162 protein-coding genes (2 of these 162 only partly in view) are annotated in these 230686 nt (G+C 40.0%); 45 read left to right on the top strand and 117 right to left on the bottom strand.

The genetic code is table 11. The annotated features are described in order from the left end of the window. The 7 genes from AC1DDK_RS05865 to AC1DDK_RS05835 form a co-directional block, all read right to left on the bottom strand. On the bottom strand, nt 1–1898 hold the 5' portion of the coding sequence (locus AC1DDK_RS05865; protein ID WP_337716791.1) for a hypothetical protein. 37 nt of this gene lie to the left of the window's left edge; only the first 1898 of its 1935 coding nucleotides appear in the window; it begins with the start codon at nt 1896–1898; its stop codon lies off the left edge, out of view. 10 nt (nt 1899–1908) lie between these two features. Further along, nucleotides 1909–3765, bottom strand: coding sequence for a RagB/SusD family nutrient uptake outer membrane protein (locus AC1DDK_RS05860; protein ID WP_337716789.1), 1857 nt, complete (start codon nt 3763–3765; stop codon nt 1909–1911). Between the two features lie 18 nt (nt 3766–3783). Then, a complete protein-coding gene (locus AC1DDK_RS05855; RefSeq protein WP_337716787.1) occupies nt 3784–6939 on the bottom strand; it encodes a SusC/RagA family TonB-linked outer membrane protein in 3156 nt (1051 codons plus the stop codon). Between the two features lie 194 nt (nt 6940–7133). Continuing rightward, on the bottom strand, nt 7134–7886 hold the full coding sequence (locus AC1DDK_RS05850; RefSeq protein ID WP_172660072.1) for an SDR family NAD(P)-dependent oxidoreductase: 753 nt from the start codon (nt 7884–7886) through the stop codon (nt 7134–7136). 14 nt (nt 7887–7900) lie between these two features. Continuing rightward, entirely contained in the window at nt 7901–9163 is a 1263-nt protein-coding gene (locus tag AC1DDK_RS05845; protein WP_172660071.1) for an MFS transporter, read from the bottom strand. Between the two features lie 19 nt (nt 9164–9182). Then, on the bottom strand, nt 9183–10346 hold the full coding sequence (dgoD, locus tag AC1DDK_RS05840; protein WP_172660070.1) for a galactonate dehydratase: 1164 nt from the start codon (nt 10344–10346) through the stop codon (nt 9183–9185). A 162-nt stretch (nt 10347–10508) separates the two neighbouring features. Further along, nucleotides 10509–11192, bottom strand: coding sequence for a GntR family transcriptional regulator (locus AC1DDK_RS05835; protein ID WP_337716785.1), 684 nt, complete (start codon nt 11190–11192; stop codon nt 10509–10511). Nucleotides 11193–11435: 243 nt separating this feature from the next. On the opposite strand from AC1DDK_RS05835, the gene AC1DDK_RS05830 reads away from it, so the two are divergent. Beyond that, complete coding sequence (locus AC1DDK_RS05830; RefSeq protein WP_337716784.1) at nt 11436–13793, top strand: mechanosensitive ion channel family protein; 2358 nt, start codon at nt 11436–11438, stop codon at nt 13791–13793. A gap of 12 nt (nt 13794–13805) precedes the next feature. Here AC1DDK_RS05830 and AC1DDK_RS05825 read toward each other — a convergent pair whose 3' ends face one another. Both AC1DDK_RS05825 and AC1DDK_RS05820 read right to left on the bottom strand, forming a co-directional pair. Continuing rightward, on the bottom strand, nt 13806–14279 hold the full coding sequence (locus tag AC1DDK_RS05825; RefSeq protein WP_172660068.1) for a hypothetical protein: 474 nt from the start codon (nt 14277–14279) through the stop codon (nt 13806–13808). Nucleotides 14280–14285: 6 nt separating this feature from the next. Further along, entirely contained in the window at nt 14286–15236 is a 951-nt protein-coding gene (locus tag AC1DDK_RS05820; RefSeq protein ID WP_172660067.1) for a cytochrome P460 family protein, read from the bottom strand. Nucleotides 15237–15439: 203 nt separating this feature from the next. On the opposite strand from AC1DDK_RS05820, the gene AC1DDK_RS05815 reads away from it, so the two are divergent. Then, nucleotides 15440–16555: a LytR/AlgR family response regulator transcription factor gene (locus AC1DDK_RS05815; protein WP_337716782.1), complete on the top strand. Its 1116-nt coding sequence runs from the start codon at nt 15440–15442 to the stop codon at nt 16553–16555. Between the two features lie 75 nt (nt 16556–16630). On the opposite strand, the gene AC1DDK_RS05810 is transcribed toward AC1DDK_RS05815, so the two are convergent. The 4 genes from AC1DDK_RS05810 to AC1DDK_RS05795 all read right to left on the bottom strand — a co-directional run bounded on the left by AC1DDK_RS05810 (nt 16631) and on the right by AC1DDK_RS05795 (nt 24548). Beyond that, the gene (locus tag AC1DDK_RS05810; RefSeq protein ID WP_172660065.1) at nt 16631–17980 is read right to left on the bottom strand and encodes a DUF3863 domain-containing protein; all 1350 of its coding nucleotides are present in this window, start codon (nt 17978–17980) and stop codon (nt 16631–16633) included. 83 nt (nt 17981–18063) lie between these two features. Continuing rightward, entirely contained in the window at nt 18064–19755 is a 1692-nt protein-coding gene (locus AC1DDK_RS05805; protein WP_172660064.1) for a RagB/SusD family nutrient uptake outer membrane protein, read from the bottom strand. 11 nt (nt 19756–19766) lie between these two features. After that, nucleotides 19767–23150, bottom strand: a complete 3384-nt coding sequence (locus AC1DDK_RS05800) for a TonB-dependent receptor (RefSeq protein ID WP_477611808.1) — start codon at nt 23148–23150, stop codon at nt 19767–19769. A 234-nt stretch (nt 23151–23384) separates the two neighbouring features. After that, nucleotides 23385–24548 (bottom strand): FecR family protein, encoded by a 1164-nt coding sequence (locus tag AC1DDK_RS05795; protein WP_337716778.1) that lies wholly within the window; start codon nt 24546–24548, stop codon nt 23385–23387. 222 nt (nt 24549–24770) lie between these two features. Between AC1DDK_RS05795 and AC1DDK_RS05790 the strand changes: the two genes are divergently transcribed. Further along, nucleotides 24771–25379, top strand: a complete 609-nt coding sequence (locus AC1DDK_RS05790; RefSeq protein WP_288879135.1) for an RNA polymerase sigma factor — start codon at nt 24771–24773, stop codon at nt 25377–25379. A 105-nt stretch (nt 25380–25484) separates the two neighbouring features. On the opposite strand, the gene AC1DDK_RS05785 is transcribed toward AC1DDK_RS05790, so the two are convergent. Next, entirely contained in the window at nt 25485–26993 is a 1509-nt protein-coding gene (locus tag AC1DDK_RS05785) for a sulfatase family protein (RefSeq protein WP_172660060.1), read from the bottom strand. Nucleotides 26994–27448: 455 nt separating this feature from the next. Here AC1DDK_RS05785 and AC1DDK_RS05780 point away from each other — a divergent pair, with 455 nt between their 5' ends. Genes AC1DDK_RS05780 through AC1DDK_RS05765 form a run of 4 tightly spaced genes read left to right on the top strand, consistent with a single transcriptional unit; the run spans nt 27449 to nt 29837 of the window. Further along, nucleotides 27449–28048: a methyltransferase domain-containing protein gene (locus AC1DDK_RS05780; RefSeq protein ID WP_172660059.1), complete on the top strand. Its 600-nt coding sequence runs from the start codon at nt 27449–27451 to the stop codon at nt 28046–28048. Beyond that, nucleotides 28045–28335: a hypothetical protein gene (locus tag AC1DDK_RS05775; protein WP_172660058.1), complete on the top strand. Its 291-nt coding sequence runs from the start codon at nt 28045–28047 to the stop codon at nt 28333–28335. Before AC1DDK_RS05780 ends, AC1DDK_RS05775 begins: the two co-directional genes overlap by 4 nt. Before the next feature lie 29 nt (nt 28336–28364). Beyond that, nucleotides 28365–29072 carry a Crp/Fnr family transcriptional regulator gene (locus AC1DDK_RS05770; protein ID WP_172660057.1) on the top strand — a complete coding sequence of 236 codons (708 nt, stop codon included), beginning with the start codon at nt 28365–28367 and terminating at the stop codon, nt 29070–29072. 45 nt (nt 29073–29117) lie between these two features. Beyond that, nucleotides 29118–29837 carry a YoaK family protein gene (locus AC1DDK_RS05765; protein WP_172660056.1) on the top strand — a complete coding sequence of 240 codons (720 nt, stop codon included), beginning with the start codon at nt 29118–29120 and terminating at the stop codon, nt 29835–29837. A gap of 171 nt (nt 29838–30008) precedes the next feature. On the opposite strand, the gene AC1DDK_RS05760 is transcribed toward AC1DDK_RS05765, so the two are convergent. From AC1DDK_RS05760 to AC1DDK_RS05710, 11 genes are all read right to left on the bottom strand, one after another. Further along, a complete protein-coding gene (locus tag AC1DDK_RS05760) occupies nt 30009–32288 on the bottom strand; it encodes a S9 family peptidase (RefSeq protein ID WP_288879132.1) in 2280 nt (759 codons plus the stop codon). Further along, on the bottom strand, nt 32278–33696 hold the full coding sequence (locus tag AC1DDK_RS05755; RefSeq protein WP_288879131.1) for an APC family permease: 1419 nt from the start codon (nt 33694–33696) through the stop codon (nt 32278–32280). Before AC1DDK_RS05755 ends, AC1DDK_RS05760 begins: the two co-directional genes overlap by 11 nt. Further along, the gene (locus AC1DDK_RS05750) at nt 33693–35459 is read right to left on the bottom strand and encodes a DUF885 family protein (protein ID WP_337716773.1); all 1767 of its coding nucleotides are present in this window, start codon (nt 35457–35459) and stop codon (nt 33693–33695) included. The genes AC1DDK_RS05755 and AC1DDK_RS05750 overlap by 4 nt, the downstream gene beginning before the upstream one ends. A 22-nt stretch (nt 35460–35481) precedes the next feature. Next, a complete protein-coding gene (locus tag AC1DDK_RS05745) occupies nt 35482–36384 on the bottom strand; it encodes an AraC family transcriptional regulator (RefSeq protein WP_288879129.1) in 903 nt (300 codons plus the stop codon). Between the two features lie 189 nt (nt 36385–36573). Continuing rightward, entirely contained in the window at nt 36574–38175 is a 1602-nt protein-coding gene (locus AC1DDK_RS05740; RefSeq protein ID WP_337716771.1) for a RagB/SusD family nutrient uptake outer membrane protein, read from the bottom strand. A gap of 12 nt (nt 38176–38187) precedes the next feature. Then, the gene (locus AC1DDK_RS05735) at nt 38188–41163 is read right to left on the bottom strand and encodes a SusC/RagA family TonB-linked outer membrane protein (protein ID WP_288879127.1); all 2976 of its coding nucleotides are present in this window, start codon (nt 41161–41163) and stop codon (nt 38188–38190) included. 156 nt (nt 41164–41319) lie between these two features. Next, nucleotides 41320–42717, bottom strand: coding sequence for an aminopeptidase P family protein (locus AC1DDK_RS05730; RefSeq protein WP_288879126.1), 1398 nt, complete (start codon nt 42715–42717; stop codon nt 41320–41322). Between the two features lie 29 nt (nt 42718–42746). After that, nucleotides 42747–45134: a glycoside hydrolase family 127 protein gene (locus AC1DDK_RS05725; RefSeq protein WP_337716769.1), complete on the bottom strand. Its 2388-nt coding sequence runs from the start codon at nt 45132–45134 to the stop codon at nt 42747–42749. 115 nt (nt 45135–45249) lie between these two features. Further along, nucleotides 45250–47406 (bottom strand): glycoside hydrolase family 43 protein, encoded by a 2157-nt coding sequence (locus AC1DDK_RS05720; RefSeq protein ID WP_337716767.1) that lies wholly within the window; start codon nt 47404–47406, stop codon nt 45250–45252. Between the two features lie 19 nt (nt 47407–47425). Further along, entirely contained in the window at nt 47426–49819 is a 2394-nt protein-coding gene (locus tag AC1DDK_RS05715; RefSeq protein ID WP_288879123.1) for a glycoside hydrolase family 127 protein, read from the bottom strand. A 1-nt stretch (nt 49820) separates the two neighbouring features. After that, nucleotides 49821–51803 carry an alpha-L-arabinofuranosidase C-terminal domain-containing protein gene (locus AC1DDK_RS05710; RefSeq protein WP_288879122.1) on the bottom strand — a complete coding sequence of 661 codons (1983 nt, stop codon included), beginning with the start codon at nt 51801–51803 and terminating at the stop codon, nt 49821–49823. A gap of 231 nt (nt 51804–52034) precedes the next feature. Between AC1DDK_RS05710 and AC1DDK_RS05705 the strand changes: the two genes are divergently transcribed. The 9 genes from AC1DDK_RS05705 (at nt 52035) to bla (ending at nt 62637) form a co-directional block, all read left to right on the top strand. Continuing rightward, nucleotides 52035–52742 carry an NUDIX hydrolase gene (locus tag AC1DDK_RS05705; RefSeq protein ID WP_172660044.1) on the top strand — a complete coding sequence of 236 codons (708 nt, stop codon included), beginning with the start codon at nt 52035–52037 and terminating at the stop codon, nt 52740–52742. 85 nt (nt 52743–52827) lie between these two features. Then, entirely contained in the window at nt 52828–54528 is a 1701-nt protein-coding gene (locus tag AC1DDK_RS05700) for a ribulokinase (RefSeq protein ID WP_288879121.1), read from the top strand. Further along, nucleotides 54525–55223, top strand: a complete 699-nt coding sequence (locus AC1DDK_RS05695) for an L-ribulose-5-phosphate 4-epimerase (RefSeq protein ID WP_172660042.1) — start codon at nt 54525–54527, stop codon at nt 55221–55223. Before AC1DDK_RS05700 ends, AC1DDK_RS05695 begins: the two co-directional genes overlap by 4 nt. A 4-nt stretch (nt 55224–55227) precedes the next feature. Then, nucleotides 55228–56568, top strand: coding sequence for a glycoside hydrolase family 27 protein (locus tag AC1DDK_RS05690; protein ID WP_337716765.1), 1341 nt, complete (start codon nt 55228–55230; stop codon nt 56566–56568). 16 nt (nt 56569–56584) lie between these two features. Beyond that, nucleotides 56585–58075, top strand: a complete 1491-nt coding sequence (gene araA / locus AC1DDK_RS05685) for an L-arabinose isomerase (protein WP_172660040.1) — start codon at nt 56585–56587, stop codon at nt 58073–58075. Between the two features lie 72 nt (nt 58076–58147). Beyond that, nucleotides 58148–59833 (top strand): sodium/sugar symporter, encoded by a 1686-nt coding sequence (locus AC1DDK_RS05680; protein WP_172660039.1) that lies wholly within the window; start codon nt 58148–58150, stop codon nt 59831–59833. A gap of 134 nt (nt 59834–59967) precedes the next feature. Further along, complete coding sequence (locus tag AC1DDK_RS05675) at nt 59968–60735, top strand: helix-turn-helix domain-containing protein (protein WP_172660038.1); 768 nt, start codon at nt 59968–59970, stop codon at nt 60733–60735. Nucleotides 60736–60818: 83 nt separating this feature from the next. Next, nucleotides 60819–61727 (top strand): haloalkane dehalogenase, encoded by a 909-nt coding sequence (locus AC1DDK_RS05670; protein WP_337716763.1) that lies wholly within the window; start codon nt 60819–60821, stop codon nt 61725–61727. A 46-nt stretch (nt 61728–61773) separates the two neighbouring features. Continuing rightward, nucleotides 61774–62637, top strand: a complete 864-nt coding sequence (gene bla / locus AC1DDK_RS05665; protein WP_337716761.1) for a subclass B3 metallo-beta-lactamase — start codon at nt 61774–61776, stop codon at nt 62635–62637. 27 nt (nt 62638–62664) lie between these two features. Here bla and AC1DDK_RS05660 read toward each other — a convergent pair whose 3' ends face one another. Beyond that, a complete protein-coding gene (locus AC1DDK_RS05660; protein ID WP_337716759.1) occupies nt 62665–65097 on the bottom strand; it encodes a TonB-dependent receptor domain-containing protein in 2433 nt (810 codons plus the stop codon). A 148-nt stretch (nt 65098–65245) separates the two neighbouring features. On the opposite strand from AC1DDK_RS05660, the gene AC1DDK_RS05655 reads away from it, so the two are divergent. After that, complete coding sequence (locus AC1DDK_RS05655; RefSeq protein WP_337716757.1) at nt 65246–66310, top strand: DUF2652 domain-containing protein; 1065 nt, start codon at nt 65246–65248, stop codon at nt 66308–66310. 41 nt (nt 66311–66351) lie between these two features. On the opposite strand, the gene AC1DDK_RS05650 is transcribed toward AC1DDK_RS05655, so the two are convergent. Beyond that, a complete protein-coding gene (locus tag AC1DDK_RS05650) occupies nt 66352–66558 on the bottom strand; it encodes a hypothetical protein (RefSeq protein ID WP_337716755.1) in 207 nt (68 codons plus the stop codon). 184 nt (nt 66559–66742) lie between these two features. Here AC1DDK_RS05650 and AC1DDK_RS05645 point away from each other — a divergent pair, with 184 nt between their 5' ends. Then, nucleotides 66743–67201, top strand: a complete 459-nt coding sequence (locus tag AC1DDK_RS05645) for a ferritin-like domain-containing protein (protein ID WP_048903225.1) — start codon at nt 66743–66745, stop codon at nt 67199–67201. Nucleotides 67202–67277: 76 nt separating this feature from the next. Here AC1DDK_RS05645 and AC1DDK_RS05640 read toward each other — a convergent pair whose 3' ends face one another. Further along, a complete protein-coding gene (locus tag AC1DDK_RS05640) occupies nt 67278–68660 on the bottom strand; it encodes an SGNH/GDSL hydrolase family protein (protein WP_337716753.1) in 1383 nt (460 codons plus the stop codon). A gap of 176 nt (nt 68661–68836) precedes the next feature. Between AC1DDK_RS05640 and AC1DDK_RS05635 the strand changes: the two genes are divergently transcribed. Then, complete coding sequence (locus tag AC1DDK_RS05635) at nt 68837–69301, top strand: hypothetical protein (protein WP_337716751.1); 465 nt, start codon at nt 68837–68839, stop codon at nt 69299–69301. A 27-nt stretch (nt 69302–69328) separates the two neighbouring features. On the opposite strand, the gene AC1DDK_RS05630 is transcribed toward AC1DDK_RS05635, so the two are convergent. Continuing rightward, nucleotides 69329–69817 carry a hypothetical protein gene (locus tag AC1DDK_RS05630; protein WP_337716749.1) on the bottom strand — a complete coding sequence of 163 codons (489 nt, stop codon included), beginning with the start codon at nt 69815–69817 and terminating at the stop codon, nt 69329–69331. A gap of 148 nt (nt 69818–69965) precedes the next feature. Between AC1DDK_RS05630 and AC1DDK_RS05625 the strand changes: the two genes are divergently transcribed. Continuing rightward, nucleotides 69966–70553: a Crp/Fnr family transcriptional regulator gene (locus tag AC1DDK_RS05625; RefSeq protein ID WP_048903228.1), complete on the top strand. Its 588-nt coding sequence runs from the start codon at nt 69966–69968 to the stop codon at nt 70551–70553. A gap of 24 nt (nt 70554–70577) precedes the next feature. On the opposite strand, the gene AC1DDK_RS05620 is transcribed toward AC1DDK_RS05625, so the two are convergent. The 7 genes from AC1DDK_RS05620 to AC1DDK_RS05590 form a co-directional block, all read right to left on the bottom strand. Next, complete coding sequence (locus AC1DDK_RS05620; RefSeq protein WP_337716747.1) at nt 70578–72080, bottom strand: alpha-L-fucosidase; 1503 nt, start codon at nt 72078–72080, stop codon at nt 70578–70580. Nucleotides 72081–72224: 144 nt separating this feature from the next. Further along, entirely contained in the window at nt 72225–73310 is a 1086-nt protein-coding gene (locus AC1DDK_RS05615; RefSeq protein ID WP_052334029.1) for a DUF2235 domain-containing protein, read from the bottom strand. Between the two features lie 133 nt (nt 73311–73443). Further along, nucleotides 73444–75051: a SusD/RagB family nutrient-binding outer membrane lipoprotein gene (locus AC1DDK_RS05610; RefSeq protein WP_337716745.1), complete on the bottom strand. Its 1608-nt coding sequence runs from the start codon at nt 75049–75051 to the stop codon at nt 73444–73446. Nucleotides 75052–75066: 15 nt separating this feature from the next. Continuing rightward, a complete protein-coding gene (locus AC1DDK_RS05605; RefSeq protein WP_337716743.1) occupies nt 75067–78114 on the bottom strand; it encodes a SusC/RagA family TonB-linked outer membrane protein in 3048 nt (1015 codons plus the stop codon). 438 nt (nt 78115–78552) lie between these two features. After that, nucleotides 78553–80829 carry a hypothetical protein gene (locus tag AC1DDK_RS05600; protein ID WP_337716740.1) on the bottom strand — a complete coding sequence of 759 codons (2277 nt, stop codon included), beginning with the start codon at nt 80827–80829 and terminating at the stop codon, nt 78553–78555. Nucleotides 80830–80991: 162 nt separating this feature from the next. Further along, entirely contained in the window at nt 80992–82851 is a 1860-nt protein-coding gene (locus AC1DDK_RS05595; protein ID WP_337716738.1) for a RagB/SusD family nutrient uptake outer membrane protein, read from the bottom strand. A 25-nt stretch (nt 82852–82876) separates the two neighbouring features. Then, on the bottom strand, nt 82877–86056 hold the full coding sequence (locus tag AC1DDK_RS05590; protein ID WP_337716736.1) for a SusC/RagA family TonB-linked outer membrane protein: 3180 nt from the start codon (nt 86054–86056) through the stop codon (nt 82877–82879). A 213-nt stretch (nt 86057–86269) separates the two neighbouring features. On the opposite strand from AC1DDK_RS05590, the gene AC1DDK_RS05585 reads away from it, so the two are divergent. Further along, complete coding sequence (locus tag AC1DDK_RS05585; RefSeq protein WP_048903235.1) at nt 86270–87136, top strand: AraC family transcriptional regulator; 867 nt, start codon at nt 86270–86272, stop codon at nt 87134–87136. Here AC1DDK_RS05585 and AC1DDK_RS05580 read toward each other — a convergent pair. The 26 genes from AC1DDK_RS05580 to AC1DDK_RS05455 form a co-directional block, all read right to left on the bottom strand. Beyond that, nucleotides 87126–87554 carry an L-rhamnose mutarotase gene (locus tag AC1DDK_RS05580; protein WP_337716734.1) on the bottom strand — a complete coding sequence of 143 codons (429 nt, stop codon included), beginning with the start codon at nt 87552–87554 and terminating at the stop codon, nt 87126–87128. The two genes, AC1DDK_RS05585 and AC1DDK_RS05580, sit on opposite strands and share 11 nt — an antisense overlap. Nucleotides 87555–87561: 7 nt before the next feature. Then, on the bottom strand, nt 87562–89133 hold the full coding sequence (locus tag AC1DDK_RS05575) for an SLC5 family protein (protein WP_337716731.1): 1572 nt from the start codon (nt 89131–89133) through the stop codon (nt 87562–87564). A 14-nt stretch (nt 89134–89147) separates the two neighbouring features. After that, entirely contained in the window at nt 89148–90320 is a 1173-nt protein-coding gene (locus tag AC1DDK_RS05570) for an enolase C-terminal domain-like protein (RefSeq protein ID WP_337716727.1), read from the bottom strand. Nucleotides 90321–90326: 6 nt separating this feature from the next. Beyond that, nucleotides 90327–91211 carry an aldo/keto reductase gene (locus AC1DDK_RS05565; RefSeq protein ID WP_337716725.1) on the bottom strand — a complete coding sequence of 295 codons (885 nt, stop codon included), beginning with the start codon at nt 91209–91211 and terminating at the stop codon, nt 90327–90329. Nucleotides 91212–91213: 2 nt separating this feature from the next. Next, a complete protein-coding gene (locus tag AC1DDK_RS05560) occupies nt 91214–93535 on the bottom strand; it encodes a hypothetical protein (protein WP_152541955.1) in 2322 nt (773 codons plus the stop codon). 105 nt (nt 93536–93640) lie between these two features. Beyond that, a complete protein-coding gene (locus tag AC1DDK_RS05555; RefSeq protein WP_337716723.1) occupies nt 93641–95521 on the bottom strand; it encodes a glycoside hydrolase family 97 protein in 1881 nt (626 codons plus the stop codon). A 3-nt stretch (nt 95522–95524) separates the two neighbouring features. Beyond that, entirely contained in the window at nt 95525–96952 is a 1428-nt protein-coding gene (locus tag AC1DDK_RS05550; RefSeq protein ID WP_337716721.1) for an aryl-sulfate sulfotransferase, read from the bottom strand. 143 nt (nt 96953–97095) lie between these two features. After that, the gene (locus AC1DDK_RS05545; RefSeq protein WP_048903243.1) at nt 97096–98739 is read right to left on the bottom strand and encodes a RagB/SusD family nutrient uptake outer membrane protein; all 1644 of its coding nucleotides are present in this window, start codon (nt 98737–98739) and stop codon (nt 97096–97098) included. Nucleotides 98740–98758: 19 nt separating this feature from the next. Then, on the bottom strand, nt 98759–102079 hold the full coding sequence (locus AC1DDK_RS05540; RefSeq protein WP_337716719.1) for a TonB-dependent receptor: 3321 nt from the start codon (nt 102077–102079) through the stop codon (nt 98759–98761). Nucleotides 102080–102254: 175 nt separating this feature from the next. Further along, nucleotides 102255–103430: a FecR family protein gene (locus AC1DDK_RS05535; RefSeq protein ID WP_052334031.1), complete on the bottom strand. Its 1176-nt coding sequence runs from the start codon at nt 103428–103430 to the stop codon at nt 102255–102257. Nucleotides 103431–103481: 51 nt separating this feature from the next. Next, complete coding sequence (locus AC1DDK_RS05530) at nt 103482–104087, bottom strand: RNA polymerase sigma factor (RefSeq protein WP_477622938.1); 606 nt, start codon at nt 104085–104087, stop codon at nt 103482–103484. A 121-nt stretch (nt 104088–104208) separates the two neighbouring features. Continuing rightward, nucleotides 104209–106920, bottom strand: a complete 2712-nt coding sequence (locus AC1DDK_RS05525) for a glycoside hydrolase family 38 N-terminal domain-containing protein (RefSeq protein ID WP_337716716.1) — start codon at nt 106918–106920, stop codon at nt 104209–104211. Nucleotides 106921–106932: 12 nt separating this feature from the next. Next, nucleotides 106933–107835 (bottom strand): AraC family transcriptional regulator, encoded by a 903-nt coding sequence (locus tag AC1DDK_RS05520; RefSeq protein WP_337716714.1) that lies wholly within the window; start codon nt 107833–107835, stop codon nt 106933–106935. 34 nt (nt 107836–107869) lie between these two features. Beyond that, nucleotides 107870–110425: a ubiquitin family protein gene (locus AC1DDK_RS05515; protein WP_448104406.1), complete on the bottom strand. Its 2556-nt coding sequence runs from the start codon at nt 110423–110425 to the stop codon at nt 107870–107872. 298 nt (nt 110426–110723) lie between these two features. After that, nucleotides 110724–111707 carry a DUF4998 domain-containing protein gene (locus AC1DDK_RS05510; RefSeq protein WP_161662237.1) on the bottom strand — a complete coding sequence of 328 codons (984 nt, stop codon included), beginning with the start codon at nt 111705–111707 and terminating at the stop codon, nt 110724–110726. Nucleotides 111708–111739: 32 nt separating this feature from the next. Further along, complete coding sequence (locus AC1DDK_RS05505; protein ID WP_337716710.1) at nt 111740–112930, bottom strand: DUF4959 domain-containing protein; 1191 nt, start codon at nt 112928–112930, stop codon at nt 111740–111742. Between the two features lie 19 nt (nt 112931–112949). After that, a complete protein-coding gene (locus AC1DDK_RS05500; protein WP_084498139.1) occupies nt 112950–114848 on the bottom strand; it encodes a RagB/SusD family nutrient uptake outer membrane protein in 1899 nt (632 codons plus the stop codon). Nucleotides 114849–114886: 38 nt separating this feature from the next. Beyond that, nucleotides 114887–118327 carry a TonB-dependent receptor gene (locus tag AC1DDK_RS05495; protein ID WP_337716707.1) on the bottom strand — a complete coding sequence of 1147 codons (3441 nt, stop codon included), beginning with the start codon at nt 118325–118327 and terminating at the stop codon, nt 114887–114889. 131 nt (nt 118328–118458) lie between these two features. Beyond that, nucleotides 118459–119655, bottom strand: coding sequence for a FecR family protein (locus tag AC1DDK_RS05490; protein ID WP_337716705.1), 1197 nt, complete (start codon nt 119653–119655; stop codon nt 118459–118461). A 56-nt stretch (nt 119656–119711) separates the two neighbouring features. Then, the gene (locus AC1DDK_RS05485) at nt 119712–120269 is read right to left on the bottom strand and encodes an RNA polymerase sigma-70 factor (protein WP_048903253.1); all 558 of its coding nucleotides are present in this window, start codon (nt 120267–120269) and stop codon (nt 119712–119714) included. A 306-nt stretch (nt 120270–120575) separates the two neighbouring features. Beyond that, nucleotides 120576–122741 carry a glycosyl hydrolase family 95 catalytic domain-containing protein gene (locus AC1DDK_RS05480; RefSeq protein ID WP_337716703.1) on the bottom strand — a complete coding sequence of 722 codons (2166 nt, stop codon included), beginning with the start codon at nt 122739–122741 and terminating at the stop codon, nt 120576–120578. Next, nucleotides 122722–125139, bottom strand: a complete 2418-nt coding sequence (locus tag AC1DDK_RS05475) for an alpha-amylase family protein (RefSeq protein ID WP_337716701.1) — start codon at nt 125137–125139, stop codon at nt 122722–122724. The genes AC1DDK_RS05480 and AC1DDK_RS05475 overlap by 20 nt, the downstream gene beginning before the upstream one ends. A gap of 102 nt (nt 125140–125241) precedes the next feature. Next, nucleotides 125242–127083, bottom strand: coding sequence for a cytochrome-c peroxidase (locus AC1DDK_RS05470; RefSeq protein WP_337716699.1), 1842 nt, complete (start codon nt 127081–127083; stop codon nt 125242–125244). Nucleotides 127084–127116: 33 nt separating this feature from the next. Continuing rightward, on the bottom strand, nt 127117–128463 hold the full coding sequence (acpA, locus tag AC1DDK_RS05465; RefSeq protein WP_337716697.1) for an acid phosphatase: 1347 nt from the start codon (nt 128461–128463) through the stop codon (nt 127117–127119). Nucleotides 128464–128589: 126 nt separating this feature from the next. Continuing rightward, complete coding sequence (locus tag AC1DDK_RS05460) at nt 128590–129645, bottom strand: L-dopachrome tautomerase-related protein (protein ID WP_337716695.1); 1056 nt, start codon at nt 129643–129645, stop codon at nt 128590–128592. Nucleotides 129646–129720: 75 nt separating this feature from the next. Beyond that, complete coding sequence (locus AC1DDK_RS05455) at nt 129721–130563, bottom strand: transglutaminase-like domain-containing protein (RefSeq protein ID WP_048903261.1); 843 nt, start codon at nt 130561–130563, stop codon at nt 129721–129723. 198 nt (nt 130564–130761) lie between these two features. Here AC1DDK_RS05455 and AC1DDK_RS05450 point away from each other — a divergent pair, with 198 nt between their 5' ends. From AC1DDK_RS05450 to AC1DDK_RS05440, 3 genes are read left to right on the top strand one after another with little or no spacing between them, the layout of a single operon-like run. Then, complete coding sequence (locus AC1DDK_RS05450; protein WP_048903262.1) at nt 130762–132213, top strand: circularly permuted type 2 ATP-grasp protein; 1452 nt, start codon at nt 130762–130764, stop codon at nt 132211–132213. Between the two features lie 29 nt (nt 132214–132242). After that, complete coding sequence (locus AC1DDK_RS05445) at nt 132243–133175, top strand: alpha-E domain-containing protein (RefSeq protein ID WP_048903263.1); 933 nt, start codon at nt 132243–132245, stop codon at nt 133173–133175. A gap of 5 nt (nt 133176–133180) precedes the next feature. Next, nucleotides 133181–134164, top strand: coding sequence for a transglutaminase family protein (locus AC1DDK_RS05440; protein ID WP_337716693.1), 984 nt, complete (start codon nt 133181–133183; stop codon nt 134162–134164). Between the two features lie 21 nt (nt 134165–134185). On the opposite strand, the gene AC1DDK_RS05435 is transcribed toward AC1DDK_RS05440, so the two are convergent. From AC1DDK_RS05435 to AC1DDK_RS05425, 3 genes are all read right to left on the bottom strand, one after another. Beyond that, nucleotides 134186–135307 (bottom strand): thiol-activated cytolysin family protein, encoded by a 1122-nt coding sequence (locus tag AC1DDK_RS05435; RefSeq protein ID WP_337716691.1) that lies wholly within the window; start codon nt 135305–135307, stop codon nt 134186–134188. Nucleotides 135308–135376: 69 nt separating this feature from the next. Further along, entirely contained in the window at nt 135377–135856 is a 480-nt protein-coding gene (locus AC1DDK_RS05430; protein WP_152541957.1) for a DUF6265 family protein, read from the bottom strand. A 72-nt stretch (nt 135857–135928) separates the two neighbouring features. Continuing rightward, nucleotides 135929–136726, bottom strand: a complete 798-nt coding sequence (locus tag AC1DDK_RS05425; RefSeq protein ID WP_048903268.1) for a helix-turn-helix domain-containing protein — start codon at nt 136724–136726, stop codon at nt 135929–135931. Between the two features lie 109 nt (nt 136727–136835). Between AC1DDK_RS05425 and AC1DDK_RS05420 the strand changes: the two genes are divergently transcribed. After that, the gene (locus tag AC1DDK_RS05420; protein ID WP_048903269.1) at nt 136836–137189 is read left to right on the top strand and encodes an ArsR/SmtB family transcription factor; all 354 of its coding nucleotides are present in this window, start codon (nt 136836–136838) and stop codon (nt 137187–137189) included. Nucleotides 137190–137191: 2 nt separating this feature from the next. After that, the gene (locus AC1DDK_RS05415) at nt 137192–137638 is read left to right on the top strand and encodes an SRPBCC family protein (protein WP_048903270.1); all 447 of its coding nucleotides are present in this window, start codon (nt 137192–137194) and stop codon (nt 137636–137638) included. Between the two features lie 278 nt (nt 137639–137916). Here AC1DDK_RS05415 and AC1DDK_RS05410 read toward each other — a convergent pair whose 3' ends face one another. Next, nucleotides 137917–138159: a hypothetical protein gene (locus AC1DDK_RS05410; protein WP_048903271.1), complete on the bottom strand. Its 243-nt coding sequence runs from the start codon at nt 138157–138159 to the stop codon at nt 137917–137919. A 126-nt stretch (nt 138160–138285) separates the two neighbouring features. Beyond that, nucleotides 138286–138462: a hypothetical protein gene (locus AC1DDK_RS05405; protein WP_477623135.1), complete on the bottom strand. Its 177-nt coding sequence runs from the start codon at nt 138460–138462 to the stop codon at nt 138286–138288. Nucleotides 138463–138638: 176 nt separating this feature from the next. Here AC1DDK_RS05405 and AC1DDK_RS05400 point away from each other — a divergent pair, with 176 nt between their 5' ends. Continuing rightward, nucleotides 138639–138836 (top strand): hypothetical protein, encoded by a 198-nt coding sequence (locus AC1DDK_RS05400; protein ID WP_337716689.1) that lies wholly within the window; start codon nt 138639–138641, stop codon nt 138834–138836. Between the two features lie 191 nt (nt 138837–139027). Here the strand turns inward: AC1DDK_RS05400 and AC1DDK_RS05395 are convergent, their stop codons facing one another. The 27 genes from AC1DDK_RS05395 to AC1DDK_RS05265 form a co-directional block, all read right to left on the bottom strand. Continuing rightward, a complete protein-coding gene (locus tag AC1DDK_RS05395; RefSeq protein ID WP_337716687.1) occupies nt 139028–140302 on the bottom strand; it encodes a purple acid phosphatase family protein in 1275 nt (424 codons plus the stop codon). Further along, nucleotides 140302–143358 carry a TonB-dependent receptor gene (locus tag AC1DDK_RS05390; RefSeq protein ID WP_337716685.1) on the bottom strand — a complete coding sequence of 1019 codons (3057 nt, stop codon included), beginning with the start codon at nt 143356–143358 and terminating at the stop codon, nt 140302–140304. Before AC1DDK_RS05390 ends, AC1DDK_RS05395 begins: the two co-directional genes overlap by 1 nt. Before the next feature lie 110 nt (nt 143359–143468). After that, entirely contained in the window at nt 143469–144485 is a 1017-nt protein-coding gene (locus AC1DDK_RS05385) for a FecR family protein (protein WP_337716683.1), read from the bottom strand. Nucleotides 144486–144545: 60 nt separating this feature from the next. Beyond that, nucleotides 144546–145073 carry a sigma-70 family RNA polymerase sigma factor gene (locus AC1DDK_RS05380; protein ID WP_288879097.1) on the bottom strand — a complete coding sequence of 176 codons (528 nt, stop codon included), beginning with the start codon at nt 145071–145073 and terminating at the stop codon, nt 144546–144548. 249 nt (nt 145074–145322) lie between these two features. Next, nucleotides 145323–145640: a hypothetical protein gene (locus AC1DDK_RS05375; protein WP_172659998.1), complete on the bottom strand. Its 318-nt coding sequence runs from the start codon at nt 145638–145640 to the stop codon at nt 145323–145325. A 147-nt stretch (nt 145641–145787) separates the two neighbouring features. Continuing rightward, nucleotides 145788–146120 carry a hypothetical protein gene (locus AC1DDK_RS05370; RefSeq protein ID WP_337716681.1) on the bottom strand — a complete coding sequence of 111 codons (333 nt, stop codon included), beginning with the start codon at nt 146118–146120 and terminating at the stop codon, nt 145788–145790. A 44-nt stretch (nt 146121–146164) separates the two neighbouring features. Continuing rightward, the gene (locus AC1DDK_RS05365; RefSeq protein WP_172659996.1) at nt 146165–146344 is read right to left on the bottom strand and encodes a hypothetical protein; all 180 of its coding nucleotides are present in this window, start codon (nt 146342–146344) and stop codon (nt 146165–146167) included. A gap of 108 nt (nt 146345–146452) precedes the next feature. Next, on the bottom strand, nt 146453–148672 hold the full coding sequence (locus tag AC1DDK_RS05360) for an IPT/TIG domain-containing protein (RefSeq protein ID WP_337716679.1): 2220 nt from the start codon (nt 148670–148672) through the stop codon (nt 146453–146455). A gap of 33 nt (nt 148673–148705) precedes the next feature. Further along, a complete protein-coding gene (locus tag AC1DDK_RS05355) occupies nt 148706–151948 on the bottom strand; it encodes a TonB-dependent receptor (protein ID WP_477611806.1) in 3243 nt (1080 codons plus the stop codon). 14 nt (nt 151949–151962) lie between these two features. Further along, complete coding sequence (locus tag AC1DDK_RS05350) at nt 151963–152973, bottom strand: fasciclin domain-containing protein (protein ID WP_337716675.1); 1011 nt, start codon at nt 152971–152973, stop codon at nt 151963–151965. 34 nt (nt 152974–153007) lie between these two features. Beyond that, complete coding sequence (locus AC1DDK_RS05345; RefSeq protein WP_288879095.1) at nt 153008–154234, bottom strand: fasciclin domain-containing protein; 1227 nt, start codon at nt 154232–154234, stop codon at nt 153008–153010. 21 nt (nt 154235–154255) lie between these two features. Continuing rightward, nucleotides 154256–155335, bottom strand: a complete 1080-nt coding sequence (locus AC1DDK_RS05340; protein WP_172659992.1) for a fasciclin domain-containing protein — start codon at nt 155333–155335, stop codon at nt 154256–154258. Nucleotides 155336–155359: 24 nt separating this feature from the next. Further along, entirely contained in the window at nt 155360–156556 is a 1197-nt protein-coding gene (locus tag AC1DDK_RS05335; protein WP_337716673.1) for a hypothetical protein, read from the bottom strand. 13 nt (nt 156557–156569) lie between these two features. Beyond that, the gene (locus AC1DDK_RS05330; RefSeq protein ID WP_337716671.1) at nt 156570–158294 is read right to left on the bottom strand and encodes a DUF4397 domain-containing protein; all 1725 of its coding nucleotides are present in this window, start codon (nt 158292–158294) and stop codon (nt 156570–156572) included. Between the two features lie 2 nt (nt 158295–158296). Next, the gene (locus AC1DDK_RS05325) at nt 158297–161857 is read right to left on the bottom strand and encodes a TonB-dependent receptor (protein ID WP_337716668.1); all 3561 of its coding nucleotides are present in this window, start codon (nt 161855–161857) and stop codon (nt 158297–158299) included. A 167-nt stretch (nt 161858–162024) separates the two neighbouring features. Continuing rightward, the gene (locus AC1DDK_RS05320) at nt 162025–163059 is read right to left on the bottom strand and encodes a FecR family protein (protein WP_337716666.1); all 1035 of its coding nucleotides are present in this window, start codon (nt 163057–163059) and stop codon (nt 162025–162027) included. Nucleotides 163060–163125: 66 nt separating this feature from the next. Then, entirely contained in the window at nt 163126–163746 is a 621-nt protein-coding gene (locus AC1DDK_RS05315) for an RNA polymerase sigma-70 factor (RefSeq protein WP_288879092.1), read from the bottom strand. Between the two features lie 189 nt (nt 163747–163935). Continuing rightward, complete coding sequence (locus AC1DDK_RS05310) at nt 163936–164058, bottom strand: hypothetical protein (RefSeq protein ID WP_477611805.1); 123 nt, start codon at nt 164056–164058, stop codon at nt 163936–163938. 298 nt (nt 164059–164356) lie between these two features. Further along, nucleotides 164357–166072 (bottom strand): trypsin-like peptidase domain-containing protein, encoded by a 1716-nt coding sequence (locus AC1DDK_RS05305; RefSeq protein WP_288879090.1) that lies wholly within the window; start codon nt 166070–166072, stop codon nt 164357–164359. 107 nt (nt 166073–166179) lie between these two features. Then, entirely contained in the window at nt 166180–167322 is a 1143-nt protein-coding gene (locus AC1DDK_RS05300; protein WP_288879089.1) for a TlpA disulfide reductase family protein, read from the bottom strand. An 18-nt stretch (nt 167323–167340) separates the two neighbouring features. After that, nucleotides 167341–168762, bottom strand: coding sequence for a PKD-like family lipoprotein (locus tag AC1DDK_RS05295; RefSeq protein WP_288879088.1), 1422 nt, complete (start codon nt 168760–168762; stop codon nt 167341–167343). Between the two features lie 10 nt (nt 168763–168772). Further along, nucleotides 168773–169600 carry a DUF4843 domain-containing protein gene (locus tag AC1DDK_RS05290; RefSeq protein WP_172659983.1) on the bottom strand — a complete coding sequence of 276 codons (828 nt, stop codon included), beginning with the start codon at nt 169598–169600 and terminating at the stop codon, nt 168773–168775. Nucleotides 169601–169617: 17 nt separating this feature from the next. Then, nucleotides 169618–171108, bottom strand: a complete 1491-nt coding sequence (locus AC1DDK_RS05285; protein WP_288879087.1) for a RagB/SusD family nutrient uptake outer membrane protein — start codon at nt 171106–171108, stop codon at nt 169618–169620. Nucleotides 171109–171140: 32 nt separating this feature from the next. Continuing rightward, the gene (locus AC1DDK_RS05280) at nt 171141–174545 is read right to left on the bottom strand and encodes a SusC/RagA family TonB-linked outer membrane protein (RefSeq protein ID WP_477611804.1); all 3405 of its coding nucleotides are present in this window, start codon (nt 174543–174545) and stop codon (nt 171141–171143) included. A 192-nt stretch (nt 174546–174737) separates the two neighbouring features. Continuing rightward, complete coding sequence (locus AC1DDK_RS05275; protein ID WP_288879085.1) at nt 174738–175910, bottom strand: FecR family protein; 1173 nt, start codon at nt 175908–175910, stop codon at nt 174738–174740. A gap of 99 nt (nt 175911–176009) precedes the next feature. Further along, nucleotides 176010–176591 (bottom strand): RNA polymerase sigma factor, encoded by a 582-nt coding sequence (locus tag AC1DDK_RS05270; protein WP_172659980.1) that lies wholly within the window; start codon nt 176589–176591, stop codon nt 176010–176012. A gap of 344 nt (nt 176592–176935) precedes the next feature. Further along, complete coding sequence (locus AC1DDK_RS05265; protein WP_172659979.1) at nt 176936–177976, bottom strand: methyltransferase; 1041 nt, start codon at nt 177974–177976, stop codon at nt 176936–176938. An 846-nt stretch (nt 177977–178822) separates the two neighbouring features. On the opposite strand from AC1DDK_RS05265, the gene AC1DDK_RS05260 reads away from it, so the two are divergent. Further along, nucleotides 178823–179782: a D-2-hydroxyacid dehydrogenase gene (locus tag AC1DDK_RS05260; RefSeq protein WP_172659978.1), complete on the top strand. Its 960-nt coding sequence runs from the start codon at nt 178823–178825 to the stop codon at nt 179780–179782. Between the two features lie 8 nt (nt 179783–179790). Further along, nucleotides 179791–180939 carry a glycerate kinase gene (locus tag AC1DDK_RS05255; RefSeq protein WP_337716664.1) on the top strand — a complete coding sequence of 383 codons (1149 nt, stop codon included), beginning with the start codon at nt 179791–179793 and terminating at the stop codon, nt 180937–180939. Nucleotides 180940–181211: 272 nt separating this feature from the next. Here the strand turns inward: AC1DDK_RS05255 and AC1DDK_RS05250 are convergent, their stop codons facing one another. Both AC1DDK_RS05250 and AC1DDK_RS05245 read right to left on the bottom strand, forming a co-directional pair. Next, nucleotides 181212–181436, bottom strand: coding sequence for a hypothetical protein (locus AC1DDK_RS05250; RefSeq protein WP_337716662.1), 225 nt, complete (start codon nt 181434–181436; stop codon nt 181212–181214). Nucleotides 181437–181654: 218 nt separating this feature from the next. Further along, nucleotides 181655–182254: an insulinase family protein gene (locus AC1DDK_RS05245; RefSeq protein ID WP_337716660.1), complete on the bottom strand. Its 600-nt coding sequence runs from the start codon at nt 182252–182254 to the stop codon at nt 181655–181657. A 202-nt stretch (nt 182255–182456) separates the two neighbouring features. Between AC1DDK_RS05245 and AC1DDK_RS05240 the strand changes: the two genes are divergently transcribed. From AC1DDK_RS05240 to AC1DDK_RS05230, 3 genes are all read left to right on the top strand, one after another. Beyond that, nucleotides 182457–183149, top strand: a complete 693-nt coding sequence (locus tag AC1DDK_RS05240) for a LytR/AlgR family response regulator transcription factor (protein ID WP_337716659.1) — start codon at nt 182457–182459, stop codon at nt 183147–183149. Nucleotides 183150–183255: 106 nt separating this feature from the next. After that, the gene (locus AC1DDK_RS05235; protein WP_337716657.1) at nt 183256–185112 is read left to right on the top strand and encodes a tetratricopeptide repeat-containing sensor histidine kinase; all 1857 of its coding nucleotides are present in this window, start codon (nt 183256–183258) and stop codon (nt 185110–185112) included. Nucleotides 185113–185282: 170 nt separating this feature from the next. Then, nucleotides 185283–186119, top strand: coding sequence for a hypothetical protein (locus tag AC1DDK_RS05230; RefSeq protein WP_337716655.1), 837 nt, complete (start codon nt 185283–185285; stop codon nt 186117–186119). 38 nt (nt 186120–186157) lie between these two features. Here the strand turns inward: AC1DDK_RS05230 and AC1DDK_RS05225 are convergent, their stop codons facing one another. The 10 genes from AC1DDK_RS05225 to AC1DDK_RS05180 form a co-directional block, all read right to left on the bottom strand. Beyond that, complete coding sequence (locus tag AC1DDK_RS05225; protein WP_172659972.1) at nt 186158–186904, bottom strand: LytR/AlgR family response regulator transcription factor; 747 nt, start codon at nt 186902–186904, stop codon at nt 186158–186160. Between the two features lie 12 nt (nt 186905–186916). Next, a complete protein-coding gene (locus AC1DDK_RS05220) occupies nt 186917–188827 on the bottom strand; it encodes a histidine kinase (protein WP_337716653.1) in 1911 nt (636 codons plus the stop codon). Nucleotides 188828–188859: 32 nt separating this feature from the next. Beyond that, nucleotides 188860–190167: an HlyD family secretion protein gene (locus AC1DDK_RS05215; RefSeq protein WP_172659970.1), complete on the bottom strand. Its 1308-nt coding sequence runs from the start codon at nt 190165–190167 to the stop codon at nt 188860–188862. Further along, nucleotides 190157–192349, bottom strand: coding sequence for a peptidase domain-containing ABC transporter (locus tag AC1DDK_RS05210; RefSeq protein ID WP_337716651.1), 2193 nt, complete (start codon nt 192347–192349; stop codon nt 190157–190159). Before AC1DDK_RS05210 ends, AC1DDK_RS05215 begins: the two co-directional genes overlap by 11 nt. A gap of 1 nt (nt 192350) precedes the next feature. Further along, nucleotides 192351–193439 carry a hypothetical protein gene (locus tag AC1DDK_RS05205; RefSeq protein WP_288879081.1) on the bottom strand — a complete coding sequence of 363 codons (1089 nt, stop codon included), beginning with the start codon at nt 193437–193439 and terminating at the stop codon, nt 192351–192353. Continuing rightward, nucleotides 193436–193597: a hypothetical protein gene (locus AC1DDK_RS05200; protein WP_172659967.1), complete on the bottom strand. Its 162-nt coding sequence runs from the start codon at nt 193595–193597 to the stop codon at nt 193436–193438. Before AC1DDK_RS05200 ends, AC1DDK_RS05205 begins: the two co-directional genes overlap by 4 nt. Nucleotide 193598: 1 nt before the next feature. Further along, nucleotides 193599–194531, bottom strand: a complete 933-nt coding sequence (gwsG, locus tag AC1DDK_RS05195; protein WP_288879080.1) for a grasp-with-spasm system ATP-grasp peptide maturase — start codon at nt 194529–194531, stop codon at nt 193599–193601. A gap of 99 nt (nt 194532–194630) precedes the next feature. Next, nucleotides 194631–194840, bottom strand: a complete 210-nt coding sequence (locus AC1DDK_RS05190) for a hypothetical protein (RefSeq protein WP_172659965.1) — start codon at nt 194838–194840, stop codon at nt 194631–194633. 76 nt (nt 194841–194916) lie between these two features. Beyond that, nucleotides 194917–195111: a hypothetical protein gene (locus tag AC1DDK_RS05185; protein WP_172659964.1), complete on the bottom strand. Its 195-nt coding sequence runs from the start codon at nt 195109–195111 to the stop codon at nt 194917–194919. A 1053-nt stretch (nt 195112–196164) separates the two neighbouring features. Further along, a complete protein-coding gene (locus AC1DDK_RS05180) occupies nt 196165–199050 on the bottom strand; it encodes a glycoside hydrolase family 2 TIM barrel-domain containing protein (RefSeq protein WP_337716647.1) in 2886 nt (961 codons plus the stop codon). A 2019-nt stretch (nt 199051–201069) separates the two neighbouring features. Here AC1DDK_RS05180 and AC1DDK_RS05175 point away from each other — a divergent pair. Then, nucleotides 201070–202725 (top strand): DUF4932 domain-containing protein, encoded by a 1656-nt coding sequence (locus AC1DDK_RS05175; RefSeq protein ID WP_337716645.1) that lies wholly within the window; start codon nt 201070–201072, stop codon nt 202723–202725. A 755-nt stretch (nt 202726–203480) separates the two neighbouring features. Here the strand turns inward: AC1DDK_RS05175 and AC1DDK_RS05170 are convergent. After that, entirely contained in the window at nt 203481–204224 is a 744-nt protein-coding gene (locus AC1DDK_RS05170) for a DUF2625 domain-containing protein (protein WP_216854323.1), read from the bottom strand. A gap of 467 nt (nt 204225–204691) precedes the next feature. On the opposite strand from AC1DDK_RS05170, the gene AC1DDK_RS05165 reads away from it, so the two are divergent. Next, entirely contained in the window at nt 204692–206248 is a 1557-nt protein-coding gene (locus tag AC1DDK_RS05165) for a Fic family protein (protein ID WP_172659947.1), read from the top strand. Nucleotides 206249–206910: 662 nt separating this feature from the next. On the opposite strand, the gene AC1DDK_RS05160 is transcribed toward AC1DDK_RS05165, so the two are convergent. The 8 genes from AC1DDK_RS05160 to AC1DDK_RS05125 all read right to left on the bottom strand — a co-directional run bounded on the left by AC1DDK_RS05160 (nt 206911) and on the right by AC1DDK_RS05125 (nt 215667). Further along, nucleotides 206911–207225, bottom strand: a complete 315-nt coding sequence (locus AC1DDK_RS05160; RefSeq protein ID WP_288879077.1) for a hypothetical protein — start codon at nt 207223–207225, stop codon at nt 206911–206913. Between the two features lie 641 nt (nt 207226–207866). Beyond that, nucleotides 207867–210419, bottom strand: a complete 2553-nt coding sequence (locus AC1DDK_RS05155) for a heavy metal translocating P-type ATPase (protein WP_172659945.1) — start codon at nt 210417–210419, stop codon at nt 207867–207869. 18 nt (nt 210420–210437) lie between these two features. Beyond that, nucleotides 210438–213227, bottom strand: coding sequence for a multicopper oxidase domain-containing protein (locus AC1DDK_RS05150; RefSeq protein ID WP_288879076.1), 2790 nt, complete (start codon nt 213225–213227; stop codon nt 210438–210440). Between the two features lie 18 nt (nt 213228–213245). Next, nucleotides 213246–213716 (bottom strand): heme-binding domain-containing protein, encoded by a 471-nt coding sequence (locus AC1DDK_RS05145; protein ID WP_172659943.1) that lies wholly within the window; start codon nt 213714–213716, stop codon nt 213246–213248. A gap of 6 nt (nt 213717–213722) precedes the next feature. Then, complete coding sequence (locus AC1DDK_RS05140) at nt 213723–214295, bottom strand: DUF3347 domain-containing protein (RefSeq protein WP_172659942.1); 573 nt, start codon at nt 214293–214295, stop codon at nt 213723–213725. A 158-nt stretch (nt 214296–214453) separates the two neighbouring features. Next, a complete protein-coding gene (locus AC1DDK_RS05135) occupies nt 214454–214942 on the bottom strand; it encodes a DUF3347 domain-containing protein (RefSeq protein ID WP_099437547.1) in 489 nt (162 codons plus the stop codon). 109 nt (nt 214943–215051) lie between these two features. Then, nucleotides 215052–215492, bottom strand: a complete 441-nt coding sequence (locus tag AC1DDK_RS05130) for a hypothetical protein (protein WP_477611802.1) — start codon at nt 215490–215492, stop codon at nt 215052–215054. Further along, the gene (locus tag AC1DDK_RS05125; RefSeq protein WP_172659940.1) at nt 215482–215667 is read right to left on the bottom strand and encodes a YnfA family protein; all 186 of its coding nucleotides are present in this window, start codon (nt 215665–215667) and stop codon (nt 215482–215484) included. The genes AC1DDK_RS05130 and AC1DDK_RS05125 overlap by 11 nt, the downstream gene beginning before the upstream one ends. Before the next feature lie 386 nt (nt 215668–216053). On the opposite strand from AC1DDK_RS05125, the gene AC1DDK_RS05120 reads away from it, so the two are divergent. The 9 genes from AC1DDK_RS05120 to AC1DDK_RS05080 all read left to right on the top strand — a co-directional run bounded on the left by AC1DDK_RS05120 (nt 216054) and on the right by AC1DDK_RS05080 (nt 225316). Beyond that, complete coding sequence (locus tag AC1DDK_RS05120) at nt 216054–216695, top strand: Crp/Fnr family transcriptional regulator (protein ID WP_288879075.1); 642 nt, start codon at nt 216054–216056, stop codon at nt 216693–216695. A gap of 68 nt (nt 216696–216763) precedes the next feature. Next, nucleotides 216764–217558 carry a sulfite exporter TauE/SafE family protein gene (locus tag AC1DDK_RS05115; protein ID WP_172659938.1) on the top strand — a complete coding sequence of 265 codons (795 nt, stop codon included), beginning with the start codon at nt 216764–216766 and terminating at the stop codon, nt 217556–217558. 83 nt (nt 217559–217641) lie between these two features. Then, nucleotides 217642–219066 (top strand): MBL fold metallo-hydrolase, encoded by a 1425-nt coding sequence (locus tag AC1DDK_RS05110; RefSeq protein ID WP_288879074.1) that lies wholly within the window; start codon nt 217642–217644, stop codon nt 219064–219066. 6 nt (nt 219067–219072) lie between these two features. Then, entirely contained in the window at nt 219073–219630 is a 558-nt protein-coding gene (locus tag AC1DDK_RS05105) for a YeeE/YedE family protein (RefSeq protein WP_172659936.1), read from the top strand. A gap of 4 nt (nt 219631–219634) precedes the next feature. Then, on the top strand, nt 219635–220048 hold the full coding sequence (locus AC1DDK_RS05100; RefSeq protein ID WP_172659935.1) for a YeeE/YedE family protein: 414 nt from the start codon (nt 219635–219637) through the stop codon (nt 220046–220048). A gap of 1002 nt (nt 220049–221050) precedes the next feature. Continuing rightward, entirely contained in the window at nt 221051–221770 is a 720-nt protein-coding gene (locus tag AC1DDK_RS05095; protein WP_172659933.1) for a YoaK family protein, read from the top strand. 159 nt (nt 221771–221929) lie between these two features. After that, complete coding sequence (locus tag AC1DDK_RS05090; RefSeq protein ID WP_172659932.1) at nt 221930–223225, top strand: NRAMP family divalent metal transporter; 1296 nt, start codon at nt 221930–221932, stop codon at nt 223223–223225. A 144-nt stretch (nt 223226–223369) separates the two neighbouring features. Continuing rightward, the gene (locus AC1DDK_RS05085; protein ID WP_337716643.1) at nt 223370–224227 is read left to right on the top strand and encodes a universal stress protein; all 858 of its coding nucleotides are present in this window, start codon (nt 223370–223372) and stop codon (nt 224225–224227) included. 18 nt (nt 224228–224245) lie between these two features. Further along, nucleotides 224246–225316 (top strand): class I fructose-bisphosphate aldolase, encoded by a 1071-nt coding sequence (locus tag AC1DDK_RS05080; RefSeq protein ID WP_172659930.1) that lies wholly within the window; start codon nt 224246–224248, stop codon nt 225314–225316. Between the two features lie 73 nt (nt 225317–225389). On the opposite strand, the gene AC1DDK_RS05075 is transcribed toward AC1DDK_RS05080, so the two are convergent. Next, entirely contained in the window at nt 225390–226808 is a 1419-nt protein-coding gene (locus AC1DDK_RS05075) for an MBL fold metallo-hydrolase RNA specificity domain-containing protein (protein WP_172659929.1), read from the bottom strand. A 93-nt stretch (nt 226809–226901) separates the two neighbouring features. Between AC1DDK_RS05075 and AC1DDK_RS05070 the strand changes: the two genes are divergently transcribed. Next, nucleotides 226902–227498: an RNA polymerase sigma factor gene (locus AC1DDK_RS05070; RefSeq protein WP_172659928.1), complete on the top strand. Its 597-nt coding sequence runs from the start codon at nt 226902–226904 to the stop codon at nt 227496–227498. Next, nucleotides 227491–228447: a 1-phosphofructokinase family hexose kinase gene (locus AC1DDK_RS05065; protein ID WP_172659927.1), complete on the top strand. Its 957-nt coding sequence runs from the start codon at nt 227491–227493 to the stop codon at nt 228445–228447. The genes AC1DDK_RS05070 and AC1DDK_RS05065 overlap by 8 nt, the downstream gene beginning before the upstream one ends. 100 nt (nt 228448–228547) lie before the next feature. Here the strand turns inward: AC1DDK_RS05065 and ppsA are convergent, their stop codons facing one another. Further along, nucleotides 228548–230686, bottom strand: partial view of a phosphoenolpyruvate synthase gene (ppsA, locus tag AC1DDK_RS05060; RefSeq protein ID WP_337716641.1) — the 3' portion only. Its footprint extends 258 nt past the window's final position; 2139 of the gene's 2397 nt are visible here — the last part of the coding sequence; the start codon falls outside the window, past its right edge — the gene reads right to left on this strand; the stop codon is at nt 228548–228550.

Below are 230686 nucleotides of genomic sequence, written 5' to 3'. Positions count from 1 at the left end.
TCCTTTACTGGTTTTTTAAAACGCAAGGCCAATCTGGTATAGGGCTTTCCGCCCTCAGAAAGTTCCTCACTTTTAATTTCAAACGCTTCTTTAGTTACTATGGTAATGAATAACTTATCTTTTTTGCCGGTAATTTCGATTTGATTGGCATTGATCCGCTTCCAGCTACCTCTGGTGATCAGGGCGGTTTCATAACTCTGATCCTCACTAAATGCAAAATGATCTGTTACGCTAAAAAATCCATTATGTTTGCGGTTATAAATAAATTCCCGTTCCAGTTTTTTGAGTTCCTCTACGGGGTAAGCGCTGGCAATATCCATAACCATTTTATCCTGCTCATTGGTAAAGCTGGTACTGAGGACATTGCCTTTTGCTGCAGCACCTGGTATTTGCTGCTGACCGGCAATGAGCGGCACCGGATGCCCATAGGAAGCAATGGTTTTATAAGAATACCTTTCTGGTCCAAATGTTTTTGATGTATATGGGATAATCCCCGGATCGCCCATTAAAACCTCATCTCCTACTACAATAGAGAAAGATCCAACATCGTTATGATTATGATGTTCATTGTTGTTGCCCCCTTTTATTGCCACCCCCATATCCATTTCTGACGCTGCAGCCGGGCGGACAGTGAGTACCCCCGCCTGATCGAAATAGGATCGCAGGTCAGATTCTGATTCTTTGATTGGAAGTTGCTTTGCTGATACCTTTTCCGGAAAAACAGAAAGGATACTAGTTGCCAGGTCCACAGGACGATCTGGAAAAACCACATTCTTAAACTCTGAAATATCAACACCCAGATTCCGGTTTACATAAAAGAGAATAAAGGGTGAGGGTTGGGTATATGGTCGGCAATCGCCAATTGATGGAAAAACACCATGGATAATTACAGTTTTGGGAAGGAATTCGGCCATCAGTTTTACTTTTGGATCAGCAAACAGATCGATTTTTCCACCAGTACTTTTATAAACTGTTTCACGTAAAAGAACAAAGTTTCCAAAACCATAATTATAATAGCCTAGTCCTTCTGTACAATATCCGTCGGGCAGAAAGCCCTGGATTCCATTTTTGTGATAGCGTTCCGCAATGGCAATAAATTTCGCCCTTTCAGTCTTATCGTTGATTATCGTCTCAGCAGCCCCAACTGTCCCGGAGAGGCATACTGCATTAAAGTTATTGGTGTTTGTTAAAAAGAAATTTTCATTGTTTCCTGTTGCAATTGAATTTAATACAGGATCAAATACCCGTTCCTGCACAGCCTTGATCGCTTCTTCTTTAACTTTTTGATCGATCTTATCATCTAACAGATATAGCGCCTGTGCAATGTGCTGTGCATAACTTACCGCCGATAATTCGACCAGGTATTTTTTACCTTCAAAATTTACCTTGTTATAATCGTGCGTGGGATTTACCCAGGATTTTTGACGGCACAGTTCGAGTAATGCATTTTCTGCGGCTCTTGTATATTTCCCCTTATCCGTAAGGCATTCTGCAAATACATACCAGGTTAGCCATAAGAGGCGTTTTTGTAGCATATTTTTACCTGGAACAGAAGTCCCTTTAGTCCAGTATGCCAAATAATCGTCGTCACTCCAGGCCGGAAATGACAGGTTCAGTGAGCTGTCGGCACTACTGATTACGCTGTTATACTTCCCGCTTTTAAACAACATGTCCCAGGCTTTCCTGTTTTTATAGCTATCCCCGAATCCGAAAGGCTTATCTGGTAACATGGCCACAATTTGATCAACTCTTCGCATATCCAGGGGCTGGACCTGTACAATAGGTTTTGAATTGTCATAAACGGTATTTTTAAGGCTTTGGGCGCTTACTATACTTCCTCCTATCGCGAACAAAAAGATAATTAGCCCTGTGGTCATTATTCTGTACACTAATCTCATAGCTTTAAAACTAATATCCCGGATTTTGTATCAGTAAGTTATTCAGTTGAATATCATGAATAGGAATTGGCATAAAAATGTTTCTGGCCGACACCTTAGTAGCGGCAGTAGTAATGTTCGTTGCAGTTCCTGCATTTGAGTTGGCATATGCCAGAAAGCTCTTCATATCCTCAACAAATTTGCCCCAGCGGATCAGGTCGTTTCTCCTTAATCCTTCAAAACACAATTCTCTTAATCTTTCTTCTTTTATCGCTTCTAAAAGCTCCGATTTACTTGAAATTTGCAATGCAGAAAGGTCAGCGTCATCAGGTTCAGTAATTATCGCTGTAGCGTTAGCACCGGTTCCTCCACCACCAATAAGGGTAACTGTTGGCGCGGAAGTATAATAAGGGCCTCCTACTGTTAATGTCCCTGGCGAAGTAATGGTAATTCCAGTAACTGAACCGTCTGAGATGGTTGCCTCGGCGGTAGCCCCACTGCCGCCGCCGCCGTTGATTGTTACTGTGGGAGCACTGGTATAGCCTGAGCCGCCATTGGTTACAGCAATGTGCTTAATCACATTTCCATATAATATGCCGTAAGCTCTTTTACGAACCAAATTCACATACTGATAAGCATTTGCAGGCCCGTTAACTTCGTTTTCTGCTTCGGCAAGCATAAGCAGTACATCAGAATAACGCAAAAATGCGAAATTCTGGGAGGTATAGTTTTTATCCTTGGGGTTCACAACTTCATACTCCCGGCGCCACTTTCCTGCATTCATAACCCAGGTACCTGTCACGTTGGTCTTTTTAGCTGTTGCACCTGTACCCCAAGTATAATTAGCACAGTTCCAATCCCTCCTCCAGTCGAAAGAAGCCTTATTGGGTTTATCATTGCTCAAAGGATTGACTTGATAGGAAGCATACAATTTTCGGGTCGCGTTTACCGAACCGGAACTGAAGCCCTTATTGGCATCATTGCAGGTAATTCCACAAAAGCGCCCGGTATAAGTGTTTCCCAAATTAACGCCTCCGGTATTGTTGCCCCAGAACTCCAATTCCCACATACTTTCTTTCACATCATATTGCTCCCTGGCATATTTAATAAAAACATCTCTATAATCGGGGTTAAGGGCGTGTTCAGGTGTGCTTCCTGTAGGGTTAACAACCTTATTGGCCCAGAACAGTGCATCTTTATATTTTTCTGTATCCTTTAACGGAAAGCCTGCCATATAAAGGTATACCCTGGCCAGCATCCCCTGAACTGCGGTTCGGGTAACCTTCCCCCCTGCCCCCAGAACCGTAGCCGTTTGCGTTTGCAATAAAGCCTCCGCATCAATCATATCCTTTGTAATCTGCGCATAAACATCTTTCATCGGTGTCCTTGCAACATTAACTTCTGTTACTGATTTAGTTGGAGTAAGGATCAATGGAACATCGCCATAATTGCTCACCAACATAAAATATTGAAAGCCGCGCAGAAACAATGCTTGCCCCTTGATCACATCTTTCGCGGTTTGGTCCATGGTTACATTGTCTACTTTCGAAAGCAATAAATTGGCCCGTTCAATACCTACATACAGGCCTTTCCAGAACAATTCATTTTTGGGATCTGCGGCATCATATTGATAGGACGTTGTAAGTTCCACTATTCTACCATAAGATTCGTCTGTATTGGTATTGAACATATATAAATAATTATTTCCATATACCTCCTGAGTGCCCAATGAATTGTATATACCATTGAGGGCACTTTGTAACTGCTCCGGGGTTTTGTAATAAGCGTCTGGGTTAATAAAATCCGTTGGGTTGGTATCCAGCACTTTCTGGCAGGAAGTAGCTGCTGCCACCAGCATGGTGAAGTAAAAATATTTTATCAGTTTCATACTTTTATAATAGATCAGTTAGAATGATAGGTTTAATCCGAATATGAGCGTGCTTGCCCGGGGATAAGCAGAAAAATCAAATCCGGGGGTAAGGGTGGAATTTCGGACGGACACTTCAGGATCTGGTCCGGAATAATTTGTCCATGTTGCAATATTTTGAGCAGAAGCGTAAATCCTTAAACTTTTAAGCTGAGCTTTTTGGAATATTCTTGATGGAAAATTATAGCCCAGTGATATCGTTTTTAACCGGAGGTAAGACCCATCTTCAACTACCCTGCTTGAGTAATAAAATGGTCCCTGCCCTCCGGTTCGAAACAAAGTATTACTAGGATTATCTGGCTGCCATCTATTGGCATAACTTGCGTACTGATTGAAAAACCTGGATTGCTTTCCGTTGCCATCAAATAGCATACGGTTAGCGTTGATGATGTCGTTTCCGTATGACCATTGAAGAAATACATTAAGATCAAATCCTTTATAAGAAAAATTATTTGATAAACCACCTGTATGCTTAGGAAGACCGCGTCCAATTACCGTAAAATCATTTGCATTAACATTTCCATCGCCATCAAGGTCTTTATATTTGATATCGCCTGGTTGCACCGTAGGATTTCCATTTCTGGGAATATTTTCTTTAAGCGTATAAACGCCTTGGGGGTTCTTATCAAAATCTTCATACTGATAAACACCATCCCAAATTGCACCATAAAATTGCCCTACTGGCTGTCCAAGAAGGGCTATGTAAGGAGAAAGCGCATTCCATTTTTGATCAAAACCTACCGGACTTTTTAAAGAAGTTTGGTTCTCAGAAAGTGCCAGTACTTTGTTTCTATTGAAACTGATGTTAAAACTTGAACTCCAGTTAAATTCCTTCCCATGAATATTAACCGTGCTCAGTGAGATTTCAAGACCTTGATTTTGCATTTTCCCTACGTTTTTATAGGCATCAGACAATCCGGTGGTATAAGGCAAAAGGGCCTGCAATAACAGATCATGGGTTGTTTTTCTGTAAATGTCAAGAGTTACATTTACACGTTGTTTAAAAAGGCTTAAATCATAACCAATATTCACTTGTTTTGTAGTTTCCCATTTTAAGTTGGCATTTCCAAAAGCACTTAAGATAGCTCCTTTAGAAGGCGAGCCATTGCCATAGGAATAACCCGCGGAATTGGGTTGTGTGATCTGGTCGAGATAGGAAAAGTCGGCAACCCTATTGTTGCCTGTCTCGCCGTAACTTAAACGTAGTTTAGCATCAGAAATAAATGTAAATTTCTTCATAAACTCCTCAGCACTCATCCGCCATGATAGTGCACCAGAAGGAAAATACCCCCAGCGCTTCCCCTGTGCGAATTTTGAAGATCCATCGGAACGGAAAGACGCAGTAAAGTAATATTTTGATTTATAATTATAATTTATGCGCCCGAGGTACGACAAAAGGCCCCATCTGGAACTTAATGAAGTACCGATCAGGGAAGGCGATTCATCTAAACCATCAAGGCCTAATGATTCATTAGGTACGTTGAGAGCAGCAAAGCCATTTACTCCCGTTTTATTTCCTTGCATGGTATACCCTGCCAATACAGTAAGATCATGCACCTTATTAAAAATCTTTTTATAGCTGAGTGTATTTTCATTTAGCCAAACGGTAGAAGGGTTATAATAAACTGATCCGTTCACACCACTCGAATTACGTGGATTACCCAGTCGGGTCTGGGAGTTATTAAAGGCCTCATCTCTCTGCATATTATTGGTGATGCCGCCTGTAACTCTTAGGGTAAGAGATGGAATAATTTTGTATTCCGCATAGCCGTTCGCGATTAATCCTGTGATCAACCGGCGCCGAAGTTCATTTTTAGCAGAAATCACCGGATTAACCCTGTAATCAGCAATTACATTATAGTCGAAGCCCGGATCAAATAGTTCATCATCAAGATTATTATCGTTACCACTTACAGGACGATAGCCCCATACTGCATAAAGCAGATTGGTACTGGCAGATTGGATTGGCGAGGCAGCATTAACTATACTTCCGTTAGATGCACTATAACTATAATTTAGGTTAACCCCAATTTTTAATTTTTGATTTACATTCTGATCAAGTGTAATTCGTCCCTGGTAACGTTTGAAATCGGAGTTTAAAACCACCCCATCCTGGCCAATGATGTTTCCTGAGATCGAATAACGTGTTTTATCAGCCCCACCCCTTATTGAGATATCATGACTTTGCATGGGGGCGTTCCGATAAATTTGATCCTGAAAATTAATTCCCGTTACATTTTTATAGTCGTCAAGTGTTTTCCCATCGGCTAGATAGGTTGTGTTCGTATTTGCCGGATCAAGCTCTAACTGGTATTTTACAAATTCATAGGGGCTCATTAAATCGATGGTTTTTGTATTTTTCTGAAAACCATAGTACCCATTGTAAGCAATCACCGGATCACCTATATTTCCTCTTTTGGTGGTAATAATGATTACTCCGTTTGCTCCTCTTGCCCCGTAGATGGCTGTGGCCGATGCATCTTTTAAAATATCGATAGCCGCAATATCTGCTGGATTTATGGAGTTATTGTTCGCATCTTCTAATGGAAAACCATCTACAACATATAATGGTGAGGTGTCTTGTGTGATTGAACCTGCTCCCCTTATCACAATATTATTTATTGACCCAGGCTGCCCATCGGCGCCTGAAACCTGAACACCAGCTACTCTTCCGGCCAGGGCCTCGTCAAATGATTTTACCGGTGCCTTCTCAAATTCATCCATTTTCACTTGCCCGACAGATCCGGTTAGGTCTTTTCGTGCGGTTGCACCATAGCCAATCACTACAATCTCATTCAATGCATTATCAAGACTTTTAAGAGCAAGGTTGATGATGTTCTTGCCGTTTAAAGGGATATCCCTTGATTGGTAACCAACGTACCTGAATGATAAAGTGGCATTTGCATTTGAAACTGTAATCACAAATTTGCCATCAGCATCGGTAGTGGCTCCGGTTTTAGTGTTTTTTTCAAATATGGTGACACCGAAGAGCGGTTCATTGTCAGACGAGGTTACTTTACCTGAAATGTTTTTGCTTTGCGCATTTCCAGCCGATGGTAAAGCCATTACCAATATCCAGGTAAAAATCACGCTGAAAGTAATGGTCCCACAAAGATTTAGTGGTTTGGTTAACATATTATATTTGGTTAGTGTAAAATCAATCCTATGTCTGATCCGGCAACAATTACAGACTCATATACAAACTTAATATAATTATATATTGTATACAATATATAATTATATTAATACAAATACTGCAATAAAACCACTAAAAAAAGATGATTATATTAATAATCAAATCGATATAGCACCATTTAGATAAAAAACCCTCAACGAAAATAAAGTCCCCCATTAATATCAATGGTTGCTCCCGTAATATAATTACCACCCTCACCTGCCAGGAAAGCGACTGCCAGGCCAATATCACGTGGCTGTCCAATACCCAAAGGTACATTCTCAGCAATTCTTACAATTCCTTCATTTCCATGTGTTTGGGTAAGTAAATCGGTTTCAATAATACCCGGGGCAATGCAATTTACTCTGATCCCTAATGGGGCACCAGTTCTGGCAAGTGTTTTTGTTAGTCCTAAAATTGCACTTTTACTGGCTGAATAATGTACATGGCCATATAGTGCCCCCTGTTGCCCAACCACTGAGCTAATATTAATGATCCTACCATCTTTCTGTTCTCTCATGATTTGCATAGCATACTTGGCGCACAGAAAACAACTCGTGAGATTGGTTCCTAAAACATGTTCCCAATCATCAAGACTGGTGTCAAAAATATCTTGGGCTTGAGATGTTCCTGCATTATTGACCAGGATATCTAGTTTGCCCGTGCTGTTTTTAGCAAATGAAAAGAGTGCTTCCACATCTTTTTCTCTACTTACATCCGCAGCTTTAAAGAATACCTTGCGGTTAAAAGCCCTTACCCCGTTCACTATTTCTTCAAGGTCTTCACTTTCAGCCAGGTCGTTAAGTATAATATCTGCTCCCTTTTCTGCCAGGGTTAGGGCTATACTTTTGCCAATCCCCCTTAAAGAACCTGTTATTAATGCAGTTTTTCCAGTTAATTCACTCATGATACTAATTAAATTTATTTTGCCTCTGCATCCACATGTATTTCTTTGGCCAGGGTAAATCTTAATGCAATAAAAATAAAAATGCTCCCCAGTAAATAAACAACGGAGAGCGCTGATAGACCACTTGACAATCCTAATGTAGGCTTTATCGTCCCTAAGATCCATGGTGCAAAAGCGCCTATTAAAAAAGCAAACATAATCATCGCGCCAGAAACAGATGCCCTTACTCCAGGTGCCGTGACCAAAAATAAAGATGCGTAAATATTGGAGTCATAAATGCCTCTGAAAAAACCAAAAAGACCCATACCTGTATACACCCAAATCAGCTCATTTGCTGATCCCAGCAGATAAATAAAAGGACTGCCCAACAATAATCCAAATGCTTGCAATTTTAATCTTGAACCAATATTGGTCTTCGCCAGGTAGTCAGAAAAGCGCCCGCCGGCCAGCACCCCCAAAAATGCAAAAACATGATGATAAAACATGGAGGAAAAGCCGGCGTTTGCTAGAGAGAGCTTGTATTTTTCATGTAAAAATGTTGGCGCCCAGGTTAGGTAGCCCACATTCACGAATATCATACAGGCAAATGCCATAGTCAGCAATACTGCTGTTTTCTTTTGAAATAATCCTTTTAAGCCGTCAAACACGGTCACCTTTTTCTTGATTACTAACGAATCAGTATCAGGTAAAATGTCTTTTTTAAACCTTACAACAAGTACAATGGAGAGTACAATTCCTATTCCTCCAAAAATGTAAAAAGCCACACTCCACCCAAACCTTTCTGCTATCAATGCGCCAATCAGTCCGCTCATGATAATCCCCGCATAAAGTGCAGTCTGATGTATGGCCATTGCAAACCCTGTTTTATCCTTATATGTATCACCTATAAGCGCGTTGGCCGCCGGAGCATAAAAAGATTCACTGCTTCCCACAATTCCTCTAAGTATTACCAGATGGATCAATCCTGCACTGAATCCGGTAAAAAAAGTGGCAACACTCCATAATAGCAGACTAAAAATGATCACTTTTTTCTTACTAAAAACATCACCAATATATCCGCTTAAAGGCACACATAATCCTATCGCCCAAATGAATACAGAAGCGATCATACCCAATTCAGCGTCTGTAAGCTGCAGACTTATTTTAATTTGCGGCAGGATCACATTAAATACCTGTCGGTCTGCCTGATTAAAGAAAAAGACCAGCCACAGCAGAATAATCAACTCCCAATTAAAGGATTTCAATTTTAAGTTACGTGGAGCGTTATATCTGATCATTTTTCATTTTAGAAAATTATTAAGCAAAATAGCCAATGGCATCTTGCGGTCTGATTTCAGTAAGCTTACCATTGTAATGCCTTAAGTCTCTTGGTTCATATGTATGCTCCTTGATTGCCTCTTCATTGATGTCTATTCCAAGACCTGGCAAATCGTTAATTTGCATCATTCCATTGGTAAATTCAATTTTTTCAGTACTTATTTTGTTTCGATAAGGTACATCACTGCTCATCGTTTCCAAAAAATGAAAGTTAGGTGTGGAAGCTGCAATATGCAAGGTTGCTGCATTTGCTACTGGTCCGCTAGGATTGTGAGGACAAAGCGGAATATAATAGCACTCAGCCATCGCAGCAATCTTTTTTAGTTCGGAGATACCCCCAGCATGGCTCACATCAGGTTGAATGAAATCTGCACAATCCTGATTTAGAAAACTTCGATAATCCCACCTGCTATATAGACGTTCCCCTGCTGCAATCGGAACTTTAGTTTTCTTTCTTAATTGTGCCAATCCTTCCATGTGGTCTGGTGGAATAGGCTCTTCGAACCAGGTAATGTCAAAATCTTCCAGGGCATGAGCTACCCTAATGGCTGTCGGCATGTTAAATCGTCCATGACCTTCAATTAAAATATCTATTTCTTTTCCAACAGCATTTGTAACAGCACCAATGCACTTCAAAGCGTAAGCAAATTCTTTTTTGGTCAGGTTCATGTAGGCCGAACCAAAAGGATCCCATTTAAGACCTTTAAAACCCTTTTTAACGGCTTCCTTAGCTTTTGCAGCAAATTCTTCGGGCGTTTTAGCCGGGGCAAACCATCCATTTGCATAACATGGAACAGCATCTCTTACTTTTCCGCCCAGTAACTGATAGACTGGCACCCCCAGATCTTTGCCTTTGATATCCCATAATGCCATATCAACGGCAGCCAGTGCGCTCATTAAAACTACCCCACCCCGCCAATAGGCATCGCGGTAGCAATCGTGCCAGATTGCTTCTATATGATGAGGGTCTTTACCTATTAAATATCTTTTAAGTTCATTTACCGCCTGCACAACAGTTAATTCCCTCATTTCCAGCGTTGCCTCACCTACTCCGTAAAGACCAGAATCTGTGATTACTTTCACAAACACCCAGTTCGTTCTGTAGGAATGGCAAATAAAGGTTTTAATTTCAGTGATCTTCATAATAATGTACTTATAATTTCTACCGGCAGCGTTTCATAATAATTCAAATTTAGTATATTGTATACAATATACAATATGAAAGTAAACATTTATAAATACCACAAAATAGCTGGCGTTTCATTAACAACATCCTAACTATCTTACCTCAGAAATGAATAAATCCTATTTTAATCTATCTCCTATCTGACGTAGAAGGTCGGCTTTGGCGTTAACGCAATGCCTGGCGGCTGCAGCTTCTACTTCTATGGGATTTCTGTTTTCCAAGGCGCTAATTATTGCACGATGTTCCTCTATAACCTCATTTGTCCGCTCTACACCAAAGCCATAAGTCAGGCGTAACGTATTGATCAACTGCCAGTGTTTTTCCAATATCTGCAAACCTTCAGCATTATTGGCCAATTCATAAATTGCAGAATGGAACCGTTTATTGAATTGTAAACAGCCGGTATGATCTTTCTTTGCTGCTGCTGTTTCATATCCTTTTTGCAGTTGATTGAGCTGCTTCAGATCCTTTTCCTTTAAGTTTTCTATACACTTAACCGTAAGATAAACTTCAATTAGCTGTCTGATCTCATAAATATTTTCTAAAAATTGTTGATCAACTTTTCTGACATGGGCTCCTTTATTTGGCTCAATGATCAGCAATCCTTCACCCTGCAATTGTTGCAATGCTTCTCTTATGGGCATCTGGCTTACTTTATACCGCTCAACCAACTCAGCGATCTTTAGCCTTTCTCCCGAAATAAAATAACCAGAAAGAATATCTTCTCTTAATTTTTCCCGTACCCTGGAATATGTCGGATCAGCTAACTGGTTTAATGAGTCGGATTGTATTTTATCTTTCAATGTTGCAAATTTTAAATGATGATCAAATATACAATATATATTATATACAATATACCAACTAACTGCGGCCATACTTGGCTAAAATATTTCTTCAGAAAAGTCTTCGGTAATGGTGCAGGAAACAATGAGGATTTTATATGGAATTCTTTTTTCTAACCTATTATCACAATTGTATTAACTATTTTTGACAATCCAAAGCATTTTTATATTCTGGATACATCTTCAATACTTCCTATGGATCAAATGACAATAAAAAATCCTTTTTCAATAGCAATTCACCTCACAATATCCCTGGTAATGGTCTTGTGCCTTTCCGTCTCTACTTTTGCACAGAAAAATAAGGCAATGGATAAAGGTCAGGACATTTCTATCCTTTCTGACTCTGCAACCTTGACAAAGGGCGATTATCTGATTCATTTAGAGAAGGTATTCGAAACGGTAAACAAAGTTCCCGTTACAGTTGGTTCTTTTAAGAAACTAAATCCCATAACGGCACATTTAACACAAGATGAGGCTGCTCTTGCCTTACTCAAAAATAGGCTTACACAAAGTGAAAGAATGTTGAATTTGCAAAACCTGCAAATGGATCAGACCTTACTTAAAGAACTTCAAACAAACAACAAAGATTGCCTGTCGGATCTGGATGAATACGAAAAAGAGTTAAGGGAATTAAAAACGGAAATTCTTAATCTACGCAAAGACACCGTGCTGATTAAACTTTTTACGCTGCCTTCTATGCGCATTATGTTTAAAGATCAATTTGCAGAGCTACAGAAAAAACGTGTGGTAATGGACAGTCTGCTAAAGACAACAACATCGTCAATTAATAACCTGCAGGCGCGAACATCGGCCAATCTGATAAACATTAAGGAGTTAATGTATCTTACCGATAACCAGCTTGATGCAGTAAGTATAAAAGCTTTCGGAAAAGAACGACGTTACCTTTGGGAATCAGCAAGTGGTAAGACCAGGGGTGTTGGATTCCGCAAGTTTATCAATGGGGAACAGGAAATATCAGGCTATTATTTTGTATACACCCGCAGCAGCCGTTTTTTACTGTTCCTTACCTGTGCTACTTTCTTCTTCTGGGTATTTTTCAATTTCAGAAGCATGAAACAACGCGACAGGTTGGAAGCAGTTGACGATTTCTCTTTACTCAGTCCGCAACCCTATCTAATTACCTTTATCATGCTCTTTACGCTGGCGCCGATTTTTGACCTCATGGCCCCGGCACTTTATATCGAATCGGTACAGATCTTACTTGCAGTTTTGCTGACAGCATTTTTTCGTAAAAAACTATCGTCAAAATTATTTTACCCTTGGTGCATATTTGTACTGCTTCTTCTTGCACCTGTTTTTCTGCGTCTTTTAGGCATGCCACCAAGATATCAACGCTGGCTCCTTCTTTTCCTTAGTCTCAGTTCTACCGTCTACGGCGTCATTATTTTGAAGAAGATAGATGAGCAGGCAAAAAAATATAGAATGATACTCCTTACGGGATTTATCTATACCATATTTGCAGTCATTGCTACTTTATGCAATATTTTTGGCCGCTTCACACTTACCCAAATTTTTTATTCGACAGGTGTAAACTCCTTGCTAAATGCCATATCCTTAACCATTCTTGCGAAAGTATTGGTGGAGGCTTTTCTGCTTCAAATGAAAAGTAGCAGAATCCGCAAAGGCTATCCTGAGTATTTCGATTGGCACCCTGTTATCGCAGGCCTTAAAAGGCTAACCGGTGTTGGTGCTACAATTATCTGGTTTGTGATATTTACCACCAATCTTAATATTTTTAACGGTCTTTATGAATCTTTAATGGAGATCCTTAATGAAAAAAGAACTATAGGAAACTTCTCTTTTACCTTTGGCGGTATTGTACTCTTTTTAGGCATCATTTGGATTGCCAACTTTTTACAGAAGTACATTGCCTACTTCTTTGGAGATACCGGCGACGATGGAATAGAAGACAATAAAGGAGAGCGCTCGAAATTGCTAATTACACGATTGGTATTACTCATTGGAGGATTCCTTATTGCTGTGGCAGCATCTGGATTGCCAATTGACAAAATCACCGTAATCCTTGGCGCCCTTGGTGTAGGTATCGGGCTGGGCTTACAGAATATCGTAAGCAATTTCGTATCGGGGATCATCCTTATTTTTGATAAAACTATCCGCATCGGAGATGTGGTAGAGCTAAGCAATAAAAAAGGAAGGGTTAAGGAAATCGGTGTCCGCGCCAGTACACTGCTTAGTGACGAAGGTGCAGAGATTATTATTCCCAACGGGGCCATTTTGTCGAACAATATCATCAATTGGACCCTTAGCAATAACCAAATGCGTATAGACATTTCTTTAACTATCGCTAAACCTTTCAATTCAACTGAAGTAGTACATCAGATCAGAGATATTATTACTAAAAATGATAACGTCTTTGTAAACAAGGAACCCGTAATTATGATCAGTCCTGTGAGTAAGGTAAACAGCAGCATAAAAATATATTTCTGGTGCAAGGATATTTCAAATGCAGATCTTACAAGAAATATAATCATTGCACAAATATTTGAGACCTTTGAAGAGAAAGAAATAGAAATTTTATAGTTCCTATCTGACCTATGGCGATATTGCCTGTTGAATGGATAAGACTTGCGACAGCCTTTGTATCTGATCCGAAGCCGGCACCAACCTTAGAGGGCTCCCCTTATAGAGTTCATATACCATTTCGCCACTTAGGCCGATCGAAACACGCTCGACCGAAAATACTTTCCCTGGCACACGGGCACCAAACCAGTGAGGATCTGCTTTTTGTTTCCAGGTAACATTGTACAGAATCGTGCCAGCCGGATAGCTATTCTCTTGCGTGTGCGTATGGCGTACGGCTAGCTCATTTCCATAAAGTGTAGACGTGGTACCGTTATCAGGACGAATGCTTGTTGTTAGAGCGGTTAGTAGTAAGGGATTTTCGGGTAGTCCCTGAACAGATCCAACTGAGGCTTCATCATTCAAACTGTCGCTACGTTCCGAACTGCAGCCTAATGCTAGCGCCAAACCGAATAAGATCATTCCTATAATTGATTTCCTTTTCATGATCGTTTAATTTTTAAAATTGAACAGGTCTATTGGCCTGGTAAATACATAATCATTATCTCGCTGAGGTTGATGACAGGAAACGCATTCGGTATCAAAATCCAAAGTCTTTCCGTAAGGCAGCAAATCGTCGCCTTTCCATCTTCCCCAGCCCCATCCTTTTGTTTTGGCATATTTACGGGCATCTTTTATCATGAACTCGACCTGTACAAATTTCCCGGCAGAAATACTTCCATCAGCATTTTGTTGCTGCTTCCAGGCAGTCTTCGCAAAAATACTCCCATCCGGCCATGGATCTGTTTTTTTTGACTGCAAGGCCTTTACGGCGGTTTCATTTGCAAAAATAATACGTAATGTTCCATTGTCGAAACGGTCCGTAGTACTTATTGCCTTCCAATTTCGGTAATCTGGAATATAAGCTATCCCGTTAGGAGATGGTTTAACTTCCCGCTCTGGCTTAACACCCACAGCCGTTATTTCTTTAGGGTTGTTTGGCGCAACTTTACCTTGTTTAGCTCCGTAAGAAATGGAAAGTAGGTAACGTTTTAATGTTTCAATCTCATTTTCATCCACCTTAGCCTGAGGATGAACGGCAGTATAGCTTGGCAGTGGCATCTCTCCGGACAAGATCTTATTGAGCGCATAGTAAAGCGCAGCACTTTGCTGCGCGGTAGCCAGCGAATCCCAATTCGAAAAATCGAGCGCTTTTCTACCGTTTCTGATATGCGAAGCGACCAGAAAATTCACAGGAGTAATCTTGTCATACCAGTGTAGCCGCGTTTCACTAGAATGGCAATCAAAGCAAGCAGTCTGCAAGATTCCGTTTACTTCTCTGGACACACCACCTAGCTGCTTGCCCACGCCATATGCCGAGCCTGTGGTTTCTTTTGGCCTTATAAATTGCAGGCATACTAAGGCAAGTGCGATACAAATAATAATTTTCCATTTACGTTTCATATACTACTTATATTAGATAATGATGAAACAAAACTACTCTCTACGAGCTGATTGAACCAATGTTTTCCTGTTAAAGGGAATTATTAGCCGGTAAAGCCGATTTTTTTTCTTTGAATAAGTCCATATTTTTAGGACATTCGGCTTACACAAATTTATAGTTCACACACCCCTTCTTGTACGTGAACTTTACTCAAGCATCCCAAATGAATAAGACCCGACTGCATATTTACGTTTTCATAACCGTTACTGCCACGGTATTGTTGATCAGTTTTTTCTCTTTCCGCTATCTTTACCAGGTTGCCAGTGAAAAACTTTGGACCAGCAAGATGGAATCTGGGAAACGTGAAAGCAGGGAGATTGGCAGATTACTGGAACAACAGCTGCTCATTGGAATTGAAAAGCCACAAGTGATACGGAACCTGCAGCAGAGTATCGAGAATACCGACGTGCAAAGCGAATTCATCTGTATGTATGATAAGAACTGCATCGAACTTTGCCATCCCAATCCGGCGCTTATAGGGCAAAAAATTGAACAAAACAACTCCCAACTTGATCTGGGTGAAGGAAAAAATTCTATTTCCTTTAGCGAGGTCATCAGTTCTCAGAAAAAGCTCGGTGGTATCAGAAACTTTCCCAAAAGCCAACACAGAAGCTCGGAAATCGTAAATGTGTACCCCGTAAAAGGCAGCGACTGGATTGTAGCTTCCCATGCAAATATCGAGGTAATGCACCAGGAACTTTCCGATCTATATAAGCAGTTTAGCATTGGTTTTCTGCTTAGTACCCTGATCATTATTACGTGTTGCCTATTGCTGATAAGAAGGATTTACAGCAAGCATGAACAGGCCTTGGAAGACGAAATCGCAGGCCTTAATGAAAAGATCAACAGCCTGAGTACACTCAACCTGCAACTCAATACCTTGCAGGAAAAACTGCAGGATCAGATACTGGTTCAGCACCCTGAACGAGAAAAGGAAAACGGTCGGAAAAGGATTATCACCTACCATAAAGATGAACTTATACACCTGGATGTGTCCGAGATCGCCTATTTCTTTTTAGACGGGAGTACCGTTCTTATATTTACTTTCGACAACAAGCAGTTCTCTACCAATATAAGCCTTGACGAACTGATGAAGCAGTTGGACAACGATATCTTCTACCGAGCAAACAGACAGTTCATCATCAACATGAGGTCAATCAAAACTATTTTCGTATACGGTAAAAATCAGTTGCGAATAGTTACCGATCCTAAGACCAGCGAACCGGTCATCATCAGCAAGAACAAAGTTGCAGAATTCAAAAAATGGTTAGATCGCTAGGCTTCTTTTCAGAAGTGTTTACATATCAACACTTCTGAAAATTTAGCTTTCTGTGTATCACCCTGTATGTTTAAATTACAACCCTTTTAATAAATTTGGGTATCGTTTTTTTATAATCAAATTTGATTTTTCCGGCAGCTTATTCAACGGAACGGGCTTATCCTGCGGACGGGTTTGTTTTTGATTAATATCGCCCATTAAGCTCCACTTTCTCGTCATTCCAATTGGCTCCCTTGCATTCAAATCGTAACGGGTAAAGTCAACTACCAACTTCGGGCTATTAAGTTTCCAGTCCCTAAGCAATGCCAGCCTGAAATCCTTGTTCATAAACCAACTAATCTCAAGATTGGCATCCGAACCACCAATTCCTGACCCTTTTTCTACAAAGCGATAGTTGAAATCGTTGCTTTTGTAATGGGATCTCCATAGTAAACCAAACTCTCCCTGGGTAATCACTTTTGTATCCGGCCAGCGTTTTTTTACACTGCTTAGCCAATCCTTCAACCGGGCAGCATCATAAGGAAGAGACAATTCCCAGCAATTAGTAACCCAACCAAACCCATTCAATTCAAAGCCCTTATCAAAATGGATAGCAGTAGCATGAAGCATTTCTTTCAGGCCGATCTCGTTTCCGTGCTTACCTAATGTTTCTATAGGTCCAACTCCCATACGGCTGTTAAAACCTTCTGCAAAACCTTGTCGTCTGGCGGCTAAAAAATCCACAGTCCACCCGTCCAGATTAACTACATCAATAAAATCGCTCTTACCTTGTGCAGGTTTGCAAAAATGCTCTTTTGAAGGATAAAAGGGATAAGAAACAGAACCATCGCCATCCTGGTTATCAATCGCAAACTGACTCCAGATGTTGCCCTGGCAAACATGTATATTTTCTTTTTCAGCTAGGTATTGTTGGTTTTTTGCAGAAAGGAAACCCGCTACTATACTAAGCGGGCGGTAGCTGTTGCCTACCATCCGGCTTACAAGTGCAAGTCCGTCATGCAGGTCCTTATTTACTTGCTCAGTAGTATTATAAGCATTTGCAAAATAAGCACCGGGGATAAACGTTATCTCGTCACCATATTCACGGTGATAGCCAACAACGAGTTTCCGGATTTCTTTATAATTCTCTGTGCTGTCATTCAGCGCCAGCCAGCTAAACGCCCAGGTCATCTTGGCTCCAGGAAAACCCTCTTCCACGGCTTTTCTGAAAGCAATAACTTTTTCAGGTGTATGTAAAGCCCGCTCATCCTCGCCAACACTCCGATCCCGTGATACTTCAATCTGGTTTACCCTTATTATAGTATTAAAAGTTAAAAATCGATGGCCCATAAGCCCTCCAGAAGCTGATTTCTTTGCTTGCTGTCCAAATGCCAAAGACATCAGGCAGATAACCAAGAAGTTTAATAAACTCACTTTTTTGAACATATAATTTATTTTTTAATTCATTTAATCATTATTGTATAAAAAGCCAGCCGACAACAGTCGGCCAGCTCGAGCGTAAAATCATCCTACCAGCCAGGGTTCTGTTCTAATTTGTGGCCATTAGCCTGATAAAAGGCGACCTCTTTAGTCGGAAGCGGCTGAAGATAATCCTTATTTGGATCGAATTTTCGGCTTTTTTCAGCAATCAGAAAACCATTTGCATCTACCTTACTCAGGTAGCTTGGATCGCTGTAAGGTGCTTTCCCAGCCCAGTCAGAACCAGTAATTTTAATTCCTTTAACATCCTGTGGCAATTCAGTCTCAGCAGTTTTCCATCTGCGCAAGTCATCGTACCTGAATCCTTCCAAAGTGAGTTCAACAGTTCTTTCCCTCCTGATCTCATTTCTCATATTAAGGTTATTGGTAGCCACAAAAGTGTTGGTCAAATGCGGCATACCCGCACGATCTCTGAGCTTATTAATCGAAAGATCAAGATCACCGTCGCTTATTGCTCCTGCTTTTTCAAAAACTGCTTCTGCATAAATAAGCAACACTTCTGCATAGCGGATAAGGTGGCGATCAAAGTCAAATATACTGGCATCTCCATTTTGTCCGGAATTATTGGCCACTGGGTCTTCCGACATATATTTATAGAGTATATATCCTGTATTGAAATTACGTTGCGGCTTATCAGGCCAGTTGGCAATCTTATTTACGGGAAAGAAAACCCTGTTGGTTAACGTTCCCGGAATGATCATCGTCATGGTCATCCTGGGATCCCTGTCCTGAAATTCAGAAACAAAAGTGCCGTAACCTTTGAAAACCGTTCCTGGAGCTGTGATGGGCAATCCATTCTTATCTAAATAAAGGTCAACCATCTTTCTGGTCGGGTTATAACCGTTCCCATCATACTGATATGGAATATCATGTCCCAGGATATTTCGGGCATATCTCCTGTCCAAAATCGATTCCCTGGAGTCGTCGCCATCTTCCAAAAATAAGTAACGATAGCTTTGCGCGCCCTTGCCTGTGTACAAACCATATGTACCACTGTTCATGATCTCCCTTGAAGCAGCAATCGCAGCATCAATATATTTTGTAGCATTGCCATCAGCCCTGAATTTCCCCCATGTCCCCTCAAATAATGCCACACGTGCAGTTAAAGCAAGCGTCGCACCTTGGGTAATCCTACCAACATCCACAGAAGCGAGAGCCGATTGCATAGGTAGATCAGCTTTGGCCTCCTGTAAATCTTTAAGAATGAAATCAACAGTTTCCGTTCTGCTTGACCTGGGAGTAAATAAAGCCGGATCATCAGTTGCCAAGACTTTTGTAATTAATGGCACTCCACCATATAGCCTCAGTAACTTCCAGTAGTACCATGCCCTGAAGAATTTGGCTTCTGCCACATATCTTTTTATTTCAGCATCTGTACTTGCCGATCCTTTTTCAATGATGTTGTTCGATGACCGAATATAGCCATAGCTGTCTGTCCAGAGTACCACTGACTCTGCAGGCTGCAGGTTTCCGTTACTTACCGAATTTGGAAAATTAAATGCTATATCTGATTCAGTATCCTCAAAGCCAAAACGGTCAAGTCCGTTATATAGATTATTTGCAGCCAGCTTAAAATCTGCACCCGTTTTCCAGAATGTAGCATCAGTGATACTGTCCTCCGAAACCAGGTTAAGGTCTTTTTTGCATCCGTTTAAAAGCGCAGCAAGGATAAACACACCTGCAATTAATAATTTCCTATGATTAATATATTTAAGTTTCATAAAGCTTGCGTTTAAAATTTAACAGTAAGACCCAGCGAATACACTTTATTGAAAGGATAAGTTCCCTCATTCCTGAAGCCATCCTCCGGATCAAAGTTCCCTCCAAATGTTCCTTTTGAAATGGTAAAAAGATCCTGACCGCTGAAGAATATTCTGGCAGTTTTCATTTTTAAACTGTTGGCAACACTGGCCGGCAGGTTATACCCCAGGGTAATCACCTTAAACCTTAAATAGGCTACATTCTGCATCGTGAGAGATGAAGCGCGATAATCATAACTTCTGATGTCATCATAACCTACACCACCAGGAAGATATCGTGGAAATTTAGCATCCGTTCTCTCTGGCGTCCAGGTCTTTCCATTGTAGTAAGAAAGCGAAGGCCAGTAAAATGTATTTGGGGTAGCAATGTTACCCTCATACCTTACATCTCTCTTTCCTACGCCCTGCAAAAACATCTGAAGGTCTAATTGTTTAAATCCTATGCTAATGTTAGAAGAAAAGGTATACCTGGGAATCAGGTTACCGAGATAAACCATATCACCATTAAGACCCTTTGATTTGTCGCCAAAAGCAGTCAACTTTCCATCCCCGTCAACATCACGATACATTACATCACCAATGGCTACGCGGGCAGGAACACCCGTAAGCTTTTTGTAGTTATCCAGCTGTTCCTGATTTTGAATGATACCCTCGTACACATAACCAAAATAAGACCAGATGCCATAACCTTGTCTGAATTTATTAAGACCTTCCTGATAATTGTCCAGATTTTTCAGTTCCACCAACTTGTTCTTGCTGTCACTAAGCTGTAGCGATACGCTGTAACGAAAAGCACCCACTTGGTCTTTCCAGGTGACTGAGGTTTCAAATCCCTTGGTGACCAACTTTCCCTGGTTTGAGGAAGGTGCGGTACCGCCATAAGTTGCAGGAACAGCAATGTCAACCAACATATCATTATTCGTTTTATTATAATAATCAAACGAAAAATTAAGTTTGGAACTAAGTAGTGCCACATCGATACCTATATTTTTATTTTCAATTGTTTCCCAGGTTCTATCTGTAGACGCTGGATTAGCATTGGCCCCGGTTAACCCCGAATTTGGACTACCTATAGGATAATTTCCACCAATGGAGATCAAGGGTATGTAATCATACAGACCCAACAGCCCAATTTCCTGGTTACCCATTTTACCCCAGGATGCCCTGAGCTTTAACAGATCAAAAGTATTGAGTGACTTGATAAAACTTTCTTCAGATAAATTGTAGGCCAGTGCAGCTGATGGGAATACCGCACTCCAGCGCTTATCCGGTGAGAATTTGGAACTACCGTCAGCACGTGCCGTAAGGTCTAAAACCAGTTTATCCCTGAAAGAGTAACTGAACCTGCCAAAGTACGAGCCTAGTGCCTGATTGCTTAGTCTACCAGTAAAGTTTGCATAAGCAGCTTTCGTTCTGTCAGCAAGATTTAAGGTAAAGATGTCATTGCCTATAAAATTATAACCATAGGTTGTCTGGCCTTCGATTTTGGTTTTTTCAATCGATCCTCCCCCCGTAAAGTTTATTCTATGATCAGCCCCCAGCTGCCTGTTATAGTCAAGGTATACCTGATACAATTTATTTAATGTTTTCAGATTAAGATAAGAGGCGGAATTCGGTGTGTTTCTGATGTCCTGAATGTCACCCACATAATTGTACCTTGTAAAGGTCCTGTTGGTACCATTGTCATTGAGGTAATCCAGTCTTATAGCTGCCTGTCCGATTAATTTAAGTCCCTCTAGAAGGGTGTAATCAGCTTTAAAATTGGTGGCAAACCTGGAGGAGCTTCCACGCTGAGTGCCTGCCTCTTCCAGTGACTGCGCCGGATTTTCATACCCTTGGTAGCCATAGAACTGCCCATTTGGGTTGCGCACCGGCTGATATGGGAACTGGCGGGTAACATTGGTCAGCGCATTTCCAAGCATAGTTGGTGTAATGGTAGACTTATTCTCAAAACTGGTTCTTGTTTCAAAGTTGAACTTAGGGGTCAGTCGAAAATCATAGTTGAGTCGAAGGTTATACCTTTCCGAATTGTTTTCTCCGAACCGGAGTGATCCTTCATCTTTATTGTAGCCCATAGATACTACATAATTATTGTTTTCCCCGCCACCTGATATGGAAAGGTTATGTAGTTGCTGAGTAGAATTTTTATAGATTTCTTTGTTCCAGTCCGTATAACCATAAAAACCAGGATAGCTAGTGATTCCATAATTCCAGCCACCATCAAGTTCTGGTGCTGCATTGGCCCTGATTTTATCAAATACCTCTTGTGGAAACCCATTGATACCAGCGTTACGAAGGCCCTCATCCATAAATTCAGCATATTCCAGCGTGTTCTGAATCTTCCTAAGGTAAGTCGGCGTTTTCAGACCTACTGTACCACTATAGGTAATTTCCGGTTTTCCGCTTTTTCCTTTTTTTGTGGTTACAATGATCACTCCATCTGCCGCGCGCGCGCCGTAAATGGCCGCAGAAGCATCTTTTAGCACAGAGATTTCAGCAATGTCATTTGGATTGATGTTATCAATATCACCAGGGATACCGTCAATCAACATCAGAGGATTACTTTCGTTTACTGAAGAATAGCCACGGATTTTAATGCCGTAGCTTTGATTTCCAGGTTGTCCGCTACCCTTAGTAATTGTCAATCCGGGTACAGTACCCTGCAATGCATCCAGGCTATTGTTAAGCGGGCGATTCTCAAATACATCAGACTTGACCGTTGAAATGGCACCAGTGATTGCCCCTTTAACTCTTGTACCATAGCCCACAACAACAACCTCATTCAGGCTGGTGTTCATCTTACTCATTTTAATCTCGATAGATTGTTGACCGCTAATGGATATCTTTTCGGTACGATAACCTAAATAGGAAATCACCAAAACAAAATTTGGCTCGGGATGGCTGATGGTAAAATTACCATCCTTATCAGTTACCGCCCCTGTCTTTGTTCCTTCAACCATGATTGACACCCCTATCAGCGTTTCATTTGTGGCAGAATCCCTGACAACCCCCTTAAGCACCTGCCATTTTTCAACAGCTGGCCAGAGCGTATTATCCCAACGCCTTTTAGCTGTAATCAGTACCGTTTTATTTCTGATTTTATAGTCAAACGGTTGTTTTTCAAAACAAAGATCCAGAACCTTTTTCAGATCGAGATTTTTAATATCCAGAGTAACCGGTTTAGCATTTTTTAGCGTGGCATTGTTGTAAAGGAAATCAAAATCTGTCTGCTTCTTAAGCTCGGAGATGACATCCGTTATCTGTGCGTTCTGAACAGATATACTTATTTTCTGCGCAAAGCTTTCGGCCCTGAGCTGAAAAACACTAAAAAACAATAACATATAGGTTAGTCTCATCTTTAGGGATATTAGTCGAAACATACAGGAATCCCTCCTGAAAACTATTTCAGTATTTTTTTTATACATTTGGTTGGTTGGTTTTTTAAATTATTCGTTTAGTTTGATCAGACCTCCGCTCCAGTTCACTCTGGCATACCAAGGGCGGCTCAAACGTCCTTGGTTCTTGGTGTCCTAATTTTTCATTAGTAATTACACATCTTACTCCTTTCTTTAGCTTTAGTTATATAAAATTTATTGGCTACTACTGACAATGATATTTCGGTTGGTAACCTGAAAACGGACACCCCCAAGTTCCTGTAGGTTTGCAAGGAGCTCAGACAGGTTTGCATTTCTGGAGAAAGTACCTCCAAACCGGTCATTCCCTAAGCGATTGTTATAGGTAATATCTACATTATACCAACGGCTGATAGTCTTCATCACACTTTTAATATCCTGGTTGTCAAACAAAAAATAACCGTTTTTCCAGGCAATTGCCTGATCGGTTTTGACATAAGCGATTTCAATATCTTTTCCGCTTTCTTTAAGATTCGATTGCTGACCGGGTAGCAGCATTTTGGCTTGACCGGTGGACAACTTACTAATACGAACACTGCCCTGCAATAAGGTGGTGGCAATATCAGCATCCCCTGGATATCCTTTTACGTTAAAATGAGTCCCCAATACACTTACCAACTGATCTCCGGTTTGTACCTTAAAAGGCTGTCGCTTATTATGAGCTACCTCAAAGTAAGCCTCTCCGGTTAAACGTACCTGACGATCTTTCCCATTAGAAGTAATTGGAAAGTAAAGTGTAGATTCAGAATTCATCCAAACATTAGTTCCATCAGGCAGCTTTACCTTATACTGCCCTCCTCTTGGTACATATAAGGTATGATAGGCCATTTTATCTGATGTAACTACCGGATTTTTTTCATTATGGTAGACCAAACTTCCGCTATCCGTTTTAGTAATCAAAACCCCATTCTTGTGGAAAATCGCTCCATTATTACTTTCATCAAGAATAATTTTTGTTCCATCAGCGAGTGTTAGCATTGCTTTGTTCTTTCCTGGCGGTATCGGAACCTGCGCTAGTTCAGCAGGAATCTCTGAGCGGCCGGGGAAAAACTTGTAAAACAAAAGTCCTGTACCAAGCAAAATCAAAATCGCGGCGGCTGATACTTTCCACGACCAGCTAGACAGCTGATGTCTCTTTTGTATATTTTTCCTTTTGTTAAAATTACGATACAACTCTTCTGTCAACTGCTCCTCACCTCCTGCCTGGTTAATCCAATGCTCAATCTGCCCATTGCCAGCACCTAATTTTTCGTACCAGTCATTAAGTTCCTCCAACTCCTCCTCAGTACAGCTGGAAGCCTGATATCGTTCAAATAAATATTGTAACCTTTCGCTATCCATAAATGATCTATCGGGGTGTGCTTATAATGGTAAGACGTACGAAAATTATCCAACCGTTATCCCTTCTTTATTTTTTTTTAGATTCATGTATCACTTGGCTGATTTACCCAATGACAGGGCAGGATAGTAAAGGACAGTTATGATAATTATGTTGCTTATTTTCGTATTAATGGATACAGGCATCTTTCGCCTGCACTGATAATTAATTTTTGAGGATTTTCGTTGACCAAATATAGAGTTATGCCTGTGGAGCTTAGTGATGCAGAATTGATATTGCTATGGCAGAATGGAGCGGATAATGCTTTTGAAGTGCTATACAAAAGGTATGCTGTCGGTTTGCTGTCGGCTGCATTGAGCAAAACCCGGAGCAGAGAGTTATCTGAGGAAATTATTCAGGAAACTTTTTTGACATTATTTACCAGGAAAAAAACGGCCAATCAAATTATCAACCTTTCTGCATTTCTGTATACCATTGTTAAACATAAGATCATAGATCATTACCGAAGAGAAAAACTGTTAAAAAGGTATGAGGAACATAGCTCTCATATTTTTACAGAAACAGACAATTCCACTTTACAGACAATTGAATCCAAAGAACTGGAACAACAGCTGATATTTCAGATAGAAAAGCTCCCGTTAAGATGCAGAAGCGTTTTTAACCTTAGCCGCAACCATCATCTCACGAACAAAGAAATCGCTTCAGAGTTGCATATTTCCGAAAACACCGTTGAACAGCACATGCGAAAGGCACTGAGACTTCTTCGAAGTTATTTCTTTGGTCACACAGAAAGAATTATCATTTTTTGCCTGTTTGTACTCTCTCTTTTTTAGCTTTTAAATCTGTAAACGTATTTCAGTATAGGACATGAACACCCGCTTAGCTATTGCTCACGAGATTGCTTAACAATTGCGAAAGCAATAGCTTAACATACTTTCTCAGGGTTTATCTTTTATAGTCGTCAATAAACCCTTAAGCATTTTCACTTTATCTGGATATTTGGCAGCAAGATTATTTTTCTCTGCCTCATCAGTTTTCAGGTTATACAGCTGCGCCTCTTTTAAACTGCCCATTTCTATGCCCACCAGCTTGTTATAGGCTGGCCCATCACCAGGCTCAATATACTTCCAGCCATCTTTTACTATCGAAAGCGTATTTGCATGTTCTATCAAGACAGACCTTCCCTTTTTAGATTGACCAAGAAATACATCAATGGTATTTTCGCTGTCAGGTGCATCTCCTGCGGGTATCGGCTGGCCGAGCAGTGCTGAGAATGAGGCTAATAAATCAATCTGGCTTACAGTAGCTGCAGAAACCTGTTGTGGCTTTATTTTTCCTGGCCAGCTTACAATAAATGGCACTCTGGTTCCAGCTTCCAATATGCTGTATTTCCCACCCCTAAAAGCACCTGTAGGTGTATGGCCATTTAGTTTGGTCACTGCTTCGTCCTCATAACCATCATCCAGGACGGGGCCATTATCACTTGAAAAAATAATCATGGTATTTTTGTCCAGTCCAGCTTCCTTTAACTGTTTAATAATCTCTCCCACGGTCCAGTCCAACTGTAAAATAGCGTCTCCGCGTAAACCTAAACCACTTTTGCCACGAAACATTGTTGCAGGCATCCGTGGTACATGAGGCTCGGTTAAAGCAAAATATAAAAAGAAGGGATCTTTTTGATTTTTTTGAATAAAATCCTTGGCCTTGATTAAAAAGGTTGAAGAAACCTCCTCATCCACCCAGCGTGCAAGTTTTCCTCCACTCATGTAACCAATACGGCCAATCCCGTTCACAATCGTATTGTTATGGCCCTGCCCTGGCGAAGATTGCAATTTTAACAACTCCGGATGTTCTTTACCCGTTGGCTCATCACCCACTTTCTCTACATAATTAACACTTATCGGATCTTTAGGATCCAATGCAACCACATTATGATTTTCCAGGAAAACAGTAGGGACACGATCGGCTGTAGCCGGAAAGATAAAGGAATAACCAAAACCAACCTCATTTGGTCCAGGCTTAATTTCATTATTCCAATCTTTCGCAACGGCATCACCAAGTCCCAGATGCCATTTACCCACAATACCAGTTTGGTAGCCTGCTTTTTTAAAGAGATTAGGTAAGGTAGTTTTATCGGTAGGTATAATTAATGCGGCATCTCCCGGCAAAATGCCAGTTCCTTTTTTACGCCATGGATACTCACCGGTCATTAAAGCATAACGTGAAGGTGTGCATGTGGCCGAAGTACAATGTCCATCAGTAAAACGGATACCAGATGCAGCAAGTTTATCTAAATTTGGTGTCTTTATTCGGGTAGCACCATAACAACTCAAATCGCCGTAGCCAAGGTCATCAGCATATATATAGATAACATTTGGCTTCTCTCCTCTTTGGGCAAAACTTAAATTAGCCATGAGGGACAATAGAATAACTAATATTTTTTTCATTTTTATTATTTTAGGTCGGGGTTGATAGCACGCTTATACTTTCCCCCCGCCCAAATTACAAAATATTAGATAACGTTCTTTACATCAATAAATCTAGAATTGATATTTAATGTTTCTTTTTCCAGCGCTGAAAAATGTTTAAGCGGGTTAACCATTAGATAAGAAGGCCTTTCTAGGGCGTCTCCAAGGCTTTGATAGGGTAATTAGCCCTACTAAGACCCTAGCAAGGCCCTATAAACGCCCTATCAACGCCCTATCAACACACAAATGTCGGAAGTCTTGTCACGTCCTGATATGGCTATAAGACAAACCCATATGTAGGCTTTGATGCTAGAAAGAGTAATCAATCCCATGCAATCCTACTTCAAATAATGACTTTTATCATTTTTTTTAGTGATCTTTTGTTGTGGAATCCATTGACTCCTTGCCTTAAATTCGCCATAACAAATTAAGACATGAGCACTTCAACTCTTTCTACAACACACTATTCAAACGACGAGATCTATGATAGCCAGCTATCTCCTAGAATGAAGAAGCTCTCCCGTATTCATTGGAGCCCTGTGGATGTAATTATGGCCTCCGCAGCCTTTCTCAGTGATAAACCAAATAGCAAGATCATTGATATTGGCAGTGGTATCGGAAAATTTTGTATTACTGCTGCCCAGCGTTATCCAGATTGTGATTTCTATGGTATTGAACAACGAAGGGATCTCCATGAAATTGCGCTGATGTCCAGGAAAAACAGTCCTTCTGAACTCAATATACACTTCATGCATGGTAATTTCACTGAGCTCGATTTCAGTAATTATAATGGCCTGTACTTTTTCAATTCCTTTGCTGAAAACCTGTACACCTATGGACGAATTGATAATTCTATACAGTATTCAGCAAGTTTGTATAATTATTACGCCAATATCTTTTACAAAATACTAGATAACAAACCAAGTGGAACAAGACTGGTAACTTACCATGGAAGTGATGCAGAGATACCCGCAGATTATCAGTTAATAGAGGCGAGTTTTAACCAATATCTTAAGATGTATATCAAAGAATGACCTATTCCATTAATAAAAAGATGACAATAAATGAGATGGTAGACTCCTTGATTTACCAGATCTCAAGCATGCAAAACTATGCTCAAGTGGAATCTGTGATACTGGATATTTCCAGGATAGCGGCAGTCCATGGTTTACCCGTATCTCAATGCTTCAGTAAATTGGAAATCACTATAGAAGAACTTTCTCCAATGGATTTAACAAGTACACAATGGAGTTGCTTTCGCTATGCTCTGATTTGTCTGCGCGAAAAAGCAAGTATTTTAAGGAAATACAGGCGGTATTAAGAGCACTTTATTATGCTAACTTTGTACACATGAGTTTGGAAGGTCTTTTCCCGATTGAAAAATGGTTGTTCTCTACCCGTTCAGTCCTTAATATGCTTAATGAGCAAGATTATATCTTTTTAATAGGCAAACAGGATATTCAGAAATATAGAAAAGGTGAAATTATATTCAAGGAAGGGATGATGCCCTCCGGACTTTACTATATCCATTCAGGAAAAGTTAAAAAGTATAAAAAAGGGGCTACTGGCAAAGAGCAGATCATTTATGTGGCTAATAAGGGAGAACTAATTGGATATCATGCCATTTTATCTGAAGAACGGCATCAGGATTCAGCTGCAGTGCTTGAAGAAAGTTTAATCAGCTTTATACCAAAAGAAGATTTCTTTGAAATTCTTCAACGTAACCCACAGTTTGCTACGAGTCTATTAAAGGCATTGAGCCATGAGTTTACCGTATTCGTAAACAATATTTCAGCATTTTCCGACGCCTCAGCGGCTGAAAGACTCGCAATTGCACTGATTGTATTCAGAGAAAAATCAAAAGCCGGCCTTTCCTATGGAGAGACAATTGTAATAGATATATCCAGAAGTGATCTTGCTGGTATAGCAGGTATAGCTAAAGAAAATGTAATTAGACTATTGAAGGAGTTTAAAGCTGAGGGTATGATTAAAACACAAGGTCGGAAAATCTGGATACAGGATATTGAAAAACTCGTTCGGAGATCTAATAGAAGTTAAGCTCGGCAAAATTGACCAGGCTAATTCGCAAAAAACTATCCACCTATGCTCAGACATACAGGACAAAAAAGAACCTTTAATCACAATCTCAGACTTGCTATCTTGCTTTGTCTAAATGCAGGATTTATTAACGGTGCTGGCTTTCTGGCATTCAGAGTATTAACGACAAATGTAACAGGACATGCTGCATTATTTGCAGTTAACCTTGCTGAAGCAGATTTTAGAGCCGCAGGTATTGTTGCACTCTGGTTTTTGTTGTTTTTAACAGGAGCATTTACTTCAGGTATATGCATAGAAGCGATTGGAAGAGAAAAATCTTCAGCCTACCTACTACCTATCGGGATCATTATAGCGATATTAGCAACTGTTACCATTTCCTGCCATAGCTACAATAGTTCTCTACATGAAACTGAATATTTTGCAGGCAGTTTACTATTTGCCATGGGTATGCAGAATGCATTGGTCTCGATGATCTCTGGTTCGGTAGTGAGGACCACCCATCTTACAGGGATGTTTACTGATCTGGGGACAGATCTCTCTATCGCCGTTATTCAACCTTTGAAATTAACTGCAAGGATACAACGGCGCATCTTGCTTAGAGTGGTCATTATTACTTCCTTTCTCTTTGGTGGAGTTATGGGTACATTTTTATTCCTGCAATATCAATTTGACGCGTTTCTAATGCCCATTTTTTTTCTAATGACTGCCTTATTCTATGATTATTTCCGCTTTCACGTTATTCGTGTGATGCGTCGTTACAAATAACAATTAAACGTATGCATAAATGCAATCGATCCTAAGGGATCCAGTACGTAAATCATGAATTTACCTACAATAGTAGGTGTAGTTCTAGTCTTCAAAGAAATGAGTTCTATAATATTAACAACTGGTTAAGCTATATTAACATAGTTAGCTCTTAAAATGGAGCATATGCAATTAATTAATCACAACATTACGTTTGGGTGGCTCGGCGTGCAGTAAATGCTTTACAAAAAAATCTCTTTTTCTTCGCCTTCCGTATGCACCACCATCACTGTGCCCCATTCCAGGTATAGATAGTAATTCAAAATCTTTGTTTGCTTTGATTAAGGCATCAGCCAAGCGGTAAGTAGATTCAGGTGGCACATTTTCGTCGGCCTCGCCAACAATCAGAAACAAATCACCTTGTAATTTTGCTGCATTAGTGATATTGGACTGCTCATCGTAATGAGGGCCAACCGGATAACCCATCCATTGCTCATTCCACCATTGCTTATCTATCCTGTTATCATGACATCCGCAAGCCGATACCGCAGCTTTATAAAATTCTGGATGGAACAGCAAAGCGCCCGTTGAATTTTGCCCCCCAGCTGAAGTGCCATAAATACCCACTCTGCTGATATCTGCGTTAGGATATTTTTGTGCCATTGCCTTTATCCATAAAATACGATCCGGAAATCCTGCATCAGCCAGATTTTTCCAACATACGTCGTGAAAAGCTTTTGAGCGGTTTGCAGTACCCATACCATCCATCTGCACAACAATAAAACCCAGTTCAGCAAGGCTCTGCATTTCGCTATAAGGCGTAAAATTCTTGGGTACAAAGCTATCCTGAGGGCCTGCGTAAATATATTCAATAACGGGATAGGTCTTACTATTATCCATTTTCGATGGCTGCCATACTACTCCCCAAATATCTGTTTTGGCATCTCTTCCTTTAGCAACAAATACCTCAGGTAATTTAAGCCCTGCTTCTGTAAAACCAGTGGTAGTACCCCGCTCTAATTCCATGATGCTTTTGGCATCTGCAGTTCTTTTAACAACAGTTACTGGCGCAACATTGATCTGTGAATAGGTATCCACATAGTAGTTTCTGTCGGGAGAAAATACTACCCGGTGATTGCCCTGCTCAAGATTGAGTGCTATCGTATTTTTACCGTTAAAATTAACCCTGTACTGATGTAAAAAATAAGGGTCCTCTTTTTTATTCACACCACTGGCAGTAAACCATATCTCCCTTTTCTCCACGTCAACGCTATCAATATCACGTACTACAAAATCCCCCTTTGTAACCTGAAATTGTTTCCCCGTTAGCGTATTTACCAGATAAATATGGCGATAACCGTCTTGCTCGCTTGTCCAAATTACTTCATTGGTTTTGGGCAGATAGCGTGTGTAAATGCGATCTTCATAAATAAAAGTTTTTGCCTTCTCATCTATAATATTCCTGGTTTTCCCCGTTTGTACATCTACTTCAATCACTCTAAAACGCTGGTGGCCACGATCTACTTTTTCATAGAGATAATATCTGTTGTCATTATTCCGCCAATGCAGAGGTTGTGGTTCAAAAAAATCGATTTGCTCTGTATCTACCTTTATTATCTTCTTAGTTGTAATATTGAAAATAAAAGGCTCGTAACTGGTGAAGACGTCCCCCGGCTGCGCATACTCATGTGATTTTAACTGTCCTCTGGTTGTTCCTGTTACTGCGCTCAGCACATAATAAACACTATCTATCTTCTTTGGATTCACCAGGTATCCTACAACATTTTTGCTATCGGGCGACCAACTGAATTCAGCATAAGGTCTTTTTTCTGTCCCGTCTGTTGTTAACTGGGTTTCTGCTTTACTTTCGGTATCTGTTACAAAAAGATTCCCAGCCTTTAAGCTGAGAACGTTTTTTCCATCCGGGGATAAGAAGCGCGAAGGAGTCCCCTCCCATCTCGATCTTTTTCTTTGTAATGGTTTCCTTGGATCATAATTAACAAAGCTGGTATCTTTAGCTTGTTTGAAACTGTAATCGTCCAAATTAATTTCAAGCCATTTCCCATTTAACTTGAGTGTTAACAGGGTTCCCGAATTGCCAAAAATAAGCCTATCAAATTTTAGTTTTGTAGCTTCCTGCACTTTATCAAAGAACTTATTTGCTATCGTGGCAACTCTGGTATGATCAAAAGCCGGTTTATGTACACTTTCTGTTATATCAGCATAAATAAACTCCCAGTTGCGATCCGCTAAGTTTCTTTTGTACCAAAACGAGTGTCCGTCTGCGTTCCAAAATGGAATTATTTCATTATTTACGGCTACCTTTCTCAACGCACTATCCAGCTGTCCAGCCTGAGAATAGGCTCGTTCCATCTCAGCACCTGATGGACTAAAGGGTTGTAATTGATTTTGTTGAGCTTTGGAACTGAAGGCAATAACTATTAAAAAAAGATAGATACTACTAATTTTCATGTTTATTATTTTTAAATTTTCCAATCACAAAGTAAACCGGGATACCGATCAAGGTGATGATCAATCCTGGCCAGGTGAAACGGGGTTTATATAGGATCAGCAGGACGCAAAAAGCTAACCCCATAATGATATAAATAAGTGGCAAAATCGGATAGCCAAAAGCCTTGTATGGACGTTCAATATCAGGGCGCTTTTTTCTGAGAATAAAAATACCTCCAATTGTAAGCATGTAAAACATCACCACAACAAAGGAGATCATATCAAGCAGATCACCATATCTGCCGCTAAGGCACCATAATGAAGCCACCAAACACTGGATCCAAAGACCAAAGGCAGGTACAGCATTTCTGTTTAAGGCACCCACTTTCTTAAAAAAAAGGCCGTCTTTAGCCATAGAATAATAAACCCTGGCGCCTGCCATAATCAATCCATTATTACATCCAAAGGTAGACACCATGATCATTAGCGCAATAATAACAGTGCCCGATGATCCGAATATAACCTGCGAGGCAGAGACAGCAACCCTGTCTTTATCTGCATGTGCCATGTCGCTGAGCGAAAGTACACCGGTATACATGATATTGGTCAAAATATATAATATGGTGACCATGACCGTACCAAGTGCAAGGCTCAACCCAACATTTCTTTTTGGATTCCTGATCTCACCCGCAACAAAGGTGACATTATGCCAGGAGTCGCTACTAAAAATAGAGCCCACCATAGCAGCGGCAATCGCACCAAAAGCAGCCATTGTAGTATAAGAGCCTACGGCCGACGATCCGGCCAGTGGTTTCAACTCCCAGGCATCTTTCCAGTTACTCTGCCAGATATCTTTTTGCAGAAAAAACAAACCGAATACAATCAAACCGAAAAGGCTCAATAGTTTGGCCATCGTAAAAACTGTTTGTATGGACTTGCCTGCATTAACACCCCGGCTGTTTACGTAAGTTAAAATAATGATAACAACTATTGCGAGCAGCTGTGCCGGCGAAACATGTAAAAACCCAAGATCAATAGCTATATGATCTTCACTAAGCTGAGGTAATAAATAAGCTGTGAACTTTGCAAAAGCCACACCAACTGCAGCAATAGTAGCGGTTTGAATAACCGTAAAAAAACTCCAGCCATATAAGAAACTTATTAATGGATTGTATGCCTCTTTTAAATACACATATTGTCCACCAGCTTTCGGATACATAGCGCTTAATTCGCCATAACTTAAAGCTGCAGTTAGTGTCATAAACCCAGTTATCAGCCATACCACCATTAACCAACCCGAGCTCCCTACATTCCTGGTAATATCTGCACTTACAATAAATATTCCTGATCCGATCATACTGCCGGCAACCAGCATCGTGGCATCAATTAACCTGAGTGAAGATTTAAATCCGGTGGGTTCTTGTTTCATAATTTGTAGAATCTCCATTGGGTTGTAAAATCCCTTTTTAATGGCTGACCGGTTAATGTTGCCCTCACCATTTCCATCGGAATCAGGTTCTCTTTCATCACCCGTTCATGAAATTCATTATAACTCATTTTTCCGCTTTCTACGAGTTCGTTTTTTAAAGCCATCAATTGTAGCCCGCCAATCATATAGGCGACCTGATATAAAGGACTATAGCCACCTTCAAATGACCTCCTGACTTCTCCCTCTGCATTGGCAGGCTCATGACCCACCCGATTAACAAGAAAGTCGACACACTGCCCCGGAGTCCATTTACCTAAGTGATAATTTAGCGAAAATATAATCCTTGCGCAGCGATGCATCCTCCAGAACAGCATACCGATACGCTCTTCGGGGCTTTTAGCAAAACCTTTGTCATACAAAAGAAGTTCCCAATAAAGGGTCCATCCCTCAATTCCAAAGGGCGTAGTAAAAAGTTCCCTGTAATTCTTGTAGCGGCTATTCATATAATACTGCAAATGATGACCTGGGAGTAATTCATGTTGTACGGTACCTCTTGAAAAATATGGATTGTTACCACGCATACTCATCAACTTATCGCCTTCATTCATTGTATTTGTTGGATACGATACACTAATTTCTCTTCCTCCTGTAAAAAACGGATTGACCAGCTGTCTTTCAGCCGACATCATGACCATCCCCCATGTTTCCTCTGCAAGGGCAGGAATTTTAATTAAATTATGTTCTCTTATGAAATCAAGCGCTTCTTTCTGTAGTTGCACAATTAGTTCAGGCTGTTTACCGGGAGCAACAAAGCTTTCTTTGACTTTCTCCTGGGCTTTTTTCCAATCTTTTCCAAAACCCATATCCGCCGAGGCTTTTAATAACTCCTGATCACAAAATGCAAACTCTTTTTCTGCAATTTTAACGAGTTCTTCTGGCGTATAGGGGATCATTTCTGCACTTAATTGCCTGATAAGTTCTGTTTGCCCAATTGGGGTTCCTTTTATTCCGTAGTCACTGTCCTTTTGAAGGGACTCCTTAATGGGTTTCCCAGAAAATAATGATGCATAATTAGTTAAAGCCACGGTTAATGCATCATAAGGTTTAGGCACCCACCAATCGAATAATGGATCATATCCTTTATAAAATTCGTAAAAACCTCTTAGTCTCGTTTTCAAACCAGAAATTGCTTCATTTGCAGTTCCTGATAATTTCTTATTCAATGTTGTCTCTTTTGATAAGGATGCATTTGAAGCCTCCACTACTTTCAGTATTGCCTTAAGCTTTGTGGCCACAGCCTGCCAATCCATTGCCTTCCCCCTTCGTCTTTCCTTTTCTAATGCATAGATATCCTGAGCAAAGGGAATATATTTGAGAATAGCCTGATCGTTAATTTCCGCATTCTCCAATTGACCAATTTCTTTACCGATCTCCTTTTTTAGCAACAGATAATCAACCTTACCATAAATACTAAAAGAATCAAAATCCAGATGTTCCAGTCCTTTAAGGTATTCCTTATGGACTGCAAGCAATCGCTCCCTTTGCTCAGGCGAATAATAAACATGCTCGACTTCGGGATAAGTCCCTTCTATAATATATGGTGAATAGAAATCCTGAATGGCTTTTACATCCCTTTGGTAAGTAATGATTGTGGTTCCCATCTCGCTGGTTTGCTCGTATAGAGCAGAGGCCATTTTTTCCTGCGCAAAAAGGAGCGATGGCAATAAACACATAATTAAGAGTCTGTATAAATGTTTTTTCATAAACATAGTCATATTTGCCTTATTATACTGCGATAAGACCTACTCTACTTACATTATTATAGGCATCTATGTATGCACGCGGCGACTGACCTATAATGCTCTTGAAAACACGATTAAAGTTTGTAATGCTATTAAATCCAGCTTTATAGGCGACTCCCGAGATACAATCCGGTTTTTCGCCTGATACGAGGCTTTTACACGCATCATTTATCCTCACTTCGTTTAAAAAAGAAATGAAAGTATGTCCGGTATGTTTTTTAAAGTACCTGCAAAATGCCTGTGGGGTCATATAAGCAGCATTTGCCACATCTTCAAGATCAATCTGATTGTTATAATTACGCATAATAAAATTGATAATATTACTCAACCTCATTCCCTCACGCTCTGAAAGATTAGAAGAATAAAAGTCCGAACAAAGCTCCTCGGCACTTCCCCCAATATCCAGGAGTAATTCAAACAGATTCAAAAAATTAAATAGTACATCGGTTCCAGATGCCTGATGAACTTCAAGCATCTTTGATGCAAACTGTTTCTTGTATTTCTCAGGGATTTTAAACCCATGCTTATTATTCCTCAAAAAAGAACTCGCTGCTTTTAATTCAGGTAGATTAAATAAACCAGCTAATACTCCTGAAGGATTGAAATAAATAGAACATGCCTTGATACTTTTACTTTCTTCACCCATAAAATATTCGGGGTTACTTTTAAATAAATGGGGAAGATTAGCTCCTATTAAAAAGAGATCTCCGGGACGAAATGCATGCATGTTATTACCTGCTATCAATGTACCTTCACCACGCTCAACCCAAGTTATCTGCCACTCGTCATGCCTGTGAAGATATTGATAGAAATGAGGTAATTCAATTTGTTCAGATATCACACTCTTGTCATTCGGTACAAGTAAAGTAAATGGGAGTACTTTCATGGTCGGTTGTTTAAGTGGTGGATTAAGTTGGTTGATTAGTTGTTGAGTGTTAATATACAAATGTTAACACTTAGCTGATTACAAGCATGTTAAATTGGTTAAGATATGGTGACACATTGCTAATATACGTCAAAGTAACGCTTATTAAAAAGCACAAATCTTTTCTATTATTCACCTTATGAATACAGCCTAATAACCAGGATTCTGCTTCAAATTGGGATTTTTTGCCAACTCGTCTTGCGGTATTGGAAATAATGTACGTGTTTGTGCCTGTGGGTGCGGAGAATGGTTGAACCACCGCTTGGTTTGGAATACGCCGAAACGGATCAGATCCTGCCTGCGATGAGCTTCTGCTGCAAACTCCCAACCTAGTTCATCTAAAAATCGACCATAAACAATATCTGCGCCTCCATTCACCACAGATACTTTTCCGTCAGGTGCCTGTAATCCATACTGATAGTTGCTACCTTTTAAAAGATCTGCGCCGGTGACTGTTGCTTTTCCCGGATTATCTTTGAAAGCACGCTTCCTGATCTCAGTTACAATTAAAGCAGCCTCATTTGGTTTGCCCGTCCTTAACAGTGCTTCTGCCTTCATCATCAAAACATCTCCATATCTTAAAAACGGAAAATCGTTATCCATAGCTCCCGTGGCTTTAGGTTTAATTACATACTTACCTATTCGAAAGCCCTGGTTACTGGCTGCAACAATTCCGTCAGTTCCACCCATACCAGGAACAAATTTCACGTAATTGATCATCACCTGACCAGAGGTGGGGTTTATCTGTGGGCCCTGTATCCAGGAATCTTTCATACGACTGTCATCAACATCATAAGTATCGATAAATTGTGGTACTGCACAATTCCCACCCCATGGCTGGGCGGTCATCTGGTATACACTCTGACTTAGTGGATCAAGGGTTTTTAAATGAATCTGATTTCCTACTCCATAAATTTCATCATATGGAATGGCAAATATGATCTCTTTTGAGTTCTGGTTAGTGTAAGTAAATACATCGCTATAATTATTATCTAACTGGTACTTATTGCTGTTTATCACATCATCAGCTTCCTTAATACATTTTTCGTATTCAGGTGTTCCCACATAGATTTCCGAATTGAGGTATATTTTAGCAAGAAGCGCCTTTGCTCCCCATTTATTCATTCTTCCATAAGTAGTGGCAGCATCTTCACTAAGCACAGGCAATACTTCATTTAATTCTTTTAACACAAATGCATACACTTCGGCCCTTGTATTTTGTTTAGGCAAAGAAACGTCCTTAAAGCTTGTAACTATGGGAACATTACCATGATTGTCCATTAAGAGATAATAGGCAAGTGCCCGTACAGCCCTAAGTTCTGCAACCGCGCTTTCTTTAATCGCTTCTAACTTGAGGGTACCTTCTTCAATCTGTGAGAGTATCATGTTGCATTTTGTGATACTCGAATAGGCATTTTGCCAGGTATTAAAGGGCTGATATTCCTGGGTAGTCCAGGTATGCTGATGCATCCGGCGGTATGTTCCGGCATCGTCCCAACCATTAGGGCGAACTGGTGTAATGATACAGTCGGCAGCTTCTTCCTGCAAATCAAAATATCCCTGCCATCCGCACATAACCGTTCTTAAAGAAGCGTAGGTAGGCGCCAGAATAGATGGGAGATCTTTCTCTGAGGGATTGAATTTAGATGGAAGGACTTCGGAATACACTTCCTCATCCAATTTAGTACAGGAAATGATAACGCCAGAAACTAGCGTTGCGATTATTATATATTGGAAAATTTTCTTTTTCATGATATTTATAACTTAAAATGAAACATTAAGTCCGGCAGTAAAAGTCCGTGTAGTAGGATAAGTATCCCGGTGTTCAATTCCAGGTGCAAAAGTGAAATCACCTGAATAGCTTACCCCTTCGGGATCAAGACCTTTATACTTTGTGATGGTAAATAGATTAAGTCCGGAAACATAGATCCTGAGGTTACTTATCTTTTTGATAAAATCTTTAGGTAAGGTATAACCAAGTGTGATGTTGTCAATTTTAATGTAATCGCCTTTTTCAATGTAATGGCTAACATAAACCAGGTCTGTATTGAGTTGTTTACCATATACCGGATCATATGCGGTTTTTAATACGTTATAGGCCTTGTTAACAGGGTTTTCATAATACATTCTTTGCATATTCAGTACATCGTGACCAAAGGCTCCCCTAATGTTTACCTGCAGATCAAAGTTCTTAATCTGAAAAGAGTTATTCCAGCCCATCAGGTATTTAGGAATTCCGTTCCCATAATACTGACGGTCCTCGGCAGTCGATTCTGCAATGGGTATAACTTGTCCATCCTTGTTCTCTACCAACCATTTCCCATTGTCATCTACCCCTACACTTTTAAGTACAAAGAATTGGCCAATGGGGCCACCAACTTTTACACGATGGGTTGATGACTGAATAGGCTCGCCAGTGTAACCTGCATCAAAAAATTCAGTAGTTACGTCAAACTGTTTATTAGACAAATCAACCAATTTGTTTTTATTAGTCGAATAGGTAATGTTGGTGTTCCATTTCAGCAATTTGCTGTCTACTGCTTTAATATTTAAAAGTGCTTCAAATCCTGAATTTTTCATTGCTCCCGCATTAAGGAACATGTTACCGGCTAAATATGGAGGAACAGGCACGGGGAAATTATAAAGCAGGTCTTCTACATTCCGTGTATAATAGTCGAGGGATCCGGTAATCCTGCTTTCAAATAAACCAAAGTCGACACCAACATTATATTCTTTCTTTTTCTCCCATCGCAAATCCGGATTAAAGTTTCTTGTTGGAACAAATCCCTGAACCCATTTACCATTAATAAATGCACCTTCGTTATAAGTAAAATCATAACTGCTCTGAGACATATAGGGTTCATTCGCAATTGTTCCTGTAACACCATAGCCTGCCCTTAACTTCAAGTCTGATACTACTGCAATATCCCGCATGAAATTCTCTTTGTTTACTCTCCAGCCAATAGAGGCAGCCGGGAAAGTTCCCCATTGATTGTTCACACCAAATTTTGACGATCCCTCTCTTCTTACACTTGCCATAAAAAGATATTTTTCATCCCAGTTATAAGTAAGACGTCCAAAAAAACCGGCAAGCTGCCATTTACTTTTGAAACTGGTCATTTCCGCCAGTCCTCTTTTTAATGCGGAACCAGCTTCCAATTGATTCCAGGTATATGCATCTGTAGGAAAATCAAAATTATAAGCACTGAAGTTTTCAAAAGTTGCATCTTGCCAGCTATAGCCACCAAGCAATGTAAAATTGTGGTTATTGATGCTCTTTACATAATTAGCCGTTAACTCAATCAGGTTTTCTTTATTAGAATAAGTAGACCGTGATGCAGTTCCGTTCAACTGACTTTTGGTTGTATTTACGTGATCGAAAGTAGTACTATTACCATTCAAATTATTGTTTTGTACATTAGAAGCTAGTATTTTTAGGCTTAGATCCTTTATCGGGCGATAGTCAAGACTTCCGCTAACCCGCATCTCCCGAAAAGTATTGTCGTTTGTTGCCTCATTAATTCTGGAAAGGGGGTTATCGTAAAAATAAACTGCTCTTTCCTGCCATTTTCCGTCCTCAGTTAAAATTCTGTCTGTAGGATTACGTATCATCGCCTGTCTGTAAGCATATCCATCGGCTCCTCCCTGAGTGGAGGATGTTGTTCGGTTGATCACCTGAATATTGGTTTTTAACTTATCATCAAACATGGCATGATTTAAATCGGCCCGAATGGTAAGTCGTTCCTGACCGGTACGCAAAAATATGCCCTCCCAGTTTCGATAGTTTACTGACCCGGTTAAGTTTGTAGTTCCGGTACCACCAAAAAAACTTATGTTATGGTTCTGACTTACCGGATTTTGTAAAATCTCATCCAGCCAATCGGTATTACTTCCAAAATCTGTATAATTCTTACCCTCGGCAATTAATCGCCTGTAATCATCAGCGGTCATCAGTTCGGGCCTTCTTGCAATTTTTTGAACGTTTACATAATTTGTATATTCAATTGTTGCCTTTGATTTACCTCGATTTTTCCGCGTAGTGATCAGGATTACACCGCCAGTTGCACGTGTTCCATATATCGCTGCAGCTGAACCATCTTTTAAGACATCTATTGATTCAATATCTTCGGGAGAAACTGTATTTAAACTTCCCGGAATTCCATCTACCAGGACTAAAGGTTCAGAAGATCCATTGATGGAATTCAACCCCCTCAGATTGATTTGTGTGCTGGCAGTGGGATCGCCAGAAGGCGTTGTAATCCTGAGCCCGGCAACTTTACCCTGAACGAGCTGTGCGGCATCTCTTACTGCTCCTTTTGTGAAATCCTCGGATTTTACCGTGGCGATGGAACTGGTTACCTCTCCTCTTTTTTGGGTACCATAACCCACTACCACAACTTCATTTAGCCCTCTGCTTTCCGGCTCCAGCTTTACATTGACTGTGTTTTGCCCATTGAGTGAAACCTCCTGAAGTTTATACCCGAGATAACTAAATACAAGCCGCGCATTGGCATTAGAAACCTTAAGGATAAAACTACCTTTATTGTCTGTACTTGACGCATTTGTTGTACCTTTTTCATTGACAGAAACACCAACCAGCGTAGTTCCGTCTGCAGAATCATAAACTGTTCCTTTTATTGTAATTGCATTTTGGGCATACAATTGACAGGGAAGAAGGAAGAGCAAAAGAAACCATAATCCATTACTACGGTGTTTGTAACACTCATTTTTTGCTTTCATACTTAAACCTAGTTTAGTTAATTGACTGATATATTTAACTCGGTTAAAGTTAGAAGCAAATAAATGAGGATAGTTTTCGTATTTTATCAGGTATCAATCCATTTTTACCCCGTTTGTGGCCTTGGATTTAAATAAGTGTTTTTGGTAGCTTCTTAATTAAAAGGCGGAATCCCTGATGTCTTCAATTTCTGAAACAGTATTTGCCAGATGTTTACCCAGCATGCGGGCTCCTCCCTCCTCGATCACAAAATCATCTTCAATCCTGACACCTCCAAAATTCCGGAACTTTTCTACAGCTGGGTAGTTTATAAAATCTGAGAACAAACCTGAAGCGCTATAGCGGTCAATTAATTCTTTATTAAAATAAATCCCCGGCTCAACTGTGACCACATAACCTGGATGTAGCTCCTTGCCCATCCGCAAGGACTTTAGGCCGAACTGAATGGTATTTTTTTTCAACTTATCCGAATAACCCACATATTGTTCACCAAGATCTTCCATATCGTGAACATCAAGTCCCATCATATGCCCGGTACCACATTGAAAGAATAAAGTGTGTGCTCCAGCGGCTACTGCATCTTCGACATTCCCTTTCATTAATCCCAATGCTTTCAGACCGAGAGTTAAGCTCTTACAAGCCTGAAAATGGATATCGAGATACCTTGTTCCTGACGAGAGCATGCTCGAAGCGTCCTGATAAGCCTGCAGTACAATTTCATAGATATCTTTTTGTTCAATGGTAAATCGTTTGGAAACGGGGAAAGTACGGGTAAGATCACTTGCATAACCACCTGCCGTTTCCACGCCCGAATCGTTAAGTACGAGTTGTCCCTCCTTTAATCGGTTGCCCTGATAATGGTTGTGCAGGATCTCTCCATTTACCGTTAATATAATCGGGTAAGCCAGGTTACCTCCGGAGGCCAGGGCTGCCTGATGGATGGCTGCTGCAACTTCTCTTTCGTACATTCCAGGTCTGGTGGCCTGCATCACATTCAGGTGTATATCTGCAGATATTGATGCTGCCTTATCTATCTCAATGAGTTCTTCCTCCGACTTCACAGACCTTTGTGAAACAACAGCTTTCACAAATTCAACCGAAGAAGCTGTATTCAATTCCTCAATATCAATCTTTAACAGGGCAGCCAGCTTGATCTCATTATCTGCACGATAAGGAGGTAAGAAATGAACACTTCTACCCCTATGTTCAGCCTGCTCAACATAACTTTTAAGTGCACCAGGTATCTGGACTTCATCTATTCCGCATTTTTCACACTTGCTCTTTAATGACTCTTGCCTTCCCATCCACACTAGTTCATCTAAAGTCATTTCTGCACCAAAAATGATTTCCCTGTTTTCATCAATATCTATGATCGCCGAAAGCGCTGGCACATTGATTCCAAAATAATACAGGAAAGTACTATCCTGTCTAAAGTGATAAGTATTATCTCTGTAATTCATCGGGCTTTCGTTGTTACCCATGAAAAGTAGAATCCCGCTGTTAAATTTAGATTTGAGAACTTGTCTCCTTTTAATATAGATTGATTTATTAAACATAAGATGATATTTGATTAACTACCAATTAATCATTTCACTTTCCACTCATGAATACCCGAAGATTGTTCTATCGGCAGCAGAACTTCAAGTTTCAAGGCTTTGGTATTTACCGGTTTAAATTTAAGAAAATTAAACTGGTCCTTAGCGATTCCCGAATCACTTAATATTTCAACGGGTATCCAGGCGCCGTCTTTCAAATATAATACCTTATATGAAAGCGGAATCCGGCAACCGCCCCATGGCCCATCGTCATACCAATAAACTCCGGATTCTGAAACGGTTTGGTTTTCAGAAAAATCATATTGCACATATTCGGTGGTGTTCTTTTTTGGCCACCAATGCAAATAGGGATAATTGGTATCCTTTGAATCGGCAGGTTCAAATTGATCTTTGATTGCCCCCAATAAACGCGGGTTATCTAATGAAGAACTCACCTTACTTAAAGAGGCAATAGTTGGCGCAGGCTGTGGTCTGGCTGAGGAAGCCTCATAAGGAATCCAAACGGTCATATCACTTGATCCGCGATTTGCCCAGGCATAATATGGAATTGCAGTAACCTTTTGTTTTACCTGAATTAATTCATCGGAATTCACTTGTCTTTTAGTACCTGTTCCTTCAACAGAGATCTCCTGGATTTCGTTTAATTTTTCTTTATTAAATGCTGTAGTAGTTTTGGCATCTTTATCGACCATGATATTTTGAACCAGCCCGTCTTTGTTGTCTTGCCCCTCAAGGCAGTATACAATTGGTCCACGCTGAAAAGCAAATCTGCCAACATCATCTTTTACCTTCGCATTGGCAATCACCTTCTGAACTTCCATTGGCAGATCGAGTATAAGTTGATCTCCTTTTTTCCATTGACGTGCTACAACGGCATAACCCTTGATCATTTTATAAACTGCAGGTTTTCCGTTCAGCAGTAATTTGAAGGACGATTTAGCCTGATCCATATAGGTATACAAATCACCCGGTACAGGCGACTGAGCAGCCCATCCCGGAATCCGAATATTGAGGGCAAATGTGGATGATTTCTCGGGGTTGATGATGATCTCCACTTTTCCGTTCCATGGATACCCTGTTGTTTGAGTAAGTGTGACTTTAGTTGCTTTAAGATTTACCTCAGCCGTATTACTCATAAATAAGTTCACATAGAGGTCATTGTTGTTCTGTGCATAAACATAGCCTGGTACAGAGGGCAAAAAACGGGTCATATTAGAAATACAGCATGCACAGGCAAACCAGGCACTGCGCTGATGTTGGTGCATAGAAGCCAGGGGATTGGGGTAAAAGAAACGATCGCCACTTAAAGATACACCTGAAAGTAAGCCATTGTAAAGTGTTCTTTCTAAAACATCCATGTATTTGGCATCACCATGTAACTGGAACATTCTGCTGTTCCAGTAGATATTAGCGATGGCTGCACAGGTTTCTGCATAGGCAGACATATTTGGCAGTTGATAAGCCTCCCCAAATGCCTCTCCTGCACCAGTAGCTCCAATACCGCCGGTGATGTACAGTTTTTTATAAACCACGTCTTCCCAGATTTTATCTATAGCGTTAAGATAGTTCTGATCGCCGGTCAATGCGGCAACATCAGCCATCCCGGTGTACATATAAGTTGCCCTTACTGCATGTCCAACGGCAGTACGCTGGTCTATAACTTTGGCATTTGCCTGGTTATATGCATCACCCTTAGGACCCCTTACATCCAGGAAAAACTTGGCAAGATCCAGATATTTCTGATTGCCCGTAATGCGATAAAGACGAACAAGACCTATTTCAACTATCTGATGACCCGGATAGATCTGGAGTTTGCCGGGGCCGAAATCTTTGACCAGCAAATCAGCATTCTTGAGGGCAATATCAAGTAAAGTTTTTTTTCCTGTTGCCTCATAATAGGCTGCTGCCGACTCAAATAAATGGCCTGAGTTGTACAGTTCATGACTCAGTTCCTCTTCCTTTTCCCATCGTTTACTTCCTATCCATTCATGAGGTTTCTTTGCATTTGCCGTACGAAAAGTAAATAAGTAGCCGTCCTTTTCCTGTGCCTTGCCAATTATAGTAATCAGCGAATCTATATAATGCTCCAGGGCCGGATCTTTCTTCACCTGCATCGCATATGAGGCACCCTCAATTACTTTGTATACATCCGTATCATCAAACGTAAATTGAGAAAGCTTACCTTCCATTTCATGTGCAGCCATTAAAAAGTTGTCTATCCTTCCATTATCTTCACATTTTTGCAATGTATAAGGGATTGTGACTGTTGCGTTAACTTGCATTTTTGGAGCCCAGAATTGGTCGTTTACATGGACATGCGTAAAAGCCACAGGCTGTATAGGGTAATCTTTCTTCTGCTGCGCGCTGGCAGGTAGAACAGCGATTCCGACAGCCAGTATCAGGAGTGATGATTTCATTTTAATATACTTAAATTCTCAAAAAACCGGTTATGGCAACTTATTTTCCTTCAAAAATAGGCTTATTACCAAGTACTAATGAGGCATTTATTAACAGTTATTAGATGAAATTTAACTATTTAACTAATCTAATCCCCTTCAATGTAGGCTGTACCACTTTTATATTACCCTCGGCATCAAACTCCATTTTATCGATACACACTTCACGGTTATAACCTGCAGACTGCCCCATGCTCAATCCTGCCGGACGAGTAAAGCGATGGTAAACAATATACCATTCATCCTTACCCGGCACCTGAATAACAGAATTGTGTCCGGTAGCGTAAATGGCCTGTGATTCGTCTTTAGAAAGAATCAGGTTATTTTCCGGCAAACTGATTTTACCTGTTGGCGAATCGGAAACACCATACCTAACACCATAGTCTGCATCTCTCGTATCATTCTGCGACCATAAAAAATAGTATTTTCCATTTCTGTAGAAAACTTCAGTGCCTTCCCTGAAAGTTTTATCTGGAGTGATGACTTTAATTGATGAAGAGTCTATCGATATCATATCTTCATTCAACAAAGCTACAGCCATATAACCATTACCCCAATACAAATAACTTTTGCCTGTTTTAGGATCGGTAAATACATCGGGATCGATCTCTTGCCCACCTTTTATTCCTGCAGGCTTACCTGCAATCAGCGCCTTACCGCTATCCTTAAAAGGACCAGATGGGTCTTCAGAAACAGCAACCCCTATTTTTTGTGCAGCGGTAAAATAGTAATAGTATTTGTAGCTATTACCTACCTTCTTTTCTGCGATGGTAGGTGCCCATGCATTTTTCTTAGCCCAACTTACGTCTTTGAGTAAATCGACAATCACCCCTTCATCTTTCCAGTCCACAAGGTTAGGGGAAGAGAAGGTTTTAAAATAAGTTCCTGACCAGTCATGAAAACCATCGCTGGTAGGGTATAAATGGTATTTTTTAGTTTTCTTAGAATATAGGATTTCGGGGTCTGCATAGTAACCATTCAATACTGGATTCAGATCGATAGCAGCCGTAACTTCATACACAAGGGGCTTATGCCCCGGCAATGTGATTTTTACTTTAACAGGTCCTTTCGTAAAGTCAAAAGGTCCTTTCGGACTAATGCTCATACCAGGAAGCAGCACAAATTCCGGATCGAAAGACCTCAATGAAGTCCCGTTTTTTACCGGAAGGTAAACCTTTGAGTTTAGGGTATCGATCACAATGTTATTTTTCTTAATCGCCGGTGATTGTCCAGACCCCATTACATCCGCTCCGGTGTACCATTTTTTTAATAGGACTGCCGCTTCTGCAGTTGTGATTGGCAATACAGTGCCATGGCGCGGGTGAAAGTTCATCCTTACTTCATGATCAACCACTGTAAATTGCTTGAAATCTTTAGTCTTTGTAAACTGATAGCGTCCCTTAGTGTATACATCATACATCAAGATATACCCCTCTCCATTATTGAGTTTAAATACCCCCGCACCTTCTACCGGATCTTTAGTTTGTTGTACTGTACCCGGACGCGCCACATAACCTTCTTTTAACTTATCAGACACTGCCACCCGAATTCCTTTTTCACTGTCTTCGGTTTTGTAAAACAAGTGGTATTTCCCGTGGTCGAAGACGATGTCTCCATCAATGCAGGGACCATTTGTCGGGCTGAAGAAGAGTTGTTTTGGCTCAGTCTCCAGATCCGTAAAATCCTTATTAGCATACGCCCAATAAATGATATCAGGACCTGCTCCATGTTTCATCGACCAATAGATCATATACTTGTCTGCTTCTTTATCGTATATAGTTTGAGGTGCCCATACACGTAATAAGCTGTCCTGATTAGGGAAACGTTTCTGGATATTGACAATACTTGAAGTCCAGTTAACCAGATCGGCAGATTTCAACAATACCATTGCCCTATTAGAATCCCAACCTTTTGCAGCCACCATATCGGTAACCACCATATAGAAGGTCTTACCATCGGCTCCACGCAAAATGTGCGGATCACGTACACCTCCGGTAGAACTTATTACTGCCGAACTGATCACAGGTTTATCAGCATTTAGCGCACGGTAGGTATAACCATCGTTGCTTAAGGCAAACCTGATGGATTCCTCCGTTCCGTTATTTCCTGTAAAATAGGTAAAAAGGTAAGCCGTTTTTTTCGATTGCTGGGCAGAGGTGGTCCTTAAATTTATGATAAGCACCATGGTACCGAGCACCAGTGCGCGTAGACAATAACTGATTTGTATATTCATTTGTGGTTCATTTATGTTATTATTTTTTCACCAACCGCAATTCGTAGATGCCCGCGGTCTCTGAGCCATCCTCTGCAACAAATTTAACTCTTAATTTTGAAGAAGACGTTTTTAGCATTTCCTGAGGAATGATGTAGTCTACCTCATAAAATTTGTCGCCCACGCTACCGTCCAGGCTCACTGAAGCCAGCAATTGGTCGTTCATCAATATCTTAAATCTCCGGTTCTTATCCCCTCCGTAGTAGGTCAGTCGCAGACAGTGGGCTTCCTTATTTTGGTCTGTCAGTTCATAGCTGAACCAACCTTTGGCAGTACGCCAGTGTCGATCCTGGAACACCCCATTACTAGTCTGCTCTGCTTTAAAAAAATGATCAGACTCCGGTTGTTGTTCGCCCGGAAACACCATATCTATAGTAACGCGGGCAAGTTCATCGGCAATCCGTTGTTGTTCAGCCATTTTCTTCTTTAAAGCCTCCAACCCTGCTTTCGTTTCCACCTGCCAGTAAACAACATACCTGGAATCGTGAAGCTTGTAAAAAGGTGTCAGTTCCAACGTCTTGTATTGCTCGGGATAAATAAGATCGGATGCTGTAAATGTCAAAGCTTTGCCCTTCACCGGCTTGATCAACGAATCCTTATTCTGTCCATCATGAACAAACATCGGCATGTCCTGCAAGGGATATTGTTTTCCTGATGCAATATGCCCCATCCGGCTTTCATCAGCAAATAAACCCTTTAAATTGGCAGTATCTGTTTTGGCAGCAAGCAGAACAGGCCCATGCAGCACCGCCGCATAGTTCGATCCATCCGGCAGTTGTTCGGTATAAGTCTTCATCGGAAGCAACAGTTCCACCCGATCGCCCTTTTTCCAGGCCCTTGTGAGAGAAATATAGCCCCCTGGCGTTGCATTAGCAGCCACTGCTTTTCCATTCACCAACACCTGCATCGCTCCTTCCGGAACCCATACAGGATACCTGACTTTCAAGGTAAAACGGCTCGCTTTTCCGCTGGTCATCGTAAAAGTTGTTTTTTCTGATTCCGGAAATTGAGTCTGCTGCTCAAAACTTAGTCCTTTCTCTTTCCAGTTTAAACTGGAAGGGATAAATAGATTCAGGTACAGTATATCATCCTGAAACGCATAGATCAACTCATTGTATTTGGCATGATTTTCTAAACCTGAGCCTACGCAACACCAAAAACTCGTTTCAGGCTGGGAATACACCCGGTAATGTCCAGGTCTCATAGGAGTGAAATAGACAAATCCTCCTTTGTCTGGATGTTGTGAGGATAAAATATGGTTGTAAACGGTACGTTCGTAATAATCTATATAACCAGCAAGCCCCTCTGACTCATAAAATAGTTTTGTAAGTTTGAGCATATTGTAGCTGTTACAAGTTTCTGGTCCTTCTACACTATTGATCATTCCCGAAAAGTCGTTTAGTGGATTAAAGTGTTCCCTCACACTATTACCTCCATTCGCTACTGTCCGATGGTGTACCACTTCATTCCAAAAGAACGAAGCTGCTTTTTGGTAGATACTATCTTTATTCAGATCAGCTATGCGCTTGAATCCGATTACCTTTGGTATTTGTGTATTGGCATGAATCCCATTCAACTGATCTTTACCCTGAGCCAATGGATCCAGGATGGAATGATCGGAAAACTGATAAGCCAATTTTAGGTATTTCTGATCTCCAGTGATTTCATATACATCGGCCAGTACTTCATTGATGCCCCCATGCTCGGACTTCAGCATTTGCTGAATCTGCTGGTCATTCAATTTAGAAGTTAACCAAACAAACCAATCGCTGTATTTGATCAGCATTTTTTTTGCATCAACATCGCCTGTATACAGATAAGCATCACGCAATCCGGCAAGTATCTTATGGATATTGTAAAGTGGTACCCATTTACCATTGAGGCTAAAAGTTCCGGCGTCTATTTTTCCCCGGGCTATTTCTTCCCATAGTTTGACGCTGCCAGGCACCCCGCCGATGTAGCCTGTCGGACTCGCATCCTGACATTTCTTTAGTTGCGACAGCATATATTTGAGCCGCTTTTCTATCCTTTGATCGCCAGTAGCGGCATACATCAGCGACAGTGCAGTCAAATAATGTCCACCTATATGTCCATCCAACCCGGTATTTTCCCAATTAGGATAACTTTGTACATTTGGCTTTAATCCTGCTTCTCTCAGATAAGGCATCAATAACCGGTCGACATCCAGTGCCAGCATATAATGCAGGTCTGTCTCTTGTGCTTGCTTAAAAACACCATTCAGCAACCTTACCTCTTGTGATTTAAACAGCTTGAAAGGATACTTTTGCTGTGCAGGTAACAGGCTCCAGGAAATACTAAGCGACAAGCAGACACCATACTTCAAAAACCTTCGAATTGTTTGCTTACCAGTCATTTTATTTATAACTAACCTTCAACATGACAAATGAATTTGCAGGCAATTTCAGTGCGGCAGTTTTCCCTTTTAATTTGAGTGCAGCTTGTGTAGGAGCAATCGCTAAGGGTTTATCGATCGTGTTTTGATCAGTCAAATGGCCTTTTAATACAGTCAACTGAGCCTCACTTCCTACTAATTTTAAACCCTCAAAAGAAACTTGCTTGTTCTGTTCAGTATCTCTGGTGTTGACCAGCTTCACGATCAGTTCTTTCTTCATACTGTCGACCACTGCCGATACATACAAACCATCCAGACCAGAAACTGACTTTCCTGCTGCTAATGCAGAAGCAACCTGAGTCCCTTTGTTGGTAGAAAACAACTTTTGAACGTAGTAATTTGGTGTACCGTAAATATTCATATTGTCTACCCAAATTAAGTCAGGAGCCCACTGCCAACCTTCTGTATTAGCAAACAAAGGCGCATAAGAAGCCATATTTACTACGGCGGCATTACGCTCCAGCCCAGTCATAAAGGCTGCTTCGGCAATTGCCGCCTGCCAGATGTTTCGGTTACTTCCTGTAGTTTTTCCATCTATATGAGCAGCGTACTCACCTGCAAAAACCTTTGCTCCCTTACGATCGTAGCTGTCGTATCGGGAAGCATTTTTCAGAAACCATTCAGGAGAACGGTAATAATGTTCATCTATGATATCTGCCCCCATTGTACGCAGTTCTTTGTCCAGAAAATGAAACCGATCACTATCAGGATCTGTACCCGAACTGTAAATCAGGTTTATCTTTGGATATTTTGCTTTGATGGCCTTTTGAAAGGCTTTGGCGCGTTCAATATACTGCGGCCCCCAATTCTCATTGCCTACACCCAAATACTTCAAATTAAAAGGTTCAGCATGCCCCATTGATGCCCGGACCTTACCCCATTCCGATGAAGCATCACCATTAGCAAACTCAATCAGATCCAAAGCATCCTGTACATAAGGATCCAGCTGATCCAAAGGAACTACTTCGGCAGTATTGAATTGACATGCCATTCCACAGTTCAGAATTGGCAATGGCTCAGCCCCTATATCTTCTGCCAATTGGAAATATTCAAAAAAGCCCAGTCCAAAGGTTTGAAAGTAATCAGGTGAAGGGCGATGTGCGAACTCCGTATTCCAGCGATTCATGATTAACTGACGCTCCTCTATTGGCCCTATTGTTTTCTTCCACTGATACCTGTTGGCCAGATCGGTTCCTTCTACAATACAACCACCCGGAAAGCGGATGAAACCTGGCTTCATGTCTGCCAACATCTGTATCATATCTGCACGCATGCCTTTCTTACGACCCTTCCAGGTATCTGCAGGAAATAAAGAAATCATATCCATATCCAATACCCCATTCCCTTCAAACCAAATGTTCATCTTAGCTTTTGCTGCTGTAGTACCAGCTTTAAAATTCACCTCTTGTTTCGCCCATTTCCCTGATATATCAGTCGGTTTTAATACACCAGTTCCTAATATATTATTCTGTTCATCTACCAATTCTACATGCAATGTGATTCCTGGACTCTGCTGTCTGTACATCAGGGAAAACTCATATTCAAGGTCTTTTTTTATACCCATCCCACCTTTGAATCCCTCATTGGTTAACCCGGCCTGTCCTTTTGCAGCATCTTTTATAGTCGCTCTAAGAAATCTTGGATTAGCGAGCTGAGCATCTTGTCTGTTCAGCACAAGCAGGTCGCCCTCTTTGATCTTATCGCCTTTTACAGACCACCCCATCAATGGCTTTAAAAATTCAAAAGACCGGTTCTTTACCATTTCGGCATAGATCCCACCATCGGCTCCCATGTTAATGTCTTCAAAGAAAACGCCCCACATAGTTGGTGATATTTTTCCCTCAGACTTAGCCGCATTGACCACAATAACATCATCTTGTTGTGCACTCGCCCTAAAAAAAGTCCCCGCAATGAGCAGAGCGATTAAATTGCTTTTGTATTTCATCTTAACCGAAATTGAAAAAAATTTATACTTGGTTATCATATCTTGTTTATCAGATTGTCTTCACTGAAGAAGTCCCGGGATTTTCAGCTCAGTTAAGGGCTAATGTAGGAATTTTAAATTAAACGTCAAATTAACGATTATTAATTTTGTAGCTTTGATAATTATTTTTATAAATTGCTTTCATAACTCAAGAAACCAAGTAAACTACTTTTGACAAACGATCCCCTCAACATGATAACCTATTCTGACCAAGTGCGCGTTCTGGTTGCAGTCGACTGCATCATCTTTGGCTTTGACGGCGACCAACTACAAATTTTATTGATTAAAAGAGGATTTCAACCAGCAAAAGATCAATGGAGCTTAATGGGTGGCTTTGTCGGAAAGAAAGAAACCCTGGACGGTGCAGCCGAACGCATCCTGTTTGAACTTACAGGACTAAAGGATGTTTATCTGGAACAGCTGAGCGCTTATGGAAACCCGGAACGAGACCCAATTGAACGTACCGTATCAGTAGCTTACTTTGCATTAATAGACATCAATACTTACAAAACACAGATCAGCGACAGGTATCATGCCGAATGGTTCCTCATCAATGAAGCCCCATCGCTTATCTTTGACCACAACAACATGGTTGAGGAAGCCCAAAAAAGGATCCGTTATAAAGCCGCACTTCACCCAATACTGTTTGAGCTAATGCCTACCAAATTCACCATCCCGCAATTACAGAATTTGTATGAACAGGTTTATAATGCCAAAATTGACAACCGGAATTTTATCCGCAAAGTCAACTCTACGGACTTACTAATCAAACTTACTGAAAAAGACAAGTCCAGTTCCAAACGTGGGGCTTTTTACTACACTCTGGATAAAACCAAATACAAAGCTAAATTCCAATCTTTTTTAAATTTCATACCCAACCCAGAGAATCTTATTAGCTGATAATCAAAATAATGTGAAATAAATTTCATAATAATTTTCTTTTGTTAAAAAAATAAACGTTAATTAGACGTTTATTATAGTTACTATGAATTTAACCAAATATGTCATCGGTGTTGATTACGGATCGGATTCTGTTCGCTCGGTAATTGTTAATACCGAAAATGGAGCAGAGGTATCCTCTTCAGTTTATTATTATAAAAGGTGGCAAAAAAACCTCTACTGTAAGCCATCATTAAATCAGTTCAGACAGCATCCACTTGACTACATCGAGGGATTGGAGCATACCATTAAAGAGTGTATCGCAAAAGCGGGTGGTACAGCAATAGCAGATTCCATAAAAGGAATTGCCGTAGATACTACAGGTTCTACTCCGGTAGCGGTTGACAAAACCGGAACACCCCTTGCCCTCACTCCTGGCTTTGAAGAAAATCCAAATGCCATGTTTGTATTGTGGAAAGATCATACAGGAATCAAAGAAGCAGCGCAGATTAATGAGCATGCCACAAAATTTAAAACAAACTATCTTAAATATGTGGGAGGAATCTACTCTTCAGAATGGTTCTGGGCAAAACTGCTTCATGTGTTAAGAGAAGATCCTGCTGTTCGTGACGCTACCTTTTCATGGGTGGAGCATTGTGACTGGATCCCTTTCTTGCTAACTGGAGGCGATGACGTCAGAAAAATGAAAAGGAGCCGCTGTGCAGCGGGACATAAAGCCCTTTGGGCAGAAGAGTTTAACGGCCTTCCGCCAAATGATTTTTTTAGTAAATTAGACCCCCTATTGTCTGGATTTACTGAAAGGCTATTTCAGGACACCTATACTTCAGACGAACCTGCTGGAAGATTAAGTGAGGAATGGGCCGAGAGATTAGGATTATCAACAGATGTAGTTGTTGGTGTAGGTGCTTTTGACGCACACATGGGTGCCGTTGGTGGACAGATATTACCATATCACCTTTGCAAAATCATGGGGACAAGTACCTGCGATATTCTTGTTGCCCCCTTGCAAGACCTGGAAGGCAAACTGGTAAAAGGCATTTGCGGACAGGTAAATGGCTCAGTTATCCCAGGAACAATGGGACTTGAAGCTGGTCAATCGGCTTTTGGTGATGTATATGCATGGTTCAAAAACTTAATCAGCTGGCCATTGAATCATCTGCTCACTGAATCTGCGTTAATCGATCAGGCTACAGCCGTTGCTTTAAAAGATGAACTGGAAGCAAAAATTATTTCCCGTCTAAGCGAACAGGCTGAACAATTAGGCGACGAAGATTACGCAGAGCTGGCCGTGGACTGGTTAAATGGAAGACGAACGCCTGATGCCAATCAAGAACTTAAAGGAGCCATAGCCGGTTTAAGTCTGGGAACCGACGCGCCAAAATTTTTCCGAGCCTTAGCTGCAGCAACCTGTTTTGGGGCAAAGAGTATCGTTGATAGGTTCGAAGACCAGGGTGTACCTGTAAAAGGAATAATTGGTATAGGCGGAGTAGCCCAAAAATCACCTTACATCATGCAGATGATGGCCGATGTATTAGAAATGCCAATAAAAATTCATCGATTTGAGCACACCTGCGCACTCGGAGCGGCCATGTTTGCTGCAGTAGCAGCCGGTATCCATCCAAATATTGAAACTGCAATGGAAGCAATGGGAACAGGATTCGAAGCAGAATACCAGCCCAATCTGAATAAACGAAGAATGTATCGCCAGCATTACCAGGAATATCTGGCTTTAGGTAGATATCTGGAGAAGTACAATAAGAGAGAAATCAAACCTTATGTATCATGAGCATTTATAAAATAATACGTGAAACTGCCTATGAGGCTAACATGGAATTACCAAGGCTAGGTCTTGTGTTATTCACTTTTGGAAATGTTAGCGCGGCCGACAGAGATGAAGGTGTTTTCGCTATCAAACCAAGCGGAGTGCCATACAAAGATCTTTCACCAGATAAAATGGTTATCGTTGATTTTGACGGAAATACTGTAGAAGGAACGCTCAGACCATCCTCTGATACCAAAACCCATGCTGTGTTATACAAACATTGGGAAGGAATCAATGGCATTGTACATACCCATTCAACCTATGCCACATCCTGGGCACAGGCGCAAATGGATATACCCATTTTTGGTACTACCCATGCCGATCACCTCACTGTGGATGTACCCTGTGCACCACCAATGAGTGATGAGATGATTAAAGGAAACTACGAATACGAAACGGGCTTTCAGATCATTAATCACTTTACTGAGCTCGGTTATAGTCATCATGAGGTTGAAATGATACTGGTGGGAAATCATGCTCCGTTTACCTGGGGTAAGACAGCAGAAAAAGCGGTATACAATAGTGCAGTACTGGAATCAATTGCACATATGGCCTTGCTAACAAGGCAAATCAATATGCATTCACCAAAATTAAAAGATGCATTAATAAAAAAGCATTTTGAACGTAAGCATGGCCCGGACAGTTATTATGGTCAGTAAAAAAATGATATTAACAGGGGGACTCCTGATTGGAGCCCTGATAGGCGTAAATGCACAGCAAAAAGACTTTCATGATTGGGCTAAGACGCCTCCTATGGGATGGAACAGCTGGGATTGCTTTGGCCCCACTGTAGTGGAATCTGAGGTGAAAAGCAATGCGGAATATATGTCTAAAAATCTGAAAGCTTTTGGATGGGAGTATGTGGTGGTAGACATTCGCTGGTATGTTGGAAACGACAAAGCGCATGGTTATAATGAGACGGATCCAGATTATGTACTGGATGAATACGGCAGATTTCAACCAGCAGTAAACCGCTTCCCTTCAGCAGCAGGCGGTAAAGGGTTTAAGCCCCTTGCCGACTACATTCATAAAAAGGGGTTGAAATTTGGTATTCACATCATGCGGGGCATTCCGATAGAGGCGGTAAAACGTAATCTGCCAATCATGGGGAGTAAGGCTACCGCCAAAGACATTTACAGCACAGATCTGCAATGTAAGTGGCTACATGACATGTACACTGTAGTGGCCGGACGTGATGGAGCACAAGAATATTACAACTCGCTATTTAAGCTATATGCATCGTGGGGTGTAGATTTCATTAAGGTGGATGACCTTTCCAGACCTTACCATACCGGAGAGGTAGAAATGATCCGTAAAGCAATCGCACTCACAGGTAGAAAGATCGTACTGAGTACTTCGCCGGGAGAAACACCTATGGCAAGTGCTTCCCATGTGCAGGGTCATGCCAATATGTGGCGCACAGTAGACGATTTTTGGGACAACTGGCCCATGTTGAAAGATCATTTTCATGTATTTGAGCGATGGAACAAATATCGCGCACCTGGTGCCTGGCCTGATGGAGACATGCTTCCTCTTGGGAAAATTGGAATTCGCGCAGAACGAGGAAATCCAAGAATGACGGCATTTACCAAAGATGAGCAATACACACTGATGACACTGTGGACGATATTCCGTTCCCCATTGATGTTTGGAGGTGACCTGCCAAGCAATGACGCCTTTACCCTTTCCCTATTAAACAACACAGAGGTGCTCAATATCCTAAACAACAGCACCAATAACAAACAATTGTTTCGTAATGAGGATGGAATCTGCTGGGTGGCAGATGATCCAAAAACTGGAGATAAATACGTCGCTTTGTTTAACCCGGGTGATGGCAATGAAGCAGCAAACATTTCTGTAAACTTGAATGACCTTGGATTTACCGGGGTCTGCAAAGTGAGAGATCTTTGGAGCAAGAGTAATAAGGGTAGGGCTAAAGGAACATATACAGCAACAATCAATAAACATGGAGCAGGTCTGTTCCGTATTTCAGCAATTAAGTAAAACACAGTATTAAGATATGATAAACTTAAAAGAATTAGAAATTTGGTTCATCACGGGTAGTCAGCACCTGTATGGAGAGGAGACGTTAAAGCAAGTAGCTGATCACGCAAAGCAAGTGGCATCCTCACTAGACGCTGCTCCGCAAATTCCCGTTAAAGTTGTTTATAAACCAATAGTAAAAACACCTGACGAGATATTTGAAACCTTGCAACAGGCCAACTTAACTACCAATTGCATTGGTGTAATCACATGGATGCATACTTTCTCACCTGCAAAAATGTGGATAAGAGGACTGAATATTCTTCAGAAGCCTTTATTACACCTACACACTCAATTCAACAGAGACATTCCCTGGGATACCATTGATATGGATTTCATGAACCTGAACCAGAGTGCACATGGAGATCGTGAATTTGGCTTTATTGTAACCAGGATGCGCAAAGATCGAAAAGTAGTGGTTGGACATTGGCAGGATCAGGAAGTATTAAGTGAAATTGATACCTGGACACGAGCCGCAGCTGGCTGGCATGACTGGCAAGGTGCTAAATTTGCGCGCTTTGGAGACAATATGCGCTATGTAGCCGTTACAGATGGCGACAAAGTAGAGGCTGAGCTCAAATTTGGCTTCCAGGTCAACACCTACGGCATCGGTGACCTTGTAGCCGTTATCAACAGCATTCCAGAGGAAGCTATCCAGGAGCTGTTAACAGAATATGAAGCAACCTACGTTATGGCAACTGACCTCCAGCGTGGCGGAGATAGACATGGTTCTGTTTATGAAGCTGCAAAGATAGAACTGGGTCTTAAGAAATTCCTGGAAGACGGCGGCTTTAAAGGCTTTAGTGATACCTTTGAAGATCTGCACGGTATGATTCAGCTACCGGGTATTGCTGCACAGCGATTAATGGCGGCAGGATATGGATTTGCCGGAGAAGGCGATTGGAAAACCGCTGCACTAGTACGTGCTTGTAAAGTAATGGGTGCCGGATTACCTGGGGCAAACGCCTTTATGGAGGACTATACCTACCACTTTGACCCTGCTAATTCAATGGTATTGGGCTCTCACATGCTGGAAGTAGATGCATCGTTGGCCAACGAAAAACCAAGACTTGAAGTACATCCCCTTGGTATCGGCGGGAAAGCAGATCCTGCCAGACTAGTATTCACTGTAGCCGGTGGAAATGCACTCAATGCTTCAATTATCGATATGGGTAACCGCTTTAGACTACTCGTAAACGAGGTAGAAGCAGTGGAACCCAAGCATAAGTTACCAAAGCTCCCTGTAGCACAGGTTTTATGGAAGCCGCTCCCTGATATGAAGACTGGCTGTGCAGCCTGGATCTACGCCGGAGGTGCACACCATACTGCATACAGTCAGAATCTGACAACAGCGCATTTACTGGATTTTGCAAACATTGCAGGTATAGAATACGTAAACATTGGAGCTGATACCAGGATCAACCAGTTCAGAAACGAACTTCAATGGAATGAAATCTTTTATAAATAAGGAAGATGTGCCGGATAAACGTAATTTACCGGCACATTAACCATTTGCTCAAACCAACCAAATAAGACCAATATGAACAACAATTTAGTAACTACAGATTATGTAGTTTTCATCATCTACTTTTTAATCGTCTCCGGTTATGGATATTTTATCTATCGCCAGCGTAAAAAGAATGAGCATGATGCCAAAGCATTCTTTCTAGCAGAAGGAACACTCACCTGGTGGGCTATTGGGGCCTCCCTTATTGCCTCCAACATTTCTGCCGAGCAATTTATTGGAATGAGTGGTGAGGGTTTTTTTCTTGGTATTGCAGTGGCCGCATACGAGTGGATTGCAGCAATCGCACTTATTATTGTAGCCGTATGGTTCATCCCGGTCTATCTTAAGAACAAGATCTACACCATGCCTCAATTTCTAAAGACCAGGTACAATGAGTCGGTAGCATTAATCATGGCCATTTTCTGGCTGTTTTTATATGTGTTTGTAAACCTAACGTCCATTCTTTATTTGGGTGCAGTGGCCATTAACGGGCTCACAGGTGGAGATTACCTGCATGTGATTATGATCGGGCTTGCGGTATTTGCACTGATCATCTCTTTAGGGGGAATGAAAGTAGTTGCCTATACCGACGTAATCCAGGTGGCGGTATTGATTTTTGGTGGATTAGTAACCACATACATCGCACTGACTGTTGTGGGCGAGAAGTTCGGTGTTGGAGCAAATGCCATTGCCGGTTTCAATGTTTTAATGGAACAGGCTCCAGAGCATTTCAAAATGATCATCCCTAAACCTACCGCAGAATCCACCCAAAATGAGATCAGCAAATACCTGACTTTCCCGGGACTAGCTTCTTACGTAGCTGGTATCTGGATCATCAACCTCAATTATTGGGGATGTAACCAGTATATCACTCAGCGCGCACTTGGTGCAGATCTGCAAACCGCAAGAACGGGAATACTTTTCGCTGGCCTTTTGAAGCTGATGATGCCATTGATCGTGATGTTGCCGGGTATTGCAGCCTATGTATTGTACAAAGGCGGGCACCTGCCTCAATTGATCGGTGGCAAAGATGGTGCATATTCAGCCATTCTTACCTTTTTACCTACAGGTCTTAAAGGGCTATCCGTAGCTGCACTTACCGCAGCTATTGTAGCCTCACTTGCTGGTAAAGTAAACAGTATCTCCACAATCTTTACACTCGATATTTATGCAAAATATTTCAAGAAAGGTACAGAAGAAAAGAACCTCGTATTAGTTGGCAGATCAACAGTATTTATAGGTATGATTCTGGCAGTTCTCTTTACCTGGAACGATTTATTAGGCATTGGTGGTGAAGGTGGTTTTACTTTCATTCAGAAATATACTGGCTTCATTAGTCCGGGTGTATTTGCCATGTTTATTCTTGGTATGTTCTGGAAAAGAACCACTGGTAGTGCGGCCATCGCCGGGGTATTGGCAGGTTTCCTGTTTTCGGTATTCTTTAACGAAATGGCACCGAGTCTGCTGGGTAACGATACTTTCTTATATACGGCCTACCCTAATGGCAAAGGTGGTTTTGAAATTCCATTCCATATCTGCATGGGTCTTTCTTTCTTCTTTACTATGGCCATTATGATTGTAATGAGTTTGGCTGGTCCTAAAGTAAATCCTAAAGCATTTGAACTGGATAAATCCATGTTCAAAGTTTCTCCATCTACATTGGCTCTGATTGTGATAACGCTCCTGATCATTGCTGCATTATATGTAAAATTCTGGTAGGTTATACTAAGCTGGCCATGTAACTTTATAAAATGAGGGAGTATCATAATTTATGATACTCCCTCATTTTATAAAGTTACATCGATCCGTAATAAGATCCAGGCAAAGAGTTATATTTGGTTATAGCAAACGTAATGAAAGTTCATCAATTTCTTCCATCCGATGTGCTTAAGCCTTTTGTAAACCGCTTTTTGGTTACAGAAAGTGAAGGTGATTTAACCAGGCAATTATTACCTGGTACCGCGCCTGTTATGGCATTACGTTTTAAAGGCGCAATATACCTAAACAATAGCCACAATAATCTGGGATTTGGGATTACTGGAATGTCTAAAGTTGCACGCCCGGTATACTATACCTCCGGCTCAGCAGTACTACTGGTGCTTTTCAATGAAGGCGGTGCCACAGCTTTTATAAACACTCCCCTAAACGAATTTTTGGGGCTGACCACAAATCTCGACACCGTATTTCCCATTGGACAGGTTCAGCGACTTGAAGAAAACCTGGAAACGATTCAAACGCATGCCGAACGTATAGCCGCAGTAGAAACCTTTCTGATCACACAACTTAAAAGAAATGGTAAAGATCCTATGATCAGTAAGGCTGTTGATATCATCAAATCCACAAGCGGTAATTATAAAATAAAAGATCTTGCCGCTACACTGAACATCAACATCGATTCTTTCGAAAAGCGTTTCCGCAGCCAGATAGGTACCTCTCCTAAACACTTCTCATCCATCATCAGAATCCGTTCCGTCATCAGCACTTACCAATCTCATCAAAATCTTACTGCAGTTTCACAGGAAACTGGATTCTTCGATCAAGCCCATTTCAATAGGGATTTCAAGACATTTACAGGCGAAAGCCCTGGTCAGTTCTTTAAAAAAGGCCTCCCGAAATGGTGAATCCCGAAATAGGATAAAACTTGATTTTGTACAATTTTTGATTTTCAGTGTAGCATAATTTTGTATTATTAAATTACCAGCACATGAAACATTTACCTTTAATTATCGCTATTACCAGCGCCCTCACATCACAGGCATCCGAAAAAAAACACGTCACCGTACTTGGAAAAGATATCGCTTATATAGAAACCGGAACTGGTGATCCTATTGTATTTTTACACGGCAATCCCACTTCATCTTATGTATGGAGAAACATCATTCCACAGGTATCCAACTTAGGGCGCTGTATCGCTCCTGATCTAATTGGGATGGGCGATTCAGAAAAGATTTCAGATCCGAAATCACACACTTTCGCCGAAAACAGTCGATATCTGGATGCTTTCTACGAAAAACTTGGAATTAAAAAGAACATAACATTTGTAGTTCATGATTGGGGTTCAGCATTGGCATTCTACTGGGCAAGCAGACATCCTAATGCCGTTAAAGGGATCGCGTTTATGGAATCTATTACCGTTCCCTACAAATGGGAACAGATGCCTCCAAAAGGAAAGGAAATCTTTCAGGCCCTACGCTCTCCTGAAGGTGAAAAAATGATACTCGAGGAAAACTCATTTCTTGAAGTTAACATCCCCTTATCGCACATAAATCCACTAACAAAAGAAGAACACGATGAATACCGCAGGCCCTTTGTTGTACCTGGAGAATCACGGCGACCAATGCTATCCTGGGCACGTCAACTCCCCTTTGATGCAGAACCAAATGCATTTACATCTGTAGCTACCAGGTATACGGCTTGGCTAAAGAAAAGCGCGGTACCAAAACTGTATATCGAGGCGAATCCCGGTATGAGCTCTCCCGATGCAAAACAGTTTTGCAACAGTCTGCCCAATACCACAAAAGTTGTCGTAAAGGGTCTTCATTATCCACAAGAAGACTCTCCAGTTCAGGTAGGTGCAGCTTTAGTGGCATGGCTTCAGGCTATTGGACTATGATGCTTTCAGAAGTATTTCCCATATATTAGCTTTAAAATCATTTCCTATGTTTAGACACTATTTCAATACTCTTACGGTTATTTTATTTTTTAGTTCTTTTCTTGCAACAGCTCAACAGGTAAAAGAACCAAAAGATACGCCAATAGAATGGTCTAAATCTTATCAGCCTTTTCGCATTGCCGGCAATTTATATTATGTGGGCACAGAAGATCTGGCCTGCTATCTCATTGTGACCCCAAAAGGGAATATCCTCATTAATACCGGGCTTGCCACTTCTCTGTCAGTGATTAAGGCAAATGTTGAAACCTTGGGTTTCAAATTTAATGATATCAAGATATTACTGACCACGCAGGCACACTATGACCATATGGGAGCTATGTCGGCAATTAAAAAAGCAACCGGAGCTAAATTTATGGTGGATGAAAAGGACGCCGCGGTTGCAGCGGATGGGGGCAGTTCAGATTATGCATTAGGAGGTCATGGACCTACTTATGAACCAATAAAAACTGATCGTTTATTGCATAATGGTGATACCGTGGGTTTGGATGATATGAAGCTGGTTATGCTCCATCATCCAGGTCATACAAAGGGTTCTTGTAGCTTCTTGTTCGATGTAAAAGACAAAGACCGGATTTATAAGGTCTTAATTGCCAATATGCCTACAATCGTGACGGAGAAAAAATTCTCCGAAGTAACTTCCTATCCTGAAATCGCTAAGGACTATGCTTATACAATAGGCGCCATGAAAAAGCTCACATTCGATATCTGGCTTTCCTCTCATGCCAGCCAGTTTGGGCTTTATAAGAAGCACAAAGCCGGTGGCGCTTATAATCCTAATGCTTTTATTGACAGGAAAGGATATGATAAAGTACTCCGGGATTTAGAAATTCAATTTTCCAAAAAAGACTGATTTTCGACCCGATAAGAAATTGGTGTTTTATTTCCCTCCCAGTCTTTTTTGTTCCGCGTCAAGCCCTGTCTGTCTGCTTCGTTCAGACTTAACACTGGTTTTTCCGAAACGATAGGTGAAAGTTAGCCTCACATTGGTCGAAGTACCCCATTGCTCAAGGTTATATACATTACCAGCCAGTGTGCTAAATACCCTGCCCCTCTGACTATGAAAAATATCACCAACTCCGAGTTTCAAATTACCATTCTGGTTTGGAAAACTGTAACGCAGGCCTGCATCAGCGGTCAGCATACTTTTCACTTTAAATCCTCCATCTATCTGTGCCGTACTGGCATATACTGAAGCGTCTGCACTGAAGAGCTTGTTTAGTGTAAAATTGTTCTGAGTATACAAACTGGCACTGAATTGCTTCGAATTAAGATCTGTTCCGTTAAGATCCGGTGCCTGGATTTGTTTATGATAACCAACAAGATTATTATTCAGGTTCCACCATTTACTTATTTTTACGGGGAAATTAAGCGTAAGTGATACCACATCATTAGAAGCAAGGTTAAGTACCGTCTGGTACATCGATTTTTTGGCTTCATTCTGTAATAAGATCTGTGTGATTACATCCGATGTATGTGAATAGGCAAACGCAACGCTATATTTTTGTTTCCATAAATAAGTCGCTTCAAAATTTGTAGAATATTCCGGTTTAAGGTTAGGATTACCCTCGTTGTAGGTATACTGATCAAGGTAAAAAATAAATGGATTAAGGTTCTGATAATTTGGTCTGTTAATCTTTCTCGAATAAGACACACTGGCAACATTATCCGCATCGAAATTTCGGCTAAATGTTAACGAAGGGAAAAAATCAGTATAGGTTCGCTTATTCAACTGATTTATTGTAACCGAATTACCTGTAGACTGAGTCCGTTCTGCACGAAGACCAGTTTGCACCGAGAATTTACCTGTACTGATGTTCAAAATCGCATAAGCAGCACTTACCTGTTCGTCGTACTTAAAGCGATTGCTACGGCTGTTGTCCTTTATCCACTCTCCATTAACATCATTCTCATAAACGAAATTGTTATCGCTTTTCACACTGGCTACCTTGATACCTGTTTCAAGCTTGAACACTTTATTAAGCGGTAATACATAATCTGCTTTAATGGCTTTAATGTTGATATCCGAAGGCGAAAAATTCCTATATATCTGTCCGTCCTTAAAAAAAGTTCCATCAGGAAGGAAAAAGCGATTTACAAAACTCGCTTTGTTATCCCCGTTAAATGTTGAGTAGTCTGCATCAATAGTAATTTCCTGCCCTGCGGTATCCAATATCCCCTTATAGTTGATATTGTACGAAAAATTCTTACGATCTGTTGAGTTTTTGCCCGGAGTTTGCAATATGGAATCTGGTTTTGCAAACGAATCGCCAATCGTAATTCTGCTAAAACCATTTTGATCAAATCCATTCAAATTACCCTTAAGCAAAACACCAATTGTATGGTTTTTGGTCAGAAAGAAATCTGTTCCAATTTTAAAATTATTCGACGCAAAAACTGAAGTATCCCTATTTCTCTGGCTAAAATACAATTGTTTTGAATTCATACCGGGAGTTACCCTGTCAATGGTAAGGTTCTCCTGAAAAGGCCATCTATTGTAGTCATAAGACCCAAATACATTAAAAAATTGCCTGCGATAGTTTAGGTTAATACCTGGGTTGGCTTGTAAACGTTTATTATAACCAACACCAAGCGTCAAATTACCATTAAAGCCAATGGCAAGACTTTTCTTTGTTTTGATGTTGATGATTCCACCCGTACTATTTGCATCATATCGCGCACCCGGATTGTTGATGATCTCGATACTTTCGATCTCAGAACTTGGCATAGACTTAAGCAAGCTTACTACTTCGGCGCTACTCAAATAAGTCTGTTTGCCGTCAATAGTTACCAGTACATTGCCTTTGCCGGCAAGAGAGATATTCTCATTATGATCAATGGTAACTCCCGGTGCCTTTCTGAGCACCTCCAGGCCATTAAGTCCGGCGGCAGAGGGTGTAGCCTCAATATTAAAAATCAGTTTATCCCCTTTTCGTTCCAAAACAGGCTTTGATGCTGTAATACTTACCTCATTTAATTTATTTGTGTTTTCTTTAAGCACAATTGCTGGCAGCTCATAAGTTGAACCCTTAAGTTCAAATACCGGTGTTTTCACTTTATTATAACCAACAAAAGTTGATAAAACATAATAAGCTCCCGGAACTGCTGGAAGATTAAACTTACCCTCTCCATCGGTCATCCCTGTGGTAACCAGTACAGAATCTTTGGCAGAATATAAAAGTACGCTTACCGAAGGCAGGGTTTGCTTGTCATCCCTAACCGTTCCGGTTATTTTGCCATTTTGTTGCGCTACAACTTCAAAAGGCAAAATATATAAGCATAAAAAGAATGCAAAAAGTAAATGTATTTTCATTATCGATGTGTGTATTTATAACAATAAGATGAATTCTACGCCAATAGGTTACGAAGAAATGTAAAATTCTTTTCGAAAGCTGTTTATCAAACATTAGATCTGCGCTGATGATTGCCTAATGATTTATTGTTTGTAACTTTAATATGAAATGGAAACAAAGGGTCTGCTTTTTATCCCTGACATTAGTGGCTTCACTCGATTTGTAACAGAATCAGAAATTAATCACAGCCGCATAATCATACAGGAATTGCTTGAATTGCTTATTAATGCAAATCAAATTGGTCTCGAAGTTTCCGAAATAGAAGGTGATGCCATTCTTTTTTACAAATTCGGAGAACCGCCGCAACTCAAAGAGCTGTACAAGCAGGTAGAGAAGATGTTTTGTCTGTTTCACAAGAACCTTATGACTTATGATCAAAGGAGGTATTGCCAGTGCAAGGCCTGTATTTCTGCTGCCAATCTTTCCTTAAAAGTAATTACACACTACGGTGAATTTGCCGGGTATAATGTAAAGAATTTCAGTAAACTGATTGGCAAAGATGTTATTGTTGCGCACCAGCTTTTGAAGAACGACATCGCACAACATGAATATTGGCTGGTAACCAAAGACCTTCTGGATAATCACCCACCGGCTGATTTTACAGACTGGATGAGTTGGACTGACAGTATGAAACAGACAGAAACGGGGGAAATACACTTTCATTACACTCAGCTGAGCCAATTAAAAAATGAAATACCTGATGACCCTTTACCTCCATTAGATCTTTCCGGAAAAAAGAAAACACACTCCGTATCAAGAGTATACGAAACCGACATCATTACTTTATTTCATGCCTCAGGTGCATTTGAATTTCGGCACCTCTGGTGGGAAGGCGTAGAAAAAATAGAGGCCCTTAATCACCTTTTACCACGGGTGGGTATGAAGAGCAGGTGGACATTTACCAACGGAAAAACACTTTACTATTCGAGCAGTTACTCCTATTCGGATGATAAGATTGAATTTAGCGAAACGGATGAAAAAGGAGAACAGGTGACTTACTTCACGCTGACAAAAGTGGCAGACAAGGAAACCAAACTTACCATAGATATCTATAAAGTCAGCAACTGGATTACAGATTTTATTTTAGGATCATCAGGTCAAAAAAAACAGGAAGCTATGCTCCAAAAGTCATTAGAAAATATCATTCCGCTGTTAAAAAAGATTCCTTTGTAATCTGTTATCCAATTAAGATATAACAAAGAATGATAATGCACTCAGGTGCTCTTCTTAACAAGATAGTTTTGAACTAATGAGCCTATAAAGGCAAATAATACTCCAGTTAATACCGCAGTAATAACTACAACTCCCGGTGCCAGCTCATCTGATGGAGCAATATTTCTAAGAAAGATCATTTTAAACATCAAAAGGAAGCCTGCTGCCCCTAAGATAAACCCGCTAATTTTACCTGCTTTGTTTTTCATGATTGATAATGGTTAAGATTTTTCAAATTATTCAAATATGAAGGTAAATAAATAACTTTGTATTACAAAGTACTTTTTAAAAAAATTTACTGTGTGCCTCACAATAACGGAAACACGTGTTTTTATTTTTTTATTTAAAACCGCCTGCGTTTTCAGTTGTTCTACCACCCTAAAACCATTTACCATGAGCACAAAATCAGTATCAGTATTAAACGATCTCACAGAGATCAACAACGACCGCATCGCGGGATTTGAAAAAGCTATCGCAGACATTAAAGATGAAAATGTGGATTTGAAAGCCTTATTTCAGGAGTACAGCAGCCAGAGCCGTAAATTCAGTCAGGAATTGACTGCGATTGTCGCAGGATATGGTGAAGATGTGGAAACAGGCAATAGCGTTGCAGGCACCCTACATCGTGCCTGGATCGATGTAAAATCACTCTTTGGTGGCAGTGATCGTGCCAGCATACTTTCTGAGGCAGAGCGTGGAGAAGATGCGATAAAAGCAGCCTACAAAGTGGCATTAGAAAATGGTGACCTTAGCGGCACAGCATTAGAAACGGTTAGCAACCAGGCCTCAGAGATTAAGTCTGCCCATGATGCAATTAAGGCATTACGTGATGCGGCAAGATCAATGAATTAAGCAATTTTATTTTCGGGGCAATTCTCCTGACAAAGCCACCCAATGGGTGGCTTTGTCGTAAACGATTTCAATTTCCTCATTTCAACTGCACAATTTCCACAAGATGCGATTTTGGCTTATTGATCTGGTAAATCCTCTCGGTTAATTGTTTGATATTATCTTCCCACATTGCCCTCACTTCCGGAAAACGGGCAGTTTGATAAGTTCCCATCTTACTTCTCACAAACCAGTCGGTCTTAGCTTTTTCGGCTACTTTATCAAATGCCTGCTGCGAATCATCAAATAACATATTTTGTGCTTTGAAATAGTTAAAATGCAACCAATAGTACTCCCTAATTTTTTTCTCCAGTTCCAACCTTAAGTCGTTAAGATACATGATCGAAACCGCTTGCTGGTATTGTGGCGTATTGCTCAACAAAGCCATGTTGATGCCCTTTGCAAACGCATCAGCACTAAATGTCCTTATTTTCTTACCATCAATCATCAGGTCATAATTTCCATTTTCCAGATTTTCGACTTTTAAATTTTCCTGATTGAACTCCATGATAAAAGGATATACGGCCAATACATCTGCCTGTGTTTGTGGATTTTCCCATACACCATTAACAGAATCTATTGGAAAAGGTAATGCACTGGCAAAATAGTTGAAACTTAATCCCTGCTCACTTTTTTTCTTAATGTTAACCTTTGCATTCTCTGCCTCAACAAGTCCATTCTTTGTGTCGATGTGAACACTTGCCACGGGTTTACCGGACAGACCCTGACTTTTAAGAAATAATGCTGCCATCACCAGATGTCCACCCCTACCTGGATGGATACGATCTGGCCCTGTAATGGTAAAATCAGGCTTTTTCTTTTGTTCCCTTACGTTGATTTCGGTCATGGGATGAAACAGATCTACATAAGCCCACCCGTTTTTTTTTGCGGCTTCTTGCTGAAAGGCGATAACCTGCTCCATGGCCTTACTTTTGCCCTTGAAATAATTGTTTTTGTTTTCCATGGTCTCGTCATAAGGCGACGAGGACATCATCACAGGTTTGATCTTGGATTGAGCCTTCAATTTATCTGCAAGCAGAACGAAATTCTGCTGTGATTTTGCTACACGCTGTTTTGCTGTTTCGTCGGCATTTGTTTCATTAAACTCAGAATAGCCGCTATCGTTCATTCCAAAGGTAAGGACCACAATATTCGGCTTTTTCGGCAATACATCCTGCTCAAAGCGTTCGTTCATTTGCCCTACAACATCGCCTCCTATCCCAACATTAATTACTGAAATCTTCCGTTCCGGAAAACGTGTCATGTAATACAGCCAAATATTGGATCCGTAGTATCCGGCCTCGGTAATGCTATTCCCCAAAAAGGCGACTCGATCTCCATCGGCAAAAGGTAGAAGCGACTGTGCTTTGATTGTTGTGTTACTTAAAACAGCCAAGAATAAAACAAGGATAATTTTTTTCATGATCGTATATTAATTTGTGCTGGCTGGGGTTTACCCGGCAGATGGCTATTTTTTTTTGCAAACTACTCAATACATCTTTTTTTAGCAATTCATTCTAAACATTTTAGAATGATCACTGTACAATATACTTTTGTTTTACCTTAGCTCCGCCAACAAATAATGATCAATAACATAAAATGTACTCAACAGTATTAGCACTACATTCTCTGGTTCGCTGGCTGGTATTGGCAAGTTTACTTTTTGCTATTTTCCGTGCCTTTAGCGGCTGGAGTTCAAAAAGAAGTTTCTCCAGAGTCGATAACGCCGTAAGACATTGGACTGCGACCATAGCACATATTCAACTTATCTTCGGTCTTGTGCTTTATTTCATCAGCCCCATTGTCAATTATTTTTTGCACAATTTCAACGACGCAGTTCATCGGAGGGAAATCCGTTTTTTTGGGATGGAGCACAGCCTAATGATGGTCATAGCAATTGTTGTAATCACCATAGGATCGGCCAGGGCAAAACGCAAACTAACAGATCCCGAAAAGTTTCAAACAATGGCGCTATGGTTTAGCGCCGGGCTTTTGATCATACTTTCTTCGGTTCCCTGGGCTTTTTCGCCACTAATAAGCCGGCCATATTTCAGGCCATTTTAACCCGCTTCCCAATGAGAGTGCTGTAAACTAAGCGCCTTTGTTGATTTTCTTTTGTTGTCTATATTGGTATATAGATCCCGCTATAAACAAAATGAGTATAACCAGTAAGGTTTTACCAATCAATGGGTCAGTAGGCCCATTTGCAAGTGGCGCGCTTAACGGAACACGGGTAAGTGTTTCGTTTACTGTAGGAATCATAGAGAGAAAAAAGCTGAACGAAAGGAAAAATTGTTCAAAATACCGGGCTTTATTATTTCCTGTTTTTCTCCGGTGAAGAACAAATGCGCCAACCACAAGAACCAGTACAAGTAGTGACAATACGTGCCCTGGATTGAATCCTCCATGTTTACTTAAGCCCAAAGCAGTTACGGATGTAATTATGGTTCCGACCAAGTACGTATTCCCACTTTTGCTTGCGAGGTTTATTTTTCCATGCTTTACATAAGATGCTAATGCTGCGATGATGGCAATGATACCGACTACGGTATGAAAAATGCCTAAATTTGATAATCCCATTTTATTTTTTTTACAAGTTTCGGAAAAAGCAGAATGAGTTTTTTTCACTTAAGTTAAAATACGATGGAATGTAATTTACCTAAATTTGAGTTGTTTTCCCAGCTAGAATTAATAGCAGTGAAACGCTTCATCTACTAATAAGACTATCATGACTAAAAAAAACGAGATCATAGCACAGTATCTGCGGGATTTCGCCGCGTTGACAGATAAAGACATTGAGGAGGGTCAGGCATTCTGGAAACCACGAAAAATCAATAAAGGTGATTTTTTTAATATGCAGAGTATGGTTTGCAATGACCTTGGATTAGTGATAAAAGGGATTTTCCGTATTTATTACCATGATCCAAAAGCGAAAGCGGACAAAAATATTTTCTTTTTTTCTGAGAATCAGTTCGTTGTTTCTTTTAGAAGTTTTATCTCTCAAAATCCCTGCTGGTACTTCATAGAAGCTATGGAAGATTCTGAAATTGTCTTTATTTCCTATAAAGATCTCAGCAGCCTCTATGAATCCAATAACAACTGGCTGAAATTCGGCAGGCTGCTGGCGGAATTGTTTTTTGCTTATGCACAAACACGCGCCGAGGAATTCATGTTTTTCTCACATGAAGAACGATACCTGAGGTTATTGGAAGAACATCCGAATATCATCGAGCGGATTCCTGCATATCATATCTCATCCTTTTTGGGTATAACTAATCCTTCGTTGAGTCGAATTAGAAAGCGGGTAAAAAGATAAGTTCTAATAAGAAGAGCAGAAATATTATTTTGCAGGCATATTGATCACGCTCAATTCATAAATTGAGGGAGGAGCAGCTGCTCTTAGGACTTTTAGTCTCAACTTGCTTGCATTATAACTAAATGGCAATCTAATCACCTTACAATCTCCCATAGGTTCGTCGGAAAGGTAGACGGTTCTCCATTGCCCATTTTGCATAATATCGATACTATATTGTTGTATACGTGATACTCTTACCTGAGAAAAGCCATCAGGTAATCTCTTTGTATCCTGATATTCAAATATACTGATCTTATTAAACGACTCTGAGGGATTTAACTCCATTTCGACTATAGCCAGAGTATCTTTAGCTGCCCAACGACTATTCATTTTCCCGTCGTTTATAGCATTACCTGCATATTGCCCGTTTTTATCATCCCAAACGCTACTTGCTGTAACCGGCTTGTTCATTGAAATGAATTTGCCATTTTTAGGTAAGGGCTTATTCAAAGATAGATTAAGTCGTTTACCCAGTCCAATGGCAGTATTAGCTACATATTCACGTATGCGTCCGGTCTGATCCGGAGGAACATTCATCACAAGACAATTGTCATTGTCTGTACTCCAGTAAAACAGTTCCTCCAATTCATCTAAATCCCGGGTTGGTAATGGCTCTGATTTTTCAAACCAATTCAATCGTTTACTGATACAAATGGTATGTTCAAAAGGCAGGTAATACGATTTCCCTTCGTGCAAGTATTGTTTCTTATCTGATTTGGCTGCTAATTCCGGATCCCATAAACGAAAATCAGAAGGGAAGTACTGAAAGAAATACTTATTATCCTCAGTCATGTTGGCTGGAGGCGTGTAATTTCGTTTTCCTTCTTCATTTACAATGGTATGGTTAACACTCACTGCACAATCAGGATTGTATTTTTTCACCAAGCTATAAATCTGATCAATACCCCAGTCTGATGGCTTTTTATCCCATCCCCCATCCAGCCACAACTCACCAATTGTTCCGTAATTGGTGAACAATTCTGTTAGCTGGTTGAGCATGTAGTTAATGTATTTTTGCGGGTCCTTATCCTTATATGAAGGTTCTTTCCTATCCCACAATGAATAATAAACTGCAAACTTGATTCCATATTTCTTACAGGCATCGGATACTGCTTTTACAACATCCATTTTTACCGGAGATGACGCCACATCATAAGCTGTATATTTACTATCCCATAAACAGAATCCATCATGGTGCTTAGTGACCAGCAATACATAACGAAAGCCTGCCTTTTTTGCAGTGAGCACCCACTGATCAGGATCAAGATTTGTAGGGTTATAACTCTCTAATGGCAACGTTCCGTCAGACCATTCCGTATTGTTAAATGTATTAATACCAAAGTGGATAAACATGCCATAGCCCCTTTTAATCATTGCCTGCTGTGCTGAATTGGGTTTTGTAGCCGGAACCAATAATTGAGCTACACAGCAATTACATGCCCAAGCCAATAGAAGAGTTGTAAGTATATGCTTTCTTATAAGTTTCATATGGTGTGAATGGTATCTGACGTAGAGGATTGATATTAATTGCTTAGTATTAAAGAAACTAAATTAAATGAGATTTACGTTATAAGAAATGGACTAAATGGCTAAGTTCATGAATTATCCGCTGAAATTCTAACCATGTGATGTTCAGCACCAATAACTATCGGCGGCATCGCAGCTCAGTTCGTCAATCACGCGATTCAGGTTTTCCGGTCTGTAATCGGCATCTTTATGCCAGCGGTAAAATGCAGAAGCGTCCACACGCTGATAATATTGGGGCAGCCTGCTCAATTCCCGCCTCACTTTCGGCAGCAACTTAAACCAAAAGCCCAGGGAGTCATATAATACCCCATTCTCAGGGTCTTCAAGGATAATCCTGGAGAGCATATTTTCATCAAAGGCGAGTCCTGTCTTTTTTGCATGATTAACCATCCATCTGAAGGCAATATCACTTATTCCAGCATCAGGATAACCCCCTCCTATATTGGAGTGTACTCCCGGAAACCAGCGTTGTTCAAGTATCTGTACCGGATTTTTTTGAAGTGAGTTTCCCTGCTGAATCCATATGGCCGGTTCAAAACTCATCCGGTGTTCATCAATAGCCAGGGCCTGAAAAGCATTATCCACATACGAACTAAGGTCGGTATCATGGAAACGGTATTTTCTATGGTTATATAGGTTAAAGATTGAAAACGGGATGCCAAGCGACCCCACTGTATCCCAAACTCCAATGAATTTAATATTGGTTTCGTGGCTGTTCTGTTTTCTGAAGTCCGTTGCCTTCTTACCGCTAGGTGCCCAGCCTTCGTTCCTGCTACGGTAATGTGTATATGCTGTTTTGGCCAAAGTCAGATCATCGTTCCTGATGATCCCGCAATTTCGGATCAGGCCTGCAATGCTTCTTGCCGTATAAGCACCGCGACTGAAACCGAAAAAGTATATCTCATCTCCCGGAAGATAGTTCCAGACCAGAAACTTATAGGCATTCAGAATATTCTCATCCAGTCCAAATCCCGTTGCGCCATCAATCAGCCTCCGAAGTTTACTCCCCGAGGTGCCCACCCCGTCGGTATAATATTTGAGCTGCATTACACCGTCTTTACCAATATTACAGATGCTCTCGAAAGTCTTCTGCACATTGGTTTTTACCCGGAAACCTTTATCGGTTTTGCCGGGTTCGTTCCAGGTGCCGTCGCAGCAGATCACAATTCTCTTATTCTTTGCCTCGTTCATTTCCTAAGCCAGTATCAATACACTCAACATAGGTAACATAGCAATCCCTCACAACACCTGCAATAGTTATTTATGACTATTCGCATCATGAAATAGCCTGCGCCCTTTGAATTAGGGAGCGCAGGCTATGTAATTAATTTGCATCCCACCAAAGTGGTGTGAGCAATCGATATTTTTCAGAATTATCTCCAACATTATCAGGGTTCCGGGTCTGTTCATTACTTTCGTAAACCATCCCTCTAATCCACTGGGTTGGGTTATTGGCATCAAATATAACAGTATTTAGGTTTAAAGGTCTAACCAGTGAAGGTCCATATATGGCCTGGCTAAAATCGGATCTGCGCATATCTACCCACGTTTCAGGATTTAAACATAATGAAATGTATTTCTGTCTCATGATATGACTTAAACCTTGGGTCAGGTTCGCAAAATGTGCATTCAAGCCGTCAGCCAACTGCGCCGTCCAATAGGTATTAATATCTGCACCTGTAACTCCAAGCTTGCGCATGTTAGATTTCACACCTTCCTCATAGGCAGCCAATGCCCCCGGTATATCCCCCGATCTCAATCGAGCTTCCGATTCAATCAATTTCACTTCAGAGTAAGTGATGAAGGGATAAGGTGAAGTTTGCTTGGTATAGAAACCGCTGTTGCTAAAAAGCCCATAATCATTACCGTTCTTTTTTGTCGCATCACCATTCTGCCCATTAGCTAAAATACCTTGTCCTCCAACCAAACCGCCTCCAGATCTTAGACCCCTGTACTGGCCGTCGGAAACGGCTGGCTGCATGATCTTGCTGATCCGTGGATCCTGAAGAGTAGCATTGGTGACAGGCAATGTTGTAAGCATATTCACAAAAAACTGGCTCCATGCGAAGTATCTGGGATTATAGCTATTGTCATTTGGTGTAGAGCCCACCGGCACGGTAAATCCGCCCCAGCTGTACCATGGGTTTTCATCGGTCGGCAATGCACCTGCCAGATATGGAAATTCGGCATCCATTCCATCAGCATTAAACGCATTTCCGCAGGCTTCAATAATCTTTGTGGAATTATAAAGCGCTCCTTTTTTAGAAAGATGGTTTAGGTACCGGGCTTTAAGTGCCCAGGCAAAACGTTTCCATTTATCTACATTTCCCTGGTATATGATGTCCCCTGCTGCAGAATTTAAGGTTGTATTGTTTGTCGGATTATTAAATGCGACAATGGCTTCATCCAGCAATTTATCTATCCGTTGATAAACGGTTTGCTGATCCTGCATTTTAGGTGTCAAAGAAAGCTGAGTCTTCCCATTATAAAATTCATCAATTACAATGGCACCATACTGATCGGCAAGCAAGCCAAAGTTCATCGCCAATAAAGTTTTTCCGGCACCAACAAAACACGGGCTCCCCTCTTCTTCTCCCAGATTGATCAAATCGATACAATTAGGCATCGTAAACACATACGTATTTTGCCAGGCAAAATAGCTTGCGGTAAAGCGCCAGGTCTCTGCATTCAGGTTGGTTCCCGTTAAAAGTTTGGTTACACCATACTGGGTTAAGCCGGCAATCTCTCTGCCTCCTCGCCACATTGCGGCACCATTAGAAGTGGTAATGGCACCGACCAGTCTGTTTGCTGCAGTTACCTTAGTGGGGTTATTCGGATCTGTATTTACATCCAGAAATTTCTTACATGAAGGGGCTATAATGGCAGCGACCAAAACCAGACAAACCAGCCCTTTTTTATATATCGTATTCATAATTAGTCCTCCTTATTACAATGTTAATTTTAAACCTAAATCAAACCCTCTGGTAGCTGGAACACCCAGATTATCAAAACCAAAAGAACCCGTTCCCCCTACTCCTGCACCACTACCCGAAACTTCCGGATCAACACCGGAATAATCTGTAATCAATAATAGGTTACGACCTGTTACGGTAAATGAAAGTCCTTTGATTTTTAATTTACCAAGGTACTTTGTGGGCATATTATAGCTAAGTGTAGCATATCTCAGTCTTACCCAGCTCCCATCTTCTACAAAATCGTAACCCTGGTTGGCGTAAATGGTCTGGTAGTAATTCTGGTTTAAAGGAACTGCAATTGTATTCTGAGCGCCGGTTGATTCAATAATTCCCTCAAACACCTTAGTTCCTCTATCCAGGGTTTTCAGGCTCAAGCCCGATCTTACCAAAGCATTCTCTGTTGCATTGAATACCTGGCCGCCCGAACGGACATCGACCATAAACGAGAACATAAAGTCCTTATAATTGAAAGTATTGGTAATTCCCATTGTAAAATCAGGATTTCTGTCACCAATATTAGCCAGGGCAGTCTGAACCTGTGGATAACCAGCATTGTTCAGCAATAGTTGTCCCTGTGCGTTTCGTTTCCAGATATTTCCATTTATACCGAATAAACTACCGTTTAAAAAAGCAGCTCCCTGTGCTACGTTAGAAGCGGCCCAGGCATCAGACAGTTCAATCCTGTCAATTTTTGCGGGTAATGCCTTAACAACAGAGGTATTGTGCGCAAAGTTGATGTCTATTGACCATTTAAAATCATTGCCCACGATTGGTCTTCCATTCAGTATCACCTCTATGCCCTTATTTCGTATAGACCCTCCGTTTAGGGTTGCTAAAAAAGAGCCTGAAGATGGTGGCGTACGCAACTGCAAAATCTGGTTATCAGACTTGCTTGAATAATAAGTTACATCTAGCCCTAAACGGCTTTTAATGAACCTCAGGTCTGCCCCTACTTCAAAGGCACGTGTAAATTCAGGAACCAGCAACGGGTTACCAAAAGCATTATTAGAGTTGATAATAAACCCTCGTGGATTAATAGTGAAATCATTTGTTAGGGTAGCCAATGAGGTGGTAAGTGAATATGGCGAAGCATCCTTACCCACATTAGAATAAGCAGCTCTTATTTTACCGTATGAAAAAATACGGTCATCAGATTTGGCTCCCATTTCTTTTAGCAGGTCGGTCAAAATCAATGCCCCACTTAACGAAGGGTAAAAGAACGATTGATCTTTTACCGGCAAAGTAGACGACCAGTCATTCCTTCCCTTAAAATTCACATAAGCGATCCCTTTCCAATCCACATTAAAATCCCCAAACCAGCTGAATATCCTTCTGCGTCTCAAATCTTCTGAAGTTGTTCTATCAGAAGGCTTGGTGTTATTAAGACTGGCAAATGTAGGGTCAATAAAATTAAGCGCACTGGAGGTAGAAGTCTGCAGAGAGCTGACTTCAATATTGTTACCTACAGAAAGACTAAGATTTATGTCGGCTCCTATTTTCTTTTTACCTGTCAGAATAGCTGTTGACGTAGTGATCTGATTATTGGCTACGGATTGTGCAATAGACCCTTTGATTACATTGGGTTCCAATGTTCCCGGCATCCTTACAGATTTAAAATTCTCAGTATAATAGTCTGTACCTATCCTATAGGTAAAGTTTAAAAAGCTAACGGGATTATAATCCAGGTTACCTTGTACAATTATCCTGTTCACCTTACTGGTAAAAGGTTTATTATTTATGGTCCAGTAAGGATTGTCTGTCCCCGTAGAGTTGATAATTTTCTGAGAGCCATCAGTATTAAGGTAATCTTTCATATCTAGACTACGAGGCCAGGAAAGCGCTCCCATAATGCCATTAAAGCTTCCTTGAGAAAGATACTTCCTGTCTGTGCGGATATAATTAGCACTTCCTCCGACGGTTAATTTTTCTCCAACTTTGGTATCTGCATTTATTCTGAACGATTTTTTCCCAAAGGTAGAATTGTCAATAATCGATCCCTGTTCTAAAAAAGATCCGGAAGTATAATAATGGGAATTGTCTGTGCTGCCACTTACCGAAACATCATGTGTTTGTGCAAAGGCATTTTTAAAAATAGCACCAAGGTTATCATAGATAGGTTCCCCTGAAGAAAAGGCTGGTCCCCAGGAGCCCAATGCTGTTACATTGGCAGCACCTTGCTCGCCTTGTTTAAACTGCGATTGAAGTTCAGGAAGTTTATTGATGTGATCAAATGAAAAATTATTCTGATACACAATTCTTGCAGCTCCACCCGAACCTTTTTTAGTGGTAATAACAATTGCTCCTGAAGCTGCCCTGATTCCATATAATGCCGCAGCCGCAGGTCCTTTCAAAACAGTGATGGTTTCAATATCTTCCGGATTGATGTCTATTGCCCGGTTTGAAGCTGGAGCCACTGAAGCCACCAAACCACCCTGAGAAACGGGAGTACTGTTATCTACAGGAATACCATCCAAAATAAACAAGGGCTGGTTACTGCCGCTCAGTGAACTTCCTCCCCTGATCATGATGTTGGCAGATGAACCAGCAGCACCGCTGGAATTGGTGATCTGCACACCTGCAACCTTGCCTTGTAATGCATTTACGATATTGGGTTGCTGAGAATCTACGATATCCTGGGCCTTAACATTTTGGGTAGAAAAGCCCAGTCCCCTCACTTCCTGTTTTACACCAAAGGCCGTAACCGCAACCTCATTTAAGATTCTGCTGTCCTCAGCCAGCTTTACATTGATCACCTTGTTTCCTGTTACCTGAACTTCCTGGCTTATGGTACCAATAAAACTAAAGACCAGTACATCCCCGGTTTGTGCGCTGATGGAATAATTACCCGATTCATCGGTACTGGATCCACCGGACTTGTTTTTGATTTTTACTGAAACACCGGGCAGTGGGCTATTGTCGTTTGCCGAGGTGACTTTACCTGATACGGTTATCTGCTGGGCGGCGACATGTGTAATACACAATCCTATACACAGAAATAACAAGAGTAGTTTTCTTTTCATAAAATGCCAATTTTAGTAAAATTTAAACTGTTAGTTAACGATTGTAATGCTTATTGGTTGGTTTTGCCTGGTAGGAACTTACATAACACGCATTAACCTGCATAATAGTAATCCTTATAGTAAATATCCATAATAATTTTAATAAAAATAGCTAAAAACAAACTATTTCAAGTATCCATGTACTTTATTCATTGCAAAAAACCGCAAATACCTGCATTTTTATCTCTACAAGTTCTTTTCTTAGCTTTATCAATGGTAGCCTAGACAAATTCTTTCATTATATACGTATGCCGCAGAAAATATCTGACGGATTGCGCAAAAAAAAATGGCTATCAACATTATTAACCAGGTTAATAATGTTGATAGCCATTTCTTAATCCTGGGTGGATTATTGACCATTTTCCCAAAAAAATTATCGAAAGAGCCGCGACAAGATTACTAATACCCTGCAGCTCTTTTTAGCTTTACAAACATTTTTTTGTTCGAGCCATCTCTTTTAGTCTTGTATAAATTCCAATTATTGGCATCAACACTTTCCAAGTGAAATGATAGCGCAGGATCCGACAGCTGATTTTTTACCCATATCGGAAAAGCATTGGCCGCTCTCGCATCTTCCCATGTTCTTATCGCTTTAAAAATGGCGTCTTTTTGAGGACAGCCTTCAACATCCTTTTGATTTATTTTTAAACTGTATGTTGTGCCAACCCCTACTGAAATGGCTTGTATATGTTCATATTCTTCAACTTTAGATTTGGGATTGATAGGGAAATTACCGCCCATTCCCACAGGGAAATAGTTAGCATAGGTTACGTCACGAAGGTCTTTTCCCTGACTGGTTGTGCTGCCCCATTCGCGGGTTTCAGCATCGTACAAATTCTTTCCGCCACCAACATTCCAAATGCTTTGATAATGCCAGGATCCTTCAGATAAAGTAGCGCCTGTGAAACGGATATATGGAACGCCTAATTGCTTTGCCTTTTCAAACATTTTTCCAAAGAAGCGTTTGGTCGAATAGTAACCGTGTCCATTATTAAACAAAAACTCTTGTCCATCGAAATCGTAATAAGCAAGGCCATTGATCTTACAAATCTCTGCAAAGTGCTCTGCAATTTTGTCTTGCAATTGCATATTCGGGATAAGCCCATCGTAACCATAATTAACCGTGACCTGAAGTTTATAAATGGTATCTCTGTTAGCGTGATTTGATGGAGTGGTCTTCCAGTATCCTCTCTTTACATTTAAAAGTCGGTAAGGTTTATCCTTCGAAACTCCAATATAATGGATAAGTTCTTTACCAATTTTTATCATATTTAAGTCGGCACAATGACCCTCCCAACTGGCAATCTCATCAAGATGCGTTGGATCGTCAACAAGAATGACCGTGTCAGTTGCACTGATACTTTTTACAAGTAAGCGCTTTTGCTGATAACACAAACTATCGCTGGGCGTTGGACTAGCATCCAGCGTACCTGGAGCTAAAGAATTTGTAATAGGAGTTCTGCCTATGGTAATACCATGTTTAGCGGCCATATCCGAAAATTCCTTATGCGAAACATTCCCGCTTGTTAATTTTATTGGTTTTTTCTCAAAATTCTTTCCGTCAATATATCCATTGTTACCGCGATCAGCTTTCAGAAAGCCCTGATCATATAAACTGATTGTTTTAAAACCCAATCTTGAAGTATAAGAGATAATGCTATCATTTAAATTACCACTGGTAAGGGCATCAGGAACAAAAGCTGCTGGATCTTTTATCCATTTGCCGTTAATAGTTGGATGAGGGAGCTTTTCCGCCAAGACAATTTTTTGAATCACATCCAACAAAGCTGTGCTATCCGGACTTCCCCATAACGCGACAGATGATCCGACATAATCTATCGGCAGTGGTTGCACCTGTATATGGTTTGGTTTATTGGCGGCCATAAGCGGCATAAGTGAAAAATTGATTTCTCTTTCAACAGACCTGTCTCTTGATTGATAAGCAATAGATATTTGGCCTTTTTTGTCTACCAAGGCTGCATTACCATACATAATTCTATACCAAGGTTCTTTGTGCGCATAAAAAGCTACATCACTAATACCATCTCCTCCTAGTGTAAAAATCTGTCCTTCGTGTAGATCTTTAGGTAAAGGAAAGCGCTTGGCGTCTGGTGTATGTATTATATATTGAAAAGGAGCTGCATCACCAATAGTTTCGGCTAGCCCGCTAAGGGTTTTGTCGTTCAGGGCAAGCATGCCAATTGCATAGTTAACCGTTTTGCTGGTGTCGCGCGCAACGCCAATAATTTCACCCATTAGATTGGTAATATTGGTATGGTAGTTTCCCCACTGGATCACATCAATTCCATTACGTGGTGAGAGTGATTGCAACGTAAGTTTAAAATATTTCTTTTTAGGTACAATACTAATTTTGGCAACAGAACCATTTGGATACTTAAGTACCATTGTCTGGCTGGTCTGAGTATAGGTTGCACTGGTGGGCTGGTAGTAAACATTCTTTTTACTATCATATAAACTCATCACCGGCGATGGCTTATCTGAAGGACTAAATTCGCGATTAGGCTTCACCGTAATGTTTTTCATACTGGTGATCAAGCCTTTGTTATTGATCTGGATTTTAAAATAATCGGTATTAAAATTGTATTGCGCAAAAACCGATATTGGAATTGTCGCAACAAAAAAGGCAATTACGAATTTTATGAAGTTTAGTTTCATAATGGATGTGTTATTTCAGTTGTGTGTTTTTATATCTAAATTCTACTATTTTACTAAAGTTGACTTATTCTTTACATAAAATATAAAATCATGGCCAGAATTTCTTCCGACCACGACTGGAGCGCTAATCTCCATTTTTAAGTGGATTAACTGTTTAAAAAACTACTGTAAGGGATCAAAAGAACCACCCCACTCTTTGTTTTGCGGCAATTGATCAGGTTCAATAGAAATCTGCGCAGGATTTAAAGAATTAAACCAGTGATTCAAACTCAACTTGTAAGTCTGATTAGTCGAAGCCGTTTTATCAAGGCTTTCTACAATAACGGCAGAAAATTTAGATCTTACTGAAGCGGTCATAATATTATCGGTATTCCCGGGCAACGCCTGACCTTTATTTAGCATCAGGAATAAACCCCTTCTGGTAGATTGCGTGTTCAGGATATCGTAACGTTTCCATCTTCTTAAATCACTAAATCTAAATCCTTCAAAGGCAAGCTCCACCTGACGCTCATTCATGATCGTAGTACGGACATCGGCCTGCCCAGCCACAGTAATACCATACTTCTGGCCTCCACCAGGAGAGATGCCTGCACGTTGGCGAATAGCATACAAAGCAGTTAATGCCTCATTAGTACGACCTGTTTCATTGGCACATTCAGCAAGATTTAAGAGCAGTTCGGCATAGCGCATTGGCGAAAACCAACTTTTAGCACCAGCAGCTACACCCACTAAGGCATTTCTGTCTAAAAGCGTGTCTAAACCTTTACGCTGGAAAAATCCTGACACCCCGTTTTCATCGCCATTTTGGACAAGTGGAGAAATACCAGAGAATAAAGAATTATCTCTTGCCGGAACTACCGTACTCGGTGTTGCTGCTGCTTTCCAGGTCCAGGCCTGCCAGTAAGAATGTGATCTTGGGCTTGTCATGCCAATCGTATTTACATCGGGTGTAGGGTATACTGTACCGCCGCACCAAATAGTTGCGTAAAAACGATCATCACGGTTGGTATAAAAGTCTGTTAAAAACTGTTGATTATAAGCTGGATTAGACAATTGGTTTTTATCAAACTGCATAGGGCTGCCATCCCGTTTTGGATAAGCAATCAATAGTGGCAGTATTGGCTGATCCGTATTGGTATCTCCATTTGTAAATGGAAGTGGTCTTATGGAGTTAAAGTTCATGTAACTGTCCGGGTAGTAGTACTGCCTGGTCATAATTTGCTCTTTATTCCTCGAATACCAAATCAACTTGTAGTTTTCAAACAGGCCAAAACCTGCATCATCTGCAGCCTCCACTGCAGCTTTAGCCGCATTGTAAGCATTTACCCATCTATTCTGATCGTTTGTGGGGTTAAATAATGGGCTTGCATACCATAAAAGTACCCTGGCTTTAAAACCAAGTGCGGCAGCGCGGTTAATTCTGCCGTAGTCAGCCCCGGTATAATTGGGTGGCAAAACGGGAGCAGCTTCATCCAGATCTTTAATGATTTGTGTGACACATTCCGACGTTTTGCTGCGTGCTACTTTCAAGGAGTTTGGGTCGTTACCATTCTGAGTGTGCAAGATCAATGGTACACCCCCAACTGAACTTACCATTCCCCAATAAGTCCAGGCCCGCCAAAATTTGGCCTCGCCTATCAACCTGTTTTTGGTACTTGGACTTAACACCGATTCCGATACATTTGCCAATTGATCCATAAAATAATTGGTTTTGTCGATATAAGTATAATCCAGACTAGTGAAATTTACTGCCACATCGACTATACCTTGTTGGAAATTACCTAAGTTTCCCCCCGATGCGTTGATACCCTCGTCAGCGTTGGCTCCGCTACCAAGTGGCCATCTAGGCATAAGTCCACCGTACACGTCGTTCAAATAAGCCTTAATTAAGACGGAATCGGTCCATACATTCTGTGGATTTATGGCACCTGTGTTTTCATAGTCCAATCCTTTTTTACAAGACGAGCCGAACACAATTAGGGCCACATAAAGGATAAATTTATTTTTATTTAGATACTTCATTTTGATTTCCTTTTAATGTTAAAATTTAAAACGTTACACTAACACCGGCATTGAATGATTTAACAATAGGGAACGCCGTGCCGCCATTCATTTCCGGATCATAGAATTTTTTATTGAATTTACTGATCACAAAAAGGTTAGATCCTGATGCATAGAAACGAACATTGTTTAAATATTTCTTATACAATCTGTTCGGAACATTATAGGCAACATTCAAAAACTTTAGGCGTAGAAAACTTGCATCAGCCAGCCAAAAATTACTTCCACTTGTATTAACCGATCTTACATCGTCATTTGCGCTGTAGCGAAAAGGTAGCCAGGCATTAGGATTTTCTTCGCTCCATGATTCATCAGACCACGGACGCCACATTCTGTTCCATTCTACCCCCCCTGACAAATCCCGAAAAGATTTTTTGTAGCCAAATGAGCCATTAAAATTAGCCGTCACGCTTAACCCTTTCCATCCCACATTTAGGTTTAAGCCCAGGACTTTAGCGTTATTGCTTTTATTGAGTACAGTGATGTCATTATCATTGATAGTATTGTCTCCATTGAAGTCCTTATAGGCAAACTGGCCAGGTTTGGGCACATTCCCATTGAAATTATACCCCGGATGAGCCGCTAGCAAAGCATCAACATCAGCTTGTGATCGAAGCAAATGATCAACAGTATAACCTGTAATCATATTGGCAGAACGACCACCTCCTATAATATTTTGATAATCATAGGTGATATTTTGATCCCTTAGGACATACCAGGAATTACCGTAGGTGGCATTTAGACCTATATCATACTTAAATTCTCCAATGTTATTACTATAGTTCAAACTTAGATCAATACCATTTGCTTTCATTTTTCCATAATTTACTGATGGTAAAGGGCGGCTAAAAGTTGGGGGTGTACTTTGAATCCTTGTACTTAAAATATCATAGGTAAGGGTATGCCAATATTCTGCAGTGGCAGTGAAGTGTTTTAAGAAACTGATATCAACACCAAAATTCTTGTTCAGGTATTTTTCCCAGGTAATATTAAGATTCGGAAATACATTGTATCGTATTCCCGGATTAAGTGAAGGGGACTCGCCAAAAATTGCATTATTCCCTGCAATGTAATTATCTTCATACTGCCAGCGTTTCGCATTCGAATCATCTTTCGCACCATTTGGGTCTATTCCCACAAAGTCATTCCCGGTTAGTCCAACTGAAGCCCTTAATTTTAATGACTCTACCCCTTTTACGTTGCTAAAGAAATTTTCTTTTGAAATGATCCAAGCTGCGGAAGCTGAGGGGAAGAAACCCCAACGTTTATCTTCTGGAAAATTTACCGAACCATCATAACGATAAGTAAATGTAGCGACATACTTATCAGCATAATCATAAGCAAATTGCCCAATATACGATTTACGACCAGTTGTAGGCAGGAAACCGTAAGTATTACTAATCCCCTTTGTAGGTGTACTATTTACTACACCCGCCCCTCCGGTAGATGCCCACCATTGATCAGTCATATAAATAGGAAAACCATTGATGACGGCATCTATACCATCATAACTCCTTTCCTGACGCTCGTACACCAATGCCGCATTTACGTGATGTTCACCAAAACTCCTTTCAAAATTTACCTGAAGGTTCAACTGTCCCTCCTGATTCCAGGCCGACAGTTTTTCTAAACTAGGTGAATGTGCAGTAAGACGCTGTCCTACAATCGTATTCAAATCCCAAATAACAGGCTCAACCTGTTTCAATTGGTAATAGGTGAAAGGATGTGTATATATTTTTTGATTGCTGTTGTTAAAAGTTTTTATATAACCCACTTTAGCACTTAACCCCTGCAAGAAGGGTGCTTTGTAAGTTAAATTTAAATTAACAACAGATTTAATGGCTTCAGAATTGTTATATCCTGCCAATCCATCTGCTTCACCAGATTTATTGGAAATCCAAAAATAATCGACCGGTAAACCAGTCGCGGTAAACGAGGGCATATAAGGTTGCCACAGTAGGAGCTTAGGATACATATCTCCTGACCAATCGCCCTGAGGGGAATTAAATTTATTATTATTTAAGCTAAGACCAGCAAAAACAGTTACATCTTTGGTAAGGTTAGCTGTTATATTTGCCCTAACATTGTATTTTTTTTCATTAGTATTCTTGATGAAAGTTTCTTGATTTACATAAGAAGCTCCAACAAAATATTGAAGTTTATCTGTACCTCCAGATGCACTTAAATTATGTGTAGTAATAGAAGGGTTTACATAAACATCTTTTAATAGATCAAAACCATATCCCTTGCCCCCACCAAAATCTGTATCTTTAAAATACGCTTTTGCAGTCTCAGTCCAGGGGGTATTTGCCGGTCCGCCGGCTTCACCCCAAATTCTGTTTTGAATAACTCCCCATTCCATAATATCTGTTAGCTCCATATTTTTTCCCCGGACATCTCGCCCAGTATTCACGGAGTAATTAACAGTTGCTTTACCTGCTTTACCACGTTTGGTAGTAACTAATACTACACCTGCGCCCGCACGGGCACCATAAGCAGCAGTAGTAGCTGCATCTTTTAAAATAGTTACTTCTTCAACGTCATTAGGACTTAAGTTGTTGAATTCCGCAGCATCACTAGTAACTTTTCCATCAATTACATATAAAGTCGGCGCAGCATTCCACGAACTTGGTGTTCTTATACTAATACCAGGTTGCTCTCCAGGTTTACCACTAGGGGTAGAAACATATAAACCTGCCATTCTACCTGCTAATAAGTTACCAACTGAGGTCGTCGGAATTTCAGTGTCTTGTTCTATAAATTTGACGGAAGCTACTGAACCGCTCATGAGGGTTTTCTTTTGCTTTGAATAACCAACAATTACCGTTTCCTGTAATCCAATAGTAGTAGAAACCATTTCTATTATCATTCCTTGTTTAGGTGCAACAGTTACAGTCTGATAACTAATCATTGTAATTTTTAGCATTGACCCGTTAGGCACGGCAATTGTAAATTTACCAGATCCATCCGCTTTTACTGATGATGCAACCTCAGCTTCGTTGGCTTGTGTCCCCGTAACGGAGATAGTTGCCCCGGCCAATGGAACCTTCCCTTCTGAATCAACTACTGTCCCAGATATTTTTTCTTGCGCAAAAACATAATGGGATTGTAGTAACATGAAGACGATTCCGAGCACCCGCAAGTGCATTTGTAATACCTGTTTCATAATTTAAATTATTTGGTTGTTGGTTATTTGACTGTTTTATCTCCTATACGAAAACAATCGATTGCTTACGGAGTAAATCTCTTAACAATAGTTATTTACAACTACCGTTAATTTGATTAATTGCAATGTTTTTTTTGCATCAAGCCCTTACATCTAACCATAAATAGACTATATTTAATTAGCTTTATATACTAGACCCAATAAACCATAGAAATGCAGTATATCTACGAGAACTTTACCTTTCCCCCTGACCAATCATTTACTGTGCGATCAGAAATTCTGGAAGTAAAAAAGTATACTTCATTAAAGTCTCATGTTAATTTTGAGATTGCATTAATTGAAAATTGTTTTGGTAAGCGTTTTGTCGGCGATCATATCGAAGATTTCAGTGGCACAGAACTCGTGCTTTTGGGAAGTTATTTACCACATTGCTGGCAATACTATAATACTATAGACGACAAAGTACAACCGCAAGCAATTGTTGTACACTTTTTCCCGGATTTTTTGGGAAGAGATTTACTATCGAAGCCAGAAGCCTCTGCTCTAAATCATCTATTCGAAAATGCTTCAAAAGGTATTTTATTTTCAGGACCTACAGTAGCAAGAGCAAAAATGATTCTGAATCAAATGTTATTTGAAACAGGGTTATCCCGGGCTGCATTAATGCTCCAGCTTTTAGATGTTTTATCTCAATCTAACTCATGTAGAACGCTGTCATCCCCTTCTTTTAATATCATAGAAAGTTCAACTGAAGCAAATAAAATCAACCGTGTGTTTGATTATATATTCAATAATTTCAAAGAAGACATTTCTTTACAGGATGTTGCTTCAATCATCCCCATGTCTACAGCCGCTTTCTGCCGGTTTTTTAAGCTTAAAACCAACAGAACTTTAGTTGAATTTATAAAAGAAATAAGGGTTGGGCATGCCGCTAAATTGTTAATTGAAGGCAACCATAATGTAACAGAAACCTGCTACATAAGTGGCTACAACAACATCTCTAATTTCAATAAGCACTTCAAAGAAGTAAAGGGCTTATCGCCAAGAGACTTTATTAAGCAATATAAAATTACTGCTTAAACTTGTAAAAAGGAATTACCTCAACCCATTTCTGTCCTTCAGAAGTACCATTAACTCCTTTTTGATAAGTATTCATTAATTTATTCCATTCTGCACAACGGGGGCTATAAGATTCTGCCAACTTTCCCATTTCGTTTAAATCTGCATTTTCAGGAACCATGATCGTCATCACAATAAGATCATTAAAATGGTAAAGTGTAATACTTTTATAACCTGCTTTCTTAAAGCCAGCCTCTACCTCCGGCCAAATTTGCTTATGGTATGCCAAATACTCATTCAGTTTTTTATCGTTATCCACTGTATTTACTACAAATACTTTTTCAACAAGTGCAGATTCCTTATCAGAATTAGCCGGGCTGCACATGATAAAGGAACAAGTAAAAATTATTGATGCCAACTGAAGGATTTTTTTTTTCATCAAAGTATTAGTTAAAAAGTAAGTAAATTATAATCATGACAGATGCCAAGCCTAACCATGCCAGCCAAATAGGTTTGGAATTGTAAGCATCTTCTTCTGTCGGCTCATTTTTTGACTCAAGAAGTGAAGGGATTACCGAGTTTATTGCCGGTTTTGTAATTAATGTTACTACTATAATAACAATACTTAACGCTACGAACAGATAAAATGAAAGCAAAAGGAAATGAGGCCAATAACCTTTATAAGGATAATTTAATACATGACATGCCCCAAGAATTAAGCAAACCAACCCACCACCATAAAGAACTATCTCCACAGATGTGCTATTCACACGTTTCCAAATGATGCCTGCCAGAAATACGACAGACAGCGGTGGAGCAAGTATAGAAACCAAGCCTTGACTTAATTCAAAAAAATTTTTCCCTGAATAGGAAAAAACCATGGCGATACCTACACCTACTATTGCGGCAATAATAGTTATCCATTTTCCCATTTTTATCTGTTGCTTCTGATTAAGCACCTTAATCTGCGAAACAACATCCAATGTAAACACTGTACAAAAAGAATTTAAACTGGAAGATACCGTATCAATCAATGATGCTATTAATGCCGCAATGCTTAGACCCAGTAAACCATGAGGCATTAATTCTTTAATCATAGTAATGTAGGCATTATCGGCCTGGGCTGTATCTTTAAATAAAACATAACACATAATACCAGGAAGAATAAATATTAATGGCATTATGATTTTAAGCGCTCCAATGAATATTGCTCCATACTGGCCTTCTTTTAAATTCTTTGCCGCCAGCACTTTTTGCACAATCGTCTGATCGGCACACCAATAATAAATAGCCACCACCGGATAACCTAAAACAATAGCTATCCATGAGTATTCGGGGTTTGACGCAGGCAAAAATAACTTCCAAAAAGAGTCTGGCGTTTGGCTAACCAGTAAATCTACGCTGCCAATTTTCTGAAAACCCAAAAAAGTAAGCAGTATTGAAGAAACTATAATAATTATCGATTGAAAAACCCCTGTACGGACTACCGCCTTTAGTCCTCCAATAGCAGTAAAACTAGTGGCCACAATAGCAATTATAACAACGGCTATAAATAAAGAACAATTAAATATTCCCGAAATTAAAAGCCCCCCCGCATACAAAGCACTGCCTAACCATACGACTAATATTGAAATTAAGCTATAGATAACCAGAAAATTATACGATCTTTTACCAAATCGAATCAGTAAAAACTGGGGGATAGTACTTATTTTGGCTTTTAAGTAGTAGGGCAAAAAAACCATGGATAACAGCATTAAAAAGACCCAGGCCAGCAATTCAAAATTACTGCCAACAATACCATGAGAAAAACCAATACCTGCAAATCCAATTAACATCATAGGGCCGGCATTGGCACTAAACATAGAAAAACCAATTTGCCACCACTTCAGCGTTCGGCCACCCAAAAATATATCTTCCTGATTTTTCTCTTTTTTACTAAAGCGAAAACCAATACAAAATAAAGCAAGGGCGTATAGCCCTAAAATTATATAATCGATGTAATTGAATGATAAACTCAAAGTTGGTCCCCTAGTTACATAGACACAACAGGGTTATATTTTGAAACATCTTGTTTTTCCCATAACCGCTCTTGTACTATCTTATTTTCTTTATAACAATAATCCCAATCAATTCTTACCGGCAGCCCCTCTATTTCGGACAAGTAGAATCTGCCGTTTTCCCATACTGGTCTGACTAAAAAATATTTTTCTAACCCATACATCAGCGGATATAAGTACTCAATCATACTATCCCTATTTGCGGAAGTCATGAGAAACGCTGAATATAGGGAATATCCACCAGAAGAGAATTGCAAATTTTTATTTTCGCAAAGGTCTCTTATTTCCATCCACTCTTTCATTCCACCTAATTGTGTTGGAACAGGCTGTAGGTGTCTAACTCCGGAATCAACAAGGGTTGGGAAGATCTTTGATGTCCGCTCGGATTCCCCATAAGCTACAGTAACCGATAATTTTTCACAAAGTAGTTCAATTTGATCATAAGCAGCTGAATGTATAGGCTCTTCTAACCAACATAAATTTTCTTCTCCAATGGCATCAACAAATTTAAACACATCATTACAGTTCCAAATCTGGTTTACGTCCACCGCGATCTTCATTTTATTACCGGCCAAACTCTTTACAAATTTCACTCTGTTAATGTCCTCATTTATTTTTGCCCCAAAGTCTTTTCCAATCTTCATTTTGTAGCAGTCAACACCTTTATTCATCAAAAAACTCACTTCGGTTTCCAGTTCCTGGAGTGTATAATTGGTACCTCCTCCACTGCCATACATTTTCACATCATTTTGAGTACTGCCAATATATCTATACAATGGAACTTTTCTACGCCTTGCGGCCAAATCATACAAAGCCATATCAACCTGGCCCAATATTGCCCCAGCCGCACCTTTAAATCCTTCATTTCTAATAGACCAATATAATTTAGGATAAAACTCTTTATAAGGAACCGATCGGCTGTGAAAAAGTATTGGGAAAATACAGGATTCCAGAATGTTCATATAGCTATTATAAACCGGGGCTTCTCCCAAGTTCCCATCCTCATCCTCTATGGTTATAATTGATATTCCGAAGTTGGGGAAAGGCCCCATAGTAGCATCCTGAAAAGGAGTTACTGCTGCAACCTGCTCCAGAACTCTTATCCTAATTCTTTTTATATTAAAAATCTCATTATCTATGTCGTACATCTATTGTCAATTAAGCGTTAGTAGTATTTCATTATAAATTTCCGTAGGCAATTCACCCAATTTCATTGCATCAAGGGTGTCCCTTAATTGCATCCTGTCTGCAGCACCAATTACAATTTTAAACTCAGCCGGAATGGTTAAAAGAAATCGATGTGCAAGCTCCTGCAGCGAAATGTTATATTTATCTGCTATTGAATTAACTCTTTTCACCTGCTCAATATTTTTTAATCCGAGCCAGTTGGGAGGAGAAGTTGTGAATTCAGAAAATCTACAACCTAACAATCCCATGTTTAAAGGACTGGCCGCGTAATATTTTCTATTGTTATCTCTACAAAAAGGGATAGTATTGTCCAAAGCATCAATACAACAAGCATTAAGCCTGTTATATTCCATAATGACATCGAACTGGTTAGATTTAAAATAGGGTTCAAACCATTCGGGTGCGTTACCACCCAAACCAATTCTTTTTGCATAGCCTTGATGCATAAAGAATTCCATCTGCTTCAAAACCTGTTCTATATCAGATGGAGGAATTGCAGCAGGGTCATGTAAAAATAGAATGTCTATAATCGGAATGTTTAATGATTTTAAGCTGTTTTCCACACTCCTTTTCATGCCATCGGCGGTGTAATTATAGTGTGCTTCGTCAACCTTGTAACCTTTTAAGCGACCCACTTTTGTACTAATCAACGGTCTTTTACCAGTCCATTGTTTTAAAGCTTTTCCTACCAGCTCCTCCGCATCTCCATAGGCAGGAGCAGTGTCTATAGCCACTATTCGGCATTTAAGGGCATCCAGAATTGTCAATATTGATTCCTGAGCATCAATCTCCCTCCAAATACCGCCAAGTCCGGCAGTGCCCAGCACCAATTTATTTGTCTCCTTTATCATAATTATAGCATTGTTATGCCATTTGCAGGGTTAACTTTAATCATTATAGTTCCGCCAGTTTTAACCTTAACCTTAGGCCATCTTAAAAATGCCGTATAACTTAAGGGTTTTCTGGCCTGTTTTTCAGTTTCGGCCAGTACCGACACACTTGCATCGTATTCCGTTTCATTTTTGAGTTGAATGGTAATACCTGATTTATCAATTGATAATACCTGAGCTTTTACATGATCAAAAACGTATAATTTTTTATGATTCATATTAACATAAATGCCAGGGATTTCCAAAGCCATCAGTACCCCATTTGTTTCTGTCCACGAGTTACGCGTGTTTATAAAATTACCAATACTTCCTTTCCCTTCGGCATCACTTAGCTGAATTCTTTCCATTGAAGAACCAATCAGGTTATTAGTTGTTAAATGCCCCGGCATATTTACTGCTTCGGCATGTGCGTGCTGAATATCTCTGATCAAATCTGCATAAAGCGGATTACCTGTAGCCCTGAATAGCTTAAAGATATAATCTCCCGAAGCCGTGCAAATACCGGGAGCCGCATGCTTATTTTGAATACTGGCCCAAATAGCGCCGGCCATATTGCTCTTAAGCTTTCCTATTTCACTATTTGGAGGAAAAACAGGGTCATAAGAAAACGTCCACGTAGCACCTAATGCAGCTTGAACTTCTGCCCTATTCAACCATTCTTTTTGTCCTGTGTAATAATACAAAGCCATTAGCGATTCTAAGAACCCAAATGCGGATTCAGAATCGGCATCTTGAGATATATCTCCACAATGACCTCCTGTTAAACCTTGCTTTTCAACATCCCGCTGATAATAAAATTTAGCTGCATCCCGAGCCACCTTCATCCATTCCTTATTGTGAAAATAATCGGATGCCATTGCCAAGCCTGCCGGAACAATAGCACCAGCCGTTGAATTATATACAGCAATTTCGCCCGTTTCAGGAACAATGTACTGACCAAATTCTCCATCTTTATTCCAGGTATTTACGAAAGCAGCAGCGAGCTTTTCAGTTGCATTTTCCCACTCCGGTTTAACACTTTTGCCATAGCCCTGAGCTTTTAACAGTTGCATATGTTTTATGAGCCAAAGCAACGCATCCGCATTTTTCCTTACCATGGCCTGAATTGGTTTAAAATCAGGAGACATCTTTTCAGGAATAATTTCTCCGCCAGCTGTAATTCCTCCATAAAAATATCCGCTTTTTCCTTGCAATTTATTTACCACAAAATCCAATTCAGCAATAACCCTATCTCTCTCCTTTTTATCATTAAGGGTTAACATTGGGTAGGTATTCATCATTCCACTAACCCATCCAAGCTGAAAATTCTTATTGTTTTCAGGTCTATAAAATGATCCTGCAGGAACATCAACAAAGTTCCCTTTACATATATTTGTAGCTACTTCAAACAATTTACTCATAGGTATTATGTTACGAGGGTGGTTTAAACCTGAAAGCGCTTTACGTACCTGCATAAACTTCTTTAAAAGATCTGGAATGTTGGCAGCATTAAAAACGTATACTTTAAAGTTTAACGTTATCTCATCACCAGAATTCCAATCGGGTGCTTTGTCACCACTTATGTGAAAATCACCAAAGCCGGTTGCCATTTTACGAACTGCAGGTGCAGAAATACTGAAAGAACAGCTGTCTTTTGCTGCATTTTCCGTAATAGTTAATCCGCTGCTACCCAATCTGGTCATTTGCTCAGTAAGTACAACAAATCCTTTTTGTTCCTTTTTTGAGAAAAAACACAATGCGGGCGTAGCCACATTTCCTGTTGTCAACTCTACAAGCGAGGCTTTATTTGATTCAATTGAAAGTCGGGGATTGTTAGAAATAGTAAGCGGCACGGAAGGGTTATAATACATATCCTTTGGGTATTGTGGACTGTAACTGTTTCCAATTGCTCGGTAACGGTTTCCATTGTAAACAGAAGCAGGTACTAACACATAGTTTTCTGGATTCCATTTACTAAAATCAAAGGAAACTGAAACTGCTGATGACTTAGCAACACCACTGTTTAAGCGAAATGACGTAGAAACATCCATAACTCCGGGATGCTTCGAAACCGGACTTGCCTTAAATTGCATACTCCAATTACCTGTTTTTGTCTGCAACAACTCTTTGTTAAATGGCTGTTCGGATAGTAAGTCTGTTCCATTAAATTCCTTTACCGACAATCTTAATGAACCGTTTATATCTCTTAATAATTCATTAAGGGATCCAACTGGTTCTTGTGCTAATGAAACCGTTCCACTGCTTAAACAAAGAAAACCAATCAACGTCACCCTTAAATTCTTCATTCCCATAATCTATTTTACTAGTTTAGCGTAAAGATTAAACTATAGGTGGCTTAATACCACCCATAATTTGACTATTAGTAATGTTTTTTTTGCATGAAATGTAGATCAGTTTTTTATAGGTCTGATAATTATTGCCTGACCATTTTTAGGCTGTAACTGAATATTTAAAACAGTTGATGCATTTACATTCATTTTCTTTATTGCGAGTTTGGTTGGTGTTAAAAGAGAGGCGTCATCATTATAAACCGTGGCTTCATACTGTTTATTTTTATTTAAAAAAAGGAGTGGCAACGCGAAGTTTCTTGCTTTACACGTTAAAGTTCCAACATACCAATCGTCTCCGCTTTTACGTGCGATAGTTCCGAACTCCCCTATCTTTGCTTCTATCACTTTTGTATCGTCCCACACAGTAGGTAGAGCATCGTAAAAACTAAGATCAGGAATTTCACTTATAACAGAAGCAGTAGATCCCGCTCCACCTTTTTGTCTAGGTGAATCGTCGGGTCGGTCGTACCAATACACAAATTGCCATGGGCTGTAAATACAAATTGCCTTTGCCATTTGAGAGGCATGAGAACCCATATTGTTTACTCTGGGGGCAAAATAACAATTGGTAAAATCCCCAGCACCTGCAATCATCCGAGTAAACATGGTAATTAATACCTGATGGTTATCTGGACTTTCTTCTTCTCCACGTATTCCTTCCTGAGTTAATAAATTCGGATAAGTTCTGGAATATCCTGTTGGCCGGTATTCATCATGAATATCAATCATCAGCTGATTGTCGGCAGCTTTTCTGACTGCTTCATGCAACCAGGACGTATTTTGTTGCGATCCTACATTAACAAAACCGTATTTAATACCTTTTACACCCCAAGATTTAAATAATGGCAGTATCGAATCTAACTGTCTGGATAATGCCCTCTGATTTACATAAAGAATTACACCAACATCTTTAAGCTTTCCGTAATCTATTATTTCCTGCAGCGCCAATGGCCCCGCAGATCTCGAAGGATCGACATTTACAGCTAATGCACTTGATGCGTTATCGTACTCATGGCCATACCAACCAGCATCAAATTCTATATATCGTAAATTGTGTTTGGCGGCAAAATCTATGCTCGCTTTACCACCTGTTGTGGTAAGTGTTACTTCACGAATTACTTTGCCAGGTTTTATCCATGATGCATCTACTAGGGCAGAAGAATGATTAAGATTCAGAATAAAATAATTGTTTTCTAACAGTTTACCGGCTGATTCTGCAATCATGACAAAGCGCCACGGAGTTGAAAAATCGGTATTATAAACTGCTTTACCATCAAGAGCAGCAACAAGCATTAAACTATCTTTTGCAGATCGGCTAAATTTCATTCTAGCATGATCTACCAATGCTGCTTCCCCCAAAGCAATGAAACGGTTTTGCTCCATTTCAATTACATATGGCCGCTCAGTTCCATTCACAGTTTTACTGATATTGCCCCGGCTGTATTTTGCCTGCGCAGCTCCGGTAATCCAGGAAGGGTAGTCCTTAGTAAACTTGAAACCAGTAAGTTCACGGGAAACAATAACTTGCTTAGTGGCAGGCACATTATATTTAAATGCGACACCTTCATTATAAACTCTTGAAGTAACCGAGAACAAACGAAAAGGCTCTTTATGCTCTTTAAATTGAATGGTAACTTCATTATAATTATCAGAATACGTATTTTTTTCTCCGTATACCGGGTTCCATTGCTCATTTACAAGTTTTCGTTTTGCGGAAACAATTGCAAGGTTTTCTGACAATGGATTGTCATTTTCAAATTCGAGTCCTAAAGGAGAATTAGCGATAACCTGAACACCTGCATAAGAAATAGAATAGCTTAAAGAATTGCCTGTGCTAAAGATTAATACTGTTTTTTTATCGGGGCTTAATACTTTTACCTCTTTTGCCTGAAGTATTAGAGAATTACTTATAAAACACAGTACCAGCAGAAATTTATTCATATTTTACAATGCTCCTATATAAGGTTTTGATTTACTAAATGGAATAAACTCTACACGGTAAGGTGTGTTGGCACACATCATACTCCAAAACACTTTGCCATTTTTATTGATAAGAAACACCTGATTTTGTTTAGAAACGCAGGTTAAAATAGTACTATCGTTAATTAGATAGGCACTTCCCATTCTATCTGTAAAAGTTCCTTCATGTAATTGAGTCTGCAATTTTAAAGATATTCGTTTGGATACCGGATTTAAATCAAAGACTAATATCTGCGAACGCTTTTTGCTGGTCCCATTATCAAATAGCACGAGGTTGCGTCTACTATTTATATGAACTGCATGTCCCTGATCGAACTCAGCACCTTTAGGCAATGCAAAATCTCCTCCCTTTCCGAACTTCCACATCACTTTTTTGTTTGTGGCATTAACTTTCCAGATCTGGCCGTTATTGTAAAATGAAATGATGTAGTTTCCATCCGTATCAATAAAAAGGCTGTTGGCATGCATCCAATCTTTTGCCTCTTTTAAAATGTTTTTTTCTTTTAAAGGATCAAGCGCTTCAAATACACTCCAGCTCCATATTTTTTTTCCTGATTTATCTAACACCAAGATACCATCCCCTTTAACTGTATCGGCTTCTTTGCCTCCTACAGCCCTTAAATCGATAAGTTTTTCATCTGCGCTTAAGGTAACGTATTGATTTTTCGCATTAAGTAATATTTCATGATGAATTGTTTGTTTAAAATCCATCACTCCTTTCTTTAAATGAAAAATGGTATCACCGGTTAGAGACAATTCCAAAATTTCATTTCCATAGCTCGTTGGATAGTCCATTGGGGCTAAAATTGAAAGAATAGTTTTGTTTTGTGTAAAATGAGCTACCTTAACCCCGGTATTATGGAATCTCTGATACCACCTTAAGGTACCCTGAAAATCTATCATCCCAATACAACCCGGTGTTTCTCTGTTGTAAACCAACATGCTACCGGCTTTAAATTCAGTTGGTAATTCCTGCTCATTTTGAAGATTTACATGATACAAGCCAAGTAATTGGTCGGGAACATCTTTTGTTTTAAAAGTATATATCTCAGATTCGAACCTTACACCGCCATTTCCCGATACAATACGATATTGATAAGTGGAATTAAATTTCAAATTGGTTAACACAATTTTAAAGTCACTTCTTTGTTTAGAAACAGGAGTTGCATTTAATTTATCCTTTTGGCCATTTAGCCAATATTCAATGTATGCATCTTCAGGTTTAGCACAAGAAAATTGAACTGCAACTCTTAGTGAGTTTCCATCTGCTGTTTCATTCAATGAAATATTTTTGAAAGTACTAAATACATCATCATTACACGCATTAACACAGATTACAATGATCATTATTCCAATAACAAATATTCTTGAGCGGTTTATTTTTGAAAACATTTAATATAAATATATATGACTTTAAATCTGTGGGTTTAAAGGTGAGGCCGTCATCATCATGATGACCACAATCATCATAATGACGACCTACCTTTTTTAGGCACCCAAAATGGGCACCCATTTTTGAGAGCCTATTTAAAGAACTACCGCCATAAGGGGTTTTGTTCAATTTTGTTATTGGTTTGTAACTCAGCTGTCGGAATTGGGAAAACATAATTCCTAGGCTGTAAATATTGGGCACCTTGCTTGTTTGTTTCCATAAAATGCACCTTTAACTGTGCAGGTGTATACCAGCGTTTTAAATCTTGCCATCTATTTTGTTCAAAAAACATCTCTAACAACTTTTGATGACTAATTTCGTTCATAACACTTGTTAAGTCAGGAAGGTTTGCCCCAGTTTTCTCTGGTAGTCCTGCTCTTACTCTAATTCTGTTAATATCAGCAATTGCTTTTGCTAAATCTCCATTTTGAGCAGCAGCTTCGGCATGCATAAGCAATACCTCTGCATAACGCATAATTACATTATTAGCAGTAGAAGGCGTTGCCGACCAATAATTGTCTGCACTCTCTTTACCGCTCCAACCATTGGTAAATTTATTGATCAAGAACTGATTAGTTCCTGATATATCTAACAATGATTTGGGGTCGATTTTCGATATATTAGCCTGAGCAGAAGCCCATAGGTCATCAAAAGTTTTGGTTCCGCCATACCAGGTGATATCGGTTTCGCCGAAATTCGAACGTTTCCATGATAAGGTATAATACATTCTTTTGTCGAACTTAGTATCCGAGCCAGCAGGTCTTTTTTCCAACATAAATTGATTGATAAGATAATTGGTTGGAACATATTTAAACCATCCGCCTCCAGCAGGAGGGCCAATCAACTGAGGTAAATAATTATACATAGGTGAGTTTGCTCCTTCTACACCCCAAGGACCATAAGGATCGCCAAAAGGGCCATAAACCCATTGAAAAACAGCTTCTTTGTTAAACTCATTTTTATCGGTAAAGTTTTCAGAATATTCAGAGATTAAATCGTAAGCATATGGAGCAGTATTTAACAAGGCTAACGTGGTCTCCGCTTTTTGATAATCTTTGGTATACAGATATGCTTTACCTAAATAAGCAATGGCAGCACCACTTGTTGCTCTGCCCAAATCTGCAGAAGGCCTTGTAGTTGGCAACCCATTTTGGGCATCTGTAAAATCTGAAATTGCCTGTGCATAAACCTCCGCGACAGGTTTGCTTGGCATAAATTGATCATCGGCAGTTTTTGCCGGGGCAATAATAAGTGGCACGTCTCCGAAATTAGACGCCAATGTAAAGTAACAAAGTCCACGCAGAAATTTGGTCTCAGCAATATATGACTTCTTCAAATCATCACTAACCTCCACCTTATCGGCATTAGCCAATACTAAATTTGCGCGATAAATGGATTTATAAAGCGATGAAAAAGTAGAAGATGCATCTGAATTTGTAGCTTCATTTGTGAATAAAGCAATATTAGTAGTAGCAGCTTCACCACCTGGAAATGTAAGCACATCATCGCCCAACGAATTGATGTTCTGGATACCAGTAAATGCACCCCAATAACCATATAAAGGCTGTCTTAAAAGACTATAAACGGAAGCTACAGCCGATTTTAAATCAGCTTCAGTTTTCCAGAATTGTTCTTCAGTAATTTTATTTGGATTTGTTGTTTTAAGAAAATCTTTTTTACAACCATATATCGTTAACAACGCAAGTGGAAGTACCACTGCCATTGTTTTAATTATATTTCTATTCATAATTTCTTTAATTATTCAGTTAAAAAGATACGTTTAAGCCTACGGAAACAATTCGCTGCAGCGGGTAACCACCGCTGTCGAAACCTCTATTAAGTGGATTACCATCATTTCCTAAATCCGGATTATACCCTTTATACTTTGAAAAAGTAAATAAATTTTGACCTGAAAGATATGCCCTTATTTTCCCAACATTTAACTGTTTTGCTATATCTTCTCCTACTGTATAACCCAATTCGAGCCTCTTAACTCTAACGTAAGCACCGTTTTCCAACCAACGATCACTATTTCCACGGGAGTTTAAATTTACATCTGCGAGTGTGAATCTTGGAAAATTTGAGTTGCTGTTTTCAGGCGTCCAGGCATTTAAAACTGAGGTAGATAAATTGGTATAAGCCGTCATTTGCTCTGTCCAGATCCTGCCTCCATTATAGATTTTATTCCCAAAAACCCCTTGCACCAATAAATTAAAATCGAAATTCCTCCAACCCAGTGTCGCCGCTATTCCTGTTTCCAGAGTTGGAATAGGACTTCCGCTATATTGTTGATCGTTGTTATCAATTTTACCATTATTATCGAAATCAACAAATTTTATATCTCCAGGCGAAGCGTTAGGCTGTATTTTTTGACCGCTTGATCCTTTATAAGCGTCAATCTCTGCCTGTGTTTTGAATATGCCGTCAGTTTTTATTAAGAAGAAACTTCCTATTGGATTGCCAACTTTAGCACGTTCTAAATCACCAAATTCCTGATTACCACTTCCTATAGTAATGGCGGTCATTCTATTGCGCATAGTAGTCATATTCCAACCTATTTTATAAGAAAAATCACCGGCTGCATCTGAGTAATCCAAAGCTAACTCGATCCCTTTGTTATTAATTGTACCGGCGTTAACTGTTGGTGTGCCACTAATCCCTGTACTGAGCGGTATTGGAACCGCCAACAATACACCACTTGCTGTTTTGTTAAACCAATCGAACACCAATGACATTTTCCCGTTAAGAAATGTTGCATCAAGGCCTGCATCAACCGATTTTGATTCTTCCCATCTTAAATTTTGAGGAGAAGCATTACCACTAGGAATAGATCCCACGATCACTCCACCGTTGGTAGCAAAACTTAAGTTGTTACTAATCCCATTAATTGTAGAATAGTTTGGTATCTGATCGTTTCCTAGCAAACCAATGCTACCTCTAATTTTTAATGAATTCATAAAGGCTGAAACTCCTGAGTTACCATAAAACTTCTCATTACTGATATTCCAACCTGCGGATAAAGCCGGGAACACACCGTAATAATAACCTTCACCAAACTTAGAAGATCCGTCTCTGCGAATTGATCCACTGATCATATACCTGGAATCATAAGAATAAGAAACCCTTCCGATAAGAGATTTCCTCCTGACATCGGCTAAATCTCCTCCTACTGATTGGTTGGACTTTTCAGATCCAAATGAATAAACTCCATTTGGGAGGTTATTTCCATTTGCATTAAAATTATTGCTTGTATCCTTTTGGGCAGTAAAACCGGCAAGCAATGAGATATTATGTAATCCAATCTTTTTATCGTAGCTAAGGGTATGTTCTAATAACCATGAACTAGAAACTCCGCTACTTTGACTTAGTCTTGGTTTGGCAAGTATTACATTACCATCATTATAGGCAAAGTCATAATTATTACCAAAGCCTCTATTTTCTGATATTGCACCATTGATTTTATACTTCAATTGATCAATCAATCTAATTTCGGCAAATACATCCGCAGTTACAGAGCTATTATTATTTCTATAATCACTGGAATTTAAAATAGCTACAGGATTTGAAAGGTTTTTCATCCCAGAGTTTACTCCACCCCAACCGCCTGGCTGGTTTGCAGGATTATAAACCGGAACAGTTGGAGGTACAATCAATGCACTCAATATGTTACTATGAGATTGATCTCCTCCCGGAGGTAGTGTGCGTCCGCCGGTTTTATTGTAAATAAAGGTCTCGCCAATTCTTATCCTACCTTTTTCGTATACCGATTTCGCTCTAAAATTAGCACTATTGAAATCAGTTTTTACGATTGTACCCTTTTGGTTCAGATAGCTTCCTGATAGGCTATATTGAAAATGTTCTGATCCTCCAGTAACATCGGCATTAGCTTTGTAAATTGGAGCGTTCCTAAAAATTTCATTCTGCCAATTGGTATTCGTTCCATTGTAAGCAGGAAAATTTCCTCCAACAGAATTTAATAATTTAGTCCATTGCTCACCGTCAAGCACATCCATGCGCTTAGCAATAGATTGGCTACTGTAAACTGCGTTAAACTGAACTTTAGGTTCCGTATTCTTTCTACCCAATTTTGTAGTAACTAAGATAACTCCACCTGCGGCTCTTGATCCGTAAATGCTGGCGGCCGCGGCATCTTTCAGCACTTCAATATTCTGTATATCAGAAGGATTCAACCCATCCAAACTACCAAAAGGCATCCCATCAATAACAACTAATGGACCGTTGGCACCAAGAGTTCCAGTACCACGAATTGTGATGTTGGACTTTGAACCAGGTGCACCTGTACTTGATTCAATTGAGACGCCGGCCACACGTCCCTGAAGTGCATCAGTTACATTGTTAGAAGCATTTGCGCTAAGTTCGTTTACATTTACAGATGCTATTGAACTTGTAATTTCGGTTTTACGTTTGGTTCCATAACCAATTACAACTACTTCAGTTAAATCACGCAACTGAGGTTTAAGGCGGATATTCATTACTCCTCCTTCTTGGACCTTTATTCTGGCTACTTCATATCCCACATAGGAAACCAATAAGATGGCACCGTTATCAGGGACATCTAGTTGAAATTCTCCATTCTGGTTGGTGGTCGCTGCTATCGCTGTGCCTTCTATCTTTACAGACGCTCCTGTAAGTGAAGTACCGTTTTCATCCGTGACTTTACCTTTTATCAATATTTTCTGTCCAATTATTTCCGACAGGGAAAGTATTGTCCTTGTTTTAATTACAACTGTTTTATCAACAATAGAATAAGCCAGCGGTTGATTTAAAAAACATTGGTTAAGTGCATCCTCAATAGATGCATTCTTAATGTTAATATTTATAAGGTTAGCCTTTCTGATTAGATCTGTATTGCCAATAAAGTAATAACTGGTTTGGCTTCTGATTTTCCGGATAATGGTTTCCAGTGAAGCGTTTTTTTCGCTCAGGGATATCTTTTGTGCCTTAGTTGAAGCACTTACCTGGAGTAAGCATGTTACTAATATGAGAATGGTTAGCCTCATTATACGTATAATTTGTCCAGAATTTAATGCAAGCAGCTTAAATCCGGATTGATCGTAAAATTTCATACATTTGGTTTGTTTTGGTGGTACAACGAAGCACTTTACTCTTTTAAGAAGAAAGTCTACGTCGATAAATTGATTAGTTGTTTAGCTGAATTTTTTATCATGGCAAATCCAAACATCGGTCAGGGGTGTTCCCGCATCCCTGACTTTGTTTAAACTACCGTTAGTTCTGTATTTATTATGGCATAACGATAATTTTCCTCCCTTCTATTTTAAAGTGAACATTCCCTGTTGATTCTAACACTTTTAATAAGGATGATATATTTTTTGTTCGTTCTATTACACCTAAAAACGATAAATTTCCTTGCTTACCTTCAAATTCATAATCAACGTCGTACCATCTGGACACGCGATGCATAATGCTTTCCAGTTTTTCATCATTAAATACGAAATAACCATTTTTCCATGCAACGGCTTCTTCCAGACTGACCTGCATAACTTTAATCTCTTTAGCATTTTTATTAATCTGAGCCTGATCACCAGGAGTAAGCACCTTTTGGTTGCCCTGGGCTGTTACTTTAACTGACCCTTCTAATAAAGTTGTTTTTGTTGAAGCTTCATCAGCGTAGCTATTGATGTTAAAATGAGTACCCAATACTTCTACTTCCTGATTTTCAGCATGTACTATAAACGGCATCTCTTTGTTTTTAGCTACTTCAAAATATCCCTCTCCACTAAGTTCTACCAAACGTTTTTTCCCTTTAAAAGCAGCCGGGAATTTAAGTGATGATGCCGCATTTAACCACACATGAGTGCCATCAGGTAATATTACCTGATACTGTCCTCCGCGAGGTGTACTAATGATATTAAATACTTTTTCTCCTGTTTCAGAATTTCCAGTCATAGAATTTGCCTTGTAAACAAGGATACCATTAGCGGCTTTAATAATTGAGCCACCAGCTTGATTAGCGAGCTGATTGATAGTTGAATCAGTGAGCACCACACGTTCGCCATTTGGCAACGTAAGAGTGGCCTTATTTTCTCCAGGCGGGATATCCTGTTTCTTATAGGCTATATTTGTTTTTATCGGCAATAAATGTTCGGATTTAAAGAAAATTAATCCTGCGGCAAGCATCATCAGAAGAATAGCCGCCGCAGCTATCCATAATCTGTAATTAGATTTTTTTGAGTTCCCCTGTATTTCGGCTTGAATACCAGCCCACATTTCTTGCTCAATATTTGTTGTCCAATTATTTCTCTTTCCTGCACTATCCAGCGAAATTAAAATATCATCTTCCAACTGGTCTTTATAACGACCGGTTTTTATCATTGCCAGCAATTCATGCCATTCTTCCTCAGAAATGATATCTTCTTTAAAGTATTGTAATAGTATATGAAAACGGGCGCTCTTCATTATTGTAATTGAATTTTAACTAAAGACGATTCAAAAATGCAAATGGCCCAATCAGGAAAAAAAAATAATTAAAACAGCAAGAAAGGAAAGACTAATAGCGGTATCAATATGAGATTTAAAATAATCGCGTACACTTTTGCGACTCAACTCTAAATGCCGTTTAACTGTTAATTTAGAAACGTTCATTTTTTCAGCAATTTCAGCATAACTAAGCTCCTGTTCATTAACCAAAAGCCATGCTTCCTTTTGCTGAGGAGGTAATTGTCCTATCGCATTCTGCAATAATTTGTCGTATTCTATTTGCTCAATCTTTTCGTCTGTCGTATTTACAACATCACTCGCCCTTAAGGTTAATTCAGCAAAAAATTTAGTCTCTTTGGTGACTTTCTTAAAGTGATCGAGTGTTAAATTTTTGGCGATGATAAAAAGATAATCCTTTAAATTCTGTACGCCTTTTAATTTCTGACGATTGTTCCAGAATTTGACATAAACTTGTTGTACAAGTTCAATGGCTATGTGCTCATTTTTCACATAAGCCATTATAGCATTATAAATGTTCTTATTGGTCTGGTAGTACATTTGATTAAATGCCCGTTCATCGCCGGCAAAAATCTGTCTTAACAGTAAATTGTCATCATCAGCATTTTGCTTATCCAATCGTAACATATACCATAAAGCCCTAAGTTTATCCAGAGATATAACATCTCTAATATAAATATTTTAATCAACTGTTCAATCAATTATCCTACAATCTAAAATAGATTATTCAGCAAGAATTTTAGACACCCTTCACTTTTTTCGTTAAAGTATTGGTACTCAAAATAAAGCTGGCAGGTGCATAGGCTTTAAGCAGGAAAGACAATTTACCTCCAATGATATTGAGTGGCTTGCCAATTGCCTCCCCACGAAGATTTACAGGCGTAGCTTTGCGATAACCTGATCCTTTAGGCAGTTTAACACTAACATTATCCGAAATGCCACTTTGCTCCCATAAGCGCAAAACAATTTCTTTACCATCAGGGTTCTCTCCAAAGGCCGTAATTAACACTCCTTTTCTCGATATAGAAATACCTTCATTTTTTAAAGGTAATTGTCCGGCATCTTCATCTGAAACCCCAGTTAATAATGGCAAACGGGCCTCCCAGGATTTTTCCGTTAAGTTTGCAACTGTTTCGGAATTTTTATCTATAGGCCAGATTCGCACTCTTTCACTCCATGAACCTTCCTGCCATAATGGGAAATTCGTATTCCACATATTGTTATAAACATTTACAAACACAGAAGGTATTTTTGGAACATAATCTAAAGAGAACTTCCACAATCCCGGTTCACCTAAAGAAATTAAAGGAGAATCCTGGGGCATTAGCCCGATTCCTGATCTATCTTTCTGGGTAATTGAAACACCTGAATTTACTGCCATCAAATATTTATTACTACCCGAAATAAGATCGGTTGCGGGATTTATCGGGCCTCCCAAACGACCAACTGTAAATTTAGGGTCCTTAGCAGCAAAAGGAAAACACAACCAACCACCTTCAGGTTGTTTATCTGGGGCTTTACCATCTACAAACCACTCTATATCAACATAAGCTGAATTTCTAGGAAATGAAAACACTAAAGTGTACTTCTTTGCAAGCCCTTTAGTATCCATTGCAGTTAGGGTAGCCACATCGGCAATATCTGAATGAGTAACTGAAATTCCCCAATTATCAGGAGTAAACGCCATATACGGAGCTTTATCGGCACCAAGCATACCCGGCTTCCCTAGATCATTTAAACCCCATCCCTCTTTTATCCTGCTATAAACATTAAACCATAGGCCAACCTCAGTGGTACTGAATCGTTCATGCAAAAACTGACCAACAACATATTTAGAGGATTGATCTACTAATTCACGACCAGTCGTATTTTCTGTCAAAGAGGATATTCCTCCTCTTTTTAAGTCTAATACAATTTTAAAATAGGGCGTATTGAATTCAGCATTCTGATCATTCGTAATAGTTGCTTCCTTTAAATCATCTTGATTATAAGCAACATAGCCAGAAGGCGCAATTTCTTTAACATAAAAATAACTTCCTTTTTTCCATGGATTTTCAACAATTCCAGATCTCTTCCATGGTAGAGGATTGTACACTACCAAACGTTTCCCTGCCACATTTACTGACTTGGCCAGTAAATCAAGATCAGTAGTTAACTCAGCATTTATAATGTCATTGGTGTTATGGATGTATTGCCGTTTTACATCGTAAGAATGCAACCATTTCTTTTTACTTCCTGTGTTTGTATTATGTGCATTGCTGTTTTTCAGTTTCGAAAAATCGCCATTTTCAGGCTCGGGTTCTGCTGCTGCTTCAGTTAGCCATTTCTTCCAATCTTCGCCATAACTATAACGCGGGCCATACTCTGCATTCATGCCCCAGGTATGTTCGGCATACAAAAGACTTTGTTCATAAGCTTTATCCAGTTTGGCTGCAATACTGTTAACAGGTATTCCCCAGATTCCCATCTGGGTATTTAATCCATCAAGAGCAGATTCCAGAGGACGAATATTGCGTCCGATCTTTGCTTCCCGTGGGTTTGAAAGCAATCCGTGAATCCAGGAATCTGGTGTATCGCCTTTAACAGTTGGCAAATCTGGTTTTTCTGCTATTACTGCTTTTGCAAAATCATCAAGGGTTCCAAGATGTATTTTTGCGCCGGGCATTTCTTTATTAATCTGAGCAATGATAGCTTCAACTTCTTTCTGATTTGGTGGCCCATGGTTGTCGCCGGTCATAATCATTGCGAGGTAATTCCTGGATGGCCAGTCTGATGGTGCTTTTATTCCGGATCCATAATCAGCGGTGTACTGGCATAGGATTTTAGACCCATCCGCCCCCTCCCACCAAAAAATTTGAGGGAAACGTGGACTCTGGCTTGCCGGATTACATCCCAGTTGCAAAAACTTGATGCCAGCGTTATTCAATAAAGTTGGCATCACCCAGGAGTGGCTGGGAACATCAGTCATTTTAGCGCTTATTGGTAAGGGTTGCCCGTACTTACGGGCAACCCTGGATGAATAAACCAATCCACGAACCAAATCTTCGTAATCAAGAGATTCAGTATGGGTAGTAAATGCTAAACCATGAGCCACAATTGACCCTTCTCTAACGGCCTTTTCTATCCTTTTTTTACGCTCCGAATCCTGTTGAGGCCCCAATATTTGTGCATAAAGAGGCCATCCTGGTACAGTCCATGCGAAATGCTGATTCTTAGGTAAGGTTGCATTCTTCTCAATTACACTTAATGCCTTATCCATCATCTCTCCCCGATACCTTGCAAAAACATTTTCAGGTAAATCAGTAAAGCCAAGATCAAAGTGAGTCTTAAATACTACCCATACATCAGTCACTTTTGGGGTAAATGCATTACTTGTTTTTTGCTTTTGGGCAACTGCCACTGCAGCAGTTAACAAAATAATAAGCGATAAAGTCTTCGTTTTTGCTATCATAAAAAAGATGGATTATTTTGCATTCCTGTTTCTATAGGCATTTGGAGAAGTTCCCATTAATTGGGTAAATAGTCTTGAAAAATAATAGGGATCGTTATAACCAAGCTGGGCTGCAACTTCCTTTACCAAGCCATTGGTTCGATAAAACAACTGACAGGCCTTTTGTATTTTTAACTGATTAAAATAATTTATAGGTGAATAACCTGTGATATTCTTAAAAATGGTTGAAAGTTGGGAGTCTGAACATCCCGCAGCAGTTGATACATCCGGAAGGAGAATTGCCCGATGAAGATTAGATTTCATATACGCCATTGCCTTTTGAATAATAGCATCATGAGAATTTGCTATATTCTTTTTGATAATTGAACCTCTTTGAAAAAGAAACAGCGTTAGACAATTAATCAATTTCATATTTACATAAGCAAGATACTCTTTATTATACCCTTGTTCCAACACACTAAATATCTCTTCGAACAACAGTATCGCATCATTTTTATAAGGGAAGTGCTTGGGGTTAAAGCAATCCCTGGTAAAAGACATGTCGTTTATGCTAGCCAGCATGTTACCTCCAAATTCCATCCAGTATATTGTCCATGGATCATCGTCAGATGCGCCATATTCATGCTCAATATTTTGAGGAAGAATAAAAAAACTATTTCCAGTTACCTTTTGAATTCCACTTGCATTTCTAATCCAACCTGTTCCTGCAACACAATAAATTAAAATATTGTGTGCATTTCCGTTCTTTCGATGGGTATAATGTTTTGACGCAACGGGATAATATCCTAAATCCTTAATGAATAATCCATTCAGCAATGCATTATTTAGCCGTTGCTTGTCTAATATCTGTTGGGGAATTGCAATGATCTTCCTTCCCTTACCCTTCCAATAATTTACTGGGATATCATTTTCCATATCTAGTTATGATGCTTACTAAATTTTTACAACATTAGATTTTTTCACCTTTACCAATACTATTCACTACTAAATCAATCTTAATCTTCTCGCTTCCTTCATGCAATGCTGCAACAGCAATATCGGATTGGCCATTTGGCAGCATCAGGTTTCGTTCATTCAATATTTCTTCACGTTTCTTTCTAAACCGGTCAGCAACGTATAACGAATTTCCTTTAAATATGATGAACTCCCCATCAGAGAACTTCCTGTCAATTAAAAATTGCTTTCCATTTTGCAAGGTAATTTTGACTCCATTTGCTTGTTCGCCTTTTGGTGTATGTATGCGAATTGCAAATTCAAGTGGCTGGCTCTCAAATTCATTTTTTAACTGGTACAACTTTCCTTCTGAGGTATAAGGTTCATTTCTGAAACGGTTTTCACGTACGGGGTATAAGATAAATGCTTTTTTTCCGGTCTGTTCCAGATGAAACTTGTAATTAAGATCTTTCAATTTCTCCTTTAATGTCTTTGAAAAATCTATTTCGCTTCTCAGATTTTCCCAGGTGCGGTAAGCTTTAAAAATCGCATTCTTTTCACTACAATTCTCTACAGCCCTTTCACTTAAACCTAGCATATAGGTAGCATCCCATCCAATTGATTTCGCCTGTAGGTTTTCAGCATCGTACATGGTCCATTCACTGTCCAGGTTAATAATACCAAATGTTGCCGGCAGGTAACTGCTCTCAAAAACGTAACGCATGTCTTTACCTTCTATACCCCACTTATTGTTTACCGGACTAAACATATGATCGCCACCCCCTACGTTGCATACACTCATATAATGCCAGCTCCCTTCGCCAACAGCACTACCCATTACACGCAAATATTTACCTCCGTTCCTCTTGTAACTTTCGAAAAGCTTACCAAAGAAACGCTTAAACGAATACTGCCCATGCCCTTGATAAATACAGCTTTCAAGCCCGTCAAAATCAATATAATCCATACCACCATCAACCAACCATTTTCCATAAAAATCTGCATAAACCTCCTGCAAATTCATGTCTGGTGCAAAACCATGATAGCAATTAGGCTGCAGCTTAACAATGGTTGTTCCAAGGCCAAAAGATCCTCTGGTTGTTCCATGAAATCCTCTTTTAACATTTAAAAAGGTATAGGGCTTGGTTTCTGTTATGCCGTTATACTCGATAAGCTCTTTACCTATCTTAAGTACATTGGTATGATTTCCTTCCCATCCTCCAAATTCATTGAAATAGGCCCGGTCTGCTACTGTAATAACTGTATCCTGAGGAGAAAGCTGTTTGGTGATCACCGTGCGCTGCATGATGGAAAGGCTATCATTAGGAACTGGTGCAACATCACTGTTATTATCCGGTTGTAAGAATTCACAAAGGGTATGTAAACCCCAGCGTATACCTTTTTCTTTCATTAATGCGCCATATTCAGGTATGGTCATTGCAGGAGCAGATTTAAAATTAACTTTTTTTCCGCCCCATCTGTTTTGCCTGTTCGGATAATATTCGCCCATGCCTTCATCCTGAACAGATTTAAGTCCTAAACGCTGAGCATAATTTACAAGGCTGTCATGAACACCACTCCATGCAATATCAGGACGATAAGCTTTGGGGTCTTTAATCCATTTGCCATCTATTTCCGGGTGAGGAAGCCCTTCGGCTAAAACTATTTTCTCTATCGTTTTAAGGCCAAGAGAATCCGGACAAGCATACAATGCCATTGCAGAACCGATAAATCCGGCATCTGTAGGCAATACGAGTTGGTAACGGGCAGAGTTTGCTTTTCCATCCATGTTGTCGGGCAATACAGGAAAACGTATCATTTGCTCTTTTTTCCTGTCTCGAGAGTGCATGGAAATCGAAGATCCAAATGTTGGTTCTAGAACAGCACCATTTCCATAGTTCATCCTATAGTATTCTTCCGGATGCGAGTAAAAGGCCACATCACTAATACCATCGCCACCAATTGTAAAAGTTTGCCCTTCTTTTAGGTTAGGAGGAAGTGGGAATTTTACAGGGTCAGGAGAGTGTATAAAATAATACATGAAAGACATATCACCGTCCGTTGGTGGGCCTCCTGTAGTATTGTCATTCAGTCCCAGCATACCTATCGCGAAATCATCATCCCGCACCACTCCAAGCACATCTCCAATGGTTTTTGAAATATTCGTTTTATAAGGGCCCCATATGATATTATCAACCTGTTCTTTCTTGGTTAGCGAAAGTAGTTGAAACCTAAAATATTCATTTTTCTGTTCTGCTTTTATTGTTGCCACTGCACCATTGCTAAAGCTAAGCAAGATTTGATTGCGCTTCGGGCTATAAAAGGATTTTATCGGATGAATATAACCCTTGTGATTAGAAAGGCTCATCAATGCTGAAGAAAACCCCTTTGGATTATATTCTTTTTTCGTATTGACGTCTTTAATGGATGTAATAAAACCTTTACCATCTATACTGATAGATGAATATCGGGTTTTTAAATTGATGGTCTGCGCATGTGATAGGTTACTGTAGCTGAACACCATTATCCAGGCAATAATTACCCTGAACATGACAATGTTAAAATTATTCATAGTGTTTGTGTGTTGTCTTGTGCGAATTTTCGCTTTGTTTCATTTGTTTGTATGTACAAACTGTTCGCTTGTTTATTCTCAAAAAAAATTTATGACAATACTGCCGATCAGTCTGTTCAATGCTAAAATTAAATATTTTAAGAGCTATAAAAATGGTCTTATATTGATCAATATCGATGCTTTTTTTGCTCATCAACTCAATGTACTTACATGACGATTCAAGCTATTAGGTAGAAAAATCCGGCTGGGGCATCCCCAACCGGATTGCTGCGCTTCATTATTATTGTTTATAAATCCACTATTTTAATGTGATTGTTTCCTCTACTTTACGTGGAGCAGCAGTATTATAAGAGTAGAATAAATGAAAAGATTTAGTTGCAGGATCGTAATAACTTGGCCCCCAATGCTGGTCAATATTAGGTGTAGCTCCAGCAGGAGTAATGGTCACTGATAAATCTCCATTAACTTTCAACTGCATGAGATAACCTGAGGAGCCCAGGTCACCTAAATTACATTGAACAATTTCATCCGTTATCCGGGCAAGGACTTTCGCTTCGTCAATATTGCGATCTCCATTGTCCGGATGATGAAACACACCTGTGGCCTGGTAATTCCCTGCGTATGCATTAAATGTTTGAATAACCGAAGGACTGTAAAATGTATCAATGCCTTTATCAGGTACGAATGCAGATTTCAATTCTATTTGCTTTCCTTTATTGTCAGCAATAGTATAAGTATCAACCGTTGATGGTACACGAACAGTTGCAGTTTTCCCTAAGGCATTGGTATAGGTTACTTCAGTTGACACATTAAAAGTTTCAGCACCGGAAAAACTCAATTCTAATCCTGCCAGGGTATTCCCAATAATCACTCCCCTATTCAAAAGCTCAGATTCGTAGGTAGTACCATAAACCTTACCACTCTTTATCACCTCTAAAGAGGAATTCCCTAATTTATCGAAGGAAACAATTTCGAAATTATATGACTGCTCTTTTAATCCGGGGATAATGGTTTTAAGAATACCCAATTCAGCTGTAGGCAATGTAATTACAGAATCAGCTCTATCGTTCCAGTAAATTACATACTTAGCAATATTTGGATCCAGGCTTTGTTGAAATTGTACTTCAATTCTGTTTCTTCCGGAATGGAGTTCTATCCCACTCGGCTTTCCGGGGTAATATTTTTCTCCCTCTGCCAGGTATGGTTTGTAGGTATTATCCATTTTGGTGCAAGAGGTAATTATCCCGATGCACACTATAAGAAAATATATTTTATTTTTCATAATCATATTTTTGTTGAAACGGTTATTTAAGATTATTGAGGATCACCCCAGAACTTTAAGCATGAAATCTCCATTCCAAGACTCTGTGAATAATTTGATACCATTACAAATCTCCAATATCTGATAGGCTGCGCTGGCAATGGCAAGGTAAATTCAAATCCCTCCTGCTTGGCAGCATCATCTTCAGCATTTCTTTTGCCATATGGTAATCCTGAGGGTTTTTTCAATTCATAAAGACCTCCCAATTGCATCCAGGTAGCATCTAAGCTTCCATCCGGATTCGGATTGTTACTACCATATAATTTAAAGGTTTTTGGAGTACCATTCGCAAATTCTGCAATACCATTTACCCTAAACCACAACCTAAACCTGCTCATTTTAACAGTTCTACCTAAATCATATGTTATACGTGACGGGACTTTTGTATCAGGGAGGGTAATTCCATAAAGGGCCCAATCAGAAGCTCCATTATTAGATAACGGAACACTCAAAGACGAGCCGCAACATCCAGTCATATCTCCAGGTAAGTATAACCCGGATATTTTTGATCTGTCTAATTCAACTTCCCTCAAAGGAGATAATTTTGAGTATACTGTATCCGACACATTCCCCCATCTATCTCTCACATAGGCACCAAAAGTTCTCTCTTTTGTTGGAAGCCCCCTCACCGAAAAATTACCTTCAGGCTCTTTCATGTATTTTGTATCCAGATACTCAAAACCGTCAAGGGAGTCCACAATAACGACGACGCCCAACTCACTCTCACTAGGATTTAAATAGCTCACATTTACACCTCCGAAATCTGCAAATAGTTTTAATGAGGCACCTACAGTAAGGTAGTTTGGCGTAAGTGGATTAACGGTAACCTCAACAGGATCTGATTTTATTTCACTCCTGCTTATGGCATGTAATACTACCTTATAAGCACCGGCTTTAGCAAAACCACTTACCGTGATGGTATCAGAATAATACGAAGATTTTGCCTGTCTGCTAACTTTATCGTTTACCGAATAATCTGCTTGTACATACAGTATAGAGGGATCGGCATGAACATCATAAGTGATAATAGCCCCTCCTTCAACATTAGTTACTTTTATATTGGTTACAGGCGAAGGTTTTGTTTTGTCGCCAAACAAGGGAGCATGATCTAACACTTCATTCTTGCAGGAAAAAATAAATCCTGCAAGAAATAAGACCATTAAAAAAATATTAATCTTTTTCATAATCATTTGAAATTATATTTTACCATTTAGGGTTTTGAACAAGGTTAGGATTTACTGACAAGTCGTATTCCTTTATAGGAAATAGAAAGTCTCTATAGCTATAATTAGGAGTGAAAATGGTCTTAAGCCTATAAAAATTCTCTGTAGTAGTTTGAAATACGTCCCAACCTTTTATAGGTCTATTCATAATATCCAAATTTTTCCATCTTCTTACATTCCAATAGTTCTCGCCTTCAAACATCAATTCTATCATCGTTTCCTGATGAACAATTGACCTGAAGCCTTCTTTTGTACTTGGTTTTGAAGGATTTTTCGCATAAGTTGCCCAGGATTCAATGACACCTTTTAAGCCTGCTCTTAAGCGCACCAAATCTATATACTTATAAGCCTCAACTGAAGGACCTTCTGCCTCATTAAGTGCCTCTGCATATAAAAGATATAAACTAGCTAAGCGGATGGCAGGCCACACATAAGAAACAATGTTGTAATTACCACTGCTACCGCTATTCTTATAGTTAATCAATTTTTTTGGCCAATAACCCGTACAAGAAAATCGGCTATTAGTACCGGTAGAATTACTTTGTCCCCAAATGGTATTGATGTACAATAAATTGGTTTCATCGGTGCGCCCAAAACCAAATAACGAAGATCTGTCAAAAGCCAGGTCGGCATAAAAACGATATTCCCTATCCATATTAAAACTTGCAGTAATATAATTCGGATTCAGCAAACTGCTTTCAGATTGAGGAATTGTTTTCAATTTGGTAAACCTACCTGCATAATCCCAGTTCTTATCTTCATCGATAGGCACTCCATTTCGTGTATAGAACATTTCAGCTGCATTTATAGATGCTGCAAGAAGCGCACCTGAAGTCTGCTGCACATCATTTCGTGGAGTGCACATATTTTGAAGATTTCCTGTGCTCCCCTTAGAATTGGAAAACCCCCAGATTGTTTCATTGTTCCACTCTTCTGTTATTGTAGACCTTACGTTCATGCAATAGGTTGTGGCATCACTTATTGCCCCCATGTTAAAGGGCTTCTCAAAATAATGAATTGCATTCGAAGCCTCATGACAGGCATCAATTGCAGCTTTACACGCATCGGCGGCTTTTTTCCATTTTATATTGTCAACTGTAGGATTTAGCAAGGCTTGTCCATCTTTGTTTTTGAAATTTGCGTAGTCAGAATTTCCATTAAATAGTGGGCTCGCGGCCAATACCAGTGTTTGGGCTTTTATAGCTAAGGCAATAGGTTTTGTAACCCTTCCAAGCTCCTTCGCCTGATTAGAAATCTCAAGAGGCAGATCTGGAATCGCTTCATCCAAAGTTTGTACAACATAGTTCACAACAGAATCCACAGGTTCACGTTTTACCCTTACCTCTTCTACGGAGGCAGATATTGGCAGGTTTTTACGGATTACCGGAATAGGTCCGTACATCTTTAATAAACTGAAATGATAATAGGCTTTCAGAAACTTCACTTCTGCAATCCATTTGTTCCTTTCAGAAGTCTGTATATCAGGAACCTTAACAATGTTTTCCAGAAAAATATTACAATGACGTATCGCTATATAATAAGACCTGGCTCCATTTTCACCATCCCAGGTATTGCCAATTGGTAATACCCCATTCTGGCCTCCATAAGCCAGATCAATAATATTCTGATAGCCATCCATTGGCGATATTCCCGGATTAGGAGTAACCATTTCTCCGGAACCCATAAATGTTGGATTTTCGATATCACCAAGCCTTGGCAAAAATGAATAACAAGTAAATAAATACTTTTCAGCCTGATTACGTAGCGTAAAAGCATTGTCGATGGTGGCTATATTATCTGGAACGACATTCAGATATTTTTTACACGAAGAGAGCGAAATTACCATCAATCCGAGTATTATAATTTTATAAAATTTCATACAATTACAGTTTAATTTTAAGGAAAGTGGACATTGTTTTAATTAATTGAGATGAGCACGCCAAGATTCATCACTCTTTGAACAGGATAGCCTAGACCGTTGCCACCCATTTCAACATCCCATAATTTAAAATTGCTCCATAGAAAAAGGTTTGTTCCATTTAAATAGAACCTTACATTCGACATATGAGCTTTTTGGGTGATCCTATTTGGCAATGTGTAACCAAGTTCAAGCGATTTTAAACGAAGAAATGCGCCATTTTGCATTAACCAGGTGCTTGTCTGGGTGTTATTAACATTGACCGTTGTACTCAATCTTGGCCAAAGGGCATAAATATTTCTATTTTCTTCACTCCAGTGATTATCAGCATAAGCCTTTAACAATGCCCCCTGATTATTTACAAAAGGAGAAGTTTTTATGCCATCGATCCAAAAAGACTCACGTCCCAACCCCTGGAAGAAACAAGATAGGTCAAATCGTTTGTAACCTGCAGAAAGACCAAAGCCATACACAATCTCGGGAGATGTCGGGAACCCTATTGGCACCTGATCTAACGAGGTAATTTGTCCATCATGATTTACATCTCTATATTTAATATCACCTGCACCATAAATTCCGAAGTTTTGTTTTGGGGAATACGCAACGTCATTATCATCAACAAACAGGCGCTCAGCAATGTATCCCCAGTTTTGTGATAAAGAATAACCAACATGCGATTTGTTTTTCTCGGCATATTCAGGTTCTTCATATACCTCAAATTTGCTTGTCGCATAAGTAAAATTGGCCATTCCTTTGATCCATATATCTGAACCAATATTTTGAGAATAATCCATAGAAACATCTACACCATGCGATGACGCTTCGCCAACATTAGCCCTTACATTTGCAGACAATCCCATTGTGCTAGGAATAGAAGTCCTATCCATTAAGATGTTTGTTCTTCTTTCTTTATAGATATCTACCTGAATGCCTAATTTATTGAAAAGGTTGGATTCAATTCCGAAATTGAATTTTTTAGCGGTCTCCCAGGTAATGTCATTATTTGCATATCTGGTAATATCAACTCCACTAAGAAAATTATCAGTTAATGTTCCAAAAACAGCGCCATTTGAAGTACTGTTCATATTGACATTTGACAAATAAAAGAACCTGTCCTCCGGACTTCCTATCTGGTCATTCCCAACTAAGCCATAGGTTGCCCTTAATTTCAATGTCGGCATAACCTCTTTGAGTGGCTTCCAGAAATCCTCATTTGACACGGTATAGGCTACACCTGCTGAAGGGAAAAATCCAAAACGATGAGAGCTATGAAAACGTTCAGAACCATTGTAGCCAAAATTAAATTCAGTAGCATAGCGATCATTATAGACATAAGTAAATCTACCCGACAAACCCATATTCCTGAAAGGAAGAGAGCTTTGTAAATCTCCGGCACCTCCTGTTAAGCTACTTTTGGCAATACCTATTAACATACCACTGAGGCTATGTACCTGATTGAAAGTACGTTTATAGTTTAGCGCTGCTTCACTATAAAAACTGGTAGAAACTTTTTTCTCTCCTTCATCATATCCCAAATATTCGGTACCTGCAGGAACTCCGGAAATTGTTGATTGAAGTTCATTAAGCCCTCTAAGTGAATAAGTTTTGTTTACCCTGTCATAGTTACTAAGTGAGTAATAGTATGGATTATAAAATCTGCTAACATCAAAGAAAGCATAACGCTGAGTATTAACCATAGCTCTGGCACTTAGTCCTTCTGTTATAAAAGAGAAATCCTGCGACAATTGAAGCTGAGCTGACATTGTTGACTGAGAGTAGTCTTTATAACCTTTTTGCAAACTTGCATAAGGGTTATTAAACTGTCCATCTCCATAGTTACCAAACATAATGTGTCTCACAAATCTGGTATCTTCTGTAGGAGCATATCGGGCTGGAAATAGAACTGGGTTAGCATTAACGATTTCGTTATATATTGCTGTCCCACTATTTATAGGCCCTCTGTAATCATCAAAAACACCTGATATACGTGTAATTAACTCTGTAGTTTTGGTTAGATTAATATTTACGTTACTTCTTAATGAATATGTTTTTAAATTGGCATTGCTATTAAAGTTATTCATAGGATCAACTTTCATGATACCATGATCCTGCGACAATGCCCCCGCAACAAAATATCTTGCTACTTTGCCGCCACCATTAACATTCAGATTATACCTTTGGTTCATGGTGTAATCTTTCAGTAACATCTTTTGCCAGTCAGTAGTTGGGTAAGCAACCGGATCTGTTCCTCTTATGGTATTGTCTATTTTGCTCTGCTGATAAAGATATCCTCCCAAGGGATTTCTGGTTAAATTGGCTTCATTAGCTAAAGTCATATAGGTCACAGGGTCTGCAAACTCTACGTCCCTGGTTGATTGTGATAAAGAATTCTCCGCTCTGAAAGATAAATTCACTTTACCCTCCTTACCTTCTTTAGTTGTAATCAAAATCACTCCGTTTGCACCTCTAGCGCCATATAACGCAGTTGATGTAGCATCTTTCATGATGGAAAAACTAGCAATATCGTCTACCTGAAGTCGCGCTAAATCAGTGGACGTTGACTCAATACCGTCAACTAAAATCAAAGGAGACACTTTATAACCAAAAGTGGTAACTCCCCTAACAAAAAAATCTGCATTATCAGCGCCCGGCTCACCGCTTCTTTGATAGGCAATTACACCTGCCAGTTTTCCTGCAAGAGCAGCAGTTAAATTACTTGAGGGTATTTTTAAATCCGCAGGCTTTATTGTAGTCATTGATCCTACTACTTCAGTTTTCTTTTGCTTTCCAAAGGCCACAACAACTACATCATCAAGCTGAGCATCAGCCGATTTCAAGGTTACATTAATAATTGTACGGCCGTTAATCTCCACTTCTTGAGATTTCATCCCCACAGATGAGAAAATAAGCACTTTAGCTCCATCAGGAACATTAAGCACATATTTCCCATCAGTATTGGTAACCGCTCCGATACCAGCCCCTTTAGCGGTTCCTTTAACAACCACACTAACACCAGGCAATGTGGTTCCGGTTGAGTCTGTGACTACACCGGTTATTTTAATATCCACTATAGATTGTTTCTCCTTTTTTCTAATCACTACTGTCTTATCTGTGATAGAATAATCCATAGGCTGATTAGTAAAGCAAAGACTGAGTACTTTTTCTATGGAAACATTCTGAACATTAATATCAATAGGCTTTGCCAGCCTGATTAACTTAGTGTCTCCTATAAAAGAATAATTTGTTTGGTCTATTATCTTATTGATAATGGTCTCCAAAGAAGCATTTTTTTCATTTAATGATATCACCTGCGCTTTTGACGCAGCGCTTATTTGCAAAAAACAAGCAGTAATTATGATGACTGTTAATCTCATTATGCGGAATAATTGCATAGTACTGAAAGCCCAAAGCTTAGCTCTGAACAGATCGTAAATTTTCATACATTTGTTTGTTTGGGTTTAAACTGGTTTGGTTGTGTAGTAACAATTTTAAATGGGTAGATCTAAACATATGGTCAGGGATGGTTCGAAGCATCTCTGACTTTTTTTGATCACCGTATTCCTGAGTACTATTATGGCATAACGACGACCCTCCTTCCTGAAATTTTAAAGTGAACATTCCCACTTAATTCTAAGACATTTAATATGGATGATATTTTTTTTGATCTTTCTATCTGTCCCAAAAATGATTGCTCCTCCAGTTGACCTTTATAAACTACCTCGATATCATACCATCTTGCGATTTTGGCCATAATACTTTCCAACTTCTCATCATTAAAAAAGAAATAGCCATTTTTCCAAGCAAAGACTTCTTTCATATTTACCTTTTCTAGAGCAGTCTTTCCAGTTTTCTTGTTGGTTTGGGCCTGCTCTCCGGGACTTAACAACCAGGACCTGGCAGGAGCTGCCGGATCTGATATTTTAACTGAGCCTTCCAATAAAGTTGTACGGACAAAGTTTTCATCAGCATAGCAATTCACATTAAAATGAGTACCTTTTACTTCAATCTCTTGATGAGCTGTAATTACCTTAAAAGGGACATCCTTATTTTTTGCAACCTCGAAGTAGGCCTCTCCAATAAGTTCAACCTTTCTTTCCTTTGTGCCGAATTTTACTGGAAAACGCAATTCTGACATCGCATTAAGCCAAACATTAGTACCATCGGGCAATTGTATGTTGTATGTACCACCGCGAGGAACAATTAGTGTATTGTACAATACTTCCTCTTGTTCAGATGCAATATCATTCGAATAAGCCAAGCCTCCCTGATTACCTGATACCTGGGTACCATCCTTTTCCCGCAGTGCTACCGCTCCACTATCCAGGCTTACTCTTTTTCCATCAGATAAAACCAACACTGCAACATTGCCACCTGGTAACACATCCAGTATCTGTTTATCGGCAGCAAGTGATGTGACCAACTTATTGTCCTTTGTACCATAAGCCAACCACAATGCCACAGCACTTACCGTTATAGCAAGTATGGCCACATATTTTAGAAAACTGTAATTGCTGCTTTTACCTAAATTACCATCATGGCGCTGACGAACCTTATTCCATGCTGCATCAACGTCCAGACTATTCATATAATCAAGTCTTTCCTGAGCAGGAGCCGTTTGCTTATAGTATTCCAGAATTTTACGTTTATGCTCATCTTTTTCAAGTATCTGCATAAGATGAGCTTCTTCTTCTTTTGAAAGCTCATTACATAAATATCGTGAAATTAGCAGGGCAAATTCGTAAGGCTGGTTTTTCATAACTGGTTTCATCTCTATATCTATAAAGAAACCTGAAATTGAAAAATGGGTGATTTTTTTTAGAAAAATTATTTATGCAATAAAAGACTGACAAACAGCAAGTAAACAGCATCACCGAGCAGTACTCTCATTAAGCTAAGCGCTTTCTGCTTCTGATATTTAACGGAATCTATACTTATATTCAACTGTTCTGCAATTTTACGGTTTTGCAATCCCTCCAGATATCCATATCTAAGTACCATAGCACAATCTGCGGGCAACATATTAATTGCCTGATGTATTTCGGCCATGATCTCGGCATGAACAATCCCATCTAATATTTTAGGATCGTCAAACACCTCAAATGGGAATTTTTTATTGTAGGTATCTACAACTTTGTGATGACGGAGCTTATTTAAGCATGCATTCCTGACTGATGAATATAAAAATGATTTTACGGCATTAGAATTCGATGAAATATGCTCCTTTTGCTCTAAAAACACAATAAATGCATCCTGAACAATATCTTCAGCTGCGTCCTGATCCTTTACTAAATAACAAGCAAAATCACAAAGCCTGGGATAAAATTTCTTAAAAAGCACCTCCGGAAATATTTCAGTATCCTCTTCCTTATGTCTTGTAAACATTATTGCATAGTATTAAGTTCATCAAATAACATTTTTTTATTGTATGAATATTCAATCATTTAATCAAAATATTAAGTGATATTGGCATGACATATGACGTGAATCTTTTCCTGATTCTATTTGGTTGTACTTGTACCACCAATCATATGGCTACCCTAAAAAACACTCAAAATAATTCTGTAGATCAACAAGTTAGTTTCTAAAATTAAACATTTTAGAAACTACAAAAATTGTATTATATTGATCAATATTGATGCTTTTTTTGCTTAGTGATTTGACTTATACGTCTTTTCAAGAGAACAATATTTATAGAGCCTGCAATTTAACAATCTCATTTGGAACTGTTTTAAAGGAAATCCGAGTCCCATTAAGGATATCTGACTTTTTCCCGTTTCTGATCAAAAGTACCTTCTTATCAGGCCATGGATTTACCATCGTACAAAGCCTTCCTTTCTCACTTACTATTTGAACATCAGTAACTACCTCATTTTTCAATCTGGCGGAAACCAGAAATGCACCCCATGCTCTGATATTTTCAAAGCTCGCATTCTGTTTTTTTGATAAGCCATTGAATAAGCGGATTACATTCCCTGCGCTCATGCAGAGCATTTCATTAAGGGCATTAGCTACTGTACAACTATTTTCTATCCCATGAGGATTATTTAGCTGGAAACCGTTGGGATAAGTGCGCAAAGCATATTCATGTAATTCATTTAAGACAATAGATGGATCATACCCCACCCTGATTGCCGCCATAAAAAAACTACTACTGGTATTATTATCCTTCCAGCGTTTCATTTCGTCAATAGTATTGCGAGAACGGATCAATAATTCAGGCCTACTGTCCAAATTAATCGAATTAGAAGGATAAATATGTTGTATTCCCAATCCATTATCCGGCCACCAATCAACACCCTTTTCCGTGTACCGAAATACATCCTTGTTATTTCGCGTTTGAATCGGAAAATCACTAAGCTTATCGAGAATATCTTTCCATTTTTCCTGTCTGTTCTCATCCATTTTCAAGGTAGAACTCAAATCAAGGATGAGATCAAAAGCATTTCGAATCAATCCAAGTGATAAAATTGGGTTTTTATCATTCCCAGAACCTTCATGAATTGCATCACCATAAATAACAAATCTGCCATTCTCAAATTTTAGGTAATCTTCCCAGAAATTAACCACAGCCAGCGCATAAGGATATATCTTTTTACCATACTTTTCATTGTAAGTGCAGCGCCACTGTTGTGCCATATTGAGCAATCCGTATGCAGCATTAGAACGTTGTCCAAAAAATAGTCCCCCCGCTTCTTTTTCATAGGTTGGAAAGTTACGGGTAACCTCAATTCCTAAAGGGCCAATTCCTACAGGATAAAGAATACCTCTTGTGTGTGTTATCTGATGTGCATACCATTCGCCTCTTGGTATAAAATCAAGAAGCGGAGCATCGTGGGGTTCTCCCTGTTCCAAGCGATTAGCTGCATATAAAGCATAAAAAGGAGCCTGGAAATTATAATTCAAATGATAATCACCATTCCAAGCCGGGTTATCTGTAGTAGTCCAACCAAATATTCCCGGAGGGAACTTTGGATCACGACTGCAAGCAGCCATCGTATATAATCCCTGATAGTAGGCTTTCATTAATACCGGATCTTCAACAGCTATATTTGATTTGCTCCAATAGCGTTTCCACCAATTATTATGTTTATTCATTACTGTTGCAATCGACCTCTCATCAAGCTTACTTATTTGGTTAAATGCATCATCCAAGGGTTTCGTGTTTTTAAACTTACTTTCAATAGAAAGTCCAATAACTATTTTCTTCCCCGGCTGTAATAAAACGGTACTGTCTTTATGATTAAAGGTTTTTAAAGCAACTGCTACTTCTGTTGAAATATCTACACTATCCACGAAAGAACGTGTAAGCCAATAAACATTATTTGCTTTACCGCTTTTTAACCTGGCATGTTGATGTTCAGGAGCGGTTAAACGAATAGAAACTTTTGTTGCTTTTCCTACCGCAGTCAGTTCAATAAAAATCAGGTTTTCTGTCGCCGACACCCATGATCTTGCAGTTACGTTTTGCCTGTCCTTGTGCAGCACACAAGAAGTGACACCATTCTCAAGTGACTGTTCCGCAGAAAACTCGCCACCATTAAAACCATTAACGCTCACATCTACAAAACCAATCACTCTTGGACCCGATAAACCATCGGCTTTTGAACGCAACCGCCAAAAGTCATTCTTTGAAAGATAATACCGCAACCGGTCTTCTTTAAACCCTACACTCATGGTCACATCACCATTCCCCATTAATGGAGCATCAACTGAAACATCATTTGGAATATGCGTTGGGGGTTTTGTCCAGATATTTTTTAAAAACCTTTTTTCCTCATTTAAAGGCGATCTACTTTGTGCCCCCCCATTTAAGGAACATACGATTAAGAAAAAACTAAGCTTTACGACTTTCATTATTTTTATTTCTGATATTAACTGCTTGTTTACTAAACCTAATTCTCCATTTCACCAAGCCACTCTTATTTGATTTAATAAGTACCCTTAACCATCCATTTTCTTGCTTTGGCAACACATGAATGGTAGTTTCATCTTTATTTGCAATTAGGGAGGCGCGATCTGTCTTCCATTTTCCGCCATCATTTAGTCCTGCAATTCTAAGTTCATAATCATCACCTGCAATCAATTTACTCGTGCCTGAGAGCGTTCCGCTTTTCCATTCTTCTTCCATCAAATCAATGATGCCTTGTGTTACATGCTGAGAGGTTGAAACCACTACCGGATGATTTGATTTTGCACGTACCGCTATTATCCTGCACGATTCAGCGGGAAGGCTCATTGCAAATGAACCTGAAATATCAGGTAATGGTTTATTCTCCCAAAAATCAAACGCATGATAAGCAGTCTTTTCGGCCAGGCCGGCCCATTTTATTGAACTGCTTATAGTTTGAGTAGAAGTAGCCCAATTGAATAAACCAATTACATTTCGCTTAACACCGGCTTTCTGATCAGTGGCAATCCAAATTGAAGGAAGAGATTTATCAAAAGCATCAACGGGTCTGGCAACCCCGTTATGTGAGGCCATGCAGCGTTTCATGATTTCAATTCTGTCATTTGGCAAATCCGGAAGCCAGTCGCTACTTAAGAAAAATTGCTTTGAGACAGCAACATAGGATGGCAATAACCGTGCTCTGGTTAAACTTCCTATACCATCAGCTGCAGGATCTGCTGCTGATTTACCTTTTTCTCTTAACATAGACGGATCCGGGTCATTCCACCAAACTCTTCCGTTTAAAAAATATAATCTGGATGCACGTATTACCCCAGTACGAATGCTCTCTCCATCATGATTAAAATCCGGGCCAATGCGCATTGAATTTACCAATCCCATTGAAGCGCCAAACGATCTCATATTCTGACTAGCACAACATCCGGAAAGAAACACTTCATTTCCAACTGCGTGCCGCAATAATCTTAAGCCATCACGGTATGCTTCGATCTGTGTTTTCATTGGATTAAATAGCGGTTTATTATTTCCTATACTGTCATTTTTATAACCATCATTGATGTAAACCTGCTCAGTAACTGTGCCCGTCCAAAGTCCATCCATTTTGAAATAATTATATCCCCATCCCTGCATTTTTTTTGCAACGTAAGAAATATGACTCTGGACTTCTGGATTAGTAAGATCTAGAGAAGTCCCACCCCATGTTGTTTCGTAAGGCTTCCCATTTTTCCTGTGTGCAAACCAATGTTGTTTGTCCCGATACTCAATATCCTGATGATTTCGTGCAAAAGGCATCCACCAAATTCCTGCCATCAGACCCTCTTTTTTTACAGTTGCAGCAACTGTCGACATTCCGTTTGGATAACCACCTTTTGGATCAACACGATCAAAGCCGCGATGAGGTCCATTATATTGTCCGCCTGCCTGCCACTGATCATCAATTTGAATCGCTCCAAGTCCAAAAGGCCTTAACTTTTCTTTAACAAACTTTGCAAGTTCAATAGTTGATTGTTCGGTGCCCGCTCCTCCGTTTTTTTCTGAATACCAGGTGCAATAAACGGCAGTTCTGGGTTTCAGTTTAATATTTTGTTGCTTTGCAATTGCATCAGCAAAACGTTCTTCACCTAAACGCGCATCATCAAAATAACCAATAAGCAAAGTTTCCGTAGCTTCAGTTGTTCCAACAGGTAAAAGAAAACGCCCGTAATCAATTTGTGATTTTATTTCTACCAAACCATTATTAATTCCAGAAAACAAAACACCACTCCCCTTTTCATTTGTAAGCCAACCTGCCACCACTCCATTACGCGTAACGGGATCAACAGTGGTAAGAAACACATAGCTACCCGGGTTCTGATCTGGAGCAAGCAGTCCTCCGGTTCCTAAGGTTTTTAACCGTGACGCCGGCTTATTAAGATCAACTGAAAAAGAAACCGGATTGAGCTTCTGAATATCAACAACATCCTTTCCAGAATTTTTAACAGTTTGCTCTACAAATAAAAATGGTTGTAAAGGGTAAAGCGTAAACGATATAGTACCTCCATCGGTAGTCGAAAAAATCAATGCACTACCCTTACCAAAAACGGGGCTAAGAAGCTCCTTCTTTTTAATGATACCATTGGCATTCTTTGGAATAATATTTTTCAAAAAAGTTTTATTACCTGCCTTAAATACAACCGCCAGATTCTTTTCAACAGCATTATAATTTACTGTTAGAAACTGGTTAGTGATTACCGGGCTTTCTTTAAACCTTTGAACAGCAATACTATTTATTCTTTCCTCCGCGGCAAACACCCGTGTTGAGCATATTAGTGCAATAAAAAACAAGAGTTGAATTTTTCTTATCATAAAAACGATTAAAACAATCAACTAAACTATTAATTAATAGCACGAAACACAATAGAGTATTTTGCAAATACGATGGACTATTTTAGACAGCCAAAAGCGATCTTACTTACTTTCCAGACTCCCCATAAAGGCAATGATATCCTCTTTTTCTTTTTCAGTGAGATGAAGATTTTCTTCGGAAAGCGTTTGATTAGAAAGATTTATTCCTAAGCCTGCGCCTCCCCCATTATTATAAAATTCCATTACCTGATCTAAAGTCTTATATACTCCATTATGCATATAAGGCGCAGTTTTATTGATATTCCGAATAGTAGGAACCTTAAAAGCATTCTTATAGGAATCAACACCGATCACGTTATAATAACCCAAATCCGAGTCGAGCGTAGAATCCGCAAGGGATACGGGAACGCCCAGCACTTCCGTTTCGCTTTCTACATACTTTGGAGGAGTAACTCCATTAAATAAAGGAACGAAATGACAGGTGGCACATTTCGCTTTTCCCATAAATAAATTAAAACCTTTCAATTCCTGCTTTGACAGAGCATCTCTATTACCAAGCATATATTTATCAAACCGGCTATTTAGTTTTGTTAAGCTGCGAATATAGCAGGCAAGGGCATTTGTCACTTGGTCTGAACTGATTCCTTTTCCGGTCTTTTCAGAAAAAGCCGTTACGAATAACGAATGATATGATTTATCTGCAGAAACATATTTTAAGATCGCATCCATTGAGCCATCCATCTCCTGTTTACTACTAATTACATCATGCACCTGATCCTCCAACGTTAGCGCCCTCATATCATAGAAATAATTTGATTGTAAAGCCGCGTTGAATAACGTGGGTACATTCCTTGTCAGCAGTTTTGAAGGAACATGAACATCTGTATGCTTAGCCATTCCGTCCGTAAATGCTAAATCAGGGTTGTGACATGAGGCACAGCTTCTTGTGCCGGTGCCGGATAACAATGGATCATAAAAAAGTCTTTTCCCTAACCCCACTTTAGCACCTGTTATGCGATATTCAGGGCCTGGTGAAAATGCATCTACATTAAACGCATCCGAATCAAATAATGTCCTTACCTCCTGCCTAAGCATCCGGTTATATTTAATTTTATCGCCCGGTAAATTCTGCTCCAACTGTGCTATCCCGGCGCTGATCTCGTTCCCAAAGCTTGTAATAAATGTAGCTCTGTCGAAGGAATCAAAATCAGGGTTATGATTAAGATATGCTATTGAGCCATTCAGATCCTGCAATAAAGTCGTTTTTTCCTTTTTGCTGATATATAAATAAAGGATATCCCGCAGACTTTTTAGGGATTCGGACGATTCTTTCATACTGTTCAAAGAAAGAGAATTGTCAAATCCGGTAATTCCCAAAACGATTATCCTGAATACCTCTAACTTGGCTGCATCCAATATTCGCCAATCCGCAAACTGATGATCAGTAAAATAAGAAATCAGATAGTCCGTATTTGTTATTAAATGTCTGACTTCGCTAATCAGCACTTTTTTGCCGGCTGAATCGTACTTCGGATAGATAAACTGTTCTATCACCTGGAGTCCCATTGGATCAACAGCACGGGCTAAAGAAGGATCTAGTAAATCTGCATTTTCGATCTCTTGTACAGGAGGACCATTTAACCTCTTAGTTAGGTCGGCAGTAAAATACTCTGCCGCCCATTCAAACTTTTTGAACAGTAATCTTGATTTTAAAAAGGCTTGCTGAACACGGTGTGCGTCAACCTTTTCTTTACTGACCTCAATAAATAAGGTATCTTTTACATACTCCTGGAAGGATACGATCTGACTTAAAACTTCTTTTTGAATTTTTCGTTCACGCGCGCTTGCTGGTATTTGTTCTGTTTTATTCGAATTAACGGAGGTAAAGCTTACAATAAGTAGCACTGTAAACAGAATTGCTACTATTCCAATCTTCTTATACATAACATATCCCTCCTCCTCCTGATTAACAGTAACTTATTTAAATACCAACGCATTCCGGAACGGGTTCGCATTTTTATCTCTTTCAGCCAATGGTTCTATTCCCCATCTATGCTCTATAAAAGAAAGAATGCTTACGGTTTCATATTGTGTGTGATCTACAATACCCTTTTTGGCAAATGGCCCTATAATAATTGCGGGGATACGACTACCAGGGCCCCATCTGTCTATAATTGGTGGGGTTACATGATCAAAAAAGCCACCAAACTCGTCATAGGTCAGAATAACCAATGCATCTTTTGCATTAGGCCCCTCCAATACTGCATTGATCAGGTTTACTGCCAGTTGTTCTGAAGAATATACAGCAGAACCACCCGGGTGTTCATCATTTCCTCCGCCTGGTTTCACAAAGGAAACGCTGGGAAGGGCACCTTCTTTCGCTGCTTTAATGAAATCATTTTGGTCCTTCATGTGTTTTCGGCCTTCTGTCCCCTCTTCATATTGGGCAAAATATAGGAATGGTTCATGATTATAGGCAAAATTATTCTTCTTTCCTGCCACTGCATCGTCCCAGCCCTCAGAATACCACGCCCATGATATATTTTTTTCGCTCAGTTTGTCGCCAATAGTCGGCATCGTCTGAGATGGCAATAATTTGGAAGTATCCGATTTAGGAGGGTAAGGCCTGTTTCGTGAAAGAACATGATTTACAACATACCCATCTGGAGTAACTATGCCATCGTCTATCATTTTACCATCAGCATCAACTTTTGCGATCATTGATTTAGGGGCATCCGGCCAAACCGGCACAGCCGCAGAAATCATATAAACGTGGTTAAAATAAGAGCCGCCATAAACACTCTGAAAAAAATTATCACACAGTGTGTATTTTTGAGCCATCGGATAAAGAGGTAATTTTTCCGTGTTATAATAACCCATCGCTAGTCCTTTGGAGTCATTATATACCGCAAACTTATCCATCTTTCCTCCGTTAATTTGCAACTGATTGTGAAAAAAACGGTGAGTAACATCAGGCGTTGTCTTGTCAGACGGAACGTATTGGTCTATATTAAAAAGCTCATTTGGCAGGTTGGTCGGGAAAGAGTTGTTTCTCGGAATCTCAGGAAGGTACTTATAAGGTTTTCCATCTTTGTCTACCTGTACAAAATTTCCTCTTTTGGCATTTTCAATACCATTTGCTCCTTTGAATTCCCCGTAAAGATTATCGAAACTATGGTTTTCCATATAGATAACCACCACGTGCTTAATCTGCTTGATGTCATTATCAAATGAGGTTTCCTGATGTTTCGCTTTTTTGCTGATCCCACAACTACTGATCATCAAAATGATAAGAAACAGATAAAAAAATCGCTGTAAATACATTCCGTTTTCTTTTTTAGATTCGATTAAAAGTTATGTTACAAACATATGATATTATATTTTGTTGAAAAATCATCAGACTAAAACAGGATAGGATTGTTTGTAATTTATTGCTTACAATAGCTTAGGTTATTTTGGAAGTTTGACCCGATAAATGCGATAAGGATAGCTTGTCTTATTCATACCATCATTCCATTGGGGCAAACGGTTCATCTGAGCACAAGAGAAATATAAATACCCGTCGCTGCCAATTCCTAAAGAATCTGGCCATATTAACCTGCTATCCTGTACCAGTGTGATAAGTTCACCATTTGTGGTAAAATATTTTATGCTATAATCTGTAGAAGAGGTGAGATATATGTTGCCAGCTATATCGGCTTCCATACCATGGCAAACTCCTGTTTCGCCTAAATCCTGAACATATTTAGCCAATTCATCAGCTGTTAATTTTGCATCTGCAAGATGTTTTGTTTCTACACGATAAAGATGCATGCTGTTGATTGGTCTGAAATAAAAGAACTTATTGTCCTTGGTTATTGCTATCCCATTTACATTAGATTTAAAGATATTGCCATTTTTGTCTGCCATTATCTTCCCCCCGTAAGACAAACTAAATCCAGGAACGGCTAATGTTTGAGGCTTATTTTGAAGTGCCAGCCTTGTTTTACCGCTTTTAAGATCTAATATCACAATTGCAGCCTGGCCGGGATCTGAAAGATAAGCCAGTTGTTTATCTGTATCGACTCTAACATCATTTAATGTTGATTTATCTTTTGCGAGGTCGTCAAACTGATAGACTCTTTTCACCTGATTACTTTTAAGGTCTATCTGTACCAATTTAAATTTATGCTCATCAGGTTTAGGGTCCAATACCCACAGTTGGTCTTTCGTATCTATGTAAATGTCCTGAACATTTAAAAAGGTTTCTGTTTCCTTTCCCTCTTTCCGATTCCAGCGCTCATCGGGATAGGCAACATACTTTCCATTTACAATCTCAATTAATCCATACTGGTAGGGTTCCCTTTTGGGAAATGAAACGAAGACTCTGTTGGTGGAGGAAACGCTAACACCGATAGGCTGTGACTGACCAAACTCAGCTGCTACTTCCAATTTATCTGAATGATAAGATTGAGCTTGCACGTTTAAAGCCATGCTAATTACAATTAAGCATAAAATTACTTTCATCTTGAAGGGATTATTCAATATCTTCTAAATTACGTAATTCTTAACATATTGAAATAGGACCTCATCAAAGCGCTATTACATATAAGTATACCCTTGTTCGGCAGTATACTGATCTATGTAACGAAACTCAGTATCAATTAAATTTGCGGTAACGTCCAAACTTACAAACTGCAAATTCCCGAATATACTGGCAAATGCGGTATCGGTAGCATCAACTCCGGTAGCAATCTTAACTAATCCATTTAACGGAACAAGTTTGGTTGCATCTACGATAATCCAATAACCACCAATATAAGCCTCAAAACAGGCATGGAAATCTGCAGGCTGCAATTGATATGCATAACCGGTGTAATATCTTGCCGGGATGGTTAACGCCCTGCACAAAGCAATACCTAAATGTGCAAAATCACGACACACCCCTATTTGCTCTGTAATTGTATCATATGAAGATGTTTGGGCATTTGTATAGCCTCCGCTGTATTCTACGTTAGTATAAATCCAATCACGGATAGCCATAACCTTATAAAAAGCATGATCGATATGCCCAAATTTGTGAAATGCGAACTTATATAACTTGTCGGATTGACAGTACCTGCTGGGATTTAAATACGACAAAGCGCTAACCGGCATGTTGCCAATGGGTATATCATCCAAATGTTCTGCATCAACCGCACGGACCTCTGTTTCTACTAATGCCCGATAATGAATCATTAAGTTCCCTGCATCAGGAATTTCTATGATTTTGAATCTCTTTTCACCGGAAATAGAAAACAGCTCTCTCATTTTCAGTTGCTGATTCAGTTCCATATGTTCTTCTACAAGAAACTGGCCTGCAGATTTAACGGGCTGTACATTCAAAATCAATGTTGAAGACGAAATTACCTCGTAAACTACCCTAACAGAAACCTCTAACTTCATAAATATTTAAAATACAAAATAAAAAATAGACTAAAATCAATTTTAAATCAAAAAGAAACATAAAAAGATAAAAAAAATCAATTTCAACACACAAAAAATTTAATAAATAAAGTAAAATAACATTTTATTTGATTTAAAAATCAATTTAAATAAAGATATAACTATATTTCAGAAGATTTTAACATAAAATGATCGAATATGGAAACAAAAAGCTACACAAAATCATACGATCTACCCAAAAACACCTGGGATGAAATGTTTAATGACTCAGAAACGGTAAGAGAAGAGTACAAAACTGTTATGAACTACCTCGATCTTGAGTCGACCGAAGAGCTCAACAAAAAAGAAGAACTATCTAAAGCACTTTTCATGAGCCAGGGCATCACCTTTACCGTATACAATAGCGGCGAAGGCGTAGAAAAGATCTTCCCTTTCGATATCATCCCCAGAATTATTACTGCTGAGGAATGGGCTTTTATAGAAAAAGGAATTAAGCAGCGAGTTACCGCGCTGAACCTCTTTCTGAAAGATGTTTACAGCGACCAGTTTATCATCAAAGACGGAATTGTTCCGATCGATGTAATTTACTCTTGTCCACATTTTTTACGAGAGATGGTCAACGTGAAAGTCCCTCACGACATCTACATACACATTGCGGGGATTGACCTAATCAGGGACAACGACGGCACTTATTATATCCTTGAAGATAATGTCCGCACTCCTTCGGGAGTTAGCTACATGCTGGAAAACAGGGAAATTACCAAACGTCTATTCCCCGATCTTTTACCTCAATGCAAAGTAAGAAGTGTGATTGAATACCCTACTGTCCTCTACAACAACCTGCTTTCACTTGCACCACATGACGTTGCCGATCCTACAATAGTTTTGTTAAGTCCGGGTAGTTTCAACTCAGCGTATTTCGAACATACCACACTGGCCCGTTTAATGGGAATTGAGCTGGTGGAGGGACCTGATTTAATTGTCGAAGACCATAAGGTGTATATGAAAACTACCGCAGGACTGCAGCAAGTGAATGTGATTTACCGGAGAGTAGATGATGACTACCTTGATCCGCTAGCCTTTAATCCAACCAGCCTACTTGGTGTTGCCGGGTTAATGAATGCTTACAGAAAAGGAAATGTAACCATTGTAAATGCGGTAGGAAATGGTGTAGCCGACGACAAAGCTGTATACGTCTATGTGCCAGACATGATAAAATACTACTTGAATGAAGAACCCTTACTTAAAAATGTACCAACTTACCAATTAGGAAACGCAAGTGAGCGGGCCTACGTATTCGAAAATATTTCCCGGATGGTAGTTAAGCAAACCAATGGCAGCGGGGGTTATGGCATGTTAATGGGACACGCTTCAACGGAAGAAGAAATTGAAGCATACAAGTTGGAAATACTGAAAGATCCACGACAATTTATTGCACAGCCTACTATCAGCTTATCATCCTCACCATGTTACATGCAAGGTAAATTACAACCCAGAAGGGTCGATTTTCGTCCGTTTGCACTTTGCGGCCCTAATGGGATAGACATTATTCCCGGAGGATTAACAAGAGTAGCACTTAAAGAAGGCTCACTGGTTGTAAACAGCTCTCAGGGAGGCGGCAGTAAAGACACCTGGGTACTTTCTAAATAAACAACAATAAGATTAAACACAGAATCACTATGTTAAGCAGGGTTGCTGAAAGCCTATACTGGCTGAGCCGTTATATCGAAAGAACAGATGGCATGCTACGCATGCTTAAAATAAATTACGCTTCCTCGCAAGATGCGATCTCAGAGTTTTCATGGAGTCCGGTTATGCACTTATTTTGCGACCGGAATGACGAAAGACTGGAGGCCATGGAATTTAACAGTCGTACTGTACTACAATACATGGTGATTGACAAGGAGAACCCCAACTCTATCCTCAACATCATCACGCAAGTACGGGAAAATGCAAGAAGCGTGCAAGACCACATTACCAAAGACGTATGGCAGTGTCTAAATGAATATTACCATACAGTAAAGGACCCTAAACTAAACGCCATGTTGAAAAAAGACGACCCGATATCCGTATTAGACATTCTGATTAAACAAGGAATGCTATTTTATGGCATTACAGAAATCACCATGGCAAGGAACGAAGGAAGTAGCTTTATGCGCATCGGGAAATACCTGGAGCGCAGTATTCAATCGGTAAATATATTGGACATTAAATTTGGATCGGTAGACCACAACCCGGACTTACTGACAAACACCAACTACTGGAAACACCTTTTGTTTTCTATAGGCGGATACGAACTGTACCTAAAAACCTATAGACAGGGTTTTGAAGCCGAAAACGTACTTGACCAGGTTGTACTGAACAATGAATTTCCGAGGTCTGTTATCTATTGTATCAATCAACTGTTCAAATATTTTGAAAGATTAAAAGGCGACGGGCACATTACCGCAGGAAATCTTGCTTTCCTTATTGGCAGGCTCCAAAGCAAAGTAAAATACAGTTCTATAAAGGGTTTAAAAAAAGGAGACCTTCACCTATACCTCGCGGAAATAAAATCCGAACTCTATGGCATAGGAAATGCCTTTAATCAAACTTGTTTCAACATATACTAAGCACCATGCCGGAATTTAAAATCAAACACATCACCAAATACACTTACGAATCTCCGGTAAGAGAAAGCGTAAACCACATTATCCTCTACCCTATTGAAGATCAATTCCAGAGCGTAATTAAGCACACCCTTAAAATTTCGGGCAATCCGAAAGTAGATGTATTTACTGACTATTATGGCAATAAAATTGGCTTCTTTGCTTATAGCGAGCGACACAGAGAGCTAGAAATCTATTCAGAACTTACTGTGGCCACCATAGCTAAAGAACTCCCATCAGAAACCATGTTCAGTGAGATGCAGTGGATGGAACTTGAAAAACTACGGTATCAGGTTCCCTATATTGATTACCTGAAATGGGAAGCTTTTAATGAACTTGATGAACTCAAAAAGATCACAGAACAATTCCTGCAGTCGGATTTAACGCCCTATCGGGTAGCCATGGACTATTGTCAATATGTATATGGACATTTCAAATACATACAGGGTGTAACAACAGTACAAACTCAGATAGATGAAATCTGGCAAATCAAATCAGGTGTCTGTCAGGACTTCGCACATATTCTCTGCCAGATGTTGCGTATGGCTAAAATCCCGGCAAAATATGTAAGTGGCTACATTTGTCCCAATAAAAACGGCATTCGCGGAGAAGGTGCCACCCATGCCTGGGTAGAAGCTTACATACCCGACTATGGCTGGCTGGGTTTAGACCCGACAAATAACTGCATTGCTAACGAAACATATGTAAGATTGGCGCTAGGCAGAAGTTTTACGGACTGTTCTCCGGTAAAAGGTGTTTACAAAGGTCCATCCAATCATAAGCTTACCGTTCAGGTAATTATTGGTTACGACAACGGGACATCAGATACACAAGAACCTTTCGCCGAAGAGAATGACTTAATCGCAGTGTCTGTGATTCCTACACAAGGCAATAGCTACCGTCGGAATCTCGAGCTTATGCAGCAAATTCAACAACAACAACAACAACAATGAAAAGTACTAGATAACACCAGATCAGTGCACATCAAAATCTAAGCGATAATTGAACTTAAACTTCAAATCACTGTTGTCGGTTATTTTACTCACATAGAAATTAATAGGAACACCATAATCTGCATTTGAATAGCTTCCTCCGGCCGCTAGGGACTTAACGAACAGCTGAACCTGATCATAGCCCCTAGCGGCCTCAATGTTACTGACATCCACAGCTTTAAAACCCCGCATGTATACCGTAACAACAGCCTCAGTAAATAAATTTTTATCTTCAACACTTCCCTGGCCGTTTTGAACGTTCTGGAAAGATGCTTTTATTTGCTGGAAAGAAGCATCAGATTCAATGGCAATGATGGCGCTGCGACCATAAGTTACATTACTAACATACACCGGATTACCAGATATTAACGCCGGATCAACACCAGCCTCAAAAATCCTATGCTCACTGGCAGGAAAGTCAACCGCAATATTGAACAATGACAGTTCATAATTAACAAAAAAACCAGTTTTCTTTTTGATATTACCCTTATCGTTAGCTTTTTTTATTACTAACTGGGAAAAATCCCAATTCTTGCCGGTTGTGATCGAAATTTCACTATAATTCCTGAATTCAGTGCCATTGCTATAAGTGAAACCATCTACTTGTTTTCCGTTAGCCTTTAAAGAATTTTTAATAAAGTCATTTGAGCCCGCCAATGAAGGTATGAGCGTTGTCATAAATGGATCAAAACTAGGTGAGGTACTGTAAATAACCAGCGGATTTTGCTTGTAAACAGTGAACACAAATGGCTTATAAAGCAAGTTCTCCATACTGTCCCCCTGAAGTAAGGCTCCTGGAAATATGTTGTTATTAACCAACCCCGGAAAAGACAAAGCGCCATCCCTAAAATCTTCAGCCGTTTGCACCTTAAAAGAGATGCCAGCGCTATCTGCCCAAACACTATCGGACACCACTGCATACCAGGCGTTTTTATTCACGGCCGATCTTATAGAATCAATTTTAAAAGCCTTAGCACTCACCTTAGGTTCTTCAGTAACCGGAGGAGTAACGGTTGGCGGTACAAGAGATTCAGTTTTCTCTGCCTTTTTACAGGCAATAAAAGTAGATGAAAGCAATAAAAGCAGAATGAAATAACGGATCATAGAAAGCGTATAGTGGTTTTACATAGAGAGATGACAGCAAAGATATCATTATATAGCTATCAATTCCTTTTAGGGGGCTGAACTGATAAATTCATAGTCAAGGGTCTGCCCGTTGCCGGAAACGATTGCTTTTACGGTTCCACCTTTCCGGGTATAAGCAATCTTTTTAGGAAAGTCGTGTTCGGGGTTTTCACATACGAAGGCATCTTTGCTGATGGAGGTCAGCTTGAAATTAACAGGTCCAGAATCACCGGTAACAGTAACGGTATAAAAGATATCGCCTCCCTTGATGCTTAACTCCAGTTCTTCTACAAAAACAATTTCCTTTCCCTTAAGCGTCACACCCTTTCCTGTGAATTTAGTATTAGACACCTTAGACCAGTTTTCATACCCTGATTGCCCGGGTTTGGAATTTGTGCGCTGCCACTTACCGATCAGCCAATGTAGTCTTTTAAATTTTTGAGCCGTGTTTTCCTGTCCGCATACCATGTTACTGAAGCCGAAAATAAACATAACAGAAATAAGGAGAGAGAATCGTTGAATTTTCATAATCTTTTTCTTTCAAAATTACGATTGAGCAATGTTTGTGTATTGTACAAAACCGACGATGGTTACAGAAAATCATTTATTGAGAAAGAAGTTGGCCATATTTGGCGCTTCAAAAAAATAAGCAGAGGGATCTTCACCCGTAAAAGCTTTAAAGTTGCGAATGAAATGAGATTGGTCGTAATAACCTGACTCATAGACAATATCTGACCAGCTGCGTTTTTTATCCCTGATCAGCTGAAATATATAATTGAAACGGATGATCCGTGCGTAATATTTCGGCGGGAGCCCTATGTACTTTTTGAAAAGCCGCTGAAGCTGACGTTCGCTCTTCTTCCCTGCCAGACACAGATCCTTAACACTTGCCTTACCGTTGGAATCAAAGATAAGCTGCAGCACTTCCTCTAAAGGATTTTCAGTAGCTGATTTACTAAGCGCGAGAAAATGGTCATCCAGACGCTGTTTAAGAATCTGCTCGTTTTCAAAAGGAAGAAATCGATCCTTCAACCCGGCCAGCTCCGGATGAGGAAAGGTATCCAGGGCAACAATCTGATCAAGATAACATTCCATGTTCAGACCGAAGAGCTGGGTAAGCGCCGCGGGTTTGAGTTTAATGGCAAAAGAGCCGGTCTCTGCTGTATTCTCCAGGTGAAAATTGCTGCTGATCTGCCCAGCCAGCAGGTTTGCTGTTTGCGTATACCAGGGTCCGCTTGTTTTGGCCCTGTAGACGCTGCCGTAGTTAAAAATAAGCTCTGTAAACCCATCGGGAATAATTTTCTCTACCCGTGGCGCAGGATCATCACTGTGCATCATCCAGTAGCATTCGATCAACTTTTCTAAACTTGGATGAGGTGATATCCTGGTGAATTTCATGAGATGGTAATTGAAATATAAATATATAAACGATTGCCAAAAAAATTGATTTTAAATTTGCGTAACCAAATGGTATCCCATATATTTGTAACCACATGGTTTCGAATATATGGAATTAAGAAGAGATGTATTTCAGGCAATCTCCGACCCCACCAGGCGTGAGATTATTGATTTACTGAGTGATCAATCCTTGAACCTCAATGCAGTTGCAGGACATTTCAGCATCACCCGGCCAGCTATATCCAAACACATCAAAATTCTGGAAGAGTGCGGGTTAATAACGGTGAAGCAGGACGGCCGGGAGCGCTATTGCAGAGCTGATGTACATAAGCTAAAAGAAATCGACAAATGGCTGAATCGATACAGGAAATTCTGGAACCATAAACTAGATGCCCTTGGCGATTTTCTGGAGCGCGGGGAAAACGAAAAATCATCAGAAGATAATCCACTTAAAAATAAGTAATTATGGAAACAAAACCACTAATTGTAGAACGCAGCTATAATGCACCAATTGAAAAGGTATGGAAAGCCATTACCAATAAGGACCAGATGAAAGAATGGTACTTTGAACTTGAAGAATTCAAAGCAGAAAAGGGATTCAAATTCCAATTTAGCGGAGGTGATGAAAAGGAGCAATACCTCCATGTTTGCGAAGTGATTTTTGTGGATCCACCCAATAAGCTAAGTTACAGCTGGACTTACCCTGAACATAACGATGGGTATTCCGTGGTCACCTGGGAACTTTTTAAGGATGGAGAACAAAAAACCCGGTTAAAACTGACCCATGAAGGGCTTGGCAGTTTCCCTAAAGACAGCCCGAATTTCGCTGTCACCAGCTTTACTGAAGGTTGGAATTTTATACTTGGAAAGTCACTAAAAAATTACCTGGAGCAGGATAGCAAGCAGCCATAAGTTTTATAGCAAACATCGTCATCTTCTTTGGTTAGCCAAAGGAGATTTTTTATTTAATGGCTACGTTGATCACCATGGCAATGTGGCTATTAAAGAAACTAAATAGGAAATGAACAGCATTTTTAAAAAAAGGCAGGGTGAACTTTCGTTATCTCTGATTTATCGTGACTTAGCGTTGCATAAGTCCCTGTTTTATCATTATCCAAGGCCTGACCAGAAAACTTTCCCGACCTGAATTCATACCAAAGATTCATCCAATTTTTCGGCAATCAACAACACTACTTTCCGCTCTCATTAAAAAGAAACCTGTCGATAAGATTGTCTAAATATTCCCTCGACAGCAATGCAGGATCGTGATACTGCATTGTCATCGTCTCTTCATCCACAATGAGTTTGCCATTAGTGGAATGGATCACAAAAGTATTGTCCTGAACAAAACTGGAAACATAAGTGCCAATTTTCGGAGAGATTTCTGAGAGCCTGAACATTAATTCGTGAAAGATAAATACGGGATAATTCATAAGCCAAAATTAAATGAAGTAAACTTGAATTTGAGATTATCATTTTGTAATCAGCACCAATTTTGATTACATAAATTTAATGGTAAAAAACGAAGAGGGTATGCGCATTGGAAATAGTCAGGCCCTCTATTTTTTAGTATCGGAATGTAACAGTTCGTCGGACTGCTTCTTCAACTCATCCAGCTTTTGATTAGTTTGCTGACTTCTTTTTCTTAGCTTAATCAGTCGTGTCAATAAATCGAGCATTTTCCCATTCGCAAGGGGCTTTTTTTCATTTAACTTTTCCATAAGCCAAGAATTCATTACCCGAATTTACGAGCAAATCATCAAACAATCAACACTTTAACACAAAACTTACAAACATTTATGAATTAGGCAAGCTACTATCTCCAGCATGGAAACAAAAATAGAAATGCACTAAAATGGCTTAAATAAACTTAATTCTAACGATATTGAATATTTTTTTTTTGCCGGATAATATGAAAAACAAGCAAACTGCAAAGCATAAAAACATTGCCAGGACAAGTGCCATCTTGCCTTTTGTGATGGTGTTTACTAATCTTTGTTATGCGCGGGAAACTGTAGCACTACAAAGGAACAGGATTTATGGCTCGGGTAAACGGAAAAAAAACGGAGCGGCCAGGACACCTGCTAAAATGATTATTAATATTTGGTAAGGATTCGCCCGTCATTTGGTTAGCCTCAAAAGCCCGATGGGTGTCGCGGCTTTTTACTGTAAAAAAATAAATTAAAAGCTGACCAGACGCTTAAAAATGCCTAGTCAGCTTTTAATTTCCAGCCTGATGTTAAAGAAACTGCAAAGCAGCAAGAGTCCAAAAGAACGCTTGCTTTTTCCGGTTTTATATCTTTACCTTTTTAAATCTGTAAATAATGCAGCCTTCTCTTTATTTGTTTTTTTAAGACTAAAGGAATCAAAGACTTCTCCAGAAGCCTTATATGCCGTGTAAATTAGTTTATCATGGTCAACAGATATGATTTGGAACAGTTGTGTATTTTCTGCAAATACATCCATCCACCGTGGTGTCACATCTATTTTGTACATTTTTGGGCCCGCTACTGAGACCACATACATGGGACCTCCTACCTTTCCTGAAACACCCGTCGGTAAATTCTGTCCACGACTGTAGGTATGATCATGTCCCTGCATCAGTATGTCTACATGGTACTTATCAAACAGCGGCTTAAACAGCTCTCTGAATTCTTTATTGTCCCTACCTTTTGCTGTAGAATAGATTGGATGATGATAGGTGATCATCGTCCATTGTTTAGGATTGTTCTTCAACACCCCTTCCAGCCATATAGCCTGAGCCTTCATGGAGTTGGAATCCAATACGATCATCTGGGAGTTCAATGAGATGAGACGAACATTTGCATAATCGATGAAGTATACAGATTCTTCCAAACCTTTGGGTCCATTCTCAGGCAAGGTATATTGGGCACGCCAATGTGGATCTAAGGTCAGGGTCTTTTGTTCATCTCTGAAGTATTCATGATTTCCAGATGACGGGATACTTGGGATCATTCCGTTAATGAAACCACCACCAAAATGCCACTCTCCCCATTCATTATCATTGTTGCAGCGATTGATCAAGTCGCCTGCATGAACAATAAAACGTGCATCGCCATGGGTGGCAAATGCTCTTCTGATTACCCTCGACCATTTTGACTTGATATCATTCTGAGCATCGCCCAAATAAATGAATGAAAACGGTTTCACTGTTGCCGGTGCAGTCCGAAACTGAAACCACTCGCTCCAGTTCTTACCATCTCCTACGCGATAGGTATAAACTTGATCAGGTTTTAAACCAGTCATGATCGCGCTGTGGTAATTTGCTTTTTCATATTCTACTCCCTGGAGCGTGGTCGACAGGGCCACAAATTCTCCGGAATTGTCTTTTCCGAGATCGGGCGAGCTGTCTTCCATTAATACCTGGGCATAGCTTTTAAGTACGGTAGTGTCGGTACGCCAGGTAACTGACTGTGTAGTCATCGGATCGGCCGACCAGGTCAGGATAATTCGATCTGGAAATGCTGAAGCTTTGAACGACTGTCCATTAGCCAATTGAAACCCTAAAAGGGCTATAATGACCATGATAATTTCTCTGGTAATGTTTTTCATCATTAAAAAGGGTTGTATTTAAAGCCTGCGTTGGCCCACGTTGAAAAATATTTATGGTCATTTGGTCTGCCATCGCCGTAATCCAGAATGGTTTGGGCATTGTTGATGTTACTGATACCCATAAAGATGGTAAACTTCTTGTTGATCCGCTGAGAAGCAGAAAAGTCTAGCTGTACTCTGCCTTTTTCCATCAGGTCATTGGCTTGCTCTTCTGCAAGCTCACTGATAAAAGTTTCATAGAAATTTAACGAAATGCGGCCTGAAAAACCATATTTCTCATAAGACAGAGAAGCGTTACCTACCTTAGGACGCATGGAAGGCAAACGTACGGTTCGCTCACTTACAATGCCGGGTACTTTAAACTTCGACTGGATCTGTGTAAAGTTTCCATAGATACCCAAACCGTTTAAAAATCCAGGCAGGAAGGTCAGCTGCTGCTGCCAGGCAATTTCATAACCATACACATGTGCGTTGGCACCATTCACAGTCTGCGTTACCTGATACTGATCAAACTGGCCACCCTGTTGTGTATAAATACTTTCATAAATATAATTTTCTATGTTCTTATAAAAGATACCTCCTGATAGTAAACCGAGTGATTTCAAGTAGTGTTCAAATAGGAAGTCGACATTGGTGGAGGTAGCCTGATCCAAATCCGGGTTCCCTTTCTTCATTCGCTTTCTTCTGGGTTCAACTTCCTGCCATGGAACCAGGTCATAATAACCAGGACGGGAAAGCGATCTGGTAACCGCTGCCCGCACGTTGGTACGCTGATCTATGGCATACTTCAGGTTCAGACTTGGAAAGAAGCCCTCAAATGCAGACTTGGTGTTTACTTTATTTGTACTTACGTATTTTCCTTGATTGTCAAACGATACAATGTTGCCCCGGTAGTCAAACCCCGTGCGCTCATACCTCAGTCCGGTAATGATGTCAAGTTTATCCAGTGTCAATTTACCCATTACATAACCTGCTCCCATGGTTTCCTTACCGCTATAAGAATCCGGATCAGTATTTTGTCTGATATAAGTTTCATCACTTTCAAAAAGCGACAGGTTTTTCTGATAATAATCTTCCATCAGGTACCCATTGGCAATCGCTCCTGAAAGATCATACTTGCCATTGAAATAATCCTTTCTGGAATAATCAGACAAAAAATTATCCATAGATACCTTACCTGTCTTCAGGGTGTATTGGAAATAATCTCTGGTATGGTCATCTTCTTTATACCTGTAACGTCCTCCGAACTTAAACATCAGTTTATTCTTCTGGCTCAGGTTAAAAGTCCGCTGCACATTGAATGATCCTTGTCCATCCTTGTCATGAGCGATCTGGTGCCTGTTGACATAAGAGGAAGTGGTATAATTGGCCGCATTGTTCACATCGCCATTTGTAAAGGCAAACTGCGGAGCGCGCGGATCGCTGATGTCTATGCCTGCATTTAAACCACCATAAGTAAAATATCCGTCATAGTAAATCGGCTGATCGTATAAACCACTAGCATAGGTGAGGTCCAAATTCAACCTCCAGTCATTGACAATCGCTTTAGTACCAACTGAAAAGCTCAACAAATCTCTATGGTAATCTCTGGGAGAACCACTAGCGCCTATGCTGATGTCTGAAGCTGTGTTCTCATCTGTATATTCCCCAATGTTATAGCTTTTTGTGCCCCTTGTTTGTAGTTCGTAAAACTTGTTGTACGACGTTCTTGCATAGATTTGGATTTTCTCTGTAGGAAAGAAGCTTAGTTCAGCCTGGAGCCCGAGGTTCTCACGGTGCAGGTCTGAGCCTTCCAATTCAAGATTAGATAACTTCATTTTTTCTACTCCCGCAATCTCGTACGTATCATAATCTTTCTGAACCCGATCTTCCCCTCTGTAGGTATTGCTATAATTTACGCCGACCAGGTAACCCCATTTGGTATCTCTGCGACTAAAATCAAATGAGCCGTCAAAGTTTTGCTTACCCAATAGAAAATTATTACCAAATGAACCCTTCACCTGCATTTGCTGAGTACCCGACTTTGGTGTCTTAGAAATGATGTTCACTGAACCAGATGTTCCATCAGCATCCATATCGGGAGTGAGGGTTTTGTTGACTTCTATGGCCTCAACAGTAGACGACAAAATACCATTCAGATCAATATCCCTTGAATTGGTTTGTGTAGAAGGCAGCCTGTTTCCATTAAGTGTGATAGATCCCATACTCTGATCCAGTCCTCTGATGATGATGTTTCTTGGCAAGCCATAACTATAGTCCATCGCAATCCCTGGCACACGTTGCATGGCTTCCCCAACAGTAGCATCGGGAAAGCGCTCAATCTGCTCCTGAGAAAGCACATACTTGATGTTGTCTGCGTTACGCATATTGCTCAATGCTATGGCCTCTCCTCTTCTAATCCCTGTTACTGAAATTCCCTTCATATCGTTACTTTGGCTTTCCAATTTCAGTTCCATCTTTGCCGTTTCACCATCGGTTATATCTACAGTAAATGATGTTGTTACATAACCAATATAGTTCACCAAAAGTGTAGCTTTTCCTGGTTTTATGTTGTTGATTACAAAATAGCCATTGGCATCGGTAACGTACTTTTGGTTGGTTTCTTTCAAAAGCACTGTTGCATAAGGCAAAGTCTGGTTACTTACCTTATCCTTTACATAGCCTACTGCCGCACCGGGCTTTGGAGCTCGGATCTGCAGTTCTGCTTTTTTAAGTACAACCATAGTCCCGTCTTCAATAAGGCGCAGGTTGTTTTTTTGCAATAAAGGCGTCAATATTATCCTAGCCGTTTTGGCCTCATCATGGATAGTTACTTTTGCATCGACAATTTCCTTGTTCGTATACACAAAACTGACCCCTGTTTTCCTTTCAATTTCCTTAAGCAGATCGGTGAAAGCCACATTACGCATATTAATACTAATGCGCTTATCCAGTCCGCTTTGACCACGTACTGCAGAAGCCGCTACCAACTGAATGGAGATCACTGAAATAAGACTAATTACTAAACATGCATGCATAATTATTTTCATAAGGCGCCTAGCCTCATTAATTTTTTTCATAAATTTGAGTTGTTTAAATTTTTACGATTTAAATGATAAGATATAGTCAACGGTTCGCCGCCGTTTGGCTAAGAATTAAGGCCGTTCCTGCGCAAACAGGATCGGTTTTTTTATTTGTTGCTACTGCATGATCCTCCTCCTTCTATGTAAATGGTTTGTCCTACAAATTTTGATCGTATGTTCATAGAGAGATTTAGTGTTTTAAGAACTTCGTTTATAGATTTGTTCCTGAATCTTGCAGTCAGCTTGCAACCGGTATAGTTAGTTTTTCCGGTATTGATTTTGATGTTGTACTTTCTTTCTAAGGCTTCAAAAACTTCATTAAACGGAGTCTGTTCAAAGATCAGTTCACCTGACACCCAAGAATCTACATCACTACTGGAAATGCTTATTTTATGGGCCACAGACTTTCCCCTGTTATATATCAATTTTTCACTTGGCAATAGAAATACTGCCTTAGTAGTTTCAGATGTGGTTACCCCGACCTTACCCGAATTGACGGCAACTACCATAACCCCTTCGGTATCATAAGCCCGTACATTGAAACTGGTTCCATAAACCGTAGTATTCATTCCTGCGCTACTGACGACAAAAGGATGTGATGAATCATGCGTGACTTCAAAATATGCTTCTCCTTTCAGTTTCACCAACCTTAGCTTATTGTCTCTAAAGTCACGTTTATAGCGAATTTCACTTCCTGAATTCAGCCATACGAGTGTACTGTCAGGCAATAAAACCCTGATCATTTTACCTGCTCCCGCACTTTTCAATACCCATTCTTCAGGCTGCGCTGAGTTTTGAGCTGATCGGTAGTAAAAAAGCGCTGTAAGCAGGAAGATACCGGTCATTGCCGCAGCCAGGCCGTACTTCCACCAACGGGCAGCATTATCTACCAGTGTAAGCTGAGGTGTTGGGTTTGTTTCAGAAATTCTTTCTCTTACGATTTCAAAATCTAGCTGTTCTTGAGCAGGTAACTTCTCTGTCAACTTCCAAAGCACTTGTATCTTTAAATATTCCTCTTGGTGTCCTCTATTTTCGATAAGCCAGGCATCAAGCATGGCCGCCGACTCGGCGGTCTCTTCAGCAGACAATCGCTTAACAATACAATCCCATAATTTATTATCCATAATTATCCTCTTTCAACAGTAAAGACAATTGTGCAGGCAGAAAATACGGGCTGTAATCGGTTAAGCTTCTGTTAACTTTCTATGAATTAAATGTTGGGACCGATCATAGATAAACTGCATACTTTTTGAAAGATGGTCTTCTACAGTTCTAACCGAAATCTGCAGCAATTCCGCTATCTCTGCATAGCTGAATCCTTCTATTCTGTGCATTTTAAAAACCAGTTGCCGCCGCTCGGGAAGTTTACTAATAAGAAAATGTAGAAAAACCAGTTGCTCAGATTCACTGGTAACCTCATCGGCAAAGGAAAGATCAGAAATTGCAGTGAGGTCATCCTGCTCAAGTAAAGTCAATGAGTTGTTCTTATACTGCTTCAGGTAATTAAGCGCGGAGTTTTTTATCGCCCTGAACAAGTAGCCTTTTAAGTTATCAGGACTGGTTTTGTTAAACCAAAGCTGCACAAATAGGTCGTTCACCAAACTGGCAGCGGCTTCTTCATCCTTTACAAAATAAAGGGCATATTGATGCAGCATGCCACTCCAGCGTTTATAGAGCACCTCAAAATTAACCAGCTCTTTATTTGACCCCATGATATTACCCGCAAAACTCGGCAAGGGATATAAATAAGATATTAATTGTGGGTTACTTTTACTTTATTGTAAAAAGATTTTTTTGCAGGTCTGAGCTCATGCCCACTGGTGTTTTCCCATGTTAAATTTTTAGCTTGCTATAAGCGCAAAGTAGGACAAATCATTAAACTCATTGGTATCTTATCAATCTCAGCTAAATTTTAAAAAGTATATCCCTATGCCTTTCTTATTGAAACTGATCTGCTAGGATTAAAATGATGATCTCCCGCTATGTATGATATTAGCTAGTTTTAGTTTGTATATTTTAGGAGTATCTATAGCGCATCCCATAGTTAAAGTGGCGGTGCCAGCGATATTAAAATCAAAACCCACCTTTTCTCCAGCTATTTTTAAGGTCTGGGAGAGACCAGTTGCTTTTATTACATTAGTATACTTAACTCCATTAAGGGTAAGGGTATCACCATATTGCTGAGTTGCCGAGGATGATGATACAATTTCAATTAGCCAATAGTCTTTTGAAGTATCCTCATTACAGCTCTCCTTTCCAATTACATATCCGCTGGCCATCTCATAGGGGGATTTAAATGGATATTTATTGTTGCACCCTACCACGATAATGAAGATTAGTGTTGAAAGATTTAATATTGTATGTTTTTTGTTCACTTGAATTTGCGTCTAAGGGATCAATTACCTTATTTCTTAGGTAGTGATCGATCAAAGGGGAGAATGGTATAAGACCAATTTCCCTTTTTTTAGTTTATACTTCAAAGATGTACCTGCGAGCTGGTGATCAAGAATCTGTTTCAAGGAGACCTCTTTATAACTGCTCCCTTTTGCCTGATAGGGTGCCAGCACCCGGATATTGAATTCAAAAGTTGTACCCACGCTCAACTGGAGTCGATAGATGACACTTTCCAGTATTTCTGTCGGATAAACGATGATACTGATCTTTTTTTCCAGCATCGTCACCTGATCATAGCCGTAAGGGAGATCTGCAGGACAGAAGGTGGCCATCCAGCATAACAACAGAATTATATTTTTAGGCATTTGGCTTTTTCTTTAACTGTCAGATATGATCTTTATCATGCTTTTCAGGCTTCAGCTCTGACTGGTTCAGCTCTCGCTCTAATTTTTTCTGGTCCTTCCTGTTCCTGCGGATCAGGAATAGGATCAGGGCAATGACCAAGATCAGGACGGGTACGACAACCAGGTAATTGATTTCCATAATGTTTTTTATTGAACTGATACAGAGACAAATATAAAAACAGCATATGAACTGTATGTTAACCGTGAATTTTTTAATTGCTCAGCTGATGTGTTTGTAAATAAACCGGGCCAGCGACTGCCGGCCCGGAATTGAGCATAATCAAACTTGAAACTTATTTTAAAAACATTTTCCGGATTGCATTATTTCCTGCATCGACGATATAAATATTACCATCTTTATCCATAGCCATGTCATCTCTGTTGCGGAACTCTGCATCCATCAACCCTCCATCTTTATATGACCCACTAGTCGATTGACTGGAAACCGTGCTCAGTTCATTAAGCGTAATATTCAGCTTTCTGGTTGTTTGTTTAAAACCATCAGAGAAATAGAAGTTGCCTTTTCCGTCGTAAATGAATCCTTTTGGAATAGCCAGCATCGATTGATTTTTAGGGCCATCAGAATTTCCAAATTCACCATTTCCTGCCCATCCACGAAGGTTTGACGCATCGATCAGGCCAAAACGATTAATTAAAAGATTATCATTATCTGTATAGTACAGGTAAGGACCTATAATGACAGGCCTCGAGGCTTCATTCCCCCCATAAAAACCTCTTACAGCCGTTCTGACTCCAGACTTATCAACCTTTGTTAAACTATACTGCGTTTGCACATATAAATCTCCATTATCATCAATAGCCAGTTTACCAGGTCCATTAAGGTTTACTGCGTAGGTATTTACCACACCTGCAGGTGTAATTTTACGAATGCTGTTATTTAAACCGTCGACAACGTATAACACATCCTGCTTGTCAATTACGATACCCGAATTAAAGCTAAAATTAAACCGCGCTGCAGTACCTGTACCGTTCTGATTACCGGTTTCTCTTGTCGGGCTTCCTGCGAATATCGAAACAACGCCTTCTGGAGTAATCTTTTTAATTACATGGTTATTAAGTTCCATCACAAATACGTTTCCACGGCTATCTACGGCAATACTTGCACCACGCTCACTGATATCCAGAACTGTTTGATTTGGCCCACCCGCTAAAGTCATTACACCTGCACGGTTAAAGTTAACCGGTGACAATGCACTTTGACCTGCATTTACCACTTTTACCGGACCAGATGTTAATGCAGGTGGTGTAATTACCACCAGGCTGGTAGCTGTTGCACTGACTATCTGTGCTGCTAGCCCATTAAAGGTCACTGTATTTGCTGATGCAGTAGCACTAAACCCTGTTCCGGTAATGGTAACCCGTGTACCTGACAGGCCATTGTCAGGAGTCATTTTAGAAATGCCTAAACTCTGGTCTTTAAAATCAGGGCCCTGAACAATCTGATCATTTACATTCAAGATTACCTTCCCATCACCTGTTCCACCTGGAATAGTTAAGGTAACCTTAAAAGGCGTTGCAGTAAGAACAGTGGTACTTTTTCCATTTATAGTTACCTTATTTTCATCTGTATGCGGGCTAAAGTTTGATCCCAAAATGGTCATTTCAGCACCTGACGGCCCACTCAACGGCGTTACAGATTCAATTACCGGCATGGGCACAACTGTAAATACAGGTCCAGTCGCTTTTTGATCATTAATGGTAACCGATACCGGGCCGGTCTGCACATCGGCGGGCGCAACAACCACAAGATAATCCTCGGCCGCTTCAGTTACCAACGCGAGTTTACCATTAAAATCTACATGGTTACCGGCAGTTACTTCATCAAAACCACCTCCAGAGATTTTCACACGTGTACCTTTGCCACCACTTGCAGGCTTAATACCAGATATGACCTGGAACTTAAAGGTTTGTCCTGAAGCCTCTTTTCCATTTACCTTAACGGTTACCGGACCGGTGCCTGCGTCTTCAGGCACTTCAGCTACCAGCAGATTGTCACTGGCACTCACTACAACAGCCATTTTCCCATTTATGTACACTTCTGCCGGGCCTGTTGTACTGCTAAAACCAGCACCAGTAATACGAACATGTGTTCCAGCAGCCCCGTTTACCGGACTGATCGCCTGTATACTTAGTTCCTGATAAGTATAATTACCAATACTGATGCTTTCCTCATTTACTTTCATTATAATGGCACCGCTTGTTGCCGAAGCCGGTGCACGCATTACCACGGCAGTAGAGCTTGCGCTAACAATTTCAGCCTTTACACCAGAAAATGTGGCCGATATTTCATCGGCTTTATTGCTAAATCCTGTGCCTTCTACCGTTACCAGTGTGCCCTGGGCACCACTGTTTGGATAATAATCTGTAACCACCAGAGGCACTTTAACTAGTTCTGTCTTGTCCTTTTTACAGGCACTAGTGAACAAAATAAAAAGGCTTAGCACACCGATCCACTTATGCATCCCGGTATTAAATTTTCTTGAATAACTCATATCGTATATCATATTTCGTTTGATCTGTATCACTTAAAAAGTATATCTCGCTCCCAGTTGCAACTGCGTTCTTGAACCATAGTAATCAATACTATAAGGCTTACCAGGCGATTTAAACTGGTACAATGGATATTCACCCGAGTTTTGAGATGGAGGGAATAGCACCGGCGTTAAACCAACACTTGAGGTAGAGTTAAAAGTATTTGGAGAGAAATACTGAACTCCCCAACTCCTGTTGACTAGATTGGTGAGGTTCATTACATCAGCGGTAAACGTAATAAACTGCTTCTTATCGGCACTCATAAACAAGTCATGTGAAACATGAAGATCTGCCTGTACATTCCATGGCGTACGTCCTTCATTTCTTTCTGTAAACCCACCGCGCTTACTGCTTAAATATTTATCTGCATCTATAAAGCTATTAAAGGCCTCTGCCTGCTTAATGGCAGTTGAGGCAGCGTTGTCCTGGAAATAACGAACTGCCTCTTCTCTGTGAGGGATATAGGCCAGACTTACCTGTTGTGGCAATCCCTGGATGCTATTATTAACAACACCATAAGTAAACGGACTGCCAGATTGTGCACTTATAAACAAAGACACATTGGTTTTACCTGCCTTAGCCCACATTTTGTTGTAACTAATGGTACTTACAATACGGTTTCTGATATCGAAGTTACTATTGGACAACGTAGGGTTATTGGGTACCAGTGACTGATTCAACTGCCAGTTAGATTCCATTGAGTTACGCACACCATTGGAAAGGTCTTTTGATTGACCATAAGTGTAAGACACCGAAGTCTGCAGCTGATCAGCGATGTTTTTGCCAATAGTAGCTGTTAAACTGTAACGGTATCCTTTGCTGGTATTGCTAAGAAGATAGGTATTTGAAAAACGCTGATCTACCGTTCCGCTATATACCGGTTGCTGATGGTCTTTATCATAGCCATAATAGGTTGGATTGTCCTGTACATTCAATTGCTGAAACAATACATCTTTAATATTTTTAGTATAGATAGCTTCTACACCAAATTTCCACTGGCTAGCTGTAGTATAGTCCAAACCTAAGCTGGTACGCAATACCTGCGGCATCACAAAACCATTGTCAATTAAATCGATCTGGGTTTTGCCACTATTAGAATTATTGGTAATTGCACCGTTCTCGCGTATAAAATCGGCAATACCATTTGCACCACCGGCAAGCGGGTTGCTACCGGGCACAAAAGGTTTCTGATCAGCCTTCTGGTCAAAACCTCCAAAGCTATCGCCATTGTTATAGAATGCATACGCCAACCAGGCCATAGGAATTCGCCCTGTAAAAAGCCCTGCGCCCCCACGTAGAATGAGGCTTTGATCACCATTCCAATCATACCTAAAACCTACTCTCGGCGACAGCTGTATCTTATTCAAATAGTTGTTCGTAATCCTGCTTAAAGGTGTATAAGTATATGTGTTTCCAAAATAAGGATCGGCTGATGCTGTACGGGTCTTTTCGCTCAGTTCTGGTCTATCACCCAGATAAGCCATATCTGCTCTCAACCCGGGAATTACTTTCAGCTTTTCAGATACGCGGATTTCGTCCTGAAAATATAAACTATACAAATTGATATTAAACTTAGCACCCGGGTGCTGTTCAATATACGAACGGCTGTTGTCTTCATAACTGTAAGCACCACGAACACGGTAAGGATTGTTGCTGAGGTAATCTTCGATACTTAAGTAATCTACCCTCCCGTTCCATGCGTTTACAAAACCATAAGTGATGTTATAAAACTCATTATGTGTACCCATGGTAAGGGTATGCTTACCAATATTCCAGTTTAAATTGGCAGTAAGCTCTAATGTACGCTGTTTCATATCAAAAATACTGGCCTCACGATCGGTGCCTACGTAAATGGTGGTACCGGGTGTTCTGCCTGCAATTTGTACCTGCGGCAGACTTGGATCACCAAAGGGATTTCTTGAATCGTTTACAGCAGTAAAGCCTGCCAATAAATTACCAGATAGGCTATTATTAAACCTGCTTTTGAGTTCGGCCACTGTAGAACTCTGGTTATTCTTTTGCAAAAAGGCCATGCTGCTGAACCTAAAATCCTGCTGATCTCTGTCCATATGGGAAGCTTCAGAAATGATCGTGTTATTTCTAACTGCAAGCTGATGTTTGTCGTTGATGTTCCAGTCTAAACGATTAAAAAACTTGGTCGACTTGGCATAAGTATTAAACAATCCTGCAGTTCCGGCGTTAAAGAAATTGGCAGCAGTAATGTCAGCCGCATCTTTAGCACTTAAAATATGACCGGTTTCGGCAATACCTGCAATCAATTGTGAAGGATCTTGCCTATGAGTAATCTCCTCATTGCTAAAGAAAAATAATTTATTCTTGATAATGGGGAATCCCACACGAAAGCCGGTCTGGTAATCGTAAAAGTCGCTGTTCATTTTCCCTAGTGATCCTACCCTATCCTTGCCGGTTACCGCAGCATTACGGCCGAAACCATATATCGAACCACTTAAAGAATTGGTTCCACTTCTGGTTACTGCATTTACCGAACCTCCCGTAAAGTTGCCGATCTTAACATCATAAGGAGCTAAATAAACCTGCATATCCTCAATTGCGTCAATGGATATTGGATTAGTTCTGGTTGAGCTTCCTGCCATTCCAGAAGTACCCGACTGGCCACCCAAGGAAGGACTAAACCCAATGGCATCATTATTAATGGCACCATCAATTGTTACGTTGTTATACCTGAAATTGGATCCGCCAAAACTATTGTCTTTACTGGCCTGTGGCACTAAACGAGTAACGTCGGTTATACTCCTTGATACAGTAGCCATATTACGAACCTGATCGGCATTGATGTTTTTTCCTGAGCCATAAGTACTTGCCTGAGCTCCTTTTTTTGTGGCTTTAATTGCCACTTCCGTAAGTTGTTGTGCCTGGTCGCTCAATGCAAAGTTTAAAACGACTGCCGCACCCAAACGGATAGAGATTCCATCCCGCTTATCGCTTTTCATGCTCATCATAGTTGCTTCTACTGAATACGGGCCTCCAATACGAAGATTGGGCAAATAATAATGTCCGTTTTTATCTGTGGCTGTGGCATATTTTGTACCTGAAGCCTGATGTATCGCCGTAACAGAAGCACCCGGTAGCGGTTGTCCTCCGGCATCCAGCACGTTTCCATTTAAAGTACCACTGGTTTCCTGGCTTACCGCAGCAAAAGGCAGTAACATACACAGGAGTAAAAATATTTTGTAAATTGTATTTCTTACTGTCATCTCTAAAATCTTAATTACTGTGTAATTTTCAATAGGCTTCCAATGGTATGTACTACCCCATTACCGGTAAGTACATCCTGTTTTGTCAATTGGATAACCGATGTATTTCCTGTTCCTTTCAATTCAATACCTATAAATGCACCGGCGATCTGAGGATTAGGTTTAAGGATTACCTGAATAGATTTTCCATCAATCATGGTTTGGTCACTACGGTTAGATGTACCAGTACTTAGCACATAATCGTATACAAACCTGCGGTCAGACAAAATATGATAGCGCATTAAGCCCAGCAAAACTGCAGGGTCCATGCTATTGATTTCTTCAATAGTATGCAGTCCGAAGGCGGTCATTGCAGCATTACTTGGCGCAAATACGGTATATGGGCCCTGACCATTTAATGTTTCTGCTAGACCAGAACGTTGTAAAGCCTGATAAAACAGACTTAAATCCCTGTCTGAAGCGATGGCTTCTATAACCTTACTATGGCTGTATGGCTCCAGTACACGATCTATAACCTGAATTAATCCATTAGATGCACGTACATTTTTTGAGACTATTTTGGATCCATTAATTGTTAAAATGGTATCACCTTGTTTCACCCAATGTGTTACAAAAAGTTTACCTCCGTTAGCAGATTTGACCTCCTGGTTAAACAAAAAAGGCAATTTATCAAACTCATAAACTCCATTTAGGATGTGGTAATTCATGATAGAGGATACCCTGGAAGGATCCATACTTAAGATGGCTGTTGCATTTCCAAAACCCGCATTTTCAAAAGCATCATCTGAGGGTGCAATAGCGGTATACAAACCTTCCTTGTCAGTAATTTTGGCCAATCCTGTCCTTATCAAGGCAGTATTATAGACAGAAAGGTTAAAATTATCTGCTATAATTGCGCTGATCTTATTGTTATCGACAACTTTAACGGCATCATCCTTTTTACAGCCGTTAAGGATCATACTACAACTGATCAGCATAAGGAAAATGCCCAATGGCCTAATTGATATTCTATGTAAATAATTCATGTTTCTATTAATCTTTATGAGCTAATGATACCGGTCAGAATTTAAAATCCTTAGGCGGCATTAACCGGTTTACCGCATGTATTGGCCCCATTAAAGTGTTGATGTCTCCCTCAACAATGGTTGCGGCCGAGTGAGCGGATGATTTGACTTTTACAGTTACTTGTCCTGCTTCATTTTTACCAAAATCAAATGGCACATACATAATTGGAATAGTTCCCGAATACCCAGAGGTAGTCAGCGCATAGCCCGACAATAGTTTATTGTTCAGATCGTTCGAATAAAAACTATCCGGATTATCGTCTCCGGGGCCCCAACCGTCCCTTTCTTTAAAAATCCTACCCCAACGATGCATGGTCAATAAGGTATCCGTTGCATATCCGGTACCGACTTGCTCATAGGTATCCCAATCAAAATACGGAAGAGGATTACGGTTATTCAATGCCATCAAATCATCCACAGTCTTAAATCCTGCCTGATGAAACGCTTCATCTGTGGGAGCAAAAATAGATTTGAAGATCAGGTAATTATCGTCGATCGACAATCCTTTGGGAAATCGATCGCGATCAACTGCCCCCATCATAGCCTCATCCCAAAGCATATCGGTTTTGGTCATAATTTCAATATACATTCCAAAACGGCCATCATCCTGCAAAGCCTGTAACATTGTTTTTTCTGGTTTTTTCAGCACGTGATCTATTGGCCAGAAGGTCCCGTTTTTTGCCAGAGTAACAGCCGAGCCTCCGCTTTTTTTACCATTAATCAGCAATTCGTTGCCCGACACATTGATGTATTGTCGGTAGAAATAAGGATCGGTCTGGTATTGGTTATCATATCCCTTTACTTGTATATGGGTATTTTCCAGCAAGCTGATACCAATCGTATTTTCTCCCCTTTCACTCAGGTCTTTAGGGTTAACAGCCGCCGATAAAGTATGGTAAAGCAGCAAGCTATCCAATAAAGCAGGGCTGGTGTTATTAATGACTTCTAAAGTCATTCCATCTGCAGTAAACGCCGCATCACTTGGCACCAAAAGGGTTATAGGGGCATTACTACCTCTTTTTTCTATAATACTGTTCATATTGCTGCGTTTCCAGGCTGCTTTAAAAAGTACATATGGTGATGCCTCCAGCACCTGGTTCAGTGTAATAGTTAAATCTTCTGCAGGTACCTGCACACCTTCAACTTCAGGCTGAAATTCAGCTTTTCTGCAAGATGCCAATGTTATAAATAACAGGCAGATATTGATAAGTTTTAAATTCATCTTATTCTTGTTATAAATCATCTAATTACTCTTTATTGCCTGCTCAGGAAGGATTAAAATACCTTGAAGGTCTTGTACCAGGCCATTATCGGTAAGGTTATCTATCGCTTTCTGATCGTGTCCTTTTACATTAGTCACAATGTCATAAGGGAAGTTCTTATTCGTCCTTACTTCAATATTATAGCCAATAGATTGATCGTAAATGTTGTCGTAGTTGAACCTGCCGGCAGTAATTGTCATGATATAAGTATCATTAGCTACCGGATGATAGTAAAAGGAATCGTTGTTGATGATACTGAATACCACAAAATCTGACACAAAAAAGTGCTTCTTTCTCATCACATAACAGCCAAACAGACGGTCGCCGATATAACTATTTACATTTAAGCCGGCAATTACCTCCGCAGTCATACCATTCGCTTCAAACTCCTTATTTTTTGGGGCCAGTATGGTGTAAGGTCCCTCTGTTGCCAGTTCATCCCAGAATCCGAACTTCTTTAATCCGCTTACCAGGATGCTATATTCAGGTCTGGCAGACAACCAACCTTGTACGGTGGTATTTGCAGTAGATTTCATTACCCTGTCCAGTACATGTAAGGTACCATTTGCCAGCGTTACATCTTTTCTGCTGGCAAGTGAGCCATTAAAATATAAAGTATTGCTGTTATCTCTGCTAACAATGGAAGCATACAATTCAGTCCCCGCCAGTGTACGGTAACGCACATCTATCCCATTAAAAGGAATATCCTTTAACATTATCCGTTCATTTAAAATATGGCGTTGTACCAGAAATTTTAATGTATCAGGGTTCATTTTATCAAAATCGCTGGGGCGGTTTATCCCTATGATATTAAAGGCAGCATTACTGGGGGCTAAGATTGTAAATTGCCCGGCACCGTTTAACTCTGGTCCTATTCCTGTTTTCTCTATTGCCGAAGCAAATAAGCTGAGGTCATAGTTATTCTTTACAAAGTCAAAGCCAGGTCGAAAATTGTCATTCGCCTTATCAATATGAAGATCGTCGTGCTTACAGGCGTTTAAACCCAGCAACCACAACACCGACAGGAAGTAAAGGCATTTCTTTAATGATTCGTATTTCATTATTCTAATTATTGGATTAAACCATTAGTAAACTGGAGGCGCATATTTACGCTGTATGGTACTGAGGTAAACATTTCCATTTACAATCTCAATGGTATTTACAGTGGCAAACGACCGCGGGTTATATTTACCGGAGTGGATGTTTACAATCATATTGGGCATTACGATCTCGTTCCATTGCCTGTAATCCGGGTACGGTGTTAAACAGTTTATAGAAGCCCAGTTCCCATCCGTTTGATTTACGGTGGGGCCATAAGGAATATTTCTAATGTCCATGCCGGGTGCCAGAAAATCAAACCGCTGCCACATGTCAGTAAAAATACCTCCAGCGCTTGCATCGGCAAACAATGGAAAACTGTAATACGGGCTAACTTCAAGTACGTCAGCGTTTCTGGTTAAATTGCCCAGATATTTTCCGTTATAACCGGATATTTTTGGTGAAGAAACAGTCCTGTTTTTATACAGGGTTACAAAAATATTCATCTGGTCTTTTACACCATTTCCCATGGCTCCCTTTCCGTATTCGTTGCCTCCTTTAGCGTCGTTATCTGCCTGCCAGTATCCCTTGGCACTCATGTTATAGAAGTTAACATAGATTGAGGAATCGGATAATGGCAGTTTGTGAAAATTCTCTTTTCTAAGGTAAATGCCATTCCTTTTCGTCAGGAAATCTTTCTGCAACACATGCAGGGTATATACCTCCTTGCTATCCAACACCATCGTAGTATCGATCAGGAAACTTTTTTTCAGTTTAGGATCCAGGTTAAAAAACGGAACGGTGTTTTTTGGACGGAACATAAACACAATGCGGTGTTTACCTGATGGAATCTGCGCCCAGCTGCTTAAATCGAAACCATTTAAAACAGGTCCGACCAACACATTTTCCCTGCCCGGATACTCCGGGTTGTTTACACTTGTCCCACTCCCAATATGAGATGGGTAAGGTGGCGCATAAGGATCACGCTTATCCAGAAAATCCCCTTTAATCTGAGCGCTGACTGGCATACCGTTCTGATCCATTTCCGGATCAATCAGCATCGTTAAAAAGGGGAGCTGTTCGTCCTTATTATCTATTCCAATCTTATAATTCAGGTTGTTAAAAACCCTTAGATAAGCTGGATCATCGATTTTTTTATATTCTACTTTAGAACAACCTATCGCAAAGCACGACAGAGCGATAGCAGCGTAAAATATGACATTCTTCATTCTTGATAGTAACATAATGTTGTCTCTTTTATTTGGTGTGTTTCAGAATAATCATCCTTGCTTTTTGACCAGAAGGGACTGATGTACCGGTACTGCCGACCAACGCAATGGTATAAATACCAGGCTCATGGTTTGGTAAACCACCCCTCACATATAAGCTCGGTCGGGCAATCAGGTCCTGTCCTGTTAATACAGGTATGTCACTTGCCCAGCTTCCGGGAATTACCCCTGGCGCAGAACGGAAAGCCATAATTTTATATGGAATATTATCCTGATCAATTTGTATGTATGGGGCTTCGGTCGGGAAAATACCAGGTCTCAGGTTATTTATTGCCGCCGGATTCTTATTGTAATTATGAAGAAAAGACTGACCGTTATCTTTTGTAAAAGTGACATAGGGTAAGTCCGGGCAAAGGTTAAGAAAACGGATACTAAAAGGATAGTCTAGCTTATTGCGCACATACGTGGCGTCATCTGTGGCCGTATTACCCGGAATTACCCTGCTTAAGTCATTAGCCACCGCACTAATGGTTGCCTTACCACTGGCGTCAGGATGAATCCATAAAGTAAAATTAGTATTAGGATCTAACCTCAGCTGATTACTGGCCAATACATTTCCAGCTGCATCTTTAGCTTCGATGGTATAATTTCCCGTTATATAATTCTGATAATCTGTATGCTCGGTATAGGCTAGTGCATTACCCAATACATTTCCATTCATGGTTATTTTAACCCCGTCTATGCCTACCAGGGTATTTACTGCCTGCACTCTTGCATAGGTTACATTCAGTGGTTCACTGATATCATTCATGATCATGATGGCATTCTGATATCCTGAAACCTGTTCACCAGGATTACCGATTAAATAAGGGATCGTAAAATTATATGGCGCAATAACAATGGTATAAATCCCTCCTGGCACAAAGCTTTTAAATGCACTGAAAGTTAGGTGTGTATCCTCAGGAGGCCAGCCACGGACAGAGGTAAGGGTTGATGTTGCCGGAAAAATCGGCATCTTAGTAGTACCTGGCACCTGAATCCCTGCTGAGGTTAACACCTTTAGCTGCGCGGTAGTATAAGGCAGTTCGATATAATCAGAATATTGCCCCGGCAAGATGTTACTGGTCGTACCACTTACTGGTGTGCCATCAGCCCATGTAAGGCTCATTGGCCCTACCAGGTTCTCCATATCACTTATCTCAATATTCGAAGAAAGATTGAGCAGCCTTACTTTAAACTTGGCAGGATCTGAAGGGGGAGAAACCGCACGCGGAATTTTTAGATATTTAGGTTCTCCGTCTACAATACGTTCTGTGGCGAGCAGGTAATAATCCATAGCCTGTGCTGCATCTTCCTGAAGATCGATTGTAAGCTTATCACCCGGAGTATTATACCCCCCAATTTCGGTAAAAAAGCGGGCCTTTCCGTTTTTTAAAAGCGATTGAGGAATGTTCCATGTTGAACCCAGTTTACCCCCGTTTTCAGGAAAATATTTAGTGCCCGGTATTACTGTAGAGATTGGATCTGTAGGCAAAACATACCTGTTATTGGTCAGTGTATCACCATCCATTATCACCTGACCATAATTCCCCAGGTTTATAATACGCAGTGATGAGTTTTTACGAGCGTCTGTGATTAGCCTGTTATCGTACTCAAAATCCTGCTTTTCCTTTTTACAGGAACCTAGCCCCAGCAACATCAAAAATCCAAGGAATAATGGCAATTGCTGAGTGTATTTCGTTAATTTCTTCATCTTTAATACAAATTATAAGTGAACCCCATCATAAATTCTCCCCCACGTTTATAACTGCGGTTCAGGTATTTATTTCCATACCATTTACCACCGGTACCTGGGTTGGCATATACGGTTTCAATTGCAGGATTTAATATGTTTTTAGCATATCCCTTAAAAATAACGCGCTTAGTTACACGTTGACTAAACACAAAATCCAGCATAGGCACCGGACGGGTATACAGATCGGGCTCGCCGGTTAAATTAATCTGTATCAAACGCTCACCAACCATGTTAAATGTGCCGGTAAGGCTGGTACCTGATTTCTTATTGTCGTAATTTATCCAACCGTTAATAGAGAAGGGGGCTTGCTCAAACAAAGGGCTGTTATCTGGCGTATGCCTGTCCAAAGACCTGTTGGCTTCCAATCTTTCCGGTGATTTTTTGATATCACTTTGTGCCAGTAAAAGGTTAGTTCCTGCAAAGAAGTTGCGGAGCGGGTCCCACATCCTTCCCAGGTCTTTTACAATCTCGAATTCTACTCCCCATACTTTACCCACGTTTGGATCATTTTCAAATCTGATGGTTGGATATTCAGGATATGTTGCTGCTAAACCACTGGTTTTTAAGCTAAAGACCTTATACAACTGATTTTCAATCCTTTTGCCAAACAAAGACACCGCGATAACTTCTCCACTATTAGGGAACCACTCCCACCTAAAATCCAGGTTTTGAGTGTATTGATTGATCAGATTAGGATTACCCACAACCAATCCCATTTGGAAAGCATCAAATTCAAATACATTGGTAATCTCTCTTAATTCGGGTCTGGCAAGTGTAGTATTAAAACCAGCCCTGAAGTTCATATTTTCCCTAAAATTATAAGTGGTGTTCAAAGAATAGTAAGGCTTATAACCAGGCTTATAAACCGAGTTAGGACTCATTAAAGTAAGCGGAATATTGGTACCCGGAGCTGTTAAAGCAGGATCAAGGAACACACCTGAAGTATCAACGGCCGACTGGATATTGGTAGATTCAAAACGAATACCACCGGTGAATCTTAAATCTTTGGTCACTTTTAAATCCAACATGGCATAAGCTGCCTTGGTCTCAAAAAAACCGGTATAGTTGTTCGGCGATTTCTGACTGTTGTATAAGAATCCTCCTACCGGGCTTGCGCCTTCGCCCATGCCTGCAGTTGGTGCATGAATGCCAATAATCTCATTGCTCACCAAACGATCCAGGTTTCCGGAAACTGTATACAATGGCAAAGACTTGTTAGAAGAAAAATTAGAGCCTGGTAAGAACAACACATTTTCTGTAAATACCCGGTCGCGGTTCAGGTAATTTACTCCGGTTTTTAGCTCTTGCTTTTGTCCGAATAATTTAAACGGCACAGATAAATCTGCCTTATAGTTATAATTGGTCTCATCCAGATTTCTGTACCGCCGACCATTGGGCTCGGCCTGTATAATTCCATAAGCACCAAAGCCATTCACATAACCAGAAGAAAGTGCGTATAAATGTGTGCTAAAAACCTGATCGGGGTTGGTAACAACATTACCAGATGTAGGTTTCTCATAATATCCTCCATTGCGTGGTGTATAGTCTGCCAGGGTTACAAATCGATAATCAGGATCATTCTGACCTGCTTTAGAAGAGGAAATATTATAACTTAATTTAGGCGAGTAATCTGATTCCAAAAACTTGTGTTCTCCCTGAAGGTTAAAAGTATTTAGTGTACGATAGCTCTGTTTTAAAGAATAAATGGTGCTTTTTACTTCTCCGGGCAAACCAGTATATTCGTAACCACCATTCATATTGGTGGCTTGTGTTTCGCCTCCCCAGCTACCCAGATACTGCATGCTAATTTCATTTCGGGTATCGAAGCGATAAGTTAAACCACCCAAAACACCATAATTAAGTGTTTCGTTACCTGTATTTTCCTTATAGGTCTGGTACCGACCCATGTAAAGATTGTTCGGAGTAATGTAATTTGGAATATTTCTTGGGCTGCTTACCTGCGGGTTTCCGGTTACCACACCCTGATAAATACTGTATTGCTGAATATCACCACCCGAAATATCTGTGGTACGGCGATAGTAGTTACCACCAGCTATAACACCCAGTTTATGTTTTTTAAACAAGGTATAACTATTACCAAAAGTTGCAGAGTATAACTGATTTAAAGGAGCCTGTTTATACTTGGTAGTAAGCACAGGATCAAAGCCCTGCATTATCCCGTTAATACGACCAACTTCCTGCTTTGCCGCGGGACTGTACCCGCTGTTCGAAATCATATTCTGGATCTGGTTTAACCCGCCTTTATACTGTGTGGCCAGGTTTAAGAAATCAGCAGACAAATTCTTGTTATTGATCTTATCCCCCAAAAAGCCCATATCGCTATTGAAAAAACTATTATACTGTCCCCCTATCCCGATATTTGAGTTAAAACCAGATTGAATAATTACATTCACCACCATGCTATCGGGCACAGACTTGGTTTTCAATTCTACAATACCTGCTGCTGCATCTGCAGGTTTATCAGGTGTAACTGTTTTATAAATGGTAACATTATCTAAAAGAGAGGCGGGTACCAGATCGAAAGGAATTGAACTTCTGTCAGGATCTGACGAAGCTAAGCGTACGCCATTCAACTGGCCAACTACACTCCTGTCTCCCAAACCACGGATAGCTACATATTTATCATCAGTTACTGTAACCCCAGGCACTCTCTGCAGCGCCTGTGTTGTAGTAATACTTGCTGTACGCTCTATCTGAACTGCAGATATGGCATCTTGTACAATAGCCGCTTTTTTACGCTCGTCGAGCACCGCCACCTCTGTATTTGTCTTCCTACGGGCCTGAACAGTTACCTCGCCCAATTGGGTAGAGGATGATTTCAGTAAAATTCTCAACTCTTTAGTATTCGCATCAACCTTAATTTCTCTACTCTGATAACCGATGTAAGAAATCACAAGTATCGCTCCGCCCTCAGGTACGGTAATACGGAACTTACCATTCATATCAGTAGATGCGCCACCACCCATTGTTTTAATGCGAATACCTACGCCAATTAGTGTTTCACCAGTTTTCTCATCTACAATCGTTCCTGAGATAATTATGGGGACTGGTTTTTTAGTAATTACAACATAACCCTCAATTACTTTATACTCCAGATTAGTATTGTTTAAAACTTTAGCCAGCGCATCGGCCACAGTAATCTCAGTAGCATCTATGCTTATTTTTTTTGTGATTTTATTTAGCAGGCTTACCTGGGCATTGATCTGTATGTTCGATTGCTTTTCTATTGTACTTAAACAATTTTCGACACTTGCATTTTCCAGCTTAAGCTTAATTTTCTGATTCAAATTCTGACTGCGAACAGAGCTGGCAAATAGCACTCCAATAAATGTGAGGTTGACAGCGATCAGAAGGAACGAGCATTTCATAAAGAAATAAATTTTATCTGTTACCAGATTGTTATTAGCCATCTTGCTAAACTTCTTTCTGATGATAATAGCACCTTTTAATAACATGCTAATAAATCGAAAAGAAGAACGCAGATGTAATCCTTTTTGCATATTTTTGATCATTACGGGTTTTCGCCAGTGGCGGATATCTGTTAATATTTATCTCTGGGCTGATGCGTCTTCGAAAACAACCAGCTCGTTGATGATTTTTGCGTCCTCCTTAGCGGGAGGGCGTTTCTTTTTTTAAGTCCAGGTGTTACATATCTTGTCCTTTCCGATTAATTAATAGTAATGTGATTGCCTTGAATATGATATTTAAATTGTCCCGAGACACTTAAAATCTTCATTAAGGTATTGATAGGTACATTTGCCGTCAGGTTGACTTTTAACAACTTTGAAGCGTTTTTTTTATTTTTAAAACTGATTTCCACGTCATACCACCGCTCCAGAATATTTGCGATTTCTGATAGAGGGACTTTATTAAACACCAAACGTCCATCTTTCCATCCGCTGATATCCTTAACCAATACAGAGCCTAATGTTTTTATATGATCAGTTTCATTCCATGTTACCGTTTGCCCGGGCATCAATATGGCAATTGATTCTGTTTTGTTAGTGGCATGCCTATCCACGCTAACCTTACCTGTACTTACAGAAACAGTAACCGGCTTATTAATAAATGCATCTACTTTAAAAGAAGTACCTAATACCTTGGTTGTGATTATTCCGGTATGGATAATGAATGGTTTCTTTGGATTTTTAGTAACCTCGAAAAAGGCTTCTCCTTCCAGATTTATTTCTCTGGTACTTCCATTAAATTTTTCTGCATAACGCAATTTACTCTCAGGCCCAAGATAAACCTGTGAGCTGTCAGGCAGCGTTATAATCGTTCTGCGTCCGCTAGGGTTATGTTTTTCTACATAAGCAACCACTAATGACTCATTGCTTCTTTTGGATGTAATAACCCAAAGTCCGGCCCCAATAAATAATGTTGCCCAGATTGCTGCGTATTGCCAGTTCGTAATTCTTTTAATAAATGGAATAGGCGTATTTTTTGCAACGGTTATTTCTGAGTTTAGAGATTCTTCATTGATCCGCTGATGTATTTTTCTTTTCCAGTCAGCCATCTGCTGTGAGTGGTGGTCTGTATCATTGGCATTAGTTTCATTTACCCATTGTTCATTCCATACTTCATCAAACAGTTGCTGAGCATTCTCCTGCTTAAGAAAGTCTCTCACTAATTTTAATTCCTCCTTATTACAGAGGCCGGCAAGGTATTTTTTAATGAGGGCCTTATCTATTTTTAAATTCATTGTATCTATCCTTCACCTACAAGACACCGATAAACGTTAGGCAGGGTGAGCGGAAATGAAAAAAAATTAAAAAAAGATAATAACAGTTAGTAGGATCGTGATATCGATGTGTTCTTTAAGACTCTCCCGCAGATATTTGAGCGAAACCAGCATCTGGGTTTTGATTGTATTTACAGAAAGGTTCATGCTTTCTGCAATTTGCGGATAAGTCATTTGTTCTTCACGACTTAGTTTAAAGATTTTCCTTCGCTGCGGGCTTAGCTGGCTTAGTTTCAGCTGGTATACCTGTTCCAATTCCTTGTACTGAAGACGATGGTCTGCTGAATGGCTAACAGTAGCCGCCTGCTCTGGCAAAAAACTAATGTCTGCAGTGAGCAGCTCCTTTTTACGGAGATGATTGAACATCACATTTTTCATTGCTGTAAACAAGTAGGCACTGAATTCTCCGGTAACCTCCAAATCCATCCTTTTTTTCCAGATGTTGAACATCAGGTCCATAACCAACTCTTCGGCCACGGCGGAATTTTTAACGTAGTTCAAGGAGAACTGGTAGAGTTTACCAAAATACCGTTCAAACAACTGATCATATGCCCTCAGGTTGTTCAGGCGACATTCTTCAAGTAGCAAGTGGTCGGATAGTTTGTGGTAATCTTTTATCATTCGCTGAACAAATAATTCATTCAGCAAAACTAAATGTTTAAAAAGCCTCCTGCATTACCATAATGTTAATTGTAATATTGTTCTTCGGATCTTGTTAAGAGATGCATCTCAAAAGACATTCAACCTTTATTTAAAAGCGTTGTTTTGGCTTGTAAGTTGATAAAAGGCCTAAAATATCATCCCTGGTGACCAAAGCAGGATTATTGAACTGCCTGTCTAAAAGATAAGCACTGAAATACCTGCATTTATTTTTCTATATGACTGATATTCACCTATTCCCGGATCAAATTCTTGGGCTCTCATCAGCAGTTCATAAATTACATATACAGAGAATTTCATGCAATAAAATTACATGATTTAAATAACATTAAATTATCATTTATTTAACAATGGACAACATATTTTGCTCATTGATTTGACCTTTCGGCAAGTCAAGTACATAGTAAAGTACATCTTCAGTAGTTCCATCAAGCCAATTACATGCTTCTCGATGGCTGTATCGAAAGCCAAAATGTTGGTTAGCGGCTTTGGAAGCAATATTGCTCTCCCGGTGGCTTACACTTAGCCACTTGCCGTACCTATAGTGGGTAAATAGTCGCCTTTTTTACTTCAGTAGATTATGCATTGACTTATGAAGTTATCGTGTTGGCAGACTGCTTTGATAACGTTCAATTAAACGCAGTAATACCTCGGTCGGAACAACCAGTGTAGTTGTCCTGCTGGAACGCGCTATATTAATGCCACAGAAACGATTCTTAAGGTCAAAAACAGGACCGCCACATTCCTCGGGCTTGACCCTGCCATCATGACTAAACACCTGCGTAAACCCATCGCGTCTGATGCTTTTACCTCCATTAAACAGTTCTGCTGGATGCGTTGATAAAGGCGATTTGAATACATCCAAAGTCAGGTTTTTGAAATAGAGTTGATCTAATCGTTTTATCTTAAAGGTAAGTGAATCAAACGGCCAGAACTTCATCAACTCGGCTCCATAGTCTTCGGGCTTATTGATCGCCATATCATTGATACTTAGAACCCGATCACCTACGGCTATCCCACTTATTCCGGCCGGAGAACCTGGCTGGACTGCAGTAATCACAATGTTGCTATCTTTGAATGTAGCCATAGCCCCTAAATATCCAATGCTAAACCTTTTTGGGGCATTAAAATACATACTCCCGATTACACTGACCTGATCAGGGCGATCTGGTAGCGGTGAAATCAGAAATTTACCCAGTCTTTGAAAGGATAAGCTATCCCGGTTAAACTGTTTTAATTGTATACCGCCCTGAATTGAACCTATCGGTTGCAGCAGCACAAGGTCGTTTTCAGGATCACGCAAAATGACTTTAAGCGCAAAGGATTTATTCGCAGTAAATACAACCGGATCTTCGCCAATTAAGGAACTCTTACTGATCACAAGACTATTGATGACATTGTTACCAACGGCTGATCTTGCAGTCAGGGAGATTAGAGTTCCATTAATTTTTTGTGTTTTGCCATGTACCGTACTGCTAATACCTAAACAACTCTCCTTTAGCTCTGTAGTCAGGGTAGAAAAACTACCCTGTTGATCTTGGAGGGCAGGAATATTCAGAATTGCCGATTGAAGCGGATCATTGCCAACAGCATCCTCATTTGAAGGGAGTGCACCGTAAGTTTTGGAGACATTTAAGGCTGTCCAGTATTTCCGGTAAAGATCGATAGGGATCTCATAATTTTCATCTTCATCGGTTCCAATTGCACTGTGTAACGCAACAACCCGTCCAAAATGATCAAACAGCGGACCCCCTGAATCCCCCGGCTCCATGACGCAAGTTGATTGAATAAACCCAAACTGATTTTTCAGATCCGTGATCCGGCCAAACCTAAGGGTTGGCAGTGTTTGATTTAGTGTTTCCGGGTAAGCGATACTTAAACAAGGTTCATCTATCTTTAGGGAAGATGACCAGCCCATTTCGGCATAAGGCCAGGCACCAGCTTCGATGATTTTCATCAGTGCTACATCGGGAAACATCTTATTCTCAGTAAATTCAATTTCACCGAGCCCGCGTGCGACATGCGATTTCCCATTAGGGAACATGATTAAATAAGTATTATCAGGTTGATTCACATGTGCCGCTGTTAGAATATGGCCTTGGGCAGTAACCACTACACCCGTAAACTGAGCACTAGTCTGCACCTTTTTCAATGTATCATAACCCCATATCCTTACACTAGCACCGTATGCTTTTTTTACGGCTATAGATAATGTTTCTTCTAGTTTTTTGGGACGAAATTTCTGACCGAAGCATTGGGCAGACAGCAGTAGTAGGAATACACCTGTAGTAAATGTTTTTTTTATAATGATCATTACCATTTTTGAAAGATACATGTTGATTTCGTCACGTATTGTGCATTTCTGCCCCGGGCAAAACCATAAAGGTATTGCCCGGGGCAGAAGGCAATTGCTGCAGTTGCTTAATTCAGCAATTCAGCTAGTTTCTTGTTCAGCGCCTCCCCCACCAGGTGACTGCCGATAATCTTTCCCTCAGGGCTGATCAGGAAATTTGCCGGAACACCCGAAATGCCGTACACTTTGCGGGCATCATTGTCCCAACCTTTAAGATCAGATACCTGTGTCCAGGTCAGGCCATCTTTCTTGATGGCATCCAACCATTTCACTTTGTCCCCATCTACAGAAACGCCTAGTATTTCAAAGCCTTTGCCTTTGAAAGCAGCATATTGCTTAAGCAGGTTTGGGCTTTCTGCCCGACATGGAGAACACCAGCTCGCCCAAAATTCTACCAGTACCAATTTCCCTTTGTAATCTGATAAGGAAACGAGCTTGCCATTTACATCTTTCTGTGTAAAATTTGGCGCAACGGCACCTAAAGCAGTCACCGTATGTGCATTTAATAGTTTATAAAGACCTTGTCCCCCATAAGACAGACGAAGTTCCTCACCAAGCTTATTAAAGATCGGCATGGCGATCGCTGATTCCAGATTGTAGCCACTTACCAATTCAGATAATGCCTGCAACGCGAAATAAGAGTTGGGGTTAGCTTTGGCAAACTCCAACATCTTTTCTCCACGTGATTTTCTGAAAGCCTGTACCTGTTTGTCCAATACTTTAAAATACATTGTGTCTTGCTGCTGTTCAGGCGTTGCCCTATTGATGGTAACATTCGCATTATGGTGCACAGTCATTACAGTAGGCCCCACCCGGTCATCAAAAGCTTTCATTTCATCATAAACCTTTGAACCTGTCCATTTTGCATTGTAGAGTGAATCTGCAGACGTAATGCTGATATCTTCCTTTCCGAAGTTGACATAGATCACATCCCCCAGTCCCTTGGTACCGTAAATTTCTTTGTCTCTGATGCCTTCACGCGAAAGCGTCATCCGCGAAGAAGCAATGCCTGCAATATTCCCTGAAAATTTAAATTTGCCATCAACCAATTCCACAGAATCAGTGCGACCATTGCCCTCAGAAGTATAATCAAGATAAATCTTCGCTGGTTTGTTTAAATTTCCTATTTTTCCTGTGATGGTAAAATTAGGCGTTTGTGCGGCCACTGCAACAGGTGCAAGGGCGGCAAGAATTAAAAATTTTAGTTTCATATGTTTTATAAGTTTTATTTATCGTACTGCCACATCTATCGGAGCACCTGGGATTCCTTCAATCTTTTTGATGAATGTTCCCAGTTTTCCGGTTGAAATATCCAGGTAGTAAATGCTACCTGCTACACCCACCATAATGGTTTCTTCATTTTCAGAAAGTCTGATCATCGTTACTTCCCCTCCACCAAAATCGGTTAACAACTCCCTTACATCTTCATTGATTGGGTTATATCTATATACTTTAGATCCTGAGCTAAGGTAGATGATTCCGTTTTTGGCACCTTGCCATTTGGTTTTCTCTGTGATGAGTTCCTGGCGAATAAAAAGGCGTTTTCTTAATGGGCTAAAGGTAAAAGGACCAGTAAATTTCACATTGAAAGAGAGCTCGTAGATTTTTCCCTCTCCACTTTTGCAATAAGCAAAGCAGTCGCTGCTGTTGAGCTGTTCCATATGAATCAGGTCCATCCCTACATTTTTCGGATCAAATATTGCAGTCGATTCAGAATCGTACTGCGTACCAAAATAGGTGGGCCCATTATATACGTTGAGCCTGACAAACTGTTTTAGATTGCGTTCGAATCCGATAAAATAGGTCCCCTGGTTTTGGTTAAAATTCATAATAAATGAAGGTGCGAGTTGATACTCGCCTTCGGCCGCGCTAAACATGCCATAAGTAGGTGATTGGTCCCAGGTATTGGTTGTTCCGTAGGTAAGTGCATTGCTGATCACACCGGCCAATATACCTTGAGGATGCTGTTTGAGCTGGCCAACCTCCAGTTTATCGGGCGCAGCAAAAAAATTATCAGCAATGGTGTTAGGGTATTTTGGATCTTCCTGCATAGTATTGGCATTTAATCGTATTCCACCACCTTTAGTGATGATCCAATAGCCAAGGAGTGTACCACCTGTAGTAGTATTTTTCATCAGGAAAAGATTCATAGGGTCTTTTGGTAGGTCTTTTCCTTGCATGGCCTGATACAGGCGCGCCTGCACTTCTCCGTCAGTCTTAATAAACGAGAACTGAGTGGTGCCGTTTTCCAAGCTCAATACAGCGGTACCTGAGCCGAATTCTGTACCCCCATCTACGAAGAAATCGTGGAAATATTTCATTCCGTTTGTCTTATTGTAAACAGTAAGGCGAGCTTCATACCTTTGGGCCTCCAGGCCAAATATGATTCTAAGTGCCGGCCCGATAAATTTTACATCGTTACCCGTCATCACGCTTATGCGCCATTGCAGTTCTATGTCATCTCCCTTTGTATTTTTTATAGTGGGCTTGATGATTAAACTATCTCCAACTACAGCAGTATAAACTGAATCAAGATTTGACACTTCTGGTGCAGCGGGCATATTGATTTCATAATCGCCCAAATCTTTATGACAGGCAGACAGGGCGATTATAGTCAATATTATTAATCCTATTTTTTTTCTAAGGCTCATCTTTATGTTTTTAAATAACTTCTTTTCCATTTTCATCTATGAAGTAATATTTTCCAGTCTGTGTATTTTTCCTCAGCAGCGTTTTTTTACTAGGATTTCCGGTATTGAAAAAATAATAACTATCCGAATTTCCAGGGGTTACTTCTTCCAACACATACCCCTTAGCCACATTCTTGGTAACCCAATTAAAAGGATTGTTCATCATGATGGTGAGCAAGCCAGTATAGTAAAGGTTTTTAGGTGCATCCAGGCCACCTTGAGAACCGGTGGTCATAGAAGTTTGACCGGTCGTGATGTAAAACAATTCGTGCTTGGTCCTTGAATAATTGGTCAGCCACGTATCCCACCAGTCTGGTTTTTCCAATTTGGCAGAAAATACTACTTTAGCCCGCAGCATTGTGGGATTTTTTACACCAAAATCATCAGAAGCAATCAGCTTGATAATGATAGAAACCGATTTTTCTTCCAGAATCTTATCCTTGTTGTACATGATGACCGGAATATAGGCCGTACCCGCGTCCGCCGGCATGGTGTAAGTGCTTTTCAATGGCTGATAGTGTTGTTCGGGAATAGCTGTAGATGAATCCGATTCTACCCGTACATTGTACGTTCGGGCAACAGATGTTCTTATCCCTGACAGCCGGACAGGTAACAACAAGGTGTCCTGAGCTTTGGTAGGCGTATAGGCAAAGGTCCTGACAAGGCTATCTTTGTCACCATTGTATATATCGAAATAGACATTGGCTTCATTACTAAACACCATTTCTTCTGCTTTTTTGCAGGAGGCAATGGACAATAGTAGCAGGATGATGATGATATATGATTTTATAGTTCTCATAATTATGTTCTTATAAATTATCTGCCTCCGTAAACAATTTCATCATTCGGAAGTGGCAATACGAATATTTTATCTGAAGGCGGGATTGCACTTCCTGTTGGTGCAGCAATAGCTTTATTAAGTCGCTTGTACATGTAGAACATCTGGCCTTCAGCAAGCCATTCTTTGCGGGCTTCTTTTAATAATTCATTAATAAGACCGTCTTCCGAAGGAACTGTTAGCTGATTTTGAAATCCTCTGGCAGCACGTACTTCATTAAAGTATTTCAGCGATTGTACAGGATCTGTTGCATAGCTACATTCAGCAGCGATGTAATACATCTCACTTAGCCTTATTGCGGGTGCCATCAGGTAATGCAAGTTGGCATTTGCCTCTGTACTGAGCGAGTTTCTATTGTACTTTACAATGTCATACCACCTGCTGCTTACATCTGCCATTAGCGTAAGCCACTGTTTGAAGCGAAGGTCTTCTCCCCCAACGGTACCCGCTTCATAAATTAACCTTGCATCGTCTTCCAAAAGGAAGAAACCACGGGTACCACTTTTAAACCAGTTTTCTTTGATGTCTTTTGCAGAGCCGGGGATATACCAACCAAATAACAGTTCCTTGTAAAGGATACGGTCTTTTTTTGCTTCATCAAAAGCAATAAAATCGCTTTGTGCGGTCCAAGGGAATTTATCCGAGTCGATCACTTCCTTGGCATTTTTCAGTGCATTTACTTTATCATTTTTATAAAGATAAACCCGGGCCAGTGTCCCGCACACCGCGTAGTAGTTCAGGTGATGTCTTCTGTTCTGGAGGAACAATATTGGGGAGCTCTCTTCTGTATTTTTGGTTGTATCTGTGACCAGTGGGTAGTTGACTTTATATCCCGCGCTGCGAATGGGATCATTAGTCATTAAGGTTTTAGCTTGTTCCAGATCTTGAATCAACAGACCCATTACTTCGGTAACCGACGACATTGGCGTAACCTCCTTGGAGTATTTTTTTGCGAATGGTATTCCGGGAGCTGTTGGGTTTTTGAGGTAAGATGGGGCAAACAAACGCAACAGGTCGAAATGTAAATAAGCCCTTAGGGCTAAGGTTTCACCTTTAATCAATTCATAGTTTGATCCGGTAAATACATTTTTACGCTCATCGATATTACTCAATATCAAATTGCAATTGACAATGGCACTATACAGGCCGCTCCATATTTTGTCCTTACGTTCAATGAATTTTCCATTGGTGTAGTTGTACAAGGAAGTTTGTCTGTAGTCCTGTCCGTCCGTACCAATAGAAAAATTTTGGGCAAGCGCTTCAGTAGTTCCAAATGTCAGCTCTTTCCCATATAGGTCATGACTGGTGCTCTTGATGTATATTCCATTTAAAGCTTCCATGAAACCATTTTCGGTACTGAAAAGAACCGGAGCCGATATTTCTGATTCTGGCTGAACTTCCAGCCATTTTTTACAGGAACTCAATGAGCCCGCAAGTAAAATGAAACCGATTAACAACTTAATGTTCATATTTTTATATTTTATCTGTTAAATAGTAAGACCTAAAAAGTAGCGTTGACCGAAAAAGTGATGCTTCTTGCAAAAGGATAATCAATCCCTCTTTCCTGTTTAATCGAGGACCATCTTGTTACCTCATTGGCAGTTACGGCAAACCGTAAGTTAGACATCGACAGTTTTTTGGCATATTTCTGATCTATATCGTAGGATAAATAAAGCGACTGCAGATTAAGCAGATTATCCTTTTGAACAAATCTGGAATTTACTTCTGTAGTGCCTAAATCTGCGATGTTTTTGTAAAAGGTCAAGTCACCGGATTGTTTCCATTTTCCTTCAAATACCCGCTTATCTACATTGTACCTTGCATCTGCGTTCTCTACCCGATCGACCAAGGTCTGGTTGTACGTATCCCCTCCAAAGTAAGTCTCGAAATTAGCAGTAAGATTAAAGCCTTTATAGGTGAATGTTCCACCGAAATACCCATTGACCTTTGGATCGGCATTGCCTACCACTACGATATCTCTTTTGTCGTAATCGTAAGTAAGTGTCCCATCTCTTTTTACATAAAGCTCACGACCGTTTTCAGGATCTATACCTAAGGAACGTACTGCATAGATGGCATTGATGGACTGACCTTCATTATACCTCAACAAGGGTACTCCTTTGAAACCTCCATCCTTTTGATCTACTGATTGCAGTTCATCGGCTTTGTCATTGTATTTTTTCAGGGCGTTGGAAATCCTGACAATACGATTTCTATTGGCTACCATGTTTGCTGTCAGGTTTACCGACCAGTCTTTTCTGCGAATGGCATCCCATCTTATCCCCAGTTCAGCTCCTTTATTTTCCATATCCCCAAGGTTCTCTTTGTAAGAAAGGAAGCCCGTTGATGGGGGAAGCGTGATGTCTGCAAGGATATCTTTGGTAAATTTCCTGTAAACTTTAGGAGAAATGGTTAAACGGTCTTTAAACAGACCTAAATCTATACTGATATCGGTCATTAAAGTTTTTTGCCAGGAAAGATTTTCGTTGCCATAATTGTTCACTGTGGCACCGATACCGGTTGAATACCAGTTATCAGACGAGTAGTTGTAAGTCGTTCTGGAGAGATAGGGATCAAACAATACAGAGCCGGTAAGTCCCGTTGATACCCTCAGTCTAAGCTGACTGATGACACTGTTGTCTTTGAGGAAATTCTCGTTGTGAAGATTCCAGCCCAGTCCGAATGACCAGAAAGGCGCAAGTTTATTGTCCACACCAAATTTGGAAGAGCCGTCAATCCTTACGGTAGCATCCATCAGGTATTTGTTGTCATAGGAATAGTTCATGCTCATGAATGAGCCGAATAACCTGGACCGCTCAAGCCTGCTGTAAGGCCTTCCATTTTCTGCATATCCTTTCGCAAATCCGATGTTTGAAAACCGGTCATTGGCAAAACCCAAGGCAGTATACTCCTTGGCATCCGAGAGCTCGGTACGTATGTTTACACCGGCCATCACGTTAAAATAGCTTTTGGCTATTTGCTTTAGCCAGGTTAAGCGGATATTTCCGTCCCAATAGGTTTCTTTCCTGTTTTTGTTGGTATATTCTCCCTTTTCATCAATTTTTGCCGTTTCATAGAGGTAATATCTATTAGCAAGGGGAGAAATGAAGATGTCATCTGTATTTGAACGGCTTGTTAAACTCATCTGCCCCCTTAGTTTAAGGTCTTTCATTAGCTCCAGTTCAGCAGAAAGGTTATCGATGATCTCCATATAAGAGGATTTGTTAAAACTGCTCAGTTGTGCATCGTATAACGGGTTGAAAATATAGGATTTTTCACCTGCTGAATTTTCCCAGATATCTATCACCCGGTTAATGTTTCCATTTGCATCGGTCATCGGGTAGTAAGGGTTTGTTTTTACATAGTCCGCGAAATTGCCATAGGGAGATTCATTTCCCGTCACCTGAGTAATAGAAAGGTCATTTCTGAATTGAAATTTGTTGACATTATAAGTAAAGTTCATGCCCCCAGAATACTGGTCCCTTGCAGAACCTTTCATCACTCCAGGCCTGGTTTGGTACCTCAGGTCAACACCATAACGGAATGCCTGAGAACCACCTTCCAGATACACAGAGTGCTTCTGTCCGGCCGTGGTACGAACCGGCTGCGACAACCAGTAAGTGTTTACCCCTCCGATTACGTTTGCGAACTTATGATAATACAGTTCCTCTAAATGATCCTGAGGGATATTCTCGTGACTAGAGTCGTACAGGCCGGCAAGCACTTCATATCTTAGTTTATCTTCAGCATTTAGCACCTGATAATCACTCAGGTCTGCTCCGGTAACATTCAATTCGTAATTATAGCTCACCCGTAACTTACCCTCTTTTGGTGCTTTGGTTACAATAACCAACACGCCGTTAGCGGCCCTGGCTCCGTAGATGGCAGTAGCGGCCGCATCTTTTAGCAGGGTAACCGATGCCACACGGTTTACGTCCAAATCAAATACTTTTTGCACATCAACTTCATAGCCATCCAGGATAAATGCCGGCATGTTCACGCCACCCGAAATCGCATCCCTTCTCAATACTTCGCCATCACCACTTGGCAATGCCGAAGATCCACGTACATTAATGGAAGGTATTCTGTTTGGATTTGAACCTGCAAGATTGTTTTGCACAAGCCTGAATGACGGGTCAAAAGCACCTATACTCTGTAAAAGATTTTGAGGATTTATGGTTTTTAGCTGATCTCCGGAGATCGCTATAGCAGTGCCCGTAAAGCTATCTTTTTTTATGGCTTGATAACCGGTGATCACTACATCATTCATTTGAGTAACCTCATCTTCGAGTTCAATGTTCAGGAACTTCTTCTCTCCAACCTTTACCTCCTTTACCTGATAACCTACGTAAGTGAATAAAAGTACGTCTTCTGGTTGCGCAGCGATCCTGAATTCTCCGGCAGCATTGGTCTGGGTACGAATATTGGAATTCGACTTGAGCGACACATTCACCCCAGGCATGGGTTGCCTGGTTTTGCTGTCTGTCACCTGACCAGAAATCTCGACAAAGTTATTTTTTATGCTTTCTAAGGTTTTATTGCCGATCTGGTTCCTGATGACAATGGTATTGTTTATAATATTGAAGGTCAGACCCTGCTGTTCCAGCACGGCACTCAGGGCCTCACTAAGCGGTACATTTTTAAGTGCAACATGAATTTTCACACGGTTCACATTAACCTCTTCGCTGTAAAAAAAGAGATAGCCTGTTTGCTGTTTAATGTCCTGAAAAACAGTCTCAAGTGTGGTGTTACGTCTGGAAACACTTATTTTTTGCGAATAGCTTGCGGCGGACAAATGCATGGCGCCGATCAGTAATAAAATAGCAGTTAATTTCATCACTATAAGGAATTTGTACTTTACCCTCCGCATTTCGCACGCGGGGTTGTAAAGAAAAGTTAATTTCATACTTTTGGAATAGAATTAAGTGAATAAATAACAGCCCGGCCTCAACATCTGGCTGTTGACCTTTTTTTGAGCCGGAAGTGGTGAGACACTTTCGGCTTTTTAGTCCTGTGGTTCCTAGTGGTGGTGGTGTAGTTTTCTTATCATCTGATAAATGGTTTGTAGTTAAAAATTCGGTTAGTTTTGTATGGTGGTTTAGGGTTGTTCATTATTGGAAGGGTCATACGATACATATACCGTTTTGCCCTTTAAGTTCAGTTTTATCTGATTGAGCTCAAGGATTTTAAATACCTCAGAAAGTTTGCTGTTCCTGGATATGCCGCCGAAGAATTTCTTATCAGGAATAGCTCCGTTATATACTATCTTAATGTTATACCATCTGGAAATTTCGCTCATTACAGATTTCAGGTTATCCCCATCAAAAATGAACACGTCGTTGATCCATGCCATCTCCTTATCCAGATTAACCTGAGCGGTAGCAATGGAACCGGTACTTTCCCTGCTAACGCTGGCCTGCTGCCCGGGAAAAATAATTATATGGTGCTTTCCGGCTACAACTTTAACAGAGCCCTCAACAAGCGTAGTTTTGATTGCACTTTCATCTGCATAGGCCTCCACATTGAAATGCGTCCCCAAAACCTCTACTGTTTGTAAACCTGAAATCACCTTAAAAGGATGTTGAATATTTTTGGCAACTTCAAAATAAGCCTCGCCATGGAGGTCAACTACCCGCTCCCTCCCTTTAAATGAGGTCGGAAAGCTTACCGAAGAAGCTGCATTAAGTTTGATCCTGGAACCATCAGAGAGTACAACAGTATATTGACCGCCGTTTGGAGTGGTTATGGTATTCATTGCAGTTTCCTCAGTTAAATCTGGGCTGGCTGAAACCTGATAGATCACTTCTCCATTATCTTTTTTAGTGATGTTGATCCCCGACTGCTGTGCGACCTCTCCTGTTTTAACCTCGTTCAATACAATTTTATTCCCATTAGCTAGTGTAAGCACCGCTTTATTACTTCCAGGAACAACGGTACGATCCATTTGTGCTAGCAGATCATTTTTTTGCCGGTAAGAGACCAGATAAATTGCAACCGAAACAAGCAGCAGCGCAGCTGCGGCAGCGCCGTATTTCATCCAGCCATAACTTAGTTTTCGGACTCTCGGACGTTCAATTCGCCTGTCAATATTTGCTTTAATATCATCTCTTAATTCCGAAAACTGAGACTCGTTGTCACCATTAATCAGCCCGTCATTGACCTCAAACATATTGTAGTAAGACTCCAGGAATTTTATTTCCTCAGAACTAGCAGTTTGTTGTCTATATTTTTTAAGAATTTCTCTAAAATAGTTTTTGTAGGCGCTTTTCATGATCCGTTTTATACTTATATGAGTCGAAAAACTCAAATTAGCCCACGCGGTAAAAAAATTTTTATTTTTTCACATTACATCAATGAAGAAGCCGCTTTTTTACCGTGCCTGATAGTATAACATAACTGCATAAAAGAGCATTAACGATGTTCTGAGCTTATTCAAAGCCTTGCCTAATTGATTTCGCACTGTTTTTGGAGAAATCTGCAGCCTCTCAGCAATTTCCTTGCTACTTAAATCATCTTCAAAACGCATTCTGAAGATGATACGCTGTTGCGAAGGGAGGCTTTCAATCAGCTGATCAAAAGCTTCAAGAAATTCGTCATGTAATATTTTCGCATCAGCATCACCGAGCACGCCTTCAAGTTCAGCTGCAGTATCGGGAAGCGCCGCATACTTACCCTCTTTCTCGAGATGTTTAAATACCCCATTTCTGGCCGCAACATTTAAATAAGCAGGAAGGTTTTCAATAGGACTTGCTGTACCCCTGATCCAAAGCTGAACAAATACATCCTGAGCAATATCCTGAGACCGTTCCATATCATTTAGCCTTTTAAAGGCAGTATTAAAAACGAGTTTCCAGTATCTGTTGTATAAAATGTCAAACGCATACTTATTACCCTCACTCAGTTGGAGCAAGAGCTCATGGTCTCCGATACTATTTAGACTTTCAGGGCACATCTTCACCTATATCAACCAAATCTATAAATATTTATAATATTCCCTGCGCTCATTTAACATAAATAGCACTATACCTCTGCTTTTTAATACCTCTGATTAAAAATCCTCCTTCAATATTGACATTGGAGTGATTTTTTAGTAAAAAATAAAGCAAAGTTCACTACACATCAAGCACAAGACTAATAAAACCACCACCTAAACTATAGTTTGTTAACTTTTTTACACCAGAGCACCCGTTTAGCAAAGATATCGCACATTCCTCATGAATTACAAATGCCTAAGGCACGCATGGACAGTTAGCAAGAATGTTCATAGAATAAAGCAGGTAAAATGTTAATGCAAGTTTATTTATAGGCTATTGCCGCGCTTGATGGCCCTGCTAATGGAAGAAGTGAGGTGGTTCTAAATCCGACAATATTAGCCCATCTGTTAAAGTCTGCAAATGTATAATCAAATCCCGTTCCTGTTTCAATCAGCATATTTAAACTCATCATCATACCAAAAACATTTTGCTTTCTTTCGTCATCTATGATGCCTTCAATAGCTACAAATGCCCCATTAGCTGGGAGAGCATCATAAGCTTTTTTCATTAAAGAAATTTTATTTTCTTCGTCCCAGTCGTGCAGGATGTTCCCCATTACCACAACCTCGGCATTGGGTATTGGCATGGTAAAGAAGTCGCCGCTTGCGGCTTTTACACGATCTGATAATCCGAATTGCTGGATGGTAGCGTTTGCAATAGGCTCAACCGGAGGCAGGTCAAAACTTGTACAATGCATATGAGGGTTATATTTTGCAACCATAAGCGAAAGCAACCCGGCTGAACCGCCTATATCAACTAATGTATTATATTTTTGAAATTCAAATTTTTGAGCAAAGGTCATAAAATTCCCCATTTGAATGCCGCTCATTGCATTGGTAAATTCTTTTAATTTTTCAGGGTCCTCATATATTAAACCGAAAAAATCCTCACTTCTTTTGGCTTCGTTTTGAGGAAGTCCCGTAAGCAGCCCCTCGCCTAAATTACCCCAAAATCCATATAAACGATTGTTCATCATTTCAAGGATACCTCCAATATAGGACGGCTTATTTATATCTAAAAATGTATCTGCATCAATGGCATTCGAATAAATGGCTGTTTCCAAAATACCTTCACGCGTTAAAAAACCAAATACAGTTAACGTATCTAAAAAATCATAAACATTTCTGTCTGTACATTTAAGTCCTAAAGTTTCTTTGACATCTTTGGCTTTCATAGTTTTCTTTTCCGAAAGCTTGCTGAATAATTGAAAACTCACAGCGGTCAAAAGAATTTTTGAAGCCCAAAAGCCTGTTCCAATTTTCATAATGTTTTCAGGCGATGGCTGATTAGTTTGCGGTTTCATTTTTTTCTATTAATTGTCAGTTTTAATAATTGGTCGTGCCCCCGGAAAATTCTACTGAAGCCTGGTTATCTAAAATACAAAGATTAATTGGATATAAAGCCATTATCTAACTGAACAACAATAATTTACTGCAATTTCTAAACAATCTATCTGGCCTTCGATTGTACTGTTATCATCACTATCGAAATCTAATGTGCTTTTTGACCTTACCTGCATTATTCCCTTTGTACAAAAGGTATATGGACAATGGCAGTAGCAACATAACCAGAAGGCACACCAAAGCAGGCAAAAATATAATTTTTACAGCAGCGATAGCTTCATCCAGATCTACAATAGCCCTCAACATAAGGGTGGCAGAAAGGCAGATCAGAAACAAAAGCAATGAGATTAGATAGTACCTTGTTCTAAGCATAGATTTTAAGATTTTATTGTGATTTCTGTCTGTTGGTATCTATACGAGTTGAGAATACAAAACGCTACAGACAATAATGCTATTAAAACAAGTGATAAATGCATGCTTTGATAGTAGTTGTTAGTACTGCTTCAGGAAACTATATAATGAGAAATATTTTCAACTTCGTTTAAAAACGCAACCAGTTTTGTATTTTAAATAATTGTTATCTTTAGTAAACCAATATAAATTAATATGGTAAATATAAAATCTAAAGAAATGCTATTTGCTGGACTAATGGGAGTAGGCGGTTTTGATCTTACTACTAAACTCCTTTACCCGATAAAATATCTTGCACCAACCTTTATAATATCATTAGCAGTTTGGCTTTATTGCTTTTATGTGAATAGGTCAGTAAGAAAATACGGGAAACAAAATAGTCGTGACAGTATTTTATGAAAATCGTAATACTAGACGGATATACACTGAATCCAGGGGACCTGAGCTGGGACGAGTTAAAACAATTTGGTGAAGTAACCCTGTACGATCGCACCCCAGTAGACAAAGTTGTTGAACGCACAAAAGGGGCAGATGTTATATTTACCAATAAAACACCGGTAAACGCTGAGGCATTAAACAGTCTTCCGGACTTAAGATACATTGGAGTCCTGGCCACTGGTTATAATATTGTGGATACCGCAGTGGCCAGGGAAAAGGGGATAACAGTAAGTAATGTACCAGGTTATGGTACGCCGTCTGTCGTGCAACTAACCTTTGGCCTTTTACTGGAACTTTGCCTACATGTACAGCGCCATAGTGATGCGGTAACCTCCGGCCGCTGGGCTTCCGCTCCCGACTTTTGCTTCTGGGATTATCCGCTGGTTGAACTGACAGGAAAAACAATGGGGATTATCGGATTTGGTGATATAGGCCGGCAGGTTGCTGATGTGGCCGCCGCATTTGGAATGAAAGTTATTGGAACAAGCCGGAACCGGACAGATCAGTCTCACCGCAGTAATTTTAAATGGGCAGAAATACCCGAACTGCTGGAGCAGTCAGATGTTGTCAGTATCCATTGCCCTCTAACACCTGAAACCAAAGGGCTCATCAATAAAGAAAACTTACAGCGAATGAAAAGCAGCGCTTTTCTTTTGAATACCTCAAGGGGCCCTATCATTATCGAAGAAGATCTTGCCGAAGCATTGAACAACAGTAAAATTGCCGGAGCGGGCCTCGATGTGCTTTCTGTTGAGCCGCCTGCGAAGGACAACCCGCTTTTCGGTGCAAAAAACTGCATCATTACACCTCACATCGCCTGGGCAACAAAAGAAGCGAGAGCCAGGTTAATGGAGGTAACTATTGCCAATTTGAATGCATATAAAAATGGGAATCCTGTAAACGTGGTAAACTTGTAACTGAAGACATGATGCACATCCTGATTTCCCCCAATGCCTTTAAACACAGTCTGAATGCCGAAGAAGCTGCGTTTGCTATTCAGGAAGGTTTAAGGCGAAGTAAGGCCGGTGTGACCACTGAGTGTTTCCCGGTAGCAGATGGCGGGGATGGTACAGCAACCTTAATTATAAAAAAATGCAAAGGCACATTATTGGATGTGGCAGTACACGATGCGCTGGGCAGACCAATAAATGCTGTATTTGGCCTGATCGATAATGGTGCAACAGCCGTTATAGAAATGGCAGACGCATCAGGAATAAGGTTACTTAAACCCGAAGAGCTTAACCCTTTGCGTGCCAATTCTTCCGGTACAGGGGAAATGATCAGAAAAGCACTTGACCAGGGGGTTGAAAAAATTATAATCGGCATGGGTGGCTCAGCTACTGTGGATGGTGGCACCGGCATTTTGCGTGCCCTTGGTGTCCGTTTCTTAGCAGCGAACGGCAATGAGTTAGCCATTCTTCCTAAGGATCTTAGAGATTTAGCGACTATTGACCTTTCAGCCCTTGACGAAAGAATATTGAAATGTGAAGTGATTGTTTTGTGCGATGTAGACAATATGCTACTAGGTAACCAGGGATCTGCGGCTGTATTCGGCCCGCAAAAAGGTGCCTCCCCGGATGAGGTAAAAAAATTGGACCAGGCGCTTAACAAACTTTCAGGCGTGGTTTTACACCATACAGGCAGGGATATGGCTGCGATAAAGTACGGAGGCACTGCAGGAGGCGCAGCTGCAGGCTTATATGCATTTCTGAATGCCCGACTGGTAAATGGAATAGATCATTTTCTTTCACTTACAGATTTTAATTCTTCACTGGAGCGGGCAGATCTGGTCATCACCGGGGAAGGGAGTATTGATGCGCAAACCTTACAGGGAAAAGGGCCTTTTGGCGTAGCATACCGTGCCAAACTTAAAGGGCTGCCTGTGGTTGCCTTCGCGGGGAAGGTGCCACTGAAACGGAATGTAAATTTACAGGCATATTTCGATGTATTAATGCCTATTGGAAACCAGCCAGACGATCTCACAACTGCGTTGGCATGTACAGCAGATAACCTTACACGGACAGCCGAAACATTGGGCAATATGCTGGTCTTGATGCCAGAGAAAAGAAGCTGAAATAAAAGGCATCAGGAACTGATCACTACATTTATGTTATCATGATGCATGTTTAAGTGATAATGGCCACTGCTCACCAGAATGGTGAGAAAAGTTACATATTTTGCTTCTGGTCGGAAAACAAAAAAAACCTGAAATCAGTTGATTTTCAGATTTTTAGTTGATTTTAATATTAGTCTATGCGGGGTAGCTGGGAGTCCCTTGCAACACCTAGAGGTCATTTTATCGATCATAATGGAGATTTACAAGAAAAAATGAGCGGATGTTTTAGGCTATTTTCCCTCACTGCTTTTCAATTTCCAAATAAAGCCATCCAGTACATAATGCGTACTTTGTGACAGTGCAAGTAAAGGGACTAGAAAAGTTAGTATACTGATGTCCATTATTTGTGGCAGGGAAGAGAAAATAGAAAATACGTTGGTGTGTTCCTTCCATATAAAACCATCCCACAAACCTTCCTCGATATAAGCCGGTAAAGTAAGTATTAGGATAAACACCAAAACACCATATTTACCAAATGTGGCACGCACCAACATATTCCCGAATGCGGTGCCGATTCACGAAGCCCTATTGCTCTATTGTAATGAATTGATTTAATGCAAATAAAGCCCTAGCCTAAATCCAATCTCATATCAACCTGTATATACCATAACAGGAAAAGCTGCAAAAAAATAATTCTGTACAGCTAATCAATAACTCATCCATTAAATTTAGGCTATTTGGTAGCCAATAGTTCCGAGTTAGAACGGTTGTTCCATTCCCCAAAAGATTTCTTTGCTAAAGCTTTAGCCTCGGAGACAGAGATATTGCCCACAATAGTCAGATATGCATTTGAAGGAATAATATTCTTACTATAAAATGCTTTGATATCGTTTAAAGTTATAGCCTGAAGTGATGCCTCTGTAATTGTTTCGGGATAATAGCGGTCTTTCGCATTCACACTAGTAATTACTTTTGCTAAGGCTGTTTCAAAAAAAGTTTGGTTTAAGGCAGGTTCCTGTATTGATTTTGAGAATATCATTAAGGTGGCAGCAAAATCGGAGGTATTTGCAGCTATATTACCGCCCTTATCGCTGAAATTCATCATAACGTTAAATACTTCTTGCACACCAGATTTACTGCTTTCAGTTGCTCGCTCATCTGCTGTAAAACCTGCAAATATTTTTTTACTTTCCCCATTCTCTGCAACAATTATGGTCAACCCATTTTTTAGTTTAAAACTAACAGGATCTTTCATTGAAATGGACTGAGCACTGGCTAATTGGACAGATAATACTGAAATAATTACGATGATAAAGTTTTTAATAGTTTTCATAATAGCTTATATTTTTGTGAATTGATTAATCAAAACTATTGCTGAAACACGATCTGCGAAACGAAAAGGAGATAGAAAGGCAAATTCTGTCGTCGAAATGGGGATTTGAAGCGTTATAATTTATAGTGATGTTTAATACGGGCTGTACCTTTACTGAATAGAAATATTAACGTATATTGGATTAATAAATAGATTATTTCTGATGAATTGCTTAATTGTAGATGACCAGGCGGTATTTAGAGCCGTTTTAAAGAAATTAATAACTTTAGACCCATCCTTATTCTTGGTTGGTGAATGTACAAATGCCGCCGAAGCCCATCAGATTATTCTTAACAACGATATTGATATCATTTTTTTAGATATTGAGATGCCCAGAATGAGCGGAATTGAGCTAGCAAGATTGTTAGAGGGTAAAAACCCTATGATTATTTTTACTACTTCTCAAATAGATTATGCTATAGAAGCTTTTGATTTAAACGTAGTTGATTTTTTAACAAAACCAATAGGATCTGTTCGGTTTTTGAAAGCGGTACAAAAGGCTCGAAATCTGATCAAAACCAAAAAGCAGGCTGCAAATGAAGCAGATGAATTTGTGTTTATCCGAGATTCAAATATCATTAAACGAATTAAATTATCTGATATTTTATACTTTGAAGCTAAGGGAGACTATATAAAAATTTTCCTTTCAAATACCAACTACTCTATCCATTCATCCTTGAAATCTGTAGAACAAAAATTACCCGAAAATACATTTTTCAAAGTGCACAGGTCTTTTATTGTTAACCTTGGAAAAATAGATTCCATTGAGGGGGGCACATTAATCGTCAATCACACTATGATTCCTGTATCTGACACCTATAGACCGCTATTAAATAAACGGATGCAAATTCTGTAACCATCTCAAGGCGCAATCTATAAATAAATGAAATGAATAAGTCTATTTTCAATTGAGTTTATTTAAATTAAAAACTAAATTAGTTTGATCTATTCCTATTTTCACCATGCGCTTACCAAAACTATTGCCTTACTTTTTGCCGGTCCTACTATTTTGTTATGGCACAATACAAGGACAATCCAATTTAATAAGAGCAGAGAAACAGAAATTGTCTTCTGTTAAAGACAGTATCGGTTATATCAATTCCATAAACCGCTTAGGAATGCTCTATCATATGCGGAATCTGGATAGCGCTCTTTATTATAGTATAAAGGCCAAAGAGATGGCCACTAGGTTACAATATCCGAAAGGAGTAGCAGATGCTGATAATGTTATAGCGACTATTTTCGCTATGAGGGGGATGTACCAGGAATCTCTTCAACTATTAACCCAAGCATTGTCTGCTTATAGCGCTCAAAAGGACAGCGCAAACGTTAGTCAGGTAACAATAAATATGAGCAATGTATATGGAAGTCTTAATGATTCTACAAAAGCTCTTAATCTTTTGAGACAGGTCATTCGAACAGGAAGTAAAGACAGTATTATGAGCCTGGCGTATGCCAATTATTGCATGGCTAATTCAACTCTTTCTGATGATAGTAGTCAGTACTATATAAATAAAACTCGGGAAATTGCTTCCAGGTATAATGATTACCGAATGCTAATTGGAGTAAAGGAGTTAGAATCCGATTTTCTACTAAAAAAAGGTCGTATTAAAGAATCGTTAAAGGTGCTGGCTGATGCCTTAGCTGAAGCGCGAAAATATGAGCTTAATGAACAGGAAATTTACTTGTTGAATTCCTACGCCCGATATTATAAAAACCAACCAGATAGTGCTTTGCATTATGCATGGAGTAGTTATCAATTGGCTAAAGAAAACGGTTATGTAGTGGCGTTGATCCCATTATTGCAGGATGTTTTAAGCTTTACTGAATTATTGGGCAATAAGGATAAAATTATCAGCGTTCAGAAGCTACTGGAAACCACAATGGCCGAAGAGAATGAGAATTTGAAAAAATTTGTTGGAGATTACATTAAATACAATATCATACAAGGTGATAATGCTGTTTTAAGTATCATAAATAAAAATAGCAAGACCAAAATATGGCTGCTGGTGTCCATTTGTGTAGTCAGTTTATTTCTACTCCTTTTCATGTATCGCTTATACCAGGTTTCGCGTAAACATGAAAGTGAGCTGGGAAAACTCAACCGGCAAATATTGGAACAAAATAAGACCCTACAGGCAACGGACGAATTCAAAAACAAACTCTTCTCTATTTTAGCACATGATTTCAGAACTCCACTTATCTCTACAATAAGCATTGCTGGTTTAATGAAGGACAATCCAGAATTTACGAAAGAGGAAATGGAACAGTTTTATGGTGATATAGAAAAGAGAGCTTCAGATATGCTGGAGTCATTCGACATCATATTGCAATGGATCAAACAACAATTGTCCGGTTATCAATATAAAGCTGAAACACTAGTACTGCATGACCTTTTTAGTGAATCGGCTGACATTGTTATGCCGCAAATGATTCCAAAAAAGATAACATTGTCAAACCAAATACCAAAATACGTAATTGCAACATCGGATAAGGAAATGCTACAATTCGTTAATCGAAATTTACTGTCTAATGCCGCTAAATTCTCCCCTGAGGGTGGGACAATTACAATTAGTTGCACACAGGACGATCATTTGATTACTATATCCATAACAGATGAAGGCCGCGGAATGGATGAGCAGACGCTCAGTAAACTATTTTCAGTATCCAGTAACTTCGGTTCATCTACACAACATGGAGCGGGGATAGCCCTTTCCATGTGCAAAGATTTTATTCAAAAACTTGGGGGTCGAATTTGGGCACAGAATGCAGAACCAAATGGCGCCATATTCTCATATTCCATTCCATTAAAAGCATGATTCCTTCTTTTTCAGATTGCCAACTTATCCATTTTATAAAATGTTCAATATCATCCATTTTTTAGCTCATTGTTTTTACCCGGGAGCAGTTACACAAGTGACAGGCCTTTATTGGCAAGATCATCTTTTCATTAAATAAGATTCTTATCTTAGAGAAACTAAATATAAGTATGAACGCTAAAATTATCTCTCTTACCATCGCTATATTAGTGATCTTCTCCCTAAATTCATCTGGGCAAACCCGGCTTAACATTGAAGGGACCTGGAGATTGGTATCTCAAAAAATTATAAATTCTGAAGGCGGTGTAACTACTTCCGATAGTGCCGCTTTAAATCAGATAAAGGTTTATACGCCAACCATGTTTGTTAATGTCGGCGAAAGAAGAATACCACAATTAGACAATCAAAAAATGGTAGTTTCTTGTGCCGGCGGCCATTATTCTTTAAATGGCGACGTTTATGAAGAGTTTACAGAATTTGCTTCCTATAAAGACTATAAGGACCTAAAGGTGAAGTTTAAATTGACAATGGAAAATGGCAAAATGCATACAGTTGGTACCCTTTCGGGTGCTGATGGAATCATCACCACTTACGATGAATGGTATAGCAAGGTTGAAGTTCCGACACAAAGCAAAGAACTAACCGGGACCTGGAGAGTAATATCTCAGCGGGTAAATAATCCTGATGGCAGCGTGTTTACTGCAGATAGCACCTCGGCAAGCATGCGCAAAGTATTTACTCCGGGCATGGTTGTAGTCATACGTGAACAGGCTATTCCAAAGGCAGATAACCAGAAGCTTGTAGTATCCTGTGCGGGTGGCCTATACACCTTAAAAAATGGTGTTTATGAAGAGTTTATTAGTTTTGCTTCATACAAGGATTTTAAGAGCATGAAAGCAAAATTTGATTTAAAATTTGAAAACGGTAAGCTCCATACATCCGGCATACTTACAGATGGAAATGGGCAAGAGGCGGCTTATGATGAATGGTTTGTGAGGGCCGATTAGCCGGTATATTCCGAACAAACAGATATGAGTTTATCGAACTAAGCAATATTCTCTAAATACTTTAACACCTCTTCCTTTTTTCGGCTTGAGACCAATATCTGTGCTTTATTTTCCATCAGTAAGTAACCCTCACGGTAATACTTTTTAACGAATTGAAAATTTACCAGATAAGATTGATGGCACCTCAAAAAACCGAATGGGGTAAGTGAGCTCTCATATTCTTTTAGCCCTTTTGAAACAAGTATTTCTCTTCCATCTATTAAATAAAAGGTTGTATATCCTTTATCACTCTTACAAAACACAATGTCATCTATCGCAACGATTTCAATGCATTCGATGCTTTTTAGTGCAACACGTCTGGCTGCGCCTACTCCTTGTGCAAGGTAATGTGCTTTGGCAATGGCCAATTGCTGCTGACTAAAGCTTTCCTGTTCCCGATGATGAAAACATTTATTAAAAATTGCACTTAAAGAAATCTCATCTATAGGTTTAAGCAGGTAGCCGAAAGCACCTAAATTCAATGCTTGAATTGCATACTGATCATAAGCAGTAAGAAAAACTACCTGAAAATCATTCATTCCGATCTCATCGAAAAGGTGAAAGCTATCACCATCCTTTAGCCGGATATCCGCAAGAATAATATCCGGTGCCAATGCAGGTATCTCGATTGCAGCTATCGAAACTCTATCTGTGACGCCTACTACTTCGAGATAGCTGATTTTTTTTACAATCTGCAAAATATGCTGCATAATTCGCACTTCATCTTCGAGGATATATAATTTCATTTTTATCGTCTTTTATTCTTCAATTAAGGGTATTGTGATTTCAGCGATTACGCCATGGCCTTCTTTTTTATCGTTAACCGTAAATTTTGCACTTTGCTCATGTGATGAAAAAAGTAGTGCCAATCGCTCTCTCAAAATAACCTGGGCTAAGGATTGCTTCTTTTGTTTGTTTACATCATTACTTCTGAGTCCACTGCCATTGTCATCCACACTTATGAATAACATCTCATTTACCTTGTTAAATGAGATGTTTAACATGCCTTTATGACTTATAAGTCTAAAACCGTGTTCTATGGCATTTTCTACAAAGGGTTGTATAAGCATTGGAGGGATAAGTATGTGTTCAAGATTTAAACCTTCATCTACAATTATCTGATAATCAAACACACCTACATAACGCATTTGTTGAAGTCGGATATAGTTATTTAAGGAATTTAATTCTTCACTTAACTCAATAAAATCCTTTCTGTTTTGCTCTAAAACTCCTCGCAGTAAACTAGAAAATGAGTTAAGATAACAAACAGGTTCTTCAACATGACCCGAGGCTATTAAACTCTGAAGGTTCGCAATTGCATTAAAAATAAAATGTGGATTTAGTTGAGTTTGCAACAACTTTTGTTCAATATTTAGTCTTTGGTTCTCAGATTTTAGTAATCTGTTTTTTTGCTTTAAACGCTGTTGATTGTAAAGAATATAAAAGAAAAGAAAAATACTCAAAAAAATCAATGTGAGTAAAACAAGCGTCCAGCGTTGCTGCTTTATAGCGGCTTCGTTTAACTTATTTCGCTCGTTTAGTTCTTGAATACTTTGGTCCTTTTTTTCAGTTTCGTATTTCTCCTGCAATTCCGCAATTTTAACCGCTTCAATTGCCTGAAAATTCCTGAGTTCGATAGTATAAGCAGAATCTGCAGCCTCCATCGCCCTGGCAAAATCTCCCTTTAGTACATAGGCATCTTTAAGGCCGTTGTAATACAGTCCTTTTCGTTTTTTAAACAGATTCTTTTTTTCGAGTTCAATACCCTCACGATAATATTTGATTGCTGAATCGGGCTGCTTATTTCGAATAAAAGATGTGGCCAGATTGTTAAAAGCAATGTCATTTAGGTTGTTATGTTTTTTCAGATAATTGAAATATAACCTACTATATTGCAAAGATTTTTCATTCTGATTCTGCCTGGCATAAATCTGCGATTCATTATCGTAGCTACGGGCAATGGCAAGGCTGTCACCAATTTTAACAGCCAGTTCACGGGCCTTGCTATTATAAAACTTCATTTTCTGATCATCTCCTAATCGAGATGCCAGCAGAAAAGAAATATCATAGTAACGTTGTTTAACAACTGAATGAGTTTTATATGGATGATTTTCATAATACAGCCCCGAGTATTTGAACGATGCTTTCTCATTCTGGTTTTGAAAATAAGCTTTGGCCAGCAAATCGTAAAATCGGTAAGTAATAGGGCTATGAGTCCGTTCTGCAACTTCCATAGCGGAAATTATTTTTTCCATTACTCCTGATTCTACCAATAGTCCATCTCCAAAGCTCTGACTTAGAATACTGTAAGTCTTCAATAGTTCTATCGTGTCATTGAGCCTTTTGCTTTTCATCTTCTGATACTCCGCAATCGCACTGTCTCTTTTCTTTTCTAACAGATACTTTCTCCCTTTGAAATAATGAAGATAGGGGTCAACTGGATTGTTATAAATCTTAAAAAGACTGTCATGCTTATCAATTACTCTTTTGTAGGTCTCAGTTGATAGGGTATCCATCGCTATAACTGCTTCCAGATAATCCTTTTCAGGATTGCTCCTATGCATATTTTTTTTCTGCATTTTAGAAGTATTTTCTTCATTTCTGCATGCACAGAATATCAAGGCACCACAAAACAGAAAACGAACAAGAGGGGTTACTGTGCTATTCATTCATTAAAATTATTTATCAAGATCCTCCAATTCTAATCAACCTGGTATCTTAAAAGTTTTCTGAACTGATAGAATACCCTTTCAATTAACCTTAAATCCTGGGTTACGATTTCGGCCTTGCCTTTAAGCTCTTTATCAAAAATAAGACTTTTATAATGAGAAGTTTTTAGCCCTTTGGGAAGAATAACATCTACATAATAATTTCCTTTTGCATCAGGGGTCAAAGATATGTTTTGCACTCTTCCTTCTACAATACCATATTCCTGATAAGGATAATTCTCCAATTTGATGAGCACTTTACCCCCCGAATAAATTTTTCCGGAATTAGTTGCTGAGACTGACATTTTCCCAATCAGCGTTTTATTATTGATGGGCAATACAGATAAGATCGCATCCCCTCTTTTTATAAACTGATTTTCTCCCCAAAACTGCTGAAAACTTGCAATACCCTCTGTAGAAGAAACAATCAGGTAACTCTGCTCCCATTGTTTTAATGACTTTCTTAATTGTTCAAACAGCTGTAAAGTTTGAGAGGCATAATTAATTTTATCTTTTTCGGTATTTATTGTTGCGCTACTTTTTGTTTTATAAAAATTGGAGATGCCCTCTTCTGTTTGAGATATTGAAATATTGATATTTTCTAAACTTTGCTGTGCTTGTAAAAATTTAATTCTTTCACTTTCCAATTCCATTGTTGAAATAACTTTCAGACTAAACAGCTTTTGTGAGCGTTGATAATTTTTTCTTATCAGCTCGAATTTTTCAAGTTCCAAATCTTTCTGTTGTTTTAAGGTTACTATTCGCCCTCTATATTCAGCAATATTCTGGCTGGCAGCAATATGCTCTGGGGCATAGGGGCGAAATTTTGCAAACAACTTTTCATCCTGGAAGGCTTTTGCAAAGGCATTGTAGTCGCTTTGAAGCTCTCCTAATTTAAAAGCTGATATTTTTTGAACCGGAAAGGAAAACAGTTGAACTGAAGAAATAGAATCTACAATCATCTTAAGTTCCAGAATATTTTTATAATTTGCTGTAGATTGTAAAACCATTAATACCTCATCTTTCTTCACTTTTTGATGATCTTTGATGAATATTTTTTCAATCCTGGAATCAGTTCTTGCCTCCACCTTTTCGGTAGGATTCTGTGAGGTTACGATAATGGTGGCGGGCACAAATTCTGGATACCTGATCAAATAACTCATCATCAAAATCATCAAAATCGCACAAAAAATAATCACATTTCCCCAACGAAACATCCAATGCGGTGGTTCAGACAGAAGATCCTGAACACTTTCAGAACGCAGTTCTATCTGGTCTAATATGTCTTTCTTAGTTTCCAAGTTCCAGTTGATTTTTGATTAATCTATAATACTCTCCCTTTTTTGACACCAGTTCGGCATGATTGCCTTCTTCTACAACCATCCCCTTGTCCAATACAATAATTTTATCTGCATGTTTTACTGTAGACAATCTATGGGCAATAACAATTGCAGTCTTCCCTTTAAAAAACTGCTCTAAATTTTCTATAATTATCTTTTCGTTATTGGCATCTAATGCACTTGTAGCCTCATCAAAAAAGATGTAGTCGGGTGATTTATAAACCGCCCTTGCAATAAAAATCCGTTGTTTTTGACCACCACTTACTCCCAAACCTTCGTTACCAATCTTAGTATTATAACTCAAAGGCAGGCTTTCTATAAACTCCTTAATATTGGCAATATCAATTGCCTTTCGTAGTTTTTCTTTATCTACAATATCTTCACCAATACCTATATTATTGGCAATAGTATCATCAAACACATGGCTTTCTTGCATCACAACACCACAGTGACTACGCCAAAACCTGGGCGAAATATTTTTCATGTTGGTGTTTCCTATCTTAATTTCGCCAGTACTAGGTTCATAAAACTTTGTCAATAGCTTTAGCAGTGTGGTTTTTCCGCTACCACTCGCACCAACAATTGCAGTTGTTTTTTGGTATGGGATGGTCAGGTTTAAATTTTGAAAGACGAAAGAATCTGAGCCGGTATACCTAAAGGAGAGGTTATTCAACGCAATATTTTGCTGTGGTATTTCTGTAGCATATTGCTCGCTGGTATTTTCTTCATCTTCTTTATCATGAATCTCTCCTAACCTTTCTAACGATATTCTGGCATCCTGGGCTTGCCTGATGAAATCAATCAATTGTAACAACGGCGCATTAAGCTGGCCAATAATATACTGCACAGAGAGCATCATACCCAAGGTAAGGTTTCCACTTAAAACTAATTTTGCGGCCAGGAAGCTTACCAAAATATCTTTGACTTGATTGATAAAACCTCCTCCAACAGACTGCCATTGCTCTAACGAAAGCGCCTTTATCTGAATTTTGAATAATTTGACCTGTAGGAATTCCCAATCCCAACGCTTTTGTTTTTCGGCATTGTGCATTTTTATTTCCTGCATGCCGTTAATGAGTTCCATTACCTTGCTTTGTTCCTGTGCCGTTTGCGAGAACTTTTTATAATCTAACTCCTTTCTTTTTTTCAGAAAAAAACTAATCCAGCCAATGTATAAAACTGCCCCAATTAAGTAAACGATAAACAAACGGTAGTCGTAAATTAACAGAATGACACTAAAAATAACCAGGTTAACCATCGAGAACAGTGTATTGAGCGAAGAATTGGTAAGCAATTGCTCTATCCTATGATGATCGTTAATTCTTTGCATGATATCTCCTGTCATTCTGGTATCAAAAAAGCTGATGGGAAGCCTCATAAGCTTAATGAAAAAATCTGAAATGATAGCTATATTTATGCGTGCAGAAAGGTGTAACATTATCCAGCTCCTGATAATTTCTAAGCCCATTTTACCTAAAAAGAGCATAACCTGGGCAAGTAAGACCAGATATATAAAATTTAGATCCTGATTTTGAATTCCTACATCTACAATACTTTGAGTAAGAAAAGGAAAAATGAGGGATAATATACTCCCTGCCAAAAGGCCAATTATAAGCTGAGCAACAAGTGACCTGTACTTAAGCAGGTATTTAGATAAAAAAGAAAAGCTTGCTTTCTTTTCTTCATCGTCAAATTCACTTTTATAAAATTCAGGGGTGGTCTCAAGAATTAGCGCAATACCTTCTTCTGTATTTTCATTCGCATTTTCACCAATCCAACATTTTAAAAATTCTTCTTTGGTATAAGTAATTAAACCAAAGCTGGGATCTGAAATATAAACCCGGCCTGCTTTATCAATTTTATAAACTACGACATAGTGGTTTTTATTCCAATGCACAATACAAGGCAACGGTGCATCTGCAACCATCGTATTGAAATCTATCTTAACCCCCAATGTTCTAAACCCTAAATGCTCCGCTGCATTACTAAGCCCCATTAAACCACTTCCTTCTCTGGTTGTTTCAGAAAGCATTCTGATTTGCTGTAATGGAATACTTTTATTATAGTACCTAGCTATAATACGCAGGCAAGTTGGACCGCAATCCTTAGCGTCAGGCTGTTTAAAAAAGGGGAATTTTTTCATATTAAGCAGACCAGATACTATTGAATTTTTGAGATAACTGTTCCTTATCTATAAAGCATCCGGAGGCTGAAATAGTAACCCCGCAGTGATTTAGATCAAGGTAGTCTACTTCATCATCCCATTTTGATAAATACGGATTGTAGGCGCATTCGATTGGATGATACCACTTGTCAATACCTTTAACAGGAACCCGACTATCTACACACATGTACCTGAATTCACAATCACAACAAACCAGCATACTATCTTTCTGAATATTTCCCAATTCCTGAAACTGATCGGATGAGATCAGATTTAAAAACTGCACCGAAGAGATTGATTTAACCTGGCCAAAGCTTAGGGTATTGTTTAAACCATTTTTGATGTTACCATCGCTATCGATATACACCTTGCCAAAATAATAGGAATGGAAGTTATAAGCTTCTAAAAAATGCTCTGTATTGATGCCTAGTTTATCTATCGTTAATTTGCGTTTATAGACTGTAAATTCTTCATCAAAATAATTAAAGTAGACGTTTTGATACAGCTCGGTTTTTTCTATACTATTTTTTGAATTGAAAAAGTTTACAGAAAAAACCAAGTTATGATCGCTTAGCCGTTTACGATGATCTTCTAAAGCATCGTGATCGAAATTTTCGATGTATAGGTAAACACTATCTATTTCAAGGGTGTCTATCCTTTTTAAAACCTTAAACAAGTTATCATCTACCTGAGGGGCAATAATAGATAGATTTAGAATATATTCCTCTTTAATGCAATCAAAGAAATTAAGGTCTACATTGGTATGCAGTACAATGTTTGTGATTTTATTGGGTACTTCTAGCTTTCTGTTGAGCGCTGTAAAGCATTGTTTCTGGTTTTGATCGGCAAGTTCGAATACAATTTCTTCGTTAATTAAAAAATCAATGAGGGATTGCCTTTCTTCCTCATCTTCGATTTTATTAAAGTCGATGAAATCATCTGTATCTAAAATGTAAAAATGTGCTTTCGAAATGAAGAAATAATCTTTTCGAAGTATATCATAAATGATTGCCCTATTGTAACCTTTGACCGGAATACATAACTGGTTTCTTAGAAAGAATTTCCTCATAACGGCGATTTATAAAATAGGTCTAATTGTAAACTGTTGGTGGCAAAAATCTTTGATGCCCTGGTTTTAATGAGGTAGTCGGGCCTTTCTTTCTTGATTAAAGATTTTAAATGAACAGGTGCTACTCCTTTTTGTATTTCAACTTTAATTTTTTTCATATCAGAGGTTTAAAGCAAGAGCCTTTTCGAGATTATAGTTGCAGGGGTTAGATACCATACCGAACTGGCCTATAGGGTTAAGGTCCAAAAAATAATACTGATGGTCTTCTTTAGAAGAAACGACATCAAATGAAGCACAATTTAGGCCGATATGATCTAGCAGCTGCTTAATCTTTTTTTGATAAGACTTTGGAAACTGATAGGGATTTAATCGATTTGGCTTTGAATTATCATAGTTTCTAAAATCTACTTCGGTCCTTTTATTTTTTTGCGAAAAGATTGCCATCGCATAGAAATCTCCGTCCAGATAAAAACACCTTATCTCGTAATCTTTTATAATGTTTTTCTGGAAAAATGTAGGAACAAACTCATCTGGTAATTCATTGATATCATTTACGTCGATTTCTGTTGTATAGGCTAAGTGAATAAAGTTATCTGAATCGTAAACAGAGAGTGGCGAGTTTAAGGGTTTGGAGATGATGTTTTTTTCTTTGTTGTAAAAATCCAACAGAGCGCCTTTATTGCCGCTAACCATAAAGTTTGGTGTCAGGATTTTAAATTTATTGCATAAATCAAGTACCTGAAGTTTATTGACATCTCTGGTTGCGAAATTGTTTATCGATTCCATTTTATCGAAAGTGTAGTGGATATATTCCATTAAGCTTTCATTTTCTGTTAACAGGTAGTTATTCAGATATTCGCTGTCAAAGTTTTGTTGAAAAAACAGATCACCTCTTCTATACCAGATCTTTGTTATTTCATTGCTACAAACTGTTTTACCATCAATATGGAGGGTGAAGGCTGTATCTGTAAGAGAAATTAATTTTACATCGGTATTTTCATTAATTCGTATAAAATCTTTCTTTAGGTTTATTAACCAGTTAATTACCCTGCTTGTTGAGTAATCGTCGCTGATGGAGAAAATTATGACCATATACTTATATGTTGTAAACTGGTTTAAAATTAGTTTTGCCTTACTACCCGTTAACCCGTTAAAAATGGAGGATGTACCTCCATTTTTATTTTTCAATTCTTAATCAATAGAATTTGAAAGATTGTAAACCGTCCTGGTGCTTCTGATGCTTCCATCATCATTATAATACGTATAATGTGTATCTGGGCAACTGGTTGTACCGGTTCGTACCTGACAATCGCTCATTGTACCAAAGGCCATTTTGCCTCCGTTGATCTGACAGCTTTTTAAGTCGATCTTTTTCTCGAATAAACCTTTATTAATTTTCATTTTTTTGAAATTTGCTTATTAAAATAATTAGATTAATTTTTCCAGATTATGGTTATTGTTCGCGTAAGAGCTGGTGTTAATCCGGACAGTTATAGTCGGTACAAACCTGAATCGTAGTCTTGTTGTCGTCTTTAACCGTGTATCTGGTGTCTGAACAGCCCTGAACACAGGTACTGGTTGAAGTGGTTTTTTGGGTGGCAGCTAACCGACCACCATTGATTTGGCAATTTTTTAGTTCAATTCGTTTTTCGAACAATTGGTTGATTTTCATAATGGTTATAATTTAAATTTTGATAGATAACTCGCCAACTTACCCTGGCGCATAGGCTTTTGTCGAAGGCAAATTCGGTGTATACTGCAATTGATGCAAGGAAGAACTGATATTTGATAGCTTTAAATCTATTTCCGTAGGCTCTTTATAAATATTCGTTTTATAAAGTATCTAAAAAGTAGTTCACACTCATAAAGGATTATTCGAAAAGCGGGAACGGTAAAAGATCCATGAATCCCAAACCTAAGGAAGAATTTCCTTTGAAGGGCATTTTACAAAGTCCTTGTTGCAGTACAAATATGACAGCTGGTTGGAGCAAGGGTAAAAATAAATATTATATGTACTGCCGCTGCATTAAGCATTGTAATATCAATATTTCAGGAGCATCGGTTCATCAAAAAATTCAGGAATTACCGAAATACATCAGCTTCACTCCAGAATTTCTTGACAAGCTGATAGAAAGGGTACTGACTTACCAAAGACTACCCTTGAGGTAAGGGATCAAAGGCATAAAATTCTAGCAACAAAACTTGCGACGATTGAAACAAAAATTTAAAATATTGAAAATAAACTTTTCGATGGGGTGATTAATGATACGACTTATAAGAAGGTTTAATGTACATTGGGTATTTTTTTCCCCTATGACCTAATATTATAATCTATCAATAGTCAGATTGCATTCAAAAAATTAATTTCTTTACTGCATATCAATCAGTCATGAAACTCAGGAAATCAAGACTACATCAACAGCGATGGCCCGCTAAGCAAAACAGGTACAGAAGAAATCGGACCTTCAAAACAAAGAAGATGAGAAGAAACGGATGACATTTCAGGTGACCTTTCCGGCAACGCTTTAGGAAACACAGACTCAGAAGACCAATGGCTCAACTTGAATGAAATAAATTATCTTTTTGGTGACAGCCTGACCGCAGGATATGGCTGCGGCCAGGCTCCACCAAGTCCTTCCCAGCCCTTTTTACAACAAAGATCTACCAGGCAGGCTTTGGTTATCAGATCATCAACGCTGGAATCAGCGACTTACCTTCTGAATACTTATAAGCTATTTTCACTAGTGAGCTTTTGGATGTCAGCTATATCCATTGATACTTCCGGCATAAAAGCATTTCCCTCCATGTATTTCTGCAGGCTATATAATAATTGTCTTGCCTCCGGACGCTGATCACGATCAGATAGCAGGTCAATAGCGCTAACTATCAGGCTTCCTTTGCCCACTTTACATTCAAAAATCAGACCCAGTGGTCGGGCGGTAACCCAATCATCAATGACCCTCACCAAAGGGTTGATTTTTTTACTGAGAGCATCCATTCTTACCGCGCTTGAATGGGTGACTGCGTCCCACCATTGCCAGTTACTATGGTACTCTGTTGGGAATGCAGCAAAGGCAGGATGTTCAGGGTTGCACAAGATACCTAGTGTGGTTGGGGGCTGGCTTTTCGTCCAAGCTGTATTCCAAAAGATGCTTGAAAAACCGACCTTGATATCACCGCCCATCTCTGGCTTAATAGATCCCTTTTTTAAAGTCAATAGTACTTTGCCACCGCTGTTTAGTTCCTCGACAGCTTCATCATCCAATACCTGCGTTACCCGCACTTCCTTTGAAATATCAGGCAGAACGGTGGGATAGACAAAAATATCCCATGAATTTTCTGCCGATACTGTCTTTACCTTTAAAAGTAGCTGTTCTGCAGATTGAATGGTGCTGAATTTTTGGCGGATCGTGCCAATATGCTGACCGTTGCCCAATGCAATATCTACCGGATTAAATTCACCATGGTAGAGGGGGGTGCCATCAGTTTTAGTGATGGTCCAACTTACTTTTGCACCGGCAAGTGCTTTACCACCGAAGTTTGCTACTTCAACCGGTGCCACCAGCTGCTCGCTGGTGGTATAAATCATGCTGGGAAGCCTGACTAATGGTACAACAGCATTACAAAAACGTCTGTACTCAACTGCGGTCACATAATTTTTTTCTTCCCAGAAAGGATCAAGTACACCTACAAGGGCAGTTCCCTGTCCTGGGAAATCATTTAATCCAAGCAGTTGGAAACCGCCAAAACCAGGAGTCCTCAGAGCCGCTTCAATATCAGCTTTGTAACAGAGGACCTGTAATTTTCCAGAAGCCATCAAGAAACTGTCAGCTAACATATACATTCCGTTTTCTTTCAATCTGTCCTGAAAGATCTCGAAGTTCTTCGGTTTCAGGATGCCAGTGTATTTCTTCATTTCTTTAAAATCCGGATAGACACACCACTGACCGATTTCATGGCTCACCGACGGCTGTTTCCACTTGGATATGATGTCACTCCAGTCGTACGTTGTCGAAGGTTTCCGGCCATTCAGTATACTGTTCAATCCCTCGCCCCACCGCTGTATCCTGGGGTCTGGAGTGTTATTGTAATCGCTTTGATCAACTACAGGCCAGCCTGCACCAGTGGTGTATAGCCTCCTTGTGTCTTTGACTTTCCAGAAGTTGACAAACTTTGTAAGGTAAGTCACATGATTTTTACCGCTAGGCTCGTTGCCGTAAGTCATCATCACAAATGAAGGATGGTTCCCGTAAGTTTTTACCATTCTTTCACTTTCCTTGTAGATATATTCATCTAATGGCCTTCCATCACCTATTACAGCATCTGTGCTGGCCCAAGAGGAACATTCTATCTGCAGATATATTCCCAGTTGATCAGCTGCCGCAAAAGCTGCTTCCGGCGGGCACCAAGAATGAAACCTGACGTGATTTAAACCATAATGTTTAATGGCACTAAAACTTTTGAGCCATGAGGCCAAATCCGTAGGCGGATAACCAGTTCTTGGAAACGAAGCGCAGTCGAGGGTGCCTCGTAAAAATGTAAGCTGGTCATTCATGATAAACTGTGTGCCCCTGGTTTTAAACTCACGCATACCAAATAGGAGCTCCTGTTGATCCGGCAGATTGTTAAGGGTGGTTTTTAGATTGACGGCAAAACGATAGAGATCGGGATGAAATTCATTCCAAAGTAAAGGACGACTACCCATTGCGTATACTAGACTGAGATCAACGCTTTTTCCATTCAGCACCACGTCCTTAACTAAGGTCTTTAACCGTCGAGCGTTTGCCCTAGAAGAAATTGCCGATAAGTTCAGCTGTGCCATGCCTTTAGCTCCTGTCGGGTTGTTAACTTTGAGTTTCACTCTTACCAGTCCGGCGTGAATATCTGGGTATAATTGCAGGTCTGAAACATATATTTTCGGCCTGACCCTGAGCTGTAATGTTCCAACCATACCATTCCAGTTCGTTTGGGTATGATCAGTGATACTATGTGAGTTCATTCCCACGTTAAAGTCCTTTACCCGGTTATCTATCCTCACGGTGATCACGTGTTTACCAGGTGTTAGCAGGTCTTTCAACTGGAATACATGGGCTGTACCCAGACTATTCTCCATTCCTATTCTGACGTCATCTACCCAAACTGTTGTTTCCCAGTGGCTTCTCTCAATAAAAAGCTCTGACAATTCGCCCTTCCAGGATGCAGGTATAGTAACGCTTTTCTGATACCAGGCTGCCCCCTTATAGTATTTCTCCGGCTGCAGCCAGAAAGGAATCTTTATGTTTCCCTGCCTCCTGTACTTTGCGTACTGAGGCTGCGAAAACCAGGATGAATCTACGATTTCGCCAGTCCAAGGTGTATGTACAGTGATGTCGTTGCCTATACCATTGGTAGTCATTGATCCCGGAAGCTTTACTTTTTCCTTAAGTTTGGTACTGTACCATTTCTCAGCAATGCCCCGATCTAGGGAGTCAGTCTGAAACTGCCAGGTGCCTGCCAGATCTATTGCGGCACTCTTCTCAGCTTTTATCTGAGCAAAAGCATCGCATGCTGTAATGATGACCACTGACAGCGCTGCCAGAATATAATTTAAACGTTTTCTAATCTTGTCCATTTGTATTTGAAAGTGGGCTACGCGCATGCTATCAAGCCGGATTCTGGGTAATTAACTGATTACTCTTGATTTCATTCTGGGGTATACTATAATAAATTAGGGTAGTAATTTTCTTGTTCATAGGTTTGTTTTAAAATTTGGTTAGGACACGGGAATTACAGCCCAAAATTTTTATGAAGCTTATCCTGTTTGGGTATATGTTTTAAAATCTGTTCAGGATGAGTTCAGAGTCATATTATTGATATTTGGCGCTCTAAATTAGGACACAAGATGTACAATATAAATGGACAAACAAACGGTTTTGATGGACAATATCACCATAATATAGCATTATAAACTAAACTAGATTTAAATTATGAGCCTCGAACAGAAATCAAAAAAGTTAAAACAGCTATTGTCCGGATATGACACCGAATGGTTTTTAGGAAACCTAACAGATTTAATGTGTGCAATTGGCGGGAATGGTGCTGACTGTATATTTCCTTCTATTTGAACTGTTGCCTTTTTTGCAACAGTTGCTTCTTGATCCAATTCTTCTTCCTTGTATATGTTACTAAGGTGCCTTGAAATTGTTGATTTATTTTTACCAAACAGTTCAGCCATCTGACTTAATGCTAGCCAGACAGTATTCTACTCAACTTTTACATCAATTGCAGTTTCACCGCTTGGTGTTTGATAAATAACAATTTGTTCAGGACCAACAGCACATTTTCCAGGCCAATAATATTGTAATTGTATTTCCAACAAACAGAAACAAGAAAGCAAAAATCTTCAATTTTGTACAAAAGTTGAATCGAAAAACTGGCGTTGAACTTTGCAGTTTCGCCCCACTATTGCAAAATCCTTGCTATGAGCAGCAATTGTCTTCAGCTAATTCCAATAAATACGTCTATGATTGGATTTCTAAATATATACAAAACTGAAATTACCGCCGCCGTTATTAGATATGATTTCGAATGCCTGATGTCACGCTTATTAAGATTATATATCATTGCTATTGCACAAGCCAATAAAATAATGATTAATGCACCCCAGTTTTCAATGAAAATATGTATGGGCATTTCATAGGTTCTATCAGATGATGCGCCTTCCCCAAATGTCGCCCAATATATTAGCGGAATACCAAGCATATATAGAAAAACACAAATAAATAGTATAAGAATGAAGACAATTGATAGGTGTCCCAAAGCAGTTTTTACGTTTAGGATTTCCTTCATATTGTGTTTTGGGTTAAACATTTTGTAGTTGCTTATAGCAGATTAATGTGGACTTTATTTTGTTTAATAAATCATTTGCTTGAGCTATTGTCAACCAATCTACTATTCTGTCTTGCCTGTTTACGTTTGTCATCACGACGATTGATTGGTTGGAGTTTGAGAATAAGTAATTTGGTCTAATAAGAAAACGTGTCCTCTCATAATTAAGTCAAGGATATAAACTTCTTGTATTTCTGATTTCAGATAAGTTTTAGTCTTGCTAAATAATTTGTTTTTCTGTCTTACGCACATTTTGTTCGTTGAGATTTCTAAAACAGTTTTTCCAAATGTATTCCATAGCCATACATAAAGTAAAAATGTAAAAAATGCAAAAGGTATAACAGCGGAAATCAAATAGGTAAATATTTATGTTAGTGGATCCTACGGCTTTAATCATCAGCAAGCCTTAATGAACACTTAATTCATTGATTTTACATTACTCGCCTCATTTTAAAAACCGCCAAAATTGTGGAAGAACCATTTTCAACGGAACATACACCCAGACGTCACCCCGGTTTTTAATCCAGCTTTTATCTACTCATCACATTTTATTGGGGTTTCGTCACATTTTTTCATAGCGCCTCCTGGATGATGCTACTTTCACTCCAGCAAGGGGACGGTGGAGCAAAAAAAATTAGAAATACCATAATCGTTTATAATCCTTATGAATTATTAATGAAAAAGGTGCAACATGGAAGGAGCTATCAGCGTCCTATCGCTTGAGCTCGGCCCTGAACAAACACGAACGCTAAATACATAACATATGAAAAAAATAACCTTTCCCCTCTTTGCTGTTATATTGCTTGCTGTTTTTACCACTGAAGCATTCAGCGGGACATCCGGAGCCAAATTCAGGAAAAACACGATCGTTTTAAATGAGGTGAATTTCTCGGTTGATCCGAGAATCGAACTGTTTCATACGATGGAGGTATTGGCTGGCGTTCCGGTAACCAATTTTATAGACCTGGATTATAAGCAAAAAATAGCAGCGGCATTTACGCTGTACAAAGACCATCAGCTCTTTGCCTATCTTTCAAAAAATCCATTGTACGGAAAACTCTTTACCACAATTGACGGGCCGATCTGGTTTATGCTGCACATGACACAGGAGCTGGATTGGCGCAAGGATATTGAAGTATCAGAAAAGAAAAATCCTGCACTGGATTCATTGCGTATCCTGATGAAGGATTTTTGCCGGAAATCAAATTACGCCGCTTTTTTTAACAGCAATTCGGATCTCTATCAGATATCGCTAGCTACCTTGGCGTATAACCTGCCTGATTTTGATGAAAAGAACAGACTGATGGACTATTGCGGAGCGAAGGATAAAAAGCAGGTTCAGTTTAACGTGATCCTGAACTTTTTAGGCTGGGGGAATTTTGGACCAAGAATATTCAAAAGGGACGGCGCGGAACTGTATGCGGTGATCTCCCCGGAAAAAACAGCGATCAGGGTGCCGACTTTTGACGTCCGAGGGCTCTATAAGTTGCTTTGGCATGAGTTCGCGCATTCCTTCGCTAATCCTGCTGTGGAGAAAATCCAGGATCAGTTTGAGCCCATGGGGCATTTACTAGAACCAATCCGCGAGTCCATGAAGGCGCAGGCTTATCACTCCTGGCCGGTAGTTTTCAAAGAACACCTCACAGAGGCAATTGCCTGCCGGATGGCGGCCCTGAAATTCGGAGAAGAGGCTGCAGATTTGAACTATTTCAGGTTCCAGAAAGGAATGCGCTGGATCTACTTAAATCCGTTGATTGCGGCTTTAAAGCACTATGAGTCCAACCGGTCGAAATATCCAACGCTCGACAATTTTATGCCGGAGATCGTGAAGGCTATGAAGTTTATTCAGCAGAGCGACATTGACCGGTGGATGGCGGAAACGGAGCAGATCAGAAAGCCTGACCTTGCTGCTATTCCGCAGATCGGGGACATCTATGATAAGAAAAACATCCTGTTTATTTATTCAACAGCCGAAACCGACCAGGTTGCAGACCGGAAGCTGAAAGACTTCATGAACGGTTTTAAAAACAGGATTGGCTCGCTCAAAGAAGCAAAAATGGTAGCCGATACCGCTGCGCTGAAAATGGATTTAACGGGCTACAACCTATCTGTCTGGGGAAGCGTCAAGGGGAATAAGTTTCTGGAAAAGTACATGCCGCAAATCCCGCTGCATGTCGGAGATGAAAAGGTAATCGCTGAAAATATTTATGCAGGAAAAGGCTACGGAATCTTGATCGGCTGGGTAAATCCGGTCAACCCGCAAAACATGATGGCGGTGTACACTGGTCAGAGCCCGGCGGATGTGGTAGACTTTAACCAGATCATAAATGGAAGTGGCAACTACCATATTTTCCAGAACTTTACTACACTCCGGCAGGGGAATTTCAGTAGGCAGGCACAGGTTTGGGTAGCAAAGTAGATAGGTTTCATCAGCTAAAGTCGTGATATATGCGTATTTCGGGGAAAGTGGTTCTTCGCCTATTTTCGTAATTCTTGAAATAAACTGGCATTTTATCGTTAGTAGGTCTTGAAGGCCAACAAAGCAATCTTCAATAAAACCAATCAATTTAAGGGTGTTTCAGTAGATAACTAAACAGACAGCTTCATCATCTATTGTTTTTAAGCAAGAATATTCGTCTGCGCAAGGCCCACAGTAAAAGGCAGGCAAAAAAGCAAGGTGACAGTGGCTTTCCTGATAGTTAGGTTCATCGTTTTATTGCATTTAGTTTCCTGTTAATATTGGCAATGCTGTCCAGCAACGCAATATTCTGCCGCTTCATACTGTCAATCTGTAATTGTATCGCCGCATCTCTTAAACGTGACCTGCCATCGGGTGAAGATTGTTGTCCGCAGGAAAATAGGCAGAACAACAACATAATGCACATAAATTTCATCATCATTTGATTGTTTACATTATAGGTTGCGAAAATTCGAAAATACTTACATCATCACCGAAATAATTCCTCTAAGTAAGCAGGATCAACAAGCGCTGCTAATGCATGAAAATGTGGTATCAGTTTTGTTGGCTTTCTGGCTAAACACACATTCAAACCCATAGCTCAGCCGGAAAGCACCATTGTACCTGATGTCGGGTTGGCATCCATTAGTCCTCCACAACTTAACACAAATTCAGCCTTTTTGAAATATATGCCTTTTTTAATGAAGCGGCTGTTTTTATTTATCAAGCCCAAGTTGTTTCCGCATATCAAGGTTTAAACTGTATTGCTCTTCAACCGAAACTGCTTTTCGTGTATTTTTATTTATGTCTTTACCCTCCTTTGTCCAAAGAAATGGATAAAAACTAAAAACTTTGTCACCGTCTAACTTTGAAACTTCGTCTCTCCATTTTGTCCACCGGTTGCCTTTATAAAATTTGTCTAAGTCGTTGTTAAAACAAAATTGTAGAAATTCTGTATATGTAATGTCAAGCGATTCATACTCTAAATTGTCAGGCGAAAAATAATAGATTTTTCCAAAGTCCTTGCCAAGCCCACCGCCGTTCAAAAGGTAAAGTCCGCCAACAGCGTCGTCAGCGATAAGCAAAAATGATGGTATTTCTCCAAATTCTTTAAATGATTTTCCTTTGTTCCAATCTGGAAGTGTCCGACCAAGTTTTGCATTGCCCGAACCAAGAATTCTAATCCAACCATCATCAATTAAAAGCCCACCTGTCATATAAACAACTGCACCCATTGGCGAACGTGTTGTCACTTGGATTTTATACAAAGCGTCTTTTGCTTTTACTGTATCAACCGCCAAAATTTCAACTTTGTTTTTGGCAGATTTAATCCAATCTTTTACAAGTGTCCAACCTGAGTCGGTCTTATTTATTAGTTCGTCAACTGGTCGCATTTTGTTTTGTGCTGTCGTTGTCAAAGTTATTAGGGTCAGTATTGTTGCAATAAAATGTCGTGTCATAATAGGGGTCTGTAAAATAGCCGCTTACTCTTAAATATACGCAAGTCTTCTAGATGGTAAAATAATTAAAATATACGCTAAGCATTATTAATTTGCAATTTCTTATACGTTTTTTGGCTACTCTTTTCACAAAGTGTAAAGCTCAAATGCAGGACATATTTAACTAAACAGAACACAGACAGGCAATACAATTAGGACTATTAAAGGAGAGGTAAACAGATAATAATCATATATTTGCAATAAGCAATAGAACTAACACAACGACAAGCAATAGAAATAACGCAACAACAAACAATAGAAACAACACAACAATAAACAATAGAAATAACACAACTATAAAATATGAATAGATATTATTGAATCTATTAAGAAACGACGTAACAAAAAAGAACTCTAAGGAGGAAGTGTTAATTCAGCAGGAGTTAACAGACTGATAAGAAACACCAGCAGAACAAAATCAAAAGGCTATGGCAACACCAAAGGAAAAATTTGCAGAAGCATTAGTAACGCTAAAAGAACTTCAGGAAAAAGGATCTGCAGGAATCCATACAGATGAAATCCCAAGCCGTTCCCAACGGGAGATCCTTTTGAAGAATGGCTTTATAAAAGAAGTCTCTAAAGGCTGGTATATCTCATCTAACCCTTCTGAAGTCCCAGGAGATACAACATCCTGGTACAGCTGTTATTGGGATTTCTGCACCAAATTTATTCGGCACAAGTATGAAGGAAACTGGTGCCTTTCGGCAGACCAATCGCTCGTGCTACATGCGGGTAATTGGACAGTACCCACACAACTTCATCTGCGCTCACCAAAAGCAAATAACAGCCCCATTTCCTTCCCCCATAACACCTCTCTGTTCAATTATAGGGCTGAAATTCCTGCGAAGGAATTGATGACTACCATCAATAACCTCCAGGTGTACAACCTGCAGGCAGCACTGATATATAGCACCGAAGGGATCTATCGATCAAAACCACTGGATTGCCGCATCACCTTAGCCAGTATTAGCGATGCTTCAGAACTATTACCTATTTTGCTTGACAATGGTCACTCTACCATTAGCGGTAGGTTGAGCGGTGCGTTCCGGAACATTGGAAGGGATAGGATTGCTGACCAAATCATTGATACGATGAGACAAGCGGGATATGACATCAGAGAATATGACCCCTTTCAGGAAAAATTACAAATAGCGATCAGCCCACGTGAGCGATCCCCTTTTGTCAATCGCATACGGTTGATGTGGCAGCAAATGAGTGAAATCATTATAAAAGATTTCCCGAAAGCTCCTGGTGTACCGGCAGATCAGGAAGCTTATATTAAAATAGTAGATGAAGTGTATCTAACAGATGCTTACCACTCTCTTTCCATTGAACGTTACAAAGTTACCCCTGAGCTCATTGCTAAAGTGAGCAGCGGTGAATGGGACAAAGATAGCTCCCAACAAGACCGTAAACAGAAAGATGCTATGGCTGCAAGAGGTTATTTCCAAGCCTTTCAGGAAGTAAAAAAAACATTGGAAAAAATCCTACAGGGAGAGAACGCTGGATTGCAAGCAGATAAAGACCATCAGAAATGGTACCGGGAACTTTTTGATCCGAGTGTACAAGCTGGAATACTAAAAGCTTCAGATCTGGCTGGCTACCGGAGTCACCAAGTCTATATCAGTTCATCAAAGCACGTACCACTGAGTGTTGAAGCTATGCGTGATGCCATGCCTGAATTATTTGAACTCTTGCAAAAGGAACAGCATCCTGCAGTAAGGGCAGTCCTGGGCCACTATATTTTTGTCTTCATCCATCCTTACATGGATGGCAATGGTAGAATAGGCAGATTTTTAATGAATACAATGCTCGCCTCAGGGGGATATCCATGGACAGTGATACCAGTGGAGAAAAGGGATGAGTACATGAAATCACTGGAAACTGCCAGCGTCACTGGTGACATCAGTGTCTTCTCAAAATTTATTGCCTATCTGGTTGCTGAAAATATGAAAGGGAAACCAGTCGCTCACTTGCCAAGTTAACCGACAGCGTCATAAACCTCAACAGCAGATAAAGACATGGATCAGAAAGATGTACTTTACATATATACGGACCGTCAATCTTGAAATTACTTGTCGTTTATAAAGTTATAGACGGATAAGACCTACTGAAATGATCAGGTCCAAATTATAATGTTCCAGATCTCTGGATACTTTTCTTTCGCCTTCCTGCCGAACTATTCGCAAATACCGACCAGTTGAATCTTTATCTAATCCCTTAGACTCAAAATGTTTTTGATATGCTCGCTGATGTTAGCTTTGCTAGATTTAAATAAGTCGACAATCTGGTTTTGGTAAGTCAATTTGTTTCATACTCAATTTTAATGTCAATTCCAGTTTCACCGTCAGGTGTTTGATAAATATTTACTGGCTTTGAGTAAGGTTTACAGATTTATATGCTCTGGTCATATCATAACTATTAAGAATAGGATAAGGGGCAAATAATACCCCTTATCCTATTCTTAATTCGAATGGTCAAAAGTAAATAATTTGTTTCTAAACATCATTCAACAACTTTCACAGATTATGTTGTGCAGTTACAAGCTCTTTTATATCCTCACTCGTAGCAATAGCACAGGCAGGAAAGGTGGCTCGTATCATCTTAACTAATGCCTGTTCATTTACACCCTCATTTACACCTTCATTTACACCTTCACCTTCCCTCCTGCTTTGTCTTCAGCATTAACCTTACCATTTACACCTTCATATAATCCTTCTACTTCAATTCTTGCCGGCAGTTTAGTCAGAAAACAGGTGCAATCCCGACCTGTATCATAGGTTGGCTCTGGCGATCCGTTGCTTACCATCGCATGATAAATTGTAGGGAAACCAGTACCCCCGGCCTTCGGATAGCCGAAGTTCCTTAAGAAAGCTAAATAAGCATCAAACATTCCTTTAGGCTCCCTGATATAATTGATATTATTTACAACAATTTCCTCTGTTAATACAGAATCTGTCATGGTTTGATTTTTAATAGTTAGCATATTCAACTAGGCGTACAACCTGATAATCTTCGGTTCGGGTTTGTCTTCTGGCTCACTGCTGGGCTCTGGCGAGGTGACCAAATCCGCTGGCTTGTCATTTTCCTGATCCCCCACATTAGCTTCCACATTAATCAGTCCCTTGTCACGCAATTTTTCATCCAGGCCGGCCATATCCGCTGCGACTTTAATGTCTAAGATTTTAGCATAATGTTGGGTGGTCTTGATATTTGTATATTTCGCAGATAGTGGTTCTTCCCCAATTTTGGTGGTTCTTCAAAATGAAGTGAGTAATGTAAAATCAATGAATTAAGTGTTCATTAAAGCTTGCTGGTGATTAAAGCCGTAGGGTTCTCTAACATATGAGAATCATGATCAATGTTAGTTCCCGCAAAAAATAATACAAAGGAACCACCGAGGTAATAAGCTTGTATCAACTTGAAAAACAGTTATTTACAAAAAGGAATTGCTTGTCTGTTATATTTTTCACCACCAAAATTGGGGAAGAACCATTTTGGACCGTAATATGAGGCCACGTTCCGCGAAAGAGGTGGCCACATATGGAATAATCCCCACTTTATCTTCCATAATTAATGTGATTAAATGTATTTAATTAAAAATTAGTCAATTCTTGCACTCTTAAGGCGCAGTGAGTTCAGAATAACGGATACTGAACTGAAGCTCATGGCAAGCGCAGCTATCATCGGTGACAGTAAAATTCCAAAAAACGGATATAAAAGTCCCGCAGCCACGGGTATTCCCAATACATTATATCCAAGGGCAAAGAATAAGTTACCTTTAATATTGCCCATTACCTTGTGGCTTAACAAACGGGCTTTTGCAATACCATTCAAATCGCCCTTTACAAGGGTAATTGCTGCACTTTCAATAGCAACATCTGTCCCAGTACCCATCGCAATGCCAATATCAGCCTGTGATAATGCCGGGGCATCATTAATACCATCGCCTGCCATCGCCACTTTTTTTCCTTCGGCTTGCAATTTTTTCACTTCGTTCAATTTATCCTCCGGTAACATCCCGGCTTTGAAACCATCTAAATTTAAGGTTTGACTAACTGCCCTTGCTGTATCTTCATTGTCCCCTGTAAACATGATTACCTTTAAACCTTCTTCCTGAAGTTTTTTGATAGCGGCAGCACTTGAGGGCTTGATTTTATCAGAAATAACCACAAAGCCAACAGCTTTATGCCCAACAGCTAAATAAGAAACTGTCTTACCTTGTTTTTGTGCGGTCATAACCTGCTCTTCTAATTCAGGATCAATTTCAGCTTTAACGTGTTCCATTAATTTCTGGTTGCCTAAAGCAAGTTTTTCCTGTTTCAATGTACCCATTACACCTTTACCAGTTACAGCTTCAAAGTTTGTGATAGGCTGAATACTGATCTTTTTCTCTTCCCCGTAACGAAGCGTTGCCTGTGCTAAAGGATGCTCACTGCTGCTGTTCAATGCTACGATTCTTTCAAGGACTTTCTTTTCATCAAAATCTGGGTTTACACTAATGACCTTTTCAACCGATGGTTTCCCTTCGGTTACTGTTCCAGTTTTATCAATAATCACGACATCAATTGCATTCATTTTTTCCAACGATTCTGCATTCTTAATCAACACCCCAGACTGTGCGCCTTTTCCTACGCCCACCATTACAGACATCGGCGTCGCCAAACCAAGCGCACACGGACAGGCTATAATCAATACAGCGATAGCATTTACAAAAGCGTAAACATATGCAGGATCAGGCCCATACATTGCCCATGCTACGAAGGTAGCTATGGCAATCAACACCACTACAGGGACGAAATAACCTGAAATCTTATCGGCCATTTTTTGGATAGGTGCTTTTGAACGACTTGCAGAATTCACCATTTCAATGATTTGGGACAACAGTGTTTCCGAGCCTACTTTCTCCGCAAGCATGACAAAGGTTTTATTACCATTGATTGTTCCAGAGCTAACTTTGTCCCCAGGTTTCTTTTCCACCGGAACAGGTTCACCTGAAATCATAGATTCGTCAATCGTCACTTCTCCAACTTTAATACTGCCGTCAACAGGTATCTTCTCTCCCGGCTTCACCCGTAACATGTCCCCCTTCTGAATGTCATCTATGGAAACTGTGGTTTCTTTTTCGCCTACAATCCTGGTAGCGGTATTGGGTGCCAGTTTCAACAGTTCTTTAATAGCACTGTTTGTTTTCCCATGCGCTCTGGCCTCTAAAAGCTGACCAAGCAAGACTAAAGTCAGGATAACAGTTGCTGCTTCGAAATAAACATAGACCGTACCGTGATGGGTTTTAAACTGGTTTGGAAAAACATCAGGAAAAAGCAGGGCGACAAGACTAAATAGCCAAGCCACCCCCGCACCAATACCAATCAAAGTAAACATATTTAATTTCCATGTAATTATGGATTGCCATGCGCGCTGAAAGAACATCCATGTTGCATAAAACACCACAGGGATAGAAAATGCAAACTGAACCCAGTTCCAATATTTCAATTCCATCAATTTGAAAATCGGATTACCTGGTATCATCTCAGACATTGCAATCAAAAAGACAGGTATGGTAAAAACCGTTGCGACCTTAAACTTACGCAAAAGCGTTTCATAAGTTTTATCCTCCTCTTCCAAATTTACACCCAATGGAACCAAATCCATTCCACATATCGGACATGAACCAGGCTGATCTCTGATAATTTCGGGGTGCATAGGACAAGTAAATTGAGTGGCTTGCTTTAATACCGGCTGCTTCAGCAAGTCCATTCCACAAACCGGGCAATGACCTGGTTTACCATAAGTTTTATCTCCTTCACAATGCATCGGACAATAATATACCTCTCCGGTTTCTTCCTTATTAACCTTAACCGGAGCAGCGCCATGACCCTGAGGGGCTGAAACATGATGTTGGTGACCAGAATGATCTGGACTGTGTTTATCTGCGGCAATCTTTTGAAAGCCGGACATTTCAATCCTGTAATTTCCAGCAGCAGAAAGCGTTTCCTGCAATTTTTCAGTAGTAATATGCTTATCCATCGTAATCGTTGCCTCAGCTGGTTCCAAGGTAACCTTAGCAGAAATCCCGTCAATACTATTCAAGGCATCTTCAACTTTACTACGACAGCCCTGACAGGTCATTCCGATTATTTTATAGGTATGCTTCATGATGTAAAGATTAATTGGTTAATAATTTAATGTTAGTCCGGCGCCATAACCCATATCACTGTCATAGTGGGTGGACAGGCCAAAATATTTGGTGACGATGTATCTAAACCCCGCCATATACTCTTTATCGGTATTGACCATAAATTGAAAGCGCAATCTTTTGGATATAGGTACATCTTCTCTCATCAATTGAAATCTCACGTTTCCTTTATGATCGACAGAAGCATCTGCAACAATTAACATTGGCAAAGTGTATTGTACCCCCAAATGAAATACCTGTCTAAAGTTTTTGGTATTGCCCTGTCCGAAAAGATTATCCCCGGGTGCTGTAGATTGCCCAAAAATATTCTTTTCCATCGGATCAACCGTTCGTTTACGGAAATCCCAACCAACATAGGGAAAGAGCCATTGGTTTCTTCCAAGGTATCTCCCAAAATGACTTTCGTTTTCATAACCATGATGGGATTGAAAACCCACTCTCCATTCGGTAGTAAAACGGTATCGGGTATTGGCCAGCATGATTTCACCGTCACTTCCATTGCTTTCAATTCCAACTCTCGCCATGGGATGAAATTCCCTGTCATCACTAAACAACTTACGCTGCGCTAATTTAGGGTTAGGAATTTCTGGATTAGGCGGAGAGTTTTCATAACTGAACACTCTGCCCATTCCGCTCATCATGTGGTACAGAATATGGCAATGGAAAAACCAATCACCACCTGGTTCTGATGCTGCAAATTCAAGAGTATCCCTTTCCATGGGCATAATGTCGATGATGTTCTTCATGGGAGCATATTCGCCTTGTCCATTGACAACCCTGAAATCATGACCATGCAGGTGCATAGGGTGGCGCATCATACTGTTGTTAAACAAAATGATCCGAACGTTTTCTCCTTTCTTAATCAGGATTTTATCACTTTCTGAAACCGTTTTATTATCCAAAGTCCAGACATATCGGTTCATATTCCCTGTTAGATCAAACTTTAGCTCTTTCCACGGGCCACTAGGTAAAGTCGTTTTCTTTGGATCACGAAGCATATTATAGTTCAACGTAACGATGTCAGGACTTTCCGCTGTCATATCCATACCTGCCATGTTTTTTTCGTTAGACATTTGCATCCCCGGCATAGCTGCTTTTTTGTTTTCTTTTTTCGGGGTCTCTTCACCCGTTACTTCGGGATACATTACCGTGTTCATGTCCATAACCTGGTTCTGCATTTTCATGCCTTCCATTTCGATCATGTTGCCGTTCATATCCATCATGTCATTCATCATCTTCATTCCGGCAAAATATTTCAGCTTAGGCAGTTTTTGAGCAGGAACTTTTTCTCCCTTACCCAACCAAAGGGAAGCAGATTTGGTGCGGTCTTCGGGCGTAACCAAAAATTCGTAGCTTTTATTTTCGGGAATGGTGACCACCACATCATACGTTTCGGATACAGCTATAATTAGCCTGTCAACTTCTACAGGCTCGACATCATTTCCATCGGTAGCTACCACGGTTATTTTACCACCGGAATAAGTTAACCAGAAATAATCAGATGCCCCGCCATTGGCAATACGAAGTCTTACCTTATCTCCGGCTTTAAATTGTGGCTGCTCATTTTGGTTCTTACCATTGATCAGAAAAGTATCATAGTACACATCACTTACATCCATTGCATTCATACGCTTCCACTCATTGGCCACTTTGGTTTTAAAATGACCTGTTCTAATGGCTTCGGCATAACTTTGGGTCGTTCCTTTTTTAATGGCAAACCAATCGTTGGCATTTTTCAGGCTTCGGTGTACTTCTTCTGGTTTCATATCTGTCCATTCACTAAGTACCACCGGAACGGTTGGAATGTCCCATTCTTTTCTTTTGTTCATGATAAAAGCACCATACATACCAATCTGCTCTTGCAATTCGCTATGGCTATGGTACCAATGAGTGCCATGCTGAACAATTGGAAATTTATAGATGTAAGTAGAATGCGGCTTAATGGGCATTTGGGTTAGAAATGGCACACCATCCATTTTATTCGGCAAAAACAGGCCATGCCAATGCAGAGAGGTTTCTTCATCGAGTTTATTATGTACATATATCAATGCTGTATCGCCTTGGGTAAAAGTGAGTGTTGGCATTGGTATCTGTCCGTTTACAGCTATTGCCCTTTTTGTTTTTTTTCCAAAGGTTACTGTAGTATCGGCAATATAAAGATCATAGCGAACAGTACGGGGTGGTTGAGTAAAAGCAATGGTTTTGATGGGGCCCAAATTCGATTTGGCTTTTTTAATGTTTTCCATTGTAGCACTATTGTCTCCCATCTGCATACCTTCCATGTTCTCCATTCCATCCTTTGGAGCATCTTTCATAGGCATCTGCATTTCGTCATGTTTGGTGGGAGCTGCTTTAGCTTTTTCAGGTACCAATTTCATTCCACACTTAGGACAATTGCCTGGCTTGGGTGCATGAATTTCGGGATGCATTGGACAGGTGTAAGTTACCTTCTGCGCTGACTCATCGCTGTCTTGCTTTTTATCAGGCATTTTCATATTTTCCATGCCTTCTTTTTTTGATGGAGCCGTCTTTTTCTCTTTTGCCCCAGGTTTCGGTTTAGCAGCCTTTACCTTTTGAACAACGAGTTTCATGCCACATTTAGGACAATTACCAAGCTTGTTGGATTGTATTTCCGGGTGCATTGGGCAAGTGTAAATAACCCGCGACTGCTTCGTACTTTCATTGTCAGGCATTTTCATTTTCTTCATATCCTGGGCAGAAACCGCAGAATAGAAGATCAATAAGAAAACCGTTAGTATATTTTTCATTTCTTTGATGATTAATGGTTAGTTAAAATTCTTTTTGTTTAAACTATCCTTTGAATTTTGTACCCAGTTCATTAGCAACAATTTTTCCGTTTTAGTCAAAATGGCATTTCTATGGATCAGGGTATAGGAGTTCAGGGGCATACTGCCATCCTTTAAACTATTTTCTATTGAGCGCAGTTTACTTTGCTGTCTTCTTGAGGTATAAGAACCAAATTCGCTAAAATTTAATTCAGCTTTCCCGGATTGAATATGATTGTTCATAAACCAGTGCATGGGCTGCATATTAGCATACCAGGGATACTCAGTATTATTACTATGGCAGTCATAACAGGCTTTTTTTAGAATACCCTGTACATCTGAGGGTACAGAAACTATTTTAGAAATATCATTTGGCATAACCTGCCTGCTTTTATTGCGGGCAGGTTGTACAAATTGAATAAGTATAAAGATCACCAATAGTCCAAGAAGTATTTTCTTTATGCCTTTCATGGCCTATTATTTTAATTCTTCTTTAACAGTACCGCAAGTTGGCATGGCTTTTCCCAGATAAGGGTTTTTAATATCCTTTACTTCGCTCAACCAGATTGCTCCCTTATTGTTATTGTACATCGGGCAGTGATCCACATACAGCGATTGATTAGCGCCAAGTAGTTTAACGAGGTCGTACATATCCTTACTCAACATATCAAAATGTTCACGCTGGTGTGCAATATTTCCAACATTAGCTCCAATATGCTCGGCATGTTCTTTAGCATCATCGTATATATCGGTATAAGCTTTATCCTGTTCTGGAGTTAAAGATTTTTTGTCGAAACTGGCAAAGGCAGTTACCATTTCATTTCCTGCTGCTGCCGCGTCTTTATCATTGTCATTTGTAAAGGCATTTTTTAATTTGAGGTATGAGGCTAATACTGCGGCAGTAGAAGTACCTTTTTCTGAAGATCCAGATGCAACGGCCGTTGTTACTGTAGCATCTTCGGAAGTGGTTGATTTAGTTTTATTACTACCATTAGAGCAGGCTGCTAAAAATAATAAGGAAAAAACTGAACTATAAATTAATGTTTTCATCGTGTTTAAATTAAAATCGTTTTAAATGTTTGATTACCTGCTTAGCGGAACAAAGTGTATTTATGTGATCCTATGGCAGAATTGTTCAATAAAATCCACATGTCAATTGCATACCAGAACACCCAATAAAGGTGAAGCTGAGGAATTAACAAACAGAATTACTTTAGAGTTTCTTTAACTGCCCCGCAGGTTAGCATTTGTTTACCGAAGTAGGGATTTTTGATCGCCTCATTCTCAGAAAGCCAATAACTCTTTTTCATTGGGCAATAGTCATAATAAACCGGGTCTTTAGTAAGTTTTACTGCCTTAGCCAGTTTAAAAAGATTTGTTGAAAAATTAGCGAAATGCTCCCTTTGGTGGGCAATGTCTTTTGTTTCTGAGATATGTTTGGCATCAAATGCAAGTTTATCCTGAAACCCCATGAAGGCTGTCATTTCTGCTTTGGGCATAGACTTCATGTCAACACTTGCCAATGCTTTAGAAAATTCGCTTGCTTTTGATGCTGCCACTGCCGCATCAGAGTTTACTAAGGCATTTTTGATGTCATAGTAAGAAGTTAACAATGATTGTGTCTGAGTACTTTGAGCGAAACTCGGGTTGATCCATGCAGTTGCAATTACAGCAACTACTAAAAATATCTTTTTCATGATGTAATAATTTAATGTTTATACTAATTCTTGGCCATAGCAATAGCTATGCGAAGTGTATCATATGCCGATACCCTATTTTACCGGGTCCAACATCTCACATTAAATCTTATATCTGAAAACTTTGAATGTCTATGCGAATGTCCCTGTTAGGCGGTCTTTCTCTGTGATCTGCATAGGCGCCCCGACCAAGTTCAACATCGGTTACGGGAATTAATAAAGAGTAAGAATGATCAGTAAGCCACAATACAGGTAAAACTACCTGCACTTTGCTCATTTCAGGAACTAATTTGCTTTGAGTAGCCAAATCATTCACTAAAGTTTTACAGCAAGGATCTTCTTTTGTAAAATTCTGCCCAGATATTGGGGTAGTTTTGTGTTCATGTCCACCTGCATGATGGTGACCATGATCTTTGTGTCCATGATGAGTAGGTTTAGCATGGGAATGATTTTCATCATGATGATCCACCTCCATTGCTAAAGCACAGCCAAAACCCGCAACGGTATTGAGCAAAAATATCACTAACAGAAAGATAGCTTTACTTTTCATGATTAAACAAACCTATATAATTATGCAAATATAAATTTACATAATTCCGCATTTTTTTTACATCTAAATAGCGCCTATACGCTAACAACCCACCGTATGCAGCATAGATTCTTCCAAAATTTGCTGTCTGCCAATGTAAAACGAAACCATAAGCATCTGGTACTGAATGCTCCAATTAAAAAATTTATGCATTTTTCCCTCGGAATATCTACCTTTTGCAATACTCTATTTTTAAACCTTCTATCGAAAATTTCGGCATAAATCTCTAAATAAGGAAGCTCCAACATAATTTAATAAAAAACCTGATAATCGTTCAACTAAAGATACATTGCGCTCAAGCATTCTGTTCTAGTTTTAGCATTGATCTAAATCAAATATAGTTCAGTATGAATGGCTCACAGTTAATTGAAACATTTCGCACAACTTTTTGTAATTTCATTAGATTCGTGTTACTAAAATCCAGCAAATAACGCATGGTGATGACCTTGGATTCTCAATTAGGCAGTTCATCTGCATATTTAGTGAATTAGTAATTTTGCAAACAATAACACTCCATGAAAAATGAAAACTGAAACCATACAAAGCTATATAGATTCCCATTTTTCTTTTTTTGAGCCTGACTTAAAAAAAGTTTTAATTGAAAACGGCACACTAAAAATATTTGTTGCAGACGAAATGCTCATGCAAACTGGGCAAAATATGCGGTCCACGACGCTAATTGTTGAGGGATTGGTGAAGCTGTATCGTGAGGGAGACGACGGCAATGAGTTTTTTATGTACTACCTGCAACCGGGCAATGCCTGTGCCTTGTCTATGATCTGTGCAACCAAGCAAGAAACCAGCGAGGTGATGGCTAAGGCTGTTGAGCCAACAATTGGCTTGATGATTCCAATATCGCTAATGGATACCTTAATGAAGGAATACAAGACTTGGTATTACTTTGTACTGGAAACCTACAGAAATCGTTTTGAAGAATTATTGACCGTTATCGACAACATTGCTTTTAAGAGTATGGATGAACGATTGGCATTTTATCTGGAAAAACAATTCAAGGATTTAAAAACCAGATCATTATCCGTCACGCACGGGGATATCGCCAACGACCTGAATTCTTCACGAGAGGTGATCTCCAGATTATTAAAAAAAATGGAGCAGCGTGGCGAAGTCGCCTTACACAGAAATTACATTCAATACCTCAAATAACTCATCGGTGACCTAAGTCACCTTTATTGTCCGTCCGAACTTCCAACTTTGTCTAAACTATTTAGAAAATGGAAGTTATTGCGTATTTAGCGTCGGCATTTATCGGCGTCTCATTGGGTCTGATTGGCGGAGGTGGCTCTATCCTAACCGTACCAGTATTGGTTTATCTTTTTGGGATCGCTCCTCTTCTGGCCACTTCTTACTCACTTTTTATAGTTGGCTCAACCAGTCTAATCGGGGCAGTCAATAACTATCGCAAAGGTCAGGTGAACCTGAAAGCAGCCCTCTTCTTTGGCGCAGCATCAATTGTCACTGTCTTTGCGACCAGAAAACTCATTATTCCTGCTATTCCAGAGAAATTATTCACTATAGCTGGTCATACCATTACCAGCGCGTTAGCCACCATGGTACTTTTCGGCGTACTGATGTTAACGGCCTCGATAAGCATGATTCGAAGTAAACATGATGATGCACAGGAACAGGATTGCAAAGACTGCATTAAATTCTTTAAACTTCTAGGCTACGGGATTGCTATTGGACTGGTAACCGGACTGTTAGGAGCAGGAGGAGGTTTCTTACTAATCCCTGCCCTGGTCTTGTTATTAAAATTACCCATGAAAAAAGCAGTCGGAACCTCTTTACTTATCATTGCACTGAATTCCCTGATCGGTTTTGCGGGAGACCTGGGGCATTTTCAAATCCACTGGAAATTCTTACTCAGCGTCAGCGCAATTGCCATAACCGGCCTGCTTGCTGGAAACCTCATCAGTAAAAGAATTCCCGGATCAGGACTCAAAAAAGCGTTCGGCTGGTTTGTCCTGTTCATGGGCATTTATATCATTTTAAAAGAATTTTTAAAATAACAAGAGTTGGGTGATTTTAGTCACCGTTTGGTGTTCACTTTCTGCCGAAATTTGATGTATACAAAAGAATTAAAAAAAAGAACATGATTATTGAACAGATTTATACCGGATGTTTGGCACAAGGCGCCTATTACATTCAATCAGGTAATGAGGCTGCCATTATCGATCCTTTAAGAGAAGTCGCTCCTTATATCGAAAAAGCCGCAGGTAATAATGCCACCATTAAATATGTATTTGAAACACATTTTCACGCTGATTTTGTTTCGGGCCATGTAGATCTGTCTAAACAAACCGGGGCACTGATTATTTATGGCCCGAATGCCAATCCGACTTTCGAGGCGCATATTGCAAAAGACGGCGAGCTTTTTAAGCTGGGAAAACTCACGATTAAAGTTTTGCATACTCCAGGCCATACCATGGAGTCCACCTCCTACCTGCTTATAGATGAACACGGAAAGGAAATCGCATTATTTTCAGGCGATACGCTATTTATAGGCGATGTCGGCCGTCCTGACCTTGCACAAAAAGCAGCACACATGACCCAGGAAGAGCTTGCAGGGATATTATTTGATTCACTGCGTCAAAAGGTAATGCCTTTGAACGATGATCTTATTGTTTATCCTGCCCATGGCGCCGGCTCTGCCTGTGGTAAAAATATGAGCAAAGAAACTACTGATACCTTAGGACACCAGAAATTGACAAATTATGCACTCAGGGCCGATATGACAAGGGAAGAATTCATTATAGAGGTAACAGAAGGGCTGACCCCACCCCCGGCTTACTTCCCATTGAATGTGAAAATGAACAGAGAAGGATACGACAGCTTTACTGCAGTACTGGAAAAAGGCACGCATGCATTAACACCCGATGCTTTCGAATTGATGGCAAATGAAACCGGCGCATTACTGCTGGATACCAGAGATGCCCAATTGTTCGCAAAAGCATTTATCCCCAATTCAATTAACATTGGTATCGATGGCAGTTTTGCCCCATGGGTGGGTGCATTGATACCGGATATACAGCAACCGATTCTGTTAATTGCGGATGAGGGACGAGAAGAAGAAGTGGTGACCAGGTTGTCAAGAGTGGGTTATGATCATGCCATCGGTTTCCTTAAAGGTGGAATTGATGCCTGGATTAAAAGTGGCAGAGAAACAGACGAAATCATCTCCATAACAGCAGAGCAATTGGCCGACCGAAGAGAAAAATCGGGGAATTTAAATATCCTGGATGTCCGCAAGGAATCGGAATACTTTTCTGAGCATTTACTGAATGCTATAAATGTACCATTAGACTACATCAATGAGCACATGCCAAAAATTGACAAGGATAGAATCTATTACGTGCATTGTGCCGGCGGATACCGATCAATGATTTTCAACTCCATTCTGCGTGCCCGTGGTTTTGAGAACCTTATCGATATCAAAGGTGGCTTTAAGGCCTTGAAAGAATCGGGCAAGCTTCAACTATCCGATTATGTTTGTCCAAGTAAAATGACCAATCCATAAACTGTTATGCTGGAACTATTAAGACAACCCTGGCCTTGGTATACCTCAGGGGCTGCCATTGCCTTTATTATGGTTTTGCTGCTTATTTTCGGAAAATCCTTCGGCTTTTCATCTAATTTAAGAACCCTGTGCACCCTTGCCGGTGCGGGCAAAAGACACCAGTTTTTTGACTTTGACTGGAAGACTCAAAAATGGAACCTGCTGTTTCTCCTTGGCGCTGTTCTTGGCGGTGTTATTGCAGCGACCTTACTCAAGAGCGAAATCCCCATGGCTTTATCACAATCCACAATTGATGATCTGGCAAAGCTGAACATTATTTTTGATGGACAATTGAATCCATCACAGCTGTTCGGATATCAGCTCATTAGTTCCTCTAAGGGAATAGTGATCTTGCTGGCCGGTGGAGCTTTAGTCGGCTTTGGGTCCCGCTATGCCGGCGGTTGTACCTCCGGACATGCGATCAGCGGTTTATCAAACTTACAACTTCCCTCCTTACTTGCCGTAATTGGCTTCTTTACCGGGGGCTTAGTGATGACACATTTTTTATTACCATTAATATTTTAGAAACATGAAAGGAGTAAAGTTTATACTGACAGGAATACTATTTGGTATCGTAATGGCAAAATCTGAGGCCATTTCCTGGTACAGAATTCAGGAGATGTTCCGTTTTCAGTCCTTCCATATGTACGGAATTATCGGAACGGCAGTAATTCTCGGTATGCTTGCCGTATACCTCATCAAAAAAACTAAACTCAGGAATATTCAGGGCCAACCGATCGTCTTGCATGACAAGGACAAAAGCTGGTCGCGTTACCTGATCGGAGGTTCAATTTTTGGGTTGGGCTGGGCGTTAACCGGTGCCTGCCCGGGACCAATGTTTGTAAATATCGGATATGGATACTGGGCTATGATCATTGTCGTATTGGGCGCCCTAAGTGGAACTTACCTTTACGGCATTATTAAAAATAAGTTACCTCACTAAGATAAAGATAAAATTCCTGAACCTGATTATATCAGAAGAGGAGACACACCTGATTCTGCAGCCTAAATTCGCCTTAACAAGAATGAACATCGTACTAATTCCGAAAAAACAATATTTCAACGAACTTTACTACAGCCATCTTTCCCTAAAAATATGAAAGCCCTCCCCAATGTATTAGATCAGAAAGGAAGTAATTACTTCTGCAGTTCTTTTAAGTGAAAAACCAGACAGTAAAATCACAGCCCAGCGATCTCCATGAGATTGCATTAATGTCCAATATTCTGCAAGATTATGCAACTATTATATCAATTACTTTTACGGGTCTCTGTAGAGAAAAACAAGCGGGAACTGGTAACCTAACATGGAAATGAAGTGAATATTCCCTCCAATTATCAGCTATTTAAGCAACTTCAGCAATTACCTTAAAATGAACATCAAAAAATGATTAGTTCCATTAATATGAAATTGACAATAAATGAAATGGTAGAGGCCTTGATTTACCAAATCTCGGGTATGCAAAATTATGCACAGATGGAGGCTTTGATACTGAATATTCCCAGGGCAGCAGCAGTACATGGTCTGCCTGTATCTGAATGCTTCAGCAAATTGGAAATCAGGATAGAGAAACTCTCCCCAATGGACTTGACAAGTACTCGACGGAGCTGTTTTCCCATTTTATGCTAACTTTGTAAGCATTATGTATTTGAATAATTTTTTCCTGCTAGAAAGATGATTATAGTTTTCAGGAAAAAATCGAAATCGGCCTTTTTTATGGAGAGCAAAATATAATCAATATATCCAGAAGAGATCTTGTGGGTTAGCAGGGATTGCCAAAGAAAACCTAATCAGGCTGTTGAAAGAATTTAAATCCTAGGGAATCATCAGCACTCAGGGTCGGAAAATCTGGATACAGGAGATTGAAAAACTCCTGAGATGCTCTAATAGGAAATAAGATGCTAAAAAGGTTATTAAGGCTATAAACGTTAATGAATTTCAAAAGAAATGCTGAGACATACAGGACAAAAGCGAAGTTTTAGACATAACCTCAGGCTTGCAGTATTGCTATGCATCAATGCAGGATTTATAAATGGTGCCGGCTTTCTTGCGTTCAATGTGTTAACAACAAATGTCACTGGGCATGCAGCATTATTTGCTGTTAATCTTGTGGAAACACATTTTAGACAGGCCGGGATTGTTGCCCTCTGGTTATTTTTATTTATAACAGGGGCATTTACATCCGGCATATGCATAGAAACTGTCGGAAAGGAAAAGCCATCGGCGTACTCACTCCCAATAGTCATCATTATACTGATATTAGCAACTGTTACCATCTCGGGGCATACTTATAATGGCTCAATGCACCAAAAAGAATATTTTGCCGGAAGTTTATTATTTGCTATGGGTATGCAGAACGCCCTGGTCTCGGTGATTTCGGGGTCAGTGGTCAGAACCACCCATCTCACCGGAATGTTCACAGATCTGGGAACAGACCTCGCAACGGCTGTAAGCCAGCGATTGAAACTAGCAATAAGATTAAAGCGGCGTATCTTCCTAAGAACAGTTATCATTACCGCTTTTCTCTTTGGCGGAATCATAGGCACCTTTTTATTCATGCGGCATCAATTTAATGCTTTTCTATTGCCTATTACACTCTTAACAATTAGCTTGTTTTATGACTATTTCCGATTTCATGTCATACGTATAATGCGCCGTTACAAATAAAAAACCACGGGATAAACAAATTAAAAGCATCATAAGTAAAATAAACACAGTTTTTTCCGGACAACATCATAAATAGAAATGATATTGGTCACGTTTCCCAAAACTAACAACAGGTATTTTTATCGCATAACTCGTGAGCAAGATTGTTACCAGAATGTAATGAGCGAATCGTATATGAATAAAAACAAATTAAAGAAAAGATGGAAATGGCTCAGCGTACTTGGTCCCGGGTTAACCACTGGTGCAGCGGATGACGACCCATCTGGCATTGCTACATATGCGCAGACAGGGGCGCAATTTGGTTACGGTCAGCTCTGGACAGCATTGTATATGCTGCCATTCATGACCGCTGTGCAGGAATCATGTGCCCGTATCGGACTGGTTACGGGTAAGGGAATAGCAGCTGTTGTCAGACAGCACTACAGCCGCCCGGTGCTTTATTTTATGGTGGGCCTGGTGGTGGTAGCCAATACCATTAACATCGGGGCGGATATCGGTGCAATGGCAGCCGCAGCACAACTGCTTATCCCCTTACCATTTGTCGTGCTCACCTTCACCTTTACAGGAACCATTCTACTACTTGAAATCTATACCAGTTACCATGTCTATTCCAGGATATTAAAATGGCTTGCGCTCACCCTGCTGGCCTACCCTGTTACCGTTTTTATCATTGATCAGCCATGGCAGACGGTACTCTGGGCCACAGTAATTCCACACTTTGAATTCAACTTTTCATTCCTGTTCATCATTACCGGCGTATTTGGTACAACAATTACCCCCTATATGTTCTTTTGGGAGGCTTCACAGGAAGTTGAGGAAGTGCATGAAAATGGAAGAATAAGAAATGAAAAACACAAAATAAGCTGGAACCTGATTCATGCGATGCGAAAGGACAATACCATAGGAATGATCATTTCTGAATTTACGACCTGGTGCATACTGCTGGTGGCTGCAACAGTTTTACACAACAGTGGTGTGAGAGACATTAAAAACGCCGCTGATGCTGCCAGGGCATTAGAACCACTGGTTGACTCCTTTCCAAATGCCGGTTATTTATCTAAATTAATATTTTCAGTGGGGATCATTGGCCTGGGATTATTGGCAGTTCCGGTGTTATCAGGTTCAGCTGCCTACGCAGTATCAGAAGCATTCAACTGGAAGGCCAGCCTGAATCTAAAAGTAAACAAGGCCCCCGGATTCTATGGCATTATCATCATCTCTACCCTGATCGGATTAACCATGAACTTCATCGGCATTGATCCTGTAAAAGCGCTTATTTACACTGCAGTTATAAACGGGATTGCAGCCGTTCCCCTGCTTTTTTTAATTATAAAAATTGCCGCCAGTGATGCAATCATGGGGGAATATAAAAGTGGCAGGTTGTCTAAAATCCTTTTATGGATGACCTTTATCATCATGGGAGCTGCGGCACTGGGGTTGATCATACTGATTTAAGCAAGTGATTACTGACAACATTAACAAAGAGCAAAAATATCATGTTTAATATCATCCTGCTTGATGACCATGATCACCTCCCGGGTGTTCCTTTTCCCTGAAATTTGCTTAACAGAATTGTCTTTGCTTATCAATATACCGATTATGAAAACATTATTATTGCTGACTGATTTTTCCGCTACGGCCAACCATGCGGTAGCATTTGGATATGACTTTGCAAAAATGCTGGAAGCTGAAGTGATCCTTTGCAATGTGGTTAACGTACCTGCCGAAATCCCTCAGTACGAATCTATACTACTTCCTATCGAACAATACAGCCGGATTGAAGAAGAAAGCATTGAGGGGCTCAAAAGATTAAAAAAGCAACTGGAGCACCAGGATCATAGTAAAGGATTTCATCCTCCTGTCAGTTACTTGTGTCAAACAGGTGTGCTTACCGAAGAGATTGACGATGTGATCTCGAAAAGACAGATAGACCTGATCATCATGGGAACCCATGCCAGCAGCGGCCTGAGGCACTTGTTGCTAGGCAATCACACCAGATACATGGTGGATGCTGGCTCAGTACCGCTGTTATTGGTATCACCCGAAGAAAATGTAGGTAAGATCAAATGGATCGCCTTTGCCACCGATTTAAATATTGCGGAAATTCCTGCACTTAACCGACTGGCAGAATTTGCGGCGAGTTTGCAGGCGGAAATCATTCTGATGAATGTTCGTAACGAAAGCCCATGTCTGGAAAAAGATCTTAAAAAGGACCAGTTCCGCACTGCACTTGTAAAAGAATGTCATTATCCCAAGATCTCCTTCCAATCGGTGGTCGACCATTCGATTGTAAAAGGTTTAGAAAAGCTTTGCAGGAAAAATGGCAAAAACGGACTGCTGAGTATTGTGCACCGGGACCGCAATTTCATTAATGAAATTCTAACCGGTAGTCAAACGCAAAAGTTAGCTAAAAAATTGGTTTTACCTTTAATGGTGCTGCCTTCAAAAATCAAATGAATCACAAACTATACCGCCATGAATTACCGTCAAATCACTGATCTGGTTGGAACCGATGAAAATCTTTTTACTTACCAGTGCCAAGCCGTTACTAAGCAAACCCTAAATCTTCCCGGGCCAGATTATATAGATCGGATTCTTCTCGCCTCGGCAAGGAGCAATCAGACACTACGAAGTCTTGAAACCATTTATAATTCAGGGAGGCTTTCCGGCACAGGGTACCTGTCCATATTACCGGTAGATCAGGGTATAGAGCACAGTGCTGGCGCCTCATTCAGTGCAAACCGGATGTATTTTGATCCGGAAAACATTGTCAGGCTGGCCATTGAAGGTGGCTGCAATGCAGTGGCAACTACCGTGGGTAACCTTGCCATTATAGGAAGGAAATACGCCCACAAAATCCCGATGATCGCAAAGATCAATCACAACGAATTGCTGAGCTGTCCCAATAAGCATGACCAGATCATGTATGCCTCCGTAAAAAACGCATGGAATACCGGGGCTGTTGGCATCGGAGCCACCATCTATTTTGGATCCAAAGAGTTTTCCCGGCAGCTTATCGCAGTGTCCAATGCTTTTGAGCAGGCTCATGAACTGGGTATGGCAACCATATTATGGTGTTACTTGCGAAACGAGAACTTCGTGGAGGATGAGGTGGATTACCATACTTCGGCTGATCTGACCGGACAGGCCAACTATCTTGGGGTCAGCCTGCAGGCTGATCTGATCAAACAGAAGCTGCCTGAAAACAACGGGGGCTATGAAGCCCTTAACCGTTATGGTAAGACTTTCGGTAAATATACCAAAGAAATGTACAGCCAGCTGTGTACAGCCCACCCAATTGATCTTTGCCGCTATCAGGTTTTGAATTGTTACTCAGGACGAATCGGATTGATCAACTCTGGAGGCCCCTCAAATGGCAAAGACGATTTCAAAGACGCACTTCGAACCGCAGTGATCAACAAGCGGGCAGGCGGAACCGGGGTTATTGCTGGCAGAAAAGCCTTTCAAAGACCATTCCCGGAAGGTGTTGAACTGCTGAATGCCATACAGGATGTCTACCTGGAAAAACAGATTGATATCGCCTGAGGAATTGCAAAAAACGACCCCAGTTAATTCCAATAAGATATCGGCAAATACTCCTTGAGCGATGCGTAAATCTTTAATTTTTGGAATCATGGGCAGCTGTAACCACAAAATGGTCACAGCTAAATAGCAATACATCTTCATTCGGGGTCATAACTTTCACCGGAATACTCAGTTCGGTCTGGATTTTAACCCTCAAGGCTTCCTGAGCACAAGGCTCCCCATGAACCAGCATAATCTGTGCAGGTGCTTTTTTGAATTTTCTGATCCAGGCCATCAGTTCGGATTGATCTGCGTGCGCGGATAATCCCTCCAGCTCCTGCACCCTGGCCTTAACAGGATAATACTTTCCATGAATTTTAACTTCATGCGTATGGTTCAACAAAGCACGCCCGCGTGTTCCTTCGGCCTGAAAACCAATGATCAGAATGGTATTTCTGTTGTCTTCAAGGTAATGTTCCAGATATTGCAGGACTCTTCCACCGGTTAACATGCCACTGGCAGCAATCACTATTTTACTGCTTTTATCCTTAATGAAGCCTACAGTATTGCTGTAATCCTGATTGATGGTGATGTGGTTGTTCATCTGTTGAAATTCTGCTCTGCCAATCTTCATGTAATCCTCTGCATAAGTTAATGAAATACCTGTGGCAGCTGCAGCCATCGGGCTATCCATGATTATGGGCAGGTTTAAAGGAATTTTTCCCTGTTTCTTTAAACTATTCAACAGGTAGATCAGTTCCTGTGCCCGGCCGACTGCAAAACTTGGGATCAGCACATTGCCTTTGCGGGCAATGGTATCGTTGATTATTGCCGCGAGCTCCTGGCAAGGGTCATTCGTTCCGTGAAGCCGGTCTCCGTATGTGGATTCCATAACAATATAGTCTGCCTCGGTAAAATAATCCGGTGGATTGAGGATCGCGCTTTGCGGGCGTCCGATATCACCCGAAAAGATGATTTTCTTTCCAAAGCAGTTCAATTCGACCGAACAGGCACCCAGAATATGACCGCAGGTTTTAAACTGAAAATGGATGTGGTCGCTTAAACGGACAAAAATATTGGGATCCCGAACCGTAAAAAATCTGAATGATGCTTTTGCATCTTCAACCGTATAAAGCGGTTTGGCCGGATGATGTTTTGTATAATGGTGCTTATTGGCATTTTCTGCATCCTCCTGCTGTATTTTGGCACTATCAAGGAGAATGAGCTGTGTCAGCTCGCTGGTAGGCGCTGTCATATAAATTTCTCCCTTAAAGCCCTGTCTTACCAGCAGTGGGATATATCCGCAATGATCAAGGTGCGCGTGGGTCAGAATGATCAGATCAATTTCCCAGGCTTCGATACCCAAGGCAGTCCAGTTTTGTTCACGTAATGATTTGACACCCTGGAACAGTCCGCAATCTACAAGTATTGTCAGCTCTGGAGTTTTCAGTAAATGTTTTGAGCCGGTGACTGTCTGGGCAGCCCCAAGCGATTGAAGGATTATTTCATTCATGACCATATCAATTAGACAAGGTAAAGATGGGTTGATTTTTTTTCAACACCCATGACTGCGGGCACCTGATCGGATGATTTAAATCACGATTTAATGTGCGTCAACTCATGGGATATAAAATTCCGGAACCTGAAATTTACATTCATTAAACCCAATCATACCATGCAGCCAATAGCCATTCAAAGCAGTTCAGCATTCAGCGGGCAACTGACTAAAGAAATTTCTTCACTACGGAAATTTGCCCGGCAGTTTACTTCAGACCACCAAACCATCAACGATCTGGTTCAGGATACTTTGATTAAAGCCCTGCGATATTATCAGCAATTTCAGAACGGGACCAGTCTGAAGGCATGGCTATTTGTAATCATGAGAAATACCTATCGTAACAACTACAAAAAAAACCTCCTGAAACAGGCAACATTCAATTTTATTGAAGAGATCAGCGCATCTGCTCTCCATCGGGCGTCCTCCCAAAATATGGGTGAGAGTAGATTCATCCAGCAGGACATTAGTCAGGCGATGAAAAAACTTTCGCAAAAACTCTATCTTCCAATTAAGCTCTTCAGCCTTGGCTACAAGTATTGTGAAATTGCCAGTCAGACAGGAGTTCCGATAGGAACCGTAAAAACAAGAATTCATCTGGGACGGATCCAGCTAAAGCAATTACTAAGCGATTACAATTATGCCTGATAATAAGATCATCACCCTGACCTTCTCTCCTGCCATTGATAAGAGCGCATCGGTAGCCACATTGATTCCGGAAAAGAAATTGAGCTGTTCTACTCCCGTTTATGAGCCAGGGGGAGGTGGAATAAATGTTGCCAGAGCAATCAAAAGACTTGGCGGAAATGCAACAGCCATCTATTTGGCAGGCGGTTATCCCGGGAGATTTTTCACCCAGATGCTGTGCAAGGAAAACATAACAACCGTTCCTATCCAAACGATCAGCCTGACGAGGGAAAATCTGGTGATCAAAGAAGAAAGCACCCAAAAGCAATACCGTTTTGGGATGCCCGGAGCCATGGTCAGCGCTGCCGAATGCAATCGTTGCCTGAAAGCAATTGAGCAATCAGCAGACTTCCAGTACCTGATTGTCAGTGGAAGCCTCCCTGCCGGCGTTCCGGCAACCATCTTCGGCAAACTCGCTGAAATCACCAGGGCAAAAAAAGCAAAACTTATTGTCGACACTTCCGGTCAGGCACTCAGGTATGCACTGCAGGCCGGTGTTTTTCTGATCAAGCCAAATCTGAAGGAACTGGCCTCATTGGTAAACGAAGAAACACTTAGTATAACGCAGGTGGAACAGGCATCTAAAACACTTATCGGCAAATATAAATGTGAAGTGATCATTACCTCCCTTGGCCCCGATGGCGCAATGCTGGTCACCGGTGATACCAAAGTTAGAATTTTTCCTCCGCAAGTTAAGGTGCAAAGCACCGTTGGTGCTGGTGACAGTATGCTGGCGGGAGTCATCATGGGACTTTATAAACAGAAAAACATGGTTGAATCCGCGCAATACGGTGTCGCCTGCGGGACGGCTGCTACATTAAACCCTGGAACTGAACTATGTCATTTGACAGACGTAGAACGTCTATATTGCATGATCAGGGATGCCGGCTGCAAGGCTGGCGTGTCTTAAATATGTTGAACCGGCACTTGCAAATCAGCTAGAAATCCTCGTCTGTCAGCCGGACTCAGCCGATCGGCAAATGAACATGCAGAACCCACCTACCTGGGCATCATGAAGGTGAAGGACTGAGCTGCGGGGAAAATACTCCATTTATATTGGCTATCCCGGCGATGAGTGCATCGGCATTAAACGAAATGCTGTCAATACCATGTCTGACCAGCAAACGCGCAAAAGACGCAGAATCACTGGGCGCCTGACCACAAATTCCTACTTTCCTGCCGCATATTTTACCCTGGTTAATCATCTGGGCAATTAGCAACTGAACTGCAGCATTTTGTTCATCGAACAGGTCAGCTACCAGAGCAGAATCCCTATCAATCCCTAAAGTCAATTGGGTTAAATCATTTGACCCAATGGAGAAACCATCAAATATTGCAGCAAATTCCTCGGCCATCAGCACATTGGCCGGTATCTCTGCCATTACAAAGACTTCAAGACCATGGTCTCCTTGTATCAGGCCAAATTCTTTCATCAGGTCGATCACTTTCCTCCCTTCTTCCACAGTACGGCAAAAAGGAATCATTAATTTCACATTGGTAAAACCCATTTCATTTCGTACCATCCGCATGGCTTCACATTCCAGTTGAAATCCTTCACGGTAACGCCCATGGTAATACCTGGAAGCACCGCGGAAGCCAATCATCGGATTCTCTTCAACCGGTTCAAAGTCCTGGCCGGCAATAAGACCTGCGTACTCATTGGACTTAAAGTCACTCATCCTCACAATGACTTCCTTCGGAAAAAAAGCAGCGGCAATTGTGGCCACTCCTTTGGAAAGCTTATCCACAAAAAATGCTTTTTTATCAGGGTGCTGCAGCGTAATCAGTTCCATATCTGCCCTATCCTTTTCATTGCTTATCTTTTCAGGATGCACAAGGGCCATCGGATGAATCTTTATCAGATTGCTGATGATAAACTCCATTCTAAGCAAACCCACACCATCATTGGGGTAAAAAGACAGCTCGAACGCCCGTTCCGGATCTGCGACAATCAACTGTACCTTTGGTGTTTGCGGAATTCGGATATCCTCAAGGTCAGTTACAGATTCGGTCCATTCTGCTTTACCCTGATAAACAAATCCTGTCTTGCCATCAGCACAATTCAGGGTAATAATCTCCCCGTCAGTAATCGTAGTAGTGGCATTTGTAGCGCCCACTATTGCAGCTGCTCCCAACTCCCTAGCAATAATTGCCGCATGACTGGTCCTTCCGCCCCTGTTGGTTACCATTCCTGCTACTTTCTTCAGGATCGGATCCCAGTCAGGACTAGTGGTATCTGTCACTAAAATATCTCCCGGATTAAGTTTTGCCGCCTGCAGGGGAGAACTCAGAATTCTCGCCGGGCCGGACACAATACGGCTACCAATTGCCTCTCCGGTGCACACAAGGATCCCCTTTTGAGCTAAATGGTAAGAGGTCAGCTGCAGTCTCTTTTTCTGTGAATGTACGGTCTCCGGGCGTGCCTGAATGATGTAAAGTTGCTGGCCGAAACCATCTTTTGCCCATTCAAAATCCATAGCCTTCTGATAATGTCTTTCAATAATGATGGCCCATTTCGCTAACTTTTCGATTTCCTGATCCTCCAGGACAAACTTATTTTGCAGCTCCAGGGGAGTCAGCTTATTGATCGTTGCATTTACTTCATCCTCCTGATCCGCGTAAACCATCATCTGGTTCTTACTGCCCATGTTTTTTTGAATAATTGCCTTAAAACCCTGCTCAAGGGTAGGTTTAAAAACCAGGAACTCATCAGGTGTAACTGTTCCCTGAACGATATTTTCACCCAGACCCCAAACGCCTGCAATATGTACCACCTCTTTAAATCCGGATTCCGGCTCCAAAGTGAAACCAACACCTGAACACCCAATATCTGAGCGGATCATCTCCTGTATCCCAACAGAAAGAAATACTTTATGATGATCAAAGCCTTTATCCTCCCTGTATTTTATTGCCCTGTCGGTGTATAAAGATGCAAAACATTGCTTGACCGCATATAACAGGGCATAGCTTCCGCGAACGTTTAAATAGGACTCATGAAGACCTGCAAAGCTCGCCTCAGGTAAGTCTTCTGCCGTCGCGCTGCTGCGCACGGCAACCTCCTGTACACCATCATCAAACATCGCATCGTAAGCTCCGATTATCGACATTCCAAGGTCATTGGTCATTCTGCCGGACATCAACAGGTTCCT

This window comes from Pedobacter sp. 05T44 (assembly GCF_056395985.1).
The sequence above is the reverse complement of the archived record's forward strand: the minus strand, read 5'-3'. Positions and strand labels throughout refer to the sequence as shown.

What these genes read in the sequence shown, in the direction of transcription:
- AC1DDK_RS05735 (WP_288879127.1), bottom strand. Translation starts at nt 41,163, where the DNA reads ATGAAAGCAAAAAATGAGTGTTACAAACACCGTAGTAATGGATTATGG.
- AC1DDK_RS05820 (WP_172660067.1), bottom strand. Translation starts at nt 15,236, where the DNA reads ATGAAACGTAAATGGAAAATTATTATTTGTATCGCACTTGCCTTAGTA.
- gwsG (WP_288879080.1), bottom strand. Translation starts at nt 194,531, where the DNA reads ATGGTCATAATTTTCTCCATCAGCGACGATTACTCAACAAGCAGGGTA.
- AC1DDK_RS05520 (WP_337716714.1), bottom strand. Translation starts at nt 107,835, where the DNA reads ATGGAAAATGATATCCCAGTAAATTATTGGAAGGGTAAGGGAAGGAAG.
- AC1DDK_RS05280 (WP_477611804.1), bottom strand. Translation starts at nt 174,545, where the DNA reads ATGAAATTAACTTTTCTTTACAACCCCGCGTGCGAAATGCGGAGGGTA.
- AC1DDK_RS05230 (WP_337716655.1), top strand. Translation starts at nt 185,283, where the DNA reads ATGAACGCTAAAATTATCTCTCTTACCATCGCTATATTAGTGATCTTC.
- AC1DDK_RS05625 (WP_048903228.1), top strand. Translation starts at nt 69,966, where the DNA reads ATGACTAAAAAAAACGAGATCATAGCACAGTATCTGCGGGATTTCGCC.
- AC1DDK_RS05475 (WP_337716701.1), bottom strand. Translation starts at nt 125,139, where the DNA reads ATGATAAGAAAAATTCAACTCTTGTTTTTTATTGCACTAATATGCTCA.
- AC1DDK_RS05405 (WP_477623135.1), bottom strand. Translation starts at nt 138,462, where the DNA reads ATGAATTCTTGGCTTATGGAAAAGTTAAATGAAAAAAAGCCCCTTGCG.
- AC1DDK_RS05455 (WP_048903261.1), bottom strand. Translation starts at nt 130,563, where the DNA reads ATGAAGTTAGAGGTTTCTGTTAGGGTAGTTTACGAGGTAATTTCGTCT.
- AC1DDK_RS05600 (WP_337716740.1), bottom strand. Translation starts at nt 80,829, where the DNA reads ATGAAACTAAACTTCATAAAATTCGTAATTGCCTTTTTTGTTGCGACA.
- araA (WP_172660040.1), top strand. Translation starts at nt 56,585, where the DNA reads ATGATAAACTTAAAAGAATTAGAAATTTGGTTCATCACGGGTAGTCAG.
- AC1DDK_RS05540 (WP_337716719.1), bottom strand. Translation starts at nt 102,079, where the DNA reads ATGAAATTTTACGATCAATCCGGATTTAAGCTGCTTGCATTAAATTCT.
- AC1DDK_RS05130 (WP_477611802.1), bottom strand. Translation starts at nt 215,492, where the DNA reads ATGAAAAGTAAAGCTATCTTTCTGTTAGTGATATTTTTGCTCAATACC.
- AC1DDK_RS05525 (WP_337716716.1), bottom strand. Translation starts at nt 106,920, where the DNA reads ATGATAGCAAAAACGAAGACTTTATCGCTTATTATTTTGTTAACTGCT.
- AC1DDK_RS05680 (WP_172660039.1), top strand. Translation starts at nt 58,148, where the DNA reads ATGAACAACAATTTAGTAACTACAGATTATGTAGTTTTCATCATCTAC.
- AC1DDK_RS05305 (WP_288879090.1), bottom strand. Translation starts at nt 166,072, where the DNA reads ATGATCATTATAAAAAAAACATTTACTACAGGTGTATTCCTACTACTG.
- AC1DDK_RS05290 (WP_172659983.1), bottom strand. Translation starts at nt 169,600, where the DNA reads ATGAGAACTATAAAATCATATATCATCATCATCCTGCTACTATTGTCC.
- AC1DDK_RS05605 (WP_337716743.1), bottom strand. Translation starts at nt 78,114, where the DNA reads ATGAAAAGAAAACTACTCTTGTTATTTCTGTGTATAGGATTGTGTATT.
- AC1DDK_RS05135 (WP_099437547.1), bottom strand. Translation starts at nt 214,942, where the DNA reads ATGAAAAAGATATTTTTAGTAGTTGCTGTAATTGCAACTGCATGGATC.
- AC1DDK_RS05410 (WP_048903271.1), bottom strand. Translation starts at nt 138,159, where the DNA reads ATGAATTATCCCGTATTTATCTTTCACGAATTAATGTTCAGGCTCTCA.
- AC1DDK_RS05445 (WP_048903263.1), top strand. Translation starts at nt 132,243, where the DNA reads ATGTTAAGCAGGGTTGCTGAAAGCCTATACTGGCTGAGCCGTTATATC.
- AC1DDK_RS05235 (WP_337716657.1), top strand. Translation starts at nt 183,256, where the DNA reads ATGCGCTTACCAAAACTATTGCCTTACTTTTTGCCGGTCCTACTATTT.
- AC1DDK_RS05515 (WP_448104406.1), bottom strand. Translation starts at nt 110,425, where the DNA reads ATGAATAATTTTAACATTGTCATGTTCAGGGTAATTATTGCCTGGATA.
- AC1DDK_RS05640 (WP_337716753.1), bottom strand. Translation starts at nt 68,660, where the DNA reads ATGAAAAAAATTATCCTTGTTTTATTCTTGGCTGTTTTAAGTAACACA.
- AC1DDK_RS05120 (WP_288879075.1), top strand. Translation starts at nt 216,054, where the DNA reads ATGAAAACTGAAACCATACAAAGCTATATAGATTCCCATTTTTCTTTT.
- AC1DDK_RS05690 (WP_337716765.1), top strand. Translation starts at nt 55,228, where the DNA reads ATGATATTAACAGGGGGACTCCTGATTGGAGCCCTGATAGGCGTAAAT.
- AC1DDK_RS05580 (WP_337716734.1), bottom strand. Translation starts at nt 87,554, where the DNA reads ATGAAAAAAAAAATCCTTCAGTTGGCATCAATAATTTTTACTTGTTCC.
- AC1DDK_RS05450 (WP_048903262.1), top strand. Translation starts at nt 130,762, where the DNA reads ATGGAAACAAAAAGCTACACAAAATCATACGATCTACCCAAAAACACC.
- AC1DDK_RS05105 (WP_172659936.1), top strand. Translation starts at nt 219,073, where the DNA reads ATGCTGGAACTATTAAGACAACCCTGGCCTTGGTATACCTCAGGGGCT.
- AC1DDK_RS05730 (WP_288879126.1), bottom strand. Translation starts at nt 42,717, where the DNA reads ATGTTTAATAAATCAATCTATATTAAAAGGAGACAAGTTCTCAAATCT.
- AC1DDK_RS05670 (WP_337716763.1), top strand. Translation starts at nt 60,819, where the DNA reads ATGAAACATTTACCTTTAATTATCGCTATTACCAGCGCCCTCACATCA.
- AC1DDK_RS05650 (WP_337716755.1), bottom strand. Translation starts at nt 66,558, where the DNA reads ATGAAAAACAAAGCAGGTAAAATTAGCGGGTTTATCTTAGGGGCAGCA.
- AC1DDK_RS05645 (WP_048903225.1), top strand. Translation starts at nt 66,743, where the DNA reads ATGAGCACAAAATCAGTATCAGTATTAAACGATCTCACAGAGATCAAC.
- AC1DDK_RS05430 (WP_152541957.1), bottom strand. Translation starts at nt 135,856, where the DNA reads ATGAAAATTCAACGATTCTCTCTCCTTATTTCTGTTATGTTTATTTTC.
- AC1DDK_RS05375 (WP_172659998.1), bottom strand. Translation starts at nt 145,640, where the DNA reads ATGGCCAGCGGATATGTAATTGGAAAGGAGAGCTGTAATGAGGATACT.
- AC1DDK_RS05505 (WP_337716710.1), bottom strand. Translation starts at nt 112,930, where the DNA reads ATGAAAAAGATTAATATTTTTTTAATGGTCTTATTTCTTGCAGGATTT.
- AC1DDK_RS05810 (WP_172660065.1), bottom strand. Translation starts at nt 17,980, where the DNA reads ATGTTCAAAAAAGTGAGTTTATTAAACTTCTTGGTTATCTGCCTGATG.
- AC1DDK_RS05175 (WP_337716645.1), top strand. Translation starts at nt 201,070, where the DNA reads ATGAAAAAAATAACCTTTCCCCTCTTTGCTGTTATATTGCTTGCTGTT.
- AC1DDK_RS05400 (WP_337716689.1), top strand. Translation starts at nt 138,639, where the DNA reads ATGAAAAACAAGCAAACTGCAAAGCATAAAAACATTGCCAGGACAAGT.
- AC1DDK_RS05590 (WP_337716736.1), bottom strand. Translation starts at nt 86,056, where the DNA reads ATGAAACAGGTATTACAAATGCACTTGCGGGTGCTCGGAATCGTCTTC.
- AC1DDK_RS05655 (WP_337716757.1), top strand. Translation starts at nt 65,246, where the DNA reads ATGGAAACAAAGGGTCTGCTTTTTATCCCTGACATTAGTGGCTTCACT.
- AC1DDK_RS05675 (WP_172660038.1), top strand. Translation starts at nt 59,968, where the DNA reads ATGAAAGTTCATCAATTTCTTCCATCCGATGTGCTTAAGCCTTTTGTA.
- AC1DDK_RS05330 (WP_337716671.1), bottom strand. Translation starts at nt 158,294, where the DNA reads ATGAAGAAATTAACGAAATACACTCAGCAATTGCCATTATTCCTTGGA.
- AC1DDK_RS05335 (WP_337716673.1), bottom strand. Translation starts at nt 156,556, where the DNA reads ATGTTACTATCAAGAATGAAGAATGTCATATTTTACGCTGCTATCGCT.
- AC1DDK_RS05750 (WP_337716773.1), bottom strand. Translation starts at nt 35,459, where the DNA reads ATGAAAAAACATTTATACAGACTCTTAATTATGTGTTTATTGCCATCG.
- AC1DDK_RS05170 (WP_216854323.1), bottom strand. Translation starts at nt 204,224, where the DNA reads ATGACACGACATTTTATTGCAACAATACTGACCCTAATAACTTTGACA.
- AC1DDK_RS05390 (WP_337716685.1), bottom strand. Translation starts at nt 143,358, where the DNA reads ATGAAAAAAATTAATGAGGCTAGGCGCCTTATGAAAATAATTATGCAT.
- AC1DDK_RS05705 (WP_172660044.1), top strand. Translation starts at nt 52,035, where the DNA reads ATGATAACCTATTCTGACCAAGTGCGCGTTCTGGTTGCAGTCGACTGC.
- AC1DDK_RS05610 (WP_337716745.1), bottom strand. Translation starts at nt 75,051, where the DNA reads ATGAATACGATATATAAAAAAGGGCTGGTTTGTCTGGTTTTGGTCGCT.
- AC1DDK_RS05510 (WP_161662237.1), bottom strand. Translation starts at nt 111,707, where the DNA reads ATGAAAAATAAAATATATTTTCTTATAGTGTGCATCGGGATAATTACC.
- AC1DDK_RS05710 (WP_288879122.1), bottom strand. Translation starts at nt 51,803, where the DNA reads ATGAAATACAAAAGCAATTTAATCGCTCTGCTCATTGCGGGGACTTTT.
- AC1DDK_RS05425 (WP_048903268.1), bottom strand. Translation starts at nt 136,726, where the DNA reads ATGAAATTCACCAGGATATCACCTCATCCAAGTTTAGAAAAGTTGATC.
- AC1DDK_RS05350 (WP_337716675.1), bottom strand. Translation starts at nt 152,973, where the DNA reads ATGAATTATTTACATAGAATATCAATTAGGCCATTGGGCATTTTCCTT.
- AC1DDK_RS05070 (WP_172659928.1), top strand. Translation starts at nt 226,902, where the DNA reads ATGTGCGTCAACTCATGGGATATAAAATTCCGGAACCTGAAATTTACA.
- AC1DDK_RS05660 (WP_337716759.1), bottom strand. Translation starts at nt 65,097, where the DNA reads ATGAAAATACATTTACTTTTTGCATTCTTTTTATGCTTATATATTTTG.
- AC1DDK_RS05565 (WP_337716725.1), bottom strand. Translation starts at nt 91,211, where the DNA reads ATGATAAAGGAGACAAATAAATTGGTGCTGGGCACTGCCGGACTTGGC.
- AC1DDK_RS05110 (WP_288879074.1), top strand. Translation starts at nt 217,642, where the DNA reads ATGATTATTGAACAGATTTATACCGGATGTTTGGCACAAGGCGCCTAT.
- AC1DDK_RS05495 (WP_337716707.1), bottom strand. Translation starts at nt 118,327, where the DNA reads ATGAAAATTTACGATCTGTTCAGAGCTAAGCTTTGGGCTTTCAGTACT.
- AC1DDK_RS05340 (WP_172659992.1), bottom strand. Translation starts at nt 155,335, where the DNA reads ATGAAATACGAATCATTAAAGAAATGCCTTTACTTCCTGTCGGTGTTG.
- AC1DDK_RS05245 (WP_337716660.1), bottom strand. Translation starts at nt 182,254, where the DNA reads ATGAAAACTATTAAAAACTTTATCATCGTAATTATTTCAGTATTATCT.
- AC1DDK_RS05140 (WP_172659942.1), bottom strand. Translation starts at nt 214,295, where the DNA reads ATGAAAACATTAATTTATAGTTCAGTTTTTTCCTTATTATTTTTAGCA.
- AC1DDK_RS05765 (WP_172660056.1), top strand. Translation starts at nt 29,118, where the DNA reads ATGCTCAGACATACAGGACAAAAAAGAACCTTTAATCACAATCTCAGA.
- AC1DDK_RS05860 (WP_337716789.1), bottom strand. Translation starts at nt 3,765, where the DNA reads ATGAAACTGATAAAATATTTTTACTTCACCATGCTGGTGGCAGCAGCT.
- AC1DDK_RS05805 (WP_172660064.1), bottom strand. Translation starts at nt 19,755, where the DNA reads ATGAAACTTAAATATATTAATCATAGGAAATTATTAATTGCAGGTGTG.
- AC1DDK_RS05555 (WP_337716723.1), bottom strand. Translation starts at nt 95,521, where the DNA reads ATGAATAAATTTCTGCTGGTACTGTGTTTTATAAGTAATTCTCTAATA.
- AC1DDK_RS05295 (WP_288879088.1), bottom strand. Translation starts at nt 168,762, where the DNA reads ATGAGCCTTAGAAAAAAAATAGGATTAATAATATTGACTATAATCGCC.
- AC1DDK_RS05285 (WP_288879087.1), bottom strand. Translation starts at nt 171,108, where the DNA reads ATGAACATTAAGTTGTTAATCGGTTTCATTTTACTTGCGGGCTCATTG.
- AC1DDK_RS05205 (WP_288879081.1), bottom strand. Translation starts at nt 193,439, where the DNA reads ATGAGGAAATTCTTTCTAAGAAACCAGTTATGTATTCCGGTCAAAGGT.
- AC1DDK_RS05415 (WP_048903270.1), top strand. Translation starts at nt 137,192, where the DNA reads ATGGAAACAAAACCACTAATTGTAGAACGCAGCTATAATGCACCAATT.
- AC1DDK_RS05850 (WP_172660072.1), bottom strand. Translation starts at nt 7,886, where the DNA reads ATGAGTGAATTAACTGGAAAAACTGCATTAATAACAGGTTCTTTAAGG.
- AC1DDK_RS05185 (WP_172659964.1), bottom strand. Translation starts at nt 195,111, where the DNA reads ATGAAAATCAACCAATTGTTCGAAAAACGAATTGAACTAAAAAATTGC.
- AC1DDK_RS05270 (WP_172659980.1), bottom strand. Translation starts at nt 176,591, where the DNA reads ATGTGCCCTGAAAGTCTAAATAGTATCGGAGACCATGAGCTCTTGCTC.
- AC1DDK_RS05755 (WP_288879131.1), bottom strand. Translation starts at nt 33,696, where the DNA reads ATGAAACAAGAACCCACCGGATTTAAATCTTCACTCAGGTTAATTGAT.
- AC1DDK_RS05240 (WP_337716659.1), top strand. Translation starts at nt 182,457, where the DNA reads ATGAATTGCTTAATTGTAGATGACCAGGCGGTATTTAGAGCCGTTTTA.
- AC1DDK_RS05275 (WP_288879085.1), bottom strand. Translation starts at nt 175,910, where the DNA reads ATGAAAAGCGCCTACAAAAACTATTTTAGAGAAATTCTTAAAAAATAT.
- AC1DDK_RS05760 (WP_288879132.1), bottom strand. Translation starts at nt 32,288, where the DNA reads ATGAAAATTAGTAGTATCTATCTTTTTTTAATAGTTATTGCCTTCAGT.
- AC1DDK_RS05260 (WP_172659978.1), top strand. Translation starts at nt 178,823, where the DNA reads ATGAAAATCGTAATACTAGACGGATATACACTGAATCCAGGGGACCTG.
- AC1DDK_RS05550 (WP_337716721.1), bottom strand. Translation starts at nt 96,952, where the DNA reads ATGTTTTCAAAAATAAACCGCTCAAGAATATTTGTTATTGGAATAATG.
- AC1DDK_RS05695 (WP_172660042.1), top strand. Translation starts at nt 54,525, where the DNA reads ATGAGCATTTATAAAATAATACGTGAAACTGCCTATGAGGCTAACATG.
- AC1DDK_RS05775 (WP_172660058.1), top strand. Translation starts at nt 28,045, where the DNA reads ATGACCTATTCCATTAATAAAAAGATGACAATAAATGAGATGGTAGAC.
- AC1DDK_RS05220 (WP_337716653.1), bottom strand. Translation starts at nt 188,827, where the DNA reads ATGAATAGCACAGTAACCCCTCTTGTTCGTTTTCTGTTTTGTGGTGCC.
- AC1DDK_RS05490 (WP_337716705.1), bottom strand. Translation starts at nt 119,655, where the DNA reads ATGAAACCAGTTATGAAAAACCAGCCTTACGAATTTGCCCTGCTAATT.
- bla (WP_337716761.1), top strand. Translation starts at nt 61,774, where the DNA reads ATGTTTAGACACTATTTCAATACTCTTACGGTTATTTTATTTTTTAGT.
- AC1DDK_RS05570 (WP_337716727.1), bottom strand. Translation starts at nt 90,320, where the DNA reads ATGTACGACATAGATAATGAGATTTTTAATATAAAAAGAATTAGGATA.
- AC1DDK_RS05800 (WP_477611808.1), bottom strand. Translation starts at nt 23,150, where the DNA reads ATGAGACTAACCTATATGTTATTGTTTTTTAGTGTTTTTCAGCTCAGG.
- AC1DDK_RS05785 (WP_172660060.1), bottom strand. Translation starts at nt 26,993, where the DNA reads ATGAAAAAAATATTAGTTATTCTATTGTCCCTCATGGCTAATTTAAGT.
- AC1DDK_RS05725 (WP_337716769.1), bottom strand. Translation starts at nt 45,134, where the DNA reads ATGAAATCATCACTCCTGATACTGGCTGTCGGAATCGCTGTTCTACCT.
- AC1DDK_RS05210 (WP_337716651.1), bottom strand. Translation starts at nt 192,349, where the DNA reads ATGAAAAAATTCCCCTTTTTTAAACAGCCTGACGCTAAGGATTGCGGT.
- AC1DDK_RS05635 (WP_337716751.1), top strand. Translation starts at nt 68,837, where the DNA reads ATGTACTCAACAGTATTAGCACTACATTCTCTGGTTCGCTGGCTGGTA.
- AC1DDK_RS05075 (WP_172659929.1), bottom strand. Translation starts at nt 226,808, where the DNA reads ATGAATGAAATAATCCTTCAATCGCTTGGGGCTGCCCAGACAGTCACC.
- AC1DDK_RS05300 (WP_288879089.1), bottom strand. Translation starts at nt 167,322, where the DNA reads ATGAAACTAAAATTTTTAATTCTTGCCGCCCTTGCACCTGTTGCAGTG.
- acpA (WP_337716697.1), bottom strand. Translation starts at nt 128,463, where the DNA reads ATGTATTTACAGCGATTTTTTTATCTGTTTCTTATCATTTTGATGATC.
- AC1DDK_RS05100 (WP_172659935.1), top strand. Translation starts at nt 219,635, where the DNA reads ATGAAAGGAGTAAAGTTTATACTGACAGGAATACTATTTGGTATCGTA.
- AC1DDK_RS05630 (WP_337716749.1), bottom strand. Translation starts at nt 69,817, where the DNA reads ATGGGATTATCAAATTTAGGCATTTTTCATACCGTAGTCGGTATCATT.
- AC1DDK_RS05325 (WP_337716668.1), bottom strand. Translation starts at nt 161,857, where the DNA reads ATGCAAAAAGGATTACATCTGCGTTCTTCTTTTCGATTTATTAGCATG.
- AC1DDK_RS05740 (WP_337716771.1), bottom strand. Translation starts at nt 38,175, where the DNA reads ATGAAAAAGAAAATTTTCCAATATATAATAATCGCAACGCTAGTTTCT.
- AC1DDK_RS05265 (WP_172659979.1), bottom strand. Translation starts at nt 177,976, where the DNA reads ATGAAACCGCAAACTAATCAGCCATCGCCTGAAAACATTATGAAAATT.
- AC1DDK_RS05360 (WP_337716679.1), bottom strand. Translation starts at nt 148,672, where the DNA reads ATGAGTTATTCAAGAAAATTTAATACCGGGATGCATAAGTGGATCGGT.
- AC1DDK_RS05815 (WP_337716782.1), top strand. Translation starts at nt 15,440, where the DNA reads ATGAATAAGACCCGACTGCATATTTACGTTTTCATAACCGTTACTGCC.
- AC1DDK_RS05770 (WP_172660057.1), top strand. Translation starts at nt 28,365, where the DNA reads ATGAGTTTGGAAGGTCTTTTCCCGATTGAAAAATGGTTGTTCTCTACC.
- AC1DDK_RS05745 (WP_288879129.1), bottom strand. Translation starts at nt 36,384, where the DNA reads ATGAAAGTACTCCCATTTACTTTACTTGTACCGAATGACAAGAGTGTG.
- AC1DDK_RS05255 (WP_337716664.1), top strand. Translation starts at nt 179,791, where the DNA reads ATGATGCACATCCTGATTTCCCCCAATGCCTTTAAACACAGTCTGAAT.
- AC1DDK_RS05545 (WP_048903243.1), bottom strand. Translation starts at nt 98,739, where the DNA reads ATGAATAGAAATATAATTAAAACAATGGCAGTGGTACTTCCACTTGCG.
- AC1DDK_RS05345 (WP_288879095.1), bottom strand. Translation starts at nt 154,234, where the DNA reads ATGAATTTAAAACTTATCAATATCTGCCTGTTATTTATAACATTGGCA.
- AC1DDK_RS05370 (WP_337716681.1), bottom strand. Translation starts at nt 146,120, where the DNA reads ATGCCTAAAAATATAATTCTGTTGTTATGCTGGATGGCCACCTTCTGT.
- AC1DDK_RS05420 (WP_048903269.1), top strand. Translation starts at nt 136,836, where the DNA reads ATGGAATTAAGAAGAGATGTATTTCAGGCAATCTCCGACCCCACCAGG.
- AC1DDK_RS05310 (WP_477611805.1), bottom strand. Translation starts at nt 164,058, where the DNA reads ATGAAATTCTCTGTATATGTAATTTATGAACTGCTGATGAGAGCCCAA.
- AC1DDK_RS05830 (WP_337716784.1), top strand. Translation starts at nt 11,436, where the DNA reads ATGACAATAAAAAATCCTTTTTCAATAGCAATTCACCTCACAATATCC.
- AC1DDK_RS05320 (WP_337716666.1), bottom strand. Translation starts at nt 163,059, where the DNA reads ATGAATTTAAAAATAGATAAGGCCCTCATTAAAAAATACCTTGCCGGC.
- AC1DDK_RS05115 (WP_172659938.1), top strand. Translation starts at nt 216,764, where the DNA reads ATGGAAGTTATTGCGTATTTAGCGTCGGCATTTATCGGCGTCTCATTG.
- AC1DDK_RS05200 (WP_172659967.1), bottom strand. Translation starts at nt 193,597, where the DNA reads ATGAAAAAAATTAAAGTTGAAATACAAAAAGGAGTAGCACCTGTTCAT.
- AC1DDK_RS05480 (WP_337716703.1), bottom strand. Translation starts at nt 122,741, where the DNA reads ATGAAAGTCGTAAAGCTTAGTTTTTTCTTAATCGTATGTTCCTTAAAT.
- AC1DDK_RS05795 (WP_337716778.1), bottom strand. Translation starts at nt 24,548, where the DNA reads ATGGATAGCGAAAGGTTACAATATTTATTTGAACGATATCAGGCTTCC.
- AC1DDK_RS05150 (WP_288879076.1), bottom strand. Translation starts at nt 213,227, where the DNA reads ATGAAAAATATACTAACGGTTTTCTTATTGATCTTCTATTCTGCGGTT.
- AC1DDK_RS05090 (WP_172659932.1), top strand. Translation starts at nt 221,930, where the DNA reads ATGAGCGAATCGTATATGAATAAAAACAAATTAAAGAAAAGATGGAAA.
- AC1DDK_RS05155 (WP_172659945.1), bottom strand. Translation starts at nt 210,419, where the DNA reads ATGAAGCATACCTATAAAATAATCGGAATGACCTGTCAGGGCTGTCGT.
- AC1DDK_RS05700 (WP_288879121.1), top strand. Translation starts at nt 52,828, where the DNA reads ATGAATTTAACCAAATATGTCATCGGTGTTGATTACGGATCGGATTCT.
- AC1DDK_RS05190 (WP_172659965.1), bottom strand. Translation starts at nt 194,840, where the DNA reads ATGAAAATTAATAAAGGTTTATTCGAGAAAAAGATCGACTTAAAAAGC.
- AC1DDK_RS05385 (WP_337716683.1), bottom strand. Translation starts at nt 144,485, where the DNA reads ATGGATAATAAATTATGGGATTGTATTGTTAAGCGATTGTCTGCTGAA.
- dgoD (WP_172660070.1), bottom strand. Translation starts at nt 10,346, where the DNA reads ATGAAGATCACTGAAATTAAAACCTTTATTTGCCATTCCTACAGAACG.
- AC1DDK_RS05500 (WP_084498139.1), bottom strand. Translation starts at nt 114,848, where the DNA reads ATGAAATTTTATAAAATTATAATACTCGGATTGATGGTAATTTCGCTC.
- AC1DDK_RS05560 (WP_152541955.1), bottom strand. Translation starts at nt 93,535, where the DNA reads ATGAAGAATTTAAGGGTGACGTTGATTGGTTTTCTTTGTTTAAGCAGT.
- AC1DDK_RS05855 (WP_337716787.1), bottom strand. Translation starts at nt 6,939, where the DNA reads ATGTTAACCAAACCACTAAATCTTTGTGGGACCATTACTTTCAGCGTG.
- AC1DDK_RS05355 (WP_477611806.1), bottom strand. Translation starts at nt 151,948, where the DNA reads ATGACAGTAAGAAATACAATTTACAAAATATTTTTACTCCTGTGTATG.
- AC1DDK_RS05825 (WP_172660068.1), bottom strand. Translation starts at nt 14,279, where the DNA reads ATGAAAAGGAAATCAATTATAGGAATGATCTTATTCGGTTTGGCGCTA.
- AC1DDK_RS05095 (WP_172659933.1), top strand. Translation starts at nt 221,051, where the DNA reads ATGCTGAGACATACAGGACAAAAGCGAAGTTTTAGACATAACCTCAGG.
- AC1DDK_RS05085 (WP_337716643.1), top strand. Translation starts at nt 223,370, where the DNA reads ATGAAAACATTATTATTGCTGACTGATTTTTCCGCTACGGCCAACCAT.
- AC1DDK_RS05080 (WP_172659930.1), top strand. Translation starts at nt 224,246, where the DNA reads ATGAATTACCGTCAAATCACTGATCTGGTTGGAACCGATGAAAATCTT.
- AC1DDK_RS05620 (WP_337716747.1), bottom strand. Translation starts at nt 72,080, where the DNA reads ATGAAACTTATAAGAAAGCATATACTTACAACTCTTCTATTGGCTTGG.
- AC1DDK_RS05780 (WP_172660059.1), top strand. Translation starts at nt 27,449, where the DNA reads ATGAGCACTTCAACTCTTTCTACAACACACTATTCAAACGACGAGATC.
- AC1DDK_RS05585 (WP_048903235.1), top strand. Translation starts at nt 86,270, where the DNA reads ATGCAGTATATCTACGAGAACTTTACCTTTCCCCCTGACCAATCATTT.
- AC1DDK_RS05595 (WP_337716738.1), bottom strand. Translation starts at nt 82,851, where the DNA reads ATGAAGTATCTAAATAAAAATAAATTTATCCTTTATGTGGCCCTAATT.
- AC1DDK_RS05365 (WP_172659996.1), bottom strand. Translation starts at nt 146,344, where the DNA reads ATGCTGTTTTTATATTTGTCTCTGTATCAGTTCAATAAAAAACATTAT.
- AC1DDK_RS05225 (WP_172659972.1), bottom strand. Translation starts at nt 186,904, where the DNA reads ATGAAATTATATATCCTCGAAGATGAAGTGCGAATTATGCAGCATATT.
- AC1DDK_RS05615 (WP_052334029.1), bottom strand. Translation starts at nt 73,310, where the DNA reads ATGAACGAGGCAAAGAATAAGAGAATTGTGATCTGCTGCGACGGCACC.
- AC1DDK_RS05485 (WP_048903253.1), bottom strand. Translation starts at nt 120,269, where the DNA reads ATGTTTACAAGACATAAGGAAGAGGATACTGAAATATTTCCGGAGGTG.
- AC1DDK_RS05160 (WP_288879077.1), bottom strand. Translation starts at nt 207,225, where the DNA reads ATGACAGATTCTGTATTAACAGAGGAAATTGTTGTAAATAATATCAAT.
- AC1DDK_RS05440 (WP_337716693.1), top strand. Translation starts at nt 133,181, where the DNA reads ATGCCGGAATTTAAAATCAAACACATCACCAAATACACTTACGAATCT.
- AC1DDK_RS05380 (WP_288879097.1), bottom strand. Translation starts at nt 145,073, where the DNA reads ATGGGGTCAAATAAAGAGCTGGTTAATTTTGAGGTGCTCTATAAACGC.
- AC1DDK_RS05180 (WP_337716647.1), bottom strand. Translation starts at nt 199,050, where the DNA reads ATGGACAAGATTAGAAAACGTTTAAATTATATTCTGGCAGCGCTGTCA.
- AC1DDK_RS05715 (WP_288879123.1), bottom strand. Translation starts at nt 49,819, where the DNA reads ATGACTGGTAAGCAAACAATTCGAAGGTTTTTGAAGTATGGTGTCTGC.
- AC1DDK_RS05435 (WP_337716691.1), bottom strand. Translation starts at nt 135,307, where the DNA reads ATGATCCGTTATTTCATTCTGCTTTTATTGCTTTCATCTACTTTTATT.
- AC1DDK_RS05065 (WP_172659927.1), top strand. Translation starts at nt 227,491, where the DNA reads ATGCCTGATAATAAGATCATCACCCTGACCTTCTCTCCTGCCATTGAT.
- AC1DDK_RS05720 (WP_337716767.1), bottom strand. Translation starts at nt 47,406, where the DNA reads ATGAATATACAAATCAGTTATTGTCTACGCGCACTGGTGCTCGGTACC.
- AC1DDK_RS05145 (WP_172659943.1), bottom strand. Translation starts at nt 213,716, where the DNA reads ATGAAAGGCATAAAGAAAATACTTCTTGGACTATTGGTGATCTTTATA.
- AC1DDK_RS05395 (WP_337716687.1), bottom strand. Translation starts at nt 140,302, where the DNA reads ATGATGAAAAACATTACCAGAGAAATTATCATGGTCATTATAGCCCTT.
- AC1DDK_RS05165 (WP_172659947.1), top strand. Translation starts at nt 204,692, where the DNA reads ATGGCAACACCAAAGGAAAAATTTGCAGAAGCATTAGTAACGCTAAAA.
- AC1DDK_RS05535 (WP_052334031.1), bottom strand. Translation starts at nt 103,430, where the DNA reads ATGAAGAGCGCCCGTTTTCATATACTATTACAATACTTTAAAGAAGAT.
- AC1DDK_RS05460 (WP_337716695.1), bottom strand. Translation starts at nt 129,645, where the DNA reads ATGAAAGTAATTTTATGCTTAATTGTAATTAGCATGGCTTTAAACGTG.
- AC1DDK_RS05470 (WP_337716699.1), bottom strand. Translation starts at nt 127,083, where the DNA reads ATGTATAAGAAGATTGGAATAGTAGCAATTCTGTTTACAGTGCTACTT.
- AC1DDK_RS05845 (WP_172660071.1), bottom strand. Translation starts at nt 9,163, where the DNA reads ATGATCAGATATAACGCTCCACGTAACTTAAAATTGAAATCCTTTAAT.